The organism is Mucilaginibacter sp. P25 (genome assembly GCF_050859465.1).
Lineage (GTDB): Bacteria > Bacteroidota > Bacteroidia > Sphingobacteriales > Sphingobacteriaceae > Mucilaginibacter > Mucilaginibacter gossypii.
Genome location: NZ_CP193937.1, coordinates 3,277,080 through 3,507,765, shown reverse-complemented (window position 1 = coordinate 3,507,765; position 230,686 = coordinate 3,277,080). Strand labels below are relative to the sequence as shown.

The window sequence follows — 230,686 nt, the reverse complement described above, 5'->3', positions numbered from 1 at the left end:
AAGTGTTACCCCCCTTTTGTATAATATTATCAGCTAATTTTCAATTCATCTAACTGTTTTTTTCGCGTATCCCTTGTCATCGACCGCAGGGAGAAATCTTATACACCCTGCTAAGCGGACTTTGCAAAACCGCTCAGCCGGGCTCATAAGATTTCTCTTTTGCCCCTATACTCATTCCCCCAAGCTCTATCGAAACGACAAAAAGCTTAAAAAAACTTCTATTTAAACACCACCCTGCTCCCCTCACTATGCGCATTAAACTCCGGCGCATACATGCATTGGATACTGGTAATCCCCGTTGAAAAATTGCCAGGCTGTGCTACCCGCAATTCATATTCAAATACGTAGCTGCCTTTGTTTAAATAACTAATGAAAAAGTTGGTTGCTACATCTTTAGATACCTGATAATATGATAAACCATCCTGGTATTTATATTCCGATAAAGCCGTTACAGGCTCCGTACCTGCCGGGCGAAGATCCTTAAGCTGCACATATTCATAATCACGACCGGCTTTTAAATACACCACCACTTTGAGCAAATCTCCGGTTTTAGGCTGATGCGCTACATCAACCTCCTGCAATACGGGGCCTGCATCTGTTTGCTTTTTGATGAAGTACTTACGCTCCAAATGGATATCCGTTTGCGACGGGTTGATCTTATCCATTTGCTCCAGGTACTGCCAGTACATAGCACCATAGCAGATGGATTTTCCGTTATTTTTGACCTCCACCTTGCCCAATGCTGGTTTTACCTGCTCATCAATCCAGCTGGTTTTTATGTAGCCTGTACCGGCATCAGCTTTAACATCCGGCTTTAATTTGGCGAGCGGTTTATTATCCAGCTTAATTTCAGATGCAGCGCCACCTTGCAGCCAGTCTTCCTGTTTTAATAGCAGTGCATACACTGCAGCGGCAGTCGCTTTGGTGGTTTTCCAGTTATTGGTTTGCTTTTTGCGCATAAGCCATATTTTCATTTCCTCAACCGCTTTCGCGTTATTACCAGCCTCAGTGAACAACTCTATCATTAAACTTTGCGTTTCAATTGGCGACTGGTGCCAGTAATAACCCACCATGTTTTTTCCCCAGTACATACCCATTCTCGTCCGAAGTTTGTGCCGTTTCCATCAACGATTTAATGATGGCCTTTGTAACCAATGGTTTGCCGTTACGCACCATGGTAAGGGCTATCATCCCCTGCTCATAAATGCTTCGCGTTACCCATTGATCTTCGGCTCGTTTCAGATAATTATTGAAGATAGATTTTAACGCCGGTTCCATTTGCTTATCAGTGTAGTAACTCCGCACGTACCACGCATGGGCTTCATCGTAACCAATCTCTCTTTTTTGATAGTCCTTTTGTTTCTTCTCTTCTTTATCCTGTTTTATCAGCCCGGCATCCATATACCCAAGCGCTTTGCCGGCAATCTCTTTTAATATTTTATTATCAGCTGTGGCTATCTTCAGATGATAAAGCTGTCCTATTCCTTCCAAAACATGGCGGGTGATGTAATCATCGGCATAATTGCCCCCAAACCAGGGGAAAGCGCCGTTCGGTAATTGCTTTTGTTTCAGTTTATCCAAGTTAGCCTTCATTTCGTAGCTCATTTTATTGAGATCAAAAAGCTGGGCTATCCTTTTCTTTTGCTCCGACTCGCTAAGGGCATCCTGCAGCCATGGTGTTTCTTCGAGCAGTGTGGTTTTTAATTCCTGGTTCTTTTCGAGATTGGAGAGCAATTCTTTACTGTCGCCACTTTTCCACTGATCAAATACCTGCTTGATCAGCGGCATTTTACTGATCAAATCTGTCGACAAGCTATTGGCATAATAACGGCTAAACAATTGTTCCGAACACTCATACGGAAACTCCATCATATAAGGAATGGCCTGCACAGCATTCCAGGCTGGATTTTGACTGTATTCCAGCGTGAGGGTTTTACTTTTTAACGTAGTGCTGCTGTTATTGATCAGCTTATCAAAGTTGAACGTTTTGCTTTGACCAGCCCGCACCATCATCGGCATACTTTCGGTAACCAACATGCGGTTTGGCAATACCGGGATAGTATTTTCTTCACCGTCGGTGTATTTACCCACGTCAGCTGTTAAACGATAAGTAAGTGCATCAAGCCCGGGCGGGATTACCAGTTTAAAAGAAATTGATTTAGTTGCCGAAGCGCCGATCTCAAACTTTTGTTGTGCATCATCTTTATTTGTTAATAGTTCTACAGGTTGCATATTAATGCCATTGAAGAGCCGTAACTCCACTTGTCCCTTTAATGGTTCTCCTTCGAGATTAGCTAACCGAGCGGAAACGACCACCGTATCACCTTCACGTAAAAAGCGGGGCATATTGGCGGTTATGCTCAATTGCTTTTGTGTAACCACTTCTGCCTCGGTATAGCCAAGCTGTAGCTGTTTATCATGTGCAAAAGCCCTGAACTTCCATTTGGTGAGTGCCTCGGGCATGGTGAACTCAATCAATACCTCTCCTTTTTCATCTGTACGGAGTTGCGGGTAAAAGAAAGCTGTTTCATTAAAGTTTTTGCGGGTGGCGATTGGTTTTAGGGAGCCATAACCTACAGATAATAGTTCTTTATCAAATTTCGGAACATTAGCCTGTATTTCCCGCAATGGTACGTTAGAAAAATAACCCATAGAACGGTTAACAACCTGCATGCCGGGTACTTTTCCCCGTAGCCCCCCACAATATTATTATCGTTTTCTACAAACCCCTTCATATCGCTATTACCTACCGGCTCATCTATGTTAATGTACTGGTTAGGCTCTCCCATTTGAGATTTCACACCGGGATCAGCAATACGCATATAATCTTTTCCGTTAATTCTTATTTTGTCTAATTTTTCTAAACTCATTCGTAAATAGCCGTTTACCGGAGGTGTCATATATTTTTCAACCAGGTATTTACCGGTAAATATTAATGTAGCATTTCGCGGTACTTTGATTTTGTAGAATCCTAATGAGTTTGATTGTGTGCTGATACTTGTACCTTTAATAGCGATTTTAACACCCGTTATGGGCAAATTGAACACATTAACAACCCTACCGCTTACTATCACGCCGTTTTTTACAAGTGCCGAATTTTTAAGATACAATCCCTCGAGCCGCTTATCTTTAGCCGATACTGTTTTATGTTGCTTTACCGATTCGATGTAGGTATTATAACCATAATTATCGCCGCCGAAATAATTATAGTCAAACCAATTAAGGGTTTCATAATCAAAACTTACTATGCGTGGACGATAATATTGGAGATTATTAAAAACATAGGTATCAGTAGCCTTTACAAATTCGTCGTAAGCCTGCCAGCTAAAATATTGGGGATCATTGCCACCGTAGACCGATAATTGTTTATTCCAGGTTTGAGATGTTGCAACATCGTCAAGCGAGGCATCATACATGCCGGCCAGCAATTCGGCCTGTTCTTTTTCTTTACCGGGTGCCGATACCTGTAATTTCCATTGCTCTTTTTCACCAGGCTGCAGCTTATTTCTGAAAGTAAGTAATCGAATATTCAGGGCCGAGGCAGTATCTTTTATTTTGATCTGCTTGTAATAACTATACCGACGGTTATCGTTCAGCATTAAAAACTGTACCGCGAAATTATTTTTAGCGGTTGCAGGTACAGCTATTTTTAAGCTTTGCTGATAATCTGCACCAACAGTAAGCCATTTTGCCGAAAGCATCTTGGCGCCCTCATATTGTTCAACAAGTATATTGCTTTCCCTCGTCACGCCCAGCCAAAACTCAGCCGTATCGTCGGCTTTTCCTACTTCATCATTGATAGTCGTTACCCAGCTATCCATATCGGGTGCTTTGGCCGGATCAGTATGAACTTTTATGTAATAGGTTTGCGATGTGGTGTCGCCATTATTGCTCCTGGCATTAATAATCAGCTCATAAACACCGGTTGGCTGCTTTTTTAACGCTGCCAGATCAAGCTGGCTATTGGTAGTGTCCGTAACCTTTACATCGGTTTCTATAACTGTTTTATTTACTTGCCAATTATCCTGTTTATCTTCCTGTTTATAGGCATAACCTTCAAACAGCCTTTTGTATTCATCGGCGCCCATCAGGTATTGATCGGGAGCGTCCCACAAACGCTTCTTAAATACCCCTCGGGTTGGTTTAGTGAATAAACCCTTACATTTAAAACGCCGTTTTGCGGCTGCCCATTTATGTTGCTAAGCTTTACGGGGATAGTGGTTTTATCTTTTGTCGACAATTGTTCAGGTACTGACAGATCCAGGTCAAGCACATTATTGCTCACCTTAACAACCGTATTGGCCGATTGGGTTTCGCCGCTTCCGTCGGTAACATCGGCAGTTACGGTATAATTAAACATATCCTGAAGTTGTCCGTTACCGGCAGAAGCCTTAAAGGTAAATTGGAAGTCACCATTATCATTCGTTCTAATAGTATCTGATGTTACTTCCACATTGTCATCCCCCGTAAAATTATCGCCCCTTACTTTTGCATAATAGGGCCGAAACGCTGCAACCCGTTTTACGTGATAGGCTACCTTAGCGCCTGAAAGGCCATATCCCGAAAACGCAGTAACTTTTCCGTTGATGTGAACGGAATCGTTAAATCGGTAAGTTTCTTTAACCGGCGAAAACGCTACCTGGAAGGTAGGCCGCTTATATTCCTCAACCCGAATCAAGGCCGATCCATGATCGGTAGTTACAGACATCATGCCGCCCAGCGCTTGCTGAGGTACAATAAACGAGCCGGTTACTGTGCCATACTCATTAGTTTTAAGATTAAGACTGCTTTGTTTTTGCCGGTTGGCATCAAATAAGGTAATTATAACCTGCTCATTAGGCACAATACTGCTTTTGTTATTCAAAGTGCTTATCTGCAAGCCCTTAAAATAAACGGTTTGGCCCGGACGATAGATCTGCCTGTCGGTAAATAAAATAGTACGTTCAATAGGCTGGGCGGCAGGTTGTTTTGTTTCGAGATAGCCCGATACATAGCTATTCTGATCAGCAAATTTATCGTTAGCTGTTGACAGGTTTACATTATAATAATCTCCTTTGCAGGTAAAGGTAAACACACCTTCAGCGTCCGAAACGCCATTGCTAATAGCGTTTCGTAATATTTTCCCTTTATCATTATAGGTATTGTATACATCAACTTTTACACCTTTTAAAGGCTTTCCACTATCACGGTCCAGCACCCTGACCTCCTTTACCCCATCCGGCCTTTGCCTGGTAACATAAGCTAAACCGCTTACCCTAAATTTTGCCATAGCCGCTAAAGGAGATTTGTTTAACAATGTATCATCAATCACAAGGATGTAATTACCGGCCTTAAGCGGGTTTATCTTAAATTCAGTGCTATGGCTCCGGTAATCATGCGGACCGGGTAACGAAAATCCGCCGGTTTCCACAGGTTTTAATTTACTTACAAAATTGTACAGCCGTTTTGAGATCATTAAATCCTGATCTTCGCTCTGTTTGCCATCTTTTTTTAACTGTTCAATTTGGACATCGGTAATACTGTAGATAGCAAATTTTGCCTCTTTAACATTTTTATATTGCCAGCTGGCCAGCAAAGGTTTGCCAGGGGCGTATACTTCTTCTATTTGGGCAGATAAATTTTCATTTTCTAATTCCCTGATGTAAGTCACCGCGTTTTTACCGCCAACACTGTTGGGAAATAATTCTGCAGCTTTTTTATAATAATTATGGGCAGTTACCAAACTGTCTATCCCGCTGTAGTAACTACCGATAAGCACCAATGCCTCGGCGCTTATCGGCTTAGCGGCGTAGCTTGTGGCTATTTGTTTTAAGGCTGTAAAGTATAATGAGTCCGCATTACTTAATGCAGACTTTTCATGCAGGAACTTCAGGCGCTGCAATTCAAGATCAGCAAGGGCTTCATCATTATTTTTATGCAAATGAAAGGCCGTTATCTGCTGCAGTAATTTAATACCCTTGTACCATGTCGAAGCGGTATCGGTAGTATGGATCTTTATCTCGACAAATGAACGGGCATCACCAAAAAAGGCCGGATCATTTACCGAAAAAGCCATTTTAGGTTTGATGACTTCCGGCTCATCAGCTAAAAAATTCGAATGCCCGTTGTGCCAACAGGTCATAAAGCGTAGGCCGCAGATAGCGGATACTTTTATCACCGTCTAAAACCCCGTCAAGCACACCAATTGGCGTGGACTGCTCTTCTTTTGCATCCATAAGCGAAAGCTGGTATTGCCTGGCTGTTTCAGAAATAATAGTTTGCAGGTCCCACTTGGTATAGTCGTCACTATGCTTTTCGAGGTGGCTGCGCTGGCTGTATTCGTATTGGTTTTCCCGGTAATAATTCCAATACATTTCGGCCAGCATTGATTGCAGCACCGGCTTTACGGGGAATTTCGCCTTATCAATATCAGCTTTTAAGCGGGCGATAATAGACACCAATGCTTCTTCCTCAATGTATGATTGAAAAGTCATTCTATAAATTACCGCGTGTACCTGCTGAGGGGCATTTTTTTCATCATGGGCCAGTTTGTCGAGTTTATCAACTTCCTTCAATGCTGATTTGGGCAAACCTACGGCTGCCAGTGAATCGATCCGGAAATTGAGCACGTCATATTTAGTTTGTGCCGATACCGGGTTAATCGAAATAATTAAGCTTAAGATAAGCAAGCAGGCAAGGGTTTTGGCAGGTTGTGGTAACATGCTGGATAATGGTTTTGGTTGATGTTTAAACGACGTACCAAGATATAAAATATCCATAGGTTAAAATTTAACGTTTTTTAACGGTTGATCAATCACTCTACCCTTAAGATGCAATGACAAACCTTTTTCCATAAATAGTTTTCAGACCTCATATACTGCCAATTGAAACAGCAATATTACTTTGTAAATTAATTTAAAAAGTTAATTTTAGTTATGCTAACCACCAATCATAAACCAATTAAAACCCTGCTGCTCACTGCATTTATCGGCCTGCAAAGCTTGCAAAGCAATGCCCAAACCAAAGCGGGTACAACCGAAATAACTAAATGGCAATACGGCAAAACCGGAGCTGTTTCCCTTACTTATGATGACGGCTCCATGAACCAGTTCAGAAAAGCCCTCCCTGTGATGGAACGCCTAAAAATGCCGGCCACATTTTTCATCATTACAGGTTCCATTCCCGGATCCAAATACCATGGGAGATTTATTGGTCGCCCGGTAAAAGAGATCATCAAAGAATCGGCAATCGTACCAACCAACGATCAGAACTTTTTGAGCGATGCTCGGCCACAGGGTATTTGGGTTATATGGGTACCATCGCTTCGCATACGCAGGCCGGAAGTTTGTACGATAGCGGTAAAAAGGAAAAAGCTTTTAAAGTGCTGGATGACATCTATGCCAAGGTCCGCAATGGCGAGTTGAAACCAGGTTATGAACCTAACGATGAGTTTAAACAATCCATAGGTTCAACCTGGGATGATTTCAGAAAAGATGCGGCTAAAGGTTACGAGTTTGCCAGTCATTCTATCACCCACCCCAGTATGCCCGGACTTGATGAGCCAAACCTGCTTTGGGAACTGGAAAAAAGTAAGGCCGATATCCTGGCCCAGCTTGGCCCTAAACATACCTTTTCGGCCGAGTGCCCGTACGGTTTTGAAAACGACCGGGTGATGAGCTACGCGCTTAAAATTTACCCGGCACTGCGTAATCGCATGCCCGAACCATGGTTAAAGGAAATTGATCGCGCCAGCAAACAAACACCCGGCTCAACAGATAAAGATTATATTCAATGGCAGCGCGGCGCAACTACAAAAACACCGCTACCTATGATGAAGCTTTGGGTTGATACTACGCTTAATCATACCAATACCTGGCTGGTACTTGTTTTCCATGGGATTGACGGCATGGGTTACGAAGCCTTGCCAAGCACTCTGCTCGATGAATATTTCCAATACATCAAAAGCAAAAACGATAAACTTTGGGTAGCCACCTTTGGCGACGTAACCCGCTACATGCGCGAGCGAGAGCACGGTAAAGCTGTGGCTTCGGTAAATGGCAACAGTATTCAGGTTAAGGTGAGCCATAACCTCGATGGTAAATTGTATTATTTGCCGGTGACGCTCAAAACCTATGTATCACCCAATTGGACAAGCACAACAGTTATCCAGGGCAAAAAAAGCAAAAAGATTAGTACAGCTAAAGATGACCAGGGCACTTACGTGTTATACCAGGCTCAACCAAATGAAGCGGTAGTAACGCTGAAGAAAGGATAATAATGTTGGATGGTTATTTCGTGCTGAAATAGCCAATGTGAAAGACAGCTTATTTCAGCACGAATAACTATTACTTTTAGAGTTTGTTTACTGGTAGAGACGCATCACATGCGTCTCACATATGACAAGCCGCTTCGTAATCATTAACTTCAAGAATTTGCATGCGGGAGACGCATGTGATGCGTCTCTACATTTTAAAACGCTGCTTAATTCAGCTGCAAAGTTTGCGGGCCAAACTCCTCAAAATGGATCAGCTGTTTATCGATCCCTTTTTTAACGAGCTCGCGGTAATGCAGTTCAATAAAGCCAGCCGGACCGCAAATGTAATATTCTGTATTAGGCTCAAATATCTCATCACCCAGTTGGCTCAGGTCAACCCAGCCTTCATATAAATCATCAGTCACCCCTTCTTCAATCTGGTTATAAAAAATGTGCTTTTTAACCTCTTCGTTTTTACCTTCCCAATGTTCAATAACTTCTTTAAAGGCATGTACATTTTTGTCGCGGCAACCGTGGACCCAGGTTTTTGGTCGTTTACTGCCGCTTTTAATCAGGCTTTCCATCATGCTCATTAATGGGGTTTGGCCAACGCCGCCGCTAATGAAAACTATTGGGTGGTCACCATCACCATTTAGTACAAAGCCACCTGCCGGTGCAGATACCTCGATGATATCACCTTCATTAACAAAATTATGCAGGCGGTTGCTGATCATGCCATCGGCAAGCAATTCAGTTCCAGCTTCGCGTTTAACCGAAATCCGGTAATACTCACCATTAGGCGCACTTGAAATACTGTACTGACGGGGTTGTAACAGGTTAAGCTCGGGCAAAAACAAACGCACGCTTAAAAACTGACCGGGCGTAAAATCCGGTACCGCTCCACCGTTCGCGGGATAAAGGTAAAAGGAAATGATCTCTGCCGATTCTTTTACTTTCTGTTTTACCACAAATGGTCTCCAGCCTGTCCAGCCACCTTTTTTAGCCACTTGTTTACTGTAAAGGTTTTGTTCATGGCCAGTCATAATAGCCGCCAGCTGATTGTAAGCAACAGTCCATGCTTCGAGCAGCTCGGGTGTAGCGGCATCGCCCAATACTTCGCTGATTGAGGCAATCAGGTGACCGCCAACAATAGCATAATGCTCGGGCCTAATATCAAGACTTGTATGTTTTTGACCAATGCCATCAAGCACGGGCATTAACACGCCCGGATTTTCTATATGCTCGGCATAAGCCAGTACAGCCATGGCAAGAGCGGTTTGTTGTTTGCTGTTTTGCTGATTGCCCATGTTAAACACATTTTTAAGTTCGGGGTTATGAGTAAACATCCGGTTGTAAAAATGAGTTGTTAATAATACTCCATGCTCTTTCAATACAGGCACTGTGGCTTTAACCAGCTCTTTTTGTTCTTTAGTAATCATCATTTTAACAGTATATATTTATAATTAATTGCTGTGCCTGTTTAACCCTGTATCAAAAGGCAAATACTATCCTCAAGGGCCAGCAGACTGTGCAGCACATTTATTGGTATTTCGAAATCAGTATCGCGCTTCAACTCAACCGAGCGTTCATGTTCTTTATACAACACGCTTCCTTCGGTTACTATCAGCGTGGCGGGTACAGCGGTTTTATGCTCCTTTAAAACCGTTCCTTTTTTAAGGCCGATTGCTATCACTTTATAGTGACTGCCTTGTTTTAGTATTTTAACTATCGGCCCTGTAGCCAAGGGCATTTGCCCCCGCACTTGTTCTATAATCATATCAATTAATGTAAATGTTATCAGCTTCAAGGTATTTGATCTTCGCGCCATTAGCCAATACAATCCAGGCCTTAAAATCATTGATTATTTTAAGCATATGCTGCTCGTTGGCAGGGATCAGAAAAGTTTCGCCTTTGCCAAGTTCATAGGTTTCGCCAGCGTAGATGAGCAGGGCGTTCCCCTCCTCTACAATCAGGCAGGCATCTGAAGTAGCTATGTGCCTTTTCATATTTGCACCTGCGGTAAGCTCAACCTTAACCACCTGGAAGTGTTCGTTTACTTCAAGTTGTTTCATAACATTTGATTTTTATATCTGGAAATATCGGCTACATAATAACTCTTCCTGATCCACCCTTCATATTGGCCAGCTTACTCATGAACATTACCGCCATTAAGCCCGCCCTGTTCTTGGCATCATCGGCCATAGGACCGGCAAAATGAGCATCAACAGTTTCTTTAAACAGATCCAGCCAGCGATCAAAATGAGCATTACCGATAGGTAGCGGCGCATGCCTCGCAAAAGGATTACCTTTAAACCCCGGAACACCAAACAAAGCGGCATTCCAGAAGGCGTACATTTTATCAAGGTGCGGCTGCCAGTCGTTTTTTATAACTTCGGCAAAAATGGGGCCCAATAGTTCATCGAGACGCACCCTGGTGTAAAATTCATCAACCAGTATCTTAATTGATGTTAGGTCTTCTATATCGTTCATTAGTTGTTTATTTGTTGAAATACACGCTATTTAGCAGTAACCATCACAATTATTATTCCATTGAGCCTAACCACCTTGCCAGTGTAAACCGGTCTAAGAATAGCGCGTAAAAAGACCATTTAGTGTATTTCAACCGGCTATTCGCGACAAGTTGCAGAGCCCAGACTTATGAAGTTTTTGAAATTTCGTAAGTCTTCCTACTTTTCATATCACCTCAAAGCTCATCGGATTTCTTTGAGGTATTAATTTGGTTTTTATATAATATATTAATACCTTTTTATCCTTTAGTTAGTTATTTCAACACCAGATTTTATTTAATTTACTAAATTTGATGCTTTGACCGCGCCTTAAGTCTTTCGGGCGGGCGATTTATTTTTTAGTACTACAATTCCCAGGTTCAAATCTTCATTGAACTGGCTTATGGTGATAGATTCAAGCATGTTTTGTAAACGGTTCCTTACATCTAAAAAATCATGGTGTAAGGGACATGGATTTTTTGATGAACACTCTTTCAATCCTAAACCACAATCCCTGAATATGCCTCCGCCGTCAACTGCTTCTATTACATCTGATAGCGGGCGGGCCAGGCTTTGTGCATCAAGATAAAAACCGCCGTTGGGGCCTTTTACGGATTGAATGATACCTCTTCTGCTTAAATCCTGAAGTATTTTAGCCAGGAAATGCTCGGGCGAATCAATGTTTACGGCTATTTCCTTTATGCCAACCCTACTACCGTCGGCGGTGCGCTGGGCTATAAAAAATACCGCCCTTACCGCATACTCACATGTTTTTGAAAATATTCCCATTGCTTTATAAAGCAAAAGTAATTATTTAAATCAACAATAAAAGATATAAATATCTTTTATTGTTTCGTTTACTTAAACCTGACAGTTTATGCCATTAGTTTTATTGCTTCCTGGCTGGTGCTGTTAAATTTATTTTGCTGGTTAAGCGGCAAGCTAAAAGAAAATACAGCACCTCCATCCTTTCCGTTTTCGGCCTTCACTGTACCGCCATGTTTTTGGATAATGCTTTTCACAATATACAAACCCAGGCCTTTGCTGTTTTTTTGCCTCATCGATTTTTGATTGCACTGGTAAAACTTCTGGAACAGCGCCTGGCTGCTTTCCTCATTAATCCCTACCCCCTCATCATGCACCGATACTTCAACATCATTTTCGTTACAGTCTATATTAATGTTAATGTGTGAGCATGGCGGCGAAAATTTGGCAGCGTTGGTTAAATAATTGATCAGCACCTGGATAATCTTGTATTTATCTCCCCTAACCAAAATGCTATCGGCAGTGGGATATTTACAAAAGCGGTGCCCGGGATAAAGAATCCTCATTTCACCAAGCACTGTATCAACCAGGTCGTTAATATCAAACAGGCTATAATTGAGCTGTGCTGATCTGTCCTCGCCGGTTGATGGTGATAAATATTCATCAATCAACTTGGTCATCCCGTTAATATGCTGATCAACCATGTTCAGCAACCTCACTGGTTGTTTATTGATACTGAGTGCAAGATGGTTAATTAAAAACTGGGTATTGAGCTTTATAATAGTTAACGGCGCACGCAGTTCATGATTTAAAATAGCCATGCTCAGGCAGTCCTCGTTAACTTTCTGGGTAACATCTTCAATGGTACCAATCATTTGCTCGGCAGTACCCCACCGGCGTGAGTATAAAACACCTGTAAGCCGGATCCATTTTTCGGTACCGGATGGGGTTACAATTTGCACCTGCTTTTCAAATTTGGTTCCATTAAAGGAGGCAACCTTAAACTCATGGATAAGTCCGCTCAACTGCCCGGGTTTAACAAGCCCAAAAAGTTCTTCGATATTTTCATCATATCCCTTTGATAGCTCAAGCATCTTGCGCATTCGCGGGCAAAAGGATACCTTATTTGACCGGAGCTGGATTTTCCAATTGCCTATGTATGCTGCTCCTATGGGGTGTTCAGGCATTAGCCCCGTCCGGCTTTCCATATTTCTGATTTCCCTGTTCATTTGGATATGTTTTTCTTAAATTTTATTTTATTACTGATAGATTTAACCTGATTACATTATTAAATTTTGACCATAAGCTTAATGACATCCCTTTAATGTACACCCCGTAATCGCTCATTAATATGCCCTTCATGTCATGGTTAATTAACCGAATGGCATACACCAAACTGCAATCATTATTCTTTCCCGATGATTTGCAGTGATAGGTTTCCAGGATATCAAAATCATCGGGCGAAATCAGCTCGTTGTATTGTAAGCACCTGATATATTCTTTCTCAATTACAAAATCGTGATTAAAGCCCCGCTCCTGCAGATCAATAATGAGATTAATCAATTGTTCATCATAGTGATGCATATTGTCATTCATTAAATAGGTGATGCCATCAATTCATTTTCAATAGTATTTTCATTGACCTTATAAAGCCACAAACGACCTTGCAAAGCCATGTAAAAAAGCAGGAGTAATGCCTGTATTGCAATAAGCGGCACAGGCACGCTTATTGCAATACAGGTGACGTTGCCCGGTAGCACTAAAAACATATCGGCCGATATAAAACCGATGCTCATTTGCTTAAGCACAGGTTTGTCCGGCATAAGCATAATAACCAGCAAAGCAAATTTCAATGAACATATACTATAAAGCACGATTATGAAAAACCTGGCAGGCACCAGGGGTTCCATCAAACTTGTGCTAAGCTTAATAAATAAACCTGCTGCTATAAACATCAACACACTTGTAAAGAAGGCAACTGCCAAACAAACAAACTTTTTCATAGCATGAGGGCTTTACACGTTTATCGCACAATTAATTAATGCTTAATTATTAACTGTTATTTAACAATGTAAAGTTCGGGCCGGAGATACCCGAAATCAATGTACTAATTATGGTTTCAGTAGTACAAATTACATATGGCCCAATACAAATGAGACGTTAATACTATATAGGATAGTATTCATTTTCGATATTCCCGAAATTCTTTTCGGCACGGAAAACCAGGGTTATTGCCACGCCTTCGCTATTTTCCATTTTAAAATTCCCGCCAAGCTGCTTGCTCAGGGCCTTCATCATTTCCATACCCAATGACGACGCTTCTTTAATATCAAAACCCTGTGGCAGGCCAATACCATTATCGGCAATGCTCAACATGATATTATTATCATCAAGTGTACCAAGCGAGATGTTTATATAACCACGCTTGTGTGGAAAAGCATACTTAATAGCATTGGTAATAGCTTCATTGAGCATAAGGCCAACAGGTACGGCCTGGGCAACATCTATTTTAACACGTTCAATTTGCTGTTCAAACCTGATTCCCCGTTCATGAGCGTCGTAACAATCGGCAAGATAATTAACCAGTTCGCTGATGTAAACAGCAATATCAATAAAGGCTACGTTTGAACTGCTATATAATTTTTGATGGATGAGCGCTATAGCCTGTACGCGGTTCTGGCTTTCACGGATGGCGGCAAGCGCTGCGTTATTTTTTAAAAATGCCGATTGGGTATTAAGCAGGCTCATCACTATTTGCAGGTTATTTTTTACCCGGTGATGCACCTCTTTCAATAACCAGTCCTTTTCATCAAGCAGACGATTTTTATCCGCGGTTAAATGCTGCAGCATTTGATTTTGCTCGCTGATTTCTTTCTCCTTTAGCTGCAACCGTTTACCGTTTATTTGCTTTTGCCAATAACCAACACAAGCACCCCCCAAAACGAAAAGCAACGCAACAATGCCGACAATTATAAGATCCCACCTCATAAAAAACGAACTACTTTTTGCCCACAAAACACCCTGGGAGATATGATCGTAACGCTGCGCCGGCGAGTTTGTGGATATCAAAAGCAAAAAGCCTGTTAACGTCAGCTTGCAATAAAACCGGGATAAGCTTATATTGATATTCACTTGGTATTATTTTTATTACCGGCCTAAACCAAAAATCCTGTTCACAATGCATGCCTATACACAAATAGGCATGTCCTCAAATTCAACTTATAAAAATAATATGATGCCCAAACCTTATCAATGTATTAAATATGGATTTTGATGTATAAATTATGTATTGTATTACCACCTTGCAATAAAAGCAAATATTAATCTATATGATTAATAATCAAATACTAAGCATCAAACTTACCAGTTTCAAGCTCTTTTATTCGTGAATGTAGGATGACTGAAGCAGAACAAAAATATCGGCATCCCTTCTCCCGACTAATAAATGTTTTTTCAATAGATTTAGCTTGAGTATATCGGCGCGCCCGCTTTTGCCGGTGATAGAACACGGCTTAGGCGGTTAAGGATATATACGGACGATATTTCGCTTTCCCATCAGGAATATAATGATATTTCGTTAAGAAGCAGCGCTTATAAAAACAACAAATAACTGAATATCAATAAAGTAAACACAACGGCACGAAATTAGAGTTGCGGTACATGTATTACAAGCTTTAAACTAAGTAACCATGAAACAAGCTAACGATTTTGCTCCGCTACACTTTGACAAAGCATCCTGCTGCTTTCCTTTTAAGATCCATGCCATTGAGTGGATCAAAGAAAACGGCATTGACCTTCCTAACGATTATTTTATGCTGATTTGGATAACAGCCGGTAACGGTTACTACAGGCTCAATTTGCAAAAAGAAGCTGTTACCCCCAATCAATTACTATTGATCAAACCCGGCCGGCTGCATAATCTTAAATTTAGCAGCAGTTTGCAAGGGTATGTCATCTCATTTACCGATTCGTTTTTAGATATAGAAGATTACGGCAGGGAGCCTGTATACAGCCCCATTTATCAAATGTTTAACCAAACGCAGATCATCACCATAAGCAGTGAACTGGCCAAAGATATGATTGATATCAGCGAAATAATGCTTAAAGAATACAGTAGGCATAACCTTTACCGATCCGAGATATTGAAGCGTTATTTCAAGATTTTCCTAATTTATCTTTCACGCCAGCTGGACTCGGAGCAAGCGCCAAAGCAATCGCGAAATACTGCCATCCTGCAAAACTTCATGACCTTGCTTGATAAAAACTTCAGGGAGAATAAAATGGTTGCCGATTATGCCAGCAGGTTAGCGGTAACCCCCAATTACCTCAACGAGGTGGTCAAAAAGCTAACAGGCCAGCCGGCCGGTCATCACATCAGACAAAGGGTTGCCGCCGAGGCAAAACGGCAGGCCATACACCCTGATAGCTGCATGAAAAAAATTGCATACGATCTGGGCTTTTGTGACCTGGCCCATTTCAGTAAATTTTTTAAAAACACTACCGGTATAAGCTTTTCTGATTTTAAGAAAAAGGGCACAATATTACAACCTGTTTTTTAACAACGCATCAAAAACCTATTAATCAGCTTTATAACTAATTAAATTTATCACCATGTCAGAAACAGTACAACTAATCCCAGGCGACTCACTAATTACAGCAACACCACAGGAAGGCCGTGAACTTGCAATTAAAATGGCCCGGCTCATCATCAAGGTAACCCAGCCCGACGCCGAAATTCGTGGTAAGCTAAGAGGTGTTTACGCCGAAGACCCAGCGATGCTCATTGCCGTAGGACAAACAGTTGCAACCGAATTTGCCACCATAGCTGCAGCTAATAATTACTGGCGATAGTGCAATAATGCCTGCGCTTTGCCAATTAATTTCATATTTTTAAGCCCGGTAATACATCGTGCATACACAAGTAATTATTATCGGTGCCGGGCCAACCGGTTTAATGGCCGCCTGCCAGCTGGCCCGCTTTAACGTTGAGTTTATTATTATCGATACCAAGCCCGCACCTACTCATGAGTCGCGGGCTATGTTGGTTACAGCCCGCAGCATGGAAATTTATCAGCAAATGGGCTTGGCTGATACTGTTTTGCAACAGGGACAGGTGATTGGAAAATTCGCCATTTATATGAATGGCCGGGAAAAAGCAACACTCGAAACAACCAACGCAGGTAACGGACTCACCGATTTCCCCAACCTGCAGGCATTTGAACAGTTTAAAAACGAGGAACTGCTTTACGAGCAATTGAAAGCTACAGGCCGTGACGTTTTGTGGCGAACCAGTTTGGTTAGTTTTGAACAGCATGATGATCACGTAGTGGCCAGCCTTTACGATAAAAGTGATCCGTTCAGCAAAATAAGTATTAAAGCCTCCTACTTGCTGGCTTGCGATGGTTCATCGAGCCTGGTAAGGCAGCAACTGGAATTAAATTTTGAAGGAGGCACCTACCAAAATAAATTTTTTGTTGCCGATGTAAAGCTTAGCTGGCTGCAACCCGCAAACAAGCTCATCGCATCACTGTCGCGTGTTAATTTCTGCGCCTTTTTCCCAATGTATGGCAATGGTAATTACCGCATTTTAGGTACCCTGCCCAAAGGTTTTGAAGGCAAAGAAAATGTTAGTTTTGATGATCTTAAAGATGTGATCACGGCCAATATTAAGCTGCCGCTGAACGTAGAAAAATTAAACTGGTTTTCAGTTTATAAACTACATCACCGCTGTGTTAACAGGTTCAGGATAAACCGATGTTTTTTATTGGGCGATGCCGCACATATTCATAGTCCCGCAGGTGGACAGGGCATGAATACCGGCTTGCAGGATGCACATAACCTGGCCTGGAAACTGGCCCTGGTGCTGCAAGGTGTTGCTGACGATAAACTTATTAATACATATCATGACGAACGGTACCCTTTTGCCCAATGGCTCATGAAATTTACCGATAAAATATTTGCTTTCATGACAAGCTGTAACTGGTTCTTATATCAGTTACGCACCTACGTTATGCCCAATATTTTACGCCTCGTACTGTCAACCCAATGGATCTCAAAACGGATTTTCAGGATCTTGTCCCAAATTTGGTATTCGTACAGAAAAAGCCGGCTTTCCCTGCAGTTTATTAAACAGAAGCTAAAATTTAGTGCCGGCGACAGGTGCCCCTACGTTATGACCGCTATCGACGGCAAACTACAAAGCATCTATCATTTGCTCATGGAACCCAAATTTCACCTGTTATGTATTGGCAGCATTGGGTACGACAGCCTAATTCCTGTTCACTTAATAAATTACATCAAAGTAGTTAATTTACCCCTTAATGAAAGCTGGCAAAAATTAGGGGTACAATCGGGTTTATACCTGCTAATACGGCCCGACAATTATATAGGCCTGCTTAGCGATGAAATAAGCCCAGGTTTGATAAGCGGTTATTTTGATACCTTCAAAGGTAAATGAATACTAAAAAGCCTTAACATGCACTAAGCTTCATCATATATAAAATCAATGCTCCAGCGATAAGTAGCTATACTTGCCAGTAATAAACTACCCGCGCTATCGGCCCAAACCGAATAATTAAAAGGAGCCTTGATTCCTGAAAATATGGTCATGCAAAGGGCAAAAGTAAGCGTAAGAGCAAAACTTGCATAAGCTGCCGTACGAATCTTAAAACCTACAATAAACATGATGGCTATTGAAACCTCGGCCACTGTTGCTAAAAAACCCATGACACCTGCCATCCACCGGCTCAAATATGGCATCAACGTATTGGTATAAACCACAAAATTATCCCAACTACCCCAGCTTACTGAATTTTGCCCTGCCGGCCCCATGAAACCCAAGCGATCTGCCACGGGCAACAAAAAACCAATAGCTAAAGCAAAGCGCAAGTAAAGTTGTGCTATTTGAAGTGTATTTTTCATCTATCAACATTTATGCATCTAAAATACAGGTTTAAAATCCCGCTTAAAAACGCAAAATCCATGTTTACACAAATAAGATAAAAGTGTCATCTTTTTGTTGAGAGTTTGGCCGGTTAATATTTATCCAGAATTCCTACAGAATGTGAGGGTAGTATCGCAACTATCTTATGCCTGCAATAAGTATAGTAAAAAGAGCTGCTGCCTATGTCAAGTCGCTGATGGAAGAAAACCTACCATCAACCATGTACTTTCATAACCTTAAACATACATTGGGCGTTGTTAACGCAGCAACAGAAATTGCAGCACACTGCAAATTAAAAAAGCAGGAACTAACTATTTTAACAATAGCTGCCTGGTTTCATGATACAGGCTACCTCTATCATTATAACGGCCATGAAGACACAAGCATGATCATTGCCGGTACTTTTTTAATGCAGCACCACTATAATAATGATTTTATACAACAGGTATGGGATTGTATTGAAGCCACCAAATTACCGCAATCGCCCCAAAACCTTATCCAGCAAATTATTTGCGATGCCGATATGCACCACCTGGCATCTGTAAACTACCTGGATTTTGCCCATGATTTAAAACAGGAATGGGAAGTACATTTGGATAAGCAGTATAGCGACGAAGAATGGCATGCCCTCAATTTAAGCCTGTTACAACGGCACCAATATTTTACGGAATACGGTAAAACGGTATTGCAAGCCATGAAAAAGAAAAACATTGAACTGATGAAGTTTCAGGGTTAATGTTTCTTTACAGTTTCTTTTCGTACACGGCTTAAGGTTTCGGGTGTAATGCCTAAGTAAGATGCAATCATCGCCTGTGGCACCCTTAGCGACAGATCGGGATATTTCTGCACAAAATCAAGGTATTTTTGCTCGGCAGTAAAAGCAATAGCCGAGTGAATGCGGTTTTGACTGGTAATGAAACTTTTGTTAAGGATGGCATTAACCATATCGTTAAAAGCCGGTATATCATGGCAAAGCCTGTCGAAGTTTGTTTTGGTAATCAGTATCAGTTCTGTATCCTCAATAGCATCAATATTATTTTTAGAAGGCTCGCCGGTAAGCAGGCTGGCACGGTCGCCGGTCCACCAGTTTTCTTTGGCAAAGCTTACTATGTTTTCGCGGCCATTTTCATCAACGCTGTAAAATCGAACCAAGCCTTTGGTTATAAAAGCGTTATACTTCCAAACATCGCCTTCCTGCAATAAATACTGCTTTTTACGGAGTTTTTTAAAAATACAAACTGCTTCAATTTTAGCATAGTCAGCTTCGGTGAGTGTTGCTTTCTGGCCAATGTACTCTTTAAATTGCTCAAACATATAAAAGCAAATATCTCCTTTATCCGGGGATATTTGCTTTTGTTCGGGTCATATTTTTATAATTAGGTTATGCGGTGTATTTGCTTAACCATTTTGTTTTGATAGCGGCGCGGGCATCAATAAATTCCTGGTCGGTACCCTGCGCTACTGCATCAAGCGGATAGCGTAGAGGCCTTGTGCCCTTTTCCATTTCAACCAGTCTCAATATACCATCGGCAATAGTTTGCGGGTCCATGTTAAACTCGGCCATTTTGCTGAAAAGCGCGGTGCCCATAGCGTTAAATTGCTGTGCTGAGGCCTCGCCGTACTCGGCTATAACTTCCGGTTTATCGGCATGGATACCTGTTTTGCTGCCATTATTCATTTCGGTTGGATATACGCCCGGCTGGATACTAACGCTCTCGATGTTGAACTGTGCAAGCTCATCCTTTAAACCTTCGGTAATACTTTCTACCCCAAATTTTGATGCAAGATAAGGAATCATGAATGGCAGGGTATGACCACTTGCACCCGATGTAATGTTGATGATAAGGCCATTTTTAGCTTTACGCATCCCCGGCAAAACCGCAAAGATGGTGCGCAGGGTTCCATAAAAATTCACTTCAAACATCTGCCTGATCTGATCGAGCGAGTAAGCCTCCAGTACGCCAAAGCCTGAAACTGCGGCATTGTTCACCAACACATCAATATGGCCGTATTTGGTTAATGTATATTCAAAAGCAGCTTTAACTGAATTATCATCAGTAATATCTACCTCAACTACTTCAACATTTGGCAAGGCTGAAAGCTCTTTGGCTACAGTTTCATTTTTGCCATTTATTCCGCGCATACCTGCTATTACGGTATGGCCTGCATTTGCAAGGGTTATAGTGGTTAATTTACCAAATCCTGTGCTTGTTCCGGTTATAAAAATTGTTTTTGACATTTTGTATCGTTCTTTTGTTGATACAAATTTACCGCGACACTATAACCTGTACATTGACATTTGATAAGAAGGAAATTGACATTTGTCAAGAAGATGGAGCAGAGATTTAAATCAATGACATTTCTCCTCGTCCCTCGTCGAAATCTTATACGCCCTGCTACAAACTATACAGACAGCTTGTATAAGTTCTCCTTCGCTCCGGCACACATTCCGAGCCTTCTGCTCTATCGAAATCACGACGTCGGTTATTCCAGAATGCTATTTCGTTCCCGAAGGTACAACCAAAGGCTGTCCATCTTTCATTGGCATACCAAAATTTGGCGAACCATCTTTATTCCAGGTAAATTTTTGCGCACGCGGCGAACGTTTATTACCGCAGCCTTCGTTAGGGTTTGAGTTGGCATGGTACAGGATCCAGTCTTCCCTTCCATCTGGCGATTTAAAGAATGAGTTATGACCGGGCGCGTAAACGCTGTTTTCCGGCGATTGCTTAAATACCGGCTCCTCTGTTTTGATCCATGAGGCAGGGTTCAACAGATCACTATTTTTAGAAGCGGTAAGCATGCCCAATGCATAAAAGTCAGTCCAGCAGCCGCTGGCCGAATAGATCAGGAATAACTTATCTTTATGCTTCAAAATTTCCGGTCCTTCATTTACGCTTACATGTGCCGGGTTACCGGCATCATGCAGATCGCCATTGGTTTCCCATTGATAAGCCGGGCTCGATATTTTCACGCGTTCGCTGCCGATGGTCATAGCGTCTTTCATTTTAGCGATGTAAATATTCTGCTGCCCGTTATGGTCTCCTTCCCAGCCCGACCAGATCATATACCAACCACCGTTATTTTCAAATACCGAAGCGTCAATAGCCCATTTATCGGTGCTATCTGCTATTTTTCCTTTAAACTCCCAGGTACCTTCCATTGGATCGGCCGAGCTATTTTCCAGTACATATATGCGATGGTTATTGTTATCGCCATTATCCGCGGCAAAATATACATACCATTTGCCATTTATAAAATGGAGTTCGGGCGCCCATAGGTCTTTGGAATAAGCTGTACCAGGCGGCGGCGCCCAAACAGCTTTCTTAGGTGCAGTACTCAACTTGGTAATATCTTTTGTTTTCCAGATAACAATATTGCCCCCTGTTGAATTGGTATAATAGTAAAACCCATCTTTACAGATCACCCAGGGATCGGCGCCAGATGGCAACAACGGGTTGGTAAAAGTTTTATCGCCGGTATTTTGTGCAATTGCCGCGCTGTAAAATAAAAGCAGCAGCAAACAGGCAGTGAACATTTTTTTCATAGGGCTGAAAGGTTTTAGCGTGGTTTATAATGCGCTAAAAATCTGTAAAAGTTTTCACAAAAACAACAAATGTTAAGCATACATTTATTACCAATCAGGTGTTTAATATTAAGCTTTTACCGGTTGAGAGGAACTGCGGATAAAAACCCGGGTAGGCAATACGGTAGTTTCAAACTCTGTAACAGGCCGCTTGCTCTCGATAATGCTGATCAGCATTTCGGTTGCCTTTTTTCCCATTTCAAAACCGGGCTGATAAACAGCACTTAGCGGTGGGTTTAAAACTTCGGCCAGTTGGGTATTGGTGAAGCCGAGCAAAGCAATATCAGCAGGGATCCGGAAGCCTAATTTATGAAGAAGGGACAAGGTAGTAGTCGTGATCCTGTCGGAGGCTGTAAAGATAGCATCGGGTTTACTTTCAGAAAACAATTCACTTAGCGCGTTTTCGATCTCGGCAAGGTCTTTACCACCATGCGGGCAGTACTTGATCAGTTTTTCATCAGGTATTATACCATGTTGTTCAAGTGCATCCTTGTATCCCCTCAAGCGTTCGGCGGTAATGGACACGTTTACCGAACTGGTAATATGAGCTATTTTACGGTATCCTGCCTCAAGCAATTGTGTTGTGGCTTTATATGCCCCGGCAAAATTATCGGCCACTACTTTATGCGTATCAATTTCATCGCTTACCCTATCAAAGAAAACAATAGGCAAACCTTTTTCATGCAGGTTTTTCAGGTGATCAATATTTTGGGTTTCGGTTGAGAGGGAGATCAGCAAACCATCAATGGAGCGAAAAGTCAGGTGACGTACATTTTGCATTTCAAGCTCATACGATTCATGGGTTTGTGTAATAAACACATTATATCCCTTACTGTGTGCTACTGATTCGATGCCATTGATCACCTGCGAAAAAAACTGGTTCTCAATAGTTGAAACCACAATGCCGATAGATTTGCTGTTGCCCCGTTTAAGGCTTTGAGCGTTAAGATTGGGCTGATAGTTAAGCCTTTTAGCACACTCCAGTACAAGCGCCTTAGTTTTTTCGCCAATTTCATGACTGTCTTTAAGCGCCTTGGAAACCGCTGACGGTGAGATCCCTAACTCTTTAGCAATATCCTTTATGGTAACTCCGCCAAAATTCATTTCGCCCCCTTGCTTATGATCCTAAAATTAACAATCCAATTATATAAAGGAGAGTAAACATAAGAAAAATAAGTCCTGAACAGCATAAGGATGTGTTATGCCATGTAACATTATGCTGACATCCACGAATTTAAATTCATATATGTGCTATTTATCCCCCGGGCTCGGGCGTGTTGAGTCTCCTGCTTTAATCTCTTAAAAATCCATCTATCTTCATATTCCATTCCCGTTGGTAGTATTGGTTTGTACCGTGACTGGTTTCGTTATCATACTGATCTTGTAGCTGATTCATTTCACGGTACGAGTCAAGGTATTGTACGTTAATATAGCCATCATAGTTATCAACCGGGAGTTTCATGGTCATAAGGGCCCTCTTAAAATGCCGGGCTATTACTGCTACAATATCAAAATGCCGCTGCTCATGATTTAGAGCATAGTCTGTACGTCCTTCCGGTTTCACCCAGGCGGCACTTTTAGGCAAAAACACGCGCATGCTTATCTTCACTACCACTACCGACTTCACTACTTCTACCTGTTCTGTGTAACCGAAACTTGGCTGCACCTCGGCAACATACTTTTCGCCCCGGGCTTTATCCTGAAAGTCATTCCAGGTTAAAGGCCGTTTAGCCGAGTAGTAGATGGTATCGCCTTCCGGCTGTTCCGAATAATCGGTAAAAATTAACTTTACTCCCTTAGCCAGTTTGATGTTAGTGCCCGCTTCACGATTCATCCATCTGTTAAAATACACCAGTCCTGCTTCAAGGGCCCGGCTTATCAGCGCCCCGGTATCGTACTGTTGCCCCGCGCCGCGATAGTATGTTGTAGCTGCCGGGTAATCAATCAAATGCACATTGTCCTCAGCTTTTTTCAATTCAAACCACAATTGTATGTCAAGCTGGCCCTCTATCCTGCCATCGGCCATTGCCGTTTCGGTAAGCTTTAACTTCTTAATGCGGATGACCACCGGGCGTAACATCTTATTAACAGGGATAGCATTATCAGCAAATTGTTTAACAGCTGTTGCTGTGCCTCCCTGTAGATCAACTTCATGTTTTACTGCCGGCAAATTACCTGTGGCCGATAATAACCAGGCGACGGCACTCCGGTCGGGCCGTTCATCAGTAACATTTGCGATATAAAATTCGTTCGGTTTATCATTTAACTGCCTGTTTGTTAAAACAATTTCGGCATTTGTTTTTTGTGCTTTTGAATTTAACGGACAAAACACCAACATGTACAAAATAACCGGCAACCACAATCCCCCTCTGTTAAGAACGCTATTCATAATTGGTAAAAATAATGGATGGGGCACGCCGCCCCCAGGGTATTATAATGCTCAAAATACAAATAAATTGCACTGTTTAACGTGTAATTATTACTTTTGATTATCCATAGCCGGTACCACGGCAGTACTCAACAATTTTAAAGTTTTCCACATGGATATTATCTTAAGTATTACCTTCGTTAAAAGAAGTGTTATCCACAATTGTTAATTTCTAATGTGAAAAGCCTCTTTTTGGTTTAGCTATTTTCGCACTATCGTTAGTATGCGCTTTATGATCAAAACAAGATACATCACCCTGCTCATTCCCGTATTTTTAGTTACAACAGCACGAGCCCAGCAAAATCCTTCCACTCAAATTTACCGCACTTATCATGCGGCTATTGATTTGATGGACAAAGGAAAATTTGCTTCGGCGGCCGAACAATTTCGCCTGGTTGAGGCTTACAAAATTAAAACAAGCACCCAGCCACAGTTTGAAACCGAGCTATCGCTCACTAAAGAAAACTGCCAGTATTATGAAGCATTCTGCGCCCTTAACCTGGGTAATGATGATGCCGAAAGCATGTTTCTCCGTTTTATAAAAGAACACCCTGAAAATCCGCTTACCAAACAGGCTTTTTTCCAGATTGGTAAATCGTATTTTAAACAAGGTAAATATGAAGACGCTATCCGCTGGTTTAACAAGGTTGAGGCAGGCGAGCTTAACGGCCATGACAATACCGAGTATAAATTTCGCAAGGGTTATGCCTATTTTGAGCTAAAAGACTACAAAAATGCCCAATTGCTTTTTGGCGAGGTTAAAAACAAACGCACCGAGTTTACCGAAGATGCTACTTATTATTTTGCCTACATCGCTTACCTGAACAAGGATTATCATCTTGCCCTGGTAAACTTTGAAAAGCTTAAAAACTCAAAGAAATACGAAAACAGCTATCCTTACTATATCTCGGCAGTTTACTTTTTAGATAAGCGTTATGACGATGTGCTCAACTACGCCGTTCCTATTGTAAACAGCACACATCAGCAAAACGAAACTGAAATGCTGCGTATCATCGCCGCATCGTACTTTGCCAAGGCTGATTATGACAACGCGGTGAAGTATTATGGCCGTTTTGAAGACCGGGATCAGGGCCGTACGCAAAACACGCAGGACAGCTACCAGATGGGTTATACCTATTATAAAGTAGGCAACTATGCCAAAGCTGCCAGCGAACTGGAAAAACTGGTTGAACAACACGATGTTTACAGTCAAAGCGGTAACTATACCCTTGGCGATGTGTTCCTGAAAATGAACAACAAACAGAGCGCACGTAATGCGTTCCTCAACGCTTCCAAGCTTGATTATGATAAGCAATTGCAGGAAGATGCCCTTTATGAGTATGCCAAACTATCATACGAGCTCGATTTTAACCTGCAAGCTTTAGGTGCCACAAGGTTATACCTGGCTACATACCCACGTTCAAAACGTATTGACGAGGTTAAGGTATTATTGGGTGAAGAATTACTAAACTCACGCAGCTATAAAGAAGCTGTTGAGATCCTGGAGCCCATCCCTAATAAAAGCCAGAGTGCACGTTTAGCCTATCAAAAAGTTACTTACTACCGCGGTCTGGAGTTTTATAATGAGCGTGCTTTTGAAAATGCCATCGGTATTTTCCTTCGTTCATTAAAAGATCCGGTTGATAGCAAAACTGAAGCCTTAACTACTTACTGGATGGCCGAGGCCATGTTCGAGGTTCGTAAATACGGCGAATCGGTAGAGAATTTTGAGAAATTCCTGAGCATGCCTGAAGCTAAGGAAACTGATGTTTCTAACTACGCCAACTATGCTTTAGCTTATGCAGCTTTTGGCGATGAGCAGTATAAAAAAGCAGCCAACTACTTTGAGAAGTTTTTACAGGGTGATGTTAAAGACGTTAATACCCAAAATGATGCCATCACCCGCCTGGCCGATAGCTACTTTGTAATGAAAAGCTACGGCAATGCCATGAACTACTACAACCGCATTATAGCCATGCACAACCAGGGCGAAGATTACGCCTTATTTCAGCGTGGTATGATCCAGGGGTTACAAGGCTCGTTAGATACTAAGATCAGTACCCTTAATGATGTGCTGAACAAGTTCCCTAACTCAGATTATGCCGATGATGCATCTTTTGAGATTGCCTACACCTATTTCCTGAAAACAGACGGAGATAAAGCTAAAACCGATCTGAATGCCATGATCCAGAAATATCCGCGCAGCAGTTATGTACCGCGTGCGCTGGTTACCATTGGTTTGATAGATTATAACGCAGGCAATGATGACCTTGCTGTTGAATCATTTAAAAAAGTAGTACAGGATTACTCGTCAACAGATGAGGCAAAACAATCTTTAAAACAGATTGAAAAGATCTATACCGATAAAGGCGATGCCCAAACATTCATCAATTATGCTGGTACCACCCCTATTGGTAACTATACCACGTCTGACCAGGAAAGCATAATGATAACCGCAGCCAACAACCTTTATCTTAAAGGCGACTGGCAGGGTACTGTAAGCGCGGTAAACGCTTATTTCGATAAGTTCCCAGGCAAACAGATCTACGAAAAACAGGCACGCTTTATCCGCGCGCAAGGTTTAGCTGCATTGGGCCGCACAGACGAAGCCGTTGTTGACTACAATGTGATCCTTAATGACTGGACCAGCGCCTACAGCGAAAAAGCATTGATCAGCATGGCTAAATTATACATGCAGCAAAAGAAATATAACGAAGCTGTAGTGTTCCTGAAACGCCTGGAAACCAACTCCGAATATAAGGCCGACTATACTTTTGCCATCACCAACCTGATGTACTGCTACTCGGAAATGTTAATGACCGACGATGCTATTAAATACGCAGAGCTTGTTAAAACCAATGATAAAACATCGCAGGAAGATAAATTTAAAACCGGTCTTTACGAAGGTAAAGCTTACCTCGCAACCGGCGATACCGCCATTGCTGTTAAGCAGTTCACCTATACTGCAACCAACACCAAAACCGTTGCTGCTGCCGAAGCCCGTTACAACCTTGCCCTTATTGAGTATGAAAAAGGCCGTTATAAAACAGCGCAAAAAATGTGTTTTGACCTGGCCAAGGAAATGCCAAACTACGATTACTGGGTAGCCAAAACATACATTTTGTTATCTGACACCTATGTGGGCTTAAAAGATACCTTCCAGGCAAAAGCAACCCTGCAAAGTATCATTGATAACTATAAAGCCGATGACGACATATTACCTACTGCTAAAGAAAAGCTGGATAAACTGAGCGGCCGCAAAACCAAAGCCCCTGCCGCAGGCACCAAAGAAACTGCCCAGCCCGATACAACTAACAAACAGTAACAAAGAGTAATATAAAAAAAGACAAGCAATGAACTCAAGATACACATATACGCTGCTTACCTTAATAATAGCATTATACTTTGTTCCTGCCCAGGCACAAACAAAGAAATCTACCAAAAAAACAACAGTAAAAACTGCGACAAAAAAACTGTCGTTAAACCGGCACCTAAAAAGGCCGCGCCAAAACCTATAGCTAAAAAAGCTACAGACAGCAAAAGCTTGGGCGATGCTGCTGCAAAAACAGCGCAGGATACTACTAAAAAGGGAGGCGGCAATAATCCCAATAACGCTGCCAATGGCGGTAGCTTATCAGAAGAAATTGTAGTGACCACTGCCTACAAACCGGTGCTGGCCGATGCGGTAAAGATCCGTCGTAACCCTGATTTGGAAGATAAAGTGCCCTTTAAAGCACCTTTAACCTATGCCCCGCTTGATAAACGCCAGGAGCAAAACTCCGAGATCAGGCAGCTTGACCCAATGAAAAGGCCGGCAGAACAGGATTCTGTTTTAACCAACAACTTTGCTAAAGTTGGTTTTGGCAACCTGAAAACCATTTATGGCGAAGGCTATTTTGCCAACGGTCGGGATGAGGCTTTACAATTTGGCGGTTTCATAAAACATTTGTCGCAATCTGGCTCACTGCAAAAACAAACCCAAAGCCGCGATGACGTTGGTGTTTTCGGTAAAAGTATCATTGGCGATAACAATGTCTCAGGCCGCATCAATTACAATCGTTTAGGTACCTATTTTTACGGTTACAACCAGGATGCTCCCGACAACAATTTTGTGCCGACAAAACAGCACTTCAATACCATAAGCGGCGAGGTTGAACTGGCAAAGAATTACAAAGACGTTGAAAACGACTTTACCTATGCTGTAAAGTTAAAAGGATACGCATTTAGCAATGCTTACCAGGCACGTGAAAACAATGTAGTTATTTCAGGCTTTCTAAATCAAACTGTTAAGCAGTTTTATGCAGGCTTAAGCGCTTCGTTAGACCTGGCCAGTCAAAAAGACAGTCTATACAGTCTTGGTAATAACATTGCAAGGGTTAACCCCTACATCAAATTTCAGGGTACTAACTACAAGATAGACGCGGGAGTTAACATTGTGAAAGAGTTTGGCGACTTTGGCAAGTTTTACATTTTCCCGGCAGCAAAGCTTGAGGTACAGGTGGTACCTAAATATGTACGGCTGTTTGTGGAAGCCAAAGGTGATGTTAACCGCTCTTCACTGCACGATTTTGCCATGATCAATCCATTCCTTGGCCAAAACATCAACATCAAAAACTCGGTTGATCAGCTGGATATCAGTGCTGGTTTAAAAGGTACGCTTGCTCCGGGCTTAAGCTTCAAAGCTGCCGTGTACCGCAACAGCATTAAAAACATGCCTTTAATGGTGAGTAACTTCAACGCCGAGGGCAACAAATTCGCTGTTATTTATGATGATGGCAAAACACGCGTAAACGGTTTTAACGGCGAGCTGGATTTTAAAGCAACAGACGATTTTAACATTTTCGGTCGCGTTGAAATAAAAGACTATCAAATGGCTAAAGAAAGTGAGCCATGGAATTTGCCCAAATTTTTATTAACTGCTGGTACAGCTATACATATCGACAGCAAATTGACTGTTACAGGCTCATTACTTATCCGCGGCTCAACAACCGACAGGTTATTGGTATTGGCACCAACATCTACCCCGGGAAGCCCGGTTTACAACCAGATTAAACAGCCTATTAAGGGCTTTGGCGACCTGAGCGGCAGCGTAGAATACAGGATAAACAGCAAGTTTTCGGTATTTGCGCAGGCTAATAATATCCTGAGCAGTTCGTATCAAAATTGGTTATACTACCCTAACTACGGATTTAATATCTTTGGCGGGGTAGGGTACTCGTTTTAAGCCCTGTTTGATGTTTTAAAATTAACCGTATTTTTACCGGATGGATATAGCCAATTATTTAAGCGAACTACTCGGCCGGTACACCGAAATAAGTGTACCTGGCTTGGGCTGCTTTTCGCGCCTGCGCGTAAATGGCTATTATGATGATGTACAGGCAACTTTTTATCCGCCCGGTCATAAGCTGCATTTTGATCAGGAGGCTAAAGACGATGAGATCCTGACACGCCATATCGCCGAAAAGAAAAAATCTCGCTGGCATCATCCAAATATTTCACCGAAAAATACATCAACAGCCTTAAGCAGGAGCTGGTGCTGCATGAAGTACCTTTTGCCCAATTAGGCTGGTTTTATATGCAGGAAGGCAAAATTGCTTTCAGACCGCAGGAACAGGCATCGGGCAGCGATCCTTTGTTTTTTGGCCTTACTCCGGTAACCATTAACAAGGTTAACTACGTGCCCCCGCCGCCACCGCCGCCGCCTTTGCCTACGGCTATATCTCTACAGCAAACCTATACACCGCCGCCTGCAAACGCAACCCTTGTTGAGCAGCCTGAGTATATTGATGATGAACCCGAAGTTAAGCGGGGTATCAGCATTTGGGTTATAATAGCAATTGCAGTGGTTATACTTGCCGCAGCAGCTTTTGGCGTATATAAATATAACCCCGCACTATTACATCTTAACAATGACAGCCCTAAAGAACAACCAAAGGTTGAAAAGCCCAAAGCTGCTCCCATAATTAAGCCGGATAGGATCCAAAAGGATTCCACTCCAACTGTTGCTGATACGGCAAAGGCAATTTCTAAACCTGTTGAAGCGTTAAATAATCCGGCAGCTAAAACAGATACCGTAGCACAACCGGAGTTTGCGATATTTTTAGGATCGTTTAAAACGATAACCAAAAGCAATGAGGCGGTTAAAGATTATAAAAGCAGGGGGATTGATGCCCGCCTGCTGAAAGGCCCCGGAACCGGTCCGCGGATCAAGATCATAATTGGAGGGTTTTCCTCATCCGAGGAAGCAGAAGCCGTGAGAAAAAACTCATATCACAAGGAAAAATAACTAAAGACACATACTCAAAACAAATTACTGATTCCACGAAATGACTTTATTATTAATTCAGCAAATTACAGATACCGCCAAACACCTGGCAGATACCGCAAACCACGCCGTAACAACCGCAGCACTGCCAACTGAAGAACTTCGCTTTGGCGACCTGCTGATCAAGGGTGGCTGGGTAATGATCCCGATAGGTATTTTAGCTGTACTGGGGCTGGTAATATTTTTTGAACGTTACTTTACTATCCGTAAAGCATCTCGTGATGAATCAAACCTGATGGTACAGGTACGTTCAAGTATCCACTCGGGCAATTTGGAATCGGCCATTGCTATTTGCCGTAACAATAACACGCCGCTCGGGCGCATGCTGCAAAAAGGCTTATTGCGCATTGGTCGCCCTATAAAAGATATTGAAGGCGCCATTGAAAACGTTGGTAAGCTTGAGGTATCAAAACTGGAAAAAAACATTGGTATTTTAGGTATCGTAGCCGGTATAGCACCGATGTTTGGTTTCCTTGGTACTATTGCCGGTGTAATCAAGATTTTTTATGATATCTCAAAAACCGATAACATCAGCATGGGTGTAATCTCTGGCGGTTTATACGTAAAAATGGTAACATCAGCCGCAGGTTTGTTTGTAGGTATCGTAGCTTATGTGTGCTACCACGTTTTAAATATGATGGTTGATAAGGTGATCCTAAAGCTGGAAACCGATGCTATTGAATTTATTGACCTGTTAGAGGAGCCGAGCAAATGAATTTAAGAAAACGACACAGGGGCGCATCGGCAGAAGTACATACGTCGGCAATGAACGATATTATGTTTTTTCTGCTGCTGTTTTTCCTTATAGCATCAACAGTTACCAACCCTAACGTTATTAAGTTGGTGCTTCCTAAGTCATCAACAGGGCAGTCGGTATCTAAAAAAACCATAACTGTTTCCGTAACCAAAGACCTGAAATACTACGTGGATAAAAAGGAGATCCCGGTGGATGCCCTGCAAACTACACTGGCGGGTTACAAAACCCTGGCTACCGAACTTACCATAGTTTTATATGTTGATAAAACTGTAGCCATACAGGATGTGGTACAGGTAATGGACGTAGCACAAAAGTTGAACATTAAACTGGTTTTGGCGACAGAACCTAAGGGATAACCGTGGCAGTTGAGCTTAAAGTTTATAGTAGATTATTGCAGTAAGTTACCGTAATCTTTTAAACAAACTGCCACTCTTTTTAGTAGCAGTTGTTCTTTAAGTAGCAGTTGCAGTTTTTAGCAGCAGTTTTAACAGATTACTGATAAGAATAAAAAAGTGCTACTCGCTACTGTCACTGCAACTAAGAAAATACTGCTAACTAAAAAATTGCACTAATTATAAAAATGGAGTACAGGGAAGAAAATAACTATCCGAAAGCATTTATAGCAACAGGCATTATTATGGCTGTGCTGATAGCGGCATGTTATTTTATAGTATTCAAAAATCCGCCGGTTGAAGAGAACGGAACAGGCGGCATATTGGTAAACTACGGTACGGTTGATGAAGGTATGGGCGATGATTACATGAGCACCGAAGAACCTTCGGTAGCGGAAAAAGCCAATCATACTAAGCCGGATAAAGTTACCGAAAGTAAACCCACCGAAGAAAAACCAACGCCCGAAAGCAGCGAAAAAACGGTAGTTACCCAAAATAACGAGGATGCCCCAGAAGTGGCCGCGCCTACTAAAAAACCAAGTCAAAATGTTGCCCCTACTCCACCGGTAAAAACACCGCCGGCAAAACCTACCGTTAACCAAAATGCTTTGTACAGAGGCAAAGCATCAACCGGTACCGGTGAAGGCGATGGCACAGGCAAAACTCCGGGCAACCAGGGTAAAACTACGGGTACTACACTCACCAATAACTATAATGGAACAGGATCCGGCAATGGCGGTAGCCTGAATATGGCACAGCGTAACTTTGTGAGCCGACCCTCTGTAAGTGATGACAACCGTCAAAGCGGTAAAATTGTAGTTGATATCAGGGTTGATAAAGATGGCAACGTTACGTATGCCCGTGCTGGTGCCCGTGGTACCACCATATCAGATGCCGGCTTGCTTCAAAAATGCGAAGATGCTGTAAAAAATTCCAAACTCAACCCGCTTGATAATGCCCCCGATCAGCAACAGGGTACCGTTGTTTTTGTGTTTAAGGTAAATTGATTTCTTAGTTCATAGTCGATGGATGATAGACCATAGCATTTATCTGTTAACCTACGGTAAATTGGATCGACCATGATTATGCACTATGACGCATAAACCATAAGTTTGCGGTAAAATCCATTGACCATCAACTATGGACTATGGACCATGGACTATGGACTATAATCAAACCCTCCAATACCTCTATACCCAGCTTCCCATGTTTACACGGGACGGGGCTTCGGCATTTAAGAAAGACCTTACCAATACGCTCGGGCTTTGCAGGCGGTTGGATAATCCTCAGCATAAATTTAGAAGTGTGCACGTAGGCGGCACTAATGGCAAAGGATCAACATCGCACATGCTGGCCGCTATTTTACAAACTGCCGGTTACAAAACAGGGCTCTATACCTCACCCCATCTCAAAGATTTTCGCGAGCGGATCCGCATTAACGGACAAATGATCAGCGAGCAAACGGTAGTTGACTTTGTTGAAGATCACAGGGCCGATTTTGATGAAATAGTCCCCTCCTTTTTTGAGATGACCGTTGCTCTTGCCTTTGATGTTTTCGCCAAAGAAAAGGTGGATATCGCCGTTATAGAGGTAGGTTTGGGCGGTCGGCTGGATTCAACGAATGTGATCACTCCGCTGCTCTCGGTAATTACCAATATAGGTTGGGATCACATGAACATGCTTGGCGATACCCTGCAACTTATAGCCGGCGAAAAGGCAGGCATCATCAAACCGGGCATCCCGGTAATCATTGGTGAACAACAACCGGAGGTATCAAACGTGTTTATCGATAAAGCTGCGCAAACTAACAGCAACATTCGGTTTGCATCAGGAGAGTGGACGATTTCAAGTCCGGAAGCCGGGAAGTCCGAAAGTCGGAAAGAAAACGAAGGGCTACTTAAAATTAGTGCAAAACGAAACCCATTGGGCCATACCTCTTCCGGACTTTCGGACTTTCGGACTTTCGGACTCGACCTAACAGGTAGCTATCAGCTTAAAAATGTAAAAACCGTTTTATCCGCCGTTGATGAATTACGCGAGCAAGGCTTTGCAATTACCGATGAGCATCTCGACACAGCCTTAAAGCAAGTCAAAAATCTCACCGGCTTACATGGCCGCTGGGAAACCTTAAGTAAAAATCCCCTTACTATTTGCGACACCGGGCATAACCCAGATGGCATAGAGGAAGTATTGAAAAATATCGCATCTGTTAAATACAATCATCTGCACATGGTTATCGGGATGGTAAATGATAAAGACACCGGCAAAGTGTTATCGCTGCTGCCTAAAGATGCTACTTATTATTTCTGCAAACCAGACATTCCAAGAGGCCTGGACGCTGAAAGCATGAAAGCACAGGCGGGGGCTCATGGTTTAATTGGTGAAGCCTACCTTTCTGTAAAAGAGGCATTGTTATCGGCACAAAAAAATGCAGCTAATGATGATCTTGTTTTTGTAGGCGGCAGCACTTTTGTGGTGGCTGAAGTTGTCTGAATCAGAATTTACAGAATTTTAGGATTTGCAAAATTTTGATATAGGAATTGGCAAGGTTTTCTGCTAATTCAAATCCTGTAAAATCTGGGCTTGAAGTAAAACATGCTGTTAATTCTTAAATCCTGTAAATTCTGATTAAGACAGTTTCTTCCAAACCACCTCTCCCATTACCGCTCCTCCGGTAGTTGGCGCAGGTACAGTGTACTTAAAAATATCGCCCGAAATTGTAAAGGGGCGTTTTTGCTGTGTGCCCTCCCAGTTTGGGAACGATGCATGTTCGATATTGAAAATGATATTATTCCCTTCAACTTTATAGGTACCGTAATGAGCATTACATCCTTTTATCGCGGCTCTGTTCTCATCATCGGTACCCTTAGCTTTATCACCCGATGCAAATTTTAGCCGGCCTTCACTGTAGATCTGTAAAGCGTAATGCCCCATAGCGTCAACTATAAGGGTCCCCTTCGGCGAATCCCCGTAAAGATGGGTGCGGCTGCCGTCGGCGGCAATATTATCAACTGTTACCAATTCATAGGTTCCGGTCAAATTATGACCAGAGGGTTTGTTCTGTGCCAATGCTGCACACGTAGTGAACAATATTAGAATGAAAAGCAATTTATATTTCATGCAGCAAAGTTATATTTGCTATATTCCATTAACAATAAGGCACAAAAAAGTAGCCTGATTACTAAAAAGTTACCATGCTGTAAATCAGTTATATTATTTTTAATTGATGGATAAAAAATCAAAACACGAGGCTCCAAGATGCGGTATCGACTACGCTTTTCAGCGGATAGGCGGCAAATATAAAGGTCGCATCCTGTGGCGTTTACGCAATGGCACCATGCGTTATGGCGAGTTACGGCGCACTGTAACAGGAGTAACCTCTAAAATGCTTACCCAGGCCCTGCGTGAGCTGGAAGATGATTGCCTCATCGTTCGGCAGGTGCATGTTGAAGTACCTCCAAAGGTTGAATATACCCTTACCAATACAGGCCGGGAATTACTTCCTTTTTTACAGTTACTCCGCGATTGGGCCAAACATCAGATGCAGGTTAATGATATAGTAGCCATGCCATAATTTAATTTCAGTAAAGTCAAAAATACCTTTATTAATCTACCTAAAGTTCTATTTTTACGGCCCGATCCTCACCTAAAAATATGACATATATAGCATCTGCCGATAGGTATCAAACAATGCAATATCGCCGCTGCGGTAACAGTGGCATCAAGCTTCCGGCTATTTCATTAGGCCTTTGGCATAATTTCGGTCATGTTGACGTTGCCGATAATTACCGCAAAATATTACATCTCGCTTTCGACAGCGGCATCACCCATTTTGACCTGGCCAACAACTATGGGCCGCCTCCCGGCTCAGCCGAAGAGAATTTTGGAAAGATCCTGAAGGAAGATTTCCGCGATTACCGCGACGAACTTATTATATCAAGTAAAGCCGGTTACACCATGTGGTCGGGCCCGTATGGTGACTGGGGTTCAAAAAAATACCTGGTAGCCAGTCTTGATCAAAGCCTTAAACGCATGGGGCTTGATTATGTGGATATCTTTTACCACCATCGCCCCGATCCAAACACGCCGCTTGAGGAAACCATGGCTACGTTGGACCTCATTGTTCGCCAGGGAAAAGCTTTGTATGTTGGTGTTTCCAACTACCCTGCCGAACTGGCTTCGAAAGCTATCAAAATACTCAAAGAGCTTGGCACACCGTGCCTTATCCATCAGCCTAAATACTCCATGTTTGAGCGCTGGGTTGAAGGCGGTTTGCTGAATGTTTTAGGTAACGAAGGCGTAGGCTGTATCCCCTTTTCACCACTGGCGCAAGGTTTATTGACGGATAAATACCTTCATGGCATCCCCGAAGATTCAAGGGCTGCCCGACCGACCGGTTTCCTTCAAAAAAGTCACATCACCGACGAACGCCTGAACCAGATCAGGGATTTAAACAGTTTGGCAATACAACGGGGACAGTCGCTGGCCCAAATGGCACTGGCCTGGATCCTGAAAGATGAGCGCGTAACATCTGTATTGATAGGCGCAAGCAGGCCCGAACAATTATCCGATTCATTAAAAGCTTTGGATAACCTGCGGTTTTCGGCAGAGGAGTTAGCAAGGATAGAAGAAATTTTGGCTCCCTAACCCCCTAAAGGGGGAACTATGGTGGAGCGCCAATTTCTATTCTTTTCGACAAGTAATTTTAATATCTTTCCTTAAATAAAAATTAAAGTCTCCCCTTTAGGGGAGATTTAGAGGGGCTAACAATGATAAACTGGGGTATTATAGGTTGCGGCAACGTAACTGAAAAAAGAGCGGGCCTGCATTTAAAAAAGTGGCGGGAAGTAACCTTGTGGCAGTTATGCGCCGCGATGCAGAAAAAGCGGCCGATTATGCTGCACGCCATGGCGTAGGCAAATGGTACAGCGATGCCAGTGAATTACTGAACGACCAGGAATTAAACGCGATCTACATAGCCACCCCTCCCGCGTCCCATCTCGATTATGCACTTACCGCATTAAAAAAAGGGTTAAACGTTTATGTCGAGAAACCGGTCACCCGTAATTCGGCCGAAGCAAGGGCTATGGCGGAGGCGGTAAAGGAAAGCAGTTCAAAACTTACGGTTGCCCATTACCGCCGGGCTTTACCTATGTTTTTAAAGGTTAAAGAATTAATTGACACGCAGTTGATTGGCGAGATCCGTACCGTGCAGATCAGGATGTGGCAAAGCCGCAAACCAACTTTGATTGCCGACGTGGAAACCAACTGGCGTGTACAGCCCGAATTATCAGGCGGCGGCTACTTCCATGATCTTGCCCCGCATCAGCTCGATTTGATGCTGTATTATTTCGGCGAGCCTGAAATGTATCATGGTTTTTCGCTCAATCAATCAAACTCAACGCCTGCCGACGATCATGTTTGCGGGCAGATCCTATTTAAAAACAAGGTAGTGGTTAACGGTTCCTGGTGTTTTAATGTAGCCGAAAGTGAAACCACCGATACCTGCGAGATCATAGGCACAAAAGGAAAAATCATCTTCCCGTTTTTTGGCAATTACATCAATTGGAAAACTGATAGTGAAGAAGACACCATAACTTTCACTCATCCCGAGCATATCCAGCAGCCTTTCATATCCAAAATAGTAGCTTACTTTAATGGCGAAGGGCCCAACCCCTGCTCCATTGATGAAGCTGTGACGCTGATGGATATCATCGACGCGTTTACATTAAAAAAGTAAAAGGATCAGGCCAAAACCTGTCGAAGCATGATGTTTAAATTCATCAAACTTCGACAGGTGCCGAAATTTTTCCGGTTATAATCTATTAACTTTTCTTCTTCGGCACTTTGGCGCCTTCTTTTCGCGCTTCTGAAAGGCCTATAGCTACTGCCTGCTTTTTGCTGGTTACTTTTTTGCCGCTGCCGCTTTTCAGCTTGCCTTCCTTCATTTCGTGCATGGTTTTCTCAACCTTCTCTCCGGCTTTTTCTGAATACTTTGCCATAATGTTACTTTTTAAGTAAATGATAATATTACAATGCAAAATATTTGCCAAAACATAAAATCAGCAGTAGTTTTTTAATAGTAGCAGCGACAATTTTAGTAGCAGTTACTGAGTGGCAGTTGCTGTATAGGTAGAGTTAACGACTGTAATAGCAAGTACACCAAACTGTTCCTGTTGCTACTTAAAACTGCAACTGCTGCTCAATCCGGCATGATTTAAACCTTTCGCATTTTTCACCGGGTCTGTTCCCGATTATTACTTATCTTCAAACTTCTGAAATAATTACGTGTTAAACCTTCATAAATACCTCTACATTTGCCCCATATGCCAACAAAAAAACTCATCGCTCCATTTTACGAACGTCTTGCTTTAGTACTTATTGGTTTTATGGCCCTGGGTTACCTGATTATTATGGGTAAGGATCTGCTTGATCCCATGATCTTTGGTTTTATTTTCGCCATACTGTTGCTTCCCGTTTGTAATTTTCTGGAAAATAAGCTGAGATTACCCCGCAGCATGGCATCGCTGGTTTCTATATTATTATTGGTTGGTGTTGTTGGGGGGATCCTCTACCTGGTAGGGTCACAGATCTCAAACATGGCTAACGACTGGCCAATGCTTAAAAAACAGGTTACGCAATCCATACGGGACCTGCAGGAATGGATCCAACATGCGTTTCATGTTAACGCCGCCAAACAAATGGCCTATGTTGATGACACCGCCAAAAAACTCATGGAGTCGGGCACTGATGTACTAGGCACTACTTTTGGGGCCATCTCATCAATCATGCTGTTTTATGTGTTCATCATGATCTTCACCTTTTTTATACTGTTATACAGGCGTTTGCTCATTCGTTTTATAGTATGGGTTTTCAGGGACGAAAACGAGCATGTAGTAATGGATATCGTTGAAAATATTCAAAGCATTTTGAGGCAATACATTTTAGGCCTGCTGCTGGAGATGGTAATAGTTGCCGGCGTAGCCATTACTGTTTTTTGGATGATAGGTATAAAATATGCCGCTTTGCTGGGCATTATAGTCGGTCTTTTCAATATTATTCCATACATCGGGATCTTCACTGCCTTGCTTTTAAGTACTGTTATAACTTTTGCTACAGGCAGTATCAGCAACACTGTAGCGGTGGCTGTTAGTGTTATAGGCATTCACGCAGTTGATGCTAATTTTTTGCTGCCCACTATAGTTGGTTCAAAGGTTAGGCTCAATGCTCTCATCTCTTTTATAGGCATTATTTTAGGCGAAATGATCTGGGGCCTTTCGGGTATGTTCCTTTCTATTCCTGTTATTGCCATATTCAAGATCATATTTGACCGCATTGAAACACTTAAACCGTGGGGGTATCTGTTAGGTGGCGATTATGAATATAAAAAACCTGCTGCGAAGACCATGAAAACAGAATAAATTCTCAAAAAAGGCAAACCCAAACCTGTAACCTTTCGTTTAAATACACTGAACTTTAATTTTGCAGAAACTGTTGCTCCCCCTAACAATGGAAATTGTAAGATATACGCCACGCACTATTTACAGGTGTAAAAAATGTAATGAGCCTTTAAAAACCAGGCGTAAGCGCGGCCTGTTATTAAAAATCACCCTGTTTTGGCTTCCTGTTCGCAAATTTTTTTGTGAACGATGCCTTAAAACGCGTTATGTAATGTGACTGTTCATAAAAACAGGCGGCATTTTACTTTAATTATTTATGCATATCCTTAATTTAGTAGCGTAGCATACTAAAGCTAAATCTGCCTGAAATGAACCTCAAGTATAAATTACTGCCATTTTTATATATTTTCCTTTTTCCTGTAATTTTGGTTGCTCAAACTCCAAAGACCTCAACTTTCAGGCTGGTACCTTTAGGTGTGCTAGGGGGTATTGATGAAAGTAACTTATCGGCTTATATGCTTGCACCCAAAGGCAGTAATAATTACATCTGCCTTGATGCAGGCACAATCCATTATGGCATTGAAAAAGCTGTAACGTGTAAAAGCTTTAATGTACCCGGCAATGCTGTGCTCAGGCAGTATATTAAAGGCTATTTTATATCCCATCCACATCTTGACCATATTGCCGGGCTCATTATTAATTCGCCCGAGGACAGCACCAAAAACATCTATGCACTTAATGATTGTATTGAAACGATAAAGACGCACTATTTTACATGGAAAAGCTGGGCCAATTTTGCCGACCAGGGTGAAACACCGGCACTGAAAAAATATCACTATAAAGTACTGGAACCCGGTACCGAAACAGCTATCGAAAATACCGAGCTTAAGGTCCGGGCTTTCCCGCTCAGTCATTCCAATTTAACCAGTACTGCTTTTTTGGTTAATAGCAATAACAATTATTTGCTTTATTTAGGTGATACAGGCCCCGACGAGATAGAAAAAAGCAACAACATGCAAAACCTGTGGCAGGCCGCTGCTCCGCTGATAAAAAGCAAAAAATTAAAGGCTATTTTAATAGAGGTATCTTTCCCTAATGAGCAGCCGGATAAAACATTGTTTGGTCACCTTACGCCAAAATGGTTAATGGCCGAGATGGATAAACTGGCTTCGTTTACCGGCACAGATGCTATAAAAGGCTTAAACATTGTAATAACTCATTTAAAGCCGCCAATGACAAGTATCAGCAAAATCAAAACTCAGTTAAAAGCTGCCAATAAACTGAACCTAAACCTGGTATATCCTCAGCAGGGAAAGGCCCTTGATTTTTAAACCTGAAACATCCACACTATGAAAATACTTAAACCCGTTTTTTTATTCCTGCTACTGGTAAGCGGCTTCAATTTATTTGCACAGCAGGGCAAGGTGCTTGAAGAGCAAAACCTCAAAAGCAAAATTTTAAAGCGCAATGTAAACTACGCAGTTTATCTACCTCCGGATTATGAAACGGCCAACCGCACCTACCCTGTAGTTTACCTCCTGCACGGCTATACCGACGACCATACCGGCTGGCTGCAATTTGGCGAAGTTAACCGCTATGCCGATAAAGCTATTAGCGATGGCACTATCCCGCCGATGATCATTGTAATGCCAAATGCCGATTCGAGCTGGTACATCAACTCTTATGACAGTAAGGAAAAATATGAAGACTTTTTCATCAAAGAGTTTATGCCTCATATTGAAAAAGCGTTGCGCATCAAGGCCGAAAAAAATACCGGGGCATTGCAGGGCTTTCGATGGGCGGTTACGGAACACTGATCTATACACTTAAACATCCCGATCTGTTTGCAGCCGGTGCGGCCTTAAGTGCCGCTGTATTTCCTGACGATCAGCTCGTAAGCACTCCTGATGATACTTATGAAAGAATATTTGCACAGCTTTACGGCCGGGGCTTAAAGGGGAAAGACAGGGTTAACAATGCCTGGCAAAGTAATTCGGTTTTAAACCTGGTGCAAACCAAAACTACCGATGAGTTAAAATCTGTAAGATACTGGATAGATTGCGGCGACGACGACTTTCTGAGCAAAGGCAACTGCCTGTTGCATATTGCCCTTACCGAAAAAAATGTACCGCATGAATTTCGCATGCGCGATGGCGCCCACACCTGGACCTACTGGCGTACAGGGATCACCAACGCACTGCAATTTATTGGTGATAGTTTCAGGCAAAAGTAGCAGATGCGCTGTTTTCAGATATGCGGATGTGTAAATGACGATTAATTGAATCAATTAGAATATGAGTATTATAAAAAGGATTTTGCTGGTTTGTTTATTGCTGATTTCGGCAAATGTATTTGCGCAAACTACCGGCAAGGTGATTGAAGAGCAATATATAAAAAGCGATATTTTAAATCATAATGTAAAATACACAGTATACCTCCCTGCTGATTATGAAACATCAAACCGGACCTACCCCGTAGTATACCTGTTGCATGGTTATGGGGATGACCATACCGGCTGGCTGCAATTTGGTGAAGTTAACCGCTATGCCGATAAAGCTATTGCCGATGGTACCATTCCACCGATGATCATTGTAATGCCCGACGGGGGCACAAGCTTCTTTATCAATGCATACAAGGAGAAACTAAACTATGAGGACTTCTTTTTCAAGGAGTTTATACCATCTATCGAAAAAGAATACCGTATAAAAGGTACTAAACAATACCGCGGCGTGGCGGGCTTATCCATGGGAGGATTTGGCACATTGGTATATAGCCTTAAACATCCCGATATGTTCTCGGCAGCAGCGGCTTTGAGTGCTGCGGTACGTGGCGATGATGATTTTATGGCGATACCCGACGAGCGCTGGAAGGATGTATATAGCAAGGTATTTGGCCCCGATCTTAAAGGAAAAGAACGCCTTAATGCTACCTGGCAGGCTAACTCCATAATGGGATTGGTACAAAGCAAAACAACCGATGATCTGAAAAATGTGCGCTACTGGATAGATTGCGGTGATGATGACGCGCTAAGCAAAGGGAACATCCTGCTGCATATAGCCCTTACAGAAAAGAAAGTGCCACATGAATTCCGCATCCGCGACGGAGCCCACAACTGGACCTACTGGCGCACCGGCATCACCGATGCATTAGCGTTTATTGGTGATAGCTTTAGGCAAAAGTAGGGTGCGCTAACCAAACCTTGTCATAGCAAGCGATAGCGTGGCAATCGCTTGCTATACAGATACTTCAAAACATAACACCTTTACAAGCGAAGAGATTTCCACGTCGCGCCTATGGCACTATCCCGGCAAGCTCCTCTCTATTGATATATATTGTATTAATCACCCAAAATATCCTCACACTTTCCTTTCAAAATCTTTAACCGGTTATTCAGTCCAGTCAACCCGGCATCATCACCTATGTTTTTATAAAGCGTTTTAATCAGGGCTAAAGTATTGTCGTCAGCATCGCAGGCCTGCGCCTTCTCCAATTGAGGCAGGGCTTTTTTACAGCCTTAACGTATTCGGCATCTGTAGATGGGCTATTTAAAGGTTTATCAGCATCGGAGATATTTTTGAGATACAAGTACCCCAAAGCCCGGTGGGCCACATAATAATCAGGTTCGGCAGCAACTACGCGCTCGTATAAGGGTATCGCATTTACACTTTGATTATCATCTTCATAAAGCCTGGCCAGTGAATTGAAAAAATTGATCTTTACTTTGACTGATAGCCTGGCCGTATCCTGCATAATTTGCCGGGAAAAGTCCATTGCCTTATCCTGCTCTCCCTGTAAACGTGCCAGGTTAAAGTCGAGGTATTTGTTGTAGGTATCTTCAACAGTTTGCGCCTGTGTTAAGGTAACAGCCATTAATAAGATTATTACCGTCAATATTTTCCTGGACATGATTGCGGGCTTGGTTCAAAGCTATAACGCTGAAACGGAGGGTTTAATATGAAACCCACGCCTATAAAACCTTAAACATCTTAACCAAAGGCAATATTACCCCATCGGGCATCGGCTGATCAATATTTTCTATGGCTTTGTACCCCATAGCTTCGTAAAGCGGCACACCGGGTAATGTGGCCCCTAATTGCAGGCTTTTAAAGCCGTTGTTTTGTGCAGCAGTTTCGCAAACCTTTATGATATAACTACCTATACCCCTCCGGGCATAATCCGGATGAACAAAGAAAGCCCTGATCCTGGCAGCATCATGATTGGGATCAAGCAATGGGTCTTCAATTTCTTTATGCTGATCGCCACCGTAAAGAGTATTGCGTTTGCTCCAGCCGCCACAGCCTACGGTAACGCCGTCTATTCCGGCTACATAATAAGTACCATCGGTAACCAATTGAGTATCCACTCCAAAAATGTACTTAATAGCACTTTCAATTTGCTGCTGATTATAATAATTAGTGCTTAATCCACGAACAGAAAGAGCGATCAGCCGCTGCAATTCGGGGATATCATTAAAAGTTGCCAGGCGTGCAGTAATGGTAAACATGGCGGTAAATGTAACGTTTTAGTAAATAGCACAACCTGCGCTATTAAAGAATGACCTTATTCTGAAAATTGAATAATTCTGTAATTCTGATTCGGACAATTACGCCTGGCACAAAACGCCTCTTTCCTCTCACTGCAATATCATTTTACAAAAACAGTACATACACACTGCTTGTTAGTACGCATATTTGCAAAAACAAAAAACATGTCTACACTATTCTCTCCCCTTAAAATAAAAAACATCGAACTAAAAAACCGCATCGTAGTATCGCCTATGTGCGAGTATTCAAGCCAGGATGGTTTTGCCAACGACTGGCACCTGGTACACCTTGGTAGCTTTGCTACAGGCGGTGCCGGGTTAATTATCACCGAAGCCGCCGCGGTATCACCCGAAGGCCGCATTACCTTCGCCGATCTGGGTTTATATAAAGACAGAACATGTTGAAAAACTAAAACAGATCACTGATTTTATAAAGGCTCAGGGCGCTGTTCCGGGCACACAGCTGGCCCATGCAGGGCGTAAGGCAAGTCACCAGGAACCATGGAACGGCGGTAAACAGGCCCCTGCCGATCAGCCAAACGGCTGGCAAAGTGTTTCGGCAAGTACCATTTCTTTTTTGAAAATGAAGAACCACCCATAGCTTTAGATAAAGCGGGCATTGAAAAAGTAAAAGCCGATTTCAAAGCCGCTGCTAAACGGGCCATTGACGCCGGTTTTCAAGTGATAGAATTGCATGGTGCACACGGATACCTGATCAATCAATTTCTTTCACCGTTCAGTAACCAACGTACAGATGAATATGGCGGAAGTTTTGAAAACCGCATTCGTTTACTCCTCGAAATAATTGAAAGTGTTAAGGAAGTTTGGCCTGAAGAGAACCTGCTGTTTGTACGGATTTCGGCAACCGAATGGGTAGAAGGCGGCTGGACGGCAGGTGATTCTGTTGCATTAGCCAATATTTTAAAAGGAAAAGGTGTTGATCTGATTGACTGCTCAACAGGCGGCAACATACCAAATGTTAAAATCCCGTTAACACCGGGTTATCAAGTTGAATTTGCCGAAAAAGTTAAAAAAGAAAGCGGTATACTTACAGGTACGGTAGGTTTGATCACCAAATCGGACCAGGCTAATGAAATTATAGAAAACGAACGCGCCGATCTTGTGTTTTTTGCAAGGGAAATGCTTCGTGATCCACATTTTGCCCTGCGCGCGGCACATGAGCTTGGCGAGGAAATAAAATGGCCTGTTCAGTATGAACGCGCTAAATGGCATTAATTGGTCAATAGTCTATGGTCGATAGTCCATAGAAGCTGCACTTATTAAGACTATAAATTATGGACCATTGACCATGCCTATGGATTAAATAATAATAAAACTATAGACTATGGTCTATGGACTAAATAACCAAAAAACAAAAACCACACGCTATGAAACGTACAGCAAACGCCCATTGGAACGGTACATTACAGGCAGGCCAGGGAGAGATCACTACCCAGAGCACTGTATTAAACAAAACCCAGTATTCATTTAAAACCCGCTTTGCCGATGGCATCGGTACTAACCCCGAAGAGTTATTAGCTGCTGCTCATGCAGGCTGCTTTACTATGGCCGTTGGCGCTGCTTTAACCCAGGCAGGCTTTACTCCTAATGATTTAACTACCGATGCAATTCTTGACCTTGATATGCAGGCTTTAGAAGTTACAGGCATCCATTTAGAAATAAAAGGATCGGCAATTGATGGTGTTTCTGAAGAACAATTCAAAGAAATTGCCGAAGGCGCCAAAGCTAACTGCATTATTTCAAAAGCACTGAGCGTACCAATTACTTTAAGTGTTACTTACGCTTAATTACATTTTACAAAATACAAAAAGGGGATTGTGCTGTGCACAATCCCTTTTTGTTGACTCATCCCCTATCCACTCCTTTTTAAAACAACAAAGCCGCCGGCAAACCGGCGACTTTTCAGCACATATTAAATCAGGGGGTCAATAAGCTATATTACAGCATAAATACAAGCAACATGGTAATATGGACCAGAACGCTGAACGCGAAAAAACCAAGCAGTGTACGGATACCGGAGCCGCCCATTCCGGCTATTATGTTGGCAAAGAATAACACAAGAGTTACTACCAGTACTATTATCGGAGCATTGTAATAATACAGCAGGAAAGCAGGTACAGGTAAAAAGAGCACACCTTGTGAAACAAGTGAAAACATGAACCAAACTGTTTTATTAGATGCCTGGCTATCGGCAAAGGCCATTAACTTATTCCATGTATTGTTGCCGGCTTTAGTATTAGCGGTGTTAACGGTACTGGTATTTGCAGCTGTCCATTCAGGAGCATTTATTTTTAAAGTTGCCATGGTTGTTATCTTTTAATGATACAAAGATGGCTGATACAGTTTACCTGTAACATGATCATGGTGCGTTAAAAAAATGACCGTAGTCACTTTCAAAAGCTGAAGGCTGAAAGCAAAAAGCAAAAGTGCACCCTAATAAAAACCTGATCAAGAAATTTGAACATTAACCAACTCACAATAACATTATCATAATCTGTTAATTATTAAATTAAAAAGCTTTATTTAAAGCAGACTGATTACCCGCCAAATCAACCGCTCTCACTGTTAACTTGCCTTTACCCCCCAAACTCCTGTCCACCACAAAATAATTTAACGGCGTAAAACCTATCCGTTTGCCTTTATTGTAAATATTATAGCCCAGCACCCGCTTATTATCCTTAGATGCCTGCCATTTTAAAGTACCGGTAGCTTTAACCAGTATTACCTGCTTTGGCGCGGTGGGTGGTATTTTATCCGGGTCAAGTTGCATCATACAGTTCATCAGCGCGCGGAAAGTATGGTAAGTTCCCTTCCAAACCTGGCCTTTGAGAGCTGTTTTATACTGTGGTTGTTTATCTATGCCGCCCTGGTACCAGTCGCCGTGTTCATGGTCAATGAGATAGGTTTGCGTGTATTGCCACAGGGTTTTAAACTTTTCAAAGTACTGGTGCTTATCCTGCGGATACCTGGCAGCCATAATGAGCAGCGTGTTGAGCCCTTCGGCCTGCGCCCACCAGTTCTTGGTATCCTCAGTAATGGTAAGTCCGGGCTTATCTTTAAAGTAATAGCCCTCATCGTAAAAACCGCCCACTTTATTATCCCAGCCATTATCCAACGCATCATCAACCATTTTTTTGCCCACCTGCAAGGTTTTGACATCCCCTTCAATACCTAAAGCATGTGAAGCTTCGAGCATCAGATAAGCCGTTTCTACATTATGTCCGTACGAAATATGGTCAAGGCTATGATGCTGCTTATAAACGGCAAGGGTAGAATCGTGGTAAGATACCGGTGTCCAATCGGGTTGAAAAAACAGGATAAGATTTCCCTTATCATTAGTGATCTTATCACGCACCAGCATTAACATTTCTTTCAGGCGGGTTTTAAGCAATTCATTCGGCCACACGCTGTATAATTCGGTAAACGCCTCCAGCAGATGGATGGATGAGTTTTGATCTTTATAACCCGTTTCGGCAGTAGATTTTATGGTTGCATCCCTTACAATTGGTGTTCCATCACGCTGCATATGCTGATAGTACCCCTTATAAACCGGATCGTGAGCGTGTTTTTCCAACCACCAAAAACATTGCTTAGCCAAATTTAATGCGCTGGTATCGCCCGAGGCCTGGTAATATGCTGCAAGCGCGTAAATTGCAAAAGAATTACCATAAGCTTCTTTAGGAGCAAAGCCACCCTGTTTGGGGTTGCCTTGTCTATCCGTAAAAATGTAAAAGCCCCCGTATTGCTTATCCCACAATTTATCCCGCAAAAACTCATAGCCATGGCGGGCCCCCTCTACATAATATTTTTTTGCGGGGAAAAGTTCAGCGGCTTTGCTGTTGCTCCAAACGTGGCGTGCCTGGGTCACTATTATTTTATCCTGGTAACCTGTTGGCTTGAAATCATAGGTGAAAGCACTTAAAAAGCCACCATCGGCAGTATCAATAGCGGCCGGGTACCAGGGCTTAAGCAGTTCATCAACCATGGATATTTGCATTTCATGGGCTATCTTTTGCTTTTCGCCCTGATTATTTTGGGCAAATACAATCGACACGGCGCTGGTTAAAGCCGATAGCAAAGTGATCTTCAATTTCATAAGCTTACTTTTTATTTAAAACATGATCGGCCGCTAAAACTAAAAACAGGTAGTCGGTTGTGCCACCGCCCAAAACGTATTCGCCCTGTTGCCATAGGTAAGGCCAGTTAAGCAGTTCGGGAAAATCAGGCCGGATAAGCGCCGTGCCGGAGGTAATACCACCGGGAATATATGAGCGGTCGGCCCGGTTAAAGCCGTAGGCTGTTGTCATTGATTTTGAACCTACGCCCGATACAAACGAAGCTGTATTATAACCTGGATGGCAGCCCAGCACAAAATCAATGGCGTGCAGCATATAGGTGTCGCTAAAAACAGACGGAAAACCGGAGTATAAAAAGTATTGTTTATAACCAAAATTCTGGATACCCCACCCCGCTCCCCAAATATTGGGTTCATACGGAACTCCATAAGGGGTTTTAGTTCCCTGCTGCTGAATTTGAGCATATAGTTTTTTTACTGCTTCGGTTATTTTATCATGATAATTTGCATCATTGATCAACCCCATGGTGCGGCCAACCAGCCAGCCGGTATTATCAATACTATTGGCTATCGCATCGGTATTGTTTACCAGGTAATCGGCATAGGTTTTATCTTTTGTGGCGATGAGTAATTCTACCGCCAAAGCAACCCGATGGCGCAAAGTCTGGTCAGGTGTGTTTTTCCAAACTTCCTGTGCTATTTGCAGGCATTGCGTAGCAAGTGTATCATTATATCCCTTCATTACACGGCTTGCAGCAGCCAAGGCGGCGGCTGTTTCTAACGAACGGCCAGGGTTTTCCTCCGTAAACACCCAGCGGTCATCAGCCGCCGCGGGAGTTTTCAATACAGGGTTAATATTTGAAGCATTGGTTACAAAAGGTGTGTTATCGGTGATATTGGCGGCATCACCCAAAATGGTGTACTGCCTGATAGTTGGCTCAATAACTCCACGGTAAAAACGTCCCAAGGCCTGGTAGCCTCCTGTAATGGCTAATAAACCGTGCTCAATCTGTTGCAGCATATCCGGCTTGCCATCGGGCTGGTGAATTTCAACGATGTGGTTCTTTTGGTCGATAGTTGTGTTATCATATCTTACGTCGAAAGCCTCATAAGCTAATGTAAGCCCATGTACCGTTTCTGCCTGCGATTCAACCCGCAGGTCAAAATCCCCGGCATCATGCCATGCACCGCGGTCGAGAAATGGCACGTTATCGCCCGGTTTATATTTATTGAGTGTACTATGCCCCTGAATATAGCCGTCGAAATGGTTGGAATCAACCGGCGCCATTCGGGCATCATCCATATGGCATAAGCCATGCCATACGCGGTATTTTTCGTTAACACGCATATGGCACATCTGTATAGGCAGGAAATATGAAAGCGTTGGCTGCCATACATCGTTTCTAAATACATCAGTGCTGATCTGGAATGGCTCCGTTTGATAATTGCCATATTTCACCAAGTACATACCCGGTGTGGTGATCTTTGTAAAATCAAATTGCAGGTAATGATACCTTAAAAAATCTCCCCAAATGGTGGGTGTAGCTTTCAAAGCGGTTATTAGTCCGCCGTTTTCATTTATCCTCATCAGCGAAACCGGCAATACTCTTTTATCATTTTTATCCAGTTCAATTACTGCAATTTTTTGCTGCGCGGGATGATAGCCTACCTGCGATACCTGCACTACCGGTTGCGATTGCCAGCCCTCTACAGCATTTGGAGTTATCAACCATTCTACAGCATCTTTTGACGCGCCTTTAGCCACTAACGAACGTACTACAAACCAGCCATTGTTATGCTTGGCCCGGCCATCTAACAATTGCAGGCTGCCGCCCAAAAGGTTTTCGATAGTCATGCGCTGCAAATCGGTTTCGGGCGTAATAGTGAGCTTTCTGCCTTCGGCCATGGGCATAACCTGGGTTTCACCTTCTTTGTCGATATAAGTTTGTCCGTCGGCCTGTTGAGGGAATATGCCAAATTGCTTATCCATGTAATAAGATTTGCCAAACAAAATCCCCGGGAATAACTCCAGGTTAAAACCTACTTTACCTATCCAATTATCGGGCAATGGCTTATCCAAATCAACAATGATCCTGAACGCCTTTCCTGCAGGGACCACCCGAATATTATAAGCAAAATTCAGATCCGGATAGATAATAGGGTTAAAACCATGGCGGTTCATATCAGGGTTGGGGAACTCCATACGTACGCTTACTTCGCCGGTAGCTTTATTAACCACACGCTTACCTACTTTGGGTATAGGCGACCATTGACCCGGCGTAGGCTCCAGCCTGATATCACCATTGGTAGCTACACGCTGTCCGTTTTGAATAATGCCTACCCCACCCTGGTGCCCCTCAGGGTAAAAATCATGGGCAAGCATTACGTTTATGCCATTATATTCAAGATATTCCTGTGCGTTAAGCTTCATTAAGTTTGCAGCAGGCTTAACCTGTGCATACAAAAAACAGGGCAGTAAACAACAGGCAGCAATAATCGCGGTGAAGGTAAATTTAGATCTCATCAGGATAATAGATTAACCGGTAATATGCAACAAGATATTTGCACGGCTAAAAATACCTCTGTGACAAGGGCTCAGTATAATGATATATTAACCTTTTGTTGCCGATTTTATACAATAGCGGGGATTTTACATTAAAAATCACTATTAATAAAAAGCAGCCAACAATACTGCAATTAACTTATTACCAATTAATTAAAAATAAAAATACCTGATATTAGGTATTCATTTTGTTCAGCAATTAATTTAAATTTGATTACCAGTAATACCTGTGTGCCGAAAAAGGGATCAAAGAGTAGGCAACAATTATTAAACCGATGGCCTTCCTGTTATGCTTAGCTGTAATAGCTTCACTGCTGTTACTAAACCCCTGTTTAAAAAAACAAGTTTTTAAACTATTTACAGCTGTTTTTTTATTCTTGCTTTCTCTGAAGCAGTTCATGCTCAGCCTGCAAACCCCGATAGTGTAAAAAATAACAGGGTTAAAAAAGATTCAGTAACTAAAGCCCTTCTTCCTGATTCTATATTAAATATTTACAACCTAAGCGGAAGAAAAGATTCGGCCAGGTTAAATGAGATCATCGCTATCAGGCTCAAAACCACACTCCCAATCGATTCGTTCAAAACCCTGTATGTTGACGATATCAAAGTAGGAGAAACTGCTTTTTGGAGTAATAACGACTACGAAAAGATCGTGTATTTCAAAATAGACGAGTCGGTACAGAACCTGGCCGTACAGTTTTTAGCCAGCAAATCCATCGATAAAGCCCGCATCCCGGTTTATTTTTCGGTGGGCTATTCAGGTGGCTACATAACCAAAGGATTAATAAAAACACAACTTGAGGTTAAACAGAAAATAAACCGGGTTTGGGTATGGATAATGGCCGCTATTATGGCCGGCTTCCTGGCTATGGGCTTAAAAAACAATATTTTAAAAGATGACAGCAATTTATACTACAGTCTGAGCCGCACACAACTTCTTTATTGGACGGTCATTTTTTCGGTCACCTACCTGTATATATGTAATGAAACGGGGGCACTTCCTGATATCCCAGGCTCACTGCTGGCTATCCTGGGCATTAGCGCTGCAACTATGGCTACGGGCAAGGTTATCGAAAATGACCAAAAAACCAAAACGGAGATTGATCCTAAAGCACATAGTGAAGGCTTTTTCACGATATCCTATCTGACAGGACCAGCATCAATATCCAGCGCCTTCAAAACGTGCTGTTCAATATCCTGTTCGGGCTAATTTTTATACAAAAAACCGTATCATCAAATCTACTTCCCGATTTTGATAACAATATATTGCTGATGATGGGTATCAGTGCTGGCACTTATGCCGGGTTAAAGGCTACCGAACCAACCAAAGACCAGCCAACAGAGCAACATGATTCAACTACCGTTGGAAATGAAAAACCAACCGACCAACCCGAGGGAGATGACAGTAAAGGAGGTAGTGGTAAAACCAAATAAAAAAGCTTTAAAGCCGTTTAATGGAAATCAGGCACAAGTCTGGTATCATTTGATGATAAACCGGGCTTGTGCCTGTTCTTTTAATTCGGGTTTAAGCTGGATTAGCTTTGTACGGTAACGGTTGGGTCCCAGTAATAGTAACCAAATAATACCGGATTATCAACGCCCCGCTGGCGCACATAAAGTGCAAACTGCACGTTGTATTGTTCGGTGCCTTTGCTAATTACAGTAGCCTGGTTAAACCAAAAATTTTGAGTAGAAAAGCCAACCGGAATAGCGGTACCATTAATTGGCAAAATGCCTGTGCGCGTATATACATTGAAAGTTTCACCATCAAATACTACATCCTGCGCATACCATGCTAACTTGTAAATAACTACAGCCGAATCAAAGTTACCGTACTCTGATACTGCATACCAGCGTATAACATCACCTACATCAGCTTTGATGTTAAGGTCGGCGCCGCCAGATCCGGTCATGGTATTACCGCGGGTAGCAACCATATACATATAGTTATGCGGCAAACCTGTTGGATTGTTAGGATCCTGACTTGGGTTTGGATAATCGGTAGTAATTGCATCGGTATCAATAACTACCTGGATGTTGATGATCTCCTGCGAGGTGGAGACAAATTCACTGTTAATTGCCATGACTAAAAAGGTTATTAGGATAAATAAATGTCCCTACTCTTTAAAGGATTTTCGGGTTAGCTCCTTTGATCAGAGCGAACAGAACCGAGGCGCTTCTTAACCGGTTTTTCTTATTCGCTTATCACAATACAAACCTCCGCTTATTTAAACAGGCTTATTAGAGAAAAAATACCGAATAAAAAAATAAGTATTTATACGTATACAAACCATAAAAACACCCTTTCACACTATTTCACACCTACTAACTTTGCGGTATAGGAAAATCAGCAGAAAACGAAGCGAACAATAAATAATTAGTGAGAAATTTTTTCACAGTAGTATAAATAATTTCTCACTTATATAATTTATTATTACCAACATAAAATACAAATAATACAACTATATTACCTGCATATTAAACCTATTATATCATGAAAAAACGACCTTTTAACTTATTCAGACCGATCGCTGCCGCGATTACTATTTGCTTGTTTTTTGCCATGACTTCATGCAGGCAGGCTAGCAAATTTGCCCAGGTAAAGTACACCGCTACACAGGTTAATCACTGGCTCGACTCGGCCAAAACTGACAATTTTGTTTTTCAGTTTTACAGCCCCCAAGTTGATGATGTTAAAAAGCCATATCAGCTCGTATCATATATTCTGGATACAGCCGGAGGCTATCTTAACCCCATGCATCCCGATACACTGGCTATTACAAAAGATACACTGGTTAACTTAACCGGCCCGGTGGTTTTAGGCAATACGTATCTAACCAAAAAAGCTATTATGGCAATTATCTCAACCGATAGCGGAAAAAAACGTGATTATGACTTCCTGGTTTTTACTCCTAAGATCATAGCTTCCAACCAGCACCTTGTATACGCCATCAGCCTTATAAAAAACGGTGTACCTATTGATTACCGCGACTCAGACACCGGGAATGTTGATTCAAATCCATCACCTCCGGCAAAAATGTAATAGCGTTACAAAACTGCTGCAAAGTGGAACAGCTAATGAAAGGTATATCTGACTGGTCGGAGGTTTGGGCGTTGCTCATTCCCCTGGCCATTCTTTGTTTGAAGAAAAAACAACCTGCTTTTAACAAACCTGTTGTTATATATTTATGGACAGCGCTGGCAATTAATGTAACTATTGACGCCATATGGAAGCTTAAAACCATTTTACCGCATCCATACAACACCAATAATTATCTGTATAATATACACTCCATAATCAGGGTGTTATTATTTAGCTCTTTTTTTATAAAGTTAAACCAGCAGTTTTTGTCCAAAACAAAAAGGATAGCGCCTTATATTTTTTTAGGGTTTGTACTTATCAATTTCAGCTTTTATCAAAATTTTTTTGATTACGGACAATTGAGCAGCAGATTACTATCATTTGAGGCGGTAATTATGATGTTTTATTGTATGCAGTATTACCTGTTTAAAATAACCGACGATGAAGAACCCGGTAAGAAACAGCCCGACTTTTGGATAGTAACCGGCCTGGGTATTTACTACACTGTAAATTTTTTTATTTTTTTGTTATACAATGAACTCACAATACGCCTGCACAATTTTGCCATAAACCTGTGGAACATCCACAATTTCACGTATACCATTTTATGTGTATTTATAGCGAAAGGGTTATATGAAACAAACGAATGATGATATCAGGCTCCTGCTCTTTATGGGCATTGCGGTTATGCTTTCCTTATTCGCAAGTATATTGCTCATTTTTATATTTTTTCAGCGTAAGAAATACCAGTATCAGCAAAAAATACAAAGGCTGCATCAAACCCAGCAAAACCAGTTGATAGAGGCAGCTGTGCGCAGTGAAGAAACTGAACGTCATCGTATTGCCGAAGAGCTGCATGATGAAGTGGGCGCCATTTTATCGGCATCAAAGCTGCATCTACAAGGAGTAAAGATCAACGTTATTGATAAAAACAATGAGCCGAGGTATGAAAAAGGACAGGAGCTGCTTGACATGGCCATTAAACAGGTGCGTGGTATTTCGCACAATTTGCACTCCAGTATTCTGAAAGAGTTCGGGCTAAATGAAGCAATCAGGCATTTTGTTGAGAAAATAACAAATAACGACCTCATATTTATTACCACCGATCTTGATGATTCATATACAACCCAGGCTAATGAAAATGATATTAGCATATACCGCATGGTGCAGGAGTTAATGAACAATATACTTAAACATGCCAGACCTAAAAAAATACATATCACATCAACTTATAACCACGATGCTTTAAACATTAGTATTTTTCATAATGGGAAGGGGCTTAGCCATGCACAATATGAAGAACTGAAGTTTAATAAACAGGGCCTTGGCCTCAAAGCTATCCAAACCCGCATCATTTTGCTGAAAGGCGAGGTATCATTCAATCACAAGCCCGAGGGATACTACATTAATATCAGCATCCCCCGAACGATTACTATTTAACCATTATAACAATCAAAAATAAGGCGATGAAACCTATTAAAATTGCCATAGCCGATGATTATACCATATACAGGGACGGCCTCAAAATTGGACTTACCCAGGATGAGAACCTGGAAGTAATGCTTGAGGCCGGCGATGGTGAAGACCTGATAAAAGGCATTGAAACCAATATGCCCGATGTAATTATCATGGACCTTAAAATGCCTGTTATGGATGGCATGGAAGCTACCAAACACATTAAAAAGAAGTATCCTGATATGAAAATTTTAGTGGTGACGATGTACGATGACAGAAAAGTTCGTAATTCATTTAATGGAGATTGGCGCCAACGGGTATCTGCTAAAGAACGCAGAAGCTGAAGAAATCAGGAAAGCGATATATTCGGTACACGAAACAGGCTATTACTTTAACAATATAGTAAGCAACGCACTTTTAAAGAAATTGGTGATAAAAGGTAATATCAAACCATCCTTTAAAGAAGGCGTTGAACTCACCGAACGGGAACAGGATGTACTGAAATTAATTTGTGCCGAAAAAACTGCCAATGAAATGGGCAAACAACTATTCCTTAGTCCGCGCTCGGTTGAAGGGATCAGGCAGCGCCTGATAGATAAGGTGGGCGTACGAAATACCGCAGGGCTGGTAATGTTTGCTGTAAAGAATGGGATAATATGAGGCTTTTTTAAAATTAGCCATCGCATTTTGCACATCCCCTTAAAACAAGATTCCGTTTATTAATAAACACACAAAATAAACGCTTAAAACAAACCTTAAAAAGCATAATTAATCTTTTCGCTTAACAAAAAACATGATTTATCATTGTTAAAATCATATAAACCAATAATTATAGAAAAATTCATCAATTAAAATTCATTGTTTTGATAAAAAATACAATTTTCATTGATATTTTTACAACAAAACGTTGACTGATTGATCAAGATTTGAATGAAAAGAAATATCCAGTGCGATAATCAAACCTGTCTTTTATGTAAGGGCTGTATAAAAGAGTGGCTGCCTGCAATTGCAGCCAACAAAAAAACTTTAATGTAAAAAAAGGACAGGTTATTTTCAGTGAAGGCGACCCGGTGAAAGGAATTTACTTTGTTTATGAAGGCAATGTAAAAGTTCATAAAAAATGGGGGCCGGATAAAGAACTTATTATTCGCTTTGCCAATAAGGGTGCCATTTTTGGTCACCGTGTGTTGGGTAAACATGCCACCCACTACCCTATTTCGGCAACAGCGTTGGAAGCAGGTATTATATGCTACATTGATATGGAGTTTTTTGAAGCTACTTTAAAAGTAAACCCTCAGTTTACCTACCAGCTAATGTTATTTTTTGCCGACGAACTGCAGGAGGCTGAACGCAAAATGCGTAATCTCGCGCATATGCCGGTAAAGGGCCGCGTTGCCCAGGCACTCATAAGCCTCAAAAATCAGTTTGGTACAAACCCGGAAGGCCATATTGATGTAGAACTTACCCGGCAGGACCTGGCCTCATACGCCGGCGCCACTTACGAAACCGTTTTCAGGGTAGTTAACGAGTTGTTACAGGAAAAACTGATTAGCACAAATGGCAAAAAGATCAGTATTATCAATCATGATAAACTTTTTCTTTTAACTCAGGATGATGAGTTGTAAATGGGATAATTACTTCGAAATATTATTATCCTTTTGCCTTAAATGGGTTTATTATTTTTAGCTTTTTTGGGATAAAAATCATGAGGCGTAAAGCAGAATATTTGTGTCGATTGCGATATTATTCATAATCATTAGCTTCACCCCTGTCAAACCTATACCCATTATTCAAGGTAAATTCATTTAATCTGTCGTTCAAATGATCAACGATTTTTTATATAGGCTCAGCTTCTCTTTAAATTAACGACAATCATTTTTCACATTTAGATAATTATCGGCAGCCAGCCCTCACCCAACCAAATTCCGTACTTCAACCGGCGATAACGATGTTTGCTTTTTAAAGAAGTTTGAAAAATGCGACAACTGCCCGAAGCCCAGGCTATAGGCTATTTCCGATATATTCCAGTCGGTTTGTTTGAGCAGGATGCGGGCCTCCTGGATGAGCCTGTTGGCTATATGTTCGGTGGTTGTTTTTCCGGTGCTTTCTTTTAATACCTTATTGAGATGGTTACTATGAACAGCGAGCCTGTCGGCATAGTCTTTAGCAGTACGCAGGATCACCTTTTGATCGGGTGACGCTATTGGAAATTGCCTTTCAAGCAGCTCAATAAACAGGGATGATACCCTTGCAGATGCATTATGACTGTTATTATAATTGGTAAAAGGCTGCAATTTTTGGCCATAGTGAATCAATTCCAGCACATAATTTCTGATCAGATCATACTTGTACAGATAGTCTGATGCTATTTCCTGCTGCATCTTCCTAAAAACAAGTGTGATCTCCTCTGCTTGTCCATCAGTAAGCATAAACACAGGGCACCCTCCGGGACTAAAAATAGGCAATGAATCCAATATTACCCCACTTTTTGATTGCACCAAAAATTCATCAGTAAAAATACAGAAATAGCCAGACTGTTCCATATCCTGTGGTTTCCAACTGTAAGGGATTTTTGGGGTACCAAATACCAGCGCATTTTTTTCAATATCGATCACCTTATCAGCATACTCAGCTATGTTTCGGCCCCTTACCAGGTTTATCTTGTAATATAGCCTGCGATTGTAAGGCACATGGGTAGGGTCTTTTTTTACTATAGCGATGATGTCGCTAAGGTTAAATACATTAAAATGCCCTATCTCCTTGTTGATATCAGCCGGAAGCAGGTCTCCCACCGTGCAGTTGGTACGCTCGGCGGCCTTTTTATAAAAATCTTCTACTGTTACCGTTTTCATTTTTTTGCTTTGATGAGCTACACAAACTTAATGATAACTACATCACTATTTGCTTCTGGTAAATCAGTTCTTACAAAACTCAAACAAAAGTTTGCAGTAGATCAACACTTTATATTTTCCGGAGGCAAAACAAACTTAATACATAACAGAAATGTTATTTGAATTTGATAAATACCTATTAACAGATGATAAAAGAAGCCGCCTCATAATTGACTTACGAGGCGGCTTCCTTCTATATAATACCAGTATTAATAACCCGGGTTTTGGTACATCTTAACAGGGTCAAGTTTGTACTCATCAAACGGAATCGGGTAATAACGATCTTTAGTGGTAAAGTTTGCCAATGAAGCCAAACCAAAATCAGTTTGTTTTTTTGCTTTGAAGTAAGCTACCAGATCTGCATCGTTAAAGGTACGCAACAAATCGTACCAGCGGTGATGCTCAAAAGCAAGCTCAACACGGCGCTCATGCAAAATAGCCAGCTTTAATGTTGGGTATTTGGTGGCATAATCACTGTTAGTCATTGATACAGCATAAGTTGGCATACCTGCACGTGTGCGTACCTGGTCAAGGAAGCCGATAGCAGCAGCCTGGTCGCCAAGGTAGTTATTAACTTCGGCCAGGGAAAGGATCACATCAGCATAGCGCATCAGGATCCAGTCGTTACCGCCGTAGCCATTTACGCCGGCGCTGGTGCTCACATCCCTGAATTTAGTAACAAACCAGTCTTTCACAATAGGATCATTGGCATATTTAACAGAGAAAGTCATGCGGGGATCGTTGGTTTCATACTCATTAATCAAATCATGAGTAACATTATAACCAGCACCTGATGATTTTTTTGCGAGTTGATAGTCTCACCCTTCGCCTGGAAATTAGCCGCAATTGAAGAGCTATAATTAACATCACCCTGAATATTTACTATCTGGAAGATTAACTCCGGACATGTTGTTTTTTTGCGACATCAAAAACATCAGTATAAGGGATGCTGTTTAGCGTGCCAAAAGTACGCATATTATAAGCATTCATTAGATATGTTTTGGCATTGGTAAGGTTAGTTGTACGGTTAGCCTGATCCTGGGTAGTTGCCATAGTAAGGTACACCTGACCCAACAGGAAATTAGCAGCCGCTTTTGAGGCTCTGCCGGTAGAAGCTTGCAGGTTAGGGAGCGGGCTGTTATTGATAACATCTGTCAGATCGGCCACTATCTGTTGATAAACAACAGCTTGCTTTTCGCGGAAAGTAGCTGCAGGCAATTCAGCATAAGATAATTGCTTAGTAACCAACGGTACATCCCCCCAAAGGCGCACCAATTCAAAATAAGTAAATGCACGTAAAAATTTGGCTTCGGCAATGTATTGCAACTTTACACTATTATCCGGAAACGGCACAGCATCAATATGCGACAACACCACGTTAGCGCGGGTAACAGTACCATAAAGCGATACCCAATGATTTTTAAGATAGGTATTGCTTGGCAGTATCGAAAAATTACCAAACTGAAAAGGTTCGCCTGCGTTTGACTGGTTATCCTGAGTACCGGTGTCATCCGAACGCTGATCTGTCCACAAATCACTGCTTTCGCCTACATTATTGCCACTGCGTAACGATTGATAAATACCGTTTACAGCCAGTAACACATCATTAGGGGTTTTATAGCTGGCATCAACCGTTATAGCGTTGGGGTCACTCTCATTTAAAAAGTCTTTTTTACAAGACGGGCTTATCGCCACTGCAACTGCAAGGCAGGCAATGGCTACAAATTTTTTATTCATCTCAATATCTCTTTAAAAAATTCATTAAAAAGTAACATTAACACCTAAGTTATAAGATCTAACCAGCGGGTAAGTACCATAATCGATACCTGGGGCCAGATTGGCAGGCTGAGTATTGTTTGAAGCAGCGCCTGAATAATTATAATCCACATCTGGGTTATAACCTTTATACTTGGTGATGGTAAATGCGTTCACAACGCTGGCAAAAACGCGTGCTTTGCTCAGGCCTAAAGTTTGCTGCAGGAAGGCAGGCAAGGTATAACCTAAAGTAAGGTTGGTACAACGCAGATATGAGCCGCTTTGCAGGTAAAAAGTTGATAAACGGGTACTGTTACTTTGCGTACCGGCACGTGAAGCACGGTAAAATGAACCGTCCCCTGGTTCAGCTTCGTTACGATAACGTTGTGCAACATTAGCATACTGGTTACCGGAACCTTCCCCATTGTACAAATAATAATCCTGCCCGTCAAGTATCTTATTACCATAAGAACCGTTGAATGAAGCACCGAAGTCAAAACGTTTGTAAGTGCTGTTAAGGGCGAAGCCGTAAGTAAATTTAGCATATGGTGAACCGATAATGGTTTTATCAGCATCATTCACAACACCGTCTTTATTGGTATCAACAAACCAAAGGTCGCCAATTTTGGCAGGGTTGGTTTGAGAAGCTGATGGAGCAGTTTTACCATAGTTAGAAGCGTTGATTATACCACCAACCTGGAAACCGTAGAACATACCGATAGGCTGGCCCTGGGTAGTTATACTGGTAAGGTATGAACGCTCGGCACCGTTGATGATGAGGGTATTTTGAGCAGGCAGTTTAACTACTTTGTTGCGGTTTAATGAAATATTACCGCTCGCGCCAAATGTAAAATCCTTTGTATTAATTATCTTACCATCTAACTGCAAGTCAAAACCGGTATTACGGATCCTTGAGTCGTGCAGATTAGTTAAGATAGTAGTACTGCCGGATATTGCCGAAATTGGCTGATTGTACAAAAGGTTATATGAATAACTTAAGTAATAGTTGGCGATAACCTGTAAACGGCCGTTAAATAAACCAATATCGGCACCAAAGTTATATTGTGAGGTTGTTTCCCAGCTTAGCTTAGGATCCTTTAAACCGCCGGCGTATGTAGCAGTAGCAATACCACCGTTTAACACTGCACCAACCGGGCTGGCCAGGGTTTGTGCGATAGCGTAGTTAGGGATATTGAAGTTACCACTTTTACCCCAGCTTGCACGAATCTTAACTGTTGACTGTTCGCCAAGGAAATTGTGATAGAAAGACTCGTCAGAAAGGTTCCAGCCTGTGGCCACAGAAGGGAAATAACCGTATTTATTTGCCGGTCCGAAACGAGAAGAACCATCGGCACGAAACGATGCGGTTAAGAAATATTTACCCGCACAGTTGTAGTTTGCACGACCAAGATATGACAATAACGTATAAGTACTTTTAGAAGCCGAGTTTAAACTAAAGAAGGCTGCATCGGCACCTTTACCTGAAAGTTCTGGTACATAATCACTCTGAAAACCGTTTGCTTTTACACTGATGTAATCGCTGGTTGTTTTTTGCGCAGTGTAACCGGCTAACGCATCAAAGTGGTGTTTACCAAATTGTTTGGTATAATTCAACGTAAACTCAGCCAGCCTGTCAACGTTAACAAGGTTTGATGCCTGTGCATTGGCCGCCAGTATTGACTGCTGAGATCCCGGAGGGAACGCACCACTGCTTATCGTGGTTGGGTAGTAGTAATCGTATTTTTCGGTATAGGTTTGTGTACCAAGGTTAGTTTTAAAATTAAAACCAGGCAAAATATTATAAGTAACGTTTGCATTATAAGTATTACGGTAACCCTTTCTATTAATTTTAATACGCTCGGCAAGTGCTACAGGATTTTCGATGCTCTGATAGCCGTATTGTGATGAACCGGCAGCTTCAACGTTTGTTTGTAAAGTACCATCAGCATTATAAGCAGGCAGGTAAGGCATATAAATCAAGGCGCCAAGGATTGGGCTATGATCAAAGCGGCCTTCTTGTGTTTCCTGGTTGGTGTTTTGAGTATAAGCTATGTTTGCACCAATATGAATACGTTTACTTACATCACCATCAATATTTGTACGAAAGTTAACACGTTGCTGACCTGTTGATTGAATAATACCTGGCTGGTTTTGATACGCACCGCTTACATAATAACGAATACCATTCGATGCTCCTGAAAAAGACAAGGTATGTTTCTGGAAAAACGTGTTGCGGTAAAGCTCGTCCTGCCAATCGGTATGTACTGTTTGTTTAATAGGGGTTTGTGAAGCAAAATCATATAAGCCGTTAGGAATGCTCACACTGCCCGAGTTACCAACGTTAGTAACGCGGGTTACGTTGTTATCCGAATACATGGCATCGTTCCAGGTATGGCCTGAATTAACCCAAAGGTCATGATAAGCGTTGTTACGTCCGTCGATAACCAGCAGTGCTGCCTGATCGGCATCAAGCAATTTTACTTTGTGGGCAAGCTGATCAACGCCGGTCTGTACATCATATTCAAAACGGCCTTTACCTTCTTTACCTTTTTTGGTAGTGATCAATACTACACCGCCAGATGCGCGTGAACCGTAGATAGCGGCAGATGCAGCATCTTTCAAAATGTCGATGCTTTCGATGTCATCAGGGTTAATGAAGATATCATTACCGGCCGGATAACCGTCAATTACATATAGGGGATCAGAGCTGGCATTGAATGAGCCAACGCCCCTTACCCTGATTTTAGTGCTTGTATAAGGTGCACCGCTGGTTTGAGACACTTGTACACCTGATACCTTACCAGCAAGGGCCTGCCCCAATGAAGGAGCAGAAAGATTAAGATCACTGGCTTTAACGCTGGCAATAGAACCGGTAACATCACTTTTACGAATAGACTGGTAACCGATGGCCACCACCTCATTAAGCATGTTTGACTTTGGTTTCATCTTAACGTTAATGGTTGATGAACCGCCAACAGTTATTTCCTGCTGCTCATAACCAATAAAGTTAAAAACCAGCATGGCGCCTTCTTCGACCGAGATGGTATATTTACCGTTTGTGTTAGTTGCGGTACCCTTATCAGTCCCTTTGATCCGAACTGATACACCGGGTAACGGAAGATTAGTTCTCGTCGGTAACAATACCCGTGATTTGGGTTGCGTTATATACTATATTTTTTACCGAAGCATTTGAGATAAAAGGTTTTAGCAAAACCAGTAAAAACAATACAGGAATTAAAAAAACCTGCTCAAAAGATTTGGGTTAATCTTTTTATTCATATTTTTAAAATTGATTGTTGAAAGAAATGACTTAAAGCCTTGGACCGCTTTTGAGTTATTTGACAATTATCCCGGACCGGGTGAGTGTTAGCGCATTCACCGGTTCTTAGTTTTATCGCCGGGCCCGATGTTAAGTTGAAGTTATGTTACATAGGCGATATTTTTAAAGACATGAGCCAAAGATTAATAATTTAATAATTATTATTGCGTTATCATTAAATAATATTAATATAAAGTTATTAATATTGTAATAATGACAGCAAAGCTAAACCTGTTATCTTAACCAAAGGATACCTTAGTGTTAAATTTACATTAAACAAAAAATAGAAAAATACTTGCCTATTTGCAGATTTTTTTGCTTTAGCCCGTTTTTTAACACTACCATGAAGTAGTGGTAAAATTCACGTTATTTTTCCGTGAGGAGGTTACGGCTATCCCTTTCTCACCACCACCGAGCAGGGAAAAACCTTCCAACTCATCGCCTCTGTCAATACCATCAACCTGGCTTAGCACCACCTGTTTACCGGCCTCTATTGATTTTTTAAGATCAACATAAGTAAGCCGCCATTGCCTGCCCTCAAGCTTATTCTGGATCAATACTAAAACGCCTTTATCAGCCTTCCAAAACAGATTTTGTACCCAGGGTGTACACGTAAATTTTTTGTAAAGCACACCAGGTTCCTTCGTGCTTTTGGCTTTGGCCAGCTTTTCAGGGTCGTATAAACGCACTTCGTTGCCGTGATCACCATAATCTGCAGTGGCTACATACCACTTATTATTATACTTTACATATTCCGGACGGGTGCCCTGGATACAGGCATCATCCTCAATGGTATTAATTAAGTTACCATCAAGCGTACCGGTTTTAAGCAAGCCTTTCCAGTTTACATTATAAATAACCGCTCTCCACTGGCTACCCGCCGCATTCAATCGGATAGAGTTGCCTATAAAGGTTGGGCCTCTATCATTGTTATAGGCTATGCCGGTAGGGTGGTTAATAATATCCTGCCCGTTTTGGGTTAGCTTATATTCCTTATGCAGATATACCAGGCTATCATTTTCCAACTTAAACTCCCGGATCATTCCAACTTCCCTGTCGCCATATAAAAATATGCGACCATTTTGGTATGAAATACCCTGGCAGGCGCCCAACGAGTCGATAGTTATGGCCCGGTTAAGCTTATGATCAATGGTACCGGTGGTGATGCTGCCGATACCTAAAACAGCAGCTACCATAGTTAAAGTAAGTTTTTGCATTAGTTTAATAAAATATTACATGAATGATCAGACCACAGCTTTAAGCTTTGCTCATTCCGCTTTCGGCTTTCTTAACGAGGGTCAAGGGGTTCTGTCAGGATCAATTTGTTTGGCTTCTTCTACCGGGTAATATTCAACTTCGGTTTCGGAGTTACGCTTGGCCAGTTTATATGGCACATAGTTCAGTTCCTTTTGGCAGCGGGCATCCATATTCATTATAAAATCGGTTTGTGATTTATCGGTTACCACAATTCCGGGCTTATCGGCAGGGATACCATATTTATAAAGCAGTCTCGCGCTGTTACGCATATTTGTTGTGGTATGACGTGCATGAGGTTCAATGATGATCGCATTTTCAGGAATGTGAAGGGTTTTTACTAAATAAACTTTCATTTCCTCGGCTTCATTATACTTTGTTTTATATGGATGCACATTGCCGCCCGATACAATGATAAACGGCGCTTTGCCTGCCTTATATTCCTGTACCGCCAGTCTGCAGCGCAGCATCCCCTCACCGCTCAATGGCGATGTTAAATTATCCGGACCAGCGCCGGGTACAAGAATATTTGAATAAGGATAATCGGCCCATTTAATGGTTTTGATACGGGTTACGGCAGCCTTATTGCTACCTAACTCCATAGGCTCGTAATTGGCTGGATCCTGCCTTTCGTTGATCTGCAGATAAAGCAGGGCTGCCTGCGTAGCGGGTTCAAAAAACAGCTTTGTTCCTTTAATATCACCCAACAATGTAGCGGAAGCATCATACATCAGGGTATAATATGCCCTCGCTTTAACATTATAGCTAATAGAATCTATTTGCGGATAGTTAGGCTTTTTGCCTTCAGCATAAATGCCAATAGTGTAATTAATACTACCTGCGTCCTGCTCCCATGCTTTTATAAGCAATTGCTCTGGCGATAGTTTTTTATACAAGCTATAAAGGCCCGATGGGATCAGTTTCGATTTAACCATCCTGTCAAACGCGTTACCTGTTTTATATAGTGCTGCAAGCCGGTCGCTTACGGTTTTGATGTCCTCATCAGTTAGTTTTACCGCAGTTACTAAGCACGCCGCGTCTTTACAATCAGTAAGAGAAGTGCTAAGGGCGCTTAGCTTTTTCTGAGTGAGCTGTGCCAGTTCAGGATCGTTTTTAAGTAAATTGCTTACTTCGGCATCCTGCTCAAATAAAGTCAGCAGGCCGTAGTTTTTAATCTTTACATAATCTGTCGGGGCATTTTTAACAGGGGCCTGGGTTTGTGCAAAGGCGCTTAAACCACCTAATCCAAGCATAGTTAGTAGCAGGAGTTTTTTCATTGAGCTGTTTTTTAACAAGGCGCAAATAACGCCTAAGCAGATAAACTCAAAGTTAACTACCGGTAACTTTCCTCTTACAAAAAAGGCCTAATTTTAATTTTAATTAAGATATACCATCTTTAGGTGTAAAAAATCCATATCAAATTTGATATTTGCAAAAGCAGATAAATATCTCAAACCTCATCTATGGAAAATGCTGCCTTATTAAAAGCGATTATTGAAAATGCTATCGATGGCATTATTACTATCGATGAACGGGGGATTGTCGAATCTATTAACCCATCGGCCTGCAAGTTATTTCAATATGAACCTCATGAAGTTATCGGAAAAAATGTATCGATGCTGATGCCCCAGCCTTACAGGCAGGAGCATGATCATTACATCAATCGATATCAAACTACCGGTAAACCACATATCATTGGTATAGGTCGTGAAGTAACAGGCTTGCGTAAAGACGGCACCCAATTCCCGTTCAGACTTGGGGTTAGTGACGTAAATTTTTCGGGACGTAAAATATATGCCGGCTTTATACACGACCTTAGCCGTGAGAAGGAAGCTGAAGATAAGCTGAAGGAATACACATCACACCTGGAGGAGGTGGTAGAGGAACGCACCCTCTCCTTGAAACAATTTGTTGTTGAACTGCAAAAAACCAAGGAGGAAGTAAGCCAGTCTCTCGAGAAAGAGAAAGAACTGGGGCAATTGAAAAGCCGTTTTGTATCCATGGCATCGCATGAGTTTCGTACGCCGCTAAGCGCTGTTCAATTATCAGCCTCGCTCATTGATAAATATGCCGAGCCTTTGCACAGCCTGCAGATCAGCAAGCATGTTAATAAAATCAAAAACGCCGTTGGCAACCTCACTACCATTCTGAATGATTTTCTCTCGCTCGAAAAACTGGAAGCCGGGCGTATTGAACCATCATACACCAGGTTTGACCTGGTTAAGCTGGCCGAAGAGCTAACTGAAGAAATGCAGATTATGGCCAAGCAAAACCAAAATATCCTTTATCAGCATACAGGTACAGATAGTATGGTTTACCTCGATATTAATCTGCTCAAAAACTGCATCATCAACCTCATCACAAACGCCATCAAATATTCGGGCGAGGACAGTTTTATTGAATTTAGTACCGAAATAAATGCTTCCGGCTGTTCCATTACTGTAAAAGATAATGGCATAGGCATTCCCGAAAGCGACCAGAAGCATTTATTTGAGGCATTTTTCAGAGCGCACAATACAGGCAATATCGCGGGTACCGGTTTAGGCCTTAATATTGTGGCCCGGTACACTGCCCTTATGAACGGCAGGGTTGATTTTCAAAGTAACGTAAACGAGGGTACTTCATTCACCATTTCATTTCCCGCATCATGAACCAAAAAATCCTTATCATCGAAGATAACAACGATATCCGCGAAAACGTGGTAGAAATACTGGGGCTGGCCGGTTACACGGTATTTGAAGCCGATAATGGTAAAACCGGTATTGAACTGGCCGTTAACAACCTGCCCGATGTAATACTTTGCGATATCATGATGCCCGAACTTGATGGTTATGGCGTTTTATTTATGCTGAATAAAAATCCCGAAACTGCCGCCATACCTTTTATATTTTTAACCGCAAAGGCCGAACGGATTGACCAACGTAAAGGTATGGAAATGGGTGCCGATGATTACTTAACCAAGCCTTTTGATGATATTGAACTGCTGAACGCCATTGAAAGCAGGCTCAGGAAAAAAACTGCCCAGCAATGCTTTTATAGTCAATCGCTCGAAAACCTAAATTCAATTGTATCGAAGAACAGCGGTCTCGCTGAACTTAAACGTATTATTGGCGAACGCAAGGTACGCCTGTTTAAAAAAGACCAGGTAATTTATTATGATGGTGATAAGGGAAATGGCTTGTACCTGATATTGAAAGGCAGGGTTAAAACCGTTAAACTGGCAAACGATGGCCGTGAGTTGATGACCGCCATCCACTCTGCCGAGGAATACCTTGGCGTAAATGCTCTACTTTCGAACGAGGCTTATATCGACACAGCGACCGCCATGGAGGACAGCCATCTGTGCCTGATCCCTAAAGATCAATTAGACAACTTGCTCAATTTATACCCTGATATTGCGCGTGAGTTTATCAAACTGCTTTCTAATCATATCCGCGACCGGGAAGAGCAATTATTGCAGCTTGCGTATAACTCAGTACGGAAAAGGATGGCCGATACCCTGGTGCGACTGCATAAACAGCAGGGTGGGGATTTCAAAATTTCGCGGGAAGACCTTGCTGCTATGGCCGGTGTGGCAACTGAAACTGTGAGCCGTACCCTTACCGATTTTAAAGATGAAAACCTAATCGATAAAAAAGGAAGCCAGATCACCGTGCTTTCGCCCGAACGGCTGGCCAAAATGAAAAACTGACCGCTGCTATTTTTAGATGATCCTGCTCATTCCCTAAGTAATGATTTGATTACAACAAACCATTTGCACCCCTGTGCAACCTATTTTTGTATCAACACCAACAGCTCCTGTGGCGTTTCATAAGTTGTACCTTTGTAGCTGAGTGCTTTAGCGCCAACACATACGGTATCAACGGTTTTGGTAGTGTGTGTAATATAGATCTTCCCGCGCACGTCCGGTTCTGTACCGTCACTCACCATCTTCATACCGGTTAGCAATTGCATAACACTATCAATTCCCGGCTTTTTGTTAAAGTTTTTTTCTTTCCCTTCGGGGAAGTAATAATCAAACTTATCGCAGGTGATCCTGAACTGAGTTTCGCGGCCAAGCTCTGTGAACTTAAATTTGATGGACTGGACATCATCATTTGAGCTGGTTTTGCTTTTGCAGGCAACGAATGATGCTATCACAAGTAAAAGGATATTGAGTTTTTTCATTGGTTTATATGTTCTTCAACTTGTACTAATATCGGGGTTTTACATATACAACGTAAATATAATCCTGATAAGCCATCCATGACTGCACCTTTTCAGTATAACAAATATCAAGCGCATTCACATATGTCCAATATCGCGATTTATTGCCAAAATGAAAGCGTATGCCAAGCGTGGTATTCCTGGTTTTAAGCATGGTACGGATCTCCATACGGGCAAAGTCAAGCAATGACCTGTCACTCGCAGGATCTCCATTGAGGTTAACATCGATAAAACTTCTATCGGGCGGAAAACTAACCTTATGTTCTGAAGGTGTCAGTTTGGGCCACGAAGGATCAAACATTACCAAATCAATGCAGTTCCGTTGTGTAAACACTTTATGCTGGTGAAAGAAAAGCACGCAAAGCACAGGAAGTAAAACCAGGCTAATTAATCCAGGAGCGTAGGTAATAGGTTTGTGGGGAGCTAAGGTTAATATTTTCATGATGAGGTTTATAGTATTAAGTTCACTATATAACGTCAAATCATCAAAATTATTCCTGTAAACTCTTACTACTTCAATTCATCCAACACCCTGAACATTTTCTCCTTTATACCACGGCTCGGGCCGCTGAAATTATTAACCATGATAGAAAAACAAAGCTCTCGCCCGTTTTTGGTTTGATAACCGGCATAGCACAACACATTGTTGATGCTACCGCTTTTCATTTTCATATCATTATAAACCGGCAGACTTGTATAAAAATCAGCAAACCAGCTTTCCTTCTTTGCCGATTGCAGGATGCGGGCCAGCGTTAACGTAGTTACCCTGTCACCGGGCGAAAGGCCGCTGCCGTCGTAAATATTCATGCTGCGGGTATCTATACCTTTGGCCGCCCAAAACTTTTGTACCTCATCCACACCATTTGCCGTTGTAGGCTTGCGTCCCTGTTTCCAGGCTATGGTTTTGAGCAGTTGCTCAGCGTAAAGGTTAATACTTTTCTGATTAAGCCAGTAAACTATTTTGCTTAAAGTTGGTGATGATATAGTTGCCAGATTTTTAGCAATTACAGGCAATGGCAGGTTTTTAGCGCTCAACGTATTGGCTGATTCCGGCTCATTACCGATAATGATACCTAAACCCCTCAGCGTATCATTGAGCCGCAACGCAGCATCATAAGCAGCATCGGGTAAGGCCGCCGAAATACTTTTCTTATCCTGATCAATGGCATAAGTACCACGCAGATATATTACTTTACTGTCAACCGGTAAAAAAGCATAAGCATTATCGCCTGATCCGGCAGAACCATTTGTCAACTCGCTTTTAAATGCAAGGTATGGCATCAGCGGAATAGTACGCGATATGCCAACTTGGCTACCAACCGCACCCGTACGCAGCTTTATATCAAATTGATTTTCGCGCCAGCAAAGACCCGATGTACCGGCTCCGTAATAGTTACCGATGTCCTGCCAGATCCAGCCTTCGGGGATGGATTGTGTACCGAAGATGCTGTCATCGCCAATGATGCGGCCGTTAACTTTTTGATCCCGGCCTTTTGCAGGGCATCGGCCATAAGGGCTATTACACGCCCCTCTTTGGTTTGCTCATAACGCCAGCTGCCCAGGGTTGGATCGCCAGCACCTTTAATGATGATATCTCCGGTCAGGGTGCCATCGGCCCCAATCTCGCCGGTATAACCTAATTGCGTTTGATATTGAAAATCGGGACCTAAAATATTAAAAGCCGTAATACTGGTAATGGTTTTAAGCGTTGAAGCGGTAGCCAAACCCATGTTAGGGTTACCGCCAAACACCTGTTCCCCGGTTTTGGCATCAAGTACGGTTAATGATACTGAAGCATAATTGCACTGGCTATCCGCCTGCAACCTCCCAAAAGCATTTGATATTTTTTGCTGAAGCGTTTGCGCCGCAACAGACTCTCCTATAAATAAAAAACTAATTACCAGTAAGCGCCTCATCCTGTTTTTTAACGTTCCGTTGCGAAATATAATATATCGGTAAACCTATAAGCACAATTCCGAGCCCGATAAGTGTAAAGCTTTGTTTATAAACAAGCAACAAAATACAAAATGCAATCCCCATGACAATGTAAAGTGCAGGCAAAATGGGATAACCTATAGCTTTATAAGGACGTTCGGCATCAGGGAGTTTAGCACGTAAAATAAATATGCCCAATATAGTCAGTACATAAAATACCACTACCACAAATGAGATCATATCCAGCAAATCGCCATAACGACCACTCAGACAAAGTAACGAGGCAACTACGCACTGGATCCATAAACCAAACTGTGGCACACCAAATTTATTCAGGCTGCCTGTTTTCTTGAAAAACAGACCATCTTTGGCCATAGTGTAATAAACCCTCGCCCCCGAAAGGATCAAACCGTTATTACAGCCAAACGTTGACACCATGATCATAAGGGCAATTATGTAAGTGCCCACGTTACCAAAAATAACGTGTGAAGCAGCTACAGCCACCCTATCCTTATCGGCAACAGTAATTTCATGTAATGACAATACGCCAGTGTAGACCACATTGGCCATCACGTAAATAAAAGTCACAATGATAGTACCCCACATCATACTTAAAGCAACGTCGCGTTTCGGGTTCTTCATTTCGCCGGCAACAAAGGTCACACTATTCCAGGCATCGCTACTAAAGATAGAACCAACCATGGCTGCGGCAATAGCGCCAAGTGCTGTACCTGTGGTGAGAGTAGTAATGCTGCCGTCTTTATTTAGGTTATGCAAATCCCACGCGTTTGTCCAGTTGGCATGCCATATATCTGCTTTAAAAGCAAAAAGGCCAAAAATTATAAGACCAAAAAGACTGATAAGCTTGGTTAAAGTAAAAACGGTTTGAATAACCTTTCCGCCCTTTACCCCGCGGGTATTTACATAAGTAAGGATAATGATCAATATAATAGATACCACCTGGGCGGCACTTATAGCAAAAAACTTCGCATCACCCGTTGATGTTGCCCCGGTTTGCAACTTCCATAATATATTATCCTCGCTAAAAGCAGGTATTAAATAGGCGGTGAATTTACTGAAAGCCACCCCCACCGCCGCGATAGTGCCCGTTTGGATCACTGCAAAAAAGCTCCAACCATATAAAAAAGCGACGAGCTTGTTGTAAGCCTCCTTTAAATATACATATTGGCCACCAGCTTTGGGAAACATACCGCTCAATTCGCCATAACTTAGGGCCGCGGTAAGGGTCATGAAACCGGTGATAACCCAGATAGCTATCAGCCAGCCAGCCGAGCCAACGTTACGGGTAATATCTGCACTAACAATAAAAATACCTGAGCCTATCATGGATCCTGATACCAGCATGGTACCGTCCAGCAAGCTAAGCTCATGTTTCATTTTTGGTTGCGATGAGTTTTTCGCCATATATTGTTTTAGGGTTTAAATCTCTAAACTATTCAAAAAACTTTAATATTAACGATCACTATAGTAAATAAATAAAATTACTATTTTGCAATCACCAATTGTTATTACACACTGTTAAACCAAGCAGTACTACTTTATTAAACCAAATTTGTGATATGGATTTTCTGAACAATTATTTAATTTATTTAATTCCTGTTTTGGGGCTTATCGGGATCCTTGTTATGGCTATTAAAGCCGCCTGGGTTACCAAACAAAACGCCGGTGACGGCGACATGGCCATGCTTGCCGGTTACATTGCAGATGGCGCTATGGCCTTTTTACGTGCCGAATGGAAAATATTAGGCGGATTTGTTGTGGTTGCCGGTATTTTGCTGGCATGGTCGGGCACAACGGTTGCTACTTCAAGTCCTGTTATTGCCATATCATTTCTGATAGGCGCGTTTCTATCTGCCTTTGCAGGTTATCTGGGGATGCGTATTGCTACCAAAGCTAACGTACGAACCACACAGGCCGCACGGACCAGTTTGGCACAAGCTTTAAAAGTATCGTTTACCGGCGGAACCGTAATGGGCCTGGGTGTGGCCGGTTTGGCTATTATTGGTTTAGGATCGCTTTTTATTGTTTTTTATCAGTTTTATGTTGTTAAAGTAGCAGGCAGCAGTGTTAACGGCGAAGCCATGGCAAAAGCGCTTGACGTTTTAGCCGGTTTTTCATTAGGTGCAGAATCCATAGCGCTGTTTGCCCGTGTTGGCGGTGGCATTTACACCAAAGCGGCCGACGTAGGTGCTGACCTTGTTGGTAAAGTTGAAGCCGGTATCCCCGAGGATGACGTGCGCAACCCGGCCACCATTGCCGATAACGTAGGTGATAACGTAGGCGATGTTGCAGGTATGGGTGCCGACCTTTTTGGCTCATATGTAGCTACTATGCTGGCTACTATGGTGCTGGGCCGTGAAATCGTATCACACGATAAATTCGGTGGTATTGCCCCCGTATTGCTGCCAATGGTAATTGCCGGCCTTGGCTTGATATTTTCGATAGTGGGCGCGGCTATGGTGAAAATCAAATCAGAAACCGACAGTGTGCAAAAAGCATTGAACATAGGTAACTGGGCATCAATTATACTAACTGCTGTAGCTACTTATTTTGTTGTTCAATGGATGTTACCTTCGGACGAATTTCACATGGTACGTGATGAAGTTAACGGGGTAGTAAAAACTGACGTGATACCTTTTACAAAAAACGGTGTTTTTGGATCGATATTGGTTGGCCTCGTAGTAGGTACTTTAATGTCGATTATAACCGAGTACTACACCGCCATGGGTAAACGCCCGGTATTGAGCATTATCAGGCAGTCGTCAACCGGTCACGCTACCAATATCATCGGCGGTTTATCTGTAGGTATGGAATCAACTGTACTGCCTATCCTTGTTTTGGCATCGGGTATTTACGGGTCATATTACTTTGCCGGTTTATATGGTGTAGCTATCGCCGCCGCCGGTATGATGGCAACAACGGCCATGCAGCTGGCGATAGATGCTTTTGGGCCTATTGCGGATAATGCCGGCGGTATTGCCGAAATGAGCCGCCTGCCCGAAGAAGTACGCCACCGTACCGATAACCTGGACGCTGTTGGTAACACTACAGCCGCTACAGGTAAAGGTTTTGCCATTGCTTCAGCAGCATTAACTTCATTAGCCTTATTTGCGGCTTTTGTGGGCGTTGCAGGCATTGAACATATTGATATTTATAAAGCCAATGTATTGGCAGGTCTGTTTGTTGGCGGAATGATTCCATTCATTTTTTCTGCCTTGGCGATAGCAGCCGTGGGCAGGGCCGCCATGGCCATGGTAGAAGAAGTTAGGCGCCAGTTCCGCGAAATTCCGGGTATCATGACTTACGAGGGTAAACCAGAATACGAAAAATGCGTGGCCATATCTACCAAAGCATCTATCCGCGAAATGGTTGCCCCTGGTTTAATCGCGCTGATCACCCCTATCATCATCGGTTTTGCCTTTGGCCCCGAAGTGTTAGGCGGCTTGCTGGCAGGCGTTACCGTATCGGGCGTATTGATGGGGATTTTCCAAAGCAATGCAGGTGGTGCATGGGACAACGCCAAAAAATCATTTGAGAAAGGCTGCGATATCAATGGCGAGATCTTCTACAAAAAATCGGAACCGCACAAAGCATCAGTAACAGGTGATACTGTAGGTGATCCGTTTAAAGATACTTCAGGCCCATCCATGAACATCCTTATTAAGTTAATGTCGATAGTTTCACTGGTTATTGCCCCGCACCTGAACAGCCATTCGGCTGCAACCAGCGCCAGGATTCAAAAAGAAATGAACAAACACCCTATGAGCATTCATGTGGTTGTTAAAGCAGAGAAAAGCGTTTAATAGCTTTTATAGTTAATGAAGAGAGCCGCCTGTTGAGGGCGGCTTTTTTTGTTTGAACCAGAATTTATACGATTTGCCGGATTATCGGTTTATTAATAAGAACGGGCCGCGGAGAACATAGACGAGATTTGAGAACCTCTATTTAACATAATCCCTTTCACCTTTCACCTTTCACCTTTCACCTTTCACCTTTCACCTTTCACCTTTCACCTTTCACCTTTCACCTTTCACCTTTCACCTTTCACCTTTCACCTTTCACCTTTCACCTTTCACCTTTCACCTTTCACCTTTCACCTTTCACTTGTATTCCAGAATATCCCCCGGCTGGCAGTCAAGCGCCTTACATATGGCTTCGAGTGTTTCAAAACGGATGGCTTTCGCCTTGCCTGTTTTTAGGATAGAAAGGTTTGATATGGTGATCCCTACCCTGTCGCTCAGTTCATTTAATGACATTTTTCGTTTTGCCATCATCACATCAAGATTTACTATTATCGGCATGACTTAAATAGTTAAAGCTTGCTCCTCTTTAAGCCTCGCCCCTTGCTTAAATGCTTCGGCCAGGATAAATATCAAGATAGCAAATACCAGCGTGCCAAAATTAAATGCCGATGTATTGATGATTTTTAGCGGCACATGCAATTTAGCTATTAACACCTGATAGGATACTTGCTGCCCTATATAATCAGTCAATGTAAACAGCAATAACAGCATCCCTGTGCTTTTGATCAGCCTAATACATCGCTGCTCAAATAAAGTACCTTCTACAATATTTACAATAACCTTATTAATAAGATAGGCTATTCTTATTACTATCACAGTTGTAATAAGTATCAGCCCAGTTTCAACCGCGTTTAATGGCCAGCTTACAGATATATTATCATTATTAACTACTATATCACTGTTTATAATTATATTCTTTAAAGTATAGTTTTCACCTATCTTCAATTCGCCCCCATTTTTTTGCGAAATGAAGCTTCCGTCAATAGTGACTTGCAATGTTGGCCCGTATCTTTTAGCGCCATGTATTGTACCCATTCCATCATTGTATCCATCCTTAAACCCCTGCCAGAAATCGGCAGCCATATTCTGAAAAACAAACAAACCAAACACTATATAAACAAGTATTTGCAGGGCACGTACCTTTTTCATTACACTACGATATTAATTCAATTCAAATAAAAACAATATTTATTAAATAACAAAATAAATTTATTGTTTTACAATAAATTTTATGCGATATACATAAATTTAAAATTTTAAATATAAAATTTTACACTGGTATTGCTATTTCTGATTTATATGTTTTATTTTAGAAACAAAATATTAGCTTTGCACGTTCTATTCAGAATATAACGAATAGAGAGGTTTATTAAATAGATGAGACAACTCAAAATAACGCAGTCCATTACCAATCGCGAGTCGCAATCGCTTGATAAATATCTTCACGAGATTGGTAAGGTAGACCTAATAACCGCCGAAGAAGAAGTAATTTTAGCGCAAAAGATCCGCGAGGGCGACCAGGCGGCATTGGAGCGTTTAACCAAAACTAACCTTCGCTTTGTTGTATCTGTTGCTAAACAATACCAAAACCAGGGCCTCACACTGGGCGATTTAATTAACGAGGGCAACCTCGGCCTGATTAAAGCCGCCAAGCGTTTTGATGAAACCAAAGGCTTTAAATTTATATCATATGCTGTATGGTGGATCCGTCAGTCGATATTGCAGGCTATTGCCGAGCAATCGCGTATTGTGCGTTTACCACTTAACCAGGTAGGTTCGTTAAGTAAGATCAGCAAGGCTTTTTCAAAGCTTGAACAGGAGTACGAGCGCGAACCATCGCCCGAAGAACTTGCTGATATATTAGAGACCACTGTTGATAAGATCTCCGACACACTGAGTAACTCGGGCCGTCATGTATCAATGGATGCACCGTTTGTACAGGGTGAAGAGAATACATTGCTTGATGTACTGGAAAACCAGGAGCCAAACACCGATTCGATCCTGATCAATGAGTCATTATCTGAAGAGATCAAACGTTCACTATCAACCTTAACTGAGCGCGAGCGCGAGATCATTGTATTGTTCTTTGGTTTAGGAACTAACCACCCGCTTTCATTAGAGGAAATTGGTGAGAAATTTAATTTAACCCGCGAGCGCGTGCGTCAGATCAAGGACAAGGCACTGCAACGCTTGCGCCATACTTCAAGGAGCAAGATATTGAAATCATATTTAGGTTAATCACAATCTAAAAAGAGATATTAAAAGCCATTGGTTATATAACTGGTGGCTTTTTTCTTTGGTATGGTTAGCTGCGATGTAATGACTGCCCCTCAACGACTAATGACGATTTATCAAAATGACTTAATGGCTAAATAAGCCGCCTGTCAAAACTAAAAGGTTCTCTTTTTAAAAGTTTCACTCCAAAAGAATCGGGATGCAAGGGGTTAAGCAGATAGTTATATTCGGCAGGGACAATTGACGATGGTACTTTCATTAATAAATACTCCTGTTTTTTAAGAAAGGCATCGCCAAGTTGGCGCAAAATTACCGGACCGGATAAATCACGCCAGTCTTCAGGTAATTGCTCAGCCTCCACAGTGATTATTTTACTATCCGGCACTTCAATTTCGGTTATACAATAATTACCCGGAATTATCAACGGATCCAAATGCACTAACACCTCAAGCACCGCTAATGATCTGGAGGAAGCAAGGTAAAGCATCGGTTTACCTTCGCTATTCCAGCGACCGCCATATAATCGTGCTCCGGTGCCGCTCAGATCGGCAGCGTAATTGCATTTGGCAATGCGGTAAAGTATCATCAGGCAAAAACACCGTGCTCAATACGGCCAAGCTCCTTGAAAACCATATCAAAGCCGGCAGATGTATCCAGAATAGTAACCGGCGCCTCACCTCTGAAAACCAACGACGGCGTTTTGATCCAGATCTTGAATTTATCCATCGATTCAAAAACCTCCTCACCACGGGTATAAAGCCGTGCAAGCTCAATAGCCTTTTCGGCATATTCGGTTCTGATGATGGCATCATCCTCGTAACGCTGTAAGGTACGCTCGGAGATATGTAGTATATTGGCAAGCTCCTGGATATTAAGGGAGATTTTTTTGCCAGGGAAAGTAAGGCACTTTTAGGGAAGCCCTTACGCGCCAGACTGATGATATCAAAATCAGAGGATGCTTTTACCTGTTTTGAGCCATTCAATAAACTATAAAACGAAGGCATAGCTCCCTGAACAACATAAGCTGCCATGGGCTCGTTAACCTCATTTTTAGCATCCGGCTTTGATTTGTACGACATATGTACAAATATAATTACCATTTGTCGCATTTACAATACCAAAGACAATAAAAAAGCGATAAGTTTTAGCCTATCGCTTTTTATCACGGGGTCATTGTTCATTAAGTCATTGACCTGTAATTTTAAGACTTACGAAGTTTTGGAAACTTCGTAAGTCTGGTTAAGAGTTTATTCTGCTATTATCAAAAAATAGTTCTTCTTACCTTTTTGAGCTACGATGAATTTACCGCCAATCAAAGCATCTGCATTATAAACATCATCGGCAGTACCTATTTTAACTTTATTGATAGCAACACCACCACCTTGTATCATCTTTTTAGCCTCGCCTTTTGAGGCAAAAACAGCTGTTTTAGCAGCTAAAAGATCAGCAGCATTAATGCCCTGCTCCAGTTCACTCAACGCTATATTATAATTAGGTACACCGGCAAATAAGTCTAACACTTCCGCATCGCTAAGCTCATTCAAAAACTCAATCCCGATATTCCCAAATAAAAACTCTGATGATTTTATTGCCTTCTCGTATTCAGCCTCGCCATGCACACGGATGGTGATATCCTTAGCCAGTGCTTTCTGCAATACGCGGGTATGCGGCGCCGCATCATGCTCAACTTCCATGGCTTCAATAACCTCACGATCAAGCAAGGTAAAAATGCGGATGTATGATTTGGCGTCAACATCAGTAGTGTTTAACCAAAACTGGTAAAACTGGTATGGCGAGGTGCGTTCGGCATCAAGCCACACTGCCCCGCTTTCTGTTTTACCAAACTTGGTGCCGTCGGCTTTTTTGATCAGATTAGTAGTTAGGGCAAAAGCTTCGCCGCTGTCTTTGCGACGGATTAGCTCAGTACCGGTAACAATGTTTCCCCATTGATCGCTGCCACCCATTTGTAACGAGCAGTTATGGTGCTTCCACAGGTAGTAAAAATCATAACCTTGTACCAACTGGTAAGTAAACTCGGTAAACGACATACCTGTGTCGCCTTCCAAACGTTTCTTCACCGAATCTTTGGCCATCATATAGTTAACCGTAATGTGTTTGCCTACATCGCGGATAAAATCAAGAAAAGTAAAGTTTTTGAACCAATCGTAATTATTTACCATTTCGGCACTGTTGGCGCCGGTATTAAAATCAAGGAAACGGGTAAGCTGCTTTTTTACGGCTTCCAGGTTATGCTGCAGCACATCCTCTGATAATAAATTACGCTCGGCCGATTTGCCCGACGGATCGCCTACCATACCGGTAGCACCACCAACCAAAGCATAAGGTTTATGGCCCGCGCGCTGAAAGTGGATCAGGGTCATAATCTGGGTAAGGTGACCAACATGCAATGAATCGGCAGTTGGATCAAACCCGATATACCCCGAAGCCATACCTTTATTTAACATATCCTCGGTTCCGGGCATTTCGGTATGCAGCATGCCGCGCCAGCGTAATTCTTCAACAAAGTTCATATCAAGTTCTGTTTCAAAAAGGTGCAAATATAAATGAAATTGATACACTAATTTAGACACCCTCTGAAAAACTCGTGCAATTCGATCTAATTGTCTGCTACATGAAAAGATTGGTGCCTATAACAGGTTAACTACAGGTAAAATCTGTTTCAAATAATTACTTATATTTTGTATCTTGAGCAAAACCGGGTATTTTGCAAGGCAAGGCTTATGAATTTTTTATCGCATTTTTATTTCGACAGGGATACTACCAACTGTTACCACGTGCTGGGAACGGTGCTGCCCGACTTGTTGAAGAATGCCGATAAAAACATTATCCTTCATCCCGAAAAGCTGCACCATACTGATAACGAGGTCAATTCGATCATATCCGGATGGAACAAGCACCTTGATGTCGACCGGTATTTTCACTTATCTGCTTTTTTACCACCCGTTCGCATGAGCTCAAAAAACTGTTGGCCCCTGCCCTGATAAACTCGCCGGTAAAACCATTTTTTTAGGGCATATTGCACTTGAGCTGATTATCGATAACCTGCTGCTTACCACCGGCAAAATCAGCGTTACCGAATTTTACGATCATTTAGCCGGTTGCCGGGAAGATAAAATAAGAAGCTTTTTAACCTTTGCCGGGCTTGAGGATACTGCCGTTTTCTTTAAATTTTACGAAGGCTTTAAAAAAGTCAGTACCTGCATACCTATGCCGAAACCCATCAGATTGCCTACGCGTTAAAACGGATCTGTATGCGCGTTTGGAAAAACCCATTCACACCAGAGCAAGAGGTGATAATGGACGAAATATTGAGCAGTTACCGCGAAGAAATGCTGAATGATTTTATGCAGATTTTTGAAGAGATAGATGGTAAATTGAGTGATAAGGCGTAAAATTTTACTTGCTATAACTCATTAATTTATAGCGCAGATAACACACCAAACGATGTTATCAAATGGTTTACTCAACGTAAAATCCCTCCTTAAGTTAACTTTCACTTGCTCAACAATCCTAAAACCCTATAAAAACACCTAAAATATAAGCAATTAACATTAAAAAATTTCTTTTTTCAATAAAATATATCCGTACCTTTGCAGTCCCAATTAACAAATTGGGAAAAGGAGAAAAATTATTTAATGGCAAAAAAACAAGAAGCAGAAAAAGAATTAAAAGCGAAAGAAGCTGAACTGGGTACAGTGAACGCGTCTGGCGAAAAGGAAACTATTGAATCAGAAGCTGATTCAATCTCTATCGAAGAGATCAAATCAAAAATTGCAGCTACACCAAGCGAAGATTTCGACTGGGATGCTGACGACAAAAAATTTGGTAACTACAGCGATGACGACCGTGAGAAATTTGAGAAATTGTATGATGGAACTTTCAGCTCTATCACCAAAGGCGAAATCATCACCGGTACTGTTGTTAACGTTAACAACAAAGATGTTGTACTTAACGTAGGTTTCAAATCAGACGGTTTAGTATCAGTATCAGAATTCCGTGACACACCTGATCTGAAGATCGGTGACAAAGTTGACGTTTTTGTTGAATCGCAGGAAGATGCTAACGGTCAGTTAGTACTTTCACGCAAACGTGCAAAAACTCAAAAATCATGGGAGCGCATTAATTCAGCCCTTGATAACGATGAAATCATCACCGGTTTTGTTAAGAGCCGTACTAAAGGTGGTTTAATTGTTGACATTATGGGCGTTGAAGCCTTCTTACCTGGCTCACAGATCGATATCAAACCTATCAGGGATTACGATGTGTATGTAGGTAAAACTATGGAATTCAAAGTTGTTAAAATCAACCACGAATTCAAGAACGTTGTGGTATCGCACAAAGTGCTTATCGAAGACGATCTGGAAAACCAAAAAACTGAAATTGTTGCTCGCCTTGAAAAAGGTCAGGTATTGGAAGGTACCGTTAAAAACATTACCGACTTTGGTGTATTCATTGACCTTGGTGGTGTTGACGGCTTACTGCACATTACAGATATTTCATGGGGCCGTATTGAGCACCCACGCGAAATTTTATCATTGGATCAAAAAATCAACGTTGTTGTGCTTGACTTTGATGATGAGAAAAAACGTATTGCTCTGGGCTTGAAACAATTAACCCCTCACCCTTGGCAAAGCCTTTCTGAAGACATTCAGGTTGGTTCAAAAGTTAAAGGTAAAATCGTTACCGTTGCTGATTACGGTGCATTCCTTGAAATCATCCCTGGTGTTGAAGGTTTGATCCACGTATCAGAAATGTCATGGTCACAAAACCTGCGTAACCCTCAGGAATTCCTGAAAGTTGGTGACGAGATCGAAGCTCAAGTATTGACTTTAGACCGCGAAGAGCGTAAAATGTCATTAGGTGTTAAACAATTAACTCCTGATCCATGGCAAAACGCTGCTGAAAGGTACGCAGTTGGTACTCAGCACGTAGCTACAGTTAAAAACATGACCAACTTTGGTGTGTTTGTTGAACTGGAAGACGGCATCGACGGCTTAATCCACATCTCTGACCTTTCTTGGTCTAAAAAAGTTAACCACCCTAACGAATTCACTAAAGTTGGTGAAAAATTAAACGTGGTTGTACTTGAACTTGATGTTGAAAACCGCAAACTGAGCTTAGGCCACAAACAGCTTGAAGAAAACCCTTGGGATACATTTGAAACTATCTTCACTATCGACTCGATCCATGAAGGTACTGTTATCAAAGTAACCGACAAAGGTGCTATCGTAGCTTTACCTTACGGTGTTGAAGGCTTCGCGCCAACCAAACACCTGGTTAAAGAAGACGGTAAGAGCTTAAAAGCTGAAGAAGCTGCTGAATTCAAAATCATTGAATTTAACAAAGAAAACAAACGTATCGTTATTTCACACTCACGTATCTGGGAAGAAGCCCGCGCTGATGCCCGCGTACAGGAATTTGAAAACCGTAAAAAAGAAGCAAAAGCTGCTACTAACGCGGTGAAAAAAGTGAAAGACTCTGTTGAAAAATCAACTTTAGGCGATCTTAGCGTATTAGCTCAATTAAAAGAGCAAATGGAAGGTGCAGAAAACAAAGCCCGCAAGGCTGCACCTGCTGCTAACAGCTCTGAAGAAGAAGCATAATTTTAGCTTAAGCTTATATAAGCCCCTTCGGTTATCCGGAGGGGCTTTTTTTGCTCTATTAATTTTATATTTATAGGATGAAAACCTTTATCATAAATACATTTACGTTTAAAACCACCCGTATCTTACTTTTATTAACGTTACTTATTGTTTTTATCATGTTTGGTCTAAACTTCAATCGTATGATGATTCCTTTCGCTATTTATGTGAGTGTTATTTCATTTTCTCTTGTAATAGCCACCTTAGGCTACACAGGATTTATAGTAAGAATAATTTATTTAAGGGAATCATTTTCAAAATCGCCAAAGGACGATAGCTCTATGCATCTTACCGTACTAAGCCTATTATTTGGATTTTCTGTATTCATAGCTGTAGGAATGGTTTTGCCAGCTTTAAATTACCCACGATAATATAATAAATAATGGCCACCGGAGAAACCAACCTCAACACCCTGATAAAAAACATGACACCTGTGCTTAATGAAGGCGATTATGTTTATTGCACAACTACATCATTAAACAACATCAATACCGATGACATCATAGCCTTTTTTAAAGAACAGGAAGCGGTAACCCTCATCCTAAAAAAAGAAACAGCCGACACGCTAAATCTTGAATACATCTATATTGTCTCCTGGATCACCTTAACCATACATTCATCGCTGGAAGCCACCGGCCTTACAGCCGCTTTTGCGACCGCGTTGGCTAAAGAGAATATCAGTTGTAATGTAGTAGCAGCTTATTATCATGATCATATTTTTGTGGCAAAAAAAGATGCGGAAAGGGCGATGTTGGCGTTGGAGAAATTATCGAAATAATTTCTTTATTCAAAAAGCCACCTGTCATTCTGATTAAATTAAATCCGCGACCTTTGAAGGAAAGATAACATATGCCTACCGTCATGCCGAATTTATTTCGGCATCCCATAGGACAGGTGGCCGCTTTGCTTAACATGCCCGCTTAGCGAGTGGGGTGCTGAAACAAGTTCAGCATGACCTTGATTCTTATTATGTCATGGGTAGCGATAGCGAAGAATCTTCTGCAAGATACAGTGCGCCTATCCAGGGCGAAGAAGACCCTTCGTTCCTCAGGATGATAAATCTCAAACTCCCCACTTTCAAAACTCATCCTCCAAAACTGAAAACAAATTATTACTTTTGCCCAAATCCACCCATACGATGCAAAATCTAACACTGCTCGACGGACAAAAGTTTCAAATTACCATACAACGTTTATGTCGCCAGTTAATTGAAAATCATAACGACTTTTCAAATACAGTATTAATTGGCATTCAGCCACGTGGCATTTATTTGGCCAAACGCGTTGCCGAAGAATTAAGAAAGATCCTTCCTGATAAAAATATACTGCAAGGCGACCTCGATATCACTTTTTATCGCGACGATTTCCGCCGCCGCGAGTCACAACTCGTACCTAATCAAACCAAGATAGATTTTATTATTGAAGGTAAAAAAGTGATCATGATGGATGACGTACTGTGGACCGGCCGCACCATTCGCGCCGCAATGGATGCCATGCAGGCATTTGGCAGGCCTGAAAAGATAGAGCTACTGGCTTTAGTTGACCGCCGCTATTCGCGCCACATCCCAGTGTCTGCGGATTATGTTGGCATCGAGGTTGATTCTATCGCATCACAAAAAGTAGTGGTTAGCTGGAAGGATACTGATGGAGAGGATAAGATAGTGCTGGTATCGGAAGTACAGGAGTAATAGAATTAATAATATGTCATTGCGAGCGATAGCGCGGCAATCGCATACTATACAGAGCAACCTGCATAGTTCGCGATTGCTTCGTACCTCGCAATGACATAACTAATAATACAACAAGGAATAAAATATAACAGGAAAATAACTGAGATGGCAGGACTGAGCACACGACACTTATTGGGTATAAAAGATTTGAACCGGGCAGATATTGAGCTGATATTTGAAACTGCCGATACTTTTAAATCTGTTTTAAACCGGCCGATCAAGAAAGTGCCGTCGTTACGGGATGTTACCATCGCCAATATTTTCTTTGAAAACTCAACCCGTACCCGTTTATCATTTGAGCTGGCCGAAAAAAGGCTTTCGGCAGATGTGATCAACTTTGCGGCATCGTCATCATCTGTAAGCAAGGGCGAAACCTTGATCGATACAGTAAACAACATCCTGGCCATGAAGGTTGATATGGTTGTAATGCGTCATCCGTACGCAGGTGCCGGGATCTTCCTGTCAAAACACGTAAAAGCACAGATTGTAAACGCTGGAGACGGTGCACATGAGCATCCTACCCAGGCTTTGCTTGATGCTTTCTCTATCCGTGAAAAATACGGCGATGTAGCCGGAAAAAAGTGGTGATTGTGGGCGATATCCTTCACTCGCGCGTAGCACTTTCCAACATCCTTTGTCTTAAACAATTAGGCGCCGAGGTTATGGTTTGCGGGCCAACCACGCTTATTCCTAAATACATTGGCTCATTGGGTGTAAAAGTTGAGCACAACCTCATCAAAGCGCTTAACTGGTGCGATGTTGCCAATATGCTTCGTATTCAGCTGGAACGTCAGGATATTAAATATTTCCCGTCTCTGAGGGAATACACCATGCTTTTCGGTCTTAATAAAACCATTCTCGACTCATTAGATAAAGAAATCACTGTAATGCACCCCGGCCCTATCAACCGCGGCGTGGAGATCACCAGCGATGTAGCCGACAGCAAACAGTCTATCATTCTCGACCAGGTAGAAAACGGTGTTGCCGTACGTATGGCAGTGCTTTACCTGCTGGCCGGACAAACACCAACCATATAAGTGCATGTTTCAGATATGAAATTCAATTTTAAAACATATCTGAAACATACTTATAAAACCGAACTGGTTTATCTTGCCGTTATTGTTACGTTGTATTTTTACGACCATAGCAATCTCATTTTCCTTTTATTTTTCCCATTCTCGTTTGTACAGGGCTATTATCGCTATCAATACAAACTAACTCAGGCCGAAAAGCTCAAAGCCCGTGGTCTCACCGAAGAAGACATCGACAACATTAGCTTCGTAAAAAAGTGGGAGCATTCGCGCAAACGTGGCATGTGGAATTACTGCATTATCGACGGCGGATTTATTTTCGGGTTGGCTATATCCCTCATCACAAGTGTTGCCTGGTTAATTCTTAAAGGCAAGGACATGCACACATTGCTTGCCGAACCCGGCGATATGTTCGCTTTTATCGGTTATAATTATATCATCGGGGCCAGTATTGCCGTTATCATATTCCGCATGAAATGGAAACACAACGAGAAACGTTTTGTGCGCCTAACTGATCCTTTGGCTGATAATTACTTTGCCAAAGATTACCAGGACATTTAAGCCAGTAGTCGTAAGTCTATTTTTTCTTCAGACTAAAGACTAAACGACATTTAATTAAACACGAATTACTTTTCATGAAACTCAGGTTCTGTTTTATCTTACTTTTATTTACCCCGGGCGTAACATTTGCCCAAAGCCATCAGCAATTTAAAACTGATTCGGTATTTGTGTTGGTGAAAAAATTCTTCAACGCCAAACAGGCCGACTCCATCTATACCTTAACCGGACCAAACTTCAGGCATGCTGTAAGCGCGGGCCAGTTCCGCAGCCTCACCGAACAACAATTGTTCCCCTTAAATGAAATAAAAGGTTCAACTGTGATCAGCTTTGTTAACAACAAGGTAAGTACTTACAAACTGGTATTTCAATCGGCAACATTGCAGCTGCTTATGAGCCTCGATGCAGGGAATAAAATTGAGCTCTTCCTGTTTCAGCCCTATAAAGACATTAATGCCGATAAGACCACACAGGTACCTACATCCAACAAACTACTCAACACAATGGACAAACAGGTTGATGAAATTGCCCGCCCGTATATTCAAAAAGTAAATACAGTAGGCCTTAGTATAGGCGTATTAAAAGATGGCCAGATCAGCACCTACAATTACGGAGAAACCGCACGCGGCAACAACCAGCTACCAACTGCCAATACGCTGTTCGAAATTGGCTCTATTACCAAAACATTTACAGCTACCCTGCTGGCTTATTACGCCAACGAGGGCAAAGTAAAATTAACCGATCCAATTACCAAATACCTGCCCGATTCGGTAAAAACCAATGCGGCGTTGAATGATATAACCTTGCAAACGCTAAGCAATCATACATCCGGCCTGGCAAGGATCCCGGAGAACCTTCAGTTTGATTCGGCCAGCGCGGCAAATCCTTATAAAAGTTATAGTAAACGGCTACTGTTTAGTTATCTAAAAACCTGCAAACTCAATAGCAAGCCGGGAGAACAATATGCATATTCTAATTTAGGAGTGGGTTTATTAGGAACGATATTATCACAAATAAGTGGAAAAACATTTGATCAGATGGTGCAGGAAGTAATCTGCGGTCCTTTGGGGATGAAAAATACCGTACAGCATTTAAGCGCTTTACAAACCTCCCACTTTACTAAAGTATACAGTCAATACGGTGATGCAACGGTAGCCTGGGATTTTAACGCCCTTGCCGCTTGCGGAGCCCTGCATTCAACGGTAAATGACCTGCTGATATATGCAAAGGCTAACATGGCTAATGGCACTGATAAGCTATCAGAGGCTTTTGAACTAACACACCAGATCACCTACAGCAAAGATGCCAAAATAGCCCTTGGCTGGCATATCATCTTGGTTGATGGCGTAGAATACATTTTCCATAATGGCGGCACTTACGGCAGTAGCAGCTTCCTCGCTTTTAATGCCGATAAAAAGCTTGCTGTGATTGTATTATCAAACGCTGCTGAAAGTACGGATGCTGTGGGGACGGGCATTATTAAGAAGTTGCAAGCGGAGGTTAAATAATTTAAAACCATGTCACTGCTGAGCGAAGCGCGACAATCTTGTAACCAATGCGTTTCCGCTCTGTATAGCTACGGGATTGCCGCGTCGCACCCAGGCTCATTTCCCTTTCTGCTCCTCGCAATGACATAATTTTATATAAGAAGAGCCCGAAAACTTCTCAGTTTTCGGGCTCTTTTATCCCTTCGCACTATCCATCAGGCCGAATCTAATCGACCTTCAATTTATTAATATTTCAAGGTCGATCCGTTCCTTATCTCATCTGATGCTGCTTTTACCAGCTTATCATCAGGTTTCAGGTCGCCACCGAAGATTTCGATGCTATCGCCATTGCTCAGGCCTTTTTTAACATCAACCCAAACGGCTTTATGATCAACCACTTTTATCACAAAAACCTTTTCGGTTGAAGTTGCTACAGCTGTTTTAGGCACCACGTAAGTACTATCGCCGGCAGGCAATGGTACACTTACTTCGGCAAACATGTGGGGAAGCAGCTTTTTGTCTTTATTGTAAACGTCCATCTCCAGGCGCTCGGCACGCAATTTTTCATCAAGCGCGCCGGCTATGCGCTTTACCTGGGCGGTAAACTTTTGGCTTGGCAAGGCTCTAACAGTAAAGTTAACTTCACTTTTGCTGCTTAATGCACCTGTGTAAATTTCGGGCACTGATACAACTAAACGTAAACGACCCTGATCCTGAACGGTAAACAGCGGATCGGTACTTTTACCACCCGGACCAACATAAGCCCCCAGGTTAACATTACGACTGGTGATCACACCGTCAAACGGGGCGCGGATCTCAAGGTAAGCCAAATTAGCTGATACTTCTTTTAAGCCGGATTTAGCGGCGTCAATATTAGCCTCATCAGCATTCTTTTTAGCTTCAGCCTGCTCCAGGTCGTTTTGAGAAACGGTACCCGGGGTTTTGCTGGTGCTTACCAGCCTGTCATAAGTAGCTTTGCTGGCAAAGTAAACCGCTTCAAATTGTTTGATGCGAGATTGCGCCGCAGCCAATTGCGAGTTAATTTCCGGCGCTTCAAGCACAGCCAATAACTGGCCCTGCTTAACTTCTGAACCGATATCAACCAAAAGCTTTTTAACATAGCTGTTGGTTTTGGCATACAGGTCAACTTGTTGGTAAGGGATCAGCTCACCAGGTATGGTGATGTTGCTGCTTAACCTGCCTTTGGTTACCGGCACAATTTGTACAGTGGGCGTTTCAACAGCTTCCTGTTGCTCCTGCTCTTCCTGTTGTTCTTTCTTTTCTTTATCATCCGAGTGGCAGGCACTCAATGAGCCTATTGCCATTGCTAAAACGGCAAACAGCAATATCGATTTATTTTTTAGCTTATTCATGGTGGTGCAAAGGGACATAAAATTTACTTTCTTTATCTTCCGGGTCTAATGAAACAGATTGAGTTGTGGCATTACCTTGTACCCAGGCAAAAACCAATGGTAATATCAGGAGCGCTGCAAAAGTTGAAGCGATAAGTCCGCCAATAACAGCGCGACCTAATGGTGATGTTTGATCACCACCTTCACCTAAGCCGGAAGCCATCGGGATCATACCTACAATCATGGCCAAACTGGTCATCAGGATAGGACGAAGACGTAACGCTACAGCTTCACGGGCCGACTTCAGTGCATCGCCGTTGTGTTTACGCAACTCTTCGGCATTGGTAATCAGTAGCACTGCGTTGGAAATAGATACACCCACCGACATAATCATACCCATGTATGATTGAAGGTTAAGCGTAGCGCCGGTGATTTTTACCAGCAGCAATGAACCAAACAAAACAGCCGGCACAGTTGATAATACCACCATCGACATTTTGAACGACTGGAAGTTTGCAGCCAGCATCAAGAATATCACCAATACGGCTACCAATAAGCCCGATTGTAAGCTATTAAGCGTATCGGTAAGGGTTTGGCTCATGCCATGCATCTCAACTGTTAAACCGCGCGGTGGTTTGCCTAATTCGTCAATGGCTTTCTGCACATCATTGGTTGCAGTACCCAAATCCTTTTTGTTGATGTTTGCCGTTACCGATAATGTTGGCACTGCACCTACGTTATCGTTTTCACCGAAGGTTGTACCAGTTTTAACATCGGCCACATCTCCCAAAACAGGGCGTGCCTGATTTGCCAGTACCGGAATCTCCTTCACATCGTTTAGGCTGGCCATTTGATACTCCGGCACCTGTACCTGCACAAGGTAGCTCAAGTTTGATTTTTCATCAATCCAGTTGTTCTTTTCTGTAAATCTTGATGATGAAGTTGATGCCACAAGCGAACGAGAAATATCATTTAAACCTACCCCAAGCTGTGCGGCCCGTTGCCTGTCGATATTAATATCGATAGTTGGATAATTGAACGACTGGCCTATCTGCACATCGCGCAGGTATTTGATATCTTTCAGTTTATTGATAACCTTAAAGGCATACTCAACATTTTGCTTTTTGTTTTTACCGGTGATGGCTACTTCAATAGGAGTTGGCGAACCCTGGCTCAGGATCTTATCAGTCAATTCAATCGGCTCAAATGATAATTTAACGTTGGGTAGCTGTTTTGCCATCTCATGCCTGAACTTTTCCTTCAGGTCATCAAGATTAACCTTATAATCCTCCGTTAAACTCACCTGCATCACAGACTCCTGCGGACCAGCCATAAACAGATAGATAGGGTTGGTTGAGAATGATGAAGGGTGCGAACCAACAAATGTCGAAGTTATAGCTATGTGGTTTTTACCCACAATATCGCCCAATATGTGTTGCGCCTTAACAGCTATTAGTTCTGTACGCTCTAAACGGGTACCATCAGCAGCCCGCAAACGTACCTGGAAGGTACCTGAGTTTACCTTAGGCAATACGTCACGGCCTATGATATTGAATAACAGGAAAGCAAGGCCAAAGGCAACGATTACATAAACCGTTACCAGTATCTTGCGGTTAGGCAGCATGCGGTCCATCAGGCGCATAAAGCTATCCCTGAATTTGTCAAAGCGGGTTACCTCGTCGCCTGTATGTTCAAGGGCAGCCTTCATGGCTTTTTCTTTTTGTTCCCATGGCTCACCTTCATCCTCCAGTGCAAACCCATCTTTATGGCTGTGGTCTTCATGTTTGTTTACCATGATCCAGTTGGCCATGATTGGTACAAAGGTTTGCGCCAGGAAGTAAGATACGATCATCGAGAAACCGATAGCCAGCGCCAGCGGCAGGAACAATGCTCCCGGAATCCCGTTCATGGTAAATGCAGGTGCAAACACCGCCAGGATACAGAACAGGATCAGCAATTTAGGGAACGCGATCTCCTTACAGGCATCCCAGATAGCCAAAGCTTTCGGCTTGCCCATGTCAAAATGCTGGTGAATATTCTCAATTGTCACCGTCGACTCATCCACCAAAATACCTATTGCCAGCGAAAGCCCGCTAAGCGTCATGATATTGATGGTTTGGTGTGCCAGCGACAGGAAGAATATAGCCGAGATAATACAGGTGGGGATAGTAAGGATCACGATAAGCGCTCCGCGTTTATCACCTAAAAACAGCAATACCATAAGCCCGGTAAGTACCGCCCCTATCGCGCCCTCTTCGGCCAAACTTTTTACAGCGTTAATCACATAAACCGACTGGTCAAACACGAACGACAGCTTCACATCATCGGGTAGTAAGGCCTGGAATTTTGGCAATGCTTTTTTCAGGTTTTGCACTACTTCCCAGGTTGAGGCCGTGGCCGATTTGGTGATTGGCAAGTAAACCGAACGCTTACCATTAATAAGTGCATAGCCGTTGGTGATATCGGCGCCATCTTCTATAGTGGCAACATCCTTCATAAATACGGTTTGAATCCCATTTTTATAAAGCGGGATATCTCCAAAATCCGGGATTTTCTTTATGGTGGTGTTTGAAGGTGCAAGGTAGTTGTAATCGCCTACACGCACGTTACCTGCAGGGGTGTTCTGGTTATTCTCGCGCAGGGCAGCCACGATCTGGTCGGGTGTTAAATTGTGCGAGCGCAACAGGTTTGGATCGACTTTAATCAGGATAGTACGTTGGTTACCACCAAAAGGTGCAGGCGCAACAAGGCCCGGGATGGAGGTAAATGACGAACGCACGTAAACCAATGCATAATCCAGCAATTCGTTATTGCTACGAGTGGCGCTGCTCAACACCAACTGACCAACCGGCAGCGTTGAGGCATCAAAGCGCAAAATAAAGGGCGGCTGCGACCCCTGCGGGAAGCTGGCCTGGGCGCGGTTGGTGTAACTCGTGACCTCCGCCGCGGCCTGGGCCATATTAGTACCCTCGTAAAAAGTAACTTTTATTAACGTTAAGCCTTGTATGTTTTTTATTTCGATGCTTTTTACACCCGATACAAAAAGCAACAGGTTAACATATTGCTTACCAAAGTAAGCCTCCATTTGGTTTGGGGTGAAACCGCCGTATGGGTGCGATACATATATAACCGGCAGGTTCAGATCGGGAAATATATCGATCTTGATAGTCCGTACCGCATTTATACCGAAGAAGAACAGCCCGGCTACTATAACCAATATGGTAATTGGTTTTTGCAGCGCCCCTTTTATCATTCCCATTGTATATGTGTGTAACTGTTAAAAATTATTGATGAATATCCCGAAATCGCCTGTAGCTGCTGATTTGAACAGCAGTGCCTGCCATACGTTATTCAATGCTATATATTTGTCAACCTCGGCCCGGTTAAGGGTATAAAGCGCCTGTGTAAAATCAACTATGTTTGATAGTCCGTTTTTATACAGTGTATATTTTTGAATGTAAGCGTTATTAGCGGCCGAAACTTCAACCGGTACTTCGTTTACATTTTTAAGAGCGTTGCCTATGCGTGTTTCGGCAAGGCTGCGCTGTGCTTCCAGTTGCTTATCAACCAATTCGTAATCGTTTTTCAATTGCGCTGAGGTAAACTTTTGCGACTGTACCTGATAGTGGGTCCTGAAAACGCTGGTAAAATTCCATATCATACCTATTCCAAACAGGTAGTTGTAACGGGTTGGGTCAACACCTGCGCCGTAGCTGCCGGTGTAGCTATCCTGGTTAGTGCCGTAGTCCGGCTTAAAGCCTGAGCCCCTGCCCTGGTAAACACCAAAAAGGCTAAAGGTTGGCAAGGCGAAAGTGCGAAGGTATTTAGCCTGTTGATCGCTCACGTTTACCCTGTTTTGATAGAACTTCAAAGTTGGGTGATCGGTTGCGGCAACAGCGCTCAAAGTCTCCAGGTTATTGGGCTGTCTGGTAATGAAAGCACTATCCAATTGAAATTCCTGGGCGGGAATTCCTAAATAAATAGATAGCTGATTACTTTGATCCTGTACCGTTTGCTGCGAATTGGTAAGCGCGATCTTGGCGTTAGATACTTCGGCGTTGGCCAAGGATGAATCCACACCCGGATTTAAGCCGTTCTTTACGCGGGCTACGACTACTTTTTGCAATTCCATAGCACGGTTAAGGTTATCCTGCTGCGCCTTGGCAAGCTGTTGTGCAGCAAGTAGATTTAAATACGTGGCTGCAACGCGTACCTGGTGCTGAAATTGCTCCTGTGCAAGATCAGTTTCATCGCGCGATACGATGGTTTTTTGTACGCCGATCCTTTGTTTCGATCTGCCGAAGGCGAAAAAGTCCCAGCTAACGTTAGTTAAATACAGAGCGCCGAATGCAGCGTTCCAGTTCTGTTTGGCCAAAGCTGGCCCCGATGAGGACACCGACAGGCCACGATAACCATACGAGGGTCCGTTTTGGCCGTTCACTGTTCCGTAGTCCTGCTGCGCGGAGAAATTTACATCCGGCAGATACTCCGTTTTTGTTTCTTTGAGATATGCCTTAGAGGCGTTAAGCTGGTTTGCCTTCGACTTAATAGAAGCATAGTTAGCAAGGGCCATTTGTTCAGCATCCTTAATGGAAAGGACTTTTTGCTGAGCTTGTACGTGTAAGACATATGAAACACTCAAAAAAAACAGGAGTAATTTTTTTGAAGTTGTGTTTAACATGAGGTGTATTTTATACACAGCAAATGTATATCTATATGATTCATGAAAAAAATGAATTAATTTTGTGTAAATCATTAGCAAAACTAATAATGAATATTGCATTACATCATTTCAGGTTAGTTGATACCATTTCAAAAGAGGGTTCGCTGACCAAAGCAGCAAGTGCTTTACATCTAACCCAATCGGCCCTGAGCCACCAGTTAAAAGAACTGGAAAAAGAACTGGACATAGAGGTGTTCCATCGCCAGGGAAAGAAGCTTCAGCTAACCGAAGTGGGCTATCGTTTCCTACGAAGTTCGGAAAAAATATTGGCCGAAATACGCACCCTTGAAGAAGATATTAACAACTATAAAAATGGCAAAACCGGTAAGCTTAATATTAGTATGCAATGCTATACTGCATACCATTGGTTACCCGGCGTAATTAAAGATTTCAAAAGCCAATGGCCTGATATTAACATAAATATAGTTTCAGATGCTAGTCGCCGACCACTTGAATACCTCATGCGGGGCGACCTTGACCTGGGTATTGTGCGCACCCAAATGGTGAATACTCAGATAGTGTATGAACCCATTTTTGAAGACCGCCTGATATGTATTTTACCGGCCGATCATCCCCTGGCAAAAAAGGCCGTTATTGACATCTGCGACTTCCAGGATCAGGAGTTAATCCTGGCTCTTTATGACCCCTCATACCAGGAAACTCCGGTCATCGAAACACTCATCCAAGAACAGCATGTAAAGCCCAAAACATTGAGTCGCATCCACTACACAGATGCCACTATTGAGATGGTAAACGCGGGCCTCGGAATAAGCGTTATGGCCGACTGGATTGTGAAGCCGTACCTGCCCGGTAAACACATTGTTACAAAACCGTTGCACCACAGTATTGCAAAACGCACGTGGTATGCCGCTACCTGTAAGGATACACCGGCAATTCAGAACTTTTTGAGCTGCCTTAAGAACCATTTCTGCAAAACTGAGTTATTGTGCAATGATGTTGAAGAGGTTGCTGCTTACCCCGAACTACGTGCGATATAGCCTGCTGCTATTTTCGCTATTTATACTAAACGGCCTTCATGCACAGGTTGCATTAAGGCCGTTTCCGCAACATAGCCGGTATACTGCCGGTACAATAAAACCCAATCACATCAATCAGCAACAGCTTGATAGACAGGTAACCTCTTTTTACGATCAATGGAAACACAGGTACATTAAACCCGGCTGCGATAAAAATCAATTTTATGTTTGGTTTGAAAAGCCAGGTAAAGAATGCGTATCCGAAGGGCAAGGCTATGGCATGGTGATTACCGCACTGATGGCCGGGTACGATAAGCAGGCAAAAACCGTTTATGATGGTTTATATCAATATTATAAAACCCATCCAGCCAAAGCATCTCCTTATTTAATGGCCTGGGCCCAGCTAAAGAACTGTAAAAACCACGACCGGGATGCCGCCACCGACGGCGATATAGATATAGCATACTCCCTTCTGTTAGCTGATAAGCAATGGGGAAGCAGAGGCCATATCAACTACCTGCAGGAAGCCAGGAACGCTATGGCGGCAATTATGCACTACGAAATCAATCCTAAAACGTTTTCTGTTTTATTAAGCGATGGCAGCGACGGAGATAGCGAAGATTATTATGATATGCGCTCATCTGATTTTATGCCTGCCAATTTCAAAGCATTTGAAAGCGCCTCAAAAACCGGTAAATGGCAAAAAGCTATTGATAAAAACTATCGCTTATTTAACTATCTGCAAAAAAACTACAGCCCGGGCGCAGGCCTGGTGCCCGATTTTATCAGAGGAATAAAGACTAAAGCCCGGCCTGCTCAGCCCAACTACATGGAATCAAAGTATGATGGTTATTATAATTACAATGCATGTAGGGTACCGTGGCGCATAGCTACCGATTATTTATTATATGGCGATAAACGCGCTAAAGGCTTTGTTAGTCCAATAAATCAATGGATCACGCAAACTACTGATGGCAATCCGGATAATATTTCGGCAGGATATACGCTTGAAGGTAATGATATTAAAGGCAGATACTTCGAAGCTTTAAGTTTTATAGCGCCATTTACGGTATCGGCCATGGTTGACAAAAGTAATCAGCAGTGGCTTAATAAAGTCTGGGATTATCTAATAGCCTTTAAACTGAATGATTATGATTATTACGATAATACTATCAAAATGTTGGATATGATTATTGTGAGTGGAAATTACTGGAAGGGACAATAGCATCTACAATCATGTCATTGACATTTTTTTATTCATAGTCCAACAACATCTCCGCAGCCCTCAACCCACTCGTCAAAGCCGCCTCAACAGTTCCCATTGCCGTTCCTTCATACAGATACTCGCCTGCAAAAATAAGGTATCGCCAATAGGATGGCTCAGGATCTTTCGTGCTTCGGCTGTTTCTATGGTATCATAGCTATATGAACCTCTCGAAAACGGATCGACAGTCCAGTTGATTACATTCCAGGTAAGGAGTTTTTCTTTCAGTTTCGCGATATCTATCTTAAAAATATTGGAGATGGAGCCGAGTGCTTCTATCAAAACATCCTCGTCGCTGGTATTTATACGGGCGGCAGCAGGTGGTCCACCAAGCCAACCGGTAAGCAGCGGGCGATGTACCGGCATTTGGGTCCACCAAACGGGGATTGCTTTATTTGAAAACAGAAAGCCCATATCTTCGAGATCGGCACCGGTCATTTGCCGGGTTTCATCACTATACCAAAATGCTTCGTCAAACTCAAGTAACACCTTGATCACCGCTCCAAAGCCAAGCGATTTTAAGGCATTGATATAATAATCAACCGGGGGGTCAAAACTCAGTGTAGCCTTCAACCCGACCTCAGCCTGTAAAATTCCGAGCGGTACGGCAATCAATAGCTGCCGGGCCTGGTAGGTTATCCCAATATCAGTGCTTACTGTAACATGATGTTGGCCCCAGTCAATATCTTTTGCAACGGCATTAAGATAAATATGCCCACCTGCCTGTTTAAACTCATTTGCCAAATAGCTGATTAACGTACAGTAACCTCCTTCTACACGATACTGCGCATCCTCATGCTCATTTTGCCACTCTTTACGGATAGAAAAGGCACTGGCTTTTTTAGGATCGGCATTATCATATCCCGATACATAGCCCCGCACCGATTCCCGGAGCCCTCCATATCGTTCGCCCGAAAACTCCTGCTGCATGAACGCTTCAATGCTCATATCATGCTTCAGTTGCATGATGCTTTCCAGAAATTCGTCCCAATGCTCAATAACGTGCCCTTCGGCTATAAACTTTCCATCCTCATATTTCCACATAGAGGCGGAGGCATGGGTATATTTAATGTCAGCTTCATTAAGCAAGCTTTGGGTTATGGGCAAATCGCCATGAATAAACTCAGCACCCAGTTCAGCAGGCTCTAATGATGTGCCATGCTCTAGTGTGTGAATGCGACCGCCAAGCCGGTTTCGGCCTTCAAGCAGCACAACATTTTTACCTGCTTTGGCAAGCGTACGGGCGGCCATCAAACCCGCGGCTCCCCCTCCTATGATAATTACATCTGTATTTTCCATATGTAAAATGCGTTGAGCAAGATAAGCAGATTTTCAAAACAGAACCTGTATGGTAAGTCATTCTTAAACAAAATTTAACTTAAAAAAAGTTAAAAGCTGAATGCACAAAGCTTAAAGCTTACGGTTTTGTTATTAATATTATAGCAAAAAAGGCGCGAAGCCGCTAAGAAAAAACTTTGCGTCTTCGCGCCTTTGCGAACATATTAAGTTTTAAAAATTTCAGGGCAATGTTATCACCTGCTTATCCAGATTCCAGCCTTCGAGTAATACGGTTGATTTTGCCGCGCCTAATTTGGCTACCGGGGCGCTTACCGATACTATAATCCTTTCATGTGGTGCCAAGCTAAAGTAATTACCAGTCCAATAACTTGGCATAACCTCCTCGCCGTTTTTCATCAATTGCGGGCGGACAAAGAATGCCAGTTGATTGGAGTTATTGGTAAACTGCATAGTCCACTTATTTTCGCTTAATCCTTTTTCAGCTTTGATCACTTTTCCCTGTACCTGTGCATGTTTCATATCGTTCAATGACTTAAAGTCATCAGTGGCCGATAGCCAGTAAACATTATGTGATACGGTTTTACCTGCCGCATTAGTCAGGTTCAACACTACAAAACTTACGCCTTTGGTAGCGGCAAGTGCATCTTTGAGCTGAATCACTTCCTTAACACCAGTTTGCGCCAATCCTACATTGCCAACCTTTTCTGATTTAATCAGCTTACTGTTGATATCATAAATATCGGCCGTAGCAGTTAAGCTTCCGGTGGCATGGTGTGTACGGTTGATGATTGCTATTGATGAATTATCATAATTATACTGGATGTGGATAGGCTCGCAGGCATTTTGCATAGTATAGTAGCCGGCATTAGGTTCAAGGTACCAGTCGTAAATTTGCCATATTACACTTGGTAAAGCCGCATTTAACTTCCAGAGCATTACGCCGCCGGTTTCGTTCAGTTTATGGCCATCAGCTTCAAAAATACCCTGGTAACCTAAGGCGTTCATGAGCTGCATCTTGTCCGAAAAATTAACGATACTACTTGGCTTGCCATACCTTTTGGTCATTTCTTCATAATACTTATCATATTTACCGGCTCCGGTTGCCGCGTCATGGTAGCCCCATGAATTATTAAGCGGAAAAGGCAAGTTGGTATCCCAAACCAAATTAGGGATGATCTTCGGCAGAGTTGTATATGGTGGTTGTGACGGTAGGCCGGTTTCGTCTTTAAACACCCAGTCTTTAGCAGCATCGGCCAGTTTATAATAGTCTTTGGGGTCTTTCCATTCATAAGGGCCACCACTATAAACGCCCGACGGCATATCATCAGGCCACGAACCCTTCCAGCCTTCCGGCAGTTTGGCAAAGCCCGACAGAACTTGGAATGAAGGGACGTGTACCATCTAAAGTGATAATATCATTACGCATTATATCATATAGCTCTTTACGGGCATGGCCTTCGTTGCCACCTGTCCATACCAATAAGCTTGGATGGTTGCGGATGCGGTAGATGGTACTTTCTACGTTTTTGATGAATACGTTACCCTCCAGCGGCCAATCAGGCGAACCTTTAAATTCACCCTGGGTATCGCCGGTAATCCAAAAGTCTGACCATACCATCTGCCCGTATTTATCGGCAGCATTCCAGAAAGCATCCGGCTCGGTAACACCACCTCCCCAGATACGTACCAGGTTTACGTTGGCGTTACGGCACAGGTGCATCTCATAATCGTAACGGGCCGAATCGCGGTTCACCATCATATCCGGTACCCAGGCGCCACCTACCAAATGCACTTCCTTCCCATTAACATAAAACTTACGGCGCACAAAACCATTGGCTGTAGTTTCGGCTTTTGAAGCCACCTTGCGGATGCCAAAAACAAAAGTGGTATCGTCACTTACAGTATTCCCTTCAGCATACTGCATACGGATCCGGTACAGGTTTGCCTTACCGTAACCGTTTGGCCACCATAATTTAGGCTGATGGATTATCAGCTGGCTAATCTTATCAGCGTTTAACTCAACCGCTTTTTCGGCACCAGCAAGTACAACGACTGGCTGACTAAACTGAACCGGTGCGCCTGCAAAATTTTCGGGCTTTATGCTGACGGTTAGTTTACCGCCATGTGTTGCAGTTGTATTATTGGTTAATGTCAGGTTTAATGAAAGCTTGGCTGTACCGGTATCAGGCAGGCTTGGCAAATCCGTAATCAGCTTTGGCCTGCCGATAGTTACCGCGCCACTTGTGCGTAAAAACACTGGCTGCCAGATCCCCATATTACGGTCGCGCACGGGCGGGATCCAATCCCATCCTGATGAACAAAGCATAGTTACGTTTTTGCCGATATCACCCGTTGGGCCGCCATTTTCATAAAACGGGCCGAGGGCTTTCAACTGCTCCTTTGCAGGATATCCCGGATAATCAAGCGGGTAAATTTTCACGGCGAGGGCATTTTCAGCCCCAGCTTTAATTATATTGCTTACATCAAGGTTATGTTCAGCAAACATACCAGCCATCTGGGTACTGTCGGCAATTTGCTTGCCGTTAAGCCATACAGCTGCCCGGTAGTTAATACCTTTAAAGATCAATTGAAAACGACGGCCTTTATCTGCAGCCGGCACTTTAAAGGTAGTGCGGTACCAATAAGGCTTTTTCCATGGGTTAGGGTCATTAGGCAGATGACTATATTGTTCCAGGTTATATTCTTTATTAAACTGATCGGAGGCATCGGGGATCAGCATATTATTAAGACCCTGGTATGGATCTGGATAGATGTGATTGGCCACCAGTCCGGTAAGTACTGTTGATGGTACTTTTACGGGAAACCAATACACCGGCGAGTGGTATTGTGTATTGGAAAGTTCAGTGCCTGTTGCATTTACCAAGGCCGATGATTGCAAATCGAAATTGCTTAATTTAACTTGTTTTACAACTCCTGATTGTGCCAAAACAAAGGCAGGTAAAATACAGGCAGCTATAACACCTAAAGCTGAGCAGATACTTTTGTTCATTTAGTATATCAATAAATAAGTATGGTAAAACTACTTAACATACAACCAGATACAGCGGTACTTATTTATCAATTTGTTGTACAAATGATACGTTTTGGGGCTTTAGTAATCAATTTACCAGTTTCTTATCAAGACAACCTCTGTCCTTATTAAAACGGTTAATGAAACCCTACTTTTTAATCGTTTTATTCTGCAGTACAATAATCGGCTCGTACATGTCCCAATTAGGTTTATAATCCTTTTGGTTCATGAGGCCCTGGGCCCCTACCGAAAAATTGCCCAAAACCAGATCAGTATCGCCATCGCCATCAATATCACCGGCTTCCATCGAAATCCAACGACCTAATAAATTAACGGGAACCTCGTGTACTTCAAACTTGCCCGGGCTAACCTGCTCGTGATAGGTAAAACCTTCGGTAGGATGATATTTATAATCAGGAAAGAAAGCTATTACAGCAAGATCAAGATCTCCGTCCTTATCAAAATCGGCGGCTATTGCTTTGGAGCAGCCGTTGATATGGTAAAAGTAGGTTTGTATAAATTTCCAGTTGCCTTGATTGGTAAATATATAAACTCCATGATAGGGCTTAAATATAGGCGAGTAATCATTGTTATCTCCGCAGGTGTAAACTATATCAAGTTTACCATCGTGGTTAACATCCATCAACTGGAAACTGCTCGACCCGTAAACCGATGGAAAACGTATGATATTTTGGGTAGTAAATCCTCCCTTTTTATCGTTCAGAAACAGCCAGATCCCTTCATCGGCCTGGGCAAACAGGCAGGCAATATCAGGCCAGCCATCGCCGTTAAAATCGCCGGTACAAACTATTTCAGGACCAGGAACTGCACGGATGATCTTTCTTTTGAATGTATGATTAGTTTGTTGCTGTAATAGGAACAAACCACCCCGGTCGCGGCCAAAACCGCAACTAATATAATCCATCAGGCCATCTTTGTTAAAGTCGGCCGCCGCACTTTTAACCGGGCGTGGCAGACTATCGGCCATTAGGGTGGTATCTTTTGATTTTTTGTCGAGATTAATATGTGTTAAGGTTCCTTTGAGTTGATCATTAGGCGGAAGGATCCCGATGCAGGTAACTACGGCGCTGTTAGGTTCGGTTGCCGACTGATAAAAGGTAGCATCGGTTATTGGCGAATGGAATTTTTTGACCAGGGTAGCTGTAAGATCACTACTCCAGCGGTAAAGCTTATTGCCGGCATCTCCTGTATAAAAGTGCTTATCAACGTCATTAAACTTAATCATGGTGGTCATGGCCTCCCCAGATGTAGTATCAACATTAGCAGGCCTTTTCACCGAAAATATAGCCGAATCGAGCAGGGCATCCGGTTTAGGAATTTTTAGTTTTTTGGGCGAGGCGTACCTATAGTAAACAACAATCTTTGTCCAATCGGCAAGAGAGAGCTCGGCCCCTGGACCGGCTATATACTGGTCCATAAAAGGGCGCATGCCAAGTTTTGCTCCCATGGCTGGTAATATGTGCTTGTCCCAGGTGGCACTATCCAGTACAGAAGCATCGGGCGGTTCATGACAGCTGCCGCAATGTTTGAACGCCGTTTTTTTAGCGTCGGCCAAAAGCTCTTCGTCGCTCGGTTCATTATCGCCGCAACTATTCAATGCGGCAATAACAACAGCTGCGAATATTATAATCAGCAACAATACGTTTCGTTTTATTATGCTCACCCCTCCTGCTTTACTCATACAGTTCGGTATCGCTTTACTTTTTGGTGTGATTTTCAAGCATTATCAATGGCAGGTGCTGGTCCCAATTAGGTTTAAAACCATCCTGGAACATAAAACCATCTGCATAATTACCTAATACAATGTCGGGTTTGCCGTCCTTGTTCAGGTCGGTCATTTCCATACACATCCAATGGCCAAGGTTACTAATCGGCAAAGCATGAGGTTTAAAATCTAAAGGTTTAGCCTGTTCAAAGTAAACAAACTCTTCGGCAGGCGTATTTTTCATATCGGCAAAGAAAGCTATCGTAGCAATATCGATATCTCCATCACCGTCAAAATCGGTGGCAATGGCTTTAGTACAACCATTTATAGGGTAAAACCAGCGTTGTTTAAAGTTCCAGTCGCCCGTGTTGGTAAAAATGTATAAGCCGTGGTAAGGTTTCAGGATCCTCGAATCACGGTAGTTGTAGCCGCAGGTTAGTACCAGATCAAGTTTGCCGTCATGATCCATATCAACCAATTGAAAACTGCTTGAACCATAAACCGGCGGAAAATGCAGCAGGTTCCGGGTTGTAAATCCTCCTTTTTGATCATTCAACAACAACCAAAGGCCTTCATCGCCGCTTCCGGTTAACAGCATTACATCTGTCCAGCCATCGTTGTTAAAATCGCCGGCTAAAGCTTGTGCAGCGCCCGGCTTGTCATAAATGGTTTGTTGCTCATACGTATGATCCTTATTTTGCTTAAGCAGGTAAACACCTCCTTTAAACTTGCCCTGACCGCAAACTACAACATCCTGCAAACCGTCCTTGTTAAAATCGCCTGTTATTGTGCCAACAGGCCGGGGCAAATCAGATGCAATATAAGTTTGTTCGTTGTTAACGTGCTGCGCATCAAGGTTTACTTTAACTACTTTGCCATTCGGAAAATCAACTGGTGCCATACGCCCAATACAGGCGAAAAAGCCTATATTATTCCCGGCACTATCTTTGTCAAAACTAACCCCAACCGCGGCTGATGGAAATTTGGCGAGGGAGTCCATTTTTAAATTACCGTCCCAGGCATACAATTTTTCATCCACGGCGTCGGCACTGTACATACGCCCTGTAGTTACATTGGCAGCAAGCATAGTAGTAAAAGCGGTATAACCTACCCGTGCAGGCTTTCTAAGTGTAAAACCAGCCCAATCATTTATTAATGGGATTGGTTTTTTAGCCGGCATCAATGTATCGGGTGCAGCTTTTTTATAATATTCCAAAATGGCTGTCCATTCGGCAATAGTAGCGCCGGTAGTATCAAGCGGATCATTTTTATAGTACGATGAACCTCCATATGTTGAAATGTGCAGTAACGGCGCCATATTCACCAGTGTATGGTTAAGCCACACATCTTTCGGTAATGCATCAACAGGCACTAACGAGTGGCAGCGGGTACACTTTAATTGTACCAGTTTTTTACCATCAACTATCACATCGCCGGTAAACTTATAAGGTTGATATGCCGGTTTACGCTTGCAGCTATTAATGAGCGTTAAACCAGCTAATATTGCAGAAAATGAAAAAAGGTATGATATGGTTAATAAGCTTTTTTTAAAATTCATAAAATAGCTCAGCCCTTAATTTTTAAGTTTTAATTTTTTCCAAATGTATTCGCCTACCTGTTTTCCTTGTACAGCGCCCTGATTAACGCTGTTGAGGAAGTGGATACCGCCGTAAAACCTGCTTATTGAAGTTTCGTCGGCAGCTTTCAAAAATGAATCGAAATGGCGCTGCATACCTATATAACGCAGGTCGCTGGTATCCTGATAGGCAAAATTATCTCCAAATAAATGAGTAAGCACCACTGCAGATGCACCGCTGATATCGCTGTGGCCGCTCGGATACTCAGGAAATGGTGGTGTTTGCAGCATTGGCAGCCAGTCGTGGTCAATTTTATCATTGATAATGGTTACCGGTCTTATATAATTAGTTTCATATTTAACCTGCCAGCCGCAAATAAAAGCATCAAACAAAGCTATTGAGGTAAGCGCATAAGCCTGCGCAGTTTTTACAACATCGGCATGGGTTTGCTTGCAGGCAATTGCGGTTATGCCGATCCAGTGACCACCAGGGGTGATTTTTTTGTTGGCAAACATCATGTGGCCATTATGCTCAATAACAAAAGGATTATCGTCCCAAAACTTTGCAATAGTTTTTTGCTCTGGCGTAATGTTTTTGCTTTGGTTATACACCTCCATTGTTTGTCTAAAATACTCGCTGTTTTTATCCTCACTAAAAGCAGGTGGCGGCGGCAAAGGAAACATGGTTGAGGTGTCAACTGCGAAAGTATGCATAGTACCCCAGCAAAACTCAACACCATCCAGGTAATCGGGAGGAGTGGGATGCCAGTTACCCGGATTATCGTTCCCTAAAAACCTTGGCTTGCCACGGGTTTGCGGATAATTATCAACTGCTGCTCTTTTTAATATGTACTTGCCAATTTTTTCGCCAAATGCCATTGAGCGGGCATAGGTTGAATCATCCATGTTGTCTTTATACATGGCGTAAACCTTGGCCTCATATTTTTTGAGCGAATCGATAGAGAAGGTAACCTTATGAGCTACTGCAAAAAACGCTGATGTAGCCGCAAGCGTATAATTATACTTTACCCCTGCCTTTGGTTCGGGAGGTTTACCAAAGCCCCACAGCTGAGCTGTAATTGAATTGTATCCGGGATTAGAATAACGTATTGCCTCATAAGCAGCCAGCGAGGTATATCCATAAATACGGCTTGCTACGGGAGGGCTGAACACATCATAAATAATAACCTGCGTAAGCTGATCAATGTTGTTATGTATAACATCAGCATCTTTCATCATCGGTGTTTTTTTAGGCTTACTACCGCAACCTAAAACAAGGGCACAACCCGCAACGGCTATAAATATTTTAAAGCATCTCATTTATAATAGTTTATTTAATTGGTACATTACGTTGATGGCCATAACTATCGGTTACAGTTATCGATGCCATGTTATCATCAATATTAATGAATCTGCCCGATTGCGACAAGAAAGAATTACCATTATAAAACTCCTGTTTAGCAGTTTTACCATTTTTGTATTTTATGGTTGCAAATGCATCAAGCGGCTCCAGATTATAGGTTTTAACTGGCCGTTTCAGCTCAAACAATTTCATACTGTCACGATTTTGAGTAGCTGCCAACAGGTAGTTACCACGGGCTCCTTTAAGCTTCACCAAAGCCTTGCCATCGCCCGGAATATAAATACCGCTTTGCATAATGCTGAGCGGTTTAAAGCCTCCCTTGCCATCTCCCTTTAGTAATAAACCATTAAAAGCATCGTAACGGCCGGTTGCAACCTCAGTGCCGTAGTCATTGCCGTTAAGTGCAACATCAAGGTTGCCATCTCCATCAAAATCATCAATAGTAATGCCGCATAGTTCAGACATTTGCGCTTCAACCGGCAGCGGAATAGCCGTAAACTTCCCTCCCCCGTCATTGCGTAAGTATACCGATTGCAGGTAATTCACTTTTAAACGCAATGCCCCCTCACGCATTTTTGGGGTTATCACCGAATCCATTGTCGCTGTTGCAAATGACCTATAATTCTGGAATCTGATACGCATGCTGATCATTTGCTTCACAATATCGTCGCGCCCGAAAGCCGGAAATTCCTGCAATTGGCCCTGCTGATCTTTCAGAAAAACAGAAGGGAAAGCATCGTAGCTGCCATTCTTATCAAAATCTTTGGCAGTAATATAAATCGGGTATTGATCGGTTGCTTTATAAAAAGTATTGAGACCGGTATTGCCTACAATGTAATCTGTATCGCCGTCGTGGTCAAAATCGCCGGAGGCAATTGTATTCCACCAACCAAGCTTATTTTCAACTCCGGTGCTTTGCGTTACATTTTTGTATATGCCACGATCGTTTTTAAGGAATGTGATCGGCATCCATTCGCCGGTAAGAATCAGGTCGGGCCATCCGTCATTATTAAAATCGGTAAAGGTGGCGTCGCAAACCAGGCCTATATTATTCAGCTCTTTTGCCGATGATGAGGATACGTCGGTAAATTTGATAACGCCGTTCTTGCTATCGTTACGCAAAATAAAACTTGAAACCGGCTTAGGATAGTTCCAGGGATCCACACGGCCGGATATAAACAAGTCCATTTTGCCATCGCGGTTTACATCAGCTGCTTTTACACACAGTTTGCTGGTAAAGTTTTTAGGCAGGGCATCGGGTTGCAGTTTGAAGTTGCCTTTACCATCGTTAACATAAAGCCTGTCCTGGTAATTTGATGAACCGGGCTCGCTTTCATAACCGCCGCTGGCAACGTACAGATCAAGGTCGCCATCGCCGTCGGCATCAAAAAGCAGCATGCCTTCGTCCTTCACTCTTACAGGGGATATCATATGTGCCATATCGTTGGGATTTCCAACCGGGACTATAGTTTTAGGCTGAGGCACTAAATCGCGCTGAATAAATTTGCCATTGGCCTGCTGCAATAGTAATTGAGCGGGATACATTGTAGTACCCCCAACCACCATATCGTCCAAACCATTGCCATCTACATCGCCAACCGCTATGGCCGGCGTATATTCCGACAGTTTATGCGGAAGCAGTTTCTGAACATTAAAATCGATATAATCCTGATCATTATGTTTATAGGTTATTCCTGCCGATTGAGTGACCTCTTTGAACAATGCGGTATTATCAACAGAGGGCTGTTTATTGGTATAATCAAGCTTCGCATCGCTAATTTTAACCTGGAGTGTTTGATTAGTTTTAACATGGGTAAGCACCTGTTTTTTATCGTTATCCCAGCGGATAACTACCGAATCGAGCAGAGATATGTTACCCAGGCCAAAGTGGGCAATATCCTGTATAGTTGATAAATAACCACGGTAAGGTGTATTTTCATAATATTGATGTTTGCCGTGATCGTAATAAATATCGGCAAAAGCACCAAGACCGTTCAGGTTTTTGGGGCCGCCATGAAATTGTATGTGGAAGTAGTTACTACTGTTTATAGCGCTTTTACGGGAAGTATTTTTGTAGATGAATGCCTCATCATTAATATTGTTAATAACCATATCCATGGTGCCGTCGTTATCCAGATCGGCATAGGCACATCCGTTTGAAAACGAAGGAGCACCAAGCCCCCAGCTTTGGGTTACATCTTCAAACTGCACACCATTGGTATTGCGGAAAGCATAGTTGGGTATTTTCACAATCGGGATTTGGTCAAGCACCTGTTGGGTTGACGCTACCGAATAGGCCATTTGCCTGAAAGTTATAAAATCATGATCGGTTACATCGCGCGGATAGCCATTGGTTATTACAATATCGCGATACCCGTCATTATCAAAATCGGTTATCATGGGTCCCCAGCTCCAGTCTGTTTGTCCAACACCACTTAAAAAAGCCACATCGCTAAATGAGGGGTCGCCAATAGAATCATTACCGCCAATTCGCGGGCCGTTGTTTAATTGTAAAGTATTACGGGTGTATTGATATTGATATTGATACCTGTCGAAATTTTGAAATATCTGGTAATTGTTGGGCGGCATGAACATCTTTTTACGGTAGTTATCCTCGGGGTTCATGTCGACCTCGAAAACATCGGCAAGACCATCGTTGTTTACATCCTCAATATCCTGCCCCATGGAGCTGAAGGCGGTGTGCTTAAAATACTCCTTCACTTTATCTGTAAAAGTGCCGTCGCCGTTATTGATGTATAAAATGTTATCGGTTAAAAAATCGTTGGTTACGTAAATGTCTTTCCAGCCATCTCGGTTAATATCTACAATGGTGGCAGCATGTCCATAGCCTTCGGTCCCAATGCCTGCCTGTTTGGATACGTTGGTATAAACCGGGTGTTTTAGCGCCGGATCCCAATCGCAGCGGTAAAGCTGCCCGGTACTCCGGTGACTTCCATTAGTTATTATCGGCCTGAAAGTACTTTGATTATCGCCGGCAACAGCCTCATTAACGGTAAGGTACATATCCAGGTCACCATCGTTATCATAATCAAAAAACGATGCCATAGTTGAGTGGAGCCTTACATTAAGACCATACTCCTTGGCCATTTCTTTAAAGTGCGGTATACCATCTTTACCCACTCCCTGGTTTACATAAAGCAGGTTAGTTCGCTTAACCGCATCATCAAGTAAAGTATAACATATATAAAGATCCATAAGGCCATCGTTGTTAATATCAACAACAGCCACTCCCCGGCCCCATCCGCCGCTGCCGCCAACCCCCGCAGTTGAAGTAACATCATCAAACTTCATATCACCTTTGTTAAGGTAAAGTTTGTTTGATGTGGTATTGGCAACAAAGTAGATATCCTGCAAGCCATCATTATTAAAATCGCCTATGCCCACACCGCCGCCATTGTACAGATTAAGTTTGGTAAGCGGGTTTATGGCATCATTTTCAACAATTTTATTATTGAAGGTAATACCCGAGTGCGAAGAAGGAACCTGTTCAAAAAGTGTAGCTTTTTTACAGGCACTAAGTAAAACGGCAACCAGGTATATAAGGGCAAGGGTATACTTCATTATTGGTTAGTAAACTATAAAAAAAGGTGGAGATAATTATCTCCACCTAAAGTTAAATATTTAAAATCAATGGTTAATTAATAACCAGGGTTTTGTTTAAGTTTTGAGGCCCCTTTTGAACCAGAAAGGTCGATCTCGCTTTGAGGTATAGCGTAATATTCGTTTTTACCTTTAGTAAAGTGAGCACCGTTCAGCTGTGAGTTAACGTTAATATCGTATGCGAAGAAAGCGTTGATTTCATCAGCCATGCTGCCTGTACCTTGATCCCAGCGTTGTAAATCGAAGAAACGCTGACCTTCCATCGCCAATTCAAGTTTACGCTCGAAATGGATAGCTGTACGGGCATAAGTTTTATTGGCAAATGCACCGGCAGGATATGGTTTAACCAAATAATTATCAGCAGGGGTTGTCTTTGTAGTATACTCCGATTTTGACGGATCGTATGCTGAATTTTTATATACCCACCAAACAGGATTTGCAGCACGGTTACGAACCATATTTACATATTCTAAAGCCTTATCAGTACTTCCAACTTCTACTTCAGCTTCTGCAGCCATCAGTAAGACATCGCTCCAACGCATTAAGTTAATGTTGTTTGAGGTAACCTCATTGGCTGCCCAGTAGTTTTCAGTACTTGAATTAGTACCTTTTTCGGCAGATGAATAAACGTTTTTACGTGGATTGAAAACACCATCTGTAGGGTCACGGATCCAACTTGCCGGAGGATTGCCCCAGTCAAGATAAGGAATGTTAGGACGCCCCATGGTGATATCAATACGAGGATCTAAAGTACCAGTGTAAGGATCAGTTTTACCGCTTACTTTTTTACCCGAATTGAAAGTGGTAAACAATGGTAAGCCGTCACCATCTGTTTTAAATGAGTTACCTAATGATTGCGATGGGTTGAAGAAACCGCAGCAAGCACCAGGCCCACTGTTGTAAGGGAAGTTCAACTCATCGCCGGTGTTACCGTTGTTACCGCCTGAGTTATCATTAACTGATGATTGTGCAGCAAATACCGATTCTACACTGTTTTTTTGACCAGCCTGAGGGCTAAAGTTCTTCTGCATGTTATCGTTCAATGCAAAGTGGTCGCCGCTTGGTTTGGTACCATTAGGTATAAGGTTATCATATAACGCTTTAGCTTCGGCAAATTTGTGTTGAAACATTTTTGCTTTGGCGAGATATGCCATAGCTATCCATTTGTTCGCGCGGCCTTTTTGCGATTGAAGGGCAGGAATATTATCTATACCTGCCTGTAAGTCAGCTTCTATATTCGGCCAGATATCCTTATCATTAGGCTGGTTGGCATCTGTTTGCGTTTCGTCAATGTAAGGGATCATGTTGTACATTTTCTTAAGTTCCATGTAGTAATATCCTCTTAAGAAACGAGCTTCACCGGTAATCCTTTTTACATCATCGGCACTGATATCTTTTGCTAACGGAAGTGTGCGCAAAACGTCATTAGCCCGGCTAACACCGTTAAAACAAAGTCGGTATTTGTCTCTGATGTACGGATTCGAGGTAGAATAAGTAAAATTACCTACCGGCAAGATATCGTTACCACCATCCGATGGCTCTGAACCTTTATAGGCATCACCAGCAGTAACACTACCAAATAACCAGTTTGAACCGGCTGCGTTTATACCGCCGCCATTACCACCTACACCGTCCAACAGTGAATAAGTACCAATTAGTAAGCTTTCAACACCAGTTTTGTTAGCAACGATGTTCGGGCTTAAGCTTTGCAGGATGGGCCTGTTTAGCATATCCTTACGGCACGCATACACCAGGCACACCAACAGCGACGCTATTGGTATGATCAGTTTTATTTGAATTTTTTCATAACTTTTATATTAAAAATTTCTCAATATTAGAAAGAGGCGTTAACACCAATGTTATATATCTTCTGCCCGGCAGGGTAGTTACCAAAGTCGATACCAAAACTGGTATTGTTATTTAGGTTTGATGGCTGTAACTCAGGATCTAAACCAGTGTACTTCGTAATAGTGAACAAGTTGTTAGCCAACAAATAAAACCTTAATCTCTTAATACCCAAAGCCTTGATTTGCGAATTTGGAACGGTATAACCTAATGTCAATGATTTCAACCTAACATAGGTACCGCTTTCAAGGTACCATGAATTTGGATCACCCGTGTTATCAGCGTTAGCTGTACGGGTTAATACAGGGATAGTTGCCTGGCTGTTATCAGCACCTGGTTTCCAAACTTTAGGGCCTAATATATCAGCACTTACGTTACCGGTAAATACTTGTGGGAAATAAGTCCAGTATTTAATGTAATTAAAGATCTTGCCACCAAATGAACCATAAAGAAAGGCATTCAGATCGAAGTTTTTGTAACTAACGTTGAATGTAAAGCCACCTGTAAATTTGGGGTTAGGGTTACCTATAAATGTTTTGTCATCAGAGGTGATCTTTCCATCACCGTTAACGTCGGCATATTTAAATAAACCCGGCCTTGCGTTAACATCGGTTGGCGAAGCAGCTATATCAGCAGCATCACGATATAAGCCGATAACTTTATATCCGTAAAATTCGCCCACAGGCTGCCCTGGCTGTAACCTTACAAAGTTTTGGATACGTGTTGAGCCATCGCTGTTACGATCCTGGTATTTAAGGCCATTCAAATCGGTAACAAGGTTTGAGTAATGGCTTGCATTCAGGCTCAGATCATATTTCCAGTCGCTGCCGACATTGCCATGATAGCTGGCAACAATTTCAAAACCTTTATTTTTAATGTTACCACCATTAACATAAGGTAAGTTTGCAACGGCAGCGGGAGCAAGTGCTATTGAAGGATCGCCTGATTGGAATAACAAACCTGTAACCGATTTCTGGAAATATTCAAATGTGAAATCGAATTTATTGTTAAACAAAGTAGCGTCAAAACCAATATTCTTGATCTTATCAGTTTCCCATGACGTAGCTAAGTTACCTTGTTGTATCCTGTACAAACCTGTAACAGTTGAGTTACCAGTTCCAGTGATGTCATAATTGGCATTACCGTTTGACTGGGCGTATAAGCTGTAAGCATTACTTAAGCGGGTTTCAACGCCGGCAAGTGAGCCAAGACTACCATAGCTTGCGCGGATCTTCATGTCATTAAGCCAGCTAACATCTTTCAGAAATGCCTCTTTGGAAATCCTCCAACCAGCGGTTACTGAAGGGAAAGTACCCCATTGATGACCTGGAGAAAAATATGAAGAACCGTCACGACGAGACTGTTGCACCTAAGATATACTTATCGTTAAACTGGTAGTCCAATTTTGCGAAATACGAAAGCAAACCTGAATCAAAAAGCTGATCAACACCGTTGCTCGGTGGGTTAGCACCGTTGGCTACGGTTACATAGTTAGGGTCAAATGAGATATTGTAGTTACCTCCACCTGCACGGATACCGCGTCTGTAAGTAGTTATAGCCTCAGAACCAGCTAATAGATTAACGCTATGTTTACCAAACTGCTGTTTATAGTTTAAGGTATTAGTCCAGGTGTACTGGCTGTTGTAGCCTGCTACTTCAGTAAAACCGTTGGTTGAAGTATTACCTTCTGAGTTTTCATATGCAGGTTTAGTAAAGTAGTAGTAGTAGTAATTATCGACCGTACCACCAAATTGGGTGCGGATGGTGAAATGTTTCAGAAAATCAGCTTCGGCATAAACGTTGCCTGTTATATCCCAGTTATTGTTCCTGTTATCTTTTGAACGCTCCTGAACTGCAACCGGGTTACTTGAGTTACCTAAACTGCCAGAACGAGTGCCCGCAAAGTTGCCCATAATATCATAAACCGGGATAATAGGTGGTTCACGATAGATGTATGAAATAGCGTTACCTTCGTTTTGGTTGTTGCTAAGGTTAGGGCTTCTTTTATAAAAAATATAAGCATTTTCACCTACACGGATATGAGGTCCAACAGCAAAATTTGTATTAATCCTGGCAGCATACCTTTTGAAGTAGGTATCAATTAAAGTACCTTGTTGATTAAGATAGCTTATTGACATCAGGTAAGTTGATTTATCGTTACCGCCGCTTGCTGTAATATTATGGCTCTGTATCGGAGCTGGCTTAAACACCTCATGAAACCAGTCGGTACCTTGTTTGTTGGCACGGGTGATCTGGTTATCTGTAGTAAACGGATTTAAGAGATAAGTTGATGGATCGGTTTTTGGGTCACCTACGTGAGCTCCGGCTGGTGTAATATAGTCTGGAATTGTCCAGGTACCTGTTTTTCCAGGATCATATTGTGGGTTACCTCCTGCCAGAGGGCTTGAACCGTCAGCGTTGGGGCTGTTTTTGTATGATTGATAAATGGCCTCTACATACGTTTTGGTATCGGCCAGTTTAAAACCATCTTTTAATGGCCTTTGCGTACCATAGTAAGCATCATAGCTAATAGTTGCAGCACCACTTTTTCCTTTTTTGGTTGTTACTACCACAACACCGTTTGAACCACGCACACCGTAAATTGATGCCTGACCGTCTTTCAATACCTGCATTGATTCGATATCGTTAGGGTTGATATCGTTCAATGAGCCCTGAACACCGTCAATTACAATAAGGGGCGCTGTACTGAAGATAGAGCCCACACCACGTACGTTAACTGTAGTATTAGCACCAGGGTTACCTGAGTTAACTACAGTAACACCTGCTGCAGTACCCTGAAGTAAGCTGGCTGTGTTTGATGCAGGTACTGTTTTCATGGTTGCAACGTTAACCACCGATACCGAACCGGTAATATCTTTTTTACGCTGAGCGGTATAACCGGTTACCACCACCTCATTCAGTGTACTGCTACCTGATTGTAGTGTAACCCGAAGGTTTACATCAGTACCTACCTTAACTTCGGTACTTTGATAGCCGATGTAAGATACTACCAGCGTATTGCCCGGGCTAAGGCTTAAGGTGAATTCACCATTAACATCAGTTACAGTACCAGTGCTTGTACCTTTGACGCGTATGGAAGCGCCAACAACAGGTAACTTATCGTCCGAGCCGATAACCTTACCTTTGTACTTTGTTTGGGCTGTAACTACCAATGAAGATACCAGGCAGCATAGCAGCAAACCCAAGTATCTTCCTTTTAGGAGTAAACTTTTAAACATGAGATTGAGATTTAGTTGATTAATATATTTGATTTAAGCTTTTAAGTCGATAATTGGTGTTGCTAAGTTTTAAAATAGAAAATTGCACACTTACAGGTAGCCTGTTTTAACCGAGCGACTGTGAGATAAGCTCTGTTAAACAGATTAATGGGAGATGAAGTGTTGGAAAGTAAAAAATGTAAAAGTTTTATCATATGAACTTCTCTCGTATATTTTTTTTAACTTTTTTATCCGTGTAATCACCTTTTTTATGCTCCTGCTAATGAAGCAACATTAAAGTTAAAATGTTATAATAATATTAGATTTTGAACGATTTCTGCCAAAACAGAAATTTATATTGGCTATGGAACTAATGTAATTAGTGTGTACTGTATACACAAGTAAAATAGGTAGATTTACAAATTAATTATTTATAGGTCGATTTATCCACTAAAATTACAAATTGAGAATCTTTCATTAATACATTGCTAACACATGTCATACTTTTTTAAAAATATCGTATTGTAAAAATGTTGCTATTATTCTGTAACCGGTGCAAAAAAGTTGTTAAAACAATAAATATTAACGCAACCGAGCTGTTATCTTAAATATTTTGCCCTTAGTTTAATGTGCGGGCCCTCCCTGCCATAATTTACCAAAGTGTTAAAATATCATTATACTTTGAAAATACTGTCAGGTCAACATTTATTATTAATTATGCAATAATAAATGTTAAATATACATTTACCAAAGCAGTACTTTCCAAACAATAAATGTTCAGATTACATTTATTACAATCGATTTCACGCCTTTATACAACATTTTACACATTTTTTCCAAAACAAAACGGCACCGGTGAATTTTACTTACCGGTGCCGTTCAGATATTTTCGTGCGTCAAAAAATACCTTTACCATTTTTAACAAAGTGCTAAAAATGTATTACACTTTAAATGGCACTATTTAGCCCACCAAACCGATGCATTATGCGTATCGGCCGAGTTGGTTCCTATTTCAACTACAAATTCGCCTGCTTCCCAGTCATACTTAAGCTGCGTATTATAAAACTTCAGTTGCTCTGGAGTAATAGTAAAACTAACCTGCTTTGATGCTCCCGGCTGAAGGCTTATTTTTTGATAACCTTTAAGTTCTTTTACCGAACGGCTGATGCTTGCCACAGGGTCACTTATATACAATTGTACTACTTCTTCGCCTGCATATTTACCGGTATTGGTAACCGTAACAGTAGCCTTTAAAGTTTCATTACCTTTTAATTTGGTTTTGCTTACGCTAACAGCGCTATAGTTAAAGGTGGTATAGCTTAAGCCGTAACCAAACGGATAAAGCGGATCGTTTGAAATATCAAGGTAATTGGACCTGAATTTTGAAGGACCGCCTTTGTATGGCCTACCCGTGTTTTTGTGGTTATAATAAATAGGTATTTGCCCTACGCTGCGCGGAAATGTAGCAGTCAATTTACCGGCCGGGTTATAGTCGCCAAATAATACATCGGCGATGGCGTTACCGGCCTCGGTGCCGGGCGCCCAAACGTCAAGTATCGCGTTAGCATGTTTATCTTCCCAGGTTAAGGTAAGCGGACGACCGTTAAACAGCACAATCACCATTGGTTTGCCCAATTTTGAAAGTTCCTTCAGCATGTTTTTCTGGCTTTCGGGAATATCAATATCCGAGCGGCTTGACGATTCACCCGACATACTTTGCGATTCGCCAACCACAGCCACAATCACATCCGATTTTTTGGCGGCATCAACTGCTTCCTTCAACAATTCGTCGGCCGGCTTAGCATCTAAAGAAACCATTCCGGGACCAAAGTTCAGCCTTTTAATAAACAAACTGTCTTCGGTTATATTGGCACCTTTGGCATAGTTAATGGCAACATTGTTACCTACCACATTTTTGATGCCTTCCATTACGCTTACCGATTTTTGCCATTCGCCGGCAATAACCCAGGTGCCCAGCATATCGCGGTGATTATCAGCCAACGGACCTACCAGGGCAATACTGCCGCCTTTTTTAAGCGGAAGTGTCTGATTATCGTTCTTTAGCAATACAAAGGAGTGTTTAGTGATCTCCCGTGCAGCAGCGCGGTTCGCAGTCGATAACTCTTCTTTAGCTTCTTTACCGGCATCCATTGATTTGTAAGGGTTATCAAACAAACCTAATTTGTACTTAGCTTCCAATACACGCCGGCAGGCCAGATCAATTTCCTGCTGGGTTATTTTCTTTTGTGTAAGCGAGTTTTTCAATGTTTTCAGGAACCCCTCTCCTACCATATCCATATCCAAACCGGCTTTCAGGGCAAGGGCAGATACCGTTTGCAAATCGCCAAGGCCGTGATCTGTCACTTCGTTTACTGCGGTATAATCAGATACCACGAAACCTTTAAAACCCCATTGTTTTCTTAACAAATCGGTTAACAACCATTGGTTAACCGTTGCAGGCACACCATCAACTGTATTAAATGAACTCATAAAGCTGCCCGCACCGGCATCAACCGCTGCTTTATATGGCGGCAGATAATCCTGGTACATTTTAATGCGGCTCATATCCACTGTGTTATACTCACGGCCGGCTTCTGCACCACCGTAAAGTGCAAAGTGTTTAACACAGGCCATCACGGCATCGGCATCTTTCATATTGGTACCCTGATAACCCTGCACCATAGCTTTTGCCACCTGTGAGCCATACCACGGGTCTTCGCCCGAACCTTCAGAAATACGGCCCCAGCGCGGGTCGCGGGCAATATCAACCATTGGCGAAAACACCCAGTTCAAACCTTCGCCGGTTGCTTCTTTAGCTGCAATTTGTGCCGATTGTTTGATCAAGCCCATATCCCACGTTGCCGACATGCCCAACGGGATAGGGAAAATAGTACGGTGACCGTGGATCACGTCCAAACCAAAAATAAGCGGAATGTGCAGCCTTGAGTTTTTAACGGCTATATCCTGGATCTGGCGGGTTTGCGTTGTACCCCAAACACCAAACACTCCACCAATTGATCCATTTTTAATATTTTCTTCAACCCCTTTATTTACTACCGATCCTGTTGTTGCTGCTCCGATGGTTACCAGGTTTAGCTGCCCTATTTTTTCATCAAGGGTCATTTTACTCATCAGGCCTTTTACATAGGCGTTCATTTTCGCATCTTCGGTTTTAGCCTGTGCCAGCACCTTGTTAAAGGGTGTCAATGCCACGCAAAATGGCATCACGGCTATGACAAGCCGGCTTGAAAAATACTTCTTCATTTTTTAAGTTATATGGGTAGTAAATAATTGGTTAACAAATATGACTAATAATCAGGGTATTTCATTGTACCCTTAAATATTTTTGATGATTTTTAAAGCGATATGCTATGGCATTCCGCATAGTGTATTAAGTACACAATTGTAAATATTATAATTAAAAAATCAAACTTTATTTGTACAATAGCACAAATGTTAAGCAAACAGCAACTTATTCAGTACAGCGAGGATGCCCGCAAAAACTATGTAAACCACATTTCTATTGATTGTGTTGTATTTGGATTTCACGAAGGGCAAATGAAAGTGCTGCTATTAAAAACCAATGACGAAGAGAAGTGGTACCTGCCCGGCGGTTTTGTACTTAAGGAAGAACCGATAGATAACGCCGCTGTAAGGATCTTGCAGGAACGTACCGGTTTAGATAAAATATTTCTACAGCAGTTTCGTGTATTTGGCGATCCCGACCGTTCAAAAGTTCATAACGATATGTATGCCGATATGCTGCCAAAAGAACAAAACTGGTTTTCAGGCCGGTTTATATCTATAGGCTATTATGCGCTGGTCGACTTTTTTGGCGTTATACCCCACCCCGATCAGTTTTCGGAGCTTTGTGCCTGGCGCGACCTGGATGACATGCCCGAAATGCAACTCGACCATGAAAATATTTATAAAAGTGCATTAGATGCCTTACGCCTGCAGCTTAACTATCAACCGATAGGTTACAACCTGATGCCGGGAGAATTCACCATGCCCGAGTTGCAAAAATTGTATGAAGCAATTTTAGGTAAAAAGTTAGACAGGCGTAACTTTCAACGCAGGATCTTAGCATTCGGCATCCTGAACCGATCTGAAGAGCCACGTAAAGGCGGCGCGCATAAGGCGCCGTACCTATACTCATTTGATATGAAAAATTACCAAAACGCCTTAACCGAAGGGTTTAAAGGCGGATGGTAATTATGTTAAAATGGCGATGGCTTACGCCGCAGCTATCGCCCGTTTTAATGTAAAATAAAATGTACTGCCCGAACCTATTTCGCTGTCCACGCTAATCTTTCCAGCCTGTGCCTCAATAAAATCCTTGGCTATGGCAAGGCCTAAACCCGTTCCGCTTTGCTCGGATGTAGCATTAGGCACCTTAAAATAACGCTCAAATAAACGGGGCAGATATTGCTCTTCTATCCCCTTACCATGATCGGTTACCGAAAACTCTATCTCATCGTTCTTACGTTTTTTAACCACCAGCTCAACTGTTGATTTTTCGTGGCTGTATTTTATGGCATTGGAGAGCAGGTTGATGAGTACCCAGGTAGTTTTATCCAGGTCGGCATGTACCTTTGGCAAACTTTCATCACATTTTACTTTAATTTCCACATGCTTTTGGTCGGCTATAAACTTAATGGCTTTTACGGCATAATCCACAATATTTTGAGGGTGCGTACTGCCGAAGTTAAGCTGTAGCTTGCCGGTTTCAACCTGTGCCATGTCAAGCAGTTCGCCTGTGATGAGCAACAGGCGACGAGTATCGTCGTCAATATTACCTATCAGCTGGCGTTGTTCGGCATTTACTTCGCCTATGCGCTCATCTTCCAATAACTTCAAGCTCATTTTTATAGATGAGATGGGGGTTTTCAACTCGTGCGATATGGTAGCAATGAAATTGGTTTTGGCCTCATCCAGTTGCTGATATTCGGTAATGTTTTTCAGAATAATCACTTTACCTATCACTTTATCCCTGCTGCTTACCGATAAGGATTCGCGCGAATAAAAACCTTCGCGCTCATCAGCAAAGATCCGAAGCTTTGCCTGGTCATTAACAAGCAATTTACGCATCAGATCATTTTCAATAGCAATATCTGGCGCATATTTACCATTAAGCTGGTCGGCTTTCATACCAATCAGGTTGCAGGCCACTTGGTTGGCGAAAATGATAACACCTTTTTCATCAAGGCCAATAATGGCATCATGCATGGAGTTGATAATAGTTTCAATTCGCTTTTTCTCAAACAGGATGCTGGCCAGGTTACTATTTTCAAATTCATCAAGCTTGCGCGTCATGTTATTAAAAGCCTGGCCCAGTTCGCCAAATTCATCGTCCGATTCAAAATGAATTTGCTGGTGATAATTTTTGTTTGATACCTCTTTAATGCGGGCAGTAAGCTCCTTAATTGGGTTGGCAATGTATCCCGGGAAATTAACTGCGAAACTGAATGCTACTAAAAACAAAAACGCGCCTAAAAATGCCACCAGCAACGACCCTCTTTTTGAAGTTGTGTTAGCTTTATCATTCTTCCGTGCGATAGCATCCATGTTGAGCTTCATTATTCCATACACCTGCTTGTGCAAGCGATTACGTAAGTCGCTTTCGGCTATTTTATTATCGCTCCCGTGCTTTAAACTCTCAAAAACAGCCCGCAAGGAATCTGTAAGTTGCAGCTCACCTGCCTCAGTGATATTGTGCTCCTGCAATACCAAATTGTCATTTATCGTTTTTTGTTGGTCGGCCGATAGTTTGTCGGTACGCGAATCAATAGCGGTAAGTATATTTTGCATATACTTTACTGTTTTATAGTTATCTTTCAATATGGCTCCTGCATCGGCAGATAACCGGTTTAGGAAATATATCGACATTCCGCAGCAAATTATTGCCAGTACAAACAGGAAACCTATCCCTGCCCGGAGTTTATTTTTTATTGTCATGGCTATGAAAGTATTACAAGGTCAATATCAGTTTTCGACATTTTATTTAGTAGCTGTGTAAACACCGCTGTTTTCATGATAAGCTGGTAAAATTTAAACCGCGGCTTGCCAATGCAAATCGTGGTGATATCATATTTTTCGGCCGTTTCCCAAATGGTACGGGCCACATTATCATCTTTTACCTTCAGCACTTCCCCTCCCAGTTGCGTGGCCAGCTTCATATTATTGATAAGGTGCCTTTGCGCGGCTAAGTTAATCTTATCGCTGCTCTCGCGCGAGGTTTGCACATATAGTAAATACCATTTGGAGCGATAGTATGATGATAGCCTTGCCGTTTTACGGATAATAACCTTAGCCGACTCATCATTGGTACTGATGCAAGCCAAAAAAAGCTCGGGCCTTAGCTTAATTGTCTTAGGCACCTCAATATCAATTTTCCGCTCTACCTGGTGGGCCACCTCACGCAGGGCCAACTCGCGCAGCTGCAAAATCCGCTCTGCCTGGAAAAAGTTACTTAACGCCGTCGGGATCTTTTTTCATCATAGATCTTACCTTCCTTCAAGCGCTCAATCAGTTCGTCGGCGGTAAGGTCGATGTTTACCACTTCATCGGCCAACTGCAAAACTTTATCGGGTACGCGTTCATTGATGGTAGCTCCGGTTATCCGCTGCACTTCTTCATTAAGGCTCTCCATGTGCTGTATATTCACCGCACTGATCACGTTAATGCCTGCATTCAGGATCTCCAGTACATCCTGCCATCGTTTTTCATTGCTGCTGCCCTCAATGTTGGTGTGGGCAAGCTCGTCAACTATAACCACCTCGGGGCGCAGGCTTATCACAGCTTTCAGGTCCATCTCCTCCAGCTCCTTCCCTTTGTAAAACAGTTTACGGCGGGGTATTACAGGCAAACCTTCCAGCAAGGCATGGGTTTCTTTACGGTTGTGGGTTTCGATGTAACCAATTTTCACGTCGATACCATTGCGCAGCAGGGTTTGGGCCTCCTGCAGCATCCGGTAGGTTTTCCCAACACCGGCGCTCATGCCTATATATACCTTGAACTTTCCCCGGCGCGATTTTTTGATCAGCTCCAGGAAGTGCTCTACAGATTGCTCTTTAGTGTCCTCATTCATAAGTCGCCTTTGAATTTTCCTTTAGTTTTTATGGTGTTCCATGCCGGTCAGGCTTTCCGCTCACTTTGCACATGCTTTAGCCACGATGCCTGGATCTGCTGTAATACCTAAGCATTTAATTGCTGCTAAAACCCATAAACAGCTGCCAGCACAAACTGTGATGCAGACCTTGTCAAATCACCATTGCGTGCTTTAAACTGCTCTACCGATCCGTGATCCAATCTCACCTCGGGTATTAATGTTAACGGGCCTGCTTTAACGTTAGCCGTAAGCGTTGCCGCTGTAACCGATTTACCATTTGCCGGCCCTGCAATTGCGGTATAAATACCTGTTTTATGCTTAAAATATTCGCCCCTTAAACCAAGTGTAACGTATTTTGAAACTGCCAGTTGCGGATACAAAGCTACGCCCGAAAAACCGCCGGTAACACCTTTGTTTGCCGAAAAGTCGGCCGCGTTCAGGCCCAGCTTAAACGCGTTTGTTATTTGATACGCAGTTGTTAAATCAAACTCGGTGCCTACAATCCCTCCGGTAATTACGTTTAAGTAGGCGGTCCAGCCCTTAACAGGGTTTAATATTAGCTGAGCGCCAAAACTGTTTACTTGATTTGACGACCGGTAATAATTCCAATTATCATTAAACACACCGGCCATCACGTTCACTTTATCCGAAAACGAATATGCGGCTTTAAAACCCGCGTTTTGAAACGGGCCATTGGTAAACAGGTAAGAGGTTGAGTAGTTAAAATTGCCAACCGGGCTCACAACTTCATAACCTATAAAAGTAGCCATATATCCGGCAGTAAGTACAAATTTATCTGTTACATCATAAGCCACATACAAGTTTTGAATATGATACGACTCGCCATCAGATCCGTTTGGTATCGACTGGCTTTGTCCTCTCGGACCAAATGATAACTCGCCTACAAAAGCGGCCCTGCCAACCTTTTTCTTTAAACCCAGATCTATCATCCCGATAGAAATTGAATTGTGATCCGTTGCAAAACTCGTCGGGATCTGCGATCCCCTGTTTGCGAAATCATATTTAAAATAGGTATCAACCGAGCCGTAAACCACCAAAGGTGCATCGGATGTGGTTTTGACCGTATCCTGAGCCTTAACTATAAAAGCACAGGTTAACATCGAAAATATCAATAGCAGGAAAAATTTCATTTAAGTAGGTATTAAAATTTCCGGGTTCCTTATTGGTAACCCAAATTGTGTTTGTATCCTCGCCGTTGCTAATTATTGCCAACCCCGGCGAGGATTTGAGCTCCGCTAAAACTGCGGTAGCCTGGTTTTTACTTCTTCACCCTATCCAAAGCCACATTCAACTTCAATACATTCACTTTAGCAGGGCCAAACAAACCTAACAAAGGTTGTTCAGTATGCTCATCAACCAGTTTGTTTACGGCATCAACTGATAAACCGCGAACTTTAGCTACACGGGCAACCTGAACTTTTGCGCCTGCTGGTGAAAGATCAGGATCCAAACCGCTACCTGAAGCCGTAACCAGTTCGGCAGGAATCTGTGAGCGTGTTACCCCTGGGTTGTGTTTCAGAAAATCATCTATTCTGCCTTCAACCTGTTTCAGGTAATCAGGATTTGACGGGCCTTTGTTTGAACCGCCTGAGCCGGCAGCATTGTAATCAACTGCTGATGGACGGCCCCAGAAATACTCGTCTTTAGTAAACTTTTGACCAATGTTGGCGTAGCCAACTACACGGCCTTTGTATGTAATGGTTTCACCATCACCTTTACCCGGGGTAAATTTACCCATACCGGCTATAGCTAAAGGATAGATGCCTGCTGTTAATACTATCAGTATTAAGGTAAGCTTGATGGATGGCAACAAATATGTTTTCATTTCTTTTTTAGATTTGAGATATGAGATTTGAGACATGAGATTTTGTTAAATACGAAATGCGTGACTTATAACTCAAAAAGTCTCAAATCTCATATCTAACATCTCACATCTATATAAAAATTGAAACAGCTAAATCAATTAATTTAATGCCTATAAAAGGTATAATAATACCGCCTAACCCATAAATGAGCAGGTTACGGCGTAACAACGCGCTTGCACCAATCGGCTTGTACTCAACACCACGTAAAGCCAGCGGAATCAGTAGCGGAATAATAATGGCGTTAAATATCACCGCCGAAAGTATAGCCGATTGCGGACTGTGCAGGTCCATGATATTTAAAGCTTTTAAAGCAGGCATTGATACCATGAATAAAGCCGGAACAATGGCAAAATATTTAGCCACATCATTTGCTATACTAAAGGTTGTCAATGTACCGCGGGTCATTAATAATTGCTTACCTATTTCAACTATCTCGATCAGTTTGGTTGGATCATTGTCCAGGTCAACCATATTGCCCGCTTCTTTGGCGGCTTGTGTACCGCTGTTCATGGCTACGCCAACATCGGCCTGGGCCAGTGCGGGGGCATCGTTTGTTCCATCGCCCATCATGGCTACCAGTTTACCGCCCCGCTGTTCCTTTTTAATGTAGTTCATTTTATCCTCAGGCTTCGCCTCGGCAATAAAATCATCTACACCGGCTTTTTCGGCAATAAATTTGGCAGTAAGCGGGTTATCGCCGGTAACCATCACTGTTTTAACCCCCATTTTACGCAAGCGCTCAAAACGTTCGGCAATACCGGTTTTGATGATATCTTGCAGCTCGATTACACCCATGATCTTTTCATTTTGTGATACAACCAATGGGGTACCACCGTTTGAGGAGATCTTTTTAACATTCTCTTCCACATCCGCAGGGAATTGGTTACCGGCTTTAATGGCCATGTTGCGGATAGAATCGAAAGCACCTTTGCGGATGCGTAGGCCATCGGGTGTATCCAAACCGCTTGAACGGGTTTCGGCAGTAAACTTAATAAACACCGAATCGGTAGGAGCGTAGATTTTTAATTTGTGCGGGCCCTGCTCTGCAAGTTCTACAATCGACTTACCTTCGGGAGTTTCATCGGCCAGTGAACTTAACACACATGCCATTACAAAATCCTGCTCGTTTACGCCTGCTGTTGGGTAAAAGCTGGTTGCTTTACGGTTACCAATGGTTATGGTACCAGTTTTATCCAGTAATAAAGTGTCTAAGTCGCCTGCTGTTTCAACAGCTTTACCGCTTTTGGTGATCACGTTGGCGCGTAAAGCCCTGTCCATCCCGGCAATACCGATGGCCGATAAAAGGCCACCGATAGTTGTAGGGATCAAACAAACAAACAACGATATAAAAGCGGCTATAGTGATGGGCGTATTTGAATAATCACCAAATGGCTTCAGGGTAACGCACACGATAACGAAGATCAGCGTAAAACCGGCCAGCAAAATAGTTAAGGCAATTTCGTTAGGGGTTTTCTGGCGGGATGCGCCTTCTACCAGCGCAATCATCTTATCCAAAAAGCTTTCGCCCGGCTGGGTGGTTACCAATACTTTGATCCTGTCGGATAATACTTTGGTACCACCGGTAACAGATGATTTATCACCACCGGCTTCACGGATTACCGGGGCAGATTCGCCGGTAATAGCCGATTCATCAATGGTAGCGATACCTTCAATGATTTCGCCATCGGTTGGGATATTATCACCGGCTTCGCAAATGAATACGTCGCCTTTTTTTAACTGTGATGACATCACCCTTTCTTCCTTGCCGTTAACCAGTAAGCGTGCAGGTGTTTCCTCACGGGTTTTACGGAGGCTCTCGGCCTGGGCCTTGCCGCGTGCTTCGGCTATAGCTTCGGCAAAATTGGCAAACAAAACGGTTAACAACAATATAACAAATACTGTAAAGTTGTAGGCAAAACTGCCCTGGCCTTTATTGGCCAGTGAAAATATGCTCACAATGAGCATCACAACCGTACCTATCTCCACGGTGAACATCACCGGGTTACGGAACAGGACGCGAGGGTTTAGTTTGATAAAAGATTGTTTTAAAGCATCCCTCATCTGATCGCCCTGGAACAATGTATTTTGAGTTGAGTTCATGATTATTTAAGTGAAAAGTATTCAGCGATAGGACCTAAAGCAAGTGCCGGGAAGAATGACAGGGCAGCGATAATTATGATCACCGCGAAAATCATCAACCCAAAAGTTGAGGTGTCGCTTTTTAAAGTACCAGCCGATTCAGGAATATTCTTTTTATTAGCCAATAAGCCTGCAATAGCCAGCGGACCAATAATTGGGAGGAACCTACCCAATATCATGACGATACCTGTTGTATAGTTCCAAAAATATTACCATCGCCCAAACCTTCAAAGCCCGAACCGTTGTTGGCTGCTGCCGATGAATATTCATACAGCATTTCGGAAAAACCGTGGTTGCCGGGATTATTTAACCAGGCCGATGGCTTGACAGCCCAGTCGGTACCGGGAACATGTACAATAAAGTAGGACGAAATTGCAAGGCCTACCAATATAATAAAAGGGTGCAGCAGTGCAATCAACGAAGCAATCTTCATTTCCCTCGCCTCTATCTTACGACCCAGAAACTCGGGTGTACGGCCTACCATTAAACCGGATATAAACACGGCTACTACCACAAATATGTAAAAGTTAAGGATACCAACCCCGCAACCACCGTAAAAGCAGTTGATCATCATACCTAAAAGCATTGACAATCCGGATACCGGCATAGCACTGTCATGCATGGAGTTTACTGAACCGGTAGAAGTTATGGTTGTCATGATACTCCAGTATGCAGAGTTAAGCGGCCCAAAACGTACCTCTTTACCCTCCATAGCTCCTGTTGGCTGGCTAATGCCCATATGAGCAATGGCAGGGTTACCATTAAGCTCGGCGTTGATGGTCGGGATCATCAGCAAAAGCATCCCCAGCGTCATTACGCCAAAAATTACATAGGCAAATCTCTTTTTGTTGAGATAAAAGCCCAATGCAAATACCAAACCGATAGGGATGATCAACTGGGCCACCAGCTCAACAGTATTAGTTAGGTAATTAGGATTTTCAATAGGGTGTGCAGAGTTTGCGCCAAACCAACCACCACCATTAGTGCCTAAGTGTTTAATGGCAACCATGGCAGCAACCGGTCCACGGGAGACGTGAACTGTGTCGCCTTGCATACTTATGAAAGTATCTTTACCTGCATAGCTTGTAGTCATGCCGTTAAAAGCGAAGATCACAGCTATCACAAATGAGATAGGTAATAATATGCGGGTGATTGATTTTACAAAATACTCCCAAAAGTTGCCCAGCTTATCGGTAACCTTATCTTTCATGGCCCTGAAAACAACCACCAGCGCAGCAATACCTGTAGCAGCCGATACAAAGTGCAGGAACATGAATACGAAGTGCTGTGTAAAGTAAGTAGCACCGCTTTCGCCCGAGTAATGCTGCAGGTTACAGTTTACCAAAAAACTGATGGCAGTATTGAAAGCTGTATCAGGCGACTGGCCCGGATTCGCATCGGGATTAAGCGGCAAATGGCCCTGGGCCATCAAACAAACAAAGGCATATATTAACCAAACGCTGTTAATGGTAAGCAGGGCCAGCAGGTGTTGTTTCCAGTTCATTTCGCGTTTGGTGTCGATGCCGCTGAAACGGAAAATAAAGCGATCAAGCGGGGCGAGGAAATCGAGCCAGGTTTTTTCGCCCTTAAATACCTTAGCTATGTAGCGGCCAAGGGGAATGGCGATGGCTAAGGTGAGCAGGTAGGTGAAAATCACACCCGTTAGTTCAGTGTTCATAGTTTAATTTTAAAATTTTTCGGGTTTGAGAAGTACGTATACCATGTAAATGAACACGGCTATTGCTACGATGAATAATGCTGCCATGATTTTAGATTTTTTCGAAGTACGTTACAGATTTAAAAAAGATCCAGAATACCACTACAAATGTGGCCAGGTAAGCGATTGTGAGTAAAGCATCCATTTTATGTGTTTTTGCAAAGGGCTTTGCCAAGCAGATGCCAAGAAAATTATTATCAATACAAATAACTGATTATTAATTATTTATATAACAACAGAAACATTATTTTATTTATTTAAGGAGAATTGGGCTATCATTTTGATAGCTGATTATCAAAGTGGGATTGAAGAAGGTCTTAGCTGCAGGAAGTAGCGATAACGTAACCTTTGGCAGATAGGCATGATCTCAAGAGTGGCAAATATCTCCAGGCCTCCGGCTTGTGTACGGCGGCCTGAGGCCGCTTGATAGTAGACACCCGGCTGGAGCCGGGCGTCAGCGTAGAAAGAACTTTTTATTCACTAAATCCGAAATCGAAATTCCGAAATCCGAAATCATTCCAAATTATACTCCTTCAGCTTTCTATACAGCGTAGCCACGCCAATATTAAGCAGGTGCGCTGCTTCTGCACGGTTACCGTGGGTATGGTTTAATACCCGTTGAATATGCAGTTTCTCTACAGATGAAAGATCAAATGCCGAAATAGGTGCACCGCTTTTCACCTGTTGCTGCTGAACTTCATAAGGCAGCAGGCTTTCATCAAGCACATTGCTATCGGTTAGAATAACAGCCCGTTCTACAATATTTTTCAACTCACGGATGTTCCCGGGCCAAGGGTAGGCTTCCAGTTTTTCTATGAACTCGTCGCTGAGGGTATTTACCTGCTTTTTTACTTTAAGGGCAAAATGCTGCATAAAGTATTCGGCCAGCAGTTTGATATCTTTTTTACGCTCGCGTAAGGCTGGCAGCGTGATCTGGAATACTGAAAGGCGATAATATAAATCAGACCGGAAATGGCCGTCATTGATTTCGTTGAGCAAATTACGGTTGGTAGCTGCCAGAATCCGTACATTAACCTGGGTGGGTTTGGTATCTCCTATTTTAATAAACTGCTGCGATTCAAGCACACGAAGCAGCTTGGCCTGTAGATCATGATCAAGCTCCCCTATCTCATCCAAAAATATGGTGCCACCGTTGGCTTCTTCAAACAGGCCTTTTTTATCTTTAACTGCTCCCGTGAACGAACCGGCTTTATGACCGAACAATTCGCTTTCCAATAATTCTTTTGTGAAAGCGCTGCAGTTTACAGCCACAAATGATTTAGCGCTGCGGTTACTGGCCTGGTGAATGGCTTCGGCAAAAATCTCCTTACCTGTGCCGGTTTCGCCCAATAATAATACAGTTGTATCGGTAAGGGCAACCTTTTGGGCAAGCTTAATTACATCGCTGATAGCCGTTGATTTACCGATGAGCCTGTCAAAACCAAACTTATCATTCAGCTTGCTTTCCAATTCGGCAACCTTTTGCTGCAGCAGGGCTTTATCCATGGCCTTGCTTACCAGCGGGATGATCTTTTCGTTATCATCGCCCTTGGTGATATAGTCAAACGCACCGGCTTTTATTGCCTTTACGCCATCATTGATAGTCCCGTAAGCCGTTAATACGATGATTTCGGTGCTGGGATAGTTTTTTTGATGGTTTCAGAAAGGGTGATGCCATCAATATCAGGTAGCTTTACATCGCTTAATACCACATGTATAGTATCCTGCTGTAATTTTTTAAGGCCCTCTTTGCCGGAACCTGCGGTTATTACCTCATGACCTTCCAACTGCAGAATGCGCGCCAGCAAGTTACGGAGGCGTTCTTCGTCGTCGATAATTAATAGCTTACCTTTTTGCATCGTGGCAAATATGGTAATTTATTTTGAACCTTGATTTTTAGGATTTAAGGATTTCTTGATAGAATAGTCCTAAATAATCTCATTCAAAACCTCAGGGAATCCCATAATCATGCGAATCAAGGCTACCAACGGTAACGCCTTGTCGCCCGCATCAGTTGCCTGTGGCGTTTAGCCTCATAATAATCGCTGGTTACCAGGATGGAATGGATCACCCCGGGATCCAGAAGAAAAGGGTTAAAAATATATTCAATATAAATGCACCTATTCTGCCAGTAGTAAGTATGGCAAGCGGTGGCAGTAAAAAGCACAGAAAATATCGCATCGCAGTAGTTTTAATGTTTAAACCATTTAGACGATACACCTGGAAATTTGTTACTGCTTTATTTCTTCACCAAGATTGGGTGGCAATTGATCCCCAAAAAACAAGGCTTTCAGTTCAGTAGCATCATTGGGGTTCATTTTTCCGCCTAATATTAACCTCAATTGGCGGCGGCGAAGCGCACCCTCATACAATGCGCGCTCTTTATCCGTTTCAGGTACCAGCTCGGGCACAGCTGTCTTTTGCCCATCTTTATCCAAAGCAACAAAGGTGTAATAGGCCTCATTACTTTTTACTTTAGTGCCTGATGGAATGTTTTGCGCCCATACATCCATCCTTACCTCAACCGACGTAGTGAATGCGCGGGTAACCTTTGCTTCAATGCTGATCACATCACCCAACTTTATCGGCGACTGGAACGATACGTTATCTACTGAAGCGGTCACCACTATCCTGTTACAGTGCTTTTGTGCCGAAATAGCAGCGGCAATATCCATCCAATGCAACAGACGACCACCCATCAGGTTGTTTAAAGTGTTGGTATCATTGGGCAATACCAGTTCGTTCATGATGGTGTATGATTCCTGCGGCGATTTTCCGGTCATATTCAGTCTGCTTTTGGGGCAAAGATAGGAAAAAACCTCAGCCAACCTCTCTTTTGGGGGGTTGGCTGAGGCTAATTGATTAGTACCTTGCAGCTACGAGGGTGGTGATATTAATAAAACAGAAAAAAGCTGGAAAATCTCCGGCCTGTTATCTTAAATCTTAACTTCCCGGATCTTGATTCTTGACTTCTTAAATCTTACTCCTTAATCACCAGGGCGTTTCGCCATAATCGCTCACATATTTACCTGTCGGGCCATCAGCACCTATCATGGCGTACGCTACAATTGGTGCTGCACCATCTTCAACGGGTTTGGGCCCGCGGTTACCATTAAATTCGGTGTTGGTGTAGCCGGGGTTCACCATGTTTACTTTAACCTGGTCTTTAAGGTCATAAGCCAGAGCAACTGTATAGGCGTTCAATGCTGATTTCGACGGACCGTAAGCACCTGTCTTAACCTGGTAATGCTCCCAGTTTGGATCGTTATGATAAGTTAATGAACCGAGGTCGGATGTTACGTTTACTATCCTTGGGTTTGGTGATTTTTTAACCAGATCGAGGAAAGTACGTGTTGTACGGACAACGCCGAAAAAGTTTACCTCAAACACCTCTTTCACGGCATCATCGCTCAAATTGGGAGCTGGTTGGGGAAACGGACCCGGGATACCGGCATTATTGATCAATACATCCAAATGGTCGATTTTGGCAGCCACCTCGTCATGAGCGGCTTGTACAGATGCCTGACTGGTTACGTCTATCAGCAATAGTTCTACATCGTTTAAGCCCTCAGCTTTAAGTTGCCCAACGGCTTTTTCGCCTCTCTCCTGATCACGGCTGCCAAGGTAAATATAGTAGCCAGCGGTAGCCAACTGGCGGGCGGTTTCCAGGCCAATACCCTTATTGGCCCCTGTTATTAAAACTGTTTGTTTTTCCATAATACAAAGCTACGGAGGTGCTATATTTTTGTCGCTGCACATAGCAGGGCATTAACTGTACATTTCCCGGATTTGCATTCTGAAAGCTATAGGCGTGGTATCGGCAAGGCGTTTAAAAAAGCGGTTAAAGTAAGCCGCATCTTCAAAGCCAAGCTCATCGGCAATTTGTTTTACCGATAGTTCGGTATGCAGCAGACGACGTTTGGCCTCAACAATCAATCGTTCATGGATGTGGGTGATAGCTGTTTTACCGCTTTGTTGTTTAATAACTTCCGTAAAATGCCCGGGTGTAAGATTCAGCTGTTCGGCATAGGCGGCAACGTCATGCTGGCTGGCATAATGCTCGCCAATAAGTGCCTGAAAACTTTTAAGAAGGCAATAGTTTAGTGTAACGCAGGTTTCATTGTACTGCTCGCTGTACAGCCTGCTCAGGTATATCACCAGCACCCGCAGCCACGAGGTAAGCATTTGGTTGCGCCAGGTACCATCGGCATTAAACTCAGTCAGCATTTTGCGCATGGTATCCTCTATAAAAGCCAGATCGACAGGGCTAAGTTTTATTTCATGCGCGGCGGCAGGGTTTTGAATAATGGGAAGTTGTTGAAGTATGCGATTATCTTCCAGCTGCAAAAATTCGTTGGTAAAGCTCATCATTAAGCCCTCCATTGGGGCCGAATGCTCTTTGAGGTGCACCTGCTGAGGAATAGTAAAGTAAAAGGTATCGGGCTTTACGGTATAGGGTACAAAATCTATCCAGTGGCGGTTAGCACCGCCTTTAACCAGTACAAAAAAGTAGTAATCCTTACGGTGAGGCTGCAGAAAAGCAGGGTCAAGCCTAAACTCGCCGCATTGCCCGCCGGCCTCGCGCACATCTATCATAGTATTACCCCGCTCGTTATTTTGCTGCAAGGTAAAAGTTGGGATAAGAGTTTTTTCGGCTACAGTTAAAACAGGCATAGGGCAAAGTACGCAATTAATTGATACTGTGTAAATAGCCTACCAACAGCGGATTGTAAATGTTTTGCCCCGCCAAAATCCCTCGCCTTGAAATAAAAATATGTCATTATAAGAAGAACGACGAAGCAATCGCACGCTATACAGCGTGACCGTACTTTCGTACGATTGCTTCGTACCTTACAATGACGTGTTTCTTGTTTACTACTCCGTCTTTAAGCTCTTTACAGGGTTCATCAGCGCTGCTTTCACGCTCAAAAACGAAACCGTTGCAAAGGCAACCAGCAATACCAGGAAGAATGGAACAACAAACAGGAAGGGGTTGATATCCATCCTGAAAGCATATGTTTGCAGCCATTGATGAATAGCGTACCAGCCTATTGGTGCCGAAATCACAAACGATACCGCTACAAGCAGGGCAAAGTCTTTATACAACAATCTTAAAATACTGTTTACCGAAGCTCCCAGTACCTTGCGGATGCCAATTTCCTTAGTGCGCTGTACAATGGTGTACGATACGAGGCCAAATAATCCCAAACAGGCCACAAAAATGGCGATGCCCGTAAATACGCCAAACACCTGCCCAAAGCGTTGATCGGTTTTGTATTGCTCGTTAAAATGCTGATCTAAAAAGAAATAATCAAACTGGTCGCCGGGGAAAAAGGCAGCCCAGGTTTTCTTTAATTCCGCAATGGTTTGCGGCAAATTGGTGGTGCTGATTTTCACAGATACCGGTCCCCGAACATCGGGGATACAACGGAAGATCATGGAATCGTAGGCATCATGTAAGGATTGCTGGTGAAAATTATCGGCCACTCCTATTATCTCATAAACCTGTCCCCAAAAATCGATGCGTTTGCCAAGGGCATCGGCAGGTTTGCTAAAGCCTAACTGTTCAACCCCTTTTTTGGTGAATATCACTTTATGTGGTTCATCGCCAAACTCTTTCGAAAACTTACGACCGGCTATCAGTTTGATATCGTAGGCGTTAAGGTAATCGTAATCGGCACCGATAATGCGGTATTGTTTGCTTGTACTTTGATCTGAGCCAACCAACTTAATACCGCCAGCATTCCATTGCACAGGTTCGCCGGGGATTGAGGTTGATACTGTTACGCTTTTAACGGCAGATTGTGCCAGGCATTCGTGTTTAAATGAGCTCATGCTACGGTAAAACGAATCTACCTTAACCAACGGAGCTTTAATGACCAGTGTTTGATCTATTTTTACTCCTAACTTTTGGCTTTGCATGTATTTAAGTTGCTTGAACACTGTAAGCGATCCTATCAGTAAAAATATCGAGGCAGCAAACTGGAATACCACCATTGCCTTACGTAATATCACTCCCCCTGGCGATGCTAAGATCTTGCCTTTCATCACCTCAACCGGCCTGAACGCCGATAATACAATGGCCGGATAAAAGCCGCTGAAGAATGAGCCCAATACAAAGATTCCCAAAACAGCCAGCCAAAAAGTTACTTTAGCAAATAAGGTAAAGCCCATCTGCATGCCGGAAACATTGGCGAATGCAGGCAAGCAAGCCATAATGATAAGCAATGCAAGGCCTATAGCCATGGCGTTAAGCATCATGGCCTCTAACATAAACTGGGTAATCAACTGTGCTTTTGCCGAGCCCAAAGTTTTACGTACCCCAACTTCCTTAGCCCGGCCAATACCACGGGCAGTAGCCAGGTTGATATAGTTGATCCATGCTATGATGATCACAAAGATGGCAATCCCCAAAAGCAGGTACACCGATTTACCATCTCCATTGGGCTGAAACTCCAGCATCCTGTTGGAATACAGATGGATATCCTTTACCGGCTGAAGTGTATAAATGCCGCCTTCGCCCGTACCAGGATATTTATCATAAGCTTTTTTCACTACAGGGATAAACTTAGCTTCCAAAGCACGCGGATCAACTCCAGGTTTAAGCAGGAGGTAAGTTGTGCAGCCGTCATTTAGCCAGGCATTATCGAGATTAAAATCTTTATTAGGCGGATTTTCTTTAAGCAGCGTAGCGTAGGATTGCATGATATCGAAATTCATATGCGTATTGGCAGGCATATTTTCCATTACGCCGGTAATTTTAAGCGGCTTATCTGTATTAATATACAAGGTTTGCCCAACGGGATTTACGCCATGAAAAAGCCTGTCAGCAATTTGCCGGGTAATTACCGCGGTGTTGGGTTCTTTAAGTGCAGTATTTCCGTCGCCGTTTATCAGCGGGAAAGAAAAGGTTTTAAAAAAAGCGTCGCTTACATAGTAAACATTCCGGATTACCATTTTCTGATCCTTGTAGTTGGCTATGGTTTGCCCTGCTCCTACAATCTTTACGTACTCTTCAATATCGGGCAGCGCATTTTTAAATGCTGTGCCGGGTGCAAAAGCCCCGCCGGCCCATTGAGTACTTAACTTGCCATTGTCATACCTGTCCTGATTAATCCGGAAAACGCGGTCTTTTTTAGCGTGGAAATCATCAAAACTAAGCTCAAAGCTAACATATTGCAAAATGAGCAGACATGCCGCCATGCCGATAGCCAGCCCTATTATATTAATGGCAGAGAAAGCTTTGTTTTTTGAAAGGTTTCTAAAAGCAACCAGCAGGTAATTTTTAAGCATAATTGTAATGGTTTATACCTGAATTTCAGCTAATTATATGCCCTGTTTTTAATTTACTGAATATCAATCAATTAAAGAAAAGCACAATCTACGAAACTGTTCGTTTTCGAACAGTGATTGTGCGGTTGCGGAGTGGTTTGGAAATTCGCGGTTGAAAATTAAAGGTGGGGGTTTATAAGTCGTTGGGACGTTTAATAATAGCTCCTGCAAGTGAAATTTCACTATTTTAGTGGCTCAAGGTTGGCAATAACCAACGATACATCACGCCCTACAAGATACTTATCTATGACTAAAAAAACATTTATGTTTATAATCCTAAGCTTATTAACCTGCAAAATAATTGCACAACAAAACGATAGGCAAATCAAGCCAACGCACCAGGATACTTTAAAAGGGTCGATAACGCCGGAAAGGGCTTGGTGGGATGTTCTGCGCTATGATCTGACCATAAAACCAGATTATATTAATCAAACGATCTGCGGTAGCAATATTATTCAATATAAGATTGTTAAAAATAAACACACCGCGCTCATGCAAATAGACCTCCAATCGCCTCTTAAAATAGATAGTATCAGAACGGGGAGCGCAAAGTTATCTTTTATACAAAACGGCGACGCTTGGTTTGTAAAGCCCCTACAGCGGTCAAAAAATAATATTCAAAACATTACGATTTACTATTCGGGCAAACCAAAACAATCAGTTAACCCTCCATGGGATGGTGGCTTGGTATGGCAAAAGGACTCTATAGGCAGACCATGGATGGCTGTAGCCTGTCAATTGCCGGGCGCGAGTGCATGGTTTCCATGTAAGGTTTATATTGGCGATAAACCAGATAAAGGAGCTTCGGTTACAATAATTACACCAGATACATTAGTCGCGGTATCAAATGGAAGGCTTCGGCGGCAACTTAAAAATACAGATGGCACCTCAAGCTACACCTGGGCAGTGGACAGTCCTATAAATAATTATGGGCTTACCTTTTATATAGGGAAATATGAACATGTAAGTGAAAAATTTAACGGCGAACGCGGTAACCTTGATCTGGATTTTTGGGTACTGGATTATAACCAGGAAAAGGTAAAAGATTACCTGGTTGCCAAAGTTCGAAAAACTTTAACATCATTTGAGCACTGGTTTGGCCCATACCCATTTTACAGCGACGGCTTTAAGATGGTTGAAGCATCGTATATAGGAATGGAACATCAAAGCGCTATCGGCTATGGAAACAAGTTTAGATTGGGTCGCTTTGGTCTTAATCCCAAACGGCTAACTTATTGGGATCAAAAAACCGACCGGATGGTGGTTCATGAAACAGCGCACGAATGGTTTGGCAACAATATAACGGCAAGTGATCCTGCCTACGGCTGGTTACAGGAAGGCTTTGCCGGCTATGCGGAGGAATTGGTTATTGCCGATCTTTACGGGCCAAAGGCGTCCCACGATTTCTTTTTGAGCAGGACTACCAATCGGATAGGCAACAAGGCTCCGGTAATTTCTCCCGACAATATTTTTAAAGACGGAGGTGAAGACGCCTATCTGAAGGGTTGGGTTTTAATCCACATGTTACAGGCTATTATCAATAATGACGATAAATTCAGGGAAGTGTTACGAGGACTTAACAGAAGCTTTTATCACCAATCAGTAAATTCGGCACAGATCGAAAACTATATCAGTAAGGTCAGCAAAAAAGATCTCAGCAAGATATTTGACCAATATTTAAGAACCACACAGATCCCTGTATTGGAATATAAAATTGATGAAAAAAGCTTCGAATACAGATTTACAAATTGTATAGCCGGTTTTACCATGCCCGTTAAAATCAAATTGATTGATCAACGTTGGATTGCCCCCTCAACGAACTGGCAGTCACTGAAATTAGAATATCTTCCTGCTGTCGACTCATTAGTTATTGACCCTGATTTTTATATTCAGGCAAAAATCGTTAAGTAAATTAATTATCAACCAGGTACCTGGTCCACCTCACAGGTTATTGGGCAAAATAAACAAAAGAGAGATTATTATGGGCAAAGCGTGGTAATTGCAGGAGGATAGAAACGCCTTCCAATATCTAAGTCTATCTCACATCAACTCATTATCCTTTTTAACATGATAAGCCTTGTACGATAAGTAAAACAAGGCCAAAGCTGGCAAAGCGCCAAGAATTACCCCAACTGTATTAGGCTTTGGATAGGTAGCCACAATTTGCACAATAAACAATATCGTGGCAACTATACCACCTATAAGATAAAGATATTTGAATTTTGGGTTCATAGGCTATTTACATACTAACAACAGGAGCATCCTTAACTTGTTTACTTGGTTTTGAAAGGCTTACGAAGTATTTGGAACTTCGTAAGTCTTTCAAAGCTGCTTACCGTTTCAATTCATATTTAGCAGGCACATCAGGTACCAGTTTAAATACCGCAGCCGCAAGCGGCGGTATAGTAATTTTGATCGACTGGCTTTTGCCATGCCAACTTACCTGGTCGCTATTTACAGGCTCATAATTGATGATGCCGCTGCCCCAGTATTTTTCATTATCCGAATTAAAGATCTCTTTCCACTTACCAGCAGCAGGTACGCCTATGCGATAATCACGGCGTACAACAGGGGTCATGTTCAGGATGACCATCAGATCGTTTTTAGTGTCATGCCCCATCCGACGGTAAACCAGTATGGAATCGTTGGCATTGCCGCCGTCAACCCATTCAAAGCCCTGGTGCGAAAAGGCTTTTTCATACAGCGCAGGCTCTGTACGATATAAATGGTTCAACGCCTTAACTGTTTCGCTAATACCCTGATGATTTGGATACTGCAACACATGCCACTGTAACGATTTGCCGAAATCCCATTCATCGCCCTGCCCAAATTCGCCGCCCATAAAGAGTAGTTTTGAGCCGGGGTGTGTGAACATGTATCCGTACATCAGTCTCAGGTTAGCAAACTGCCTCCACTCATCGCCGGGCATTTTGCGTAGCATACTGCCTTTGCCATAAACAACCTCGTCATGCGAGAAAGGCAGCATAAAGTTTTCGGTAAAGGCATATATAGTACTAAAAGTTATCTCGTTATGATGATATTTACGATGGATAGGATCCTCATGAAAATAATCGATAGTGTCATGCATCCAGCCCATCATCCATTTCATCCCAAAGCCCAGGCCGCCTAAATAAACCGGGCGACTAACGCCTGTAAATGACGTAGATTCTTCAGCTATGGTTTGTACCGATGGAAAATGGCTGTAAACAGCTTCGTTAAATTCTTTCAGAAATGATATAGCTTCGAGGTTTTCGTTACCACCATACCTGTTAGCTTCCCATTCGCCATGCTTGCGCGAATAATCAAGGTACAGCATTGAGGCCACCGCGTCAACGCGTAAACCATCGGCATGATACCTTTCCAGCCAAAACAAAGCGTTGCTGATCAGAAAAGCCCTTACCTCGTTTCGGCCGTAGTTAAAAATATATGATTTCCAGTCGGGGTGAAAACCTTTGCGGGCATCGGCATGCTCATAAAGGTGTGTACCGTCAAATTTATACAGTGCATGGATATCTCCCGGAAAGTGCGAAGGCACCCAATCCAGGATTACGCCAATACCGGCTTTGTGAAATTCTTCAATCAGGTACATCAGTTGTTGTGGTGTACCGTAGCGTGATGCCGCTGCAAAATAACCACTTACCTGGTAACCCCAGCTCGGATAATACGGGTGTTCCATAATGGGCATGAACTCCACATGGGTGAAGCCCATTTCCTTTACATAAGGCACCATTTTTTCGGCAAGCTGAGTGTAAGTTAAAAACTCGTCCGGACTTTCGGGATTACGCGCCCATGAACCCAAATGCACTTCGTAAACCGAATATGGCCTGTCGAGCGCGTTATGTTCATGACGGTTCTGCATCCAGTCCTGATCCTTCCACTCATAAAAAGTATCGGCAACTATAGAGGCTGTACGTGGAGGCAATTCCCAGCGTAGGGCGAAAGGATCGCTTTTTTCCAGGTCTTCGCCGGTTGATGATTTGATATAGTATTTATACGTTTCGCCATTGCCAACATTTGGAATAAAACCTTCCCAAATACCCGATGAATCCCAGCGGGCATTCAAGCTATGCGAACCGCGGTCCCAGCCGTTAAAGTTGCCTATTACCGCTACGTATTGTGCATTTGGAGCCCAAACGGCAAAATAAGTCCCAATGACACCCAGATATTCCACTACATGCGAGCCCAGTTTTTCATACAGCTTATAATGTTTGCCCGACTTAAATAAACTGATATCAAAATCCGTAAAACGGCTGTATGGTTCAACGGCTTTAAGCGTTACAGGTTGCGGGGTAATTTCTGTCAGGTTATTGGCATTCACCGCTTTCGATTTAGCCGATGCTGCTTTTTTAACGACTGAAGGCTTCTCATCAGCAGTCGATTTTGTTTTAACCGGTACAGCTTTCTCTGCAACGGCAGGCTTTTCGGCAGCCACTGTTTTTGTTTTAACTGTTTTTTTAGGTTCCGGGGCTCCTGTTTCAGGCGTTACTTTATCGGCTTTGACCTTAGTGACGGCTTTTTTTCCTTTACAGGCTTTGTATCCGGTAAGGGGTTCTCGGTTTTAGTTGTTTTTTTGGCCATGATATAGATAACCTGTTAGAGTGTTAGTAGATAACCCAAATCACAGGAATGAGTTTGGTTTATATGTAATCAAATATAACAGGATTAATATATTATGCAGGGTTTTGGAGATTTATTTTTAGAGGGAAGATGGAGACACTATCAGCACCACCGGAGCAATCAGTTAACTATATCATATCTGTTTTGGGATCAGTTATCGGACTGGATTCTTTAAAATACCAAAAAGTGATGACCGATTTCGAAAGCCATATAATTTTTCACTATTAAAAACAATCTGGTATTTGTTGGCTTAGGGTAAATTTCAGAAAGGATAAAATTGAAAATGCATTTGGATAAAATACAAAAAGGCGGGTCAAATGACCACGCCTTTAAAAATATTTTATGTATTATTCAAGATATCCCATAATACCGTCCAATGTCCATCCATTTTTAGGCCCAAGTTCATTTACATCTACAGAATAACAGTGTGCTCCTCTACTATTGCGATAACGATACAAGGGTTTTGACCCCGGTACTTGAGTAGGATTGATATATCCCTGCGTACCTTCTTGGTTAGCCTGAGAAGGGATCTCATTCACGTTACAAGTAAAAAAGTGATATCCTGCCTGGTATTGATACCATCTTAAAACAGGCACTAAACCTCCCTTAGTATTATCGGTATAAACATTCCCTAAAACGCCTTCAATCTTCCAGCTTGGTAAATTAGATACTTCGCTTGGATTTGTTAAAATCATGTAATCTTGATTGGCAGTACTAAAGCACCGGTAAAGAGGTGCTTTATCAAATACAGCCTGTACTTGATTACCTGGCAAGAATACATTATTAATATAATCCTTAACTGCTTTTGATTTTACCGGATCGGCAATTAAATCGTAAATACCAATTAAACCAGAACTCGGGATATCAATAAGCACTGCGTTTTGCGCATTGGTAGTACTTTGCCAGGCTCCAAAATCAATAGGTGGGGTATTTTGATCAAATACGATAGTATTTGGAGTTATTCCAACAGTGGGGTCTCCACCATGAGTTACATAGTGCACATATTGATTAAAGTTACTGCTACTTTGTGAATGCTGTGAGTTAATGCCAGCATTGATTGAAAACAAACTGCCTAAACTTTGATCTAAACCTGCGGATGCGGCTGTCTTTCTATCAGAACTTGATGTTTGCGAACGGTAGGTTATCTGTAGTTTAGCCCCCAACATAATATCCGTCAAAAAGAAGGCACCATATTGACGAACTAATTGTTCTGGAGTAAGAATACCTATATCGGTTTTAAAATTTGATGTTAAGTATTGTTGGAGTATAACAGTCGGCGCATTAAACTTTAGCTCACGCTGTTGTAATAAAAGATTATAGCTGCCATAAATATACTTTGAATTAAAAGAGGATACATCAGAATAAGCAGAAGTGATACTTGCTTTGAATAAAGAAAAGCCAACAGTTGCATTTAAATGTGCAGACAGGTCGCTTGAGTAATGCTGTACGTTATCCCCATATGAAAATGTCGAATTCCTACTTGTACTTACATTCTTAACTACCCTGATAGGATCTGCTGCATAAAGCTTCGCAACGTCAATAACTGGAAATGTTGTGGAAACCGAATTCCCATATTCACCTGTTACATCATAGCCAAAACCTAAAACATCCCATGCCTGGTCTCCAGCAGCATGTGCCGTCAACTTTCCAGAAGACGTTTTTGTTTGATCGGGAACTAATTGTGCATTTTTGCTGCAAGACCACAGCATCATCATCAAAGAGATAATGAATAGATTTTTTTTCATAAAACAATAAGGTATAAGTTTAATATTTTTATCAAAGGTAATACTTAGTAATAATAAATAATAGACTTATTTCTATAAAAAATCGTAATATACTTTTAATCAAGACATTTAGATTATAGATTTATATGACAGAAAATAAAGATTAGCACTACAACGATATGTTATTAAAGGGTATTTAGCACCCTCTGTTTATCATATCAGGCTATATATTAGTTAATTATATATCCTTAACAACAGAACACGCATCACAAAACTTAAAGGTATTAGTAAGGTCCAGCCTTTCGGACTGGCAAAACCGTGTCATGTAAAGTTAGTATCTTCATGACGGCAATTAGCTGTTACAGTAAGCTAAAAACAACTGATATTTTAAAATTGCACCAAAACAGGTATGGTATGACTAAAGCAAGGTTCAGCAGGATGAACAGATCCAAGGACTCGAAAATTCGATCCAAAATAAAAATTAAAAACCTAGCTAATGCTCAAAAACAACTTATTTAATTTATGAACAACTTACAGAAAAATCATCATAACGTCCGAAGCGCTTTATTGACATAACGCTTATGCAAACTCCCTTTAAAGTTAGCTTTTACTTCTTATCTTTCGATGGTGCGCGGAGGAAATAAACAATAAAGTTTGAAATAAAAAACGTCAATGCTTTAGTACTAAGCAATCCATCTATCTTAACAGGTTAGACCTGTATGGTTTGCGATTGCTTCATACCTCGCACTGGCGTTACGAAGAGGTAGTTTGGCTATATATAAATATTATTTGCTTATTTCAATATGTTTAAAGTTTTTACTGTATTTAAACTCTACCGTTTTATCATCATTTAGTTGAAATTCTTTTACCTCTTTGCCATCTACTTTTATTTTTGATGGCGTAAACGGCAAACCTATCAGGTTAAAATGATAGCCGTCATAGCGTGGGGTATACAAACCTTCCAGGCTCTGATCAATGGTTAAATTTTTGCTACTGCCATTTACCACAAACTTTTTCTCCAGGTAAATATCCTGCTCGTACGCAAATGTTTCGCCGTAATCTTCAAACAGGAATGAATTTACCTCATAATCGGTATAGTAAATATTCAGCTTTACTTCTTCAATCTCTTTGTGGCCAACGTATTGCATCACCGGATATTCAGGTATCACCGAACCGGCTTTTATAAATACTGGCATAGTCTCAAGCGGGGTATCTACTGATACTTCCTGGCCGCCGTCAACAACCTCGTAAGTCCAGAAGTTGTACCATTTTCCTTTAGGCAGATATACATTGCGTTTGATCTGCCCTGGCTCCATTACCGGGCAAACCAAAATTTTATCCCCATAAGTAAACTCATCCTGGCGGAAATGGTTTAGCTGTGTGTCCTGCTCGTGCATCACTATCGGCCTCAAAATAGGGAAGCCATAGCGGTGGTGCTCCCAAAAAGTTGAGTACAGGTAGGGGATCAAACGGTAACGCAGTTCGATAAACTTACGGTTGATTGCCGTGAATGGCTCGCCAAAACTCCACGGTTCACGCTCTTTGGTATCACCCGCCGAGTGCGCACGCATAAACGGCGAAAAGGTGCCCATCTGGATCCAGCGGGTAAACAGTTCGCCATCGGGCTCACCACTAAAACCGCCAATGTCGGTACCGCAAAATGGTATGCCCGATATCGACAAACGCTGACACTGGATATTACCCAGCTTAAGGTGTTCCCATGAGGCCACATTATCACCGGTCCACACCGATGAAAAGCGTTGCACGCCTGAATAACCTGCCCTTGTAATGGTAAAAGGGCGTTTGTTTTTCATGATCTTGCGCAAACCCTCGTAGGTTGAGCGTACCATCTGCATGCCATAAATATTATGCGCCTTGCGGTGTGATCCACGGTAACCATCGTACTGGTGACGCACATCATCAGGGAAGGTACCGGCACCAAATACAGCAGGCTCATTCATATCGTTCCAAACACCGGCAACGCCCATTTGTACCAGTTCGTCAAACAAACCGCCCCACCATTCGCGTACTTCAGGATTGGTAAAGTCAGGAAACTGGCAACGGCCTGGCCATACGTGGCCCTCCATAAAGTAATCATCGCTTCGACGGCAGAAATATCGCTTCTCCTTACCCTCCCTGAACACCTCGTAGTTGTCATCCACACGAATCCCAGGATCAATAATTACCACGGTTTTAAAGCCATCAGCAGCAAGCTCGCTGATCATTTTTTTAGGATCGGGGAAGTACTTACGGTTCCAGGTAAAGCAGCGGTAACCATCCATATAATCGATATCCAGGTAGATACCATCGCATGGGATCTGGTTTTCACGGAAACCTTTGGCTATCTTCCTAACCTTAGCTTCAGGATAATAGCTCCAGCGGCATTGATGGTAACCCAGCGCCCAAAGCGGTGGCATAGGGTGTGTACCGGTTAAGGTGTGATAGCTTTTTACCACGTCCATCATGTGCGGCCCGTGGATATAGTAATATTGCAGTTCGCCGCCATCAGCCCAAAAACTTGTTTTAGTCCTGTCTTCGGCGCCAAAGTCAAATTGCGCTTTAAATGTATTATCAAAAAAGATACCGTGTGCTATACCCTCGTTTACGCTGATATAAAAAGGGATACTGCGGTACAAAGGGTCCTGGTTCCACTGAAACGAGTAGGCATCAGTGTTCCAGTTTTTTAGCCTTTTGCCGCGCAGGTTAAATTCGGTCGGTTTATCGCCTAAGCCAAAGAAACTTTCGTCGGGTGCGCAGGTTTTGGTGCAAAACACATAATAACCGCCCGCCTGCACGTTCTCTTCCCAATGCATTGGCACAGCATCGATGCTGGTTACATGGTTGCTGCTATCTGAAAAAGAGATAAAGAAATCCTTTTTGCGGATATGGCAATTCACTTTATAAGTAGATACCCGAAATTCATTATCATCTTCATGCAAAGTAAAACCTGCCGCCTTGGTTGGCAGCTTAGGTACCCCGTATGAAAAATCATCTAAAAAAACGCTATGCGGCGCAAGCCTCACACGGATAATCTCGTCGGTAACAACTATTACTTCAACTTTAGCATCGCCATCAGTAAAGTAGAACTTATTCCCCACCTGATCAGCATGATTGGGTACACCGAGATACTTTTTTACAACCGGCTTAATACCATCGGCAGGGTTATTAAGATGGTGAAATTCCTCTTCTTCTTCAAGTAAGTTTTCTGCTTCAATTAACTTACTGGTTATCAACTCCGGATTTGGGGTATTACTTTCCATTCAAACAAATTAGTGGCTTCTGCAAAGATGTATAAAGTGTACTTACTACGCAATATACAATAATTGAATTAACGAAAAACCATTAACCGTGCCAAATCCTTAATTTTTATTCAATTTGCGGCTTCAATTATTTGAATTTTCTTACCATCCTGAACAAAAAGAACAGCTATCGCGCCCAGGAACATAAAAATACCGGCCATTACCAAAGCATAAATGGCATGCCCGCTGTATGCATACTTCACTATCGGACCACCAATAATGCCATTAACTATTTGCGGAAAAGTAATAAAGAAATTAAAAATGCCCATGTACACGCCTATCTTTTTGGCTGGTATTGAGCTTGATAGAATAGCATAAGGCATAGCAAGGATACTACCCCAAGCCAAACCGACACCAATCATTGACAAGATCAGCAAACGTGGATCAGGAATAAAAAATACGGAGATTAACCCTAAACCGCCCATAGTTAATGAAAACGCATGCGCTTTTTTCGGCTCAGTTTTTTGACTATGCGGGGCAATAACAAAGCATACACTGCCGATACTAAATTATATACACCAAACAATACATTTACCCAGTTGGCGGCATCATTATAGGCTGCCGAAGAAGTATCCCCTGCCGGGATATGGTAAACATGATCAACAACTGCCGGGGTTGTAAATACCCACATAGAGAAAAGTGCAAACCAGGAAAAGAACTGTACCAATCCCAGCTGCTTCATGGTTTTAGGCATGTTGACGAGGTCGGAGAAGATCTCCAACAAACCGCCCTTATGCCCAGATACCGTTCTCGTCCTTTTCATGAAAGGTTGCATAAACTTCGGGGGATATTCTTTAGTGCGGACTACAGTCCACAAAATAGCGCCTATTAAAACCGCGGCACCAATGTAAAATGAATATAGCACATTATTAGGCACAATGCCCTGATCGGCTGTTTTGGCTATTCCAAACCATTCGGCAAAAACATAAGGTAGCCATGAACCAATTACAGCGCCTACACCTATCAAACAGGTTTGCATGGAAAAACCGGTTGTATGCTGGCTATCGGGCAGGTTATCAGCCACCAAAGCTCTGAAAGGTTCCATAGCTACGTTGAATGAAGCATCCATAATCATGAGCATGCCAGCGCCTACTACTATCGGCGGGATCAGCGCTGCCAACATAGATGAGTTGGGCATAAAAAACAATGCCAAACCCGATAAAATAGCACCTGTTAAAAAGTAAGGGCGGCGCCGACCAAGACGGTTCCAGGTCCTGTCGCTGTAATGACCTATGATAGGTTGAACAACCATGCCTGTTATTGGCGCGGCCAGCCAAAACCACGACAGATGCTCCACATCGGCACCAAAGGTTTGGAGGATGCGGCTGGCGTTACCCGTTTGTAAGGCAAAACCAAACTGGATGCCTAAAAAGCCGAAGCTCATGTTAAAGATCTGCCAAAAGCTTAACCGTGGCTTTTGCGCGATGGTTGGTTTACTCATAATTGGTTTTATAATGTCAGAATCAGAATTCTCAGAATTTTAGGATTTTCAGAATATCAGGGTGTCATGCTGGGCCTGTCGAAGCATGGTGGGCAGGGCCTCTGCACGCGACCCGTCGACAAGCTCAGGGAGATAGGCCTCTGCACGGAACACCATGGTATTTTCACAACATGATAAGCATTCTGTCAATTTTAAAATTCAGTAAATTCTGATCAAAACTCCAGCAACAATCCGCCCATGGCGGGCAGGCTTACTTCAACACCACTACGTATATCATCGGTATTGAATTTATCGCCGCTCAGCAGGTCGGTGAATTGTTTATGGCCGCTTTGGTTTAATTTTGTTAACAGGTCTTCCGGAAGCTTTACGGTTAGTTTACGCTCACTCCGGTTAAAATTGGTTATTACTAATATACGTTGATTGTTGGTATAGCGGGCGTAGATATACAAACGGGTATCAAAGCCTGGCTGATGTTCATTAGCTATCATCAGCTCATAGAAAGCGCCCGATTTAAGAGCTTCACTATTGTGCACTGCAGTAAGCAGGTTGTGGTAAAAGCCACGAAGCTTTTGTTGATCTGCCGATAATTTCGCGCCATCGTACTTATGGTTATTAACCCATTTTTGATGCTGCGGAACACCCCAGTAATCAAATATGGAAGTGCGGCCATCGTTACCACTAAACCCTTCATTACCGATAGCCGGCTCCCCTACTTCCTGCCCAAAGTAAACCATTACAGGGCCGGTATTTAAAGTGGCTGTTACGATCATGCCAGGTACGGCTAACCATGGGTTACCTGCGAAATCATTTGAAGCGATGCGCTGCTCATCGTGGTTTTCCATAAACCGGAGCATGTGCTCGTCAATGCCTTTGCTATCGTGGTTCCAAACAGCGTTGATTTCCCAGGTTGATGAATTGTGCTCATCGCGGGTAAGGCGTTTGATAGCATCATACAGGCCTACCTTATCGTACAGATAATCAAACTTGCCTTTATTAATATAATCGCTGTATTTGCCTTTGTCGTAAGCTTCGCCAACGAAAATAATCCCAGGATGCCCAGCTTTAAGCTTAGGGATTACCCAACCCCAAAACTCAATCGGCACCATCTCAACCATGTCGCAACGGAAACCATCCACACCTTTTTCGCTCCAGTAATGCAGAATATCATAAACCTTGTTCCAAAGCGGCGGAATCGGATCAAAATGACCACGGCGATGATCCATATAGTCGACCCCGTAGTTTAGCTTCATAGTCTCGAACCAATCATTAATTGATGGTGCAGCGCTGAAAACATCGTTACCGGTTGCTTTGGCTGGGTTTTCATCAAAATGACCATCCTTCATCAGACTTTTGAATTCATCACCTCCGGGATTATAGCCCGACGGAACAACAAAAGGCTGGCCAGGCATATAGTAAAAATCGTTAGTTGGACTAAAAGCCTTGCTCTTATCATCATCCTCGCCAAAATCACGTACCCCGGCCGGTTTAACGTCCGAACCATAGGTACGGGCTACGTGGTTTGGAACCAAATCCATCAATACTTTTAAACCATTGTTGTGGCTGCGTTTGATAAGCGCTTCGTACTCGCCGATACGGTTTTTAACATCAACTGCCAGGTCGGGATCGATATCGTAATAATCTTTAATTGCATAAGGAGAACCGGCCCTGCCCTTCACTATATCCGGATCATCTGCTTTAATACCATATTGCGAATAATCAGTCATGGTAGCGTGCTCAATTACGCCCGTGTACCAAACATAGGTAAAGCCCATTTTCTTTATCTCCTGCAGGGCCTTATCGTTGATATCGTTCAGCTTGCCTACACCGTTTTCCTCAATAGATCCATTGGTTTTATTAAGTGTGTTGGTATTGCCAAACAGGCGGGGCAATAACTGGTATATGATGAGCTTATGGTTGGTAGTTTGTTCCATGCGTTTTTTTGTATGATGTGGTTTTACCTGTGCCAACGTAATAACGGGCAACATTGTTGCAGCAATAAAACAGGTAAAAATCTTATTGCCTTTCATTACGCTTCAACCAGTAGTTCATCATTGGCTTTCACCAGTTGCTCTTTACCATAAACCAGCACTGTTGTTTCCACATCCGAAGCGTTTTTGATCTGCACACCTTCTTTGCTCACTTTAATATTCAGCAAGGCACCGCGGAAACCTATATGGAACGAAAATGACGACCATTTTTTGGGAATGAACGGCTGAAATACCAGCTTGCCATCCCTTACACGCATCCCGCCAAAACCTTCAACAACAGCCATCCAGGTGCCAGCCATTGAGGTGATATGACAGCCATCATCAGTATCGTTGTTGTAATCATCCAGATCTAAGCGAGCCGTGCGCAGGTAAAACTCATAAGCACGGGCTTCATCGCCGAGTTTGGCAGCCAAAATAGCGTGCACGCATGGTGATAATGATGATTCATGTACAGTACGCGGCTCGTAAAAATCAAAGTTGCGACGAATAGTATCTATATTGTACTGATCTTCAAAAAGTAAATTCCCTGCAGTACGTCAGCCTGTTTAATGTAGCATGAACGCAAGATCCTGTCCCAGCTCCATTTTTGATTGATAGGACGCTCTGACGCGGGCAGATCTTTTACCAGGATCTGCTCTTTATCCAGGTAGCCGTCCTGTTGTAAAAACACCTGGCGTTTCTCGTCGTATGGGTAATACATCTTTTGGATGATATCGTTGAAACGGCCAAATTCGGTCTCCTCATTCAGGTTCAGCTTGCTTACCAACGCTGCATATTTTTCCGGATCAGCCACCTTTATTTTATCAGCAACATCAACAGTATATTGCATACACCAGGTTGCAATAGTGCTGGTATACCAGTTATTGTTTACGTTGTTCTCATACTCGTTTGGCCCGGTTACACCCAGCATTACGTACTGCTGCTTATCATCCGACCAGTTAACCCTTTGCGACCAGAACCTGGCTATACCTAACAATACCTCAAAACCGTAATCGCCTAAATAAGCTTCGTCACCGGTATAACGCACATAGTTGTAAATGGCAAAAGCGACAGCCCCATTACGATGGATCTCTTCAAAAGTGATTTCCCACTCGTTGTGGCATTCGGTGCCATCCATAGTAACCATAGGGTACAATGCGGCGCCATCTTTAAAACCTAATAGCTGGGCATTCTCGATAGCTTTGCCTAATTGCTTGTAGCGGTAAAGCAGCAAATTGCGGGTAACTTTTTGCGGAGCTGTAGAAAGGTAAAAAGGCACGCAATAAGCTTCGGTATCCCAATAGGTTGAGCCCCCGTATTTTTCGCCGGTAAAGCCTTTGGGGCCGATGTTCAAGCGATCATCCTCACCAGTATAGGTTTGGTTAAGTTGATATATATTAAAGCGGATAGCCTGTTGTGCAGATACATCGCCATCAATAATGATATCATTATGTTTCCATTTTTCGGCCCAGGCGGCAGCTTGTTCGGCCAGCATGGTATCAAAACCTTTAGCACTGATACGGGTTAAAGTAGCGTTTAACTGATCAACCAGCTCTTCGGGTTTATAGTTTTGTGATGACAGGTTAGCGGCATATTTAATCACGCTGATGCTTTCGCCCTGCTTTGCCTGCAGATCAATTTTAGAAGCTACATATTTTTCCTTTTTGATGGCTTCGGTAGCTAATTCAATAACTTCAGCATTTTGAAGGATACTAAACTTCATACCTGTAGCAACCTCAAAGCCTGTTTTTTTGGTGCGCATTACGATGTAACCGCCGTCGGTTTGTGTTGCCTTGCTTACTTCGTCCCAAAACTTTTCATCATAGTTGGAATCTTTGTTCACCACATCTCCATCAATTGAAGGCGTTAAGGTGATGGCCCCACTAAAATTTAACGGCGTAAGGGTATATTTAATAGCACCTGTTTCATCATCGGCCATGCTGCAAAAGCGAATAGCCTCCACTTTTACTTCTTTACCCGATGCTGTTTTAGCGCGAAAATCGCGCTTCAGGTAACCTTCTTTCATATTTAGTTCCCGGCGGAAACTGAATACTTCGCATTTAGCAAGGTCAAGTTGCTCGCCGTCAATTACCACATCAATACCAATCCAGTTGGCGGCGTTAAGCACTTTAGCAAAATATTCGGGATAACCATTCTTCCACCAGCCTACACGGGTTTTATCGGGATAGTAAACCCCGGCTACGTAGTTGCCCAGCAGGGTATCACCGCTGTAAGCTTCTTCAAAATTGGCGCGCTGGCCCATGCGGCCATTACCTAAGCTGAAGATACTTTCAGAAATTTTATTGTAATGAGGATCGAAGCCTTCTTCAATTATCTTCCACTCATCAGCTTTTATATAGTTTTTCATTTGCCCCCTCTAAATCTCTCCCTAAAGGGTGAGACTTGAATTTAATAGTTAATAGTTTAATTAATAACGCCCGTTTTAAAGCCCTCTCCCTTTAGGGGAGGGTTGGCCGGAGCTATAGTTTATACAATTTATCTAAAGTCATTTCGTCCAAACCTTTAATAACCAGGTTGGCGCCTTTAAGTACATCGGATGAGCCGATGCCTACCACTTTCATATCACCGGCAACGGCGGCCTCAACGCCCGCAATGGCATCTTCAAAAACCACGCATTCTTCAGGTAAAACGCCCAGGGCCTGTGCACCCGCCAAAAATACTTCGGGATCTGGTTTGGCTTTACTCACTTTGTTACCATCAATCACCGCATCAAACATATCGGTGATACCAATTTTCTCCAATATGGTCATTGAGTTTTTACTGGCGGAACCCAGCGCGGTTTTAAGACCTACCGCACGGCAGGTTGTTAAAAACTCTTTGGCCCCAGGCAGGATCTCTTCGGGTTTCATTTGGTTTACCATTTCCATATACCAGGTATTTTTCAGGGTAGCCAGTTGCTCCTGCTCGGCCTCTGTTTTGGTAACGCCGCCCCAGCCCAGGATCAATTGCAGCGAACGTACACGGCTTACGCCCTTCAGCTGTTCGTTCTGATGTTCGGTAAAATCAAAGCCAAGCGAATTGGCCAGCCTTTTCCAGGCTTTATAATGGTAAACGGCGGTATCGACTATTACACCGTCGAGGTCAAAAATACAGGCTTTTATTGTATTCATTTTTTTGGTAAAACACAGGGAATTAGTTCCCTAAGATATTATTTTAATGGGTAACACCGGGTATTAATTCTAACACTAAAGTTGTTTTGCCCGGTATAGTGACTTTATCCAGTCCAATCATTTCATCCGTTAGTATATTCCTTGCTGTTTTGGCATCGCCAATACGCTCAAAATACCGTGCTGTAGTAGTTTCCTGTTCCTTATCGCTGCTGTTGAACATGATCATTACCGTTTTTTGGGCATCATACCTAAAATAAACATAAATACCTTTTTCGGGCACAAACTGCATCATTTTACCTGTTTGCAGAGCAGTAGTGCTTTTGCGGTAATTAGCCAGCTTACTCACATAATTAAAAGCGTCATTTTCTTTTTTACTGCGGCCTTCGGCAGTAAATTTATTTTCCTTATCGCCGACCCAGCCGCCCGGGAAGTCCTCGCGTACCAAACCATCAGGGTTCGAGTAGTTTTTCATCAGAATCTCATCGCCATAATACATTTGCGGTACGCCCCTCATGGTCAGCAGCATAGCCATAGCCGATTTGTATTTGGTAATATCCTCCCCTACCATTGATAATAAACGGCTCATATCATGGTTATCCATAAATATGGTATTGCGGGTAGCATCCTGGTATAGAAAGTCCTGAGCTACTACCGAATACAAGCGACCAACGCCGTCTGTCCAGCCATCGTTACCATTAATAGCTTCATAAATGGCATCTTTTAAAACAGCATCGGTTACGCCCGGTAGCTGGGTATCAAAACCCCGGTTAACCGTATTGCCCTGCGTAAAAAATGCCTGGTTAGCGGCAGACCATACCAGCGTTTCGCCAAATATGGAAAGCTTAGGAAACTCGGCTTTTACATCTTTCGCCCATTTGGCCATATAAACAGGTTCATTATAAGGATAAGTATCCAGCCTGAAACCGTCGATACCCGCATACTCCACCCACCAGATGTGGTTTTGGGTAAGGTAGTTTTGTACGTAAACATTATTTTGGTTTAAATCGGCCATGCGGTGGTCAAACCAGCCGTCCTGCATCAGTTTGCGGTCCATTGGCGAGGCGTGCGGATCCATCACAGCCGCATCCCTGAAGTTTGATTTGGTGTACGCTGGCCATTGGTGTACCCAGCTTTTCATTGGCATATCCTGTATAAGGTAACCTTCGGTACCGGCGTGGTTATGTACAAGGTCTTTAATAACCTTAAGCCCCATGCTGTGGCATTTTTCCACAAATTTTTTGTAAAGGTTATTAGTGCCGTACCTTGGATCTATCTTATAATAATCGGTAACGGCATACCCGTGATACGAAGCGCTTGGCTCGTCATTCTCGATTTCGGGTGTAAGCCAGATTGCAGTTACTCCTAAATTTTTCAGGTAATCCAAATGGTTCATGATCCCCTGAAGGTCCCCCCCATGGCGGCTGAACATCGAATCGCGGTGGATGCCTCGCTCACGTAGGTTATCAAATGAGTCGTTGGCAACATCGCCATTGCTAAACCTGTCAGGCATAATGAGATAGATCAGATCTTTACTGGTAACGCCCTGCGCCCTGCCTGCAGATCTGTCGCGTTTGTTAAGTGTATAACTATACGTAAGGTCTTTTTCGCCTGCTTTCTTAAATTTTATCGGGAACGTTCCCGGAATAGCCGATGAAAAAATGTTCAGGTCAATGAATAAATAATTCGGATTTTCAACTTTATGAACTGCTTTAAGCTTTACACCGGGGTAAGTAAGCACTACATTACGGGCGGCAATATTGTTGCCATGCACAACCAGTTGGAGGTTGGGATTGCTCATGCCAACCCACCAGGACATGGGCTCAACACGCTCAAGTGCAGGCGTTTGTGCCTTTACACCCAAAGCAGCCAGCAAGCAGCATAAGGCGGATAGTAAGGTTTTTCTCATATAAAAAATGATAAAAGGATAATTGGTTCGATTTCGGATTAAGCCCGTAACCATGTTCCAAATTTATAATAAAATTAATTGCTTGTATGAAAAAAATAATTCACACTAATTTGTTTCGAATTACGCGAATTGGTTTTTACTACCCGATTGGTGTAATTCGAATAAATTTTGAGCCGCACGCTAATCATTCGCGTGAAAAATAATTTTCTATCTTTATTTGGATTGATTACAAATAATACCAATATTTGTATCCGTTATATGATTGCGACCACCGAACTAACTTTATGGACCGACGTTTTCAGCACCAAGACTGGTGCCGTTTACCAATGTGATACAGAGCGTTGCTGGTATGTCGATTTCGCCGGTAAGGTTGCCCGGTTTGATCATCGCAATTTCTTAAAATTACGCAAAGCGGTTTATTCTATCGACATTGAGCAAAAACTGCTGAACGCCACTACTGATCCCGACGTGGAGATTATTTTCATCTGCGCCTGCGATCATTGTTATGTACTTTCACTGGCTCAGATCATCAGCCTGAAAGATCTTTTAGAAGGTACTTTTGTAATGCTGGAACTCAACCACATTATCCATGACCGCCTTTACAGCAACTCACTGTAATTAGACTAATTATCAACACAATTTAGATTAATTTCATATTGTCTTTAAATTAAACTAATATGCCTTTACAGCATTATTATTGTACATAATATCCTGCGATAAGACATATAACATTAATTTATCAAGACCATGAAAGACCTACTCCGCATAAAAAGCCTGTTATCATCAGATATCGAAGCGATTTTAAATCAGCAAGTTAAAAAAGAAGCATTTTCTTCGTCAGCATATTTGGCCATGGCATCATGGTGCAATCGCAACGGTTATGATTTTTCGTCAGAATATTTTTTCAAACAAGCCGAAGAAGAACGTCAACACCAGCTAAAATTTTATAAATATATCCTTGATATGGGTGGCAATGCTGTATCACCTGAGGTAACCGGCATTAAACAGGAATATAATTCATTCCGCGAAGTGTTTGAAGACGCCCTCGACCAGGAAATCAGCGTTACCAACGCTATCAAAAACATATATGCGCGTTGTATGAAAGAACAGGATTTTGTTACTATGGAGTTCCTAAACTGGTTCCTGAAAGAACAACGCGAAGAAGAATATAAAGCCCGCCGCGCCCTCGAACTATTCGAAGTTATCGGCGAAGAGGGTACCGGCAGATGGCAGATTGACAAGCACGTTGGTCAGATAAAATATGATAGTGAGGCTTAAGCCCCACCCTGCCCTCCCCAGAGGGATAGGTTTCCACACGAAATGCCTTTCGATAAACGAAAGGCATTTGTTTTAACATCTTATTTTAAGGAGGCTGTATCGTAAATCAAATGATGCGGTCTTTTTTGTTTTGGTGGCTCTTTCCTTTTCATATGATACCTTCGGCATTACCCTGCAAACACCAAAAAACCGGCCATTACTGGCCGGCTTTTTATAAAAGGAAGTCAGAAAAAGCTTATTTTCTGAAATCGGTCGACTTGCTGATACTCTCGAAAGCAGCCAGGTCTTTCTGAACGGCTTCGATCTTGCTTTGCGCCATCCCGAATGAATCTGAACCCAGGAATAAGTGCAGCGGACGCTCTTGCATTTCAGCCACCTCGATGAAGGCTAAAGCCGCATTTTCAGGGTCACCGGGCTGGTTGCCGATGACTTGTTCGTTGTGGATCACTTCCAGGTCGCGGGCTTCTTTATAGTCATTGATCGGCTTTGCTGCGGTGCGCAATGAGCCTTGCAGCAGAAAATTGGTCTTGAAATAGCCGGGATAAACGATGGTGGCAGTTACACCCAGTGATTTTGCTTCAGCCGAAAGCGCTTCGGTAAAGCCGGCAACCGCAAATTTGGTGGCGTTGTATATACCCCATCCGGGGAAAGTGCCCAGGAAACCGGCTATTGAAGAGATATTAAAGAACGCACCTGATTTCCTGGCGCGGAATATCGGCATTACGTTACGAATTACATTCAGCGAACCGAATACGTTAACGTCGAAGTTTTTGCGGGCTTCGTCGTCGGTTAGTTCCTCCAATGTGCCGAGCTGCCCGTAACCGGCGTTATTCACAACTACGTCGATCGTGCCAAATTTGGCAACTATCGCGGTAATTGCTTCAGCTACGCTGGTATTGTCGGTCAGGTTCACCTGCAGCGGAAGAAAATCACCGCCCCTGTAGCCCACCTCGGTACGTAAGGCTTCTGCATCCCTTGAAGTAGCCGCTACCTTGTAGCCTTCAGTTAACAACCGTTTTACTAAACTTAAACCTAATCCTTTTGAGGCTCCTGTAACGAACCATACTTTCTGTGTTTTCATTTTCTTGATCATTAATTGTATGGTACAAAATTGCGCAGGGAGGCCCTGAAGGGACTTATTCGAATCACAGGAATATTTGTGAGTTTCAAATATGAGTGGAAACAGCCGCATTTCTGCGGAATTCTGAAGGGGAAACAAGGGCCTTTTTCTTGAATAAGGAGGTAAAGGCAGCCTGGCCGGAGAAGCCCAGCCCGTCGCTGATCTCATTGATACCCCAGTCGGTTTGCACGAGTAAGGATTTGGCCTCATGGATCAGACGATCCTGTATATGTTCCCGCAGGGTTTTTCCTGTCTGATTGCGAACAAGGGAATTCAGATAATTGGGGTGCACATGCAGTTGGTCTGCAAATTCAGCCGCCGTTTTAAGCTTAACGTAAGAGTCGCGTTCCTGTATCTGAAAGGATGATTCCAGTAAGGATAAGAAACGGTAGATATAGCTATAACCTTCCGAAGCCTTCGTGCGCATCAGGTTCTTGCCAGCGCGCCGGCTTTCGAGCAACAGCATCTGCAACTGTAATAAAATTGCCTGCTTTTTATCGTCGCTGTTACCGCGGTCTTCCCGATGCATGGTTTCGAAATAACCGTTGATCGTGGCCGACTGTTCGTCGGTCAGTTGGATCACCGCCTTATCAGTCTCAAAGTTCGGGAACTGCCGGAACAACTGAAGCACATGGTCAGCTTCGAGCCCGAAGTAGTTGGGATGAATCAGGCAGAAATGTCCGCCAGTCTCTGCTGAAGTGGTTTGCCAGGACATGATCTCGTCGGGGTGGAGAAAAGCGATCTCATTCCGCCCCATTTCGTAGCGGTGAAGGCCGATGGTCAAAACTCCGGTGCCCCGGGTCATATGGAAGATCTTGTAAAATTTACGACGGTGCGGCGATATATAATCCTTAATCGGGTAAGTGTCCCGGTTTTGAATGACAAAGTATTGCGAATCAACCGGGTAATGCTCTACATTGAGTAATGGCTGCTGGTAGTTGTCCGTTGCGAACGTTTCCAATGGCATACGGGGAATCGTTGAATTTTGCATGGGCCCGGTAATGTAATTTGATTCGGCGCAAAGTTAGTGAATTTTAATAGCGCTGTCCAGACCCTGCAAAGCCGGGGCTTATGATACGGCACCATTGGAAGACGTCACTCAATCAGATCCATCAACTTCAACACCTCTTTAGGGTGATATTCTTTCAACCAGGTGTTGCCGGGCTGGATACTGCACACAGGGGCATATTTACACCTGTCGGTACATTCGGTTTCAATTACCTCCAACTCTTCGGGCCCGTGATGATGTTTAATGTACGATTTTGCGATCTTGTACATGTCCTTACCACCTCGTTTTCCGCATTTGCTGCCTACGCATACGTACAACACTTTATCAGGTATGGTAAATTTGCTCATAATGGCAATTATTAAGACTATGTTAATAATCAGCAAAGTTAATGCTTTAATGTTCCAATTTTAGCTGAACCGGGATTTAATTGGATTTACAAGATTGAAAGGACTTTATTACAGTGCCCCCGTCGGATTCGATACACATACATCGACATGGTGCCGATGTTAATTTGTTTCAATTGTGTATTTTAAAAGATAAATTTGAAAATCAATGCAGGGCTAAGCCAACCCGTTAGCATCAAACAAAGCTAAATATATGAAAGCAATTGAAATTATCTCCATCCCCGTAACCGACCAGCAGGCAGCCAAAGCGTTCTACCTAAAAATTGGTTTTGAAATATTAGTTGAAGCTAACTTTGAAAAACAAACCTGGATCCAGATGGCATTTCCGGGCTCGCCTGTTTCCATCACCCTCGTAAACTGGTTCGCGGAAATGCCGGCGGGTAGTGTACGCGGCCTTGTAATTAAAACCGACGACCTGGATAAAGATATAGCAGACCTTAAAGCCAAAGGCCTTGAAGTAGGCAATGTTGACACAACCCCATGGGGCCGCTTTGCCACGGTTGAGGATCCCGACGGAAATGCGTTGAGCCTGCATGCGAAATAATTTCAGATGCGCAAATATGCAAATTTTGAATGCGCAGATTATCTGTTAGATAAGCTCATCAAATCTATCTGCACATCTGAAATCTGCACATCAATAAATTCATCTGCATATTTGCGCATTTGAAATCAGCACATCTATAAATTCATCCAAAATCCGCACATTAATATATGATATTTAAAAAGTACTCTGCCCTCCTCGTCCTTGCATTAATTATAATTGCCGGTTGTAATCCCAATAATACCAAACAACCAGATGCCAGTGTTTATAAAGTTGTGAAGATAAAAGATGGTGATACTTTGGGTTTGCTTACCGGCGATAACCAGCAGATTGCCGTAAGGCTTGCCGAAATTGACTGCCCTGAAAAATCGCAGGCGTTCGGGCAAGCAGCTAAAAAATTCACTTCCGATCTGTGTTTTGGTAAAGAGGTAAAATTAATTGGCAACGAGCATGATCGCTATGGCCGTACTGTTGCGCAGGTGGTACTTATCGATGGCACTAATGTAAATTATGCGCTGGTAAAAAACGGCTACGCCTGGCAGTATAAAGCCTATTCCAAAAACACCGAACTGGCTGCTCTGGAACAACAGGCCCGCGAAGATAAACTTGGTTTATGGCAGGATGCCAACCCTACCCCACCCTGGGATTTTCGCCGGGAAAAGAAACAACCTAAGACAGACTCACTTCAAACTCCCAAACCTAAAAAACATTACCGCAAGCGTAAGCCAAGACTTGAATATGCAGCCTAAATGGTTAACTTTAGGGGCATCATCATCCAAGCAATGAAATTTACCAAAGCATTCATATCTATCTTTTTCACATTACTGCTCATTTGGGCACTGCAAACTAAAATAAGCCTCGTTCCACCATTAGGAAAATTCCTGAGCCCGGCCGATGGCTTTTGGCAAAATGCCGAAAGCAAGCACATTTTGCCAGCACTCAACCTGAAACTGAATGGCTTACAGGATAAGGTTACCATTAAATTTGATGAGAATCATATCCCGCACATTTTCGCACAGAACGAGCACGACCTGTACTTTGCCCAGGGATACATGACCGCAACCGACCGCCTTTGGCAAATGGATATCCAAACCCGGCAGGCAGCAGGCAGGCTGGCTGAAGTTATTGGCCCCAAAGTGCTGGATATTGATCGCTATCACCGCCGCATGGGAATGATTTACGGCGCCGAAAAAACAATAAAGGCAATGATGGCCGATCCAGTAGAGCGCAACATGATCCTGGCGTATACCGATGGCATCAACAGTTATATCCATCAGCTAAGCCCGAGGAGTTACCCCATAGAGTTTAAACTGCTTAACTATGCCCCCGAAGACTGGAAACCTATCAACTGCGCCTTTTTGCTTAAGCTGATGTCGGAAACATTGGCCGGCGGCTCAAACGAATTTGCAATGACCAATATTCTGCGCAAATTTGGCCCGGCCTCTACAAATGATCTTTTTCCCGATTATCCTATGCACGAAGATCCTATCATACCTACAGGCACAAAATGGGATTATTTTAAAACATTGCCCATTCCCAAACCATCCGCTAATTTTTTAGCCGGCATGGCAGATAGTACAAATACTAAACCCCGTGTTGAAGGTATCGGCAGCAATAACTGGGCGGTAGCGGGCAGTAAAACAGCAAGCGGGTATCCTATTTTAGCTAATGACCCGCATCTTAACCTCACACTACCTTCTATCTGGTACCAGGTACAGCTTTCGGCGCCGGGTATGAATGTTTATGGTGTATCACTACCAGGTGCGCCCTGTGTTATTTTAGGTTTTAACAATAACATTAGCTGGGGTATTACCAATGTTGATGCCGACGTATTGGACTGGTACCAGGAAAAATTCAGGGATACCAAAATGGAGGAATACTGGTACAACAACAAATGGAATAAAACTACCCGCCGTGTTGAAAAAATTGAAGTACTTGGTCAAAAACCGGTTTATGATACAGTAGTTTATACGCACCATGGCCCGGTTGTGTATCAAAACAATGCTCAAAAAGCCGATGGCCCTGATTTTGTTCCGGTTGGACACTCTTTAAGGTGGATAGCACACGAACAATCCAATGAACTGATGGCTATGTACCTGCTTAATACAGGCAAAAACTATGACGATTACCGCAAGGCGCTTACCTTTTTCAGCGCCCCTGCTTCAAATTTTGTTTTTGCCAGTAAAGACGATATCGCCATAACCCCAAACGGTAAATACCCGCTTAAATACAAAGACCAGGGGAAATTTATTTTAGATGGAACCGACCCGGCTGACGACTGGCATGGCTGGGTACCATTTGGGCAGGACCCCACCATTAAAAATCCGGCTCGTGGGTTTGTAAGCTCGGCCAATCAATCATCAACAGATCCTTCTTATCCTTATTATATCAATTGGTCATTTGCGCCCTATGAACGCGGTAAACGCATTAATGACAGACTTGCCGTTATGACTAATGCCACCGTTGATAGTATGCGTAAACTCCAAACAGATGTATACAGTATCCGGGCACAGAACATTTTACCAACCATGCTTAAATATATCGACCCAACTAAACTTAATGCTACACAACTTAGCGCTTATGATCAAATCAATATGTGGGACAAAAATTTCGCACCGAATTCAATAGGTGCTACTGTGTTTACCAATTGGTGGTCGCAATTGTACAATGCTGTGTGGGGGATGATTTTGCAGATAAAACCCTGCAAAACAATTTCCCTTCTGTAGATCGCACAGAAAAGCTACTGCTTAATGAGCCAACTTCCAAATGGTTTGATGACATCCGCACACCAGCAAAGGAAACCGCAGCAGATATCGTTAATAAAGCTTTTGCAGCTGCGGTAAAGGAAATTACCGACAGATGTGGTAAACCCGGAGCAAACTGGCAATGGGGTAAATTTAAAAGAATGGAGATAGCGAGCCTTTCACGTCAACCGGCTTTTGGTTCGGGTAATTTTGAATCGGGTGGCACAGCATCAACAGTTAATGCCCTTCATGACGGGCATGGCCCATCATGGCGTATGGTGGTGCAAATGGGTCCCAAAGTAAAAGGTTACGGTATTTTTCCCGGCGGCGAATCAGGTAATCCCGGCAGTTTTTTCTATAATGATATGTTCAAAACCTGGAACGAGGGAAAGTTAAAAGAACTGCTCTTCATGCAATCGGTAAGTGAACAGTCACCACGCATTAAATCAACTTATACATTAACCGGTAAATAATAACACCATGTTGTTCTTCATCATACTTATACTTTCATTTGCCAGCGGATATTTTTTACCCTGGTGGATAGTCGCAGTCATATCATTTTTAACGGCCCTTTTTATTGGCACAACAGCAAAAAGTTCTTTTTGGCAAGCCTTTATAGCGGTTTTGATGGTATGGATAGTACTGGCTCTCTTTAAAAGCATACCCAATGATCATATCATGGCTACAAGGATAGCCCACTTATTTCATCTGCCTGGCTGGGGTTATATATTAGCTGTAACGGGCATTTTAGGAGGCTTAGTGGGTGGGATGTCGGCACTGTCCGGACTACTGCTTAAACGGGCATTTCAAAAGCATTAAAACAAAAATACCCGGAATTTAGCCGGGTATTTTTGTTTATCAGCGCATTGTTTTTAAAACGCGGCCAATGTTTCTTTTAATGTTTTAACCGCCTCGGTATTGCTGCTTGCCTGCGCAAAAATATCCTGCGAGGTGGCTTTGGCTCCATAATAAGCAGCGTTTGAATCCTTATCGATGCCCAGGTTTGAGCCATTGATGGTTATCCCGGCAAACAAACCACGGCTGCGTGAGTATGAGTAAACCTCGGCCTGCAGCTTATAATCGGTACTTGCAGTCGAACTGCGGCCAACAGGGCCGGCTGCTGCAGAAATATCGCCACCGATAGTAAAATCGCCATTCTTGACTTTGGTTAATACACCTTTATGGCGGAACACCAGCACCAGATCAACGGATTGTACGCCGATTTGTAAGCCAAAGCTACCGCCTGTTAAGGTAACAAATACCGGATCACTCCATTTGCCATTATCCAGTTTCACCATGGCTACGCCTTTACCACGTTTACCGCCAATGCCAAATCCGGCATTGATGAGTTTGGGAATGATAACAATGCCTTCGTATTCTTCCAATAGCTGATGCGGGATGCTTTCCTTCATCTTGGCAAACTCTTTCAACACATTTGACGAGATTATGGATGCGTTCTGTCTGCTTGCTGTCATCGGCCGGTTTTGCCGATATCATTACAAAAAAGAGACCTAACAAAACCGGGAGTCTCAAGAATTTTAATGTTTTCATGGGGATAGATGATTAATATTATTAATTATATATTCAATATTTAACTAACCCCCAAAACACGTACTTGTTTTTTAATTTTATGTAATAGGAACGTCAAACACGCTCAATTTTGCATATAAAACAACATGCCTGGGCATTTCTGGCATGCAAATATTCAACATTGTCATTTTCGGCAAATATTTCGCTGATCAGTTCATCAACATCGGCATCACCAACAAGCCGGGTTAAAACCATTTGCTGCGCTTTGCTGTAACCTATGAGCGACAACGGGAAACTCTTTTTATTAGCCTTAATCTCCGGCGGGAAACGATAAATATCGCTGTACTCCTCCACATCTTCAGCGTGAATAAAAATAGGTCCCGGCTGGTTATAGGCATTTTCGATTTCAAAAGGCGAGTGCTTTAGCAACAGGCGTTTATCAACATTACGGTCAAAGGGTTTAAGTGAAACCCGGCATGGCCCAAGCCCGGTAGCCAGTTGTTCAACCACTTCGCCTCCAAAATCGTCGGTCATGGTTGTCCTTATTTTTTTGGCGAATGATTTTGATAGCGGTACAATTTTAAATGTGTTCATGATTATTGTTTTTAGATAGATCAAAGTTCGCGCGATAAACAAAGCGTTTCAACCCGAAACTTGCGGAGTTTCTGAACCGGGATTTATAGGATTTAAGGATTACCCGGATGCCAATAAATAGTTTGAAAGCAAATCCGTTGATCCCAAAAATCGGGTTAATCCCGGTTCAGATAATCTGCACATCTGAAATCCGCACATCTGCACATTTCCTTATCTTTGCCCTCAATGGACAAACCAGGTAAACAGGAAATATTTTCTATCAGCACCGAAGAGCAATTTAACGACGCTGCCTTGCAGGTTTTCAACTACCAGGCACAGCATAACCCGGTTTACAGCCAGTTTATTGAAGGATTGAAAATTGATCCATCATCAATTACATCTTACAGCCAGATCCCATTTTTACCTATTGAGTTTTTTAAGTCACATACTATATTAAGTACCGATGCGCCCGTTGAGGTAACCTTTACGAGTTCAGGTACTACTGGGATGATCACCAGCAGTCACCGGGTTACCGATAAAACCTGGTATGAGGAAAGCTTTCGGCGTGCCTTCAATATTTTTTATGGTGATATCAGGGATTTTACTGTACTGGCTCTGCTCCCGTCCTACCTGGAGCGCGAAGGTTCATCCCTCATTTACATGGTTGATGATCTCATTAAACAATCAAATCATCCGGATAGCGGTTTCTTTTTGTACAATCATGACGAGCTGTTTCATCAACTTAAAAAACAGCAGGATGCCGCGAAACCTACGCTTTTAATTGGCGTAACTTTCGGCCTTCTCGATTTTATTGAAAACCACCAGGTCAACTTTCCCGAGCTTGTTGTAATGGAAACCGGCGGGATGAAAGGCCGCCGTAAGGAAATGATTCGCGAGGAGCTGCACGCCATTTTAGGCAAAGGCTTTGGTGTAAAGCAGATCCACTCGGAATATGGAATGACGGAGCTGCTGTCACAAGCTTACTCCAAAGGCGACGGCATTTTCAATTGCCCGCCATGGATGAAGATCATCATCCGGGATACTAACGATCCGCTCAGTACGTTACAAACTGGTAAAACAGGCGGCATCAGCGTTATTGACCTGGCCAATATCAATTCCTGCGCGTTTATTGCTACGCAGGATTTGGGCAGGATTTACCCTGATGGCTCTTTTGAAGTATTGGGCCGGTTTGACCAGTCAGACATCCGCGGATGTAATTTGTTGATTGCTTAATACCATTTGAGAATCAAGACGTCAGGAATAACGTTTCAGGAAAACTTGATTCTTAACATTTGATTCTTGACTCTTTAACAGGTATAATTGTTATTTTTGCGCGCATCATAAATGCTAAAAATATGATTGAGAAATTTTTAAACGAGGAACAGGACCCTAAAACAGTTGAAAAGGTTTATTCACGCCTTGTGGATCTGCTTTCTTCAGGCGAAGAGGTTATCTACATTGCCGTTCAGAAAAAGCCGCTGGTAAACCTTTTTCCTGATTGTATAGCTATTACCAACAAACGTGTATTGTTTTTTACCCCGGCCAACCTGGGGCTATCTATCAAGTTTGTTGATTTTGTTTGGAAAGATATCGTTGACGTATATACCAAGGAAGAAATTATCGGCTCCATTTTCAGCGTAAAAACCACCGGTGGCGCCGAAATGGCTGTTGATTACCTGCCTAAAGTTCAGGGCCGTAAATTATACCAGTATGCCCAGGAACGTAAGGAAGTTGAGCGTGAAGCCCGCCGTCAGCGCGACCTGGAACAAAAACGTGCCGAATCAGGTGCTATCCAGCTGGAAAATTCGCCTGCCCGCGCTTTTGTAGCACCGGCATCTCCGCAACCCTTTTCTCAACAAAATGGGTACACAGCACCTGCCGCACCTGCAACGCCGCCTGCACTAGTTGCTGTCCCTGCTCCTGTTGTACAGGAAACACCTCCGCCTGCATCACCAAAGCCTGATGAGCTTACCGAAAAACTAAAAAAACTAAAAACCCTGTTTGATAATGGCCTTATTTCGCAGGAAGAATATAACGCCAAAAAACTTGACCTCTTGAGTGACTTATAGTCTTTTAGGGGACATGGTACCCTTATAAAAAAAGGAGGCCGTATCAATGTGATATAGCCTCCTTTTTTATCTACAGGCTGGCAATTAATCTCTAATCATCAGCCTCTTATCTCTAAAAAGAATTAAAGCGCCAAAACTTCTTTAACACGATCGGCAGCTTCTTTCAGCAATATTGCCGAGTAAACTTTCAAACCTGAGTTATCGATCAGTTCTTTTGCTTCGGCAGCGTTTGTGCCCTGTAAACGAACAATAATTGGCACCGGGATATTACCGATCTCTTTGTAAGCATCAATTACACCTTGCGCAACACGGTCGCAGCGAACAATACCACCGAAGATGTTGATCAGAATGGCTTTTACGTTAGGATCTGAAAGGATGATATTGAAACCAGCTTTTACAGTTTGCGCGTTGGCCGTACCGCCTACGTCAAGGAAGTTGGCAGGCTCGCCCCCGGCAATTTTAATGATGTCCATAGTAGCCATAGCTAAGCCGGCGCCATTAACCATACAGCCTACGTTACCATCAAGCTTAACATAGTTAAGGTTTGATTTGCTGGCTTCAACCTCGGTTGGATCTTCCTCATCGGTATCACGCATTGCAGCGTAATCCGGATGACGGTAAAGCGCGTTATCGTCAAGGTTTACCTTAGCGTCAACAGCTAAAATTTTATTATCAGAGGTTTTTAAAACCGGGTTAATTTCAAATTGCGATGAGTCGGTACCTTCATAGGCTTTGTATAAAGCAGCAATGAATTTGGTCATGTCTTTAAATGCTTCGCCTTCAAGGCCAAGGTTAAAGGCTATTTTACGGGTCTGGAAGCCCTGTAAACCAACTTTAGGGTCAATCTCTTCTTTAAATATAAGCTCAGGGGTTGAGTGTGCAACTTCCTCAATATCCATACCGCCTTCGGTGCTGTACATAATAATGTTGCGGCCACGGGCGCGGTCAAGCAATACGCTCATGTAAAACTCTTTGGTTTCACTTTCGCCCGGATAGTAAACATCCTGTGCAACTAAAACTTTCTTAACTTTTTTACCTTCAGGACCAGTTTGCGGAGTTACCAATTGCATACCTAAAATATTGCCGGTATGTTCTTTTACCTGGTCGATGTTTTTGGCAAGCTTAACGCCGCCGCCTTTACCACGGCCACCTGCGTGGATCTGTGCTTTGATCACTACCCAGCTTGAGCCCAGGTCTTCTTTCAATTTTTGGGCAGCCTCAACAGCCTGCTCAACAGTATCGGCTACAATGCCTTCCTGAACTCTAACGCCATAGCTTTTTAATATAGCTTTACCCTGATATTCGTGAATATTCATGTTTTGAAGAATTTGCGGTAAAGCTACAATTTTGTTTGAAACGGTAAACACCTTGTTTCAGTTTATTTGCCCTTATCGGGGTAAATAACATTGTATTTACAAAGGATACAAAGTACAAGAAACATAGGGAATTGAATATTAAGCAAACTAAGGCGCAACGCCGCAAAGAAAAAATGGTACAATTTGTTTTCAGTTGAGAGCCTGCTTAAATCATCTCATACAGCTCTTTGCCAGAATCAGGATTTACAGGATTTTAAGATTAATAGAATGTTCGTCAAATCAGAAAAATCGGGTGTCAACATAATCAAGAATCATCAACGGTAAAAATCGGTGAAATCATAAATCAATCAGTGTAATCCCAACAAAATAAATCCAGCTAATCCGTTAACTTTGCCAAATGCTTAAAGCCAGATCTATCCATAAATCATACGGACAGTTACAAATATTAAAGGGCGTTGACCTTGAGGTACAAAAGGGTGAAATCGTAACCATCGTTGGTGCTTCAGGTGCCGGAAAAAGCTCGTTACTTAACATATTAGGTACCCTTGACCGGCCAGATTCGGGCACTTTAACCATTAATGATATTGAACTAAACAAACTAAACAATAAACAACTAAGCGATTTCCGGAACCGGCAGATTGGTTTTATATTCCAGTTTCATCATCTACTGGCCGAGTTCAGCGCTCTTGAAAACGTTTGCATCCCGGCCTTTATAGCAGGAAAATCAAAATCTGAAGCAGAAAAAAAGCGGCCGGGTTGCTTGACCTTTTGGGTTTGAAAGACAGGTTGCACCATAAACCTAACCAGCTATCTGGCGGCGAGCAACAACGGGTAGCTGTGGCACGTGCGTTAATCAACAATCCAGCACTTATTTTTGCCGATGAACCTTCAGGCAACCTTGATTCGGTCAACGCGCTCGAGCTTCATGAATTATTTATTAAGCTTAAAAATGATTTCAGGCAAACCTTTGTTATTGTTACTCATAATGAAGATCTTGCAAACCTGTCAGACCGCACAGTTACAATGAGGGATGGTTTAATTGTTAACGCCCATTAACATGAGCATTTTAATTACCGCCGCCACGTCGGCGCAAGCCTACCAGCTCAAAAACAAACTGGAAGGAAAAAATATTATTTTGGGTGATCATATGGACCTGCCTGATTTTATGATAAAAACCGGCAAAATGATATTGTTGCCCAATCCAGCTTCGGCAAGTTATACACATGAAATGCTAACGCTTTGCCTGGATAAAAGCATCGATTCGGTTTATTTATTAAGGCCTGATGAAACAATACTCTTGCTAAAGGCCGAAACCCTTTTTAATGAATACGATATAAACCTACACGTAATTGCTTAATGGACTATAAGGATATTGATAAACGTAAAACAGCTTTTATTTTTGAGTTAGATAATGTGCTTTATCCGGCAAAGGATTATTACTTTCAGGCTTATTACCTGTTTGCAAACATGCTTGAATATATTGAGCTGATAGATGCAAAGGCCGCAACCAAAGTATTAACTGATACGTATATAGCTGAAGGGAAGGATGCCGCATTTAACCGTTTGACGGAGCAGTTCCCGGTGGCCGAACAATACCGCGATAAATTTGAGAACCTGCTTTTAACTGCCAAATTACCGCTAAAACTGCTTTTATATCAAAATATACTTACCTTAATGCAGGATATTGTGGTCGACCGCAAAAAATTGTTTATTGTAACTAACGGCAATGTTCAGGAACAGGTAAATAAAATTAAACAAACCGAATGGCACGGGCTGGAAAAATATCTCCGCTGCTATTTTACCGAAGAAACCGTACCAAAACCCGAACCAGATGTAATTAACCTGCTTATTCAGGAACATGGCCTCCAGCGTAAAGAAATAGTGATGATTGAAAATTCGGAAACAGATAAGCTTTGTGCCGAAGCCAGCGGCATTGACTGTATCAGTGTTGAAGACTTTTTATAGTATTACCTATAACATACTTACTAACAAGGCGTTTTAATACTTAAACTCAAGTGTATGAGAAAAATATTTTACTTTTTAGCCCTTATTTCCGTTGCATCGATATCTGCCTGTAAAAAAATAAACCTATTAATAACGGCGATGATGGTACTACCGGCCCGCCAAGCACCGGTACCGCCCTTGATCGTATAAGAGATTCTGTTTTTTTATATCCACAGGAAACCTATTTGTGGTACAACCAGCTTCCAACCTATAAAAACTTTCAGCCCCGTAACTATGTCAGTACTGATACTATTACCGGGTTAAGCAGCGAGGTTGACCATTTATCACAATATGCCGTAAATCCGGCAAGCTCTCAACCGTACGAATATTACGATAATACCGGCACGGCTAAGTATTCGTTTATTGATGACGGCTCGGTATCGAACGAATTGAGCGGTAATGGCGGCGACTTCGGTTTTTCGGTATTCTACCCTACGCGTTCGGATCTGAGGATCAAATATGTATACCCTGGTTCACCTGCTGATAAAGTAGGTATTAAACGCGGGTATCAGATCACCAAAATAAATGGGCGTACCGACCTTGCTTACGATGACGGAGGTTCGACTACCCAGTTTGTAATACAAGCCTATGCATACAGCAAAACTATCAGCATGACATTGGCCAGACCGGATAATACTACCGTTGATGTAACGCTTAATACTGCTAACTATACCATAAACCCTGTTATTACTTATAAAACACTGGACGCCGGCTCGGGCAAAAAAGCAGGCTACATGGTTTTTAATTCTTTTACTGATAAAACCAATGCCGGTCCTAAAATATTAGAGGCCTTAAACAGCTTCACTGGTATTTCCGATTTGATCGTTGATTTAAGGTATAACGGTGGCGGATCCGTAGAAACTGCAGAATACCTTGACAACCTTTTAGTACCATCGGCTAAGAACGGCACTAAGATGTATACAGCTTATTTTAATGATAAGCTTACAAACGATAACTATACCTTGTTTAAAAACCTTTACGAAATACCCAAAGGATTTTTTTCGGTAAGCAACCAAACTGTTAATTTCCAAAAACAAGGGTCACTTAATTTAAGCCGGATATTCTTTATAGTTGGTAGCGGTACTGCCTCAGCAAGTGAGTTAACCATTAATAACCTGATCCCTGAACTGGATGTTGAATTGATCGGCTCTGTCACCTATGGCAAGCCTGTTGGTTTTTATGGTATTGATATCAATAAATACCAATTGTATATGCCAATGTTCTCCACAAGAAATTCGGCAAACAATGGCGATTATTATACCGGTATGACACCAGGACAAGGCATTTATAAAGGTGTTAGCGCTGTCGACGATCTGACCAAAGATTTCGGCGACCCTACCGAAGGTTTATTAGCACAGGCTTTGAGCTATATCTCTACCGGCAAGTATAAAACCGGTTCAGTAACAACCCAAAGCCTGGCTACCTCTTCAAAAAACGTACTTTCGGCCGATCAGAAACGTGCGATGGAACAGAGATTCACCCGCAGCAAAGTAAAAGGTTTGATGCTTAAAACACCATCGGTGTTTAAAAAGAAGAAATAAAATTTTTCCGTATCATTTAAGGCGGAGGGCTAAAAAGCTTTTCGCCTTTTTTATTATGCTAAAGCTTGCCGTTGTTGGTGTTGTCACCAACAACTTTATGCTATGCGTATCGGCTTTAGTGGTTAATAAAATTATACAGGTATAACAAGTTGTTGGTGGCAACGGCGCGAGCTTTTAGCTTTCCGCCTTAGGCTTTAAGCTCTAATCAGCCAGCTCTCTTAAATCAACGGGAACAACGCGGGAAATCCCCTGCTCAACCATGGTTACGCCGTAAATAACATCTGTACTTGCAATAGTTCGTTTGTTGTGGGATACAATGATGAATTGAGAGTCTTTGGAGAAGGTACGGATAATGTTATTGAACTTATCAATATTGGTATCATCAAGCGGCGCGTCAACCTCATCAAAAATACAGAAAGGTGCAGGCTTAAGCAGGTACAGCGAAAAAAGTATAGCGGTTGCCGTAAGGGTTTTTCCCCTCCCGATAGTTGGTTGATGGATAATGGTCGTTTACCTTTTGGCTTCGCGATGATATCGATATCTGACTCGAGCGGATGATCAGGATCAGTCAGGATCAGATCGCATGAATCCTCTTCATTAAACAGCGAGCGGAATACTTTAATAAAGTTTTCGCGCACCATAATAAACGCGGTCATGAACTTATCTTTCGCGGTATCATCAATCTCCTGTATGGTAGCCAGCAATGATGCTTTGGCTTCACTCAGGTCTTTCTTTTGCGCCTGGATAAAAGTATAACGCTCGTTCATTTCGTTATAAGCCTCTACCGCCATCGGATTTATGGCGCCAAAATCATCCAGCTGTTTTTTTAGCTTTTCGGCTTTCTCGCGCAGGTCCTGCTCATTTTCACCTTCGGGTACTTCGCTTTCGGGCAGGTCTTCAATATCTATATTAAACTCAACCGAAAGACGTTCTTTCAGCGCGTTCAGGTCTATCTTTAAATTATTTCGTTCGTCGCGCAGCTCATTCTCAATAACTTCGCTGTTTTCTTTTTTGCGCCTCAATGAGCTTACCTGACTCTCATTTTCGGTGATGAGGCCGCGCCATTGATAGTACTCCTGTTCGGCTTGTTGTGTGGCCTTTTCCAGGTTTTCCTTCTGCTCATACATTTCAAGCAGGTTGTCGTCTGAGTTATCGGCCAGTTTCAGGTTTTCCTGTATAGCAACTTTTACTTTTTCAAGCTCGCTGCTATTTTGCCTTATACGCGTTTCAAGGCTTTCCTGCTGGGTATCACGATAGTCAAGGTCTTTCATCAATCCCGACACCTTGTTTTGCTGCTGATGGAAACGGATATTTTCCTGGTTATAAGCGTTGGATTGTACCGATACGTACTCATTAAGCTCGTTAAAAGCCATCTGCTTATCGGCCAGTAAATCGCTTTGGATCTGGCGTTGAGTTTTTAGCTCGGCCAATTGCGGTTGCAGGGCAGCCATTTCATCTTTGATCCCTGCAATTTTGCGGGCGATATCTTCTTTACGGTTAAGGCTATTTTCAATAAAAGTTTGATATTGCTCCTGGCGGGTTTTTACAGTGATCAACTCGTTATTTAAACGGTTCAGGATCTGTTGCTGTTCATTGATCTCAGCTGCCTTGGTTGACGAACGTAAAGCTGCAAGCTTGTTCTGTAATTCTTCAGACTTCGTACGAAATGAACCCACCTGGTTCTCTATTCCCCGGATCTCTTTAGCCAAATTCTCCAGGTTTTTAGCACGCCCGATCCTTTTACCTTCAAACAAACCCACAGACCCACCGGCCATGGTATGTTTTGATTTATTGAACTTACCGCTCTTGCCGATTAACACAACGCCCTGCGGTAAAGTTTCGCTATTGATCTGGCCTTCTTTATCGTCATCAACCAGGTAAACACCTTTAAGCAGGTAATTACAAAGCGGCAGGTAACGTTTTTCAACCTCAATAACACTCAGTGCCGGGATAGCCCCCTCCTTTTCGAAGCTGATTTGTGCAGGCGATTCATCAGCGTAGTTATTCAGCACAAAGAAATTTGCTCTGCCCTTTGCCGAATTGCTCAACAGGCTTATAGCCTTTACAGCATCGTCGTAGCTTTCAACCACGTAATAGTTCATGAGCGGTTCAAGGTAGTTTTCAATGGCTACACGAAACTCCTCCTTACAAAAAAGCACATCGCTAAACAAAGGTGCATTTTTAGCCCAATCGGCATTCTTTTTCAGGAACCTGATTGACTCCGGGAAGCCCTCCAAACTGTCAACCATACTTTTGGTAAGGTTGTATTCGTTTTGTTTGGCATCCAGCCTGCGGCTTTCTTTTATAATGGTATCCTTAACCGAGTTCAACTCAACATCGGTTTCGGCAATTTGTTCTTTTAATTTATTTTCAAACTCAACAGCCTGCTGAAATTCATCGTCGAGTGTTTCCTTGCGGTATTGCAGCTCGGCAACCACCTGGTTAAAGTGCGAAAGCTCCACCTCTTTATTGGTGGTATCTTCCATATTACGCTGGCTTTCCTGCTCCAAAGCCTGTTGCTGAATTTGTAATATATCCAGGTCCTTTTCAGCCTTGTAAGCCTGGTTTTGCAGGCGGGTATTGATATTATTAAGTTCGTTTAGCTCATTACGTGCTTCGGTTTGCTGGGCGCGCAATTCGTCAACAGCCTCCTTTAAATCAGTTACCCTGCTTTGAATAGCTTGCAGGGTTTCATCTTCAGTAGCCTTTTCCTCGTTTAGGCGTTTAATGTTGTATAATACGTGGTTCAGCTGGTTTTTGTCCCGTTCTAACTCTTCAGTCAGACGCGATTCCTTATCTTGTTGAAACTTCAACTGTTCATTCTTGATCTTCTTTTCGCTTTCGTAAGCGCGGATCTTGGAAACAAACTCGTTGGTTGTTTTTTGCTGAACAGAGAGGTTTTTTCTTTGGTGATGCTATCCAGCTTTTGTTGCTGTAAAGTCGCTTCCAAAGTATCAATCTGGGCTACGATATCGCCCTTCTCGGCCTTATGCTTTAGCTCCTGCTCCTCTATCTTTTTTAATGATTCGCTGAAAGCCACGATCCTGAACGAAGCCAGCATAATGCTCAATGTTTTATACTGCTCCTTGAGACGATAGTATCGTTCAGTTTTCTTCGCCTGGTTCTCCAGCGATTTCAGGTTCTTCTCAATCTCAAACAGCAGGTCATCAACACGGGCCAAATCGGCCTCTGTCTCTTTCAGCTTACTGAAAGTTTGCTTTTTGCGGAGCTTGTATTTAGAGATGCCCGATGCTTCCTCAAACAGGTTACGGCGTGAGCCCTCCTTATTGGTGATGATCTCGTCGATCATCCGGAGCTCGATGATAGAATAGGAGTCGGAGCCGATACCCGTATCCAAAAAAGATCGGTAATATCCTTTAAACGGCACTGTACATCGTTAAGTCGGTATTCGCTTTCGCCCGTGCGGTAAAGCTTACGAGTAAGCGTTACCTGCGAATAATCGGTTGGCAGTACGTTTTTTGTATTATCAAAAGTGAGGGAAACTTCGGCAAGGTTAGCCGATTTACGGCTTTTGGTACCGTTAAAAATAACGTTATCCATTTTCTCCGAACGGAGCATCCGGGTGCTTTGCTCACCCAAAACCCAACGGATACTGTCAACAACATTTGACTTACCGCAACCGTTAGGGCCTACAATAGCGGTAACACCCTCATTAAAATTGATGGTTATTTTATCGCCGAAACTCTTGAAGCCTTTGATTTCTAAACGGGTAAGCTGCATTTAATTTATTAAGTACCTTGCAAAGTCCAAACCTCCAAAGTAATTATAAATAATTGAGTTTTGAAAGTATATTTTGATTTGAGGTGAAAGGAAAAAGGCTAAAGGTGAAAGGTTGATGTAGTTAATCATTTCGAGCGCAGCGCGGCAATCGCTTGCTTTACAGAGCAGCTATGCTTCTGTGCAATTACTTCGTCGTTCCTCCCTGCAATAACATGAGGAAGAAATCAAACCCTGATCTCCCCCTTCAGATAAGTAACCGCTTTACCGCTCATCAATACCCTATCACCTTTAAGCTCGCACCAAAGCTCGCCGCGGCGGGCCGAAAGCTGATAGGCATGGAGGCTATCTTTACCAAGGCGTTTTGCCCAATACGGGATCAGGTTACAATGTGCCGATCCGGTAACCGGGTCTTCGGGGATGCCTGCGCCGGGGGCAAAAAAGCGTGAAACAAAATCAGAGTTATCGCCAGGAGCGGTGGCTATGATCCCTACCGTATCCATTTTTGACATGGCGAAGAAATCGGGCGTAAGCTCCCTGATATCCTGCTCGGTTTCATAAACAATGAAATAATCACGCGAGCGCAAAAATGCTACCGGCTGCTTTTCACCAAGCGCTTCGGCCAATCCGTTTGGAGCCTCAATTGGGATAGGTGGCCTCGACGGAAAATCCATAGTATATTTATCGCCATCGCGCTTTACAATTAGCGTTCCGGCCTTTACGGTTTCAAAATGAATTACATCTCCCTCATATCCCAGCTCCGAAAATAGGATATGAGCAGATGCCAGGGTAGCATGCCCGCAAAGATCTATCTCATACTCGGGCGTAAACCAGCGCAATTTGTAGCCATCCCCGTTTTTCACAAAAAAAGCGGTTTCGGCAAGGTTATTTTCAATGGCTATCATTTGCATGGTAACATCGGGCAACCATTCATTAAGCGGACAAATTGCCGCCGGGTTACCGCCAAAGAGCTTATCGGTAAATGCGTCGGCCTGGTATATGGGGATGGTCATAAAAATATTGTATTTTAGCTAATATAACGAGGTGAGAGTCAAAATGCAAGAATATAAGAATCAAGATTCAAGAATACCAGAATCATGATGCAAGACTGTGAGAATCAAGATACAATACTGCAAGAATCAAGATCTTTATTAATATTTTCCCGCTTCTTAATTCTTTTCTCTTGATCCTGATCTCTTGGTTCTTATCTCTCGATTCTTTTCTCACTCGATCCATAAAACGGAATTACCCGAATTATATTGGTTAGGTTCGTAAAGTTTATTGCCCGGGTCTATCATCCATTTATCATCCACAATAAACTTGTACAGTTGCTTGCCTGGTTTCAGGTAAACACTTACCGTCCACTCTTTACCGTTAAAAGCAAGTGTGTAACCAAAATCATCAAAGTTGTTAAAACTGCCCGCTAAATGAACCTTTTTTGCATTATTGAAACCGCTTAGCTTAAACGTATAATTTGGTTTCACCGAAATATATGAATTAACAACGCCGCCCTCCATCATATTACGAGGGTTTTTGGGGTCGGTGATCCAGTTATCATCCACAACAAACTTATAGCCATAATTGCCCGGCGGAATAATTAAGGACGATGCCCAGCCCGTTTTGGTTTTGGTAAGCGGGATCAGGCCATGTTCCCAATTATTGAAGCTTCCGCCAACGTACACTTTCTTTGCATTGGTATAACCATCAAGCTTAAATACAACCGTTTCGCCAAGGTTCAGCACTGAGTTGGTATATCCATCAGCGCCCTGGATCTTATTAGGATTAGCTGGATCGGTGATCCATTTGCCATCAACCAGGAAACGATACGCCTGTGTGCCTTCGTGCAGGTAAAGCTGTTTTTGCCAGCCTTTGGGACTTTTCTCGAGAACGATATTGTTAGCGTCCCAATCATTAAAACTCGCTGCCAGTGTTATTTTATGGGCATTGGCGTATCCGTTAAGCTTAAAAGTGTAGTTATAACGAAAGTATATTGAATTATCGTCATGATCGCTCACCAGGTTGTTATAACGGTCACTGGTCCAATGGCCATCCACAATAAATTTATATTCATACTTGCCGGGTTTCAGCTTTATGTCGGCAATCCAACCGCTGTCGGTTTTGGCCATGATACCTTTAAGGGTGCTCCAGTTATTAAAGTTACCTGATAACAGTACCCTTTTACTTTGGGCATAACCGGGCAAAAAGAAACGGGTTAATCCAGATGGTAGTTCATGAACGGTGATTTTAGCAAAGTTATTGATGCCGAAGCTAACATCAGCCGGATACCCCGGCGACTCATTATCATTGTTATCTATTTTAGTAGTTATCAGGTAAGGAGTAACTTGCGGGTTCAGGTTAAGGGCCTCAAGCGGCCTGTCGAACTCTATTATATTTCCCTGTTTTTCGGCCATTGTCCAGCCGTCTTTTTTCAGAGCGGTAAAATCTCCCTTCAAAATAGCAGCGGCATTTGCACCTTTTAACCCGGCTTTTTTGAGCAAGCTATCTACCTCCGTTTTAGTCGACCGCATATCAATAAGCAGCCTTAGGTTATCGCCGCCCATAACCAGCTTACCGCGTTTTTGCGCGCTTGCAGACAAAGCCATGCAAACCATCGCAAAAAAAACAATAACTATATAGGCCCCTCTTTTCATTACTGATTATTGTAAATGTACATTTCAAATTCTTTTTTAACAAAGTTGATGGTGAATATGCCCCTTACAAAGAAATCGTAACCCAATACACCATCTATTGTGTAACCATAAGCGTTCCCCATTTTTTCGAGATTGGTGATCAGGATCCGGTTTTTCATATACTTGCGGTCGCCCACAACCAGGTTATCAAAACGGGTATAGATCACCTCGATAGAAGTACCGCCAATCCCCATAATTTTTGAGCGGCTAACTACCTCCATATCGGGCATTAGCTTTTTTGATCTCTTGTAATCGAGCAAACTGGTTTCTGCTGCGCTGTCAAAAGCGAACCAAAGCGAATTATCATTAACAGTGCCCTTCATTAAAATAACATCATTAAGCATGCGGAAAGGGCTTACCATAAACCGGTCGTAAAATACTTTCTCAGCCGGAGGGATATTGCCGTTTTCGTCAAGCTTTTGAATATATAGTGTATTACGGAACAGATCGACTGTAATGGCAAAATCTGAAAATACCCGGGTACCCAGTAATCCCAATATTTTGATCCCTTTACTGTTTTCGATAGAGGACAGATCGGTAACATCGGCCCTGAGCCTTGGATAATGTAGGTCAAGGATGTTAAAATTACGGATATAAGTAGTAAAAGAACTGCCGGCAACGCCGTTGATTCCTGCAGATTCCTGCTCAGCTACGTGTGGCAGATCCCTAAAATAGGTTTCATTTAAAACCAGATACGGCGCGCCGGTATCCAGCACAAAATTACCTTCAAGGGTATCGATCTGGGCTTCAATAACAATCAGGTTACCAGCTCGTTTTATGGGGATGACCAAGGTTTTAAAATCGCCGGTTGGTGAAGGATCCGGGTCTGATTGTACGTTTTTAAAGGTGATGCCATTAATGGTCGTTTTCCCGCTTCCCGCTGCACCCAAACAGCAGAAAGTTAAAAAAGCGATCAATAAGTAAACCCTGAACATGGTATTAAGTATATACCTATCAGACCCTCGTTTTACACTTTAAGTTACACCTCCCGGCATTTAAATAATGTGATTAATATAGCCGTGCCTGATCAGATCATCAGGGCTGTTGATGGCTTTGGTGCTCCCGTCGGTAATTAGTACTATTCTATCGGCCACGTCAAGGATATTATAATACTGATGGTCGGTAACAATGATACCTTTTACCTTAGCGCATTTACGAATGATACCCTTAAACATTTCCGCCTGCACCGGCGAAACATGAGTAAATGGCTCATCGAGCAATATAAAATCTGCCCGGCTGTAAATACACATCAGGGTTTCCAATTGCCTGAGTTCTCCGCCGGATAGCTGGCCGGGCTTTTTGTGATGATGATCCTGGTAAATTGACAATGAGGTAAATTCATCAGTAAATTGAGGGTCGATAATGGTACCAGCAAGGCTTTGGATCTTTATACTTTGCGGCAGATAATTGTGCTGGGGCAAATAAGCTACCCGACCATCGTCATAACCTTTATAAATGTGTTCATCGTCGATGCTTACGTGCTTGTAAGTTGGCTTCAGGCTACCGAAAATAACCCGCAGCAGCGATGACTTGCCACAGCCGTTGCGGCCAAGCAAACCTACCACCTCGCCCTGGCGGCAATCGAGATAAATATCCTGTAAAATTTTGCGTCCATCAAACTCGAGGTGAACGCTGTCGGTTTTTAAAATATACTGACCCAATATTTTACCAGTTTTAAGAGTGATAGCAGTATTCCGTAGGCCAGGGCATCGCACGTAAGGGCGTACAGGTATAACTTGTCGATCCCGTAACCTGCATTACGGAAGTAGAAGAAGGTTTTAGTTGAGTTGTAATTATAATACCGGAAGCCGATAATTAAACCATAACTCATTATTTTAAAAATGTATGATTCTACAATATTAACCTCTCCGCGAAACAAATAGTAGATGCAGATCATGTTGATGGTCATGCACCATAACAACATCGACTTATAAAAATACCAGGTGATTTTTATGGTGTTACGCATTCAGCTAATCATGACAGGTGAGCTAAAATAACGCAGGTTGTGGCTTAAAATTTTCCTCGCAGGCAATTCTATTTTGTTCGCCCGCTGGCTCTCCTGGCGAACAGGTTCGGAGATGCGGTAACTGCAGACACAGTTTTTGATGAGCCCGGCACTTTACTCCACACTGAGGCGTTGTTCCAGTGATCTGTAAAACAGGACATACTCATTTTTATGTTTACGTCCACGCTTACTTTAGCGTTGCTATGTAAGCGCGGACGCTTGAGGGCAATTGCATATCCCCCTTGCTCACAAACCTTATTCAACCCGCTCCTTTAGCGCTGCTTCCCAGCCTATTATTGCGTTTTTACGGGTACTGCCCCAATGATACTGGCCGATTTCGCCGGTTGATTTGATTACCCGGTGGCAGGGGATCAGGAATGCTACGGGGTTACTACCCACCGCTGAGCCGACTGCTCGGTAAGCATTTTCGCTGCCTGCTTTTTTGGCAAGTGAGCCATAAGAGGTTAATCCGCCGGGAGGTACTTTCAATAACGTCTCCCACACTTTGATCTGGAAATCGGTCCCTTTTAAATGCAGCTTGATCTCGTCCAAACGGCTCCAATCCTGCGTAAAAATAAATAAAGCGTTCTGCTGGATCCTGTCAACTAACTGGTTGAATACCGCGTTAGGAAAACTTATCTTCAGTTGCTCCAATGCTTTCTCTTCGCCCTCATCAACAAACGCCATGTGGCAAATCCCTTTAGCAGTGGATGCTACGATCACCTTACCAAAAGGTGTATCTGCAAACGAATAGTTGATATGCAGCATGGCTCCGCCGTTACGGTATTCGCCGGGGGTCATACCTTCTACCTTAATAAAAAGGTCATGCAGCCGGCCACCTCCCGAAAGACCTGTTTGCAGCGCGGTATTAAAAACATTCGCGTCTTCATGTTTCAAGATTTCCTTGGCATGCTCCACACTCAAATACTGCAGGAATTGTTTTGGGGTTACCCCTGCCCAATCCTTAAACATCCGTTGAAAATGAAAGGGGCTTAAATTAACATGTTCCGCAACTTCGTCCAGTTTAGGCTGTGCCTTAAAATTCTCCCTGAAAAAGCCAATCGCGTCTGCTATGCGGGTATAATCTATCTCTTGTTGAGTTTTCATAAAGCCTTTTTTTAAATAAATTCAATTGTGTTTTTTGTATTTACAACACAAAGGTACCGGCCTCGTCTCTGCTCAACAATCCGATTCTTGCGGAGTTTTCAGGCGATATGCTCTTCGATTATCTTGCTTAAAACTACCGCATTATTTAATTTCAGCTCCTTTGAAGAAAACACCAGCGTCACTATTTTATGCTGCCTGATATAATCTACCAATTCATCCAAAGCCTTTGCACCCTCAGTTTCAGTGCGGTATTTTTGGTTAAAGGCTTCAAATTTCTCAGGATCATGGTTGTACCATTTTCTTAGTTCGTTAGATGGAGCTACATCTTTAAACCACTTGTCAATCCGTTGGTCTTCCTTTTTTATCCCCCGCGGCCAAAGGCGGTCCACCAAAACCCTAACGCCATCTGCCTCGGTATAAGGTTCATAAACCCGTTTAAGTTTAATCTTCATGATAATGTATTTTAATACTTTTTCTTCGATGGAACCGACAGTATAAATTCCGCAAGAATCGGATTGCCCACCAATCTTCCTAACGATAGTTTTGATACTATTCAAAATAACAAAAATGACACCGGAACAAACACTTAAAGATCGCATCAAAAATCTTGATTGGGATCAAATTAATAAAACATTACATGACAACGGTTTTGCAATTGTTAAACAGGTTTTAGGTGAACGCTACTGCGATACATTGATCAGCTATTATGACGCAGATGCTTACCGTAAAACCGTCATCATGGAGCGCTACAGATTTGGATACGGCGAATACAAATACTATAAATACCCGCTTCCTGCAATTATAACCGATTTAAGGGAGAGCGTTTATCCGTACATCGTACCTGTGGCCAATAAATGGATGAATGAACTTGGTTTTGACAAACAATTCCCCGGCACCCATGAAGAAATGAAACAGTTAAGCCATGAAGCCGGGCAAACCAAACCCACAGCCCTGATATTGCAATACACAGAAGGCGGATTTAACACCCTGCACCAGGACCTTTACGGCGAGGTATATTTCCCCATCCAAATGGTTTTCATGCTCGATCAACACAACAGAGATTATACCGGCGGCGAATTTGTAATCACCGAGAAAATTCCGCGGGCGCAATCAAAAGTTAATGTACTTACCCCTGGCATGGGTGATATGGTTTTATTTACCACTAACTTTAGGCCAGTAAAGGGAAGTAAAGGTTATTACAGGGTAAATATGAAGCACGGCGTAAGCCCGGTTCACAGCGGTAAGCGCCATAGCCTGGGCATTATATTTCATGACGCGCTGTCTTAAACAGATTGATGTGACTTTGATCCTGACCATTGAAAACAACGTATAACATGTTGCAGAACCGTGTAAATCCATTTGGACAACTTATTAAAACAACAGCGCGGGGTGCCTGGCTTGGTAACCGGGGCGTAATCCATAATGAGGACAAGGAAATTGTACGCGCTTTCAAAATTAAAGCCTGGATAACCTGCGCTTTGGAGTTCAGGGGCCGACACCGGGAAATCATGCAGCCCGACCGCTGGACTGAACTCTTCTTCCTTGATGAAGCCACGGCATTTTCAGCAGGGCACCGGCCTTGTTTTCAATGCAGGTATAGGGATCATCATCGGTTTAAAGAGTTTTGGCTAAAAGGCAACCCTCAATACGGTTTTGACATGAAAACAACGGTAGCCAAAATAGACGACATTTTGCAGGCAGAGCGCATTACAGCTGATAAGTCAAAAGTTACCTATCAAGAAAAACTAAAAGCCCTGCCCAACGGCACATTTGTAATTTATGATGGCAAATCACATTTACTCAAAGATAACCAGTTGTATTTATGGAGCCCTGCCGGATACCTAAAAGGAATAAGGCTGCCCAATGTGGATATAATCACAGTACTAACTCCCCGGTCAATTGTGAACATGTTCAGTGCGGGGTATGTGCCTCAAATAGGGATTTATTAAATATTTTTTAGCGGCCTGCCATAATCTCGGGGAGTAAATAATTTCCAATGCCCCTCAGAAATAACCTCAACGGCTACGTCAGTCACTTTAATTGCGGTTTGATCGTCAATAGCGTATGATGGTACTGGTATGGAAGCAACCAGTTTCTCAATATTGTCCAGCGAATTATTCGGGAACCACTCATGATCCAAATGCGGGTGGATAGCAAAGTCAACAAAACTTAATGACTTATCGCTATCAGCCGGCAGGATATGGTTGCCATAGGTAGTACCAAAGCAGGTCATGATCATACTACCGGCACTCAAGCCAACATATACCATCTTTTGTAAAAGCGAGGGCAGCAGATCCGCCAGCCCGGATTGCTGCATCCAATAGGTCAGGTACTGGCAGTCGCCGCCACCTACCAATAAAGCATCTATTTCCCGGAGCATGTCAACCCATAACTCTTTTTTGATACTGGGTAAGGCGGTAAGTTCCAATAAGCCCAGCGACTTCCAACCCAATTGGCAAAAGGGATCACCTAAGGACCCGCAAATAACCCTTCGTACTATGTCGCCGCCATTGGGTATGGCGTATATCGCGGTAGGGATAAAAAGGGCGTTCGCTTCGGCAACCGGTTTACCCAACAGCTCTACCAAAGCATTTTGAATACTCATGTTGCTAATTCCGGCAGACGTAAGAAGTAGTTTCATAATTTGTTGGATTATAATCAATGTTAATAAAAACGCTGAATTAAATTCATAAAATATCCAAAACTCCCCTCCATCCATTCAATTACCCCGTTCGTCGGTACAAAATTTCAGATTAAAAACTCAGGGCTACCTTTACAGCATCAAATAATAATTTGATCAGTGATAAGGTTTAGGTGACAGCCCCCAAGCAGCGAGTGCCAGGGGGCTTTCTTATATAATCTACGCATCCCTATTTTAGGTAAAACACGCCACTCCCCCGTCTCGTCTATACAATTTCCCGGTTCACCGACACATGGTTGTTAAAACTCCCGCTCATCTTCACCTTTGATTTATAATTCAGAAGCAGGGACACTGAATTATAGTTTTTTTCGTATAAGATGAAGCACCTGTGCAATGTACAGGTGCTTTTTTTAAATTAGATGCTAAAATATTTGCCAGCCAGTAGCTCCGGCATTGATGAATAAAAGAATCTTAAAATAAAATGATCCGCTCAAAAGCAACCACTTTTTTCATTCATGCTGCAGGCTGGCTTGTGTTTTTAGGGTTCCCGCTATTATTCATGAACCGCACACAGCAAAGCAGCGCCGGCACCTATGCCGTCCTGTTTTCGCCTTACTACTGGCTGTTTTGTCTCACCTATATATTTATGTTTTACCTGAACGCCTGGTACCTGGTGCCAAAGTTCGTGTTCCGTAAAAGATATCTCTGGTATGGGATTATTGTGCTATTACTTTCAGGCTGTGTTTACTTTTTGCAGCCTTTTGATAACCTGCTTCTTCACAATCTCATTAAAGGGAATAAACCAGTTGCAACAACAGCCCCCAATCCGCAGCCTATAGGACCACAAATTACGCCAACGGGAATTGACAGCTCAGCACCTGATCAGCAAAATATGCCTTTTGGCCCGTTGCCGCATGAGGATCTGCGGATGCAGGACCCCAGCCTTAAACCCACCAACCGAATTATCTTCATTCATCAATCCGGTAATATTGATATGGTAGGCTTATTTATTTTTATCATTGTGATGGGGCTGAGCGTTGCCATTGCCACGGTTCAAAAATGGCAGCTTACCGAGCAGATGGTTACCCGTGCCGAGGCCGAAAAAGCCCATGCCGAACTCTCTTTTCTTAAAGCCCAGATCAATCCTCATTTTTTATTCAACACGCTGAATAATATTTATGCCTTATCGGTTACCAATAGCGAGCATACTTCCGAGAGCATCATGAAACTCTCTAACATCATGCGCTATGTAACCGATGAGGTAACGGAGGATTTTGTTTTGCTGCAAAATGAAATTGATTGTATCAATGATTATATCGATCTGCAACGCCTGCGCCTCGGCAAAAAAACAAAGCTCGATTTTGAAGTTTCGGGCAAGATTGACAATCAAAAAATTCCGCCCCTGATACTGATGACCTTTATTGAAAACGTTTTTAAATATGGCGTAAGTAAACACCAGCCATCAGTTATTGATATTTGCTTAAGGGTAAACGGCAACCAAATGCTGTTCATCTGTAAAAATACCATTTTCGAAAAACGACCTGCCACCGAACGGAAAGGGATCGGCATTGCCAATAACCGCCAGCGCCTGCAACATATTTATCCTAACAAACACCGGCTTGACATTAGCGTGGCCGATGGTAATTACATTGTTGAACTGGAGATTAACGCTTAAACTGTTTATTATGCAATTAAAATGTGTAGCCATTGATGATGAGCCGCTGGCCCTCCAAATAATTGAAAAATATGTAGCCGAATATCCCGCGCTAACATTGGTTAATACTTTTGAGGATGCCATATCGGGCGGGGAATACCTGAAAATGAACAAGGTGGATGTGCTGTTCATAGATATTAACATGCCTGATATTACCGGTATCGACCTGGTAAAATCATTGACTGATAAGCCAATGATTATTTTTACCACTGCCTACAAAAATTATGCGTATGAAGGTTACGAACTGGAAGCGGTTGATTACCTGCTGAAACCGATCAATAACCTGCGCTTTGGCACAGCGGTTCAAAAGGCAATTGGCTATTACCAGTACAAACATACCGATACCCCAAATGAAAGCGATTTTCTGTATGTGCATTCAGAATACAGACTGATCAAGATCAACATTAAAGACATTGAATACATTGAAAGCATGCAGGATTACATCAAGATCCATATGCTGGGCGTAGCCAAACCCATACTGACACTGATGCCCCTGAAAAGTGCAATTGAAAAACTGCCTGCATCAAAATTTATCCGCATCCACCGCAGCTTCGTGGTAGCGCGTGAACAGATTAGGTCTATCCACAACCGCAAGGTAAAACTAACCAACGTAGAGCTTCCTGTAGGTACAAACTATACCGATTTTATCAAAGACTGGCACAAATAATCAATTCATCGGCACATTAAAGGCGTTGAACGACACATTATTTTACAGCCCCTTAAATAGCCTCAACTTTATATTATTAAAATTGATACTAATCCCTAAAGTCATGAAAACAGCAGGCGATAAAAAAACCATCTTAGTACTTGATAAAAACAGCCGGATGTTATCGGTAATTGATGACATTATGTACTATGGTGATTTTAATGTGCATTTAACTTTTGACCCTAATGCTATATATGATAAAGCTAAAATGATTAATCCGGATTTGATCATTTTGGATTATTTGTTGTTAGATAATGATTGTGAACTGGTTTGCCGGGACTTTAAGGACGATAAGCAGCTGTGCAATGTACCTATCATTATTGTAACCGCTTTTAAAACAAAAAAAGCACAGGCCGACTCCTATAAATGCGATGCCTTGTTTGTAAAACCGCTGGATATGGAAGTGCTTGCATCAAGGATAGAATACCTGATGGCATCCTGAAGCCGGTTTTGTAAACTCATATAAACCTGCTAAGTTTAGCTTTTATTAATTAAACAAACCTGTACTTATAAAATGAAACTCAAAAGCAACATAGCCACCAGCGAAAACGGGTTTATTTTTAACCCTGCCACCGGCGATTCATTTTCCGGCAACGGTATGGCGGCACAACTGCTTGAGGCTATGAAAAGCGGCAAAACCGAAGATGATATTAAGCAGGATATTCTGAGCAGATACGAGGTGAGCGAAAGCCAGCTTAACAGCGATTGGGATAATTGGATGCTGCAGCTAAAAGAAGCAAACCTGCTCGAAATTTAAGGATGATGGCAAACAAGTACGCTAATTTATGTATTGCTGTTACCGGGCTTAATGCAAACGACAATCCAGGGCCGGGGATGGCAGTCATCCGTTGTTTAAAAGAGTGTTTTAGAGATGGTTTGCGAATAATTGGCCTGTCGTACGAATCGCTGGAGCCCGGAATTTACCTGCGGGATCAGGTAAACAAAACTTACCAGCTCCCCTATCCAACCGAAGGTACGGCAGCCCTTGTTGAACGTTTGGCATATATAAACGGACAGGAAAAGCTTGATCTCATTATCCCCAACTTTGATTCCGAGCTGTTCAATTTTATAAAGATAGCGCCGCAATTGCAGCAAATGGGCATAGCAACTTATCTCCCAACACACCAGCAACTGGCGTTAAGAGATAAGGTGAACCTAAAAAATTTCGGCACAAAAAATGGCTTTTATGTGCCCGCCGATCATAAGCTTTACACAACCGATGATATTAAAAAAGCGGCTGATGAGTTCAACTTTCCTATGGTAATAAAAGGTAAGTTTTATGATGCTTATGTTGTGTACACGATGGATCAGGCATTGAAAGCCTTTCATCAATTGTATGCAGCCTGGGGCGTACCGATAATAGCGCAGCAATACATCAAGGGCAACGAAATCAACATCTCAGCCCTTGGGGATGGTAATGGCTACAATATCAGTTTGGTGGCTATGCGCAAGCTTTATATTACCGATAAAGGGAAAGCCTGGGCGGGTGTTACCATTAAAGATGACAAGCTTACCCAACTGGCCGACAACTTTGCCCGCGCAAGCAACTGGAAAGGGGGCTACGAAATAGAGGTCATGAGCGATGCAGAAGGGCATTTATACATATTGGAAATTAACCCCCGGTTTCCGGCATGGGTTTATTTAACTGCCGCCGCAGGCCAAAACCAGCCTGTGGCATTAGCTAAAATAGCGATGGGTGAAGGCGTTGAGCCTTATGCCGATTACCAGGCCGGCAAACTGTTTGTCCGGTATTCGTGGGACCATATCGCCGACATCGCCGATTTTCAGCAGATCTCGGCGTTTGGCGAATTATAATTTATAACGATGGAAAAGCTGCCATACGAGAAACCATATATAAAAAAACTACAGGCCGGTGCCCTTAACAAATTCGGCTCCCGCACTGGTTTGCAGCCCTTTAAAAGTATCGATGGCGTTTCGGTTAAAAGCCTGATCGAAAACTACGGTTCGCCGGTGTTCGTATTGTCCGAAAAACAGATCCGCAAAAACTACCGGGCTGCATACCGCGCTTTTAGCACCCGCTACCCAAAAGTACAATTTGCATGGAGCTACAAAACCAATTACCTCAACGCCGTTTGTCAGATTTTTCACCAGGAAGGCAGTTGGGCCGAGGTAGTTTCGGGCTTTGAATATCGTAAAGCTTTAGGTAATGGCGTACCTGGCAACAAGATCATTTTTAACGGACCGGGCAAGTCCATCAATGATTTACAGCTGGCCATCGAACATGATTCGCTGATCCATATTGATCATTTCGATGAGCTTAACCTACTGCTTACATTAAGTAAAAACCTGGTCAATAAACCGCGTGTGGCCATTCGTATAAATATGGATACCGGCGTTTACCCACTTTGGGACCGCTTTGGTTTTAACTATGAAAATGGAGAAGCCTGGTCGGCAGTTACAAAGATCACAGGCTCGGGAAGTCTGCAATTGGTGGGCTTGCATTGCCATATCGGTACCTATATGCTCTCTGCCGATGCTTATGGTATAGCGGCTAATAAACTGGCCGAACTGGCTGTTCGCTGCCAGACCGAGCTTAATCATAAAATAGAATATCTTGATCTGGGAGGCGGCTTCCCCTCAACCAATACATTGAAAGGTGCTTACCTGCCGGGAAATGATACCGTGCCGACGATTGATGACTTTGCTGAAGTCATAACTTCGGCTTTGCTCAATTTTGGCTTTGCCAATGATGATCTGCCGCTGCTGATATTGGAAAGTGGGCGTGTTTTGATAGATGATGCCGGTTACCTGCTGGGCACTGTTATCGCCAACAAACGTTTAGCCAATGGCAAAGGCGCCGCCATTGTTGATTTTGGGGTCAATATCCTGTTTACATCTTTTTGGTATGAACACCAGGTAAGCCCAGCCCAGGATTTTGCTGCACATACCGAAAACATGGTGATATACGGACCGCTTTGCATGAACATTGATGTGATCAGGGAAAGCATTAACCTGCCCCTACTAAATCCCGGCGACCAGGTAGTAGTGCACAAGGTTGGCGCTTACAACATGACCCAATGGATGCAATTCATCACTTTAAGGCCTGCTGTTGTGTTGATAGACGAGAAGTTGCGTACGCATCTCATCCGCAAAAACGAAACATTGGAATATACTGCCGAACCAGAGTTAGTACCCGCTCATTTAAATAACAACAAGTGAAGCAAATTCCAGCATTCATAAAAACCGTCATCAATTCCTATTCGGTTTTGTTTTTTTCTCAAAACCGGGTATTAGGGATTATTTTGCTGCTGGTATCATTTTTCAATCCGGTATCCGGCTTTGCAGGGTTGAGTTGTGTCATTTTCTCTTTGCTGATAACAAAATTGTTAAAACAGGATAACGAAGATTACCGGGTAGGAATTTACAGCTTTAACTGTTTATTATTAGGGATAGCATTTGGTGCTTTTTTCCAGGTTAATCTCATGTTTGTGACCTGGCTGGCGGTTGCCTGTTGCCTGGTAGTGCTTGCTACCATTATCATGTCAAAGCGCATGGGTAAACCGGGTTTACCTATACTTTCACTGCCGTTTATCCTGGTTTTCTGGCTTGTACTGCTGGCATCCAACAGCATCTTCAACACTGGATTATCACAAAAAAGCAGCTCCCTGCTCGAAGAAATTTACACCGGCCCGGGTAACCTGGCCGGCGCCGAAGGTTATCTTGCCACAACATTGCCAAAACTGATGAGCTTATTTTTCCGTTCATTGAGCGCAATTCTGTTTCAGCATAATATCATAGCCGGAATGCTTATTGCTATGGGGATACTTGTACATTCGCGCATTGCATTCAGCCTGCTTATCATTAGTTTTTTAACGGCCTGCGGGTTTAACAACATCACACATACCTACCCCGAGGGCATCAGCTATTACCACCTGGGTGCTAATTTAATGATGGCCTCAATGGCTATAAGCAGTTTTTTCACTATCCCATCGTTACGCTCTTACCTACTGGCAATTCTTTGCATCCCCTTGGGTTTCATACTCATTAATGCCCTTACCACACTCATGGCCTTGCATGCGCTGCCTGTTTTTTCGTTACCGTTTTGCGTGCTTAATATCAGCCTGCTCTATTTTTTAAAGTTAACCGGTCATCACCCCAAATTGCAGTTAACCATAGCACAGCATTACTCGCCCGAAAAAATCTTTACCATGTTTTAAACCTGCAAAACAGGCTGAACGATCTGAAATACATGAGGCTCAATTTGCCGTTTATGGGCTATTGGACGGTTTCGCAGGGTTATAATGGTAGCATTACCCACAAAGGCGAATGGGGCCAGGCGCTTGATTTTGTGATTACGGATGATGAACAAAAAACATTTCAGCATCCCGGTACCCTTCCTGAACATTTTTATTGTTTCAATAAGCCGGTACTGGCCTGCGGCGATGGCGTTGTAGAACTGGTTGTAAACCATGTAGAAGATAATGATATTGGCGAAGAAAACCTGAAAGAAAACTGGGGCAATACGGTAGTGGTCCGTCATGCCGCGGGGCTTTATTCCAAACTATCCCACCTCAAAAAAACTCGATAAAAGTTAAACCTGGCGATGTTGTAAAACAAGGCGACCTGCTGGGGTTTTGCGGTAATTCGGGTCGCTCGCCAGAGCCGCATTTGCATTTCCAGTTGCAGGCTACCCCTTATATCGGGTCTAAGACATTGTCTTATCCGCTCGCATATTACTTTACCAAAAAAGGTGGTCAAAGCAGCCTTTTAAGCTACGGTATCCCAAATGAAAACGAATTAATAAGCAACCCCGAAATCAATGCACCGCTCAAAAAAGCATTCGATCTGCAACCGGGCTTCCTATCTAAATTAGTTAACGAAAACGGCGCAACCGAAGAATGGGAAGTTTTTAAAGATGAATTAGGACAGTCATACATCTACAGCAAAACAACCGGTGCCGTTGCTTATTTTATTAATAACGGCACTATGTTTTACTTCACCAGCTTTTATGGCGATAAAACGTCGCTCCTCCATTATTTTTACCTTGCCGCATATAAAGTTATTTTTAACGATGCAGGATATATCCAGGCTAATGATGAGTTTCCGGTACCGCTTACCCATAACAAAACATTGCTTTGGCTGCAGGATTTTATTGCGCCTTTTTACCGGTTCATCAGCATAAAATATAAAAGCGGGATCCAGCTGAAAAAGACAGGGCTAAATATTGTATCCAAACAATACCAGGAAATTGCAGGTAAAACAATGCCGCTTACTGAATCAACAGTTTTGGTTGACCACGGCAGTTTGCAGGCTTTCGTCATAAATATAAACGGACAGCATATTGAAGCACAATGGAGTACAGAAAATTAACCATACTTTTTGCCTTGCTATTTGCTGCTCTTGTAACCCGTGCACAAGATAATAAACTTGCCACGGCCGATAGTACCGCCGAACAATTGTACAATGCCGGCAACTGGAAACAACTTATCAGGTTTGTAAATCAATCGGTTGCCGATAGTGTAGACTCGCCCGCTTTACGCTTTAAGGCAGGCTACGCTTATATGCTTACCAGCAATTACAAAGCTGCCATTTATCAGTTTAACCAGGTTTTACTTCAAGAACCGCAAAATGTAACTGCATATTTATATGCTTACTACTGCAACACCTACATCAACAACAATAACGCTGCGTTTTACAATGCATCGCATTTAGACACAGCAACCCTGCGTGCTATCAAGTTATCACTCTTTGGTTTAACTGATGCGGTTTTAGAAAGTGGCATAAAATTGCCTAATAGCAACGAACGCGACAACGGCTTTTTTGAACGCGCGGGTATCGGTTTAAGATTATCGTGGCGTTTGCAGTTGGACCAATCATTTATGTTTTTCAAACAGAATATATTCAGATCGGGCTATATTGATTACTTTAATCAAACAGGCAAAACCGACCGCCAGTTTGAATATTATGCTAAAACGAAATATTCTTTCACTAAAAACATCAGTTTACTTGGCGCGTACCATTATTTACATACCAGCTACCGGAGCAATATTTACCAAAGTAACCTTGGGCTGTTAGGAGTAAAATATGATACCCGTTACATTGATTTGCAGGGCGATATTAACTTTGGCAAACTCATTAATAAAACCCTAAAACAATATGATGCCAAAGTGGATTTTTATCCACTGGGAAACTTGAATCTATACACCACAAGCAGGGCATCGGTACTGAATTTAAGCGGAGTAATTCATTTCATTTATAGTCAGTCGGTAGGATTTAAAGTATTAAATAAAACGTGGCTGGAAACAGTCGCTACTTTTGGCAACCAGGATGATTACCTGGATGCGGACGGGCTTTATGTGTATAACGCTATCGATCCTACAAAATTTAAATGCGGTGAAAGCGTTTTTTATCAGTTAGGTAACCATGCCTTATTGAATTTAAATTACTTTTATGAAAAGAAAACAGACATTTACCGGGCTGTTAACTATAACCAAAACTCTGTTACGTTAGGTATAACATGGAAATTTTAAAGAAGACGTTTATTCCCATTTTTTTATTTGTATTTGCAGCACAATTGCAGGCACAGACAAATGTGGTGCTTCAAAAAGCTTTTCACAACAGTTATACCAATGAATTAAACAAAAACTACGTTGCTGCCATTGCCGATATTTATCCTTACTATTCGGAAAATAATTATGAGATAGCCATCAGGCTGGGTTGGCTCCATTACCTCAATAAAAACTACACTGCTTCGCAAACTTATTATCAAAAAGCAGTTAACCTGAAGCCTGGCGCTATTGAGGCTAAGTTTGGTTATATAAAGCCGCTCTCTTTTTTGCAAAACTGGGATAAAGTGCTGGAACAATATCTTGCTATCCTGAAAATAGACCCGCAAAACACGCAGGCTAATTATTGGGGAGGCGTAATTTATTATAACCGCAAACAATACGAACCCGCTATTAAGCTTTTCAGAGTAGTAGTAACGCTTTACCCTTTTGATTATGACGGCAACCACATGCTGGCCTGGTCGATGCTTATGGCTGGAAAAAAGCTGAAGCGAAACCTTTTTTTGAAAAAGCGCTGATCATTAAACCTGCAGATGCCTCGAGTACTGATGGCTTAGCCAGGTGTAACTAAAAAAACTACCAAAACATTTTATGTAGAGACACATTTGATGCATCTCTCGCGAGATAAAGCACACCTCACAGCGCTTAACATGAGGTAACTTGCATATAGCAGACGCATGTGAATGCGTCTCTACATTGTATCCTCATACATCGATTTAAATCCGCTGTTTGTCGACACTTTTCCCGACGACCCGATTTTACAAATTAATTTTAATTAAACCTGTCCGAAAAAAGGCAGCGCTAATTATCAATTTAAATTAATTCTATGAAAATGAAATCATTTTACGCCTCACTATTGATGGTCGGCACAATAATCGGCCTGGCATCATGTAAAAAGGAAAACGCTTCAAAATCAGCTTCGGCCGGCAGCGTTTCGTCATCAGCCGTCACATCAACCGGCGCCATCGCTATTAGCCTTGCATCGTCCGGAACTACTACCGACAGCGTTTATATGGTTGGCTGCTATGGCAAGCATGATACCAAAGACTCCGTTGCTTTTAGCACATTACCTACAGTTATTGGCACTTACCTTACAGCCAATTACAGCGGTTATACATTCAAAAAAGCATACTCCATTACTGATAGTACTAATACAGTTATCAACTACATTGTGGTTATCAAATACAACAGCGCTTTGGTTGGCCTCAAATTCACTGCTGCTGGTACGTTTGTAAGCATCCTTGAGCAACGCGAAGGTGTTGACCTTAAAGGACCAGGATGGCACTTAGGCGGATTCTTTGATAATCGTGACAGTAAACACCGCGATACCATTGCCATTTCGGCCCTTCCTTCTGCTGTGAGCAACTATTTTTCAACAACCTATCCAACAGATACTTTGTTGCATGCCTCTATCGCACCCGATAACGTATACATTTTGATAAGCCAGAACGGGGTACTTTACTCAACAACGGTAACCGCAGCAGGCAAACTTGTAAAACGTATTCAGATAGAAAAACACGATTTAAAACATGCCGTAGTAGCTGAAGCTAACTTACCGGCTGCTATTACCACTTATCTTACTGCTACTTATCCGGGCTACGTATTTGATAAAGCATTTTCTGAAAGCCCCGGCGGAACCCTGCAAGGTTACGTTGTATTGATTACATCAAACAATACCAAATACGCTTTAATTTTTAATGCGTCCGGTACATTTGTCAGAGTCCTGCCTATCCACTAAACAATCGAGATTATAGCGCTGTTGGTAAGCCATGTTTTTAATTAAACATGGCTTACTTGCTTAGTTTCAGAGCCCCAAACAGCGGATTACATATTTATTTCCTGCTGATGAGTTTAAAATTGGAGAATTTAACATACGAGCGGTGCGGCCCGTAGGTACTATGGTAAAGGCCGATTTGCAGATCAGCACCAATTAAATCAGGCCTAACAACCGGGCTTCCGGGCAGATCGGTCCAATGTATGCCGTCGTTGCCGCTTCTGATGTAAAACACATCGTCCGACTTTTGGATCTGCAGGTAACGGTTGTAATTCCAGCCGGTTTGAGTATTGGTTTGCATGCGGTCGCCGGTTTTAAAATTGGTGAGCATATTGCCACAGTTCCAGGCCGGGAAAATACTGTTCTGGATCAGGTTTTCGCTTCCTTCAGTACCGGGTTGTTTGACTTTCCGTACCATTAATCCCATATCACTGTTGCCGGCCACCTTTTTTCCTTTAAACCGCTTACGTCGGCTACTTCTACTTCGGCCACAAAATCACCCGAAACATTCCTGTATAAAAATGGCCCATAAGGCAAATTCCCATCCCAGTTTGAACCTTTTGATTCCAACGTAAGCAAACTATCACTGATAGATACTTTATTCTCCGGCTTGTCCCCGCCTATCAAACCATTCCATATAGTGCCGGTTACGCCATTAGTCACAAAGTCTCTATTAATTGTAAACCCATCTGCAACGGCATTAAATAAGATCGAAGCTGTACTCACCGGCAATGCCGCAGTTTTTGAACTTACATTACCATAGTTGTCTTTAACTTTAAAAGAGTAGCTATAATTTTTATCAGCCGAAAGCCCATAACTGATATAATGCGGATCAGCCTGCCAGCCGCTTGATTTGCTGTTATCTGTCTCGTTAATAAAATCATATTGGAGGTTTGATTTTACAGAAGCATATGCAGGCGCTTCCATTTCAACCATGCCGGGTGTTACAGCCGTCGGAGCAGCTTTAAATGCAAACGAACCTGCTATAGGCGGATGATAGTTCTGTTTCCAACCCAGGCTCAATTGTTTAATTTCTGCTGATGATAAGCTATGTTTATAGACCACAAGATTAGATACCGCACCATTAAAACCATCGCCCAGTAAAAGCTTGCCGGTGAGCTTATCTGTATTTGATATTGTTGCTATTATAGCACCATCTACATATAATTTAGCGGCATTGCCACTAACAGTTTTTATGACATAGTGCCATTGGTCCGCACTCAGATATTTACCGGCATTGATGAAAGCCCCTTTCAACGATTGTGATTTCAGTATCGCGCCGCTTTGCGTTGATGCGTTTTGGTAAACACTTAAGACTACACTATAACCTTTTTTGTTATTAATATCAACAAAATTATTAAATACAAGCGGGCTGTTGCCATTAAAACTAACAGCAATTTTTCCTTTTATATCCGTTACTTCTGCTCCCTGCCCTTCAGCAGATAAGAAAGCCCCGCCTGCATCGCCGTTATTTGTCCATTTTTGAAGCCGGCCATAATTAAGTTTTGCGGCATCGAGGTAAAGGGCAATATCAGATTTTGTAGGATGCAGAGCCCATTGTTTTATGACACTATCGGCCATTGGCCTGTTATAAACTTTAAGCGACGAAATAGCGCCTGAAAAATATGCTGAACGATTTGTTTTTGCCCCGATAATAAATTTATCTGCAAGCTGTAGAAACAGCATCTTGTTTTCTGCATTGTTCTGCTCGCCATCGACAAATAGTTTTTCAACTGAGCCATCAAACGTAACAACCACCTGGTGCCATTTGCCGGCTGCAGGCATTGTTTTATATTGAAAGTCGGAAACGCCAAAATGTTGTACGGCACCGGCTGTTTTATTGCTTCCGAAACCAAAAGTAGCGCTGCGATGATCCGATTCGCCGTTTGTCCAGCTTAATACCGGGTTTTCGTCTTTGATCAGATCGGCATAAACCTCGTACCATACTGTATAACTGTTATTACCTGCAAGCGACCGGGGCACCGCCACCGTTGATTCAAGCGACTGCGTACCAATAAACACCACAGCTTTTTTACCTGCAATAATATCAATAACCGGAGGTTTACCAGTTGCAGTAAAACTACCGCCCAACGCGCCGTTGTTAGTCCATTGAGATAGAGCTTCGCCCGCCTGAAGATTATCGGTGTTTAGGTTTACCAATAAACCTTCTTTCTCGTCTGGAGCTACAGCTTTTGATATTTCTTTTTTATCGGCAGAAGTAAGATCTCCGGTTACTACCCGTTCGCCATAAACTTTCACGTTCCAAATCGCTTTATATAGCCCCGGATATTCCGTGCCGGTAATTGTTAAGCGGATAAAGCGGGCCTGGGCATTTCCTGAATCTACCATCGGCGAACCATGTTGTTTGTTCTCCCTCCTGTCAGCAAACAACTTCCAAGTTTTACCATCTACCGATGATTCTACCAGGTATTGATAGTACCATGTTGCATATTCAAATTGGGTCAAAACCTGTTGTACCGTTTTTACCGAACCTAAATCGATGGTGATCCAGGCAGGGCTACGACTGTTATCTGCTGGTTTCCATAAGGTGCCATTATTATTATCAACCGCAAATGAGGGTTTATAATTTTCGTTGTAAAAAGATGAGGCAGTGACCTTTTTTTGATAAGCTTCGTCGGGAGCATTAATGGTGCTTTTTCCTAATAGCCCAACGCCAAGATGGGTAGGAACAATCTTTTCAATATTGCCATCTGAGTCAAACACGATCTTATCCGCACAAACCTGCCGGTGATAACCTCCGTTTGAATGCGGGTTATTATGGCGGTGATATACCATATAAAAATCATCCCCAACCTGCACTACCGACTCATGCCCAGGCCCGTGAATAGTGCCATCACTGTTGGTACTCAGCACCGGGTTATTTTTGCCGAACTCAAACGACCCCATCGGCCCGGTTTTGCTGATGGCGTATTGTACCCGGTAGGTAGAATCTTCGCAAAAACCAGACGAGTAGGTGAAATAGTAGATGCCTTTACGTTTAAACATAAAAGGTGCTTCAAAAAAATCTTTGGCAATGGTATTCGGAATCTTTGCCGTTTTGGCAAAGGTGTGCATATCTGCATTTAGCAAACCCACGCCACAACCATGATCAGGATAGATGCCCCAGGTACCCCAAAACATATAGATCTTGCCGTCGTCATCTTTAAAGGTTTGTCCATCCAGCGTAATCACCCCTGGGATAAAATAATTGGGGATCATTGATTTTCCATCGGGCATTAGGGGTGTCCACGGCCCGGTAGGGCTTGCTGACGATGCTCCATAGATATCAACCGGCTGGCAGTAGTACATGTAAAACTTACCATCGTTACCATTGATAACATCGGGGGCCCAATAGTAATTGGAGGTTGGCCAGTTCATATCATGCATGGTCCAGTTCACAAAATCTTTGGATGTCCAAACCTGTGATGGGCCATGCCCCCGCCGTTGCCATCGGTGGTAGCATAAATGTAGTAGGTATCGCCAAACTTGCGTACAGTTGGGTCGGCAAAGTAGCCGGGAATAATGGGATTACCATTACCTGGCACTGTTGCTGATTGTTGCTGTGCAAAACTGTTTAATACAGCCAAACACATATACCAGAAAAGAAAAACCGTTAATTGAAGTTTATGCATTGTACCTTGTTACATAGGTAAAGCTAAAAGCTGAAGGCACAACGCCAAAAGCTAACTACCCTTTATCAAATATTAAAATACCTGTAGAGGATTTTATTTAATTATGTGCCAACTCATCCGTGTTTCTTGCAGGCGGCTCTGCGTTAAGCAGGTGCTTTACAAAAAAGTCGCGTTTCTTTTTACGACCGTAAGGACCGCCATCGCTATGGCCCATACCCGGCACCACCAGCAGGTCGAACATTTTATTGTTTTTGATCAACGCATCCGCAAAACGGAAGGTTGACTCAGGCGGAACATTGTTATCGGCCTCACCTACTATCAGCATCAAATCGCCCTGCAATTTACCGGCATTGGTAATGTTTGATTGCTGCTCATAATGCGGCCCAACAGGGTAGCCCATCCACTGCTCATTCCACCATTGTTTATCGATACGATTATCATGACAGCCGCAGGCAGATACCGCAGCTTTATAAAATTCAGGGTGGAATAACAAAGCACCAGCAGAATTTTGTCCGCCTGCAGATGTACCGTAAACACCTATCCTGCTGATATCAACCTGTGGATATTTGGCAGCAAGCGCCTGCATCCATAAAATACGATCGGCAAAACCGGCATCTGCAAGGTTATGCCAGCATACATCATGAAAAGCTTTTGAACGGTTGGCTGTGCCCATGCCATCCATCTGCACCACTATAAAACCCAGTTGGGCTATGCTTTGCATCTCATTCACAGCGGAAAAACTTTTAGGCACAAATGAATCCTGCGGACCGGCGTAAATATTTTCAATTACCGGGTAGCTCTTATTGGGATCCATATTGGCCGGGCGATATACCACGCCCCATATATCCGTCTTTCCATCCCTTGCCTTGGCAACAAACACCTCAGGCAGTTTGACGCCGGTAGCTAAAAGACCGGTCAAATCAGCATGTTCAAGTTCCGTAACCGTTTTCAGGCCGGCAGTGCTTTTGATTACAATACGGGGAGCAGTATTAACCTCTGAATATGTATCAATATAATATTTTCTATCCGGCGAAAAGCTTAGGCTATGATTACCTTTTTCGGGTGTAAGGTCAACCAGGTTTTTACCATCAAAACCAATGCGGTAATAGTGCATAAAGTAAGGGTCTTCACCAACATTTTTACCGCTTCCTTTAAACCAGATCTGTCTTTTCTTAACATCAACACCATCAATATCACGTACTACCCAATCGCCCTTGGTTACCAATTTTTCTTTGCCGCTCAATTCATCAACCAGGTAAATATGACGCCAGCCGTCTTTTTCGGTTACCCATACTATCTCATGCGTTTTTGAGGCATAATAAGTGTAGATCCTTTGCTCATAAATAAAAGTGTTTGTTTTTTCATCGATGATGTTACGGGTTTTACCATTGGTAACATCTACCTCGATAACCCTGAAACGCTGGTGACCGCGATCTGCCTTTTCATAGGTAAAATAGCGGCTGTCGCCATCGCGCCAATGCAATCGAGGCGCACCAAAAAAATCTATCTTTTCGGCATCGGTTTTTATCGCGCTTTTATCGGTGATATTGAATATATACTGCTGATACGAGGTAAACTCATCACCCGGCTGATCATATTCATGTGATTTCAGCACCGCTCTTGTGGTACCTGGTAGTGAACTGAGCAAGTAATAAACTTCTTTTGTTTTCTTAGAGTCAATGCGATAACCTACGATATGTTTACTATCCGGCGACCATGTAAGCTCACCGTAAGGCTTATCTAAATTACCATCCGTAGTTAACTTGATTTCGGTTGAGTTTTTTAACGATTTAACAATGATGTTTCCTCCTTTAACAAAGGCAGTCCATTGCTTATCGGGCGATACAGAATCGGCGCTAACACCTTCCCAACGGTAATGGCGTTCCTGTAGCGGCTTCTCGTTATCATAACTTTGATGTACCGTATCTGTAGTTTTAATGCATTGCAATGTGCCCAAATCGCACATAAGCCAGGTACCGCCTGTTTTAAATGTTGCCTGCTTTTTATCGGCACTAAAAAACATATCTTCAATACGGAAGCCGCCATCTTTCACAGGTTTGCCTGTTGCTTTGCTTACCTCAGTACTTAACTGACTGCTTTCAAAAATGGTTTTCTTAGTTCCTTTTTCAGGATCAACCAAAACATAAGCTGTTTGATTATTGGCAGTTTTTTTACCGTACCAGAATTCATTCCCCCCAGCCTGCCAGTTAGGCCTGATACCGGTAACAAGCGGAATCTTTTTTAAGGCAGAATCAAGGGCATCAGCTGCTTTATAGTTTTGCAGTACTTCTGCGTGGGTGGGGTAATATGGAGTAGCTTTAGTTTGCTGAGCCTTGGCTGATTGACCTGCAGCTGCTAAAAAAAGGTTAACAGTAAAAATTGGTGGTACCTTGTCATAAGTTAATAGTGTTGCGTAAAGTTACCTAACACCACCAGTTTATATTTACATAAATTAACACATCATAGCAGGCATTTAGCAAAAGGGCCCGCGCCTTTTGGATGCGGGCCCTTTTGTTTGGTTAATGTCTTATGAAATTTCACGCAGGTCCAAGCGTTCTTCGCTTGAATTATAAAATCAGGAAGTGTCTATGCCTGGGCCGACAAGGCAGTCGACGGGGTTAACAGGGTTAACAGAAATTCGATTTTCAATCTATAAACAACTAATAATCAATCTATTAAACAAAAGACAGGGTTACCTCTAAATCCAGAGCTCAGTTGAAGTTGAATGCTGTTAGCTCAAGAAACTAAACGAACAAAGGATTTAAAAAATCATCTCTTTAGAACAATAACCCATGATTGGACACGAGTAAAGAATTAAACGCCGTATCGACTCACCCCGACATCGCTGCGCTCGTCACCCCTCTCTACCCAAGCGTAAAGAGGGGATTTTACTCTTCTTTCCTTTACCCTCTTTCCGCCAAAGGCGAAGAGAGGGTGGTCCAGCATAGCGCAGACCGGGTGAGTCAACTATGCGCCATATCACTTTTATTTATCCGCTATCCTCTCAAAGCTTCAATCTCCTCCCGGGTTTTAGGCAAATATTTACCTAATAACTGGCTGCCGGTATCGGTTATTAAAAAGTTATCTTCAATACGGATCCCGCCGAAATCACGATAGGTATTCAACACATCGTAATTAATAAACTCAGCGAATTTCTTTTCGGCCTGCCAGCGGTCTATCAGTTCCGGAATAATATAGATACCCGGCTCAACAGTAAGCACATAACCAGCTTCCAGTTCGCGGCCTAACCTCAATGATTTTAGACCGAAGACAGCAGTTTCTTTTTTCAAGGCATCGGTATAGCCAACATATTGCTCACCTAAATCTTCCATATCATGGGTATCCATGCCCAGCATGTGGCCTAAGCCGCATTGAAAAAACATGGCGTGTGCTCCGGCTGCAACCGCCTCGGCCGGGTCACCTTTCATCAGGTTTACGGCTTTCAGGCCTTCGGCCAATTTCTGGCAGGCTTGCAGGTGCACATCTTTGTAGCGTACACCGGGTTTCAGCATACTAATGGCATGATCCATTGAATTTAAAACCACATCATACAACTCCCTTTGGCGGGTGGTAAACTGTTTGCCTACCGGGAAGGTACGGGTCAAATCGCCGCCGTAGTGCATGGCATTTTCGGCACCAATATCGCTCAGTACCATATCACCCTCTTCCAGGATATTACCGTAATAGTGCGTGTGCAGTGTTTGACCGTGTTTAGTGATGATAGCCGGGTAACCCAAGCGTGAATCATTGGCTATGGCCACTTCATGTGCTTTGGCAACCAGTTCATACTCCCTTGTACCCGGACGGGCATATTTCATTACCGCCAGTTCCATGTCAACGCTGATGGATACGGCTTTCTCTATCTCGGCAACCTCCAACGGAGTTTTGATAACCCTTTGGGCTATAACCGCTTTTACCAGTTGCAATGAAACGCGACCAGCCACATCTTCCAGACTGGTGTTTAACCAATCGGCCAGTTTGATTTTATTTTCGGGGCGATAAGGCGGCAGAATATGAACCTGGCGGCTACCGGTTACCGCCTTGTGGATATAATGCTTTACATCGGCATAAGGCCTTGTTTGCGAAACGCCAACCAGCGCGGCCATCTCACTTACAGATGGTAAGGTGCCTGTCCAAACGATATCATCAATGGTAAGGTCGTTTCCAAATATCACTTCCTCACCGGTATCGGTGTCAATGATAGCTGCTAAACCTGCTACATCAAGTCCGAAATAATATAAAAAACTGCTATCCTGCCTAAACAGGTAGGTATTGTCTTTATAGTTCATGCTGCTATCCTCGTTCCCTAACAAAACGATGATACCGTTGGCGCCCATACTCTGTTTTAAAACATTGCGGCGCTGTACGTAAACCTGCTGATCAAAAAGTTGAAGTTTCATAATGCAAAATTAAACATGCCGGCTCTGTTGAGGAACCGGCATGTGCAAGTATAATTTAAATTTGATTATCTGATGATGATTAACGGCTCACTATTTCTTCCATTCGCCATCAAACAAGCGCCAGATGTTGGTTGGGTTGGCCTGTTGTAAGGCTAAAGGCAATAATGAATCCGGGCAGTTTTGGTAACAAACCGGGCGCACCCACCTTTTAGCGGCATTAATGCCTACTGCTGTAAAACGACTATCGGTAGTGGCCGGGAACGGGCCGCCATGCACCATACTGGCACAAACTTCAACACCTGTTGGTACGCCGTTAAACAATACCCTGCCTGCTATGGTCGGCAATAATTGCAACAGGTTTGAATGGCCCGCAAAATCCTCGTCGGTACCCATTACTGTAGTAGTGAGTTGTCCCGATACCGATTTTAAAACGTTGATTAGTTCCTGCTCGTCTTTACAGCTTACCATTAATGAGTATGGGCCGAACACCTCCTCATGTAACAGGTGGTTTTCAAGGAAAGTTTCGGCATTTACCAGGGCGATGGTTGGTTGAGCTTCAATGTCAACAGCTTCGGTAGCTGATTTTACCACACTTGTTATACCTTCCTGTTCCAAAGCCGCATGGCTCTTTTTCTCATAAGCCGAATGGATGCCGGCATGCAACATTTTGGCTGGTTTAATAGCTTCAATACCATTACCCAAAAGTTTATAGAAATTATCAAGACCTTCACCTTCAATAGCAAGCATTAAGCCCGGATTGGTACAAAACTGACCAACACCTAAAGTAATGGAACCTGCATATTGTACGGCCAAATCAGCAGCGTTTTCATTTAAAGTATCCGGCAAAAATATAACCGGGTTTATGCTGCCCATTTCTGAAAATACAGGGATAGGCTTTTTACGCTCTGACGAATATTGCAGCAGGGCTAAACCGCCAACAGTTGAACCGGTGAAGCCAACTGCAGCGGTATCATCTGCCTGAACCAATGCTTTACCGCTTTCAAAGGATGTACCATGTACATGTTGAAAAACATGCTCAGGCATATTGCTGCTTACAATAGCTTTTTTGATAGCCTGATAAACCATTTCAGAAGTTTCGGCATGGGCAGGGTGTGCTTTTACTACTACCGAACAGCCTGCACCCAAAGCACTTGCAGTATCGCCACCTGCGGTTGAATACGCAAATGGGAAATTGCTTGCGCCAAAAACAACAACCGGTCCCAGCGGGACAAGCATTTTGCGGAGATCAGGACGCGGTAACGGTTTCCTGTCGGGCAAAGCGGTATCAATACTGGCCTCAACCCAGCTACCTTCGCGCAGCATCCCTGCAAACATACGCAGCTGACCGGTGGTACGGGCACGTTCTCCGCTTAAACGCGGTAACGGGAGGTTAGTTTCTTCAGCTGCTTTTTGCAGTAGGGCATCGCCTACTGCTTCTATTTCATCAGCAATAGCTTCTAAAAACAGGGCCTTTTGTTCGGCACTTGTTTTTTGGTAAGCCTCAAACGCGCTTTGCGATTGCTGCATAATGATATTTATTTCTTTGGTGCTTTCTTCTTTAAAGTTGTTAGCCATGGCAGATATTTTAGTAAAAAACGAGGGCTTACGCCATTATTTTGCGCAAGCAAATATATTTAACCTTTTATGATATGTACTGAAGATTTCTAACCAGTTATAGCAGGATTTTATCTTATTTACCCAACACATCCTCAAAATAGATTAAAAAACGGTCAAGACATCCCGTATTCAACAAGCAGGTAATAGTCTTGTTTACATCAATTTATAAAACCTTACCCCGTGTGGCGGGATATTACAGGAAACAGCAGCAACATTTTTTGCGATATCTTTTTGCTGCCAGATATCCCGCACTACTTTAACCCTGCCTACATGAATGCTGTTAAGATCAAGCGTATACTTCGTGTATTTTTTTCTAAGATTAAAAATACCTACAGCCTTACTCCCATCTGCCAGTTTCTTAACCCAAACCTGGATCTGCTTATCGTTAATCATGCGTACGGCTTGCTTGCCTGCCACATCCTGATCAATGGCAATTACCTCCCGATTTTTTAACAGGTTGAGGGTAAACTCATCAAGCTTATCCATATCACAGCCAATAAGCAGGGGTGCCGATAAAAGGCTCCATAAGCTCATGTGGGTATATTGCTCATAAGGCGTTAGATTAGTTTGGTGAAGATTTTCGCCCCAGCCTACCCTGCCCAAAATAAGCATATCCGGGTCGTTCCAGCCTCCCGGTCTGGCATAGGCTGCATTATTGGTTTGACTGAAGCCGATGCCGTACAAGCTTTCCCATGTATCGGTAATATCCTCGGTTGTACGCCATAGGTTGCCATTCATTTTTGCGCCCCACTTCCAAACATCTTTGATACCGTACTGGCAAATGCTGTAAATAATATCCCGTGGTTGCTTTGCCAATTCATCGCGCATGACCATATATGGCTTTTGCTGGGCGAATAATGTGGTATCACCTGCCGTTTGGTCTGAGTAGCTGCACAGGTCGTATTTTAAATAATCAACGCCCCAGTTAAAGTAAGTGGTAGCATCCTGCCCTTCATACCCTAACGAGCCCAGGTAACCACCACAGGTTTTAGCACCCGGCGATGAATAAATGCCAAATTTTAATCCCTGTTGATGCAGGTGTGCGCCAAGTACTTTCATATCCGGAAACTTTTCGTTCGCGGCTATTTCTCCGTTTTGTAGCCTTGCGGGTGCCTGCCAGCCATCATCCACATTAATAAAATTCCAACCATAATCAGTAAGACCTTTATCAACCATAGCTTTAGCCGAAAGCCTTACCTTTTCTGTCGCTCACATTTAATCCCCAGCAATTCCAGCTGTTCCAGCCCATGGGCGGGGTAAGCGCTAATAACTTACCCGATTTAATAGTTAGCGTTCGTTCGCTTTTTCCTAAAGTATTGCTTACGGAAACTGATACATTGTAATCACCTGCTTCAGGTGCAGTTCCTGTTATAATGCCTGTTTTATTATCAAGTACTAAACCTTGAGGCAAATTCTTAACCATATATTTCAAGGGCTGTTGTCCGCTTGCAGCAATTTTATAAAGTACCGGTGAGCCGGGATGAACGCCTAAAACTGAAGCGCCATTAATCATTGGCTTTAAAGATGCTTTAGGAGTAAGCAAATACGGCGCTATTTCGGCAAAGGTTTTGGTTTTGCCCGATGCCGCTTCGGTAAACTCGTAAAACAGTTTAATGCCTTCGCGGTGCGGAAAGGTAAGCGTATAAGTTTCTTTGCCCAGAGATGGAAGGTTAGCAGCTATTGTTTTTTCGGCGATTGTCTTTTCGGTCACTTCGTCAACTATCCTGTAATGAAACTTACCACTGATATTACTTTTAAAGCTATTGCCTACAGTTAATTTCCGGACAGACTGCGCGTTGGGTAGAAAGCTGATATCGGCTTGGGTAAAAACGATGCCATCAAATTTTTCCAGCATATCAATATAAGGAGCTCCCATAAAAATACCGCCCGAGCCGCCGCCATCATACACTTTTATGGCGATGATATTTTCTCCGTCCCATTTAATGGCCGGATCATTTGCTGCAACGCAATAATTGCGTACGGCAGGCCACTTGCTTATATAACCGCCTTTATCTTCAGGAAATGCACCCGTTTTACCAATCAGTTTGCCGTTAAAATAAGTTTCATCAACATCATTAACATGCGCAAGAAACACCCGCAAACTATCGCCCCAAACTGCTTGCTTTTTTAATGAAGATGGGATAACTACATGGATGCGGTACCAGGCAAAGCCATGATAATCCGGGTAGCCCTGCTCCTGCCATACATCGCCAACTTTGATACTTTTCCACTGCGTATCGTTGAAAGCAGCGTCTTTCCAGGCAGCATCATTCCCGGTAGAGAATTTTGCAGTGCCCAGCTTAATAAAATTTCCGTTTTGAGCGAAAGCTGCTATGGCGATAGTTAAAAGCCATAGCAGCGATAAGATCTTTTTCATGAATTGATATAATGAATGTCCCGGTCTACAAACTTTCAACCGGGAGTTCGGCGCTTTTGCGTTGCTTGCTGCCGCCTATCAGGTAGTAAACTGGGATGCCCGTTAAAGTAATGATTAAGCCAGGGTACGTATAAGCAGGTTTATATTTAATCAATAACAGGCAAAAAGCAATGCCCATAATGATATAAATAACCGGCAGTACCGGGTAGCCGAAAGCTTTGTAAGGCCGCTCGGCATTGGGCATTTTTTTCGGAGGATAAAGATCCCGATGATGGTAAGCACATAAAAAACTACTACCACAAAGGAAATCATATCCAGCAGATCGCCATATTTACCACTCAGGCTCCAAAGACACGCAAACACACATTGCAACCACAAACCAAAACCCGGTACCGAGTTTTTATTAAGCGTCCCCACTTTTTTGAAGAAAAGCCCGTCCTTAGCCATAGAGTAATAAACCCTTGCACCCGACATGATAAGCCCGTTATTACAGCCAAAGGTTGAGACCATGATGAGCAGCGCAATGATCACAGTACCCGAACTGCCAAAAATATGCTGTGATGCAACTACACCTACCCTGTCCTTATCGGCGCTGGCAATGTCATGCAGGGAAAGCACGCCGGTATACATCACATTGGTTAATATATAAATCACTGTCACAATCAGGGTACCCAGCGCCAAACTTAAACCGATATTCCTTTTAGGGTTTTTAATTTCACCGGCAATAAAAGTTACGTTATTCCAGGAATCGCTGCTGAATATGGAGCCCACCATAGCCGATGCTATTGCACCCAGGGCAGCAATGGTGGTGTACGAAGCGATAGAACCATTTGCGCTGAGGCTATGCATGCTCCAGGCATTTTTCCAGTTCTCGTTCCATACCGAAGCTTTCAATGAGAATAATCCAAACACAATTAAGCCCAGCAAACTCAGCAGCTTAGCCATGGTAAAAATGGTTTGTACTATTTTACCGCTGTTTACCCCGCGGGTATTGATATAAGTTAAAAATACAATCACCAGGATGGAAAGCAGTTGAGCCGGGGATATGGTGACAAAACCAAAATCAATAGCAACGATGCTTTCACTTAATTGCGGAATGAGGTAAGCTGTAAACTTGGCGAAGGCTACACCCACGGCCGCAATAGTAGCTGTTTGGATCACCGTAAAAAAGCTCCATCCGTATAAAAAGCCCACCAAAGGGCTGTAAGCTTCCTTCAGGTAAACATACTGCCCTCCTGCCCTTGGAAACATGGCGCTTAATTCGCCGTAACTTAGGGCAGCAGTGAGGGTCATAAAACCGGTAATAAGCCACACAAATAGCAGCCAGCCTGCGCTGCCCACATTGCGGGTAATATCCGCGCTCACAATAAAAATACCGGAGCCAATCATACTGCCCGCCACCAGCATGGTGGCATCCATCAACCGCAACGAAGGCTTAAAAGAAGTGCTGTTCTCCATAATTTTTTTAGCTAAAAGCTGAAAGCATAAAGCTTAAAGCTTACCATTAATGCTGTTTTATTAACTATTTGCCTCTGAAGTCGTAGAACTTCCAGCTTGTTGTAAAGTCTTTAGTTAATGCTTGATTGGTCAATGTTGCCCGAAGCATCTCAACAGGAATCAGATTTTCCTTAATGGCAGCATCGTGGAATTGCTTATAGGTCATTTTTCCACTGTCAACCAGTTCTTTTCTCAATTCTGTCAACTGCAAACCACCTAACAGGTATGCTACCTGGTAAAGCGGACTATAGCCGCCTTCAAACGAGCGCCTTACCTCGCCTTCGGCATTAGCGCGTTCATGACCAACACGGTCAACCAAAAAGTCGATGCATTGCTCAGGTGTCCAGTTGCCTAAATGGTAGTTGAGCGAAAAGATGATCCTTGCACAACGGTGCATACGCCAAAACAGCATGCCTACACGTTCTTCGGGGGTTTTGGCAAAGCCTTTGTCGTATAACAACAGCTCCCAGTATAAAGCCCAGCCTTCAATTGCAAACGGGGTACCGAAATCCTGGCGATAAGCTTTATACCGGCTGTTCATAAAATACTGCAGGTTATGACCGGGAATCAATTCGTGCTGCACCGTCCCCCTTGAAAAGTAAGGGTTGTTGCCCCGCATGCTCATCAGCCTGTCGTCATACTGCATGGTATTGGTTGGGTATGAGATACTAATCTCCTTGCCACCGGTAAAAAACGGGTTAACCAACTGCCTTTGCGGCGACATCATCACCATGCCCCAGGTCTCCTCGGCCAATGGCGGTATCGTGATCAAATCGCGCTCTTTTATGAAGCTTAGTGCATCATTATATAGTTTAACAATTAGTTCGGGCTGATGGCCTACCGGCACATAACTGTTTTTTACTTTTTCGAGGGCCTTTTTCCAATCGCTGCCAAAACCCATTTCCTGCGATGCTTTCAGCATTTCCTTATCGCACCAGGCAAACTCCTTGTTAGCCAGTTTAATAAGCTCTTCGGGCGTGTAAGGGATCATCTCGGCCTGTAACTGATTAATCAGCTCTTGCCTGCCAATAGGTACGCCTTTTATACCGCTGCTATCGCTTTTTTGGCTGGTGTTCAGCTTTCCTTTACTAATGGCTAACTCGCTGTACCTTTCCAGCGCATTGTCAACGGCTTTATAAGGTTCAGGTACCCACCAGGTAAACGAAGGATCGTATTTATTATAGAAACCAAAAAAGTCCTTTAAACGGCCTTTCAAACCCAATAAAGCAGCTTTGGTTACTTTAGCCACCGGCATATCCACCGATGGAAGTTTACGATACGCTGTGGTATCTGCTTTAAGTTCTTTCAAGATCTTGTTCAGATCCCCTGCAACCTTTTCGCCATCAACAAATGTTCCGCGGCGGCGTTTTTGTTCAAGCGCGTAAATCTCATCGGCAAACGAGATGTATTTGGCTGCCTGGCTGTAAAGGTCTTCTTCCTTTTTCAGATCTTTCAGATCAAAGTTAATGCGCTTTTTCAGCAGGATATAATCAACTTTGCCATATATGCTCAGGGCATTAAAATCTGTTTGCTCCAGTTGTTTCAGATAATCGTTATCAACTTCAATGAGCCTTTTGCGCTGCTCGGGTGAATTAATGACATCTTGTTTGTACTGTTCTTCAGCACGGTCATTAACATTATAGGGCGAATAAAAATCGTGGATGGCATTCATGTCCTGCCCGTACCTGATTATGGTACCGGCTACTTCGCTGCTTTGCTCATACAAATTGCTGGATGGAGCAGTTTGTGCATTTGCAGTCAGGACACCAAAAGTAAGGGCATAAAGGGCTAAACCTTTTATGGTTGTTTTAGTATTAATAAGCACGATATATTTGGTTTGAGGTAAAGAAAATTAAGTAGCAATTAGCTTGCAGCCCTGTTAAGGCTGATAAGATTGTTGTTGTATGAGTCGAGATAGCCTCGCGGCGAGTTGCCTATGACACATTTGAACACCCGGTTAAAGTTGGTGATACTTTTGAAGCCGCATTTATAGGCCACCGTGTTGATACTTTCAAATTTATGGGCGATCAATTTTTTGCAGGCCTCGTTGATCCTGATCTCGTTCAGGAATGAAATAAAAGTATGACCAGTATGCTTTTTGAAATATCTGCAAAACGACTCCGGCGTCATGTAGGCCACCTTAGCAACATCCTCAAGTGTAATGGGCTCACTATAGTGCTGCATGATGTAGTTGTAGATATTACCAATCCTGATCCCTTCGTTTTCGGTTATGCCCGGTAAATTGCCATAGGTTGACAAAGGATCCAATTTGCTTTTGATATTGGTGAGCCCCTTAAGCAGATGGAAAAACTGGATCAACTGATCGGGCCCCGATGCTTTCTGCAGCGCGATCATGATCTGCGATACTTTGTCAACAACAGAATGAGGCAATTTGAAGCCCTGCTGGTGCTGCTGCATAAATATGAGGCTTGGCTTTAACTCGGGTAAATTAAACAGCGGTGCCAGCGCACCTTCAGGGTTAAAGAATATGGTAAGCGCTTCTATTTGCTTGTTCGCATTGGGCGCAAAGTATTCGGGATTACTTTTAAACACATGCGGCAGGTTTGCACCAATTAAAAACAAATCGCCTGCAGAGTAATCATGCATGTTATTTCCTGCAATCAAAGTACCCTCACCCTGCTGGATCCACGTGAGCTGAATTTCTTTATGACGGTGCAGGTAGGGGTAATGATAAGGTAAGCTAACCTTTTCTGCTATCACACTTTTATCGTGCGGAACCGGGATAGTAAATTGTAAAACTTTCATCTGCTACTTGATTATCACTTGTTGAATTTACAATTACTTAACTTAATTTGCTAACAAATGAACTTAAAAGGATAAAATACGGGCAATATTTGATAATTTATGGTTGGTACAGGTGCCAAAATTGACCGAAAAACCCATTTTTATCCAACAAATAGAAAGTAAATTAAATGTTATATAAACAATTAAAATCGAAATTATAGCCACAACAGCCACCATTTGACCGAATAAAATATTTTTAATTGTACAGAATACAACTATTGTACATTTTACACTAACCATGCATTTTACGCAGAAAACCCGTTTTTTAATCTGTTTTTTATGATACAAGTAATAAAACAGACTCTTATTAACGCAAAAAACCGTTCATCAGGGGTAAATGAACGGTTCCGTTTTCCGGCATGCCAGAAGGGTTATCAATTGTTTAAATTAAGATCTTTCAGGGGCAAATTCTTTAATATCAATAGAGGTTGGTTTGCCAGATATGATTTCGTTTGCCAGTAAACCCGTTGCCGCGCCAAGGCTCAAGCCCATCATACCATGCCCGGTAGCCACAGTAAGGTTGTTATATTGTTTGCTCCTGCCGATGTATGGTAATCCATCTGCAGATGAAGGCCGGAAACCGAACCAGATATCCTTTTGTTCAGGGACAGCAGGTTTTAAACCCGGGAAGTATTTTGGCACTGATTCTACAATACCTTTTACACGGTTCATGTTGATACGATCGTTGATCTTGTCAAGTTCCATGGTACCACCATAACGTAAACCACCATTCATTGGGGTTATAGCAACCCTCGCTTCGGCTAACAATGCCGGGATATGCATAGTTTCACTATTATCTTTTACATTGAAAGAATAACCTTTACCCGGCATCAGCAAGATCTTTAAACCCAACAATCTGCCAATAGCCGGCGACCATGAACCACCCGCAATAATGTATTCATCAGCAGTAAACTCTTCATTGTCTGCCAATACCCTGCTCACTTTACCACCTTTGGTTTCAATTTTAGTAACCTCTTTATTGGTAAGCAATTGTACACCAACGGTTTTCAGGTGCCTGATCAAAGCCGCCATCAGCTTATTTGGCGAAAGGTGTGCATCGCAACGGTAATGTACCGCGCCCAACACATCAAGTTCAAGCTTGGGTTGCAGCTTTTTACAGTCATTAACACTAAGCACCGCCATATCCAGGCCCAATTCCCTGCCCTTTTCGGCCATATGTGCTTCTTCCTCGCCAGCCTTTTCGGTTTTATAAAACATCAGGATGCCTTTTTCAACCAGGTCAAAATCAAAACCGGGCTCTTTGCTCAGGTCCTCATAAAGCTTTTTGCTAAGCAGAGAAAGTTCCGTTAAAGGAACAGCCGATTTTTCAACGTGTGCTGCATTGGCTTTCTTTAAGAATTTCAATCCCCATGAAATTAGTTCGGGGTTTAAGGATGGTTTTACGTAGAACGGGCTTTTGCTGTTAAACATCCACTTAATACCCTGCGAAACCATACCCGGAGTTGCCAGCGGGATAAAATGGCTTGGCACTATCATACCAGCGTTGCCATATGAGCAGCTATCTGTCATATCGCCTTTATCCAGCACAGTAACCTCGTGCCCGGCTTTTTGTAAGTAATAAGCCGAACTAAGTCCTACTATTCCACCTCCTATTATCAGCACCTTTGCCATTTTTATTTTAAGCTGAAAGCTTAAGGCGGAAAGCCGAAAGCTTGTTAATAATTCTTTTTTAAACGTCCCATCAGGGTCTCTCGCAGAGGACCCTGATGTATACGCCATGCAGATTAGCCGTTCTGAGCATTTATTAGATGTTTAGAAAGCGTTGAACCTCAGGGTCCTCTGCGAGAGACCCTGAGGGAACGTGGATATTGTTATATCACCTGGAAACCGTGAGCATACGGATCGTCATCATCTATCTTAATGGTATTGTAGCCATATACTTTGGCCCAGCCTTCTACACTTGGTATAATGGCATCAATATCATTGATCTTAACCACGTCTTCAACCTTACCAATAAATTTACTGCCGATGATGCTTTCGTGAACAAAAGACTCACCCACTTTCAGTTTACCTTTAGCAAACCATTGCGCCATGCGGGCCGAAGTACCGGTTCCGCAAGGCGACCTGTCGATAGCTTTATCACCGTAAAATACCGCGTTACGTGCAGTTGCATCTTCAGATAAGGTAGCACCTGCCCAAAGGATGTGCGTACAGGTATTGATAGTAGGATCCTGCGGATGTACAAACTGGTACTTTTCGTTAATACGTTTGCGCAACACCTGGCTCCAGGCTATCAGCTGACCGGCTGTATAATGCTCGATACCTTTAAAGTTAGGCTGAGGATCAACAATGGCGTAATAGTTACCACCATACGAAACGTCGATAGTAAGTGTACCTAAGTCAGGGCATTCAACCTCTAAATCAGTTGCAGCCAAGTAGGCTGCAACATTCCTTAACTTTACAGAGGTTACTTTTTTGCCCTCCTGTTTATACTCAATCAATACAAGACCGGCAGGAGCTTCCATGCGCACAATACCCTGATTTTTAGGCTGGATCAGCCCTTCCTCAATAGCTATGGTGATTGTGCCGATAGTTCCGTGCCCGCACATTGGTAAACAACCGCTGGTTTCAATAAACAAAACAGCAACATCGTTTTCCGGATCATGAGGCGGATACAGGATACTGCCCGACATCATATCATGACCGCGGGGTTCAAACATCAGGCCCGTCCTGATCCAATCATACTCTTTTAAAAAGTGCTGACGTTTCTGGCTCATGTTGTCACCTTTAAGGGTAGGGCCGCCACCGGCCACCAGCCTTACTGGGTTACCGCAGGTATGTGCATCAACACAAAAAAAGTTTTACTTGCCATATGCAATTATAACGCTACTTCGGTTAATTTACCCCAGCTGCCTACAGGCAACTCAGGCCTTGCAGCAAGTGCATCATTTATGATTTTCTGAACCTTTTCGCGCTCTGCACCAATTAGTGGTAAACGTGGCGCACGTACATTTTCGGTACCAATGCCGGTTGCAACTTCGGCCAGTTTAATGTATTGTACCAATTTAGGGTGAATATCCAGCTCAAGCACAGGTAAAAACCAACGATAAATCGCCAAAGCCTCATCATAACGTTTTGCTTTAACCAAACGGTAAATAGCAACAGTTTCTTTAGGGAAGGCATCAACCAAACCGGCAACCCAACCATCGGCACCCATCACAAGGCTTTCCATAGCCAGGGGATCAACGCCGGTAAAAATCTTGAACCTTTCGCCAAAACGGTTGATCATGCGGGTAACGTTTGATATATCACGGGTTGATTCTTTTACCGCCTGGATATTATCGTAAGCAGCAAGCTCTTCAAACATATCTAAAGTAACCTCAACTTTGTAATCAACAGGATTGTTATAGATCATGATTGGCAATTCGGTACTTTTTGCAATAGTAGTAAGGTAAGCGACCGTTTCGCGGGCCTCACTATTATAACGCATCGGCGGCAACAGCATCAGGCCATCAGCACCTTTATCAAATGCTTTTTGGGCGTAAGCAACAGCCGCTTTGGTAGTTTGCTCGGCAATGTTCAGTATAACAGGTACTTTTCCTTTTACAAACTCAACAGTATGTGTAAGCAGCGCGAATTTTTCGTCATCGCTTAAAACGCTTGCTTCGCCTAATGAGCCGCCTAATATAAATCCGTCAACGCCGGCCTCAAGCTGGGCGTTCAGGTTTATATCAAAAGCATCAAAATCAAGTTCGTCATTATCTGTAAATTTTGTAGTTACTGCAGGGAGTACACCTTTCCAATCAAAAGTTATCATTGTATATTATTTTTCACAAAACTAAAAATAGTATTAAATAAGTTTATTTAACAATTTAGCAGACAATAACCGTATTTTAACCAATAATGTCAAAATCGCGCGTATTGCCTGCTAAATAACGCCTATTGCGCATCCCACCAAACCCTGTCGGTAAGCTTAGCGTTTTGCTGCGGCTGCGGGTTTGAAGTCATTTCTGACTGCGGATACAACACCCTGCGTGGGATATCCGACAAGGCGTTTTTCACCTTGGTTAAAGCCGGGAATCCCGTACGCCTCCAGTCAACATAATTCTCCATCGACAGGAAGTTAGCTACAACCTTTTCCTCAATAATGAGCTTCATGGCATTGGCACTGGTAAGCGTTCCCCTTGAAGTTAAGTAACTATCCGCAACATCATCGGCAATACCCAGTTTTGACATGTGCGATTTAACAGCCAGCGTGTAAACCGGTTGTGCGGCGGTAGCCCCGGATATTACAAATGTAGCTTCAGCTTTTAAAAATAATGCCTCCGAGTAAGTAACAATATAGTTATTTGAACTTGTACTTGCATAAAAAGAGCCACCTAATGAGTAGGCCTCCAAACTGCCAATATCGTCCGAGCCGATCACTCTTCCGGTATATAACCCTGTTTCAATTGCAGGCGCTACCATTTTTGATACCCTGGGATCTTTTCTGCTTGCAAAACCATCAACAAATGTTGAGGCCAATACCAGCGTTGAGCCCGGTAAAAAGTTTTGCTGCCATGGGTTTTCGGCTCCGGCCCCGCCAGCGAAAGGCATTTTCATATCATCATCGTTACTTGCCATACCATTTTGAAGGGCAGTGAGTGCCAACTGTGCCTGTGCTGCTGCAGTATGACCGGGTGCTTTAGTAAGGTGCATGTAATAACGTGCCTTTAGCGTATAAGCCGCCTTTTTCCATTTGCTCATATCACCGGCGTAGTAAAAATCATCGCCAGTTGGCACGGTAGCGCTGCTTTTGGCGATATCGGCAATAGCATTATCGAGCAGGGTTTGGATCTGCGCATAAACAGATTCCTGGCTGTCATAAGTTGGTGTAACGTTGGCAATACCCTGAAAACCTTTTGAAAAGGGAACATCGCCCCAAACATCAGTAGCCGAGCCAAGTGTATAAGCCAGCAAAATCTTTGATATGGCTGCGTAATTCGCATTACCATCGGCTTCCGCTTTTTTGTTTAACAGTACAAGGTTATTCATCACTTGCGTGTAAAAATTATACCAGTCACCGTCCATATCCTGATGATACATGAGATAAGTGCCAAAATTTGGCGGTACCTGGTTTAAGGCTATGACCTGCAGGTATTGCTGTATTACTATCGGAAGGTTACCGCCGGCGGTGATATTTTGTGATACGGCAGCTTCAACCGGGGCCAGGATCAGTGATTCTTTAACATCGATAGGTCTGTTGGGATCGTGGTTTACATCAATGTATTTTTTACAGCCCGTAAAGCTTACCAACGCGCATGTTATTAACGTGATATATTTATTTTTCATGACAATTTCTTATTAGTGATTTAAATTATAGGGTAACTTTCAAGCTAAAATCAACTGATTTTGAGGTTGGGGTTGAGAATGAATAGATCCCCTGTGAACCATTTGATGAACCAAATGAGCTAACTTCCGGGTCGCCGCCGGTAAAGTGCGGTGCATGGATCCAAAGGTTGCGGCCCGTTACACTAAATGTTGCCGATTTGAAAGGGCTTTTACTTAACCATGATGGTTTTAAAGTGTAACCTAAACTCACATTACGCAGTTTAACATAGCTGCCGTCCTGGATAACAGACTCCAGCACACCGTTTGCGCGCTGATAATACGCCTGACCGTTAACTGCTACTGTGTTTGGTTGCCCGGTAGTTGCATTTACACCATCAACTACTCTTAAACCACGGTTTTCAGTAACTTTTGGCGTGCCATAGAAATAGCCATAGCCATCAACATTATTTTGAATATCGCCGCCGCGTTTGATATCAAAAAAGAAACTGAAATTGAATTGTTTATACCTGAAGTTGTTGTTAATACCACCAAGCCAGTTTGGGTTAATATTACCTACTATACCCTGGTTATCATCGGCATATGGAAGCCCCGAATCGTCAATCAATAACTTACCTGCAGCGTTACGAGCATAACGGGTACCATATATCACGCCGTAAGGCTGCCCAATAACGACATTGGTAAAGCCAATGTTAATCAATGACAGGTCTTTATAAATAGATAATACCTTATTCCTGTTACGTGTAAAATTTAAAGTAAAGTCCCAGTTAAAGTCGCGGCTTTTTATCGGGTTTACATTTAATAATACTTCAATACCCTTGTTACGCATTACTGCAGAGTTTACACTTGTTGCAGAATACCCTGTTGAGGGCGGAAGCGCCACAGTAGGTATGATACCACCATTTGTTTTTTTATTGTAGAATGAAGCCTCAAGACTGATCCTGTTATTAAAGAAACCCGCCTCAAACCCTGCTTCAAACTCGTTGATACGCTCGTTTTTAAGATTAGGATTGCCCAGTACATCGTTGATTAAAAAACCAGCCTGCTGGTTATAAGGGAAAGAGAGGTTCCGGACAGTTGCTTTATTATATGGGGTTAACAAGCTATAGGCACCAATGCTGCCATCGTTACCAACGGTACCATATGAAACCCTTACCTTGCCCAGATTCATGACCTTTGAAAATTCGGGGCTAAAAAACTCCGAGAATATGAAGCTACCGGCAGCAGAACCATATGGATAAAAGCTGTGGTCTATCGAAAGTACAGAGTTACCATCGTACCGTCCGGTTAATGACAATAGCAGAAAACGTTTATATTCGATATTTGATTGCAGATAAAAACCAACTTTTCGCTGCAATGATGAGCCTTCACTATAATTAACTGTTGATGCGGAAGCCATATTATACAAACCGGGTACAGTTAAGCCAACACCATTTGCGTATGTACTTTCACCATAGGTAGAGATCAGGTTATTACCCAGCACAACATCCACATTGAAATTGCCAAACTGCTTGTTAGCACTGATTAATAAATCATTATTGTACTGGCGGTAAGTAAGGTTCTGATCAACCAGCCTGCCATTGGGGTTTGACACCGACTGGGTTGATTCATGATACCTGTCCATTTCGGCATAAACATCGGCACCAAACCTTTCGGTAATAGTTAACCACGACAGGGGTTTATAATCGGCAGTAAAAGTTGGCAAAAACCGGTTAACGCCCGAATGGTTTTTGATGTTATCTAAAACCCAATATGGGTTATTACGTGAAAAACGATACAAACGCTGGGTGCCATCGGCATTTAAATAGGGCTGCAGGTTGTATGATACCGGCGCTGTAAAAATTGTCCAAACCGGGCTTTCCAGCGCATAACCTTCCGGCAACCTGTCATTTTGCGAATTGGAGTAATTTAGCTGAAATGTAGTAGTCAGGTTTTTAAGCACTTGTGCACTATATTTAGCGAAGAATGTATTACGCAAAAATTTAGTTGTTGGCACCGTACCCTGCTGGTTAAAATTAGAGTACGAAACCAGGTAAGTAGAATTGTTACCGCCACCGCCGATGTTAACAGTATTATTATACGTGTGGCCGGTTTTAAAAAACAGATCAGACTGGTTATAAACTTTTGCGGGTTGCCCATTTATTTTCAGGGTGTCCATGCGCGCACCCCATGATGTACTTGTTTTTTGATTTACGCCATCATAATAAATACCGTTTGTACCTTGCGAATACTTATTTTGAATTTGAGGCAACAACGGGTTTTCAAAAGAAAAGTCGGAAGAAAAAGTGATAAGCGGCTTTTGATTCAAAGCGCCGTTTTTAGTGGTAATAATAACAACACCATTCGCACCCTTTGAACCATAAAGGGCCGTTGCTGCAGCACCTTTCAACACGTTCATACTGGCAATAATAGAGGGATCAATATCAGCCAGTCTATTTGTGCCCGGGCCGGAGTTAAGGTTACCTGTTTCAGCATTATCAACAGGAACCCCGTCAATAACCATTAGGGGGCCATTTTCGCCATAAAATGAAGTTGCGCCTCTGATCACGATCCTTGCGGAGCTACCCGGCGTACCCGATGAGCTTGTAACCTGCACGCCTGATACCTTACCGGCAAGAGCATTTACCAGATTGGGCTCTTTTGACTGCGCAATCGATTCGGCTTTTACCTCCTGGGAGCTGTAAGTTAAGATCCTTTTGTCGCGTTTTATACCCAGAGCGGTAACAACAACTTCGTTCAGCTGTTTATTATCCTCGGCTAAAGCTACATTAACCTGAGCTTGTCCTGTTAACTTAATTTCCTGGGTTGCAAAACCAATAGCGGTTACCATAAGTGTACCCTGTCCGGTATAGTTAAGGCTAAACATACCACTACCGTTGGTAACAGAGCCGGCGCTTGTATTTTTTATTTTAACGGAAGCGCCAACTATGGGCTCGCCCTTCTCGTCGGTTACCTTTCCTTTTAATGTTACTGTTTGCGCGTAGGTGCTGTAACAAAACACAAACACACTTAGTAAAGGCAAAATGAACCTCTTTAGTAATTGTTTAAACTTCATAAATTAAATTTTGGGGTTAAAAACTATATATTACATGCTGTATTTCAGACACGTAAAACTATCTGCGAGCCGCCCCTTGTTTTTTTATGAAATTTGCCAATACTGCCCGTATCTTAACATTACTGTTACAATAGCATTAATTTGATATTATATTTATATAAAAACCCGTTAAAACGTTAATATATTGATAGTTAATTCGCAGTATCGTTAATAAACTCACTGTAAATAACCTGCACGTTAAAAAAACGGATAAAATCCTGCTATCAACTGCAAAATATTATTCAAAATAATTGTGCAAAGCACACTAATTTAGTTGAAAGTTATTCTTACCGTTACACAAACATATCATGCTAATAAAAAAGTGGTTTAAATTGAACTTATGCCTCGTAGCCTGCTTAGCAGGGGCACAAACTATCCAGGCACAATCCTACGTACCCGAATTGAACGATACCCGGGTAAAGATAAAACCGGTAGTTCCGGTTAAAGCCTATTCTTTTAATTTAAAGGACGTTCAATTATTGGAAAGCCCTTTTAAAACGGCAATGGATGCTGATGTTAAATATCTGCTATCTATAGAGCCCGACAGATTGCTTTCAGCTTTTCGCTCGCATTCGGGCCTTACACCTAAAGGTAAAATGTACGAAGGCTGGGAGTCATCAGGTTTAGCAGGGCATACATTAGGACATTACCTGTCGGCCATTTCCATGCACTACGCATCAACCCGCGATCCTGAATTTTTGAAACGCGTAAACTATATAGTTAAAGAACTTGACGAATGCCAGGTAGCCCGCAAAACAGGTTACGTGGGTGCAATCCCCAAAGAAGACACTATCTGGGCCGAGGTTGCCAAAGGCGAGATCCGCTCCCGTGGCTTCGATTTGAACGGTGGCTGGTCGCCATGGTATACTGTGCATAAAATTATGGCCGGGTTACTTGATGCCTATTTATATTGCAATAATGCCGAAGCCTTAAAAGTATGCAAAGGTATGGCCAACTGGACAGGCGAAACCATCAAAAACCTTGATGACGAGAAACTGCAAAAAATGCTGCTGTGTGAATATGGAGGTATGGCAGAAACATTAACTAACCTTTATGCTATTAATGGGGATAAAAAATACCTGGAGCTATCCTATAAATTCTATGATAAAAAGATCCTCGATCCGCTATCTCAAAAGCAGGATATATTGCCGGGCAAGCATTCTAACACCCAGATCCCTAAGATAATAGCCAGTGCACGCAGATACGAGCTTACCGGCGATAAAAAAGACAAGGCTATAGCCGATTTCTTTTGGGAAACCATTGTTAACCACCATTCCTACGCAACAGGAGGTAACAGCAATTATGAATACCTGAGCGATGCAGACAAACTGAACGATAAGCTAACAGAAAACACTACCGAAACCTGCAATACCTACAACATGCTGAAATTAACCCGGCATTTGTTTGCGGTTGAGCCTTCGGCCATGCTGATGGATTACTACGAGAAAGCGCTGTATAACCATATCCTTGCATCGCAAAACCACACTGATGGGATGATGTGCTACTTTGTACCATTGCGTATGGGCGGCACCAAGCATTATAGTACGCCATTTGATGATTTTACCTGCTGCGTTGGTTCAGGCATGGAAAACCATGTTAAATACAACGAAAGTATTTATTTTAAAGGTACCGACGGCAGCTTATATGTAAACCTGTTCATCCCCTCAGTACTTAACTGGGCATCAAAAGGTTTGTCGGTGAAGCAGCAAAGCAGTTTCCCTAATGATGATCATATCACATTTACGGTGAACACCAAAAAGCCGCTTACCATGGCTATCCGCATCCGTAAACCAAAATGGACTGCCAACCCAACCATCAGCATTAACGGGAAAACTCAAAATGCTGCCACTGATGATCAGGGATATATTGTGCTAAACCGCAAATGGAGCAACAACGATAAAATTGAATTTACAACACCCGAAAAACTTTATACCGAAGCCATGCCCGACAATGCCAACAGGCGCGCGGTATTTTACGGCCCGGTATTATTGGCTGGTGTTTTAGGCAATACAGAGCCCGATCCGTTGAAAGGTGTTCCGGTTTTTGTGACCAGCGAAACTGACCCTAACCAATGGCTGCAAATGGTTGATAAAAAACAGCTAAGTTTCCGCACGGTGAATATCTCAAAACCCGAAGAAGTTACTTTGATCCCTTTTAATCAAACCCAAAATCAATACTATTCTGTTTACTGGGACGTATTTACACCACAGGCCTGGGTTGTGCAGCAAAAAGCGTATGATGAACAAAGGAAAAAACAACAGGAACTGGAAGCCCGCACCCTGGATATTTTGCGTGTAGGCGAAATGCAGCCCGAGCGCGATCATAATTTCAGCAGTGAAAACGCCACTACAGGCGAAGATCACCAAAAGAAATGGCGGTCGACAGAAAACGGAGGCTTTCTGCAATACGAAATGAAGGTTGATGCCAATGCACAAAACACGCTGATTAACAGCTACTGGGGCATGGATAACCGCGGCAGAAAATTTGATATCCTGATTGATGGCGTTAAATTGGCTTCTGAAGATTTGAACCAATATAAAGAGAGCCGTTTTTACGATATCAGCTACACCTTGCCTATTGAACTGACAAAAGGCAAACAAAAAGTAACCGTAAAACTGTTGCCGCAAAAAGAGAACAGCGCAGGCCCGGTTTACGGCAGCCGGATGGTTAAAAACTAATTTTAAAGTAAAAGAACTTGAATATCATGATCAATAAACAAAAAGTTGCCGGTGCGCTTGCCTTTTCACTGGCTGCACTTACAAGTCCGGTATTGGCACAGCAAAAAGATTACCCTATTCAACCTGTTGTCTTCACCAGCGTACATGTAAATGACAACTTCTGGCAGCCCAAAATGGAAGTAAATGCCACCGTTACCATTCCGTATGTACTGGCGCAATGTAAGGCAAACGGGCGTATGGATAACTTTTTACGTGCGGCAAAAAAACTGGATGGCGATAAGTTAAGTGAGTTTCCGTTTGATGATACAGACGTTTATAAGGCCATTGAAGGTGCATCCTATTCTATGCAGAATAAAAGGAACCCGCAGCTTGATAAATCCATTGATAGCCTCATCTCCATTATTGGCGCGGCCCAGGAGCCAGATGGCTATCTATACACATTCAGGACTGTTAACGCCAAAAAGCCGCATGAATGGATAGGTTCCAAACGCTGGGAAAAGGAAGAAGATCTAAGTCATGAGCTATATAACGCAGGCCACCTTTATGAAGCCGCTGTAGCACATTACCAGGCAACCGGTAAGCGCACACTGCTCAACATTGCCATAAAAAATGCTGACCTACTTGTTAAAACTTTCGGGCCGGGCAAAATTGAGGAATATCCAGGCCACCAGATTGTGGAGATCGGCTTATCAAAAATGTACCGGGTTACCGGCAACAAACAATACCTCGACCTTGCCAAATTCTTTTTAGATGTACGCGGCCCAAAAGGAGATGCTTACAACCAGGCCGATAAAAAGGTAGTTGACCAGCATGAAGCCGAAGGGCACGCGGTACGGGCTGCTTACATGTACACCGGCATGGCCGATATTGCTGCATTGACAGGTAATACCAAATATTTGGCAGCCATAGATGATATATGGAGCGATGTGGTAACCAAGAAATTATACATCACCGGCGGCATCGGTGCAACCGGGGCAGGTGAAGCTTTTGGCGAGGCATATCAATTACCTAATATGTCGGCCTATGCAGAAACCTGTGCGGCCATTGGCAACGTTTACTGGAACAACAGGATGTTCCTGCTGCACGGCGATTCGAAATATATTGATGTGCTTGAACGTACGCTTTATAATGGCCTGTTATCGGGCGTCTCGTTGAGTGGTAACAGATTTTTCTATCCAAATCCGCTGGCTTCCATGTTCCAGCACCAGCGCAGCGCTTGGATCAGTTGTGCCTGCTGTATCAGCAACATGACCCGCTTTTTACCTTCATTACCGGGTTATGTGTATGCCAAAAACAAAAACGACCTGTACGTTAACCTGTTCATGAGCAACTCAAGCAATATCAAACTTACTGAGGGTAACGTGAACATAGTACAGCAAACGGATTACCCATGGAAAGGTAGGGTGGATATCACTGTTAACCCGGATAAAGCGGGTGAATTTACATTGAGGGTACGTATCCCGGGCTGGGCAAAACAACAACCTGTCCCCGGCGATCTGTATACCTTCATGGATAAGAAGTCTTTCCCGCTTACATTGATGATCAACGGGCAGGCAAAATCATTTGAAACAGAAAAAGGCTATGCCGTATTAAAACGCACCTGGAAAAAAGGCGATAAGGTTTCACTTTTATTACCGATGGAAACCGAAAAGGTATTGGCCAATCAACAGGTTAAAGACGACCGTGGCAGATTTGCCTTTGAGCGCGGCCCTATTGTTTATTGCCTTGAAGGCCCTGATAACAAGGATAGCCTAGTACAAAACATATTAATTGATAAAAACGCCATTGCCGATGCCAACTATCATGCCGACCTGCTTAACGGTGTTGATGTAATCAGTGCAGAAGGAAAAAGCGCCAAACGCCAACTAAAAACCGACAGCATTTTACAAACCGAGCAAATGGTGAAGGCTATCCCCTACTATGCCTGGGCCAATCGCGGTCCAAGCGAAATGACCGTTTGGATCCCCTATGAAACTTCGGCAGTGCGGCCAAAACCGGCACCTACCATTGCCAGCACCAGCAAAGTAAGCGCGTCGTTAAAAAACGTAAGGATGTTTGCTGCCATAAAAGACCAGTATGAACCCGCCGATTCCAAAGATACCAACTACCCATACCTGCACTGGTGGCCCGCCAAAAACACCAATGAGTTTGTGCAATATGATTTTGATGCCGAACATACCGTAAGCGAATCGAAAGTTTACTGGTACGATGACGGCCCATGGGGTGGCTGCCGTATCCCGGTATCGTACAAGATCCTGTATAAAAAAGACGGGCAGTGGGTTCCTGTTAAAAATACTACACCCTACGCCATAAGTAAAGATAGCTTTAACGTAGTTACTTTTGAGCCAGTTGCTACTACAGCCTTACGGATGGAAATTCAGTTACCGGTTGATAATTCTTCCGGGATCCACGAATGGGCGGTTAAATAACCTCCTGTTATCCATAATAACAGTAAAGCCTTTCCGTTTATGCGAAAGGCTTTACTATTTTAATTACACCGCAACGGAATACTTTAAGTATGAAAAAGCCCATTTTACCTATAAACTTATATTCCCTACATTTGCGGCCTTAAAAAATAAAAAAATGATAAATTTCGAAAAAGTGAAAGAAGTAATCGCAGCAGCTGAAGCTGATGCGGCAAGCTTTTATGAAAAAGGCAACAAAGCTGCCGGTACAAGGTTGCGTAACGCTATGCAACAGTTAAAAGTATTAGCTACGGATATCCGTAAAGAAGTTACTGAAAAGAAAAACGCAGCAGCTTAATCACTGTTAAAAATGTTTTTAGATAAAGCGGGGCTGGTTTTCCATGTACCCGCTTTATTTTTTTCGATGCCACTGCCATTTCAATCACTCGCTTGGGTTTTTCCACGCCGGCGAACTGCCTAAAGCACAACAAGGCATAGCAAGTACAACCTACTGCCCGACACACAGGTTTAAAATGTAACGAACCAGAAAGTATTTGTAACAAACTCAAAAGTATTTTCACTCCCGTTGATCTTTCTTTGTAAACCTTCTGAAAAAACATTCATAATCAAAACAACCCGATATGAAACGGAATACATTTGTACGCGCTTTGATGGGCGCTGCCACATTTTTAGCTATTCCATTTGATGGAGTTGCCAATAACCTCTTCAAAACCAGGGAAAAGAAAGGCTTTAAAACCGATGCAGGAGCCGATCGCGCGCAAAATCCAATGCACTTATTTGATGGTGATACTTTCTATACCAAAGTTTCAACCAGGGACACTGATGGTGATATGTATGTTTATGAATCAACCCGGGTTAAAAAAGGCGGGCCTAACCTACATGTACATTATGAGCAGGACGAGATGGTGGTATATTTTAGAAGGTGAATTTCAAATAAAAGTAGGAGATCAGCTATTTCATACCAAACCCGGCGACAGTGTATTTGGACCGCGGGGCGTTCCGCATACTTTTACTAAAATAGGCGATGGCGCACCAGCTAAAATGCTGATTACCTTTCAGCCGGCCGGTAAAATGGAAGCTTGTTTCCAGGCACTGAGCGATGGTTTGATGAAAGGTAAATCCGAAGCCGAGCTTGACGCATTCAGAAAGGAACATGGCTTTGAACGTGTAGGCCCCCCGCTTGATTACTATAAAAAGTTTTAGCCGGCGCAACCATCATTTTTACCAAATAATTTATTTCTGATGTTAATTTATATACCTTCTTACTTATCATGAAGTGGCTTGCTTTTAAACAAAAACTGAGCCTGGTTTACTTATGCCTTATACCTTTAGCAGTTGTAGCTATAGGATTTGGGATAGGCCACGTGAGTTATAAAATTTATTTGCCAATTTGGGTTGTTAACGCCTGTTTAATGGTAGCAGCAACTTGGCATTTAGGTGGCTATCAACTCCGAAACAATAACCAGGAGATAAAGAAGCAGGTAATCACAGCTTTATTACTATTTGCACCCTGGCTATTATTTTCCATTTTCGCCGGAATGGGGCCACCACCTGCTACTTTACAGGGTTGGGTAAATGCTGCTGCAGAGCAGCAGATCCGGTATACTATACTCATTACAGGCGGTATTTTATTCGCGCAGGGTTCTGCATTGTTGAAAGTAAAATTACAGGCGGCAGGCGAAAATCTATATTCGGTAATGGCTTCAGCAGCGATTAATCTTGCATTGCCACTCTTTATCATCAACATGGCTTTTTGGGGATATTATCTAACCGATGCATTCGGGGTGTTTATACAATCAGGTGTTTCCAAACGCCCGGACCTGCATGGGCCAATAAAAAGTTTATTTTATGTGATCAGTATAGCCGAAGTATTACTGATGTACCTTGGCACCGTATTTTTTGCCGTTTCACTTAAAGTCACCGGGCGTTTTAATCCGGTTGCCTGCCGGTATTATATCATCTTCGGTTTAATAGGCATGATGCTGGTTGTATTACCATCCTACTGGCCCGAGCCATTCGGCACCGCCGGTTACCTTGTTGCTATACCTGCCATCCCTTTCATAATGCCATACCTTATTGGTGTACACCTGTTAAAGCATGCTAAAGCTGATTAGCTCAAAACTTGTAATATAATAAAGGAGGGCGCTGCTACTTTTTCTTTAAAGTAACAGCGCCCTCCTTTTAATTGGCTACCCTGACCCTATTTCCCTAAAACATCCAAAACAGGGTGATCAATCGCATTTAATGTATTTTCTGATGGTTTTATCAGTTCAAGTACGGTAATTTCATTATTACCTTTTTTGAGCCATTCAACCGGCACATACAAGGTTTGCTGAGGACCGCAATTCCAGTAGCGGCCTAAGTTGTGTCCGTTGAGCCAAACAATACCCTTACCCCATGTACTCATATCAAGATAGGTATCGGCCAATTTATCAACCTTGAAAACTGCTTTTTTCAATTGCGGTGCGTTGTTAGCTGCAACTTTTTTAATTGCCGGATTTGTTTTCACTTTATTGATATCATCAAAAGGCAGTGAATACATTTTCCAGTTTTTCAGCTCAGTACCGGCAAAAAGTACCTTTTCGGTAATACCCTTTTTGTTTTTAAGCAGATAAGGCCCAAAATTGATGCGGCCAAGGTTTTCAACCAAAATATCCAATGTTACCTTTCCTTTTGGTAAGCTGATCATCAAGCTATCCTGGTATTTGCGCCTGTCGACGATCCCCACACGCTTACCGTTTACGAAGATCATGCCATAATCGCGCAGGTCTTTCAATTTAAGCAGACCAGATTTGCCGCCGTTAATGGTTGTACGATACAACACAAAACCGTAAGCCTGGTTCAGGTCTTCAAAAGTAAGCGGAGTATTGTTGGTCTTTGCAAGCGGCAACACATTAAATAAACTGGTTGATTTGGTAAATTTAATTACAGGCAGCTCCATAGCAGGTTTAGCAGCCGGAACTTCGGGCAGGGTTACGCCTGCCGGAAGGTGTTTACTAATCACCTCTCTAAACTTCATGAACTTATCGGTAGCGTTACCTGCCTCATCAAGCGGGGCATCATAATCATAACTACTGATTTGTGGTTCATATGGATTTTGATCATTATAGTTTGCACCGTTCATGAAGCTGCGTGTTGTACCGCCATGAAACATATACATGTTAATGGAAATACCTGCTGCCAATACCGAATCAAGCTTTGGTATAAATTTAGCCGCCGGTACAGTATGATGCGCGGTTCCCCACCAGTCGAACCAGGCCGGGTACCATTCGGCAATAAAATAAGGGCCCTTGCCATTATAATTTTCGCCGATCAATTTTTTAACTTTTGCTACATCATCGACACCGTTTATAGCAGGCAGCAAGCCCGGTAAATGACCATCCTTTATAGCTGGTTCAGGGTCGCAGGTGTAAAGCTGGCCGTCAAAACCAGCATCAATAAACATTTTGCGGTTAAGGGCCAGGTAATCTTTATCGCTGCCGTACGAGCCGTATTCATTCTCTATCTGTACCATTAAAATATTACCGCCGTGGTTCACCAACAGTGGTGACAATTGCTTACCTACCTGGGTAAGATATCTTTTATAAGCTTCCAGGTATTTAGGCTCCTTGCTGCGCACCACTAAGCCCTGCTCTTTTTCAAGCCAGTATGGGTAACCGCCAAACTCCCATTCGGCGCAAACGTATGGGCTTGGGCGTAGTATCACCCAAAGGCCTTCCTCCTTTGCTATTTTAACAAACTCAGCAATATCATGATTGCCTGTAAAATCATAATGTCCTTTTTGTGGCTCGTGAACATTCCAGAAAACATAGGTACCAATAGTGTTCAAACCCATTGCTTTGGCCATTTTCATACGCTGGCGCCAGGCCTCACGCGGAACGCGGGTATAGTGCATTTCGCCTGAAATGATCTGCAGCGGTTTACCATCAAGCAGAAATGTAGTATCGCCAAGAGCAAAAGTATGTTTGGCATTTTGCGCCTGCAGCTTTGCTGATGCAAACAGGATAACAAAGAGGAACAGTAGTTTTATAAGTTTCATAAATTGAAAAAATGCAGGGTTTTAGTTTTTATTTGTATAAGGGGGTTGACTATTTTACGGTTAATGTTATAGTTGATGATTTAAGATTACCGGCACCAAACTGCACCTGTACCACGCCAGGTTTACCTGTAGTTTGTACATAGGCCAATAAGCGCCCATGCAATGCTTTACGTTTGTTTGATTGGTAGCTTTCATGGCTGCTGTTGCTGCCGCTTTCAAGACCCAATAGTTTAGCTGCGCCGTTAACTGTTACTATTATCTCATCGGTAGCAGTAAATACCGGGTTCCCGTTTTTATCGGTAATGTAAATCTCAATCTGGCTCAAGCCTTTTGTGTTATGGTTAAACAGGATATTATCAGCTACCGTTTTAAGTTGATAAGCATCGCCGGCTGTTTTGATATTGTTAGTGCATACTTCAATACCGTTGTTGTAACCTTTAACAACCAGCTCGCCAGGCTCATAGTCAACCTGCCATGATGGAACCTGCCCTCTTGCGGCGCCGCTTATTTGTTTACCAAGAGATTTGCCATTCAGGAACAATTCTGTTTCCTGGCAATTGGTAAAGCAATCAACTTTTACTTTACTGCCAGATTGCCAATTCCAAACAGGCTCGGCAGTACGGTGGCTCCAGATCCCTTTGTCATCGGTCCCGGTTATAGGACGTGCACCTATATAAGCCATGGGCTTGTCCGACCAAAGACTTTGCCTGAAGAAATATTCAGGCTTTTTAAAGCCGGCCAGATCAATAAGTCCTGCTCCGTTACTGCGCTGCGGCCATTTGCCGGCTTCACCCAGGTAATCTATACCAGTCCACAGGTATTGGGCCGAAATATATTCATTACTGTCTACAGCGTTCCAGGCTTGTTTTTGCATGCCGTTCTCACTGCCGTAAATGATCCGGTTGGGATATTTTTTATGATCTTCGGGGTACCGGTATTCCTGGTAATTATAGCCCACAACATCCAATACATCAGGGTAGCCAACTTCGTTCGACATCACCACACCGGCCAGCGCAGCAGTTACCGGGCGGGTTTGATCAACCGCTTTTACAGCTTTAACTAATTGTTTGGCTATCGGTGTTAAACCGCTTGCCGGGGGATGATCAGGCAGGTAGCCCTTACCATAGATCTGCGGGTTGCGGCCTGTGTTTAACACCTCATGGGTATATGGGTCGTTGGGGTAATCTATTTCGTTACCAATGCTCCACATAATGATAGATGGATGGTTACGCGCTCGCAGTACCATATCAGCTACATCCCGATCTGCCCATTCTTTAAAATATTCGTGGTATCCGTTTTTGGATGGCGTACCAACATTCCAGCCTGCTACCCATTTGTTTTTTCCTACCTCCCATCTCGTCAAAAGCTTCGTCCATTACTAAAAAGCCCATCTTATCGCACAAATCGTATAAATAATCGGCATGAGGGTTATGGCTTAACCTGAGCGAATTTACTCCTGCATCTTTCAATAATTTCAACCTGCGTACCCAAACTTCCTGCGGAACGGCTACACCCAGGGCGCCTGCATCATCATGGATACAAACGCCTTTAAGTTTGGTACTTTTACCATTTAAAAAGAAACCCTTATCCTTATCGAAACGGATACCGCGGATCCCTACAGATTGCGTTACCTCGTCAAATGCTTTACCATTGCGGCTAAGTGAAACCTGTAATTTATAGAGCTCGGGCTTTTCGGTGTCCCATAGTTTGGGGGACGATAATTCTTTCTCAAACTCAACCTCGTGTACTCCCGGTTTTGCTTTTATTTGTTTTTGGAGGGCAATAGCCGCTTTTCCTTTCTCATCAAGCAGGTTTACTTTCACTAATACAGAAGCATCAACCTTGTTGCTGTTGGTAACACTCACCTTAGCTTTTACGGTAGCTTTCTCTAACGAAATATCAGGCGTTGTAAATGCTACATCCCAGGGAGCAATGTGTACAGGATCTTTAACGATGAGGTATACATTACGATAAATACCCGAGCCGGTATACCACCTTGAATCAGCGAACTCGCTGTGATCTACTCTTACAGCTATCGTATTTTTTCCGGTTAAATTTAGATACCTGGTCAGCTCATACTGAAACGCAATAAAACCATTTGGACGTTTACCTAAATAATGCCCGTTGATCCATACCTCGCTGTTTTTATATACCCCATCAAAATAAATATATACCTGCTTCGCTTTCCAGGCTGCATTACCGGCGAAACTCTTTTTGTACCAGCCAATCCCCCGGGCAAATAACCGGTAGCACTTGCCCATTCATCGCTAAAAGGGCCTTCAATGCTCCAGTCATGCGGCAGATCAACAGTTCTCCATTGCGTTTCGGAAGCGATCCCGCTGATCCCCGTGCTGATATCGCCCTTGTGGAAAGACCATGCCGCATTAAATAAAACCGGCTTACCAATGCCCTGGGCCTTAAGTAAGCCAGGTAGCATTAACATGCCAAGTACAAAAAGTAGCAGATGTTTTTTATTTTTCATTTGATGATAGAGAGATAAAATGCTATTTAATGACACCTGTAAACGTGACAATGGAACGTGCCGGAACAACATTCTCATCGCCGGTTGCTTTACCGGCTTTAAGTTCATCAACCTGCGATGTTAAATAGGATGATGTAAACTGAACTTTAGCATTATCTATGTGAAATGCCGCTCTTACCTCATTGGCACCCTGGTTAATTATAACCACGGTTAAGTTTTTTCCATTTTTAAATGCCGATACCAGCAAGGGCTTTCCCTCAGCTACTGATGAAACTTCAGCATCAACCCTCACAGCTCCGGGTTTAACAAACCTGCTGTAGTTACCCATGGCCCAAAGCATTTTACTGCCGTAAAAATTGCCGTCGGTTTTATTTTTGTCGATGTAGATGAGGCCATCCTTATAATCATAGGCCGAAATGGCTGTCCACCATTGCCAGGCCGACGCGTTGGCGGCTGTAAGATCAGTGTGGATCACCGATGCTAAATATAGCGCGGCATCAATACCCAGATCACGCTTGTTACCGTCTATCTCACCCGCATTATCGCCTAAGATGCAATACTCCGATTGCCAGAAATCAAGACCATTAATAGTCGCAATACTATCGGCCAATGCCCTGCGAGCTTTTACTGACGATGCCATTGGCGACGTAGTGAAATAGCTGTGCGCCGCGATAGTTTTGGCTACCGAAGGCAGGTCGCCTATGTAATTGGCCGATCCCGGCTTAAAAAAATCGGTTATCAGGCTGCCTTTACCTGGCTTATCACCTTTAGTAAATAAATAGTTGATGCTCCCGGCCTCACCAACCAAAATCTTTGAGCTAATCTTATTATTGATAAATTCTTTATTGATGGCCCGTATCAATCCTGCTACCTCGGCATTATTATAGGGGGCACCTTCCTGACCGCCATCGCTCCAATCCCACTGAGGTTCGTTTACCGGGCTTATGTAATCAAATTTTACTTTGCTTACCTGCTCAACTCCCTTTACAACTTTAGCCAGGAACACGGCATAAGCATCATACTTATCGGGTGCTATATTAACTTTGCCACCGGTAGCGTAAGCCTTTCCATTAACAGTAAACTGCACTGGCGGACTGTTGTTAAAACCTAAAAATTGCTTAACCCCGCGCTTTTTGGCAGCCTCAAGAAACCACAACTGCCCGGCCTGGTTTCGCCAGTTATAGCTGCCATCGCCGTTTAAAAACGATTCAGCACGGCGCCACTCGTCCTTAATGCCACTTTCGTTTCCCTGCTGAGTACTGCCAGCACCAATGTTAAACCTCCATAATGATAAGCCTATACCCTTAGGCGATCCATCGGCATAGGTGTCCCGGCTAAAAAGCAGGTCGGCAATTTTATTGCGCTTATCATCAGGCCAGTTACCCACAAACTGGCAGGCCCACGCATCCGAAGCACCAAAATTGCTAATGATTTGGTGCGTTTTTGAAAAATTGATATCAATAGTTACTTCTTTGCCCTGGCCGCTTACAAAAGGAATATTAATCCCCAAAACGGCCGCAGCCAGCAGTATTTTTTTATAGTAGTTTTTATTATCATAGTGTTTAAATCAACAAATAAAACAGCACTGTTTAGCGCTGTTTTATTGCAATATTATTGTTGCACTATTTGCCATTGCTGGTTAGTAGCGCCGCCATAAGGCCACTGAATGATGCCTGCACCATTTGTGGTTGATGCGCCGTTAACATCAAGCGCAAGCCCGCTGTTACGGTTAAGTACTTTATAAACACCATCGCTGGTAGCAGTAAGCTGCCATTGCTGGTTGTTGCCGCCGTTCCAGGGCCATTGTATAATGGCCGCACCGTTGGCAGTTGAACTCATATTGACATCAAGCGACTGCGTGCTGTTGCGGTTAGTTATTTTGTAATAGCCACCACCGTTGGCAGCAATAACCCATTGCTGGTTATTGCCCCCGTTTTGAGGCCATTGTATGATACCTGCTCCATTGGCAGTTGAGCCACCATTAACATCAAGCGCCTGGCCGCTGTTAACATTTAAAAACCTGTAGTAAGCGCCTGTGTAAAAAGTGTCGGTACCGCCGGCCCCTACGCCCCAGGCATACTTAATGCGGCTTAAGCCCGATGCATTTGTTGTTGATACGGTAAGACTGGTACCTGTCCCGTTTAATTGTTGAATGGCATAGCTATCGCCGGTACGTACGCCCGGCCAGTAAACCGCGCCCATGCCGTAGGCACGTGCTTGGTTGGTTAATCCCTGCAGGTACGCAATTTCCTGATCACCGCCTATGGCGCCGGTATAATTTTTACCACCCGTCATCGGGATACCAAACTCGGTAAGCACCGCGCGGCTGCTATAAGCGCCAATATTACCTTTCAGGCGGTTTTCCCATTGCAAAGCAGTAGTAAGTGTACCATTACTGAAAAAGGTATAATCATGTATCGACAATAAACAGCCCGAAAAACGGCTATCGGCCCCTACCCCGGTAATATCCTGCGAATAGGACGTACCGCTGATCAAAATCCTTCCCTGCGGAACAGAAGGATAGTTACTTAACCACTGGGCACAGATGGTTGTCCAGTCGGTTAAAGTATAGCCATGTGGCTCGTTAAATATTTCAAAGTACACGTGGGCATTGCTGCCATATTTGGTAACAATGGTTTGCCACATCGACCAAAATTCGGTGGTATTATCTATCTTACCATCTTCGGATGATTTGGCTTCCCAGTAGCCCAGTATCACATTCATTCCCTTGCTCAATGCTTTATCGATAACGCCGGTGTATGAATTCCACCAGGTTTGCGATACGGTTGAATAGTTTACAGGCAGCCTTACCGTATTTGCCCCTGTATTAGCCTGTATGCCTGTTAAAACAGCATCTGCTTTAGCCGATACCGTGGCATAACTATCAGCAGATGTTAAACCGCTTAATACCAGTATCCCGTCGCTAAAATTATCACCATCAGCCGCCCAGTTCACGCCTTTCAGCGCGCTTGCCGGTGTTGAATCTGTAGTTACTGTTTTATCTCCTGTTTTTACTTCATCCGGAGTTGACGATTTTTTTACTGATACGATATCCTTTTTACACCCGGCCACCAAACAACACATCGCTATTAATGCAATACTTAAGTTTTTCATAATTTGCTATAGGTTATAATTGGAAGGAAAAAAGGGGGAAGAAAGAAACTCTTCCCCCGGAATATTGGTTATTAGTAACCAGGGTTTTGTTGTAACTGACCACCTGATGCCTGGATTTCAGTTCTTGGTATTGGCAACCAGTAATGTTTGGTTTCAAACTTTCTACCATCCAAAGCAATTTTTGGCGTATAAACAAACTTGCCATTGGAATCTTTGGTAATGATTACACCACCAGCTGGCTTATTTTCCGTAACCTCGGCAATTTTCCAGCGGCGTACATCATAAAAGCGGTGCTCTTCAAATGCCAGCTCAACGCGGCGTTCGTAGCGTACGGCATCACGCATCTGTGATTGCGACATACCTGCAGCCAAAGGAGGCATATTAACACTTGGACGTGAACGGATCAGGTTAATAGCGGTACGTGCGGATAAGGTTGAACCTGAAGGTACAACATCAGGGCCATAAGCCTCATTAGCTGCCTCAGCAAAATTCAACAGGATTTCGGCATAGCGGAAATAGATCCATGGCTGGAAGCCTGCGTTACCCCACGGGTTTTGCAGAGGGTAAGCATCGTTCATGTATTTTTTAAGATAGTAACCTGTTTTAGTGGTATTCCAGTTATCAGGTCCATCTTTACTATCCTTACCACCTGGAATATAAGAGTCAACCGTTTGACCACGGTAAAGAGCGCCATTGTATAAAACAGTAGCAGCAAACCTCGGGTCACGGTGGTCATACGGATGTGTTGGGTCATAACCAGATGTCGGATCTGTAATGGCTTTACCATTATCCATTTCATAATCATCAACCAGGTTTTGAAGCGGCGTGTTACCAGCCCAGCCGCCATAACCGTTGGGGCCGTTGGCTATCTCAAGGTGCGTATGGTTAGCGTTTTTAGTGTATAAACGTTCAAAAATGGTTTCGTTGGTTTCGTTAACTAAAAACAGGTTATTATAGCCACCGGTGTAGATACCATAT

Annotated in this window: 199 protein-coding genes and 9 pseudogenes (1 of these 208 running past the window's edge); 83 read left to right on the top strand and 125 right to left on the bottom strand. The window is 42.8% G+C overall.

Going from position 1 to position 230,686, the window contains the following annotated elements:
• Positions 1 to 218: 218 nt before the first annotated feature.
• Genes ACRQ5D_RS17665 through ACRQ5D_RS17645 form a run of 5 tightly spaced genes read right to left on the bottom strand, consistent with a single transcriptional unit; the run spans position 219 to position 6,758 of the window.
• Complete coding sequence (locus ACRQ5D_RS17665; protein WP_432326087.1) at positions 219 to 1,073, bottom strand: hypothetical protein; 855 nt, start codon at positions 1,071 to 1,073, stop codon at positions 219 to 221.
• Entirely contained in the window at positions 1,039 to 2,652 is a 1,614-nt protein-coding gene (locus ACRQ5D_RS17660; protein WP_432326086.1) for an alpha-2-macroglobulin family protein, read from the bottom strand. Before ACRQ5D_RS17660 ends, ACRQ5D_RS17665 begins: the two co-directional genes overlap by 35 nt.
• On the bottom strand, positions 2,574 to 4,088 hold the full coding sequence (locus ACRQ5D_RS17655) for a hypothetical protein (protein WP_432326084.1): 1,515 nt from the start codon (positions 4,086 to 4,088) through the stop codon (positions 2,574 to 2,576). The genes ACRQ5D_RS17660 and ACRQ5D_RS17655 overlap by 79 nt, the downstream gene beginning before the upstream one ends.
• Positions 4,088 to 6,121, bottom strand: a complete 2,034-nt coding sequence (locus tag ACRQ5D_RS17650; RefSeq protein WP_432326082.1) for an MG2 domain-containing protein — start codon at positions 6,119 to 6,121, stop codon at positions 4,088 to 4,090. Before ACRQ5D_RS17650 ends, ACRQ5D_RS17655 begins: the two co-directional genes overlap by 1 nt.
• Positions 6,081 to 6,758 carry a hypothetical protein gene (locus ACRQ5D_RS17645; protein WP_431200090.1) on the bottom strand — a complete coding sequence of 226 codons (678 nt, stop codon included), beginning with the start codon at positions 6,756 to 6,758 and terminating at the stop codon, positions 6,081 to 6,083. Before ACRQ5D_RS17645 ends, ACRQ5D_RS17650 begins: the two co-directional genes overlap by 41 nt.
• 156 nt (positions 6,759 to 6,914) lie before the next feature.
• Here ACRQ5D_RS17645 and ACRQ5D_RS17640 point away from each other — a divergent pair, with 156 nt between their 5' ends.
• Positions 6,915 to 7,403, top strand: coding sequence for a polysaccharide deacetylase family protein (locus ACRQ5D_RS17640; protein ID WP_432326079.1), 489 nt, complete (start codon positions 6,915 to 6,917; stop codon positions 7,401 to 7,403).
• On the top strand, positions 7,289 to 8,254 hold the full coding sequence (locus tag ACRQ5D_RS17635) for a polysaccharide deacetylase family protein (protein WP_432326077.1): 966 nt from the start codon (positions 7,289 to 7,291) through the stop codon (positions 8,252 to 8,254). Before ACRQ5D_RS17640 ends, ACRQ5D_RS17635 begins: the two co-directional genes overlap by 115 nt.
• Before the next feature lie 206 nt (positions 8,255 to 8,460).
• Here the strand turns inward: ACRQ5D_RS17635 and hmpA are convergent, their stop codons facing one another.
• The 9 genes from hmpA to ACRQ5D_RS17590 all read right to left on the bottom strand — a co-directional run bounded on the left by hmpA (position 8,461) and on the right by ACRQ5D_RS17590 (position 14,355).
• On the bottom strand, positions 8,461 to 9,675 hold the full coding sequence (gene hmpA, locus ACRQ5D_RS17630) for an NO-inducible flavohemoprotein (protein ID WP_256337342.1): 1,215 nt from the start codon (positions 9,673 to 9,675) through the stop codon (positions 8,461 to 8,463).
• Positions 9,676 to 9,713: 38 nt separating this feature from the next.
• Entirely contained in the window at positions 9,714 to 10,010 is a 297-nt protein-coding gene (locus ACRQ5D_RS17625; protein WP_091163132.1) for a hypothetical protein, read from the bottom strand.
• Position 10,011: 1 nt separating this feature from the next.
• Positions 10,012 to 10,305 (bottom strand): cupin domain-containing protein, encoded by a 294-nt coding sequence (locus ACRQ5D_RS17620; RefSeq protein WP_091163131.1) that lies wholly within the window; start codon positions 10,303 to 10,305, stop codon positions 10,012 to 10,014.
• A gap of 31 nt (positions 10,306 to 10,336) precedes the next feature.
• Positions 10,337 to 10,723 carry a group III truncated hemoglobin gene (locus ACRQ5D_RS17615; RefSeq protein WP_091163130.1) on the bottom strand — a complete coding sequence of 129 codons (387 nt, stop codon included), beginning with the start codon at positions 10,721 to 10,723 and terminating at the stop codon, positions 10,337 to 10,339.
• 347 nt (positions 10,724 to 11,070) lie between these two features.
• Entirely contained in the window at positions 11,071 to 11,529 is a 459-nt protein-coding gene (locus ACRQ5D_RS17610; RefSeq protein ID WP_432326075.1) for an RrF2 family transcriptional regulator, read from the bottom strand.
• Between the two features lie 86 nt (positions 11,530 to 11,615).
• Positions 11,616 to 12,734, bottom strand: coding sequence for a PAS domain-containing sensor histidine kinase (locus ACRQ5D_RS17605; RefSeq protein ID WP_091163128.1), 1,119 nt, complete (start codon positions 12,732 to 12,734; stop codon positions 11,616 to 11,618).
• A gap of 22 nt (positions 12,735 to 12,756) precedes the next feature.
• Positions 12,757 to 13,101, bottom strand: coding sequence for a hypothetical protein (locus ACRQ5D_RS17600; RefSeq protein WP_091163127.1), 345 nt, complete (start codon positions 13,099 to 13,101; stop codon positions 12,757 to 12,759).
• Positions 13,101 to 13,508: a hypothetical protein gene (locus ACRQ5D_RS17595; RefSeq protein ID WP_143020691.1), complete on the bottom strand. Its 408-nt coding sequence runs from the start codon at positions 13,506 to 13,508 to the stop codon at positions 13,101 to 13,103. Before ACRQ5D_RS17595 ends, ACRQ5D_RS17600 begins: the two co-directional genes overlap by 1 nt.
• Positions 13,509 to 13,671: 163 nt before the next feature.
• A complete protein-coding gene (locus tag ACRQ5D_RS17590; RefSeq protein ID WP_431200089.1) occupies positions 13,672 to 14,355 on the bottom strand; it encodes a sensor histidine kinase in 684 nt (227 codons plus the stop codon).
• A gap of 839 nt (positions 14,356 to 15,194) precedes the next feature.
• Between ACRQ5D_RS17590 and ACRQ5D_RS17585 the strand changes: the two genes are divergently transcribed.
• Genes ACRQ5D_RS17585 through ACRQ5D_RS17575 form a run of 3 tightly spaced genes read left to right on the top strand, consistent with a single transcriptional unit; the run spans position 15,195 to position 17,962 of the window.
• The gene (locus ACRQ5D_RS17585) at positions 15,195 to 16,064 is read left to right on the top strand and encodes an AraC family transcriptional regulator (RefSeq protein WP_091163123.1); all 870 of its coding nucleotides are present in this window, start codon (positions 15,195 to 15,197) and stop codon (positions 16,062 to 16,064) included.
• Between the two features lie 52 nt (positions 16,065 to 16,116).
• Positions 16,117 to 16,356 (top strand): hexameric tyrosine-coordinated heme protein, encoded by a 240-nt coding sequence (locus ACRQ5D_RS17580; protein WP_091163122.1) that lies wholly within the window; start codon positions 16,117 to 16,119, stop codon positions 16,354 to 16,356.
• A gap of 58 nt (positions 16,357 to 16,414) precedes the next feature.
• Positions 16,415 to 17,962 (top strand): FAD-dependent monooxygenase, encoded by a 1,548-nt coding sequence (locus ACRQ5D_RS17575; protein WP_091163121.1) that lies wholly within the window; start codon positions 16,415 to 16,417, stop codon positions 17,960 to 17,962.
• Positions 17,963 to 17,985: 23 nt separating this feature from the next.
• Here the strand turns inward: ACRQ5D_RS17575 and ACRQ5D_RS17570 are convergent, their stop codons facing one another.
• Positions 17,986 to 18,426: a hypothetical protein gene (locus tag ACRQ5D_RS17570; protein ID WP_091163120.1), complete on the bottom strand. Its 441-nt coding sequence runs from the start codon at positions 18,424 to 18,426 to the stop codon at positions 17,986 to 17,988.
• A 167-nt stretch (positions 18,427 to 18,593) separates the two neighbouring features.
• Between ACRQ5D_RS17570 and ACRQ5D_RS17565 the strand changes: the two genes are divergently transcribed.
• On the top strand, positions 18,594 to 19,184 hold the full coding sequence (locus ACRQ5D_RS17565; RefSeq protein ID WP_091163119.1) for an HD domain-containing protein: 591 nt from the start codon (positions 18,594 to 18,596) through the stop codon (positions 19,182 to 19,184).
• On the opposite strand, the gene ACRQ5D_RS17560 is transcribed toward ACRQ5D_RS17565, so the two are convergent.
• From ACRQ5D_RS17560 to ACRQ5D_RS17540, 5 genes are all read right to left on the bottom strand, one after another.
• Entirely contained in the window at positions 19,181 to 19,762 is a 582-nt protein-coding gene (locus ACRQ5D_RS17560; protein ID WP_091163118.1) for a Crp/Fnr family transcriptional regulator, read from the bottom strand. The two genes, ACRQ5D_RS17565 and ACRQ5D_RS17560, sit on opposite strands and share 4 nt — an antisense overlap.
• Positions 19,763 to 19,829: 67 nt before the next feature.
• Entirely contained in the window at positions 19,830 to 20,687 is an 858-nt protein-coding gene (locus tag ACRQ5D_RS17555) for an SDR family oxidoreductase (RefSeq protein WP_091163117.1), read from the bottom strand.
• Positions 20,688 to 20,945: 258 nt separating this feature from the next.
• Complete coding sequence (locus tag ACRQ5D_RS17550) at positions 20,946 to 21,995, bottom strand: glycoside hydrolase family 43 protein (RefSeq protein ID WP_091163116.1); 1,050 nt, start codon at positions 21,993 to 21,995, stop codon at positions 20,946 to 20,948.
• 108 nt (positions 21,996 to 22,103) lie between these two features.
• Positions 22,104 to 23,138, bottom strand: a complete 1,035-nt coding sequence (locus ACRQ5D_RS17545; RefSeq protein WP_091163115.1) for a LacI family DNA-binding transcriptional regulator — start codon at positions 23,136 to 23,138, stop codon at positions 22,104 to 22,106.
• A gap of 187 nt (positions 23,139 to 23,325) precedes the next feature.
• Positions 23,326 to 24,423 (bottom strand): DUF922 domain-containing protein, encoded by a 1,098-nt coding sequence (locus tag ACRQ5D_RS17540; protein ID WP_143020690.1) that lies wholly within the window; start codon positions 24,421 to 24,423, stop codon positions 23,326 to 23,328.
• Between the two features lie 271 nt (positions 24,424 to 24,694).
• Here ACRQ5D_RS17540 and ACRQ5D_RS17535 point away from each other — a divergent pair, with 271 nt between their 5' ends.
• The 8 genes from ACRQ5D_RS17535 (at position 24,695) to ACRQ5D_RS17500 (ending at position 34,429) form a co-directional block, all read left to right on the top strand.
• The gene (locus tag ACRQ5D_RS17535; RefSeq protein ID WP_091163511.1) at positions 24,695 to 27,787 is read left to right on the top strand and encodes a tetratricopeptide repeat protein; all 3,093 of its coding nucleotides are present in this window, start codon (positions 24,695 to 24,697) and stop codon (positions 27,785 to 27,787) included.
• A gap of 219 nt (positions 27,788 to 28,006) precedes the next feature.
• Positions 28,007 to 29,686 (top strand): hypothetical protein, encoded by a 1,680-nt coding sequence (locus ACRQ5D_RS17530; protein WP_431200086.1) that lies wholly within the window; start codon positions 28,007 to 28,009, stop codon positions 29,684 to 29,686.
• Between the two features lie 40 nt (positions 29,687 to 29,726).
• A complete protein-coding gene (locus ACRQ5D_RS17525; RefSeq protein WP_431200085.1) occupies positions 29,727 to 30,026 on the top strand; it encodes a hypothetical protein in 300 nt (99 codons plus the stop codon).
• Positions 29,996 to 30,748, top strand: a complete 753-nt coding sequence (locus tag ACRQ5D_RS17520; protein WP_431200084.1) for an SPOR domain-containing protein — start codon at positions 29,996 to 29,998, stop codon at positions 30,746 to 30,748. Before ACRQ5D_RS17525 ends, ACRQ5D_RS17520 begins: the two co-directional genes overlap by 31 nt.
• A gap of 40 nt (positions 30,749 to 30,788) precedes the next feature.
• Positions 30,789 to 31,502, top strand: a complete 714-nt coding sequence (locus tag ACRQ5D_RS17515; RefSeq protein ID WP_091163111.1) for a MotA/TolQ/ExbB proton channel family protein — start codon at positions 30,789 to 30,791, stop codon at positions 31,500 to 31,502.
• Positions 31,499 to 31,900, top strand: coding sequence for an ExbD/TolR family protein (locus ACRQ5D_RS17510; protein WP_090523411.1), 402 nt, complete (start codon positions 31,499 to 31,501; stop codon positions 31,898 to 31,900). Before ACRQ5D_RS17515 ends, ACRQ5D_RS17510 begins: the two co-directional genes overlap by 4 nt.
• Positions 31,901 to 32,124: 224 nt before the next feature.
• Positions 32,125 to 32,943, top strand: a complete 819-nt coding sequence (locus tag ACRQ5D_RS17505) for an energy transducer TonB (protein ID WP_091163110.1) — start codon at positions 32,125 to 32,127, stop codon at positions 32,941 to 32,943.
• A 133-nt stretch (positions 32,944 to 33,076) separates the two neighbouring features.
• Positions 33,077 to 34,429 (top strand): bifunctional folylpolyglutamate synthase/dihydrofolate synthase, encoded by a 1,353-nt coding sequence (locus ACRQ5D_RS17500; protein ID WP_256337341.1) that lies wholly within the window; start codon positions 33,077 to 33,079, stop codon positions 34,427 to 34,429.
• A gap of 135 nt (positions 34,430 to 34,564) precedes the next feature.
• On the opposite strand, the gene ACRQ5D_RS17495 is transcribed toward ACRQ5D_RS17500, so the two are convergent.
• Positions 34,565 to 35,056: a lipocalin-like domain-containing protein gene (locus ACRQ5D_RS17495; protein WP_091163108.1), complete on the bottom strand. Its 492-nt coding sequence runs from the start codon at positions 35,054 to 35,056 to the stop codon at positions 34,565 to 34,567.
• A gap of 106 nt (positions 35,057 to 35,162) precedes the next feature.
• On the opposite strand from ACRQ5D_RS17495, the gene ACRQ5D_RS17490 reads away from it, so the two are divergent.
• From ACRQ5D_RS17490 to ACRQ5D_RS17480, 3 genes are all read left to right on the top strand, one after another.
• Positions 35,163 to 35,510, top strand: a complete 348-nt coding sequence (locus ACRQ5D_RS17490; protein WP_091163107.1) for a winged helix-turn-helix transcriptional regulator — start codon at positions 35,163 to 35,165, stop codon at positions 35,508 to 35,510.
• Positions 35,511 to 35,590: 80 nt separating this feature from the next.
• On the top strand, positions 35,591 to 36,583 hold the full coding sequence (mgrA, locus tag ACRQ5D_RS17485) for an L-glyceraldehyde 3-phosphate reductase (RefSeq protein ID WP_091163106.1): 993 nt from the start codon (positions 35,591 to 35,593) through the stop codon (positions 36,581 to 36,583).
• Between the two features lie 190 nt (positions 36,584 to 36,773).
• Entirely contained in the window at positions 36,774 to 37,676 is a 903-nt protein-coding gene (locus tag ACRQ5D_RS17480) for a Gfo/Idh/MocA family protein (protein ID WP_431200082.1), read from the top strand.
• An 85-nt stretch (positions 37,677 to 37,761) separates the two neighbouring features.
• Here ACRQ5D_RS17480 and ACRQ5D_RS17475 read toward each other — a convergent pair whose 3' ends face one another.
• The gene (locus tag ACRQ5D_RS17475; RefSeq protein WP_167516215.1) at positions 37,762 to 37,938 is read right to left on the bottom strand and encodes a DUF6496 domain-containing protein; all 177 of its coding nucleotides are present in this window, start codon (positions 37,936 to 37,938) and stop codon (positions 37,762 to 37,764) included.
• A 324-nt stretch (positions 37,939 to 38,262) separates the two neighbouring features.
• Here ACRQ5D_RS17475 and ACRQ5D_RS17470 point away from each other — a divergent pair, with 324 nt between their 5' ends.
• The 5 genes from ACRQ5D_RS17470 to ACRQ5D_RS17450 all read left to right on the top strand — a co-directional run bounded on the left by ACRQ5D_RS17470 (position 38,263) and on the right by ACRQ5D_RS17450 (position 42,518).
• A complete protein-coding gene (locus tag ACRQ5D_RS17470; RefSeq protein WP_091163104.1) occupies positions 38,263 to 39,357 on the top strand; it encodes an AI-2E family transporter in 1,095 nt (364 codons plus the stop codon).
• A gap of 347 nt (positions 39,358 to 39,704) precedes the next feature.
• Positions 39,705 to 40,667 (top strand): MBL fold metallo-hydrolase, encoded by a 963-nt coding sequence (locus tag ACRQ5D_RS17465; protein WP_091163103.1) that lies wholly within the window; start codon positions 39,705 to 39,707, stop codon positions 40,665 to 40,667.
• A gap of 18 nt (positions 40,668 to 40,685) precedes the next feature.
• Positions 40,686 to 41,153 carry an alpha/beta hydrolase gene (locus ACRQ5D_RS17460; RefSeq protein WP_431200081.1) on the top strand — a complete coding sequence of 156 codons (468 nt, stop codon included), beginning with the start codon at positions 40,686 to 40,688 and terminating at the stop codon, positions 41,151 to 41,153.
• Positions 41,132 to 41,569 carry an alpha/beta hydrolase-fold protein gene (locus ACRQ5D_RS17455; protein ID WP_431200080.1) on the top strand — a complete coding sequence of 146 codons (438 nt, stop codon included), beginning with the start codon at positions 41,132 to 41,134 and terminating at the stop codon, positions 41,567 to 41,569. Before ACRQ5D_RS17460 ends, ACRQ5D_RS17455 begins: the two co-directional genes overlap by 22 nt.
• 61 nt (positions 41,570 to 41,630) lie before the next feature.
• Entirely contained in the window at positions 41,631 to 42,518 is an 888-nt protein-coding gene (locus ACRQ5D_RS17450; RefSeq protein WP_091163101.1) for an alpha/beta hydrolase, read from the top strand.
• A gap of 265 nt (positions 42,519 to 42,783) precedes the next feature.
• Here the strand turns inward: ACRQ5D_RS17450 and ACRQ5D_RS17445 are convergent, their stop codons facing one another.
• Both ACRQ5D_RS17445 and ACRQ5D_RS17440 read right to left on the bottom strand, forming a co-directional pair.
• The gene (locus tag ACRQ5D_RS17445; protein ID WP_432326063.1) at positions 42,784 to 43,206 is read right to left on the bottom strand and encodes a hypothetical protein; all 423 of its coding nucleotides are present in this window, start codon (positions 43,204 to 43,206) and stop codon (positions 42,784 to 42,786) included.
• A gap of 97 nt (positions 43,207 to 43,303) precedes the next feature.
• Positions 43,304 to 43,840 (bottom strand): GNAT family N-acetyltransferase, encoded by a 537-nt coding sequence (locus ACRQ5D_RS17440; RefSeq protein ID WP_091163099.1) that lies wholly within the window; start codon positions 43,838 to 43,840, stop codon positions 43,304 to 43,306.
• A 204-nt stretch (positions 43,841 to 44,044) separates the two neighbouring features.
• Between ACRQ5D_RS17440 and ACRQ5D_RS17435 the strand changes: the two genes are divergently transcribed.
• The gene (locus tag ACRQ5D_RS17435) at positions 44,045 to 44,284 is read left to right on the top strand and encodes a hypothetical protein (protein ID WP_432326061.1); all 240 of its coding nucleotides are present in this window, start codon (positions 44,045 to 44,047) and stop codon (positions 44,282 to 44,284) included.
• A gap of 23 nt (positions 44,285 to 44,307) precedes the next feature.
• On the opposite strand, the gene ACRQ5D_RS17430 is transcribed toward ACRQ5D_RS17435, so the two are convergent.
• A complete protein-coding gene (locus ACRQ5D_RS17430; RefSeq protein ID WP_431200078.1) occupies positions 44,308 to 44,544 on the bottom strand; it encodes a hypothetical protein in 237 nt (78 codons plus the stop codon).
• Between ACRQ5D_RS17430 and ACRQ5D_RS17425 the strand changes: the two genes are divergently transcribed.
• Both ACRQ5D_RS17425 and ACRQ5D_RS17420 read left to right on the top strand, forming a co-directional pair.
• Positions 44,477 to 45,115, top strand: a complete 639-nt coding sequence (locus tag ACRQ5D_RS17425) for a hypothetical protein (RefSeq protein WP_431200813.1) — start codon at positions 44,477 to 44,479, stop codon at positions 45,113 to 45,115. The genes ACRQ5D_RS17430 and ACRQ5D_RS17425 overlap by 68 nt on opposite strands.
• Before the next feature lie 152 nt (positions 45,116 to 45,267).
• The gene (locus tag ACRQ5D_RS17420) at positions 45,268 to 45,687 is read left to right on the top strand and encodes an OsmC family peroxiredoxin (RefSeq protein WP_090523343.1); all 420 of its coding nucleotides are present in this window, start codon (positions 45,268 to 45,270) and stop codon (positions 45,685 to 45,687) included.
• Positions 45,688 to 45,838: 151 nt separating this feature from the next.
• Here the strand turns inward: ACRQ5D_RS17420 and ACRQ5D_RS17415 are convergent, their stop codons facing one another.
• From ACRQ5D_RS17415 to ACRQ5D_RS17405, 3 genes are all read right to left on the bottom strand, one after another.
• The gene (locus ACRQ5D_RS17415; protein ID WP_091163097.1) at positions 45,839 to 46,204 is read right to left on the bottom strand and encodes a hypothetical protein; all 366 of its coding nucleotides are present in this window, start codon (positions 46,202 to 46,204) and stop codon (positions 45,839 to 45,841) included.
• Positions 46,205 to 46,409: 205 nt separating this feature from the next.
• Positions 46,410 to 47,996: an AGE family epimerase/isomerase gene (locus tag ACRQ5D_RS17410; RefSeq protein ID WP_091163096.1), complete on the bottom strand. Its 1,587-nt coding sequence runs from the start codon at positions 47,994 to 47,996 to the stop codon at positions 46,410 to 46,412.
• Positions 47,997 to 48,000: 4 nt separating this feature from the next.
• Positions 48,001 to 50,499: a glycoside hydrolase family 9 protein gene (locus tag ACRQ5D_RS17405; RefSeq protein ID WP_091163095.1), complete on the bottom strand. Its 2,499-nt coding sequence runs from the start codon at positions 50,497 to 50,499 to the stop codon at positions 48,001 to 48,003.
• 691 nt (positions 50,500 to 51,190) lie between these two features.
• Here ACRQ5D_RS17405 and ACRQ5D_RS17400 point away from each other — a divergent pair.
• Positions 51,191 to 51,748: a hypothetical protein gene (locus tag ACRQ5D_RS17400; protein WP_432326056.1), complete on the top strand. Its 558-nt coding sequence runs from the start codon at positions 51,191 to 51,193 to the stop codon at positions 51,746 to 51,748.
• A 62-nt stretch (positions 51,749 to 51,810) separates the two neighbouring features.
• Positions 51,811 to 51,972 (top strand): hypothetical protein, encoded by a 162-nt coding sequence (locus ACRQ5D_RS17395; protein ID WP_432326054.1) that lies wholly within the window; start codon positions 51,811 to 51,813, stop codon positions 51,970 to 51,972.
• 101 nt (positions 51,973 to 52,073) lie between these two features.
• On the opposite strand, the gene ACRQ5D_RS17390 is transcribed toward ACRQ5D_RS17395, so the two are convergent.
• The gene (locus ACRQ5D_RS17390) at positions 52,074 to 52,622 is read right to left on the bottom strand and encodes an inclusion body family protein (RefSeq protein ID WP_091163093.1); all 549 of its coding nucleotides are present in this window, start codon (positions 52,620 to 52,622) and stop codon (positions 52,074 to 52,076) included.
• Between the two features lie 410 nt (positions 52,623 to 53,032).
• Here ACRQ5D_RS17390 and ACRQ5D_RS17385 point away from each other — a divergent pair, with 410 nt between their 5' ends.
• The 6 genes from ACRQ5D_RS17385 (at position 53,033) to ACRQ5D_RS17360 (ending at position 56,700) form a co-directional block, all read left to right on the top strand.
• On the top strand, positions 53,033 to 53,581 hold the full coding sequence (locus tag ACRQ5D_RS17385) for a hypothetical protein (RefSeq protein ID WP_143020689.1): 549 nt from the start codon (positions 53,033 to 53,035) through the stop codon (positions 53,579 to 53,581).
• A 35-nt stretch (positions 53,582 to 53,616) separates the two neighbouring features.
• Positions 53,617 to 54,270, top strand: a complete 654-nt coding sequence (locus ACRQ5D_RS17380; protein WP_091163091.1) for a hypothetical protein — start codon at positions 53,617 to 53,619, stop codon at positions 54,268 to 54,270.
• Complete coding sequence (locus tag ACRQ5D_RS17375; protein WP_091163090.1) at positions 54,254 to 55,060, top strand: sensor histidine kinase; 807 nt, start codon at positions 54,254 to 54,256, stop codon at positions 55,058 to 55,060. The genes ACRQ5D_RS17380 and ACRQ5D_RS17375 overlap by 17 nt, the downstream gene beginning before the upstream one ends.
• A 26-nt stretch (positions 55,061 to 55,086) precedes the next feature.
• Positions 55,087 to 55,419 carry a response regulator gene (locus tag ACRQ5D_RS17370; RefSeq protein WP_432326051.1) on the top strand — a complete coding sequence of 111 codons (333 nt, stop codon included), beginning with the start codon at positions 55,087 to 55,089 and terminating at the stop codon, positions 55,417 to 55,419.
• Complete coding sequence (locus ACRQ5D_RS17365; RefSeq protein WP_432326049.1) at positions 55,373 to 55,735, top strand: response regulator transcription factor; 363 nt, start codon at positions 55,373 to 55,375, stop codon at positions 55,733 to 55,735. Before ACRQ5D_RS17370 ends, ACRQ5D_RS17365 begins: the two co-directional genes overlap by 47 nt.
• Before the next feature lie 332 nt (positions 55,736 to 56,067).
• Entirely contained in the window at positions 56,068 to 56,700 is a 633-nt protein-coding gene (locus ACRQ5D_RS17360; protein WP_431200075.1) for a Crp/Fnr family transcriptional regulator, read from the top strand.
• 285 nt (positions 56,701 to 56,985) lie between these two features.
• Here ACRQ5D_RS17360 and ACRQ5D_RS17355 read toward each other — a convergent pair whose 3' ends face one another.
• The 6 genes from ACRQ5D_RS17355 to ACRQ5D_RS17330 form a co-directional block, all read right to left on the bottom strand.
• Entirely contained in the window at positions 56,986 to 57,927 is a 942-nt protein-coding gene (locus ACRQ5D_RS17355; RefSeq protein WP_091163088.1) for a helix-turn-helix domain-containing protein, read from the bottom strand.
• Positions 57,928 to 58,175: 248 nt separating this feature from the next.
• Positions 58,176 to 58,730 (bottom strand): RagB/SusD family nutrient uptake outer membrane protein, encoded by a 555-nt coding sequence (locus ACRQ5D_RS17350; RefSeq protein ID WP_431200074.1) that lies wholly within the window; start codon positions 58,728 to 58,730, stop codon positions 58,176 to 58,178.
• Between the two features lie 130 nt (positions 58,731 to 58,860).
• Complete coding sequence (locus tag ACRQ5D_RS17345; RefSeq protein WP_432326046.1) at positions 58,861 to 59,703, bottom strand: RagB/SusD family nutrient uptake outer membrane protein; 843 nt, start codon at positions 59,701 to 59,703, stop codon at positions 58,861 to 58,863.
• 24 nt (positions 59,704 to 59,727) lie between these two features.
• Positions 59,728 to 62,862, bottom strand: coding sequence for a SusC/RagA family TonB-linked outer membrane protein (locus tag ACRQ5D_RS17340; protein WP_432326044.1), 3,135 nt, complete (start codon positions 62,860 to 62,862; stop codon positions 59,728 to 59,730).
• 516 nt (positions 62,863 to 63,378) lie between these two features.
• Complete coding sequence (locus ACRQ5D_RS17335; protein WP_091163085.1) at positions 63,379 to 64,257, bottom strand: hypothetical protein; 879 nt, start codon at positions 64,255 to 64,257, stop codon at positions 63,379 to 63,381.
• Positions 64,258 to 64,338: 81 nt separating this feature from the next.
• Complete coding sequence (locus ACRQ5D_RS17330) at positions 64,339 to 65,571, bottom strand: YdcF family protein (protein ID WP_432326042.1); 1,233 nt, start codon at positions 65,569 to 65,571, stop codon at positions 64,339 to 64,341.
• A gap of 186 nt (positions 65,572 to 65,757) precedes the next feature.
• On the opposite strand from ACRQ5D_RS17330, the gene ACRQ5D_RS17325 reads away from it, so the two are divergent.
• Both ACRQ5D_RS17325 and ACRQ5D_RS17320 read left to right on the top strand, forming a co-directional pair.
• The gene (locus ACRQ5D_RS17325; protein WP_091163083.1) at positions 65,758 to 66,945 is read left to right on the top strand and encodes a PAS domain-containing sensor histidine kinase; all 1,188 of its coding nucleotides are present in this window, start codon (positions 65,758 to 65,760) and stop codon (positions 66,943 to 66,945) included.
• Positions 66,942 to 67,985, top strand: coding sequence for a response regulator (locus ACRQ5D_RS17320; RefSeq protein WP_091163082.1), 1,044 nt, complete (start codon positions 66,942 to 66,944; stop codon positions 67,983 to 67,985). The genes ACRQ5D_RS17325 and ACRQ5D_RS17320 overlap by 4 nt, the downstream gene beginning before the upstream one ends.
• 80 nt (positions 67,986 to 68,065) lie before the next feature.
• On the opposite strand, the gene ACRQ5D_RS17315 is transcribed toward ACRQ5D_RS17320, so the two are convergent.
• From ACRQ5D_RS17315 to ACRQ5D_RS17300, 4 genes and pseudogenes are all read right to left on the bottom strand, one after another.
• The gene (locus ACRQ5D_RS17315) at positions 68,066 to 68,461 is read right to left on the bottom strand and encodes a hypothetical protein (RefSeq protein WP_091163081.1); all 396 of its coding nucleotides are present in this window, start codon (positions 68,459 to 68,461) and stop codon (positions 68,066 to 68,068) included.
• Between the two features lie 25 nt (positions 68,462 to 68,486).
• Positions 68,487 to 68,942 carry a hypothetical protein gene (locus ACRQ5D_RS17310; RefSeq protein ID WP_091163080.1) on the bottom strand — a complete coding sequence of 152 codons (456 nt, stop codon included), beginning with the start codon at positions 68,940 to 68,942 and terminating at the stop codon, positions 68,487 to 68,489.
• A 68-nt stretch (positions 68,943 to 69,010) separates the two neighbouring features.
• Positions 69,011 to 70,416: pseudogene (gene dacB, locus ACRQ5D_RS17305) on the bottom strand (D-alanyl-D-alanine carboxypeptidase/D-alanyl-D-alanine endopeptidase).
• On the bottom strand, positions 70,394 to 71,860 hold the full coding sequence (locus tag ACRQ5D_RS17300; RefSeq protein WP_091163078.1) for an APC family permease: 1,467 nt from the start codon (positions 71,858 to 71,860) through the stop codon (positions 70,394 to 70,396). Before ACRQ5D_RS17300 ends, dacB begins: the two are co-directional and overlap by 23 nt.
• Before the next feature lie 155 nt (positions 71,861 to 72,015).
• Between ACRQ5D_RS17300 and ACRQ5D_RS17295 the strand changes: the two genes are divergently transcribed.
• Positions 72,016 to 74,259: a sodium-translocating pyrophosphatase gene (locus ACRQ5D_RS17295; protein WP_091163077.1), complete on the top strand. Its 2,244-nt coding sequence runs from the start codon at positions 72,016 to 72,018 to the stop codon at positions 74,257 to 74,259.
• Positions 74,260 to 74,556: 297 nt separating this feature from the next.
• On the opposite strand, the gene ACRQ5D_RS17290 is transcribed toward ACRQ5D_RS17295, so the two are convergent.
• Positions 74,557 to 74,757 carry a helix-turn-helix domain-containing protein gene (locus ACRQ5D_RS17290; RefSeq protein WP_091163076.1) on the bottom strand — a complete coding sequence of 67 codons (201 nt, stop codon included), beginning with the start codon at positions 74,755 to 74,757 and terminating at the stop codon, positions 74,557 to 74,559.
• Positions 74,758 to 74,760: 3 nt separating this feature from the next.
• Entirely contained in the window at positions 74,761 to 75,408 is a 648-nt protein-coding gene (locus ACRQ5D_RS17285; protein WP_091163075.1) for a DUF2975 domain-containing protein, read from the bottom strand.
• A 228-nt stretch (positions 75,409 to 75,636) separates the two neighbouring features.
• Here ACRQ5D_RS17285 and ACRQ5D_RS17280 point away from each other — a divergent pair, with 228 nt between their 5' ends.
• Entirely contained in the window at positions 75,637 to 76,497 is an 861-nt protein-coding gene (locus ACRQ5D_RS17280; protein WP_090466905.1) for a sigma-70 family RNA polymerase sigma factor, read from the top strand.
• A gap of 130 nt (positions 76,498 to 76,627) precedes the next feature.
• On the opposite strand, the gene ACRQ5D_RS17275 is transcribed toward ACRQ5D_RS17280, so the two are convergent.
• The 3 genes from ACRQ5D_RS17275 to tyrS form a co-directional block, all read right to left on the bottom strand.
• On the bottom strand, positions 76,628 to 77,080 hold the full coding sequence (locus tag ACRQ5D_RS17275) for an RES family NAD+ phosphorylase (protein ID WP_091163074.1): 453 nt from the start codon (positions 77,078 to 77,080) through the stop codon (positions 76,628 to 76,630).
• Positions 77,080 to 77,337 (bottom strand): type II RES/Xre toxin-antitoxin system antitoxin, encoded by a 258-nt coding sequence (gene parS / locus ACRQ5D_RS17270; RefSeq protein WP_431200812.1) that lies wholly within the window; start codon positions 77,335 to 77,337, stop codon positions 77,080 to 77,082. Before parS ends, ACRQ5D_RS17275 begins: the two co-directional genes overlap by 1 nt.
• A 404-nt stretch (positions 77,338 to 77,741) precedes the next feature.
• Positions 77,742 to 79,025 carry a tyrosine--tRNA ligase gene (gene tyrS, locus ACRQ5D_RS17265; RefSeq protein WP_091163073.1) on the bottom strand — a complete coding sequence of 428 codons (1,284 nt, stop codon included), beginning with the start codon at positions 79,023 to 79,025 and terminating at the stop codon, positions 77,742 to 77,744.
• 210 nt (positions 79,026 to 79,235) lie between these two features.
• Between tyrS and ACRQ5D_RS17260 the strand changes: the two genes are divergently transcribed.
• The 8 genes and pseudogenes from ACRQ5D_RS17260 (at position 79,236) to ACRQ5D_RS17225 (ending at position 86,983) form a co-directional block, all read left to right on the top strand.
• The gene (locus ACRQ5D_RS17260; protein ID WP_432329672.1) at positions 79,236 to 79,496 is read left to right on the top strand and encodes a hypothetical protein; all 261 of its coding nucleotides are present in this window, start codon (positions 79,236 to 79,238) and stop codon (positions 79,494 to 79,496) included.
• A gap of 654 nt (positions 79,497 to 80,150) precedes the next feature.
• The gene (gene rpsA / locus ACRQ5D_RS17255; RefSeq protein ID WP_091163071.1) at positions 80,151 to 82,118 is read left to right on the top strand and encodes a 30S ribosomal protein S1; all 1,968 of its coding nucleotides are present in this window, start codon (positions 80,151 to 80,153) and stop codon (positions 82,116 to 82,118) included.
• Positions 82,119 to 82,195: 77 nt separating this feature from the next.
• Positions 82,196 to 82,528 (top strand): hypothetical protein, encoded by a 333-nt coding sequence (locus tag ACRQ5D_RS17250; protein ID WP_091163070.1) that lies wholly within the window; start codon positions 82,196 to 82,198, stop codon positions 82,526 to 82,528.
• 11 nt (positions 82,529 to 82,539) lie between these two features.
• Positions 82,540 to 82,935, top strand: coding sequence for an ACT domain-containing protein (locus ACRQ5D_RS17245; RefSeq protein ID WP_091163069.1), 396 nt, complete (start codon positions 82,540 to 82,542; stop codon positions 82,933 to 82,935).
• Between the two features lie 360 nt (positions 82,936 to 83,295).
• Entirely contained in the window at positions 83,296 to 83,844 is a 549-nt protein-coding gene (gene pyrR, locus ACRQ5D_RS17240; protein ID WP_090531558.1) for a bifunctional pyr operon transcriptional regulator/uracil phosphoribosyltransferase PyrR, read from the top strand.
• A 147-nt stretch (positions 83,845 to 83,991) separates the two neighbouring features.
• Positions 83,992 to 84,923 (top strand): annotated as a pseudogene (locus tag ACRQ5D_RS17235) (aspartate carbamoyltransferase catalytic subunit).
• 15 nt (positions 84,924 to 84,938) lie between these two features.
• Positions 84,939 to 85,478, top strand: a complete 540-nt coding sequence (locus ACRQ5D_RS17230; protein WP_143020688.1) for a hypothetical protein — start codon at positions 84,939 to 84,941, stop codon at positions 85,476 to 85,478.
• Between the two features lie 74 nt (positions 85,479 to 85,552).
• Positions 85,553 to 86,983, top strand: a complete 1,431-nt coding sequence (locus tag ACRQ5D_RS17225) for a serine hydrolase domain-containing protein (RefSeq protein WP_091163066.1) — start codon at positions 85,553 to 85,555, stop codon at positions 86,981 to 86,983.
• Positions 86,984 to 87,207: 224 nt separating this feature from the next.
• On the opposite strand, the gene ACRQ5D_RS17220 is transcribed toward ACRQ5D_RS17225, so the two are convergent.
• Genes ACRQ5D_RS17220 through ACRQ5D_RS17210 form a run of 3 tightly spaced genes read right to left on the bottom strand, consistent with a single transcriptional unit; the run spans position 87,208 to position 92,956 of the window.
• A complete protein-coding gene (locus ACRQ5D_RS17220) occupies positions 87,208 to 88,335 on the bottom strand; it encodes an efflux RND transporter periplasmic adaptor subunit (protein WP_091163065.1) in 1,128 nt (375 codons plus the stop codon).
• A complete protein-coding gene (locus ACRQ5D_RS17215; RefSeq protein ID WP_432329668.1) occupies positions 88,328 to 91,573 on the bottom strand; it encodes an efflux RND transporter permease subunit in 3,246 nt (1,081 codons plus the stop codon). The genes ACRQ5D_RS17220 and ACRQ5D_RS17215 overlap by 8 nt, the downstream gene beginning before the upstream one ends.
• Before the next feature lie 18 nt (positions 91,574 to 91,591).
• Entirely contained in the window at positions 91,592 to 92,956 is a 1,365-nt protein-coding gene (locus ACRQ5D_RS17210) for a TolC family protein (RefSeq protein ID WP_431200066.1), read from the bottom strand.
• Between the two features lie 128 nt (positions 92,957 to 93,084).
• On the opposite strand from ACRQ5D_RS17210, the gene ACRQ5D_RS17205 reads away from it, so the two are divergent.
• Both ACRQ5D_RS17205 and ACRQ5D_RS17200 read left to right on the top strand, forming a co-directional pair.
• Positions 93,085 to 94,035: a LysR family transcriptional regulator gene (locus ACRQ5D_RS17205; RefSeq protein WP_176844368.1), complete on the top strand. Its 951-nt coding sequence runs from the start codon at positions 93,085 to 93,087 to the stop codon at positions 94,033 to 94,035.
• Positions 93,989 to 95,239: a glycosyl hydrolase family 8 gene (locus ACRQ5D_RS17200; protein ID WP_432329665.1), complete on the top strand. Its 1,251-nt coding sequence runs from the start codon at positions 93,989 to 93,991 to the stop codon at positions 95,237 to 95,239. The genes ACRQ5D_RS17205 and ACRQ5D_RS17200 overlap by 47 nt, the downstream gene beginning before the upstream one ends.
• 72 nt (positions 95,240 to 95,311) lie before the next feature.
• On the opposite strand, the gene ACRQ5D_RS17195 is transcribed toward ACRQ5D_RS17200, so the two are convergent.
• The 11 genes from ACRQ5D_RS17195 to bglX all read right to left on the bottom strand — a co-directional run bounded on the left by ACRQ5D_RS17195 (position 95,312) and on the right by bglX (position 116,221).
• A complete protein-coding gene (locus ACRQ5D_RS17195; RefSeq protein ID WP_432329798.1) occupies positions 95,312 to 96,586 on the bottom strand; it encodes a flavin monoamine oxidase family protein in 1,275 nt (424 codons plus the stop codon).
• A 210-nt stretch (positions 96,587 to 96,796) separates the two neighbouring features.
• Positions 96,797 to 97,978, bottom strand: coding sequence for a hypothetical protein (locus tag ACRQ5D_RS17190; RefSeq protein WP_432329663.1), 1,182 nt, complete (start codon positions 97,976 to 97,978; stop codon positions 96,797 to 96,799).
• Positions 97,902 to 99,587, bottom strand: coding sequence for a glycoside hydrolase family 2 protein (locus tag ACRQ5D_RS17185; RefSeq protein WP_432329661.1), 1,686 nt, complete (start codon positions 99,585 to 99,587; stop codon positions 97,902 to 97,904). The genes ACRQ5D_RS17190 and ACRQ5D_RS17185 overlap by 77 nt, the downstream gene beginning before the upstream one ends.
• Before the next feature lie 169 nt (positions 99,588 to 99,756).
• Positions 99,757 to 101,310 (bottom strand): FG-GAP repeat domain-containing protein, encoded by a 1,554-nt coding sequence (locus tag ACRQ5D_RS17180; protein ID WP_091163505.1) that lies wholly within the window; start codon positions 101,308 to 101,310, stop codon positions 99,757 to 99,759.
• A gap of 16 nt (positions 101,311 to 101,326) precedes the next feature.
• Positions 101,327 to 102,892 (bottom strand): FG-GAP repeat domain-containing protein, encoded by a 1,566-nt coding sequence (locus ACRQ5D_RS17175; protein ID WP_432329659.1) that lies wholly within the window; start codon positions 102,890 to 102,892, stop codon positions 101,327 to 101,329.
• Positions 102,893 to 102,907: 15 nt separating this feature from the next.
• Positions 102,908 to 104,230, bottom strand: a complete 1,323-nt coding sequence (locus ACRQ5D_RS17170; protein WP_091163058.1) for a vanadium-dependent haloperoxidase — start codon at positions 104,228 to 104,230, stop codon at positions 102,908 to 102,910.
• A gap of 10 nt (positions 104,231 to 104,240) precedes the next feature.
• Entirely contained in the window at positions 104,241 to 107,855 is a 3,615-nt protein-coding gene (locus ACRQ5D_RS17165; RefSeq protein ID WP_091163057.1) for a VCBS repeat-containing protein, read from the bottom strand.
• 77 nt (positions 107,856 to 107,932) lie between these two features.
• Positions 107,933 to 109,624 carry a RagB/SusD family nutrient uptake outer membrane protein gene (locus ACRQ5D_RS17160; RefSeq protein WP_431200060.1) on the bottom strand — a complete coding sequence of 564 codons (1,692 nt, stop codon included), beginning with the start codon at positions 109,622 to 109,624 and terminating at the stop codon, positions 107,933 to 107,935.
• Positions 109,625 to 109,728: 104 nt separating this feature from the next.
• Complete coding sequence (locus ACRQ5D_RS17155; protein ID WP_432329657.1) at positions 109,729 to 111,108, bottom strand: hypothetical protein; 1,380 nt, start codon at positions 111,106 to 111,108, stop codon at positions 109,729 to 109,731.
• The gene (locus ACRQ5D_RS17150) at positions 111,089 to 112,978 is read right to left on the bottom strand and encodes a SusC/RagA family TonB-linked outer membrane protein (RefSeq protein ID WP_432329655.1); all 1,890 of its coding nucleotides are present in this window, start codon (positions 112,976 to 112,978) and stop codon (positions 111,089 to 111,091) included. Before ACRQ5D_RS17150 ends, ACRQ5D_RS17155 begins: the two co-directional genes overlap by 20 nt.
• A gap of 936 nt (positions 112,979 to 113,914) precedes the next feature.
• Entirely contained in the window at positions 113,915 to 116,221 is a 2,307-nt protein-coding gene (bglX, locus tag ACRQ5D_RS17145; RefSeq protein WP_218134350.1) for a beta-glucosidase BglX, read from the bottom strand.
• A gap of 189 nt (positions 116,222 to 116,410) precedes the next feature.
• Here bglX and ACRQ5D_RS17140 point away from each other — a divergent pair, with 189 nt between their 5' ends.
• Positions 116,411 to 117,172, top strand: coding sequence for an NUDIX hydrolase (locus ACRQ5D_RS17140; protein WP_091163053.1), 762 nt, complete (start codon positions 116,411 to 116,413; stop codon positions 117,170 to 117,172).
• Between the two features lie 21 nt (positions 117,173 to 117,193).
• On the opposite strand, the gene ACRQ5D_RS17135 is transcribed toward ACRQ5D_RS17140, so the two are convergent.
• The 14 genes and pseudogenes from ACRQ5D_RS17135 to ACRQ5D_RS17070 form a co-directional block, all read right to left on the bottom strand.
• The gene (locus ACRQ5D_RS17135) at positions 117,194 to 118,915 is read right to left on the bottom strand and encodes a HAMP domain-containing sensor histidine kinase (protein ID WP_091163052.1); all 1,722 of its coding nucleotides are present in this window, start codon (positions 118,913 to 118,915) and stop codon (positions 117,194 to 117,196) included.
• A 2-nt stretch (positions 118,916 to 118,917) separates the two neighbouring features.
• Positions 118,918 to 120,047 (bottom strand): annotated as a pseudogene (locus ACRQ5D_RS17130) (sensor protein KdpD).
• 125 nt (positions 120,048 to 120,172) lie between these two features.
• Complete coding sequence (locus tag ACRQ5D_RS17125) at positions 120,173 to 121,219, bottom strand: porin (protein WP_091163050.1); 1,047 nt, start codon at positions 121,217 to 121,219, stop codon at positions 120,173 to 120,175.
• Positions 121,220 to 121,347: 128 nt separating this feature from the next.
• Positions 121,348 to 121,914: a K(+)-transporting ATPase subunit C gene (locus ACRQ5D_RS17120; RefSeq protein ID WP_091163499.1), complete on the bottom strand. Its 567-nt coding sequence runs from the start codon at positions 121,912 to 121,914 to the stop codon at positions 121,348 to 121,350.
• 109 nt (positions 121,915 to 122,023) lie between these two features.
• A complete protein-coding gene (gene kdpB, locus ACRQ5D_RS17115; RefSeq protein WP_091163049.1) occupies positions 122,024 to 124,054 on the bottom strand; it encodes a potassium-transporting ATPase subunit KdpB in 2,031 nt (676 codons plus the stop codon).
• A gap of 2 nt (positions 124,055 to 124,056) precedes the next feature.
• Positions 124,057 to 125,771, bottom strand: a pseudogene (kdpA, locus tag ACRQ5D_RS17110) (potassium-transporting ATPase subunit KdpA).
• 9 nt (positions 125,772 to 125,780) lie between these two features.
• Positions 125,781 to 125,858 carry a K(+)-transporting ATPase subunit F gene (gene kdpF / locus ACRQ5D_RS17105; RefSeq protein ID WP_083879072.1) on the bottom strand — a complete coding sequence of 26 codons (78 nt, stop codon included), beginning with the start codon at positions 125,856 to 125,858 and terminating at the stop codon, positions 125,781 to 125,783.
• Between the two features lie 465 nt (positions 125,859 to 126,323).
• Positions 126,324 to 127,316: a sigma-54 interaction domain-containing protein gene (locus ACRQ5D_RS17100; protein WP_431200056.1), complete on the bottom strand. Its 993-nt coding sequence runs from the start codon at positions 127,314 to 127,316 to the stop codon at positions 126,324 to 126,326.
• A 110-nt stretch (positions 127,317 to 127,426) separates the two neighbouring features.
• Positions 127,427 to 127,669 (bottom strand): response regulator, encoded by a 243-nt coding sequence (locus ACRQ5D_RS17095; RefSeq protein ID WP_431200055.1) that lies wholly within the window; start codon positions 127,667 to 127,669, stop codon positions 127,427 to 127,429.
• Between the two features lie 208 nt (positions 127,670 to 127,877).
• Positions 127,878 to 127,991: a YqaE/Pmp3 family membrane protein gene (locus ACRQ5D_RS17090; RefSeq protein WP_431200054.1), complete on the bottom strand. Its 114-nt coding sequence runs from the start codon at positions 127,989 to 127,991 to the stop codon at positions 127,878 to 127,880.
• A gap of 50 nt (positions 127,992 to 128,041) precedes the next feature.
• The gene (locus tag ACRQ5D_RS17085) at positions 128,042 to 128,593 is read right to left on the bottom strand and encodes an acyl-CoA thioesterase (RefSeq protein WP_091163046.1); all 552 of its coding nucleotides are present in this window, start codon (positions 128,591 to 128,593) and stop codon (positions 128,042 to 128,044) included.
• 208 nt (positions 128,594 to 128,801) lie between these two features.
• On the bottom strand, positions 128,802 to 129,527 hold the full coding sequence (locus ACRQ5D_RS17080) for an SDR family oxidoreductase (RefSeq protein WP_091163045.1): 726 nt from the start codon (positions 129,525 to 129,527) through the stop codon (positions 128,802 to 128,804).
• Between the two features lie 51 nt (positions 129,528 to 129,578).
• A complete protein-coding gene (locus ACRQ5D_RS17075) occupies positions 129,579 to 130,484 on the bottom strand; it encodes a helix-turn-helix domain-containing protein (RefSeq protein WP_091163044.1) in 906 nt (301 codons plus the stop codon).
• A gap of 201 nt (positions 130,485 to 130,685) precedes the next feature.
• A complete protein-coding gene (locus ACRQ5D_RS17070) occupies positions 130,686 to 133,103 on the bottom strand; it encodes an ABC transporter permease (RefSeq protein ID WP_432329650.1) in 2,418 nt (805 codons plus the stop codon).
• Between the two features lie 303 nt (positions 133,104 to 133,406).
• Between ACRQ5D_RS17070 and ACRQ5D_RS17065 the strand changes: the two genes are divergently transcribed.
• A complete protein-coding gene (locus ACRQ5D_RS17065) occupies positions 133,407 to 135,053 on the top strand; it encodes a M1 family metallopeptidase (protein WP_218134349.1) in 1,647 nt (548 codons plus the stop codon).
• A gap of 129 nt (positions 135,054 to 135,182) precedes the next feature.
• Here the strand turns inward: ACRQ5D_RS17065 and ACRQ5D_RS17060 are convergent, their stop codons facing one another.
• From ACRQ5D_RS17060 to ACRQ5D_RS17010, 11 genes and pseudogenes are all read right to left on the bottom strand, one after another.
• The gene (locus tag ACRQ5D_RS17060; RefSeq protein ID WP_091163041.1) at positions 135,183 to 135,374 is read right to left on the bottom strand and encodes a hypothetical protein; all 192 of its coding nucleotides are present in this window, start codon (positions 135,372 to 135,374) and stop codon (positions 135,183 to 135,185) included.
• Positions 135,375 to 135,474: 100 nt separating this feature from the next.
• Positions 135,475 to 137,436 (bottom strand): 1,4-alpha-glucan branching protein GlgB, encoded by a 1,962-nt coding sequence (glgB, locus tag ACRQ5D_RS17055; protein WP_431200809.1) that lies wholly within the window; start codon positions 137,434 to 137,436, stop codon positions 135,475 to 135,477.
• A 670-nt stretch (positions 137,437 to 138,106) separates the two neighbouring features.
• Positions 138,107 to 139,504 carry an MAC/perforin domain-containing protein gene (locus ACRQ5D_RS17050; protein ID WP_091163039.1) on the bottom strand — a complete coding sequence of 466 codons (1,398 nt, stop codon included), beginning with the start codon at positions 139,502 to 139,504 and terminating at the stop codon, positions 138,107 to 138,109.
• 764 nt (positions 139,505 to 140,268) lie between these two features.
• Positions 140,269 to 142,743, bottom strand: a complete 2,475-nt coding sequence (locus ACRQ5D_RS17045; protein ID WP_091163038.1) for a TIM-barrel domain-containing protein — start codon at positions 142,741 to 142,743, stop codon at positions 140,269 to 140,271.
• A gap of 110 nt (positions 142,744 to 142,853) precedes the next feature.
• Positions 142,854 to 143,207 carry a hypothetical protein gene (locus tag ACRQ5D_RS17040; RefSeq protein WP_431200052.1) on the bottom strand — a complete coding sequence of 118 codons (354 nt, stop codon included), beginning with the start codon at positions 143,205 to 143,207 and terminating at the stop codon, positions 142,854 to 142,856.
• 2 nt (positions 143,208 to 143,209) lie between these two features.
• On the bottom strand, positions 143,210 to 144,223 hold the full coding sequence (locus tag ACRQ5D_RS17035; protein ID WP_432329647.1) for an MFS transporter: 1,014 nt from the start codon (positions 144,221 to 144,223) through the stop codon (positions 143,210 to 143,212).
• Positions 144,224 to 144,435: 212 nt separating this feature from the next.
• Positions 144,436 to 146,250 carry an alpha-amylase family glycosyl hydrolase gene (locus ACRQ5D_RS17030; RefSeq protein ID WP_431200050.1) on the bottom strand — a complete coding sequence of 605 codons (1,815 nt, stop codon included), beginning with the start codon at positions 146,248 to 146,250 and terminating at the stop codon, positions 144,436 to 144,438.
• Positions 146,250 to 146,468: a glycosyl hydrolase family 65 protein gene (locus ACRQ5D_RS17025; RefSeq protein ID WP_431200808.1), complete on the bottom strand. Its 219-nt coding sequence runs from the start codon at positions 146,466 to 146,468 to the stop codon at positions 146,250 to 146,252. Before ACRQ5D_RS17025 ends, ACRQ5D_RS17030 begins: the two co-directional genes overlap by 1 nt.
• Positions 146,469 to 146,552: 84 nt before the next feature.
• A pseudogene (locus tag ACRQ5D_RS17020) lies at positions 146,553 to 148,558 on the bottom strand (family 65 glycosyl hydrolase domain-containing protein); the annotation flags it as partial.
• Between the two features lie 112 nt (positions 148,559 to 148,670).
• Positions 148,671 to 149,321: a beta-phosphoglucomutase gene (gene pgmB, locus ACRQ5D_RS17015; protein WP_091163035.1), complete on the bottom strand. Its 651-nt coding sequence runs from the start codon at positions 149,319 to 149,321 to the stop codon at positions 148,671 to 148,673.
• A 43-nt stretch (positions 149,322 to 149,364) separates the two neighbouring features.
• The gene (locus ACRQ5D_RS17010; protein ID WP_091163494.1) at positions 149,365 to 151,227 is read right to left on the bottom strand and encodes a glycoside hydrolase family 13 protein; all 1,863 of its coding nucleotides are present in this window, start codon (positions 151,225 to 151,227) and stop codon (positions 149,365 to 149,367) included.
• A 258-nt stretch (positions 151,228 to 151,485) separates the two neighbouring features.
• Here ACRQ5D_RS17010 and ACRQ5D_RS17005 point away from each other — a divergent pair, with 258 nt between their 5' ends.
• Entirely contained in the window at positions 151,486 to 151,845 is a 360-nt protein-coding gene (locus ACRQ5D_RS17005; protein WP_091163034.1) for a hypothetical protein, read from the top strand.
• Between the two features lie 129 nt (positions 151,846 to 151,974).
• On the top strand, positions 151,975 to 152,505 hold the full coding sequence (locus tag ACRQ5D_RS17000; RefSeq protein ID WP_091163033.1) for a ferritin: 531 nt from the start codon (positions 151,975 to 151,977) through the stop codon (positions 152,503 to 152,505).
• A 235-nt stretch (positions 152,506 to 152,740) separates the two neighbouring features.
• Here ACRQ5D_RS17000 and ACRQ5D_RS16995 read toward each other — a convergent pair whose 3' ends face one another.
• The 3 genes from ACRQ5D_RS16995 to ACRQ5D_RS16985 form a co-directional block, all read right to left on the bottom strand.
• Complete coding sequence (locus ACRQ5D_RS16995; RefSeq protein ID WP_091163491.1) at positions 152,741 to 153,586, bottom strand: SDR family NAD(P)-dependent oxidoreductase; 846 nt, start codon at positions 153,584 to 153,586, stop codon at positions 152,741 to 152,743.
• An 85-nt stretch (positions 153,587 to 153,671) separates the two neighbouring features.
• On the bottom strand, positions 153,672 to 154,616 hold the full coding sequence (locus ACRQ5D_RS16990; protein WP_091163032.1) for a helix-turn-helix domain-containing protein: 945 nt from the start codon (positions 154,614 to 154,616) through the stop codon (positions 153,672 to 153,674).
• A 104-nt stretch (positions 154,617 to 154,720) separates the two neighbouring features.
• Positions 154,721 to 154,981, bottom strand: a complete 261-nt coding sequence (locus ACRQ5D_RS16985; protein WP_091163031.1) for a (2Fe-2S) ferredoxin domain-containing protein — start codon at positions 154,979 to 154,981, stop codon at positions 154,721 to 154,723.
• Between the two features lie 250 nt (positions 154,982 to 155,231).
• Between ACRQ5D_RS16985 and ACRQ5D_RS16980 the strand changes: the two genes are divergently transcribed.
• From ACRQ5D_RS16980 to ACRQ5D_RS16965, 4 genes are all read left to right on the top strand, one after another.
• Positions 155,232 to 155,582 (top strand): VOC family protein, encoded by a 351-nt coding sequence (locus ACRQ5D_RS16980; RefSeq protein ID WP_432329644.1) that lies wholly within the window; start codon positions 155,232 to 155,234, stop codon positions 155,580 to 155,582.
• A gap of 167 nt (positions 155,583 to 155,749) precedes the next feature.
• Positions 155,750 to 156,328, top strand: a complete 579-nt coding sequence (locus ACRQ5D_RS16975) for a thermonuclease family protein (RefSeq protein WP_091163029.1) — start codon at positions 155,750 to 155,752, stop codon at positions 156,326 to 156,328.
• A 33-nt stretch (positions 156,329 to 156,361) separates the two neighbouring features.
• Positions 156,362 to 158,305 (top strand): penicillin acylase family protein, encoded by a 1,944-nt coding sequence (locus ACRQ5D_RS16970; protein WP_432329642.1) that lies wholly within the window; start codon positions 156,362 to 156,364, stop codon positions 158,303 to 158,305.
• Positions 158,254 to 158,796 carry a penicillin acylase family protein gene (locus ACRQ5D_RS16965; protein WP_432329641.1) on the top strand — a complete coding sequence of 181 codons (543 nt, stop codon included), beginning with the start codon at positions 158,254 to 158,256 and terminating at the stop codon, positions 158,794 to 158,796. Before ACRQ5D_RS16970 ends, ACRQ5D_RS16965 begins: the two co-directional genes overlap by 52 nt.
• Here the strand turns inward: ACRQ5D_RS16965 and ACRQ5D_RS16960 are convergent.
• Positions 158,782 to 158,985, bottom strand: coding sequence for a hypothetical protein (locus ACRQ5D_RS16960; protein ID WP_091163028.1), 204 nt, complete (start codon positions 158,983 to 158,985; stop codon positions 158,782 to 158,784). The genes ACRQ5D_RS16965 and ACRQ5D_RS16960 overlap by 15 nt on opposite strands.
• A gap of 16 nt (positions 158,986 to 159,001) precedes the next feature.
• Between ACRQ5D_RS16960 and ACRQ5D_RS16955 the strand changes: the two genes are divergently transcribed.
• Positions 159,002 to 159,142, top strand: coding sequence for a hypothetical protein (locus ACRQ5D_RS16955; RefSeq protein WP_167516217.1), 141 nt, complete (start codon positions 159,002 to 159,004; stop codon positions 159,140 to 159,142).
• Positions 159,143 to 159,195: 53 nt separating this feature from the next.
• Here the strand turns inward: ACRQ5D_RS16955 and ACRQ5D_RS16950 are convergent, their stop codons facing one another.
• Together ACRQ5D_RS16950 and ACRQ5D_RS16945 are read right to left on the bottom strand one after the other, a co-directional pair.
• Complete coding sequence (locus ACRQ5D_RS16950; protein ID WP_432329639.1) at positions 159,196 to 159,798, bottom strand: lipid-binding SYLF domain-containing protein; 603 nt, start codon at positions 159,796 to 159,798, stop codon at positions 159,196 to 159,198.
• 169 nt (positions 159,799 to 159,967) lie between these two features.
• On the bottom strand, positions 159,968 to 160,447 hold the full coding sequence (locus tag ACRQ5D_RS16945; RefSeq protein WP_091163026.1) for a DUF1203 domain-containing protein: 480 nt from the start codon (positions 160,445 to 160,447) through the stop codon (positions 159,968 to 159,970).
• Positions 160,448 to 160,672: 225 nt separating this feature from the next.
• On the opposite strand from ACRQ5D_RS16945, the gene ACRQ5D_RS16940 reads away from it, so the two are divergent.
• Entirely contained in the window at positions 160,673 to 161,659 is a 987-nt protein-coding gene (locus ACRQ5D_RS16940) for an acyl transferase (RefSeq protein WP_091163025.1), read from the top strand.
• Between the two features lie 122 nt (positions 161,660 to 161,781).
• On the top strand, positions 161,782 to 162,495 hold the full coding sequence (locus tag ACRQ5D_RS16935) for a PH domain-containing protein (RefSeq protein WP_091163024.1): 714 nt from the start codon (positions 161,782 to 161,784) through the stop codon (positions 162,493 to 162,495).
• A gap of 122 nt (positions 162,496 to 162,617) precedes the next feature.
• Here the strand turns inward: ACRQ5D_RS16935 and sucC are convergent, their stop codons facing one another.
• A complete protein-coding gene (sucC, locus tag ACRQ5D_RS16930; protein WP_090532025.1) occupies positions 162,618 to 163,811 on the bottom strand; it encodes an ADP-forming succinate--CoA ligase subunit beta in 1,194 nt (397 codons plus the stop codon).
• 397 nt (positions 163,812 to 164,208) lie between these two features.
• Between sucC and ACRQ5D_RS16925 the strand changes: the two are divergent.
• From ACRQ5D_RS16925 to ACRQ5D_RS16910, 4 genes and pseudogenes are all read left to right on the top strand, one after another.
• Positions 164,209 to 164,867 (top strand): annotated as a pseudogene (locus tag ACRQ5D_RS16925) (ABC transporter ATP-binding protein).
• A gap of 1 nt (position 164,868) precedes the next feature.
• Positions 164,869 to 165,168 (top strand): hypothetical protein, encoded by a 300-nt coding sequence (locus ACRQ5D_RS16920; protein ID WP_091163022.1) that lies wholly within the window; start codon positions 164,869 to 164,871, stop codon positions 165,166 to 165,168.
• Positions 165,168 to 165,776 carry an HAD family hydrolase gene (locus ACRQ5D_RS16915; RefSeq protein WP_091163021.1) on the top strand — a complete coding sequence of 203 codons (609 nt, stop codon included), beginning with the start codon at positions 165,168 to 165,170 and terminating at the stop codon, positions 165,774 to 165,776. The genes ACRQ5D_RS16920 and ACRQ5D_RS16915 overlap by 1 nt, the downstream gene beginning before the upstream one ends.
• A gap of 224 nt (positions 165,777 to 166,000) precedes the next feature.
• Positions 166,001 to 167,356: a S41 family peptidase gene (locus ACRQ5D_RS16910; protein WP_431200047.1), complete on the top strand. Its 1,356-nt coding sequence runs from the start codon at positions 166,001 to 166,003 to the stop codon at positions 167,354 to 167,356.
• A 201-nt stretch (positions 167,357 to 167,557) separates the two neighbouring features.
• Here the strand turns inward: ACRQ5D_RS16910 and ACRQ5D_RS16905 are convergent, their stop codons facing one another.
• From ACRQ5D_RS16905 to ACRQ5D_RS16855, 11 genes and pseudogenes are all read right to left on the bottom strand, one after another.
• Positions 167,558 to 167,791, bottom strand: a complete 234-nt coding sequence (locus ACRQ5D_RS16905) for a hypothetical protein (protein WP_431200807.1) — start codon at positions 167,789 to 167,791, stop codon at positions 167,558 to 167,560.
• A gap of 1,481 nt (positions 167,792 to 169,272) precedes the next feature.
• Positions 169,273 to 169,605, bottom strand: a pseudogene (locus ACRQ5D_RS16900) (hypothetical protein); the annotation flags it as partial.
• 560 nt (positions 169,606 to 170,165) lie between these two features.
• On the bottom strand, positions 170,166 to 170,714 hold the full coding sequence (locus ACRQ5D_RS16895; protein ID WP_431200046.1) for a hypothetical protein: 549 nt from the start codon (positions 170,712 to 170,714) through the stop codon (positions 170,166 to 170,168).
• The gene (locus ACRQ5D_RS16890) at positions 170,663 to 171,097 is read right to left on the bottom strand and encodes an AAA family ATPase (RefSeq protein WP_431200045.1); all 435 of its coding nucleotides are present in this window, start codon (positions 171,095 to 171,097) and stop codon (positions 170,663 to 170,665) included. The genes ACRQ5D_RS16895 and ACRQ5D_RS16890 overlap by 52 nt, the downstream gene beginning before the upstream one ends.
• Before the next feature lie 224 nt (positions 171,098 to 171,321).
• Complete coding sequence (locus ACRQ5D_RS16885; RefSeq protein WP_091163018.1) at positions 171,322 to 172,107, bottom strand: PhzF family phenazine biosynthesis protein; 786 nt, start codon at positions 172,105 to 172,107, stop codon at positions 171,322 to 171,324.
• Between the two features lie 210 nt (positions 172,108 to 172,317).
• The gene (locus ACRQ5D_RS16880) at positions 172,318 to 173,745 is read right to left on the bottom strand and encodes a hypothetical protein (protein WP_091163017.1); all 1,428 of its coding nucleotides are present in this window, start codon (positions 173,743 to 173,745) and stop codon (positions 172,318 to 172,320) included.
• Positions 173,745 to 174,719, bottom strand: a complete 975-nt coding sequence (locus ACRQ5D_RS16875) for an aspartyl protease family protein (RefSeq protein WP_432329635.1) — start codon at positions 174,717 to 174,719, stop codon at positions 173,745 to 173,747. The genes ACRQ5D_RS16880 and ACRQ5D_RS16875 overlap by 1 nt, the downstream gene beginning before the upstream one ends.
• Before the next feature lie 60 nt (positions 174,720 to 174,779).
• Complete coding sequence (locus ACRQ5D_RS16870; RefSeq protein WP_176844366.1) at positions 174,780 to 175,445, bottom strand: ATP-binding cassette domain-containing protein; 666 nt, start codon at positions 175,443 to 175,445, stop codon at positions 174,780 to 174,782.
• Positions 175,427 to 175,750 (bottom strand): hypothetical protein, encoded by a 324-nt coding sequence (locus ACRQ5D_RS16865; RefSeq protein ID WP_129569333.1) that lies wholly within the window; start codon positions 175,748 to 175,750, stop codon positions 175,427 to 175,429. Before ACRQ5D_RS16865 ends, ACRQ5D_RS16870 begins: the two co-directional genes overlap by 19 nt.
• Before the next feature lie 294 nt (positions 175,751 to 176,044).
• Positions 176,045 to 176,896, bottom strand: a complete 852-nt coding sequence (locus ACRQ5D_RS16860) for a methylated-DNA--[protein]-cysteine S-methyltransferase (protein WP_091163014.1) — start codon at positions 176,894 to 176,896, stop codon at positions 176,045 to 176,047.
• Between the two features lie 98 nt (positions 176,897 to 176,994).
• On the bottom strand, positions 176,995 to 177,348 hold the full coding sequence (locus ACRQ5D_RS16855; RefSeq protein ID WP_218134348.1) for a DUF488 domain-containing protein: 354 nt from the start codon (positions 177,346 to 177,348) through the stop codon (positions 176,995 to 176,997).
• 115 nt (positions 177,349 to 177,463) lie between these two features.
• Here ACRQ5D_RS16855 and ACRQ5D_RS16850 point away from each other — a divergent pair, with 115 nt between their 5' ends.
• Positions 177,464 to 178,183, top strand: coding sequence for a 2OG-Fe(II) oxygenase (locus ACRQ5D_RS16850; RefSeq protein ID WP_091163013.1), 720 nt, complete (start codon positions 177,464 to 177,466; stop codon positions 178,181 to 178,183).
• Between the two features lie 47 nt (positions 178,184 to 178,230).
• Entirely contained in the window at positions 178,231 to 178,845 is a 615-nt protein-coding gene (locus tag ACRQ5D_RS16845) for a hypothetical protein (protein ID WP_091163012.1), read from the top strand.
• Here the strand turns inward: ACRQ5D_RS16845 and ACRQ5D_RS16840 are convergent.
• Positions 178,842 to 179,537, bottom strand: coding sequence for a Type 1 glutamine amidotransferase-like domain-containing protein (locus tag ACRQ5D_RS16840; protein ID WP_091163482.1), 696 nt, complete (start codon positions 179,535 to 179,537; stop codon positions 178,842 to 178,844). The genes ACRQ5D_RS16845 and ACRQ5D_RS16840 overlap by 4 nt on opposite strands.
• A gap of 481 nt (positions 179,538 to 180,018) precedes the next feature.
• Between ACRQ5D_RS16840 and ACRQ5D_RS16835 the strand changes: the two genes are divergently transcribed.
• From ACRQ5D_RS16835 to ACRQ5D_RS16775, 13 genes and pseudogenes are all read left to right on the top strand, one after another.
• Entirely contained in the window at positions 180,019 to 181,212 is a 1,194-nt protein-coding gene (locus ACRQ5D_RS16835; RefSeq protein WP_091163011.1) for a sensor histidine kinase, read from the top strand.
• 10 nt (positions 181,213 to 181,222) lie between these two features.
• Entirely contained in the window at positions 181,223 to 181,918 is a 696-nt protein-coding gene (locus ACRQ5D_RS16830; protein WP_091163480.1) for a LytR/AlgR family response regulator transcription factor, read from the top strand.
• Between the two features lie 103 nt (positions 181,919 to 182,021).
• The gene (locus ACRQ5D_RS16825) at positions 182,022 to 182,399 is read left to right on the top strand and encodes a response regulator (protein WP_091163010.1); all 378 of its coding nucleotides are present in this window, start codon (positions 182,022 to 182,024) and stop codon (positions 182,397 to 182,399) included.
• 72 nt (positions 182,400 to 182,471) lie between these two features.
• Positions 182,472 to 182,714 carry a PqqD family protein gene (locus ACRQ5D_RS16820; protein ID WP_091163009.1) on the top strand — a complete coding sequence of 81 codons (243 nt, stop codon included), beginning with the start codon at positions 182,472 to 182,474 and terminating at the stop codon, positions 182,712 to 182,714.
• 2 nt (positions 182,715 to 182,716) lie between these two features.
• Positions 182,717 to 183,772, top strand: coding sequence for an ATP-grasp domain-containing protein (locus ACRQ5D_RS16815; RefSeq protein WP_091163008.1), 1,056 nt, complete (start codon positions 182,717 to 182,719; stop codon positions 183,770 to 183,772).
• A gap of 9 nt (positions 183,773 to 183,781) precedes the next feature.
• Positions 183,782 to 185,137, top strand: a complete 1,356-nt coding sequence (locus ACRQ5D_RS16810) for a diaminopimelate decarboxylase (protein WP_091163007.1) — start codon at positions 183,782 to 183,784, stop codon at positions 185,135 to 185,137.
• Positions 185,134 to 186,135 carry an urea transporter gene (locus ACRQ5D_RS16805; RefSeq protein WP_432329631.1) on the top strand — a complete coding sequence of 334 codons (1,002 nt, stop codon included), beginning with the start codon at positions 185,134 to 185,136 and terminating at the stop codon, positions 186,133 to 186,135. Before ACRQ5D_RS16810 ends, ACRQ5D_RS16805 begins: the two co-directional genes overlap by 4 nt.
• 32 nt (positions 186,136 to 186,167) lie before the next feature.
• Positions 186,168 to 186,506 carry a hypothetical protein gene (locus ACRQ5D_RS16800; RefSeq protein WP_432329629.1) on the top strand — a complete coding sequence of 113 codons (339 nt, stop codon included), beginning with the start codon at positions 186,168 to 186,170 and terminating at the stop codon, positions 186,504 to 186,506.
• Positions 186,482 to 186,553 (top strand): annotated as a pseudogene (locus ACRQ5D_RS16795) (hypothetical protein); the annotation flags it as partial. The gene ACRQ5D_RS16800 and the pseudogene ACRQ5D_RS16795, both read left to right, overlap by 25 nt.
• 78 nt (positions 186,554 to 186,631) lie before the next feature.
• Positions 186,632 to 187,288, top strand: a complete 657-nt coding sequence (locus ACRQ5D_RS16790) for a hypothetical protein (protein WP_432329627.1) — start codon at positions 186,632 to 186,634, stop codon at positions 187,286 to 187,288.
• Entirely contained in the window at positions 187,270 to 188,448 is a 1,179-nt protein-coding gene (locus tag ACRQ5D_RS16785; protein WP_091163005.1) for a tetratricopeptide repeat protein, read from the top strand. The genes ACRQ5D_RS16790 and ACRQ5D_RS16785 overlap by 19 nt, the downstream gene beginning before the upstream one ends.
• A complete protein-coding gene (locus tag ACRQ5D_RS16780) occupies positions 188,436 to 189,002 on the top strand; it encodes a tetratricopeptide repeat protein (RefSeq protein WP_431200041.1) in 567 nt (188 codons plus the stop codon). The genes ACRQ5D_RS16785 and ACRQ5D_RS16780 overlap by 13 nt, the downstream gene beginning before the upstream one ends.
• A 314-nt stretch (positions 189,003 to 189,316) precedes the next feature.
• Positions 189,317 to 190,222 (top strand): PepSY-like domain-containing protein, encoded by a 906-nt coding sequence (locus tag ACRQ5D_RS16775; protein WP_176844365.1) that lies wholly within the window; start codon positions 189,317 to 189,319, stop codon positions 190,220 to 190,222.
• A 94-nt stretch (positions 190,223 to 190,316) separates the two neighbouring features.
• Here the strand turns inward: ACRQ5D_RS16775 and ACRQ5D_RS16770 are convergent, their stop codons facing one another.
• The 16 genes and pseudogenes from ACRQ5D_RS16770 to ACRQ5D_RS16695 form a co-directional block, all read right to left on the bottom strand.
• Positions 190,317 to 190,676 (bottom strand): hypothetical protein, encoded by a 360-nt coding sequence (locus ACRQ5D_RS16770; protein WP_431200040.1) that lies wholly within the window; start codon positions 190,674 to 190,676, stop codon positions 190,317 to 190,319.
• On the bottom strand, positions 190,676 to 193,657 hold the full coding sequence (locus ACRQ5D_RS16765) for a family 43 glycosylhydrolase (protein WP_432329624.1): 2,982 nt from the start codon (positions 193,655 to 193,657) through the stop codon (positions 190,676 to 190,678). Before ACRQ5D_RS16765 ends, ACRQ5D_RS16770 begins: the two co-directional genes overlap by 1 nt.
• A complete protein-coding gene (locus ACRQ5D_RS16760) occupies positions 193,654 to 193,890 on the bottom strand; it encodes a hypothetical protein (RefSeq protein ID WP_431200038.1) in 237 nt (78 codons plus the stop codon). The genes ACRQ5D_RS16765 and ACRQ5D_RS16760 overlap by 4 nt, the downstream gene beginning before the upstream one ends.
• A 97-nt stretch (positions 193,891 to 193,987) precedes the next feature.
• Complete coding sequence (locus ACRQ5D_RS16755; RefSeq protein ID WP_432329622.1) at positions 193,988 to 196,030, bottom strand: DPP IV N-terminal domain-containing protein; 2,043 nt, start codon at positions 196,028 to 196,030, stop codon at positions 193,988 to 193,990.
• Positions 196,031 to 196,886: 856 nt separating this feature from the next.
• Positions 196,887 to 198,290: an aminopeptidase P family protein gene (locus tag ACRQ5D_RS16750; protein WP_091163000.1), complete on the bottom strand. Its 1,404-nt coding sequence runs from the start codon at positions 198,288 to 198,290 to the stop codon at positions 196,887 to 196,889.
• A gap of 90 nt (positions 198,291 to 198,380) precedes the next feature.
• Positions 198,381 to 199,865: an aldehyde dehydrogenase (NADP(+)) gene (locus ACRQ5D_RS16745; protein ID WP_091162999.1), complete on the bottom strand. Its 1,485-nt coding sequence runs from the start codon at positions 199,863 to 199,865 to the stop codon at positions 198,381 to 198,383.
• A 195-nt stretch (positions 199,866 to 200,060) separates the two neighbouring features.
• Entirely contained in the window at positions 200,061 to 201,083 is a 1,023-nt protein-coding gene (locus ACRQ5D_RS16740; protein WP_431200036.1) for a glycoside hydrolase family 27 protein, read from the bottom strand.
• A gap of 4 nt (positions 201,084 to 201,087) precedes the next feature.
• On the bottom strand, positions 201,088 to 202,284 hold the full coding sequence (locus ACRQ5D_RS16735; protein ID WP_431200035.1) for a putative Ig domain-containing protein: 1,197 nt from the start codon (positions 202,282 to 202,284) through the stop codon (positions 201,088 to 201,090).
• A 150-nt stretch (positions 202,285 to 202,434) separates the two neighbouring features.
• Entirely contained in the window at positions 202,435 to 203,742 is a 1,308-nt protein-coding gene (locus ACRQ5D_RS16730; RefSeq protein ID WP_431200034.1) for an APC family permease, read from the bottom strand.
• Positions 203,743 to 203,806: 64 nt separating this feature from the next.
• Positions 203,807 to 205,606 (bottom strand): DUF885 family protein, encoded by a 1,800-nt coding sequence (locus tag ACRQ5D_RS16725; protein WP_256337340.1) that lies wholly within the window; start codon positions 205,604 to 205,606, stop codon positions 203,807 to 203,809.
• 38 nt (positions 205,607 to 205,644) lie between these two features.
• Complete coding sequence (locus ACRQ5D_RS16720; protein ID WP_091162996.1) at positions 205,645 to 206,547, bottom strand: AraC family transcriptional regulator; 903 nt, start codon at positions 206,545 to 206,547, stop codon at positions 205,645 to 205,647.
• A gap of 426 nt (positions 206,548 to 206,973) precedes the next feature.
• A complete protein-coding gene (locus ACRQ5D_RS16715) occupies positions 206,974 to 208,218 on the bottom strand; it encodes an NAD(P)/FAD-dependent oxidoreductase (RefSeq protein ID WP_091163476.1) in 1,245 nt (414 codons plus the stop codon).
• Positions 208,219 to 208,418: 200 nt separating this feature from the next.
• Positions 208,419 to 209,393: pseudogene (locus ACRQ5D_RS16710) on the bottom strand (4-hydroxyproline epimerase); the annotation flags it as partial.
• A 32-nt stretch (positions 209,394 to 209,425) separates the two neighbouring features.
• Positions 209,426 to 210,364: a dihydrodipicolinate synthase family protein gene (locus tag ACRQ5D_RS16705; protein WP_091162993.1), complete on the bottom strand. Its 939-nt coding sequence runs from the start codon at positions 210,362 to 210,364 to the stop codon at positions 209,426 to 209,428.
• Positions 210,365 to 210,486: 122 nt separating this feature from the next.
• Positions 210,487 to 211,878 (bottom strand): SusD/RagB family nutrient-binding outer membrane lipoprotein, encoded by a 1,392-nt coding sequence (locus tag ACRQ5D_RS16700; protein WP_091162992.1) that lies wholly within the window; start codon positions 211,876 to 211,878, stop codon positions 210,487 to 210,489.
• 25 nt (positions 211,879 to 211,903) lie between these two features.
• On the bottom strand, positions 211,904 to 214,930 hold the full coding sequence (locus tag ACRQ5D_RS16695) for a SusC/RagA family TonB-linked outer membrane protein (RefSeq protein ID WP_091162991.1): 3,027 nt from the start codon (positions 214,928 to 214,930) through the stop codon (positions 211,904 to 211,906).
• Between the two features lie 371 nt (positions 214,931 to 215,301).
• Here ACRQ5D_RS16695 and ACRQ5D_RS16690 point away from each other — a divergent pair, with 371 nt between their 5' ends.
• The 6 genes from ACRQ5D_RS16690 to ACRQ5D_RS16665 all read left to right on the top strand — a co-directional run bounded on the left by ACRQ5D_RS16690 (position 215,302) and on the right by ACRQ5D_RS16665 (position 222,187).
• Positions 215,302 to 217,647, top strand: a complete 2,346-nt coding sequence (locus ACRQ5D_RS16690) for a beta-L-arabinofuranosidase domain-containing protein (protein WP_432329617.1) — start codon at positions 215,302 to 215,304, stop codon at positions 217,645 to 217,647.
• Positions 217,648 to 217,673: 26 nt separating this feature from the next.
• The gene (locus ACRQ5D_RS16685) at positions 217,674 to 220,076 is read left to right on the top strand and encodes a glycoside hydrolase family 127 protein (RefSeq protein ID WP_176844363.1); all 2,403 of its coding nucleotides are present in this window, start codon (positions 217,674 to 217,676) and stop codon (positions 220,074 to 220,076) included.
• A gap of 154 nt (positions 220,077 to 220,230) precedes the next feature.
• Positions 220,231 to 220,410, top strand: a complete 180-nt coding sequence (locus ACRQ5D_RS16680) for a histone H1 (RefSeq protein ID WP_090532015.1) — start codon at positions 220,231 to 220,233, stop codon at positions 220,408 to 220,410.
• Between the two features lie 283 nt (positions 220,411 to 220,693).
• Positions 220,694 to 220,999: a hypothetical protein gene (locus ACRQ5D_RS16675; RefSeq protein ID WP_432329614.1), complete on the top strand. Its 306-nt coding sequence runs from the start codon at positions 220,694 to 220,696 to the stop codon at positions 220,997 to 220,999.
• On the top strand, positions 220,962 to 221,276 hold the full coding sequence (locus ACRQ5D_RS16670; protein WP_432329612.1) for a cupin domain-containing protein: 315 nt from the start codon (positions 220,962 to 220,964) through the stop codon (positions 221,274 to 221,276). The genes ACRQ5D_RS16675 and ACRQ5D_RS16670 overlap by 38 nt, the downstream gene beginning before the upstream one ends.
• 209 nt (positions 221,277 to 221,485) lie before the next feature.
• Positions 221,486 to 222,187, top strand: a complete 702-nt coding sequence (locus ACRQ5D_RS16665; protein ID WP_176844362.1) for a hypothetical protein — start codon at positions 221,486 to 221,488, stop codon at positions 222,185 to 222,187.
• Positions 222,188 to 222,273: 86 nt separating this feature from the next.
• Here ACRQ5D_RS16665 and ACRQ5D_RS16660 read toward each other — a convergent pair whose 3' ends face one another.
• From ACRQ5D_RS16660 to ACRQ5D_RS16630, 7 genes are all read right to left on the bottom strand, one after another.
• Positions 222,274 to 224,112 (bottom strand): glycoside hydrolase family 35 protein, encoded by a 1,839-nt coding sequence (locus tag ACRQ5D_RS16660; protein WP_091162987.1) that lies wholly within the window; start codon positions 224,110 to 224,112, stop codon positions 222,274 to 222,276.
• 49 nt (positions 224,113 to 224,161) lie between these two features.
• Positions 224,162 to 225,475 (bottom strand): DUF4982 domain-containing protein, encoded by a 1,314-nt coding sequence (locus ACRQ5D_RS16655; protein ID WP_432329610.1) that lies wholly within the window; start codon positions 225,473 to 225,475, stop codon positions 224,162 to 224,164.
• Positions 225,387 to 226,340: a glycoside hydrolase family 2 protein gene (locus ACRQ5D_RS16650; RefSeq protein ID WP_432329795.1), complete on the bottom strand. Its 954-nt coding sequence runs from the start codon at positions 226,338 to 226,340 to the stop codon at positions 225,387 to 225,389. The genes ACRQ5D_RS16655 and ACRQ5D_RS16650 overlap by 89 nt, the downstream gene beginning before the upstream one ends.
• Positions 226,223 to 226,594, bottom strand: a complete 372-nt coding sequence (locus tag ACRQ5D_RS16645) for a hypothetical protein (protein ID WP_432329608.1) — start codon at positions 226,592 to 226,594, stop codon at positions 226,223 to 226,225. The genes ACRQ5D_RS16650 and ACRQ5D_RS16645 overlap by 118 nt, the downstream gene beginning before the upstream one ends.
• Positions 226,595 to 226,616: 22 nt before the next feature.
• On the bottom strand, positions 226,617 to 228,104 hold the full coding sequence (locus ACRQ5D_RS16640; protein ID WP_431200032.1) for a glycoside hydrolase: 1,488 nt from the start codon (positions 228,102 to 228,104) through the stop codon (positions 226,617 to 226,619).
• Between the two features lie 101 nt (positions 228,105 to 228,205).
• Complete coding sequence (locus ACRQ5D_RS16635; protein ID WP_091162984.1) at positions 228,206 to 229,708, bottom strand: RICIN domain-containing protein; 1,503 nt, start codon at positions 229,706 to 229,708, stop codon at positions 228,206 to 228,208.
• Positions 229,709 to 229,779: 71 nt separating this feature from the next.
• Positions 229,780 to 230,686: the 3' portion of a RagB/SusD family nutrient uptake outer membrane protein gene (locus ACRQ5D_RS16630; RefSeq protein ID WP_091162983.1), read on the bottom strand. 794 nt of this gene lie beyond the right edge of the window; only the last 907 of its 1,701 coding nucleotides appear in the window; its start codon lies off the right edge, out of view; it ends in the stop codon at positions 229,780 to 229,782.

Excerpts from the sequence above, each read along its gene's own strand:
- ACRQ5D_RS17665 (WP_432326087.1), bottom strand. The coding sequence starts at position 1,073 with ATGGTGGGTTATTACTGGCACCAGTCGCCAATTGAAACGCAAAGTTTA.
- ACRQ5D_RS17660 (WP_432326086.1), bottom strand. The coding sequence starts at position 2,652 with ATGGGTTATTTTTCTAACGTACCATTGCGGGAAATACAGGCTAATGTT.
- ACRQ5D_RS17655 (WP_432326084.1), bottom strand. The coding sequence starts at position 4,088 with ATGGGCGCCGATGAATACAAAAGGCTGTTTGAAGGTTATGCCTATAAA.
- ACRQ5D_RS17650 (WP_432326082.1), bottom strand. The coding sequence starts at position 6,121 with ATGACCTGTTGGCACAACGGGCATTCGAATTTTTTAGCTGATGAGCCG.
- ACRQ5D_RS17645 (WP_431200090.1), bottom strand. The coding sequence starts at position 6,758 with ATGGATATTTTATATCTTGGTACGTCGTTTAAACATCAACCAAAACCA.
- ACRQ5D_RS17640 (WP_432326079.1), top strand. The coding sequence starts at position 6,915 with ATGCTAACCACCAATCATAAACCAATTAAAACCCTGCTGCTCACTGCA.
- ACRQ5D_RS17635 (WP_432326077.1), top strand. The coding sequence starts at position 7,289 with ATGGGTACCATCGCTTCGCATACGCAGGCCGGAAGTTTGTACGATAGC.
- hmpA (WP_256337342.1), bottom strand. The coding sequence starts at position 9,675 with ATGATGATTACTAAAGAACAAAAAGAGCTGGTTAAAGCCACAGTGCCT.
- ACRQ5D_RS17625 (WP_091163132.1), bottom strand. The coding sequence starts at position 10,010 with ATGATTATAGAACAAGTGCGGGGGCAAATGCCCTTGGCTACAGGGCCG.
- ACRQ5D_RS17620 (WP_091163131.1), bottom strand. The coding sequence starts at position 10,305 with ATGAAACAACTTGAAGTAAACGAACACTTCCAGGTGGTTAAGGTTGAG.
- ACRQ5D_RS17615 (WP_091163130.1), bottom strand. The coding sequence starts at position 10,723 with ATGAACGATATAGAAGACCTAACATCAATTAAGATACTGGTTGATGAA.
- ACRQ5D_RS17610 (WP_432326075.1), bottom strand. The coding sequence starts at position 11,529 with ATGGGAATATTTTCAAAAACATGTGAGTATGCGGTAAGGGCGGTATTT.
- ACRQ5D_RS17605 (WP_091163128.1), bottom strand. The coding sequence starts at position 12,734 with ATGAACAGGGAAATCAGAAATATGGAAAGCCGGACGGGGCTAATGCCT.
- ACRQ5D_RS17600 (WP_091163127.1), bottom strand. The coding sequence starts at position 13,101 with ATGAATGACAATATGCATCACTATGATGAACAATTGATTAATCTCATT.
- ACRQ5D_RS17595 (WP_143020691.1), bottom strand. The coding sequence starts at position 13,508 with ATGAAAAAGTTTGTTTGTTTGGCAGTTGCCTTCTTTACAAGTGTGTTG.
- ACRQ5D_RS17590 (WP_431200089.1), bottom strand. The coding sequence starts at position 14,355 with ATGCTGCAGCATTTAACCGCGGATAAAAATCGTCTGCTTGATGAAAAG.
- ACRQ5D_RS17585 (WP_091163123.1), top strand. The coding sequence starts at position 15,195 with ATGAAACAAGCTAACGATTTTGCTCCGCTACACTTTGACAAAGCATCC.
- ACRQ5D_RS17580 (WP_091163122.1), top strand. The coding sequence starts at position 16,117 with ATGTCAGAAACAGTACAACTAATCCCAGGCGACTCACTAATTACAGCA.
- ACRQ5D_RS17570 (WP_091163120.1), bottom strand. The coding sequence starts at position 18,426 with ATGAAAAATACACTTCAAATAGCACAACTTTACTTGCGCTTTGCTTTA.
- ACRQ5D_RS17565 (WP_091163119.1), top strand. The coding sequence starts at position 18,594 with ATGCCTGCAATAAGTATAGTAAAAAGAGCTGCTGCCTATGTCAAGTCG.
- ACRQ5D_RS17560 (WP_091163118.1), bottom strand. The coding sequence starts at position 19,762 with ATGTTTGAGCAATTTAAAGAGTACATTGGCCAGAAAGCAACACTCACC.
- ACRQ5D_RS17555 (WP_091163117.1), bottom strand. The coding sequence starts at position 20,687 with ATGTCAAAAACAATTTTTATAACCGGAACAAGCACAGGATTTGGTAAA.
- ACRQ5D_RS17550 (WP_091163116.1), bottom strand. The coding sequence starts at position 21,995 with ATGAAAAAAATGTTCACTGCCTGTTTGCTGCTGCTTTTATTTTACAGC.
- ACRQ5D_RS17545 (WP_091163115.1), bottom strand. The coding sequence starts at position 23,138 with ATGAATTTTGGCGGAGTTACCATAAAGGATATTGCTAAAGAGTTAGGG.
- ACRQ5D_RS17540 (WP_143020690.1), bottom strand. The coding sequence starts at position 24,423 with ATGAATAGCGTTCTTAACAGAGGGGGATTGTGGTTGCCGGTTATTTTG.
- ACRQ5D_RS17535 (WP_091163511.1), top strand. The coding sequence starts at position 24,695 with ATGATCAAAACAAGATACATCACCCTGCTCATTCCCGTATTTTTAGTT.
- ACRQ5D_RS17525 (WP_431200085.1), top strand. The coding sequence starts at position 29,727 with ATGGATATAGCCAATTATTTAAGCGAACTACTCGGCCGGTACACCGAA.
- ACRQ5D_RS17515 (WP_091163111.1), top strand. The coding sequence starts at position 30,789 with ATGACTTTATTATTAATTCAGCAAATTACAGATACCGCCAAACACCTG.
- ACRQ5D_RS17510 (WP_090523411.1), top strand. The coding sequence starts at position 31,499 with ATGAATTTAAGAAAACGACACAGGGGCGCATCGGCAGAAGTACATACG.
- ACRQ5D_RS17505 (WP_091163110.1), top strand. The coding sequence starts at position 32,125 with ATGGAGTACAGGGAAGAAAATAACTATCCGAAAGCATTTATAGCAACA.
- ACRQ5D_RS17500 (WP_256337341.1), top strand. The coding sequence starts at position 33,077 with ATGGACTATGGACCATGGACTATGGACTATAATCAAACCCTCCAATAC.
- ACRQ5D_RS17495 (WP_091163108.1), bottom strand. The coding sequence starts at position 35,056 with ATGAAATATAAATTGCTTTTCATTCTAATATTGTTCACTACGTGTGCA.
- ACRQ5D_RS17490 (WP_091163107.1), top strand. The coding sequence starts at position 35,163 with ATGGATAAAAAATCAAAACACGAGGCTCCAAGATGCGGTATCGACTAC.
- mgrA (WP_091163106.1), top strand. The coding sequence starts at position 35,591 with ATGACATATATAGCATCTGCCGATAGGTATCAAACAATGCAATATCGC.
- ACRQ5D_RS17475 (WP_167516215.1), bottom strand. The coding sequence starts at position 37,938 with ATGGCAAAGTATTCAGAAAAAGCCGGAGAGAAGGTTGAGAAAACCATG.
- ACRQ5D_RS17470 (WP_091163104.1), top strand. The coding sequence starts at position 38,263 with ATGCCAACAAAAAAACTCATCGCTCCATTTTACGAACGTCTTGCTTTA.
- ACRQ5D_RS17465 (WP_091163103.1), top strand. The coding sequence starts at position 39,705 with ATGAACCTCAAGTATAAATTACTGCCATTTTTATATATTTTCCTTTTT.
- ACRQ5D_RS17460 (WP_431200081.1), top strand. The coding sequence starts at position 40,686 with ATGAAAATACTTAAACCCGTTTTTTTATTCCTGCTACTGGTAAGCGGC.
- ACRQ5D_RS17455 (WP_431200080.1), top strand. The coding sequence starts at position 41,132 with ATGGGCGGTTACGGAACACTGATCTATACACTTAAACATCCCGATCTG.
- ACRQ5D_RS17450 (WP_091163101.1), top strand. The coding sequence starts at position 41,631 with ATGAGTATTATAAAAAGGATTTTGCTGGTTTGTTTATTGCTGATTTCG.
- ACRQ5D_RS17445 (WP_432326063.1), bottom strand. The coding sequence starts at position 43,206 with ATGGCTGTTACCTTAACACAGGCGCAAACTGTTGAAGATACCTACAAC.
- ACRQ5D_RS17440 (WP_091163099.1), bottom strand. The coding sequence starts at position 43,840 with ATGTTTACCATTACTGCACGCCTGGCAACTTTTAATGATATCCCCGAA.
- ACRQ5D_RS17435 (WP_432326061.1), top strand. The coding sequence starts at position 44,045 with ATGTCTACACTATTCTCTCCCCTTAAAATAAAAAACATCGAACTAAAA.
- ACRQ5D_RS17430 (WP_431200078.1), bottom strand. The coding sequence starts at position 44,544 with ATGGCCCGTTTAGCAGCGGCTTTGAAATCGGCTTTTACTTTTTCAATG.
- ACRQ5D_RS17420 (WP_090523343.1), top strand. The coding sequence starts at position 45,268 with ATGAAACGTACAGCAAACGCCCATTGGAACGGTACATTACAGGCAGGC.
- ACRQ5D_RS17415 (WP_091163097.1), bottom strand. The coding sequence starts at position 46,204 with ATGGCAACTTTAAAAATAAATGCTCCTGAATGGACAGCTGCAAATACC.
- ACRQ5D_RS17410 (WP_091163096.1), bottom strand. The coding sequence starts at position 47,996 with ATGAAATTGAAGATCACTTTGCTATCGGCTTTAACCAGCGCCGTGTCG.
- ACRQ5D_RS17405 (WP_091163095.1), bottom strand. The coding sequence starts at position 50,499 with ATGAGATCTAAATTTACCTTCACCGCGATTATTGCTGCCTGTTGTTTA.
- ACRQ5D_RS17395 (WP_432326054.1), top strand. The coding sequence starts at position 51,811 with ATGATGGGTATCAGTGCTGGCACTTATGCCGGGTTAAAGGCTACCGAA.
- ACRQ5D_RS17390 (WP_091163093.1), bottom strand. The coding sequence starts at position 52,622 with ATGGCAATTAACAGTGAATTTGTCTCCACCTCGCAGGAGATCATCAAC.
- ACRQ5D_RS17385 (WP_143020689.1), top strand. The coding sequence starts at position 53,033 with ATGAAAAAACGACCTTTTAACTTATTCAGACCGATCGCTGCCGCGATT.
- ACRQ5D_RS17380 (WP_091163091.1), top strand. The coding sequence starts at position 53,617 with ATGAAAGGTATATCTGACTGGTCGGAGGTTTGGGCGTTGCTCATTCCC.
- ACRQ5D_RS17375 (WP_091163090.1), top strand. The coding sequence starts at position 54,254 with ATGAAACAAACGAATGATGATATCAGGCTCCTGCTCTTTATGGGCATT.
- ACRQ5D_RS17370 (WP_432326051.1), top strand. The coding sequence starts at position 55,087 with ATGAAACCTATTAAAATTGCCATAGCCGATGATTATACCATATACAGG.
- ACRQ5D_RS17365 (WP_432326049.1), top strand. The coding sequence starts at position 55,373 with ATGGAGATTGGCGCCAACGGGTATCTGCTAAAGAACGCAGAAGCTGAA.
- ACRQ5D_RS17355 (WP_091163088.1), bottom strand. The coding sequence starts at position 57,927 with ATGAAAACGGTAACAGTAGAAGATTTTTATAAAAAGGCCGCCGAGCGT.
- ACRQ5D_RS17345 (WP_432326046.1), bottom strand. The coding sequence starts at position 59,703 with ATGAATAAAAAATTTGTAGCCATTGCCTGCCTTGCAGTTGCAGTGGCG.
- ACRQ5D_RS17335 (WP_091163085.1), bottom strand. The coding sequence starts at position 64,257 with ATGCAAAAACTTACTTTAACTATGGTAGCTGCTGTTTTAGGTATCGGC.
- ACRQ5D_RS17330 (WP_432326042.1), bottom strand. The coding sequence starts at position 65,571 with ATGAAAAAACTCCTGCTACTAACTATGCTTGGATTAGGTGGTTTAAGC.
- ACRQ5D_RS17325 (WP_091163083.1), top strand. The coding sequence starts at position 65,758 with ATGGAAAATGCTGCCTTATTAAAAGCGATTATTGAAAATGCTATCGAT.
- ACRQ5D_RS17320 (WP_091163082.1), top strand. The coding sequence starts at position 66,942 with ATGAACCAAAAAATCCTTATCATCGAAGATAACAACGATATCCGCGAA.
- ACRQ5D_RS17315 (WP_091163081.1), bottom strand. The coding sequence starts at position 68,461 with ATGAAAAAACTCAATATCCTTTTACTTGTGATAGCATCATTCGTTGCC.
- ACRQ5D_RS17310 (WP_091163080.1), bottom strand. The coding sequence starts at position 68,942 with ATGAAAATATTAACCTTAGCTCCCCACAAACCTATTACCTACGCTCCT.
- ACRQ5D_RS17300 (WP_091163078.1), bottom strand. The coding sequence starts at position 71,860 with ATGGCGAAAAACTCATCGCAACCAAAAATGAAACATGAGCTTAGCTTG.
- ACRQ5D_RS17295 (WP_091163077.1), top strand. The coding sequence starts at position 72,016 with ATGGATTTTCTGAACAATTATTTAATTTATTTAATTCCTGTTTTGGGG.
- ACRQ5D_RS17290 (WP_091163076.1), bottom strand. The coding sequence starts at position 74,757 with ATGCCGATAATAGTAAATCTTGATGTGATGATGGCAAAACGAAAAATG.
- ACRQ5D_RS17285 (WP_091163075.1), bottom strand. The coding sequence starts at position 75,408 with ATGAAAAAGGTACGTGCCCTGCAAATACTTGTTTATATAGTGTTTGGT.
- ACRQ5D_RS17280 (WP_090466905.1), top strand. The coding sequence starts at position 75,637 with ATGAGACAACTCAAAATAACGCAGTCCATTACCAATCGCGAGTCGCAA.
- ACRQ5D_RS17275 (WP_091163074.1), bottom strand. The coding sequence starts at position 77,080 with ATGATACTTTACCGCATTGCCAAATGCAATTACGCTGCCGATCTGAGC.
- tyrS (WP_091163073.1), bottom strand. The coding sequence starts at position 79,025 with ATGAACTTTGTTGAAGAATTACGCTGGCGCGGCATGCTGCATACCGAA.
- ACRQ5D_RS17260 (WP_432329672.1), top strand. The coding sequence starts at position 79,236 with ATGAATTTTTTATCGCATTTTTATTTCGACAGGGATACTACCAACTGT.
- rpsA (WP_091163071.1), top strand. The coding sequence starts at position 80,151 with ATGGCAAAAAAACAAGAAGCAGAAAAAGAATTAAAAGCGAAAGAAGCT.
- ACRQ5D_RS17250 (WP_091163070.1), top strand. The coding sequence starts at position 82,196 with ATGAAAACCTTTATCATAAATACATTTACGTTTAAAACCACCCGTATC.
- ACRQ5D_RS17245 (WP_091163069.1), top strand. The coding sequence starts at position 82,540 with ATGGCCACCGGAGAAACCAACCTCAACACCCTGATAAAAAACATGACA.
- pyrR (WP_090531558.1), top strand. The coding sequence starts at position 83,296 with ATGCAAAATCTAACACTGCTCGACGGACAAAAGTTTCAAATTACCATA.
- ACRQ5D_RS17230 (WP_143020688.1), top strand. The coding sequence starts at position 84,939 with ATGAAATTCAATTTTAAAACATATCTGAAACATACTTATAAAACCGAA.
- ACRQ5D_RS17225 (WP_091163066.1), top strand. The coding sequence starts at position 85,553 with ATGAAACTCAGGTTCTGTTTTATCTTACTTTTATTTACCCCGGGCGTA.
- ACRQ5D_RS17220 (WP_091163065.1), bottom strand. The coding sequence starts at position 88,335 with ATGAATAAGCTAAAAAATAAATCGATATTGCTGTTTGCCGTTTTAGCA.
- ACRQ5D_RS17215 (WP_432329668.1), bottom strand. The coding sequence starts at position 91,573 with ATGGGAATGATAAAAGGGGCGCTGCAAAAACCAATTACCATATTGGTT.
- ACRQ5D_RS17205 (WP_176844368.1), top strand. The coding sequence starts at position 93,085 with ATGAATATTGCATTACATCATTTCAGGTTAGTTGATACCATTTCAAAA.
- ACRQ5D_RS17200 (WP_432329665.1), top strand. The coding sequence starts at position 93,989 with ATGATGTTGAAGAGGTTGCTGCTTACCCCGAACTACGTGCGATATAGC.
- ACRQ5D_RS17190 (WP_432329663.1), bottom strand. The coding sequence starts at position 97,978 with ATGGTACACGTCCCTTCATTCCAAGTTCTGTCGGGCTTTGCCAAACTG.
- ACRQ5D_RS17185 (WP_432329661.1), bottom strand. The coding sequence starts at position 99,587 with ATGAACAAAAGTATCTGCTCAGCTTTAGGTGTTATAGCTGCCTGTATT.
- ACRQ5D_RS17180 (WP_091163505.1), bottom strand. The coding sequence starts at position 101,310 with ATGAGTAAAGCAGGAGGGGTGAGCATAATAAAACGAAACGTATTGTTG.
- ACRQ5D_RS17175 (WP_432329659.1), bottom strand. The coding sequence starts at position 102,892 with ATGAATTTTAAAAAAAGCTTATTAACCATATCATACCTTTTTTCATTT.
- ACRQ5D_RS17170 (WP_091163058.1), bottom strand. The coding sequence starts at position 104,230 with ATGAGATGCTTTAAAATATTTATAGCCGTTGCGGGTTGTGCCCTTGTT.
- ACRQ5D_RS17165 (WP_091163057.1), bottom strand. The coding sequence starts at position 107,855 with ATGAAGTATACCCTTGCCCTTATATACCTGGTTGCCGTTTTACTTAGT.
- ACRQ5D_RS17160 (WP_431200060.1), bottom strand. The coding sequence starts at position 109,624 with ATGCTAAACAGGCCCATCCTGCAAAGCTTAAGCCCGAACATCGTTGCT.
- ACRQ5D_RS17150 (WP_432329655.1), bottom strand. The coding sequence starts at position 112,978 with ATGTTTAAAAGTTTACTCCTAAAAGGAAGATACTTGGGTTTGCTGCTA.
- bglX (WP_218134350.1), bottom strand. The coding sequence starts at position 116,221 with ATGAAGAAGTATTTTTCAAGCCGGCTTGTCATAGCCGTGATGCCATTT.
- ACRQ5D_RS17140 (WP_091163053.1), top strand. The coding sequence starts at position 116,411 with ATGTTAAGCAAACAGCAACTTATTCAGTACAGCGAGGATGCCCGCAAA.
- ACRQ5D_RS17135 (WP_091163052.1), bottom strand. The coding sequence starts at position 118,915 with ATGACAATAAAAAATAAACTCCGGGCAGGGATAGGTTTCCTGTTTGTA.
- ACRQ5D_RS17125 (WP_091163050.1), bottom strand. The coding sequence starts at position 121,219 with ATGAAATTTTTCCTGCTATTGATATTTTCGATGTTAACCTGTGCTTTT.
- ACRQ5D_RS17120 (WP_091163499.1), bottom strand. The coding sequence starts at position 121,914 with ATGAAAACATATTTGTTGCCATCCATCAAGCTTACCTTAATACTGATA.
- kdpB (WP_091163049.1), bottom strand. The coding sequence starts at position 124,054 with ATGAACTCAACTCAAAATACATTGTTCCAGGGCGATCAGATGAGGGAT.
- kdpF (WP_083879072.1), bottom strand. The coding sequence starts at position 125,858 with ATGGCAGCATTATTCATCGTAGCAATAGCCGTGTTCATTTACATGGTA.
- ACRQ5D_RS17100 (WP_431200056.1), bottom strand. The coding sequence starts at position 127,316 with ATGGATAAAGCCCTGCTGCAGCAAAAGGTTGCCGAATTGGAAAGCAAG.
- ACRQ5D_RS17095 (WP_431200055.1), bottom strand. The coding sequence starts at position 127,669 with ATGCAAAAAGGTAAGCTATTAATTATCGACGACGAAGAACGCCTCCGT.
- ACRQ5D_RS17090 (WP_431200054.1), bottom strand. The coding sequence starts at position 127,991 with ATGCGATATTTTCTGTGCTTTTTACTGCCACCGCTTGCCATACTTACT.
- ACRQ5D_RS17085 (WP_091163046.1), bottom strand. The coding sequence starts at position 128,593 with ATGACCGGAAAATCGCCGCAGGAATCATACACCATCATGAACGAACTG.
- ACRQ5D_RS17080 (WP_091163045.1), bottom strand. The coding sequence starts at position 129,527 with ATGGAAAAACAAACAGTTTTAATAACAGGGGCCAATAAGGGTATTGGC.
- ACRQ5D_RS17075 (WP_091163044.1), bottom strand. The coding sequence starts at position 130,484 with ATGCCTGTTTTAACTGTAGCCGAAAAAACTCTTATCCCAACTTTTACC.
- ACRQ5D_RS17070 (WP_432329650.1), bottom strand. The coding sequence starts at position 133,103 with ATGCTTAAAAATTACCTGCTGGTTGCTTTTAGAAACCTTTCAAAAAAC.
- ACRQ5D_RS17065 (WP_218134349.1), top strand. The coding sequence starts at position 133,407 with ATGTTTATAATCCTAAGCTTATTAACCTGCAAAATAATTGCACAACAA.
- ACRQ5D_RS17060 (WP_091163041.1), bottom strand. The coding sequence starts at position 135,374 with ATGAACCCAAAATTCAAATATCTTTATCTTATAGGTGGTATAGTTGCC.
- ACRQ5D_RS17050 (WP_091163039.1), bottom strand. The coding sequence starts at position 139,504 with ATGAAAAAAAATCTATTCATTATCTCTTTGATGATGATGCTGTGGTCT.
- ACRQ5D_RS17045 (WP_091163038.1), bottom strand. The coding sequence starts at position 142,743 with ATGGAAAGTAATACCCCAAATCCGGAGTTGATAACCAGTAAGTTAATT.
- ACRQ5D_RS17040 (WP_431200052.1), bottom strand. The coding sequence starts at position 143,207 with ATGGGCGGTTTAGGGTTAATCTCCGTATTTTTTATTCCTGATCCACGT.
- ACRQ5D_RS17035 (WP_432329647.1), bottom strand. The coding sequence starts at position 144,223 with ATGAGTAAACCAACCATCGCGCAAAAGCCACGGTTAAGCTTTTGGCAG.
- ACRQ5D_RS17030 (WP_431200050.1), bottom strand. The coding sequence starts at position 146,250 with ATGAAAGGCAATAAGATTTTTACCTGTTTTATTGCTGCAACAATGTTG.
- ACRQ5D_RS17025 (WP_431200808.1), bottom strand. The coding sequence starts at position 146,468 with ATGCGTGTAAGGGATGGCAAGCTGGTATTTCAGCCGTTCATTCCCAAA.
- pgmB (WP_091163035.1), bottom strand. The coding sequence starts at position 149,321 with ATGAATACAATAAAAGCCTGTATTTTTGACCTCGACGGTGTAATAGTC.
- ACRQ5D_RS17010 (WP_091163494.1), bottom strand. The coding sequence starts at position 151,227 with ATGAGAAAAACCTTACTATCCGCCTTATGCTGCTTGCTGGCTGCTTTG.
- ACRQ5D_RS17005 (WP_091163034.1), top strand. The coding sequence starts at position 151,486 with ATGATTGCGACCACCGAACTAACTTTATGGACCGACGTTTTCAGCACC.
- ACRQ5D_RS17000 (WP_091163033.1), top strand. The coding sequence starts at position 151,975 with ATGAAAGACCTACTCCGCATAAAAAGCCTGTTATCATCAGATATCGAA.
- ACRQ5D_RS16995 (WP_091163491.1), bottom strand. The coding sequence starts at position 153,586 with ATGAAAACACAGAAAGTATGGTTCGTTACAGGAGCCTCAAAAGGATTA.
- ACRQ5D_RS16990 (WP_091163032.1), bottom strand. The coding sequence starts at position 154,616 with ATGCAAAATTCAACGATTCCCCGTATGCCATTGGAAACGTTCGCAACG.
- ACRQ5D_RS16985 (WP_091163031.1), bottom strand. The coding sequence starts at position 154,981 with ATGAGCAAATTTACCATACCTGATAAAGTGTTGTACGTATGCGTAGGC.
- ACRQ5D_RS16980 (WP_432329644.1), top strand. The coding sequence starts at position 155,232 with ATGAAAGCAATTGAAATTATCTCCATCCCCGTAACCGACCAGCAGGCA.
- ACRQ5D_RS16975 (WP_091163029.1), top strand. The coding sequence starts at position 155,750 with ATGATATTTAAAAAGTACTCTGCCCTCCTCGTCCTTGCATTAATTATA.
- ACRQ5D_RS16970 (WP_432329642.1), top strand. The coding sequence starts at position 156,362 with ATGAAATTTACCAAAGCATTCATATCTATCTTTTTCACATTACTGCTC.
- ACRQ5D_RS16960 (WP_091163028.1), bottom strand. The coding sequence starts at position 158,985 with ATGCTTTTAAAGAGAGCCAGTACTATCCATACCATCAAAACCGCTATA.
- ACRQ5D_RS16955 (WP_167516217.1), top strand. The coding sequence starts at position 159,002 with ATGGCTACAAGGATAGCCCACTTATTTCATCTGCCTGGCTGGGGTTAT.
- ACRQ5D_RS16950 (WP_432329639.1), bottom strand. The coding sequence starts at position 159,798 with ATGACAGCAAGCAGACAGAACGCATCCATAATCTCGTCAAATGTGTTG.
- ACRQ5D_RS16945 (WP_091163026.1), bottom strand. The coding sequence starts at position 160,447 with ATGAACACATTTAAAATTGTACCGCTATCAAAATCATTCGCCAAAAAA.
- ACRQ5D_RS16940 (WP_091163025.1), top strand. The coding sequence starts at position 160,673 with ATGGACAAACCAGGTAAACAGGAAATATTTTCTATCAGCACCGAAGAG.
- ACRQ5D_RS16935 (WP_091163024.1), top strand. The coding sequence starts at position 161,782 with ATGATTGAGAAATTTTTAAACGAGGAACAGGACCCTAAAACAGTTGAA.
- sucC (WP_090532025.1), bottom strand. The coding sequence starts at position 163,811 with ATGAATATTCACGAATATCAGGGTAAAGCTATATTAAAAAGCTATGGC.
- ACRQ5D_RS16920 (WP_091163022.1), top strand. The coding sequence starts at position 164,869 with ATGAGCATTTTAATTACCGCCGCCACGTCGGCGCAAGCCTACCAGCTC.
- ACRQ5D_RS16915 (WP_091163021.1), top strand. The coding sequence starts at position 165,168 with ATGGACTATAAGGATATTGATAAACGTAAAACAGCTTTTATTTTTGAG.
- ACRQ5D_RS16890 (WP_431200045.1), bottom strand. The coding sequence starts at position 171,097 with ATGCAGCTTACCCGTTTAGAAATCAAAGGCTTCAAGAGTTTCGGCGAT.
- ACRQ5D_RS16885 (WP_091163018.1), bottom strand. The coding sequence starts at position 172,107 with ATGACCATCCCCATATACCAGGCCGACGCATTTACCGATAAGCTCTTT.
- ACRQ5D_RS16880 (WP_091163017.1), bottom strand. The coding sequence starts at position 173,745 with ATGAAAAGAGGGGCCTATATAGTTATTGTTTTTTTTGCGATGGTTTGC.
- ACRQ5D_RS16875 (WP_432329635.1), bottom strand. The coding sequence starts at position 174,719 with ATGTTCAGGGTTTACTTATTGATCGCTTTTTTAACTTTCTGCTGTTTG.
- ACRQ5D_RS16865 (WP_129569333.1), bottom strand. The coding sequence starts at position 175,750 with ATGCGTAACACCATAAAAATCACCTGGTATTTTTATAAGTCGATGTTG.
- ACRQ5D_RS16860 (WP_091163014.1), bottom strand. The coding sequence starts at position 176,896 with ATGAAAACTCAACAAGAGATAGATTATACCCGCATAGCAGACGCGATT.
- ACRQ5D_RS16855 (WP_218134348.1), bottom strand. The coding sequence starts at position 177,348 with ATGAAGATTAAACTTAAACGGGTTTATGAACCTTATACCGAGGCAGAT.
- ACRQ5D_RS16850 (WP_091163013.1), top strand. The coding sequence starts at position 177,464 with ATGACACCGGAACAAACACTTAAAGATCGCATCAAAAATCTTGATTGG.
- ACRQ5D_RS16845 (WP_091163012.1), top strand. The coding sequence starts at position 178,231 with ATGTTGCAGAACCGTGTAAATCCATTTGGACAACTTATTAAAACAACA.
- ACRQ5D_RS16840 (WP_091163482.1), bottom strand. The coding sequence starts at position 179,537 with ATGAAACTACTTCTTACGTCTGCCGGAATTAGCAACATGAGTATTCAA.
- ACRQ5D_RS16835 (WP_091163011.1), top strand. The coding sequence starts at position 180,019 with ATGATCCGCTCAAAAGCAACCACTTTTTTCATTCATGCTGCAGGCTGG.
- ACRQ5D_RS16830 (WP_091163480.1), top strand. The coding sequence starts at position 181,223 with ATGCAATTAAAATGTGTAGCCATTGATGATGAGCCGCTGGCCCTCCAA.
- ACRQ5D_RS16825 (WP_091163010.1), top strand. The coding sequence starts at position 182,022 with ATGAAAACAGCAGGCGATAAAAAAACCATCTTAGTACTTGATAAAAAC.
- ACRQ5D_RS16820 (WP_091163009.1), top strand. The coding sequence starts at position 182,472 with ATGAAACTCAAAAGCAACATAGCCACCAGCGAAAACGGGTTTATTTTT.
- ACRQ5D_RS16815 (WP_091163008.1), top strand. The coding sequence starts at position 182,717 with ATGATGGCAAACAAGTACGCTAATTTATGTATTGCTGTTACCGGGCTT.
- ACRQ5D_RS16810 (WP_091163007.1), top strand. The coding sequence starts at position 183,782 with ATGGAAAAGCTGCCATACGAGAAACCATATATAAAAAAACTACAGGCC.
- ACRQ5D_RS16800 (WP_432329629.1), top strand. The coding sequence starts at position 186,168 with ATGAGGCTCAATTTGCCGTTTATGGGCTATTGGACGGTTTCGCAGGGT.
- ACRQ5D_RS16785 (WP_091163005.1), top strand. The coding sequence starts at position 187,270 with ATGGAGTACAGAAAATTAACCATACTTTTTGCCTTGCTATTTGCTGCT.
- ACRQ5D_RS16780 (WP_431200041.1), top strand. The coding sequence starts at position 188,436 with ATGGAAATTTTAAAGAAGACGTTTATTCCCATTTTTTTATTTGTATTT.
- ACRQ5D_RS16775 (WP_176844365.1), top strand. The coding sequence starts at position 189,317 with ATGAAATCATTTTACGCCTCACTATTGATGGTCGGCACAATAATCGGC.
- ACRQ5D_RS16770 (WP_431200040.1), bottom strand. The coding sequence starts at position 190,676 with ATGGTACGGAAAGTCAAACAACCCGGTACTGAAGGAAGCGAAAACCTG.
- ACRQ5D_RS16760 (WP_431200038.1), bottom strand. The coding sequence starts at position 193,890 with ATGCATAAACTTCAATTAACGGTTTTTCTTTTCTGGTATATGTGTTTG.
- ACRQ5D_RS16750 (WP_091163000.1), bottom strand. The coding sequence starts at position 198,290 with ATGAAACTTCAACTTTTTGATCAGCAGGTTTACGTACAGCGCCGCAAT.
- ACRQ5D_RS16745 (WP_091162999.1), bottom strand. The coding sequence starts at position 199,865 with ATGGCTAACAACTTTAAAGAAGAAAGCACCAAAGAAATAAATATCATT.
- ACRQ5D_RS16740 (WP_431200036.1), bottom strand. The coding sequence starts at position 201,083 with ATGGTTGATAAAGGTCTTACTGATTATGGTTGGAATTTTATTAATGTG.
- ACRQ5D_RS16735 (WP_431200035.1), bottom strand. The coding sequence starts at position 202,284 with ATGAAAAAGATCTTATCGCTGCTATGGCTTTTAACTATCGCCATAGCA.
- ACRQ5D_RS16730 (WP_431200034.1), bottom strand. The coding sequence starts at position 203,742 with ATGGAGAACAGCACTTCTTTTAAGCCTTCGTTGCGGTTGATGGATGCC.
- ACRQ5D_RS16720 (WP_091162996.1), bottom strand. The coding sequence starts at position 206,547 with ATGAAAGTTTTACAATTTACTATCCCGGTTCCGCACGATAAAAGTGTG.
- ACRQ5D_RS16715 (WP_091163476.1), bottom strand. The coding sequence starts at position 208,218 with ATGGCAAAGGTGCTGATAATAGGAGGTGGAATAGTAGGACTTAGTTCG.
- ACRQ5D_RS16705 (WP_091162993.1), bottom strand. The coding sequence starts at position 210,364 with ATGATAACTTTTGATTGGAAAGGTGTACTCCCTGCAGTAACTACAAAA.
- ACRQ5D_RS16700 (WP_091162992.1), bottom strand. The coding sequence starts at position 211,878 with ATGAAAAATAAATATATCACGTTAATAACATGCGCGTTGGTAAGCTTT.
- ACRQ5D_RS16695 (WP_091162991.1), bottom strand. The coding sequence starts at position 214,930 with ATGAAGTTTAAACAATTACTAAAGAGGTTCATTTTGCCTTTACTAAGT.
- ACRQ5D_RS16685 (WP_176844363.1), top strand. The coding sequence starts at position 217,674 with ATGATCAATAAACAAAAAGTTGCCGGTGCGCTTGCCTTTTCACTGGCT.
- ACRQ5D_RS16680 (WP_090532015.1), top strand. The coding sequence starts at position 220,231 with ATGATAAATTTCGAAAAAGTGAAAGAAGTAATCGCAGCAGCTGAAGCT.
- ACRQ5D_RS16675 (WP_432329614.1), top strand. The coding sequence starts at position 220,694 with ATGAAACGGAATACATTTGTACGCGCTTTGATGGGCGCTGCCACATTT.
- ACRQ5D_RS16670 (WP_432329612.1), top strand. The coding sequence starts at position 220,962 with ATGAGCAGGACGAGATGGTGGTATATTTTAGAAGGTGAATTTCAAATA.
- ACRQ5D_RS16665 (WP_176844362.1), top strand. The coding sequence starts at position 221,486 with ATGGTAGCAGCAACTTGGCATTTAGGTGGCTATCAACTCCGAAACAAT.
- ACRQ5D_RS16660 (WP_091162987.1), bottom strand. The coding sequence starts at position 224,112 with ATGAAACTTATAAAACTACTGTTCCTCTTTGTTATCCTGTTTGCATCA.
- ACRQ5D_RS16645 (WP_432329608.1), bottom strand. The coding sequence starts at position 226,594 with ATGAAAAATAAAAAACATCTGCTACTTTTTGTACTTGGCATGTTAATG.
- ACRQ5D_RS16635 (WP_091162984.1), bottom strand. The coding sequence starts at position 229,708 with ATGAAAAACTTAAGTATTGCATTAATAGCGATGTGTTGTTTGGTGGCC.